Annotated in this window: 192 protein-coding genes, 3 tRNA genes, 1 pseudogene and 1 riboswitch (1 of these 197 running past the window's edge); of the genes and pseudogenes, 101 read left to right on the forward strand and 95 right to left on the reverse strand. The window is 42.3% G+C overall.

Translation table 11 applies throughout. The annotated features are described in order from the left end of the window. Nucleotides 1–560 precede the first annotated feature (560 nt). Complete coding sequence (locus J3L18_RS01615; protein ID WP_129571328.1) at nt 561–2,516, forward strand: sialate O-acetylesterase; 1,956 nt, start codon at nt 561–563, stop codon at nt 2,514–2,516. An 84-nt stretch (nt 2,517–2,600) separates the two neighbouring features. Here J3L18_RS01615 and J3L18_RS01620 read toward each other — a convergent pair whose 3' ends face one another. Continuing rightward, nucleotides 2,601–2,951 (reverse strand): nuclear transport factor 2 family protein, encoded by a 351-nt coding sequence (locus J3L18_RS01620; protein WP_129571327.1) that lies wholly within the window; start codon nt 2,949–2,951, stop codon nt 2,601–2,603. A gap of 94 nt (nt 2,952–3,045) precedes the next feature. Here J3L18_RS01620 and J3L18_RS01625 point away from each other — a divergent pair, with 94 nt between their 5' ends. After that, nucleotides 3,046–3,336 (forward strand): YciI family protein, encoded by a 291-nt coding sequence (locus J3L18_RS01625; protein ID WP_129571326.1) that lies wholly within the window; start codon nt 3,046–3,048, stop codon nt 3,334–3,336. A 73-nt stretch (nt 3,337–3,409) separates the two neighbouring features. Here J3L18_RS01625 and J3L18_RS01630 read toward each other — a convergent pair whose 3' ends face one another. The 4 genes from J3L18_RS01630 to J3L18_RS01645 all read right to left on the reverse strand — a co-directional run bounded on the left by J3L18_RS01630 (nt 3,410) and on the right by J3L18_RS01645 (nt 5,597). Next, nucleotides 3,410–3,847 (reverse strand): carboxymuconolactone decarboxylase family protein, encoded by a 438-nt coding sequence (locus tag J3L18_RS01630; protein WP_129571325.1) that lies wholly within the window; start codon nt 3,845–3,847, stop codon nt 3,410–3,412. 72 nt (nt 3,848–3,919) lie between these two features. Then, a complete protein-coding gene (locus tag J3L18_RS01635) occupies nt 3,920–4,492 on the reverse strand; it encodes a Crp/Fnr family transcriptional regulator (protein WP_129571324.1) in 573 nt (190 codons plus the stop codon). A 109-nt stretch (nt 4,493–4,601) separates the two neighbouring features. Next, nucleotides 4,602–4,946 carry a hypothetical protein gene (locus J3L18_RS01640; RefSeq protein WP_129571323.1) on the reverse strand — a complete coding sequence of 115 codons (345 nt, stop codon included), beginning with the start codon at nt 4,944–4,946 and terminating at the stop codon, nt 4,602–4,604. Nucleotides 4,947–5,105: 159 nt separating this feature from the next. Continuing rightward, on the reverse strand, nt 5,106–5,597 hold the full coding sequence (locus J3L18_RS01645; RefSeq protein WP_091175004.1) for a hypothetical protein: 492 nt from the start codon (nt 5,595–5,597) through the stop codon (nt 5,106–5,108). A 193-nt stretch (nt 5,598–5,790) separates the two neighbouring features. On the opposite strand from J3L18_RS01645, the gene J3L18_RS01650 reads away from it, so the two are divergent. Beyond that, complete coding sequence (locus J3L18_RS01650) at nt 5,791–6,147, forward strand: nuclear transport factor 2 family protein (RefSeq protein WP_129571322.1); 357 nt, start codon at nt 5,791–5,793, stop codon at nt 6,145–6,147. 56 nt (nt 6,148–6,203) lie between these two features. Here J3L18_RS01650 and J3L18_RS01655 read toward each other — a convergent pair whose 3' ends face one another. Continuing rightward, the gene (locus J3L18_RS01655; RefSeq protein ID WP_091175009.1) at nt 6,204–6,491 is read right to left on the reverse strand and encodes a DUF3892 domain-containing protein; all 288 of its coding nucleotides are present in this window, start codon (nt 6,489–6,491) and stop codon (nt 6,204–6,206) included. A gap of 798 nt (nt 6,492–7,289) precedes the next feature. On the opposite strand from J3L18_RS01655, the gene J3L18_RS01660 reads away from it, so the two are divergent. Next, complete coding sequence (locus J3L18_RS01660; RefSeq protein WP_223266277.1) at nt 7,290–7,775, forward strand: DUF4268 domain-containing protein; 486 nt, start codon at nt 7,290–7,292, stop codon at nt 7,773–7,775. Between the two features lie 77 nt (nt 7,776–7,852). On the opposite strand, the gene J3L18_RS01665 is transcribed toward J3L18_RS01660, so the two are convergent. The 10 genes from J3L18_RS01665 to J3L18_RS01710 form a co-directional block, all read right to left on the reverse strand. After that, entirely contained in the window at nt 7,853–8,242 is a 390-nt protein-coding gene (locus tag J3L18_RS01665; protein WP_129571321.1) for a response regulator, read from the reverse strand. Nucleotides 8,243–8,356: 114 nt separating this feature from the next. Further along, complete coding sequence (locus J3L18_RS01670) at nt 8,357–8,959, reverse strand: TetR/AcrR family transcriptional regulator (protein WP_129571320.1); 603 nt, start codon at nt 8,957–8,959, stop codon at nt 8,357–8,359. 27 nt (nt 8,960–8,986) lie between these two features. Next, nucleotides 8,987–10,528 (reverse strand): MDR family MFS transporter, encoded by a 1,542-nt coding sequence (locus tag J3L18_RS01675; RefSeq protein ID WP_129571319.1) that lies wholly within the window; start codon nt 10,526–10,528, stop codon nt 8,987–8,989. Nucleotides 10,529–10,608: 80 nt separating this feature from the next. After that, nucleotides 10,609–11,346: an SDR family oxidoreductase gene (locus J3L18_RS01680; RefSeq protein ID WP_129571318.1), complete on the reverse strand. Its 738-nt coding sequence runs from the start codon at nt 11,344–11,346 to the stop codon at nt 10,609–10,611. Between the two features lie 235 nt (nt 11,347–11,581). Continuing rightward, the gene (locus J3L18_RS01685; protein WP_223266314.1) at nt 11,582–12,949 is read right to left on the reverse strand and encodes an IS110 family RNA-guided transposase; all 1,368 of its coding nucleotides are present in this window, start codon (nt 12,947–12,949) and stop codon (nt 11,582–11,584) included. A 297-nt stretch (nt 12,950–13,246) separates the two neighbouring features. Continuing rightward, nucleotides 13,247–13,840 (reverse strand): LutC/YkgG family protein, encoded by a 594-nt coding sequence (locus J3L18_RS01690; RefSeq protein ID WP_129570566.1) that lies wholly within the window; start codon nt 13,838–13,840, stop codon nt 13,247–13,249. Next, nucleotides 13,837–15,225 (reverse strand): lactate utilization protein B, encoded by a 1,389-nt coding sequence (locus J3L18_RS01695; RefSeq protein WP_129570565.1) that lies wholly within the window; start codon nt 15,223–15,225, stop codon nt 13,837–13,839. The genes J3L18_RS01690 and J3L18_RS01695 overlap by 4 nt, the downstream gene beginning before the upstream one ends. Next, nucleotides 15,225–15,962, reverse strand: a complete 738-nt coding sequence (locus J3L18_RS01700; RefSeq protein WP_129570564.1) for a (Fe-S)-binding protein — start codon at nt 15,960–15,962, stop codon at nt 15,225–15,227. Before J3L18_RS01700 ends, J3L18_RS01695 begins: the two co-directional genes overlap by 1 nt. Before the next feature lie 436 nt (nt 15,963–16,398). Next, nucleotides 16,399–17,043 carry an START domain-containing protein gene (locus J3L18_RS01705; RefSeq protein WP_129570563.1) on the reverse strand — a complete coding sequence of 215 codons (645 nt, stop codon included), beginning with the start codon at nt 17,041–17,043 and terminating at the stop codon, nt 16,399–16,401. Between the two features lie 136 nt (nt 17,044–17,179). Next, the gene (locus tag J3L18_RS01710) at nt 17,180–19,849 is read right to left on the reverse strand and encodes an alpha-L-rhamnosidase (RefSeq protein ID WP_129570562.1); all 2,670 of its coding nucleotides are present in this window, start codon (nt 19,847–19,849) and stop codon (nt 17,180–17,182) included. A 397-nt stretch (nt 19,850–20,246) separates the two neighbouring features. Here J3L18_RS01710 and argH point away from each other — a divergent pair, with 397 nt between their 5' ends. From argH to J3L18_RS01740, 6 genes and pseudogenes are all read left to right on the forward strand, one after another. Beyond that, complete coding sequence (argH, locus tag J3L18_RS01715; RefSeq protein ID WP_129570561.1) at nt 20,247–21,587, forward strand: argininosuccinate lyase; 1,341 nt, start codon at nt 20,247–20,249, stop codon at nt 21,585–21,587. Beyond that, nucleotides 21,587–21,997: pseudogene (locus J3L18_RS01720) on the forward strand (HAD domain-containing protein); the annotation flags it as partial. The gene argH and the pseudogene J3L18_RS01720, both read left to right, overlap by 1 nt. A 132-nt stretch (nt 21,998–22,129) precedes the next feature. Beyond that, nucleotides 22,130–22,336, forward strand: coding sequence for a YwbE family protein (locus tag J3L18_RS01725; RefSeq protein ID WP_091211944.1), 207 nt, complete (start codon nt 22,130–22,132; stop codon nt 22,334–22,336). Between the two features lie 56 nt (nt 22,337–22,392). Further along, nucleotides 22,393–23,091, forward strand: a complete 699-nt coding sequence (locus tag J3L18_RS01730; protein WP_091175040.1) for a DUF1345 domain-containing protein — start codon at nt 22,393–22,395, stop codon at nt 23,089–23,091. Nucleotides 23,092–23,282: 191 nt separating this feature from the next. Further along, the gene (locus J3L18_RS01735; protein ID WP_129570560.1) at nt 23,283–24,917 is read left to right on the forward strand and encodes an amidase; all 1,635 of its coding nucleotides are present in this window, start codon (nt 23,283–23,285) and stop codon (nt 24,915–24,917) included. A 9-nt stretch (nt 24,918–24,926) separates the two neighbouring features. Beyond that, nucleotides 24,927–25,328, forward strand: a complete 402-nt coding sequence (locus J3L18_RS01740; protein ID WP_129570559.1) for a helix-turn-helix domain-containing protein — start codon at nt 24,927–24,929, stop codon at nt 25,326–25,328. A 399-nt stretch (nt 25,329–25,727) separates the two neighbouring features. Here J3L18_RS01740 and J3L18_RS01745 read toward each other — a convergent pair whose 3' ends face one another. Continuing rightward, a complete protein-coding gene (locus J3L18_RS01745; protein WP_091175047.1) occupies nt 25,728–25,937 on the reverse strand; it encodes a hypothetical protein in 210 nt (69 codons plus the stop codon). Nucleotides 25,938–26,076: 139 nt separating this feature from the next. Here J3L18_RS01745 and J3L18_RS01750 point away from each other — a divergent pair, with 139 nt between their 5' ends. Further along, entirely contained in the window at nt 26,077–26,790 is a 714-nt protein-coding gene (locus J3L18_RS01750; protein ID WP_189549334.1) for a YdcF family protein, read from the forward strand. On the opposite strand, the gene J3L18_RS01755 is transcribed toward J3L18_RS01750, so the two are convergent. Together J3L18_RS01755 and J3L18_RS01760 are read right to left on the reverse strand one after the other, a co-directional pair. Beyond that, nucleotides 26,791–27,018: a hypothetical protein gene (locus tag J3L18_RS01755; RefSeq protein ID WP_091175051.1), complete on the reverse strand. Its 228-nt coding sequence runs from the start codon at nt 27,016–27,018 to the stop codon at nt 26,791–26,793. 68 nt (nt 27,019–27,086) lie between these two features. Continuing rightward, a complete protein-coding gene (locus tag J3L18_RS01760) occupies nt 27,087–28,088 on the reverse strand; it encodes a nucleoside hydrolase (protein ID WP_129570557.1) in 1,002 nt (333 codons plus the stop codon). Nucleotides 28,089–28,228: 140 nt separating this feature from the next. On the opposite strand from J3L18_RS01760, the gene J3L18_RS01765 reads away from it, so the two are divergent. Further along, nucleotides 28,229–28,966: a proteasome-type protease gene (locus J3L18_RS01765; protein WP_129570556.1), complete on the forward strand. Its 738-nt coding sequence runs from the start codon at nt 28,229–28,231 to the stop codon at nt 28,964–28,966. Between the two features lie 4 nt (nt 28,967–28,970). Beyond that, nucleotides 28,971–29,819 carry a transglutaminase-like domain-containing protein gene (locus J3L18_RS01770; RefSeq protein WP_129570555.1) on the forward strand — a complete coding sequence of 283 codons (849 nt, stop codon included), beginning with the start codon at nt 28,971–28,973 and terminating at the stop codon, nt 29,817–29,819. Between the two features lie 75 nt (nt 29,820–29,894). Here J3L18_RS01770 and J3L18_RS01775 read toward each other — a convergent pair whose 3' ends face one another. After that, a complete protein-coding gene (locus J3L18_RS01775; RefSeq protein ID WP_091175062.1) occupies nt 29,895–30,296 on the reverse strand; it encodes a transmembrane 220 family protein in 402 nt (133 codons plus the stop codon). Nucleotides 30,297–30,549: 253 nt separating this feature from the next. On the opposite strand from J3L18_RS01775, the gene J3L18_RS01780 reads away from it, so the two are divergent. From J3L18_RS01780 to J3L18_RS01790, 3 genes are all read left to right on the forward strand, one after another. Next, nucleotides 30,550–31,995 carry a DUF3943 domain-containing protein gene (locus J3L18_RS01780; protein WP_129570554.1) on the forward strand — a complete coding sequence of 482 codons (1,446 nt, stop codon included), beginning with the start codon at nt 30,550–30,552 and terminating at the stop codon, nt 31,993–31,995. Nucleotides 31,996–32,142: 147 nt separating this feature from the next. Beyond that, nucleotides 32,143–32,257, reverse strand: a riboswitch (SAM riboswitch). A 281-nt stretch (nt 32,258–32,538) separates the two neighbouring features. Beyond that, a complete protein-coding gene (locus tag J3L18_RS01785) occupies nt 32,539–33,300 on the forward strand; it encodes an SDR family oxidoreductase (protein WP_129570553.1) in 762 nt (253 codons plus the stop codon). 126 nt (nt 33,301–33,426) lie between these two features. Next, nucleotides 33,427–34,365 (forward strand): DUF72 domain-containing protein, encoded by a 939-nt coding sequence (locus J3L18_RS01790; RefSeq protein ID WP_129570552.1) that lies wholly within the window; start codon nt 33,427–33,429, stop codon nt 34,363–34,365. On the opposite strand, the gene J3L18_RS01795 is transcribed toward J3L18_RS01790, so the two are convergent. Together J3L18_RS01795 and J3L18_RS01800 are read right to left on the reverse strand one after the other, a co-directional pair. Then, nucleotides 34,357–34,860, reverse strand: coding sequence for a hypothetical protein (locus J3L18_RS01795; protein WP_129570551.1), 504 nt, complete (start codon nt 34,858–34,860; stop codon nt 34,357–34,359). The genes J3L18_RS01790 and J3L18_RS01795 overlap by 9 nt on opposite strands. 284 nt (nt 34,861–35,144) lie before the next feature. Continuing rightward, nucleotides 35,145–36,725 (reverse strand): GDSL-type esterase/lipase family protein, encoded by a 1,581-nt coding sequence (locus J3L18_RS01800; protein WP_129570550.1) that lies wholly within the window; start codon nt 36,723–36,725, stop codon nt 35,145–35,147. 187 nt (nt 36,726–36,912) lie between these two features. Between J3L18_RS01800 and J3L18_RS01805 the strand changes: the two genes are divergently transcribed. Both J3L18_RS01805 and J3L18_RS01810 read left to right on the forward strand, forming a co-directional pair. Next, nucleotides 36,913–37,380 carry a hypothetical protein gene (locus tag J3L18_RS01805; protein WP_129570549.1) on the forward strand — a complete coding sequence of 156 codons (468 nt, stop codon included), beginning with the start codon at nt 36,913–36,915 and terminating at the stop codon, nt 37,378–37,380. A gap of 33 nt (nt 37,381–37,413) precedes the next feature. Then, nucleotides 37,414–37,692, forward strand: coding sequence for a DUF3072 domain-containing protein (locus tag J3L18_RS01810; RefSeq protein WP_091175073.1), 279 nt, complete (start codon nt 37,414–37,416; stop codon nt 37,690–37,692). 97 nt (nt 37,693–37,789) lie between these two features. Here J3L18_RS01810 and J3L18_RS01815 read toward each other — a convergent pair whose 3' ends face one another. Both J3L18_RS01815 and J3L18_RS01820 read right to left on the reverse strand, forming a co-directional pair. Beyond that, entirely contained in the window at nt 37,790–38,551 is a 762-nt protein-coding gene (locus J3L18_RS01815; RefSeq protein WP_129570548.1) for an MBL fold metallo-hydrolase, read from the reverse strand. After that, the gene (locus J3L18_RS01820) at nt 38,548–38,820 is read right to left on the reverse strand and encodes a hypothetical protein (protein ID WP_091175078.1); all 273 of its coding nucleotides are present in this window, start codon (nt 38,818–38,820) and stop codon (nt 38,548–38,550) included. The genes J3L18_RS01815 and J3L18_RS01820 overlap by 4 nt, the downstream gene beginning before the upstream one ends. A gap of 117 nt (nt 38,821–38,937) precedes the next feature. On the opposite strand from J3L18_RS01820, the gene J3L18_RS01825 reads away from it, so the two are divergent. Beyond that, nucleotides 38,938–39,999, forward strand: a complete 1,062-nt coding sequence (locus J3L18_RS01825) for a polysaccharide deacetylase family protein (protein ID WP_091175081.1) — start codon at nt 38,938–38,940, stop codon at nt 39,997–39,999. 24 nt (nt 40,000–40,023) lie between these two features. After that, complete coding sequence (locus J3L18_RS01830; protein WP_129570547.1) at nt 40,024–40,563, forward strand: AAA family ATPase; 540 nt, start codon at nt 40,024–40,026, stop codon at nt 40,561–40,563. A gap of 220 nt (nt 40,564–40,783) precedes the next feature. On the opposite strand, the gene lolA1 is transcribed toward J3L18_RS01830, so the two are convergent. Next, nucleotides 40,784–41,461, reverse strand: a complete 678-nt coding sequence (gene lolA1 / locus J3L18_RS01835; protein ID WP_129570546.1) for an outer membrane lipoprotein periplasmic chaperone LolA1 — start codon at nt 41,459–41,461, stop codon at nt 40,784–40,786. A 69-nt stretch (nt 41,462–41,530) separates the two neighbouring features. After that, on the reverse strand, nt 41,531–44,143 hold the full coding sequence (locus J3L18_RS01840) for an FtsK/SpoIIIE family DNA translocase (RefSeq protein WP_129570545.1): 2,613 nt from the start codon (nt 44,141–44,143) through the stop codon (nt 41,531–41,533). A gap of 274 nt (nt 44,144–44,417) precedes the next feature. Here J3L18_RS01840 and J3L18_RS01845 point away from each other — a divergent pair, with 274 nt between their 5' ends. Together J3L18_RS01845 and J3L18_RS01850 are read left to right on the forward strand one after the other, a co-directional pair. Then, entirely contained in the window at nt 44,418–45,065 is a 648-nt protein-coding gene (locus tag J3L18_RS01845) for an ankyrin repeat domain-containing protein (protein ID WP_090527806.1), read from the forward strand. 128 nt (nt 45,066–45,193) lie between these two features. Continuing rightward, nucleotides 45,194–46,177, forward strand: coding sequence for a GlxA family transcriptional regulator (locus J3L18_RS01850; RefSeq protein WP_129570544.1), 984 nt, complete (start codon nt 45,194–45,196; stop codon nt 46,175–46,177). Between the two features lie 120 nt (nt 46,178–46,297). Here the strand turns inward: J3L18_RS01850 and J3L18_RS01855 are convergent, their stop codons facing one another. Next, nucleotides 46,298–47,332, reverse strand: a complete 1,035-nt coding sequence (locus J3L18_RS01855) for a sterol desaturase family protein (protein ID WP_129570543.1) — start codon at nt 47,330–47,332, stop codon at nt 46,298–46,300. A 317-nt stretch (nt 47,333–47,649) separates the two neighbouring features. Between J3L18_RS01855 and J3L18_RS01860 the strand changes: the two genes are divergently transcribed. Beyond that, a complete protein-coding gene (locus J3L18_RS01860) occupies nt 47,650–48,030 on the forward strand; it encodes a chorismate mutase (RefSeq protein WP_129570542.1) in 381 nt (126 codons plus the stop codon). 278 nt (nt 48,031–48,308) lie between these two features. Continuing rightward, nucleotides 48,309–49,769 (forward strand): glycoside hydrolase family 30 protein, encoded by a 1,461-nt coding sequence (locus tag J3L18_RS01865; protein WP_129570541.1) that lies wholly within the window; start codon nt 48,309–48,311, stop codon nt 49,767–49,769. Between the two features lie 53 nt (nt 49,770–49,822). Here J3L18_RS01865 and J3L18_RS01870 read toward each other — a convergent pair whose 3' ends face one another. Continuing rightward, on the reverse strand, nt 49,823–50,704 hold the full coding sequence (locus tag J3L18_RS01870) for an endonuclease/exonuclease/phosphatase family protein (RefSeq protein ID WP_129570540.1): 882 nt from the start codon (nt 50,702–50,704) through the stop codon (nt 49,823–49,825). A gap of 236 nt (nt 50,705–50,940) precedes the next feature. Then, a complete protein-coding gene (purU, locus tag J3L18_RS01875; protein ID WP_091175103.1) occupies nt 50,941–51,765 on the reverse strand; it encodes a formyltetrahydrofolate deformylase in 825 nt (274 codons plus the stop codon). Between the two features lie 120 nt (nt 51,766–51,885). On the opposite strand from purU, the gene J3L18_RS01880 reads away from it, so the two are divergent. Then, complete coding sequence (locus J3L18_RS01880) at nt 51,886–52,308, forward strand: hypothetical protein (RefSeq protein ID WP_129570539.1); 423 nt, start codon at nt 51,886–51,888, stop codon at nt 52,306–52,308. A gap of 150 nt (nt 52,309–52,458) precedes the next feature. Here J3L18_RS01880 and J3L18_RS01885 read toward each other — a convergent pair whose 3' ends face one another. Then, nucleotides 52,459–52,821 carry a hypothetical protein gene (locus J3L18_RS01885; RefSeq protein ID WP_091175107.1) on the reverse strand — a complete coding sequence of 121 codons (363 nt, stop codon included), beginning with the start codon at nt 52,819–52,821 and terminating at the stop codon, nt 52,459–52,461. 23 nt (nt 52,822–52,844) lie between these two features. Further along, complete coding sequence (locus J3L18_RS01890; protein WP_091175110.1) at nt 52,845–53,447, reverse strand: DUF998 domain-containing protein; 603 nt, start codon at nt 53,445–53,447, stop codon at nt 52,845–52,847. A 294-nt stretch (nt 53,448–53,741) separates the two neighbouring features. On the opposite strand from J3L18_RS01890, the gene J3L18_RS01895 reads away from it, so the two are divergent. After that, nucleotides 53,742–54,791 (forward strand): quinone-dependent dihydroorotate dehydrogenase, encoded by a 1,050-nt coding sequence (locus J3L18_RS01895; protein ID WP_129570538.1) that lies wholly within the window; start codon nt 53,742–53,744, stop codon nt 54,789–54,791. Nucleotides 54,792–55,033: 242 nt separating this feature from the next. Here the strand turns inward: J3L18_RS01895 and J3L18_RS01900 are convergent, their stop codons facing one another. The 3 genes from J3L18_RS01900 to J3L18_RS01910 all read right to left on the reverse strand — a co-directional run bounded on the left by J3L18_RS01900 (nt 55,034) and on the right by J3L18_RS01910 (nt 56,104). After that, on the reverse strand, nt 55,034–55,207 hold the full coding sequence (locus tag J3L18_RS01900) for a spore protein (RefSeq protein ID WP_090527770.1): 174 nt from the start codon (nt 55,205–55,207) through the stop codon (nt 55,034–55,036). Nucleotides 55,208–55,237: 30 nt separating this feature from the next. Next, a tRNA-Cys gene (locus J3L18_RS01905) sits at nt 55,238–55,308 on the reverse strand. 46 nt (nt 55,309–55,354) lie between these two features. Beyond that, nucleotides 55,355–56,104 carry a TrmH family RNA methyltransferase gene (locus J3L18_RS01910; RefSeq protein WP_129570537.1) on the reverse strand — a complete coding sequence of 250 codons (750 nt, stop codon included), beginning with the start codon at nt 56,102–56,104 and terminating at the stop codon, nt 55,355–55,357. Here J3L18_RS01910 and tamL point away from each other — a divergent pair. After that, on the forward strand, nt 56,095–58,455 hold the full coding sequence (tamL, locus tag J3L18_RS01915; RefSeq protein ID WP_129570536.1) for a translocation and assembly module lipoprotein TamL: 2,361 nt from the start codon (nt 56,095–56,097) through the stop codon (nt 58,453–58,455). The two genes, J3L18_RS01910 and tamL, sit on opposite strands and share 10 nt — an antisense overlap. 121 nt (nt 58,456–58,576) lie before the next feature. On the opposite strand, the gene J3L18_RS01920 is transcribed toward tamL, so the two are convergent. Beyond that, complete coding sequence (locus J3L18_RS01920; RefSeq protein WP_091175120.1) at nt 58,577–59,110, reverse strand: hypothetical protein; 534 nt, start codon at nt 59,108–59,110, stop codon at nt 58,577–58,579. A 66-nt stretch (nt 59,111–59,176) separates the two neighbouring features. Beyond that, nucleotides 59,177–59,674 (reverse strand): TspO/MBR family protein, encoded by a 498-nt coding sequence (locus J3L18_RS01925; RefSeq protein ID WP_129570535.1) that lies wholly within the window; start codon nt 59,672–59,674, stop codon nt 59,177–59,179. A 218-nt stretch (nt 59,675–59,892) separates the two neighbouring features. Here J3L18_RS01925 and J3L18_RS01930 point away from each other — a divergent pair, with 218 nt between their 5' ends. The 4 genes from J3L18_RS01930 to J3L18_RS01945 all read left to right on the forward strand — a co-directional run bounded on the left by J3L18_RS01930 (nt 59,893) and on the right by J3L18_RS01945 (nt 64,717). After that, a complete protein-coding gene (locus J3L18_RS01930) occupies nt 59,893–60,192 on the forward strand; it encodes a cupin domain-containing protein (RefSeq protein ID WP_223266225.1) in 300 nt (99 codons plus the stop codon). A gap of 122 nt (nt 60,193–60,314) precedes the next feature. Beyond that, the gene (locus tag J3L18_RS01935) at nt 60,315–61,088 is read left to right on the forward strand and encodes an SGNH/GDSL hydrolase family protein (protein ID WP_129570533.1); all 774 of its coding nucleotides are present in this window, start codon (nt 60,315–60,317) and stop codon (nt 61,086–61,088) included. Nucleotides 61,089–61,351: 263 nt separating this feature from the next. Continuing rightward, nucleotides 61,352–63,274, forward strand: coding sequence for a ribosomal protection-like ABC-F family protein (gene abc-f / locus J3L18_RS01940; protein WP_129570532.1), 1,923 nt, complete (start codon nt 61,352–61,354; stop codon nt 63,272–63,274). Nucleotides 63,275–63,466: 192 nt separating this feature from the next. After that, on the forward strand, nt 63,467–64,717 hold the full coding sequence (locus J3L18_RS01945) for a type IX secretion system plug protein (protein ID WP_129570531.1): 1,251 nt from the start codon (nt 63,467–63,469) through the stop codon (nt 64,715–64,717). A 385-nt stretch (nt 64,718–65,102) separates the two neighbouring features. Here J3L18_RS01945 and J3L18_RS01950 read toward each other — a convergent pair whose 3' ends face one another. The 5 genes from J3L18_RS01950 to pfkA all read right to left on the reverse strand — a co-directional run bounded on the left by J3L18_RS01950 (nt 65,103) and on the right by pfkA (nt 69,702). Continuing rightward, nucleotides 65,103–65,747, reverse strand: a complete 645-nt coding sequence (locus J3L18_RS01950) for a hypothetical protein (protein ID WP_129570530.1) — start codon at nt 65,745–65,747, stop codon at nt 65,103–65,105. Between the two features lie 249 nt (nt 65,748–65,996). Further along, entirely contained in the window at nt 65,997–66,755 is a 759-nt protein-coding gene (locus tag J3L18_RS01955) for a hypothetical protein (protein ID WP_129570529.1), read from the reverse strand. 102 nt (nt 66,756–66,857) lie between these two features. Next, nucleotides 66,858–67,853: a type I glyceraldehyde-3-phosphate dehydrogenase gene (gene gap, locus J3L18_RS01960; protein ID WP_112652615.1), complete on the reverse strand. Its 996-nt coding sequence runs from the start codon at nt 67,851–67,853 to the stop codon at nt 66,858–66,860. 6 nt (nt 67,854–67,859) lie between these two features. Next, nucleotides 67,860–68,708: a hypothetical protein gene (locus J3L18_RS01965; protein WP_091175142.1), complete on the reverse strand. Its 849-nt coding sequence runs from the start codon at nt 68,706–68,708 to the stop codon at nt 67,860–67,862. Between the two features lie 7 nt (nt 68,709–68,715). Further along, nucleotides 68,716–69,702: a 6-phosphofructokinase gene (gene pfkA / locus J3L18_RS01970; RefSeq protein ID WP_091175145.1), complete on the reverse strand. Its 987-nt coding sequence runs from the start codon at nt 69,700–69,702 to the stop codon at nt 68,716–68,718. 129 nt (nt 69,703–69,831) lie between these two features. Between pfkA and J3L18_RS01975 the strand changes: the two genes are divergently transcribed. Beyond that, entirely contained in the window at nt 69,832–70,524 is a 693-nt protein-coding gene (locus J3L18_RS01975) for an NUDIX hydrolase (RefSeq protein ID WP_371328320.1), read from the forward strand. Between the two features lie 213 nt (nt 70,525–70,737). On the opposite strand, the gene J3L18_RS01980 is transcribed toward J3L18_RS01975, so the two are convergent. After that, nucleotides 70,738–71,598 (reverse strand): N-acetylglucosamine kinase, encoded by an 861-nt coding sequence (locus tag J3L18_RS01980; protein ID WP_129570528.1) that lies wholly within the window; start codon nt 71,596–71,598, stop codon nt 70,738–70,740. 329 nt (nt 71,599–71,927) lie between these two features. Then, the gene (locus J3L18_RS01985; protein WP_129570527.1) at nt 71,928–72,857 is read right to left on the reverse strand and encodes a Nif3-like dinuclear metal center hexameric protein; all 930 of its coding nucleotides are present in this window, start codon (nt 72,855–72,857) and stop codon (nt 71,928–71,930) included. Between the two features lie 109 nt (nt 72,858–72,966). Here J3L18_RS01985 and J3L18_RS01990 point away from each other — a divergent pair, with 109 nt between their 5' ends. From J3L18_RS01990 to J3L18_RS02005, 4 genes are all read left to right on the forward strand, one after another. Further along, entirely contained in the window at nt 72,967–74,148 is a 1,182-nt protein-coding gene (locus J3L18_RS01990) for a glycosyltransferase family 87 protein (RefSeq protein ID WP_129570526.1), read from the forward strand. A gap of 275 nt (nt 74,149–74,423) precedes the next feature. Further along, nucleotides 74,424–75,392 carry a glycosyltransferase family 2 protein gene (locus J3L18_RS01995; RefSeq protein WP_129570525.1) on the forward strand — a complete coding sequence of 323 codons (969 nt, stop codon included), beginning with the start codon at nt 74,424–74,426 and terminating at the stop codon, nt 75,390–75,392. Beyond that, nucleotides 75,373–76,179 (forward strand): polysaccharide deacetylase family protein, encoded by an 807-nt coding sequence (locus J3L18_RS02000; RefSeq protein WP_129570524.1) that lies wholly within the window; start codon nt 75,373–75,375, stop codon nt 76,177–76,179. Before J3L18_RS01995 ends, J3L18_RS02000 begins: the two co-directional genes overlap by 20 nt. Nucleotides 76,180–76,319: 140 nt before the next feature. Continuing rightward, nucleotides 76,320–76,393: transfer RNA gene (locus tag J3L18_RS02005), tRNA-Arg, on the forward strand. A 262-nt stretch (nt 76,394–76,655) separates the two neighbouring features. Here the strand turns inward: J3L18_RS02005 and J3L18_RS02010 are convergent. Both J3L18_RS02010 and J3L18_RS02015 read right to left on the reverse strand, forming a co-directional pair. Beyond that, complete coding sequence (locus J3L18_RS02010) at nt 76,656–77,441, reverse strand: helix-turn-helix domain-containing protein (RefSeq protein ID WP_129570523.1); 786 nt, start codon at nt 77,439–77,441, stop codon at nt 76,656–76,658. A gap of 12 nt (nt 77,442–77,453) precedes the next feature. Beyond that, complete coding sequence (locus J3L18_RS02015; RefSeq protein WP_129570522.1) at nt 77,454–78,422, reverse strand: SDR family oxidoreductase; 969 nt, start codon at nt 78,420–78,422, stop codon at nt 77,454–77,456. 481 nt (nt 78,423–78,903) lie between these two features. Between J3L18_RS02015 and J3L18_RS02020 the strand changes: the two genes are divergently transcribed. The 9 genes from J3L18_RS02020 (at nt 78,904) to J3L18_RS02060 (ending at nt 97,039) form a co-directional block, all read left to right on the forward strand. After that, nucleotides 78,904–79,485 (forward strand): RNA polymerase sigma factor, encoded by a 582-nt coding sequence (locus J3L18_RS02020; RefSeq protein WP_129570521.1) that lies wholly within the window; start codon nt 78,904–78,906, stop codon nt 79,483–79,485. Between the two features lie 92 nt (nt 79,486–79,577). Further along, nucleotides 79,578–80,591: a FecR family protein gene (locus J3L18_RS02025; protein WP_129570520.1), complete on the forward strand. Its 1,014-nt coding sequence runs from the start codon at nt 79,578–79,580 to the stop codon at nt 80,589–80,591. Nucleotides 80,592–80,905: 314 nt separating this feature from the next. Then, a complete protein-coding gene (locus J3L18_RS02030; RefSeq protein ID WP_189549332.1) occupies nt 80,906–84,181 on the forward strand; it encodes a SusC/RagA family TonB-linked outer membrane protein in 3,276 nt (1,091 codons plus the stop codon). Between the two features lie 35 nt (nt 84,182–84,216). Next, complete coding sequence (locus J3L18_RS02035; RefSeq protein WP_129570518.1) at nt 84,217–85,818, forward strand: RagB/SusD family nutrient uptake outer membrane protein; 1,602 nt, start codon at nt 84,217–84,219, stop codon at nt 85,816–85,818. Nucleotides 85,819–86,173: 355 nt separating this feature from the next. After that, nucleotides 86,174–89,563, forward strand: a complete 3,390-nt coding sequence (locus J3L18_RS02040; RefSeq protein WP_311085248.1) for a VCBS repeat-containing protein — start codon at nt 86,174–86,176, stop codon at nt 89,561–89,563. A gap of 14 nt (nt 89,564–89,577) precedes the next feature. After that, nucleotides 89,578–90,144: a hypothetical protein gene (locus J3L18_RS02045; protein WP_129571960.1), complete on the forward strand. Its 567-nt coding sequence runs from the start codon at nt 89,578–89,580 to the stop codon at nt 90,142–90,144. Then, nucleotides 90,131–93,508: a VCBS repeat-containing protein gene (locus J3L18_RS02050; protein WP_208102520.1), complete on the forward strand. Its 3,378-nt coding sequence runs from the start codon at nt 90,131–90,133 to the stop codon at nt 93,506–93,508. Before J3L18_RS02045 ends, J3L18_RS02050 begins: the two co-directional genes overlap by 14 nt. A gap of 210 nt (nt 93,509–93,718) precedes the next feature. After that, on the forward strand, nt 93,719–95,449 hold the full coding sequence (locus tag J3L18_RS02055) for a GMC oxidoreductase (RefSeq protein WP_129571961.1): 1,731 nt from the start codon (nt 93,719–93,721) through the stop codon (nt 95,447–95,449). Between the two features lie 249 nt (nt 95,450–95,698). Next, nucleotides 95,699–97,039 (forward strand): vanadium-dependent haloperoxidase, encoded by a 1,341-nt coding sequence (locus J3L18_RS02060; RefSeq protein ID WP_129571962.1) that lies wholly within the window; start codon nt 95,699–95,701, stop codon nt 97,037–97,039. Between the two features lie 155 nt (nt 97,040–97,194). Here the strand turns inward: J3L18_RS02060 and J3L18_RS02065 are convergent, their stop codons facing one another. Further along, a complete protein-coding gene (locus J3L18_RS02065) occupies nt 97,195–97,899 on the reverse strand; it encodes a helix-turn-helix domain-containing protein (RefSeq protein WP_129571963.1) in 705 nt (234 codons plus the stop codon). A gap of 24 nt (nt 97,900–97,923) precedes the next feature. Further along, nucleotides 97,924–98,271: an ArsR/SmtB family transcription factor gene (locus J3L18_RS02070; protein WP_129571964.1), complete on the reverse strand. Its 348-nt coding sequence runs from the start codon at nt 98,269–98,271 to the stop codon at nt 97,924–97,926. Nucleotides 98,272–98,446: 175 nt separating this feature from the next. Here J3L18_RS02070 and J3L18_RS02075 point away from each other — a divergent pair, with 175 nt between their 5' ends. After that, nucleotides 98,447–101,281 carry a TonB-dependent receptor gene (locus tag J3L18_RS02075; protein WP_129571965.1) on the forward strand — a complete coding sequence of 945 codons (2,835 nt, stop codon included), beginning with the start codon at nt 98,447–98,449 and terminating at the stop codon, nt 101,279–101,281. A gap of 57 nt (nt 101,282–101,338) precedes the next feature. Beyond that, a complete protein-coding gene (locus J3L18_RS02080; protein ID WP_129571966.1) occupies nt 101,339–102,709 on the forward strand; it encodes a beta-helix domain-containing protein in 1,371 nt (456 codons plus the stop codon). Between the two features lie 135 nt (nt 102,710–102,844). On the opposite strand, the gene J3L18_RS02085 is transcribed toward J3L18_RS02080, so the two are convergent. Both J3L18_RS02085 and J3L18_RS02090 read right to left on the reverse strand, forming a co-directional pair. Then, nucleotides 102,845–103,516, reverse strand: coding sequence for an NAD(P)-dependent oxidoreductase (locus J3L18_RS02085; RefSeq protein WP_129571967.1), 672 nt, complete (start codon nt 103,514–103,516; stop codon nt 102,845–102,847). 9 nt (nt 103,517–103,525) lie between these two features. After that, a complete protein-coding gene (locus J3L18_RS02090; protein ID WP_129571968.1) occupies nt 103,526–104,002 on the reverse strand; it encodes a hypothetical protein in 477 nt (158 codons plus the stop codon). Nucleotides 104,003–104,131: 129 nt separating this feature from the next. On the opposite strand from J3L18_RS02090, the gene J3L18_RS02095 reads away from it, so the two are divergent. Together J3L18_RS02095 and J3L18_RS02100 are read left to right on the forward strand one after the other, a co-directional pair. After that, nucleotides 104,132–104,758, forward strand: coding sequence for a MarR family winged helix-turn-helix transcriptional regulator (locus tag J3L18_RS02095; RefSeq protein ID WP_129571969.1), 627 nt, complete (start codon nt 104,132–104,134; stop codon nt 104,756–104,758). A 134-nt stretch (nt 104,759–104,892) separates the two neighbouring features. Beyond that, nucleotides 104,893–105,690, forward strand: a complete 798-nt coding sequence (locus J3L18_RS02100) for a peptidase associated/transthyretin-like domain-containing protein (RefSeq protein ID WP_129571970.1) — start codon at nt 104,893–104,895, stop codon at nt 105,688–105,690. Nucleotides 105,691–106,044: 354 nt separating this feature from the next. Here the strand turns inward: J3L18_RS02100 and J3L18_RS02105 are convergent, their stop codons facing one another. Further along, nucleotides 106,045–106,272 (reverse strand): hypothetical protein, encoded by a 228-nt coding sequence (locus tag J3L18_RS02105; RefSeq protein ID WP_091170268.1) that lies wholly within the window; start codon nt 106,270–106,272, stop codon nt 106,045–106,047. A 293-nt stretch (nt 106,273–106,565) separates the two neighbouring features. Between J3L18_RS02105 and J3L18_RS02110 the strand changes: the two genes are divergently transcribed. After that, nucleotides 106,566–107,609, forward strand: coding sequence for an alpha-L-fucosidase (locus J3L18_RS02110; RefSeq protein WP_208102519.1), 1,044 nt, complete (start codon nt 106,566–106,568; stop codon nt 107,607–107,609). Further along, entirely contained in the window at nt 107,572–108,714 is a 1,143-nt protein-coding gene (locus J3L18_RS02115; protein ID WP_208102518.1) for a hypothetical protein, read from the forward strand. Before J3L18_RS02110 ends, J3L18_RS02115 begins: the two co-directional genes overlap by 38 nt. 64 nt (nt 108,715–108,778) lie before the next feature. Here the strand turns inward: J3L18_RS02115 and J3L18_RS02120 are convergent, their stop codons facing one another. Further along, the gene (locus J3L18_RS02120) at nt 108,779–109,729 is read right to left on the reverse strand and encodes a Smr/MutS family protein (protein ID WP_129571971.1); all 951 of its coding nucleotides are present in this window, start codon (nt 109,727–109,729) and stop codon (nt 108,779–108,781) included. A gap of 155 nt (nt 109,730–109,884) precedes the next feature. Here J3L18_RS02120 and J3L18_RS02125 point away from each other — a divergent pair, with 155 nt between their 5' ends. After that, on the forward strand, nt 109,885–110,391 hold the full coding sequence (locus J3L18_RS02125) for a DUF892 family protein (protein WP_091170257.1): 507 nt from the start codon (nt 109,885–109,887) through the stop codon (nt 110,389–110,391). 277 nt (nt 110,392–110,668) lie between these two features. Beyond that, nucleotides 110,669–112,534: a M1 family metallopeptidase gene (locus J3L18_RS02130; protein ID WP_129571972.1), complete on the forward strand. Its 1,866-nt coding sequence runs from the start codon at nt 110,669–110,671 to the stop codon at nt 112,532–112,534. Between the two features lie 71 nt (nt 112,535–112,605). Here the strand turns inward: J3L18_RS02130 and J3L18_RS02135 are convergent, their stop codons facing one another. The 3 genes from J3L18_RS02135 to J3L18_RS02145 all read right to left on the reverse strand — a co-directional run bounded on the left by J3L18_RS02135 (nt 112,606) and on the right by J3L18_RS02145 (nt 114,631). Beyond that, on the reverse strand, nt 112,606–112,992 hold the full coding sequence (locus J3L18_RS02135; RefSeq protein ID WP_091170250.1) for a YtxH domain-containing protein: 387 nt from the start codon (nt 112,990–112,992) through the stop codon (nt 112,606–112,608). 187 nt (nt 112,993–113,179) lie between these two features. After that, the gene (locus J3L18_RS02140; RefSeq protein WP_090533335.1) at nt 113,180–113,374 is read right to left on the reverse strand and encodes a cold-shock protein; all 195 of its coding nucleotides are present in this window, start codon (nt 113,372–113,374) and stop codon (nt 113,180–113,182) included. A 120-nt stretch (nt 113,375–113,494) separates the two neighbouring features. Then, entirely contained in the window at nt 113,495–114,631 is a 1,137-nt protein-coding gene (locus tag J3L18_RS02145; protein ID WP_129570469.1) for a GAF domain-containing protein, read from the reverse strand. Between the two features lie 427 nt (nt 114,632–115,058). Here J3L18_RS02145 and J3L18_RS02150 point away from each other — a divergent pair, with 427 nt between their 5' ends. Continuing rightward, entirely contained in the window at nt 115,059–115,709 is a 651-nt protein-coding gene (locus J3L18_RS02150; protein WP_091170245.1) for an HAD family hydrolase, read from the forward strand. Nucleotides 115,710–115,872: 163 nt separating this feature from the next. Beyond that, nucleotides 115,873–116,637: a hypothetical protein gene (locus tag J3L18_RS02155; RefSeq protein ID WP_129570470.1), complete on the forward strand. Its 765-nt coding sequence runs from the start codon at nt 115,873–115,875 to the stop codon at nt 116,635–116,637. A gap of 1 nt (nt 116,638) precedes the next feature. Here the strand turns inward: J3L18_RS02155 and lysA are convergent, their stop codons facing one another. The 3 genes from lysA to J3L18_RS02170 all read right to left on the reverse strand — a co-directional run bounded on the left by lysA (nt 116,639) and on the right by J3L18_RS02170 (nt 120,619). After that, nucleotides 116,639–117,808 (reverse strand): diaminopimelate decarboxylase, encoded by a 1,170-nt coding sequence (gene lysA, locus J3L18_RS02160; protein WP_129570471.1) that lies wholly within the window; start codon nt 117,806–117,808, stop codon nt 116,639–116,641. Nucleotides 117,809–117,934: 126 nt separating this feature from the next. Then, nucleotides 117,935–119,245: an aspartate kinase gene (locus tag J3L18_RS02165; RefSeq protein WP_129570472.1), complete on the reverse strand. Its 1,311-nt coding sequence runs from the start codon at nt 119,243–119,245 to the stop codon at nt 117,935–117,937. 240 nt (nt 119,246–119,485) lie between these two features. Continuing rightward, complete coding sequence (locus J3L18_RS02170; protein ID WP_129570473.1) at nt 119,486–120,619, reverse strand: glycosyltransferase family 2 protein; 1,134 nt, start codon at nt 120,617–120,619, stop codon at nt 119,486–119,488. 85 nt (nt 120,620–120,704) lie between these two features. Here J3L18_RS02170 and J3L18_RS02175 point away from each other — a divergent pair, with 85 nt between their 5' ends. Next, nucleotides 120,705–121,688 carry a sugar phosphate isomerase/epimerase family protein gene (locus J3L18_RS02175; RefSeq protein ID WP_129570474.1) on the forward strand — a complete coding sequence of 328 codons (984 nt, stop codon included), beginning with the start codon at nt 120,705–120,707 and terminating at the stop codon, nt 121,686–121,688. A 184-nt stretch (nt 121,689–121,872) separates the two neighbouring features. After that, nucleotides 121,873–122,310 carry a DoxX family protein gene (locus J3L18_RS02180; RefSeq protein ID WP_129570475.1) on the forward strand — a complete coding sequence of 146 codons (438 nt, stop codon included), beginning with the start codon at nt 121,873–121,875 and terminating at the stop codon, nt 122,308–122,310. Between the two features lie 120 nt (nt 122,311–122,430). On the opposite strand, the gene J3L18_RS02185 is transcribed toward J3L18_RS02180, so the two are convergent. From J3L18_RS02185 to J3L18_RS02205, 5 genes are all read right to left on the reverse strand, one after another. After that, the gene (locus J3L18_RS02185; protein ID WP_091170227.1) at nt 122,431–122,697 is read right to left on the reverse strand and encodes a UBP-type zinc finger domain-containing protein; all 267 of its coding nucleotides are present in this window, start codon (nt 122,695–122,697) and stop codon (nt 122,431–122,433) included. A 19-nt stretch (nt 122,698–122,716) separates the two neighbouring features. Continuing rightward, a complete protein-coding gene (locus J3L18_RS02190; protein WP_112653829.1) occupies nt 122,717–124,378 on the reverse strand; it encodes a response regulator in 1,662 nt (553 codons plus the stop codon). 53 nt (nt 124,379–124,431) lie between these two features. Continuing rightward, nucleotides 124,432–125,850, reverse strand: a complete 1,419-nt coding sequence (locus tag J3L18_RS02195; protein WP_129570476.1) for an ATP-binding protein — start codon at nt 125,848–125,850, stop codon at nt 124,432–124,434. Between the two features lie 272 nt (nt 125,851–126,122). Continuing rightward, nucleotides 126,123–126,866, reverse strand: a complete 744-nt coding sequence (locus J3L18_RS02200) for a LytR/AlgR family response regulator transcription factor (RefSeq protein WP_129570477.1) — start codon at nt 126,864–126,866, stop codon at nt 126,123–126,125. Continuing rightward, complete coding sequence (locus tag J3L18_RS02205) at nt 126,863–127,933, reverse strand: sensor histidine kinase (protein WP_129570478.1); 1,071 nt, start codon at nt 127,931–127,933, stop codon at nt 126,863–126,865. Before J3L18_RS02205 ends, J3L18_RS02200 begins: the two co-directional genes overlap by 4 nt. A 282-nt stretch (nt 127,934–128,215) precedes the next feature. Between J3L18_RS02205 and J3L18_RS02210 the strand changes: the two genes are divergently transcribed. The 5 genes from J3L18_RS02210 to J3L18_RS02230 all read left to right on the forward strand — a co-directional run bounded on the left by J3L18_RS02210 (nt 128,216) and on the right by J3L18_RS02230 (nt 134,110). Continuing rightward, nucleotides 128,216–131,065: a TonB-dependent receptor gene (locus J3L18_RS02210; RefSeq protein ID WP_129570479.1), complete on the forward strand. Its 2,850-nt coding sequence runs from the start codon at nt 128,216–128,218 to the stop codon at nt 131,063–131,065. A 441-nt stretch (nt 131,066–131,506) separates the two neighbouring features. After that, nucleotides 131,507–132,382: an AraC family transcriptional regulator gene (locus J3L18_RS02215; RefSeq protein WP_129570480.1), complete on the forward strand. Its 876-nt coding sequence runs from the start codon at nt 131,507–131,509 to the stop codon at nt 132,380–132,382. A gap of 215 nt (nt 132,383–132,597) precedes the next feature. After that, nucleotides 132,598–133,149, forward strand: coding sequence for an RNA polymerase sigma factor (locus tag J3L18_RS02220; protein ID WP_129570481.1), 552 nt, complete (start codon nt 132,598–132,600; stop codon nt 133,147–133,149). Further along, nucleotides 133,130–133,402, forward strand: a complete 273-nt coding sequence (locus J3L18_RS02225) for a hypothetical protein (protein WP_129570482.1) — start codon at nt 133,130–133,132, stop codon at nt 133,400–133,402. The genes J3L18_RS02220 and J3L18_RS02225 overlap by 20 nt, the downstream gene beginning before the upstream one ends. A 12-nt stretch (nt 133,403–133,414) precedes the next feature. After that, the gene (locus J3L18_RS02230) at nt 133,415–134,110 is read left to right on the forward strand and encodes an ATP-dependent Clp protease proteolytic subunit (protein WP_129570483.1); all 696 of its coding nucleotides are present in this window, start codon (nt 133,415–133,417) and stop codon (nt 134,108–134,110) included. Between the two features lie 55 nt (nt 134,111–134,165). On the opposite strand, the gene J3L18_RS02235 is transcribed toward J3L18_RS02230, so the two are convergent. The 5 genes from J3L18_RS02235 to J3L18_RS02255 form a co-directional block, all read right to left on the reverse strand. After that, nucleotides 134,166–135,038 carry a creatininase family protein gene (locus J3L18_RS02235; protein WP_129570484.1) on the reverse strand — a complete coding sequence of 291 codons (873 nt, stop codon included), beginning with the start codon at nt 135,036–135,038 and terminating at the stop codon, nt 134,166–134,168. 106 nt (nt 135,039–135,144) lie between these two features. Then, nucleotides 135,145–137,013, reverse strand: coding sequence for a tetratricopeptide repeat-containing sensor histidine kinase (locus J3L18_RS02240; protein WP_129570485.1), 1,869 nt, complete (start codon nt 137,011–137,013; stop codon nt 135,145–135,147). A gap of 197 nt (nt 137,014–137,210) precedes the next feature. Next, nucleotides 137,211–137,912 carry an NUDIX hydrolase gene (locus tag J3L18_RS02245; protein WP_090533328.1) on the reverse strand — a complete coding sequence of 234 codons (702 nt, stop codon included), beginning with the start codon at nt 137,910–137,912 and terminating at the stop codon, nt 137,211–137,213. 168 nt (nt 137,913–138,080) lie between these two features. Continuing rightward, a complete protein-coding gene (locus J3L18_RS02250) occupies nt 138,081–138,503 on the reverse strand; it encodes a secondary thiamine-phosphate synthase enzyme YjbQ (protein WP_091170188.1) in 423 nt (140 codons plus the stop codon). 104 nt (nt 138,504–138,607) lie between these two features. Continuing rightward, nucleotides 138,608–138,925, reverse strand: coding sequence for a hypothetical protein (locus J3L18_RS02255; RefSeq protein ID WP_091170184.1), 318 nt, complete (start codon nt 138,923–138,925; stop codon nt 138,608–138,610). A 204-nt stretch (nt 138,926–139,129) separates the two neighbouring features. Between J3L18_RS02255 and J3L18_RS02260 the strand changes: the two genes are divergently transcribed. Next, nucleotides 139,130–139,627, forward strand: a complete 498-nt coding sequence (locus J3L18_RS02260; protein ID WP_129570486.1) for a hypothetical protein — start codon at nt 139,130–139,132, stop codon at nt 139,625–139,627. An 89-nt stretch (nt 139,628–139,716) separates the two neighbouring features. Then, nucleotides 139,717–140,058: a VOC family protein gene (locus J3L18_RS02265; RefSeq protein WP_129570487.1), complete on the forward strand. Its 342-nt coding sequence runs from the start codon at nt 139,717–139,719 to the stop codon at nt 140,056–140,058. On the opposite strand, the gene J3L18_RS02270 is transcribed toward J3L18_RS02265, so the two are convergent. Beyond that, entirely contained in the window at nt 140,043–140,438 is a 396-nt protein-coding gene (locus tag J3L18_RS02270; protein ID WP_129570488.1) for a hypothetical protein, read from the reverse strand. The genes J3L18_RS02265 and J3L18_RS02270 overlap by 16 nt on opposite strands. A 142-nt stretch (nt 140,439–140,580) precedes the next feature. On the opposite strand from J3L18_RS02270, the gene J3L18_RS02275 reads away from it, so the two are divergent. Then, the gene (locus J3L18_RS02275) at nt 140,581–141,519 is read left to right on the forward strand and encodes a sugar phosphate isomerase/epimerase family protein (RefSeq protein WP_129570489.1); all 939 of its coding nucleotides are present in this window, start codon (nt 140,581–140,583) and stop codon (nt 141,517–141,519) included. A 277-nt stretch (nt 141,520–141,796) separates the two neighbouring features. After that, nucleotides 141,797–142,048 carry a hypothetical protein gene (locus J3L18_RS02280; RefSeq protein WP_091170165.1) on the forward strand — a complete coding sequence of 84 codons (252 nt, stop codon included), beginning with the start codon at nt 141,797–141,799 and terminating at the stop codon, nt 142,046–142,048. A 78-nt stretch (nt 142,049–142,126) separates the two neighbouring features. Here J3L18_RS02280 and J3L18_RS02285 read toward each other — a convergent pair whose 3' ends face one another. Together J3L18_RS02285 and J3L18_RS02290 are read right to left on the reverse strand one after the other, a co-directional pair. Continuing rightward, entirely contained in the window at nt 142,127–142,927 is an 801-nt protein-coding gene (locus tag J3L18_RS02285; protein ID WP_129570490.1) for an SDR family NAD(P)-dependent oxidoreductase, read from the reverse strand. 333 nt (nt 142,928–143,260) lie between these two features. After that, complete coding sequence (locus J3L18_RS02290) at nt 143,261–144,745, reverse strand: ligand-binding sensor domain-containing protein (protein ID WP_129570491.1); 1,485 nt, start codon at nt 144,743–144,745, stop codon at nt 143,261–143,263. Between the two features lie 219 nt (nt 144,746–144,964). On the opposite strand from J3L18_RS02290, the gene J3L18_RS02295 reads away from it, so the two are divergent. The 4 genes from J3L18_RS02295 (at nt 144,965) to J3L18_RS02310 (ending at nt 147,891) form a co-directional block, all read left to right on the forward strand. Continuing rightward, on the forward strand, nt 144,965–146,014 hold the full coding sequence (locus J3L18_RS02295) for a sensor histidine kinase (protein WP_129570492.1): 1,050 nt from the start codon (nt 144,965–144,967) through the stop codon (nt 146,012–146,014). Beyond that, on the forward strand, nt 145,989–146,753 hold the full coding sequence (locus J3L18_RS02300) for a LytR/AlgR family response regulator transcription factor (protein ID WP_129570493.1): 765 nt from the start codon (nt 145,989–145,991) through the stop codon (nt 146,751–146,753). The genes J3L18_RS02295 and J3L18_RS02300 overlap by 26 nt, the downstream gene beginning before the upstream one ends. Nucleotides 146,754–146,988: 235 nt before the next feature. Further along, nucleotides 146,989–147,570: a porin family protein gene (locus J3L18_RS02305; RefSeq protein WP_129570494.1), complete on the forward strand. Its 582-nt coding sequence runs from the start codon at nt 146,989–146,991 to the stop codon at nt 147,568–147,570. Between the two features lie 99 nt (nt 147,571–147,669). Beyond that, nucleotides 147,670–147,891, forward strand: coding sequence for a DUF6965 family protein (locus J3L18_RS02310; RefSeq protein WP_129570495.1), 222 nt, complete (start codon nt 147,670–147,672; stop codon nt 147,889–147,891). A gap of 9 nt (nt 147,892–147,900) precedes the next feature. On the opposite strand, the gene J3L18_RS02315 is transcribed toward J3L18_RS02310, so the two are convergent. Continuing rightward, the gene (locus tag J3L18_RS02315; RefSeq protein WP_129570496.1) at nt 147,901–150,006 is read right to left on the reverse strand and encodes an AAA family ATPase; all 2,106 of its coding nucleotides are present in this window, start codon (nt 150,004–150,006) and stop codon (nt 147,901–147,903) included. 313 nt (nt 150,007–150,319) lie between these two features. Between J3L18_RS02315 and J3L18_RS02320 the strand changes: the two genes are divergently transcribed. Further along, nucleotides 150,320–150,392 (forward strand) — tRNA-Gly (locus J3L18_RS02320). 337 nt (nt 150,393–150,729) lie between these two features. Here J3L18_RS02320 and J3L18_RS02325 read toward each other — a convergent pair. The 3 genes from J3L18_RS02325 to J3L18_RS02335 form a co-directional block, all read right to left on the reverse strand. Then, entirely contained in the window at nt 150,730–150,972 is a 243-nt protein-coding gene (locus tag J3L18_RS02325) for a hypothetical protein (protein ID WP_091170144.1), read from the reverse strand. A 45-nt stretch (nt 150,973–151,017) separates the two neighbouring features. After that, nucleotides 151,018–151,404, reverse strand: a complete 387-nt coding sequence (locus tag J3L18_RS02330; protein WP_129570497.1) for a VOC family protein — start codon at nt 151,402–151,404, stop codon at nt 151,018–151,020. 208 nt (nt 151,405–151,612) lie between these two features. Further along, nucleotides 151,613–151,984: a hypothetical protein gene (locus tag J3L18_RS02335; protein ID WP_091170138.1), complete on the reverse strand. Its 372-nt coding sequence runs from the start codon at nt 151,982–151,984 to the stop codon at nt 151,613–151,615. A 118-nt stretch (nt 151,985–152,102) separates the two neighbouring features. Between J3L18_RS02335 and J3L18_RS02340 the strand changes: the two genes are divergently transcribed. From J3L18_RS02340 to J3L18_RS02350, 3 genes are all read left to right on the forward strand, one after another. Continuing rightward, nucleotides 152,103–152,750, forward strand: coding sequence for an RNA polymerase sigma factor (locus tag J3L18_RS02340; RefSeq protein ID WP_129570498.1), 648 nt, complete (start codon nt 152,103–152,105; stop codon nt 152,748–152,750). Between the two features lie 212 nt (nt 152,751–152,962). Beyond that, nucleotides 152,963–154,039: a YncE family protein gene (locus tag J3L18_RS02345; protein ID WP_208102517.1), complete on the forward strand. Its 1,077-nt coding sequence runs from the start codon at nt 152,963–152,965 to the stop codon at nt 154,037–154,039. Nucleotides 154,040–154,186: 147 nt separating this feature from the next. Beyond that, a complete protein-coding gene (locus J3L18_RS02350) occupies nt 154,187–157,825 on the forward strand; it encodes a family 78 glycoside hydrolase catalytic domain (RefSeq protein WP_129570499.1) in 3,639 nt (1,212 codons plus the stop codon). An 88-nt stretch (nt 157,826–157,913) separates the two neighbouring features. Here J3L18_RS02350 and J3L18_RS02355 read toward each other — a convergent pair whose 3' ends face one another. Then, on the reverse strand, nt 157,914–158,324 hold the full coding sequence (locus J3L18_RS02355; RefSeq protein ID WP_129570500.1) for a cupin domain-containing protein: 411 nt from the start codon (nt 158,322–158,324) through the stop codon (nt 157,914–157,916). A 585-nt stretch (nt 158,325–158,909) separates the two neighbouring features. On the opposite strand from J3L18_RS02355, the gene J3L18_RS02360 reads away from it, so the two are divergent. Genes J3L18_RS02360 through J3L18_RS02370 form a run of 3 tightly spaced genes read left to right on the forward strand, consistent with a single transcriptional unit; the run spans nt 158,910 to nt 159,907 of the window. Then, a complete protein-coding gene (locus J3L18_RS02360) occupies nt 158,910–159,353 on the forward strand; it encodes an Hsp20/alpha crystallin family protein (RefSeq protein ID WP_129570501.1) in 444 nt (147 codons plus the stop codon). A 58-nt stretch (nt 159,354–159,411) separates the two neighbouring features. Next, the gene (locus tag J3L18_RS02365; protein WP_129570502.1) at nt 159,412–159,726 is read left to right on the forward strand and encodes a hypothetical protein; all 315 of its coding nucleotides are present in this window, start codon (nt 159,412–159,414) and stop codon (nt 159,724–159,726) included. After that, nucleotides 159,704–159,907 (forward strand): hypothetical protein, encoded by a 204-nt coding sequence (locus J3L18_RS02370; protein WP_129570503.1) that lies wholly within the window; start codon nt 159,704–159,706, stop codon nt 159,905–159,907. Before J3L18_RS02365 ends, J3L18_RS02370 begins: the two co-directional genes overlap by 23 nt. A gap of 108 nt (nt 159,908–160,015) precedes the next feature. On the opposite strand, the gene J3L18_RS02375 is transcribed toward J3L18_RS02370, so the two are convergent. The 3 genes from J3L18_RS02375 to queD form a co-directional block, all read right to left on the reverse strand. Next, nucleotides 160,016–160,705, reverse strand: a complete 690-nt coding sequence (locus J3L18_RS02375) for an OmpW/AlkL family protein (protein WP_129570504.1) — start codon at nt 160,703–160,705, stop codon at nt 160,016–160,018. Nucleotides 160,706–160,989: 284 nt separating this feature from the next. Further along, on the reverse strand, nt 160,990–162,024 hold the full coding sequence (gene adhP, locus J3L18_RS02380) for an alcohol dehydrogenase AdhP (protein ID WP_129570505.1): 1,035 nt from the start codon (nt 162,022–162,024) through the stop codon (nt 160,990–160,992). Between the two features lie 156 nt (nt 162,025–162,180). Next, nucleotides 162,181–162,537, reverse strand: a complete 357-nt coding sequence (gene queD / locus J3L18_RS02385) for a 6-carboxytetrahydropterin synthase QueD (RefSeq protein WP_129570506.1) — start codon at nt 162,535–162,537, stop codon at nt 162,181–162,183. A gap of 552 nt (nt 162,538–163,089) precedes the next feature. Between queD and J3L18_RS02390 the strand changes: the two genes are divergently transcribed. From J3L18_RS02390 to J3L18_RS02435, 10 genes are all read left to right on the forward strand, one after another. Further along, complete coding sequence (locus J3L18_RS02390; protein WP_129570507.1) at nt 163,090–163,968, forward strand: universal stress protein; 879 nt, start codon at nt 163,090–163,092, stop codon at nt 163,966–163,968. 158 nt (nt 163,969–164,126) lie between these two features. Next, nucleotides 164,127–166,511, forward strand: coding sequence for a heavy metal translocating P-type ATPase (locus J3L18_RS02395; RefSeq protein ID WP_129570508.1), 2,385 nt, complete (start codon nt 164,127–164,129; stop codon nt 166,509–166,511). Continuing rightward, on the forward strand, nt 166,508–166,669 hold the full coding sequence (ccoS, locus tag J3L18_RS02400) for a cbb3-type cytochrome oxidase assembly protein CcoS (RefSeq protein ID WP_091170101.1): 162 nt from the start codon (nt 166,508–166,510) through the stop codon (nt 166,667–166,669). Before J3L18_RS02395 ends, ccoS begins: the two co-directional genes overlap by 4 nt. 86 nt (nt 166,670–166,755) lie before the next feature. Next, nucleotides 166,756–168,882 carry a cytochrome-c oxidase, cbb3-type subunit I gene (gene ccoN / locus J3L18_RS02405; RefSeq protein WP_091170098.1) on the forward strand — a complete coding sequence of 709 codons (2,127 nt, stop codon included), beginning with the start codon at nt 166,756–166,758 and terminating at the stop codon, nt 168,880–168,882. An 8-nt stretch (nt 168,883–168,890) separates the two neighbouring features. Next, the gene (locus tag J3L18_RS02410) at nt 168,891–169,082 is read left to right on the forward strand and encodes a hypothetical protein (protein WP_091170095.1); all 192 of its coding nucleotides are present in this window, start codon (nt 168,891–168,893) and stop codon (nt 169,080–169,082) included. 32 nt (nt 169,083–169,114) lie between these two features. Next, nucleotides 169,115–169,987 (forward strand): cbb3-type cytochrome c oxidase N-terminal domain-containing protein, encoded by an 873-nt coding sequence (locus J3L18_RS02415; RefSeq protein ID WP_223266224.1) that lies wholly within the window; start codon nt 169,115–169,117, stop codon nt 169,985–169,987. Nucleotides 169,988–169,992: 5 nt separating this feature from the next. Beyond that, nucleotides 169,993–171,366: a cytochrome c oxidase accessory protein CcoG gene (ccoG, locus tag J3L18_RS02420; protein WP_129570510.1), complete on the forward strand. Its 1,374-nt coding sequence runs from the start codon at nt 169,993–169,995 to the stop codon at nt 171,364–171,366. Between the two features lie 4 nt (nt 171,367–171,370). After that, nucleotides 171,371–171,790: a FixH family protein gene (locus J3L18_RS02425; protein ID WP_167516062.1), complete on the forward strand. Its 420-nt coding sequence runs from the start codon at nt 171,371–171,373 to the stop codon at nt 171,788–171,790. Continuing rightward, complete coding sequence (locus J3L18_RS02430) at nt 171,787–172,473, forward strand: sulfite exporter TauE/SafE family protein (RefSeq protein ID WP_129570511.1); 687 nt, start codon at nt 171,787–171,789, stop codon at nt 172,471–172,473. Before J3L18_RS02425 ends, J3L18_RS02430 begins: the two co-directional genes overlap by 4 nt. A 61-nt stretch (nt 172,474–172,534) precedes the next feature. After that, nucleotides 172,535–174,310 carry a hypothetical protein gene (locus J3L18_RS02435; RefSeq protein ID WP_129570512.1) on the forward strand — a complete coding sequence of 592 codons (1,776 nt, stop codon included), beginning with the start codon at nt 172,535–172,537 and terminating at the stop codon, nt 174,308–174,310. A 64-nt stretch (nt 174,311–174,374) separates the two neighbouring features. Here the strand turns inward: J3L18_RS02435 and hemN are convergent, their stop codons facing one another. From hemN to J3L18_RS02455, 4 genes are all read right to left on the reverse strand, one after another. Further along, nucleotides 174,375–175,742: an oxygen-independent coproporphyrinogen III oxidase gene (gene hemN, locus J3L18_RS02440; protein WP_129570513.1), complete on the reverse strand. Its 1,368-nt coding sequence runs from the start codon at nt 175,740–175,742 to the stop codon at nt 174,375–174,377. Nucleotides 175,743–175,747: 5 nt separating this feature from the next. Further along, entirely contained in the window at nt 175,748–176,785 is a 1,038-nt protein-coding gene (locus J3L18_RS02445) for a 2-hydroxyacid dehydrogenase (RefSeq protein WP_129570514.1), read from the reverse strand. A gap of 82 nt (nt 176,786–176,867) precedes the next feature. Further along, on the reverse strand, nt 176,868–177,920 hold the full coding sequence (locus J3L18_RS02450) for a response regulator (RefSeq protein WP_091170069.1): 1,053 nt from the start codon (nt 177,918–177,920) through the stop codon (nt 176,868–176,870). Further along, nucleotides 177,917–179,104 (reverse strand): PAS domain-containing sensor histidine kinase, encoded by a 1,188-nt coding sequence (locus J3L18_RS02455; protein WP_129570516.1) that lies wholly within the window; start codon nt 179,102–179,104, stop codon nt 177,917–177,919. Before J3L18_RS02455 ends, J3L18_RS02450 begins: the two co-directional genes overlap by 4 nt. Before the next feature lie 194 nt (nt 179,105–179,298). Between J3L18_RS02455 and J3L18_RS02460 the strand changes: the two genes are divergently transcribed. Beyond that, nucleotides 179,299–180,276, forward strand: a complete 978-nt coding sequence (locus J3L18_RS02460) for a glycoside hydrolase family 43 protein (protein WP_129570665.1) — start codon at nt 179,299–179,301, stop codon at nt 180,274–180,276. 242 nt (nt 180,277–180,518) lie between these two features. Here the strand turns inward: J3L18_RS02460 and J3L18_RS02465 are convergent, their stop codons facing one another. From J3L18_RS02465 to J3L18_RS02490, 6 genes are all read right to left on the reverse strand, one after another. Then, a complete protein-coding gene (locus tag J3L18_RS02465; RefSeq protein WP_129570664.1) occupies nt 180,519–180,854 on the reverse strand; it encodes an L-rhamnose mutarotase in 336 nt (111 codons plus the stop codon). 15 nt (nt 180,855–180,869) lie between these two features. Next, on the reverse strand, nt 180,870–181,886 hold the full coding sequence (locus J3L18_RS02470; RefSeq protein ID WP_129570663.1) for an aldo/keto reductase: 1,017 nt from the start codon (nt 181,884–181,886) through the stop codon (nt 180,870–180,872). Between the two features lie 18 nt (nt 181,887–181,904). Next, nucleotides 181,905–183,173 carry an L-fucose:H+ symporter permease gene (fucP, locus tag J3L18_RS02475; RefSeq protein WP_129570662.1) on the reverse strand — a complete coding sequence of 423 codons (1,269 nt, stop codon included), beginning with the start codon at nt 183,171–183,173 and terminating at the stop codon, nt 181,905–181,907. Between the two features lie 53 nt (nt 183,174–183,226). Further along, entirely contained in the window at nt 183,227–185,179 is a 1,953-nt protein-coding gene (locus J3L18_RS02480; protein ID WP_129570661.1) for a glycoside hydrolase family 97 protein, read from the reverse strand. A gap of 5 nt (nt 185,180–185,184) precedes the next feature. Beyond that, entirely contained in the window at nt 185,185–186,825 is a 1,641-nt protein-coding gene (locus tag J3L18_RS02485) for an alpha-L-fucosidase (protein ID WP_129570660.1), read from the reverse strand. Between the two features lie 483 nt (nt 186,826–187,308). Then, a complete protein-coding gene (locus tag J3L18_RS02490) occupies nt 187,309–188,196 on the reverse strand; it encodes a helix-turn-helix domain-containing protein (protein WP_129570659.1) in 888 nt (295 codons plus the stop codon). 335 nt (nt 188,197–188,531) lie between these two features. Between J3L18_RS02490 and J3L18_RS02495 the strand changes: the two genes are divergently transcribed. The 8 genes from J3L18_RS02495 (at nt 188,532) to J3L18_RS02530 (ending at nt 202,363) form a co-directional block, all read left to right on the forward strand. After that, nucleotides 188,532–192,686 carry a hybrid sensor histidine kinase/response regulator transcription factor gene (locus tag J3L18_RS02495; RefSeq protein ID WP_129570658.1) on the forward strand — a complete coding sequence of 1,385 codons (4,155 nt, stop codon included), beginning with the start codon at nt 188,532–188,534 and terminating at the stop codon, nt 192,684–192,686. A gap of 512 nt (nt 192,687–193,198) precedes the next feature. Further along, entirely contained in the window at nt 193,199–193,765 is a 567-nt protein-coding gene (locus J3L18_RS02500; RefSeq protein WP_129570657.1) for a glycoside hydrolase family 5 protein, read from the forward strand. A gap of 46 nt (nt 193,766–193,811) precedes the next feature. Beyond that, a complete protein-coding gene (locus tag J3L18_RS02505; protein WP_129570656.1) occupies nt 193,812–195,968 on the forward strand; it encodes a glycoside hydrolase family 3 C-terminal domain-containing protein in 2,157 nt (718 codons plus the stop codon). A gap of 22 nt (nt 195,969–195,990) precedes the next feature. Beyond that, nucleotides 195,991–198,390, forward strand: coding sequence for a glycoside hydrolase family 2 TIM barrel-domain containing protein (locus J3L18_RS02510; RefSeq protein WP_129570655.1), 2,400 nt, complete (start codon nt 195,991–195,993; stop codon nt 198,388–198,390). Nucleotides 198,391–198,589: 199 nt separating this feature from the next. After that, the gene (locus J3L18_RS02515; protein ID WP_208102515.1) at nt 198,590–200,101 is read left to right on the forward strand and encodes an alpha-L-fucosidase; all 1,512 of its coding nucleotides are present in this window, start codon (nt 198,590–198,592) and stop codon (nt 200,099–200,101) included. Between the two features lie 334 nt (nt 200,102–200,435). Then, nucleotides 200,436–201,017, forward strand: coding sequence for a Crp/Fnr family transcriptional regulator (locus J3L18_RS02520; RefSeq protein ID WP_129570654.1), 582 nt, complete (start codon nt 200,436–200,438; stop codon nt 201,015–201,017). Between the two features lie 104 nt (nt 201,018–201,121). Then, nucleotides 201,122–201,961, forward strand: coding sequence for an MBL fold metallo-hydrolase (locus tag J3L18_RS02525; RefSeq protein WP_129570653.1), 840 nt, complete (start codon nt 201,122–201,124; stop codon nt 201,959–201,961). Between the two features lie 12 nt (nt 201,962–201,973). After that, complete coding sequence (locus tag J3L18_RS02530; protein WP_091170029.1) at nt 201,974–202,363, forward strand: nuclear transport factor 2 family protein; 390 nt, start codon at nt 201,974–201,976, stop codon at nt 202,361–202,363. A gap of 93 nt (nt 202,364–202,456) precedes the next feature. Here J3L18_RS02530 and J3L18_RS02535 read toward each other — a convergent pair whose 3' ends face one another. The 4 genes from J3L18_RS02535 to J3L18_RS02550 form a co-directional block, all read right to left on the reverse strand. Beyond that, a complete protein-coding gene (locus J3L18_RS02535) occupies nt 202,457–203,923 on the reverse strand; it encodes a cellulase family glycosylhydrolase (RefSeq protein WP_129570652.1) in 1,467 nt (488 codons plus the stop codon). Nucleotides 203,924–204,307: 384 nt separating this feature from the next. After that, nucleotides 204,308–205,522 (reverse strand): glycan-binding surface protein, encoded by a 1,215-nt coding sequence (locus J3L18_RS02540; protein WP_129570651.1) that lies wholly within the window; start codon nt 205,520–205,522, stop codon nt 204,308–204,310. A gap of 35 nt (nt 205,523–205,557) precedes the next feature. After that, entirely contained in the window at nt 205,558–207,174 is a 1,617-nt protein-coding gene (locus tag J3L18_RS02545) for a RagB/SusD family nutrient uptake outer membrane protein (protein ID WP_129570650.1), read from the reverse strand. An 11-nt stretch (nt 207,175–207,185) separates the two neighbouring features. After that, entirely contained in the window at nt 207,186–210,347 is a 3,162-nt protein-coding gene (locus tag J3L18_RS02550; protein WP_129570649.1) for a SusC/RagA family TonB-linked outer membrane protein, read from the reverse strand. 782 nt (nt 210,348–211,129) lie between these two features. Between J3L18_RS02550 and J3L18_RS02555 the strand changes: the two genes are divergently transcribed. From J3L18_RS02555 to J3L18_RS02565, 3 genes are all read left to right on the forward strand, one after another. After that, nucleotides 211,130–212,713: a GH39 family glycosyl hydrolase gene (locus J3L18_RS02555; protein ID WP_129570648.1), complete on the forward strand. Its 1,584-nt coding sequence runs from the start codon at nt 211,130–211,132 to the stop codon at nt 212,711–212,713. Nucleotides 212,714–213,555: 842 nt separating this feature from the next. After that, complete coding sequence (locus J3L18_RS02560; RefSeq protein ID WP_129570647.1) at nt 213,556–215,250, forward strand: cellulase family glycosylhydrolase; 1,695 nt, start codon at nt 213,556–213,558, stop codon at nt 215,248–215,250. Between the two features lie 289 nt (nt 215,251–215,539). After that, the gene (locus tag J3L18_RS02565) at nt 215,540–217,888 is read left to right on the forward strand and encodes a glycoside hydrolase family 127 protein (protein WP_129570646.1); all 2,349 of its coding nucleotides are present in this window, start codon (nt 215,540–215,542) and stop codon (nt 217,886–217,888) included. A gap of 422 nt (nt 217,889–218,310) precedes the next feature. On the opposite strand, the gene J3L18_RS02570 is transcribed toward J3L18_RS02565, so the two are convergent. Continuing rightward, entirely contained in the window at nt 218,311–222,426 is a 4,116-nt protein-coding gene (locus J3L18_RS02570) for a two-component regulator propeller domain-containing protein (RefSeq protein WP_129570645.1), read from the reverse strand. Between the two features lie 841 nt (nt 222,427–223,267). On the opposite strand from J3L18_RS02570, the gene J3L18_RS02575 reads away from it, so the two are divergent. Then, a complete protein-coding gene (locus J3L18_RS02575) occupies nt 223,268–224,740 on the forward strand; it encodes an RICIN domain-containing protein (RefSeq protein WP_129570644.1) in 1,473 nt (490 codons plus the stop codon). Nucleotides 224,741–225,182: 442 nt separating this feature from the next. Here the strand turns inward: J3L18_RS02575 and J3L18_RS02580 are convergent, their stop codons facing one another. Both J3L18_RS02580 and J3L18_RS02585 read right to left on the reverse strand, forming a co-directional pair. Then, entirely contained in the window at nt 225,183–226,736 is a 1,554-nt protein-coding gene (locus J3L18_RS02580) for a RagB/SusD family nutrient uptake outer membrane protein (protein ID WP_129570643.1), read from the reverse strand. A gap of 11 nt (nt 226,737–226,747) precedes the next feature. Beyond that, a complete protein-coding gene (locus J3L18_RS02585; RefSeq protein ID WP_129570642.1) occupies nt 226,748–229,891 on the reverse strand; it encodes a SusC/RagA family TonB-linked outer membrane protein in 3,144 nt (1,047 codons plus the stop codon). A gap of 704 nt (nt 229,892–230,595) precedes the next feature. Here J3L18_RS02585 and J3L18_RS02590 point away from each other — a divergent pair. Continuing rightward, nucleotides 230,596–230,686: the start of a hypothetical protein gene (locus tag J3L18_RS02590; RefSeq protein WP_129570641.1), read on the forward strand. Its footprint extends 134 nt past the window's final position; only the first 91 of its 225 coding nucleotides appear in the window; its start codon is at nt 230,596–230,598; its stop codon lies off the right edge, out of view.

A 230,686-nucleotide genomic window follows, 5' to 3' on the forward strand; every position in this document is an offset into this window, starting at 1 on the left:
AAAACATCTTTTTTACATCCATCTTAAACTTTTTATTAACGAAATGTTTAGTTTTGCATCAACCCTAAACTTATCAGTATTGAAAAAAATATCCCATCCTGTAACAATAACCCTATCAAATTCGTCTTCTTGAAATATGAAGATGTTAACGGCTGTGTCCGGTTGATTGGTTTAACGATGTTTTTTGCTGAAAAATTTACGGTATAATTTAAACATAGCAGGCAGCGTTTAATGCTGCCTAACGATATTCCCGATAGTTCTTTAATGGGTATTTTCATTGTAAAATACAGTTTTAGTTAAAAAACAATGTGTTAGCCAGGGATAGCACATTGTTTATTCCCCTTCCGGGCCAACTTATTTTATCCAGGCGCTTTCTCACATTATTCTTCGAAACTTATAAATGCAAATCGCTTTTTAGGTATTTTATATGCTGCGTTCATAGCCTTACAGAATTGAATTGTTTGTTAAATGTTGCCAGGACGGTTTTTAATTTGTCAATTACAGCACTTAACTTTAGGGCCAGTCAATTCATCAAAAACTATAGTATTAAATCTAAATTAATGAACCTCAAAAAGTGTTTATCCATACTAATCGGAAGCTTATTGCTTAATGCCGGTGCATTTGCCAAAGTGATCATGCCGGGTGTTTTTAGTGATAACATGGTTTTGCAGCAAAAAACCATGGCTGGTATATGGGGCACGGCCGATGCCGGTAAAACGGTATCCATTACCTCGTCATGGAACAACAAAACCTACACAACCATTGCCGATGCTGATGGTAACTGGAAAACGAAGATCAAGACGCCGTCGTACGGAGGGCCGTACCAGGTTACTATAACTGATGGTAGCGAGCCCGTAGTTTTAAATAATGTATTGATAGGGGAGGTGTGGATTTGCTCCGGCCAGTCGAACATGGAAATGCCAGTGGCCGGTTGGGGCCAGGTAAATAATTATAAAGAAGAAATAGCTAACGCAAATTATCCGGAGATCCGTTTGTTACAGGTATCGCAGGCAACGAGCCTTACCCCGCAAACTAATATAAAAGTTGCCAATAACGGCTGGATGGTATGCTCGCCTCAAACTATCGGCGAATTTTCGTCGGTAGCATATTTTTTTGCCAGGGAGATCAATAAACGGGTTAAAATTCCTATCGGCCTCATCAGTTCAAACTGGGGTGGTACTATGATCGAAGCCTGGAGCGATGAAAACACGCTTACTAATAACCCGGTTTTCAGCGCACAGATCAAGCAGCAGCAGGAATCTGCTAAAACAGAAACGCCATTAACCTTTGCACAAAAAATGGATGCTTGGAACAAACTTGCCGCCGCTGCCGATTTGGGGTATACCAATAATAATGCGTTTAATCCTGATACCGCCGGCTGGCGGAGCATGCTGCTGCCCCAGTTTTTTGAAAAAGGCGCTTTAGGAGATTTCGATGGCGTTGTTTGGTTCCGAAAAAAGATCACCATTCCTGCAGCCTGGGCCGGGCAGGATGTAAAGATTAGCCTGGGTAAGATAGATGATAATGAAATAACATTTTTTAACGGTGAAAAGATAGGCGCTACGGATGGTTACACACAGTCGCGTAATTACATTATTCCTGCTCCAAAGGTTAAGGCCGGGGAGTCGGTGATCACCGTGCGGGTTTTTGACAGCGGCGGTGGTGGCGGTCTGTATGGCGCCGATGAAATGCAATTGATGTCAGCATCGGGTGAAAAGATCTCCTTAGCCGGTACCTGGGATTATAAAGTTGGTTTTAATATAAAAAGCCTGCCACCCATGCCTGTTGCCAATAACCCGAACCGGTTGGCTGTGTTGTATAATGCGATGATCAATCCGCTTACACCTATGGCTATCCGTGGCGTAATCTGGTACCAGGGCGAAGCTAATACCGGCAGGCCAGGACAGTATAATGAGTTATTTGAGGGGATGATAAACGGCTGGCGTAACATTTGGAACGAAGGCAATTTTCCGTTTTACTTTGTACAATTAGCTAACTGGCAAAAACGTGATACCGAACCTGTTCCTTCCGGCTGGGCCGAATTACGAGAAGCTCAAACCCAAACACTTGAACTGCCTAACACCGGCATGGCCGTAGCTATTGATCTTGGTGAGGCCGATAATATCCATCCTAAAAATAAGCAGGAAGTGGGCCGCAGGCTGGCATTGGTCGCGCTTGATAAAACCTATCATAAAAAACAGCCCTATTCCGGGCCGATGTACAAATCACAAAAAATTGATGGTGATAAAATTGAATTAAGCTTTAATTATACCGATGGCGGTTTAAAAGCGCAGGGAGGCGACAATATGCAGGGTTTTGCCATAGCCGGTGAAGATATGAAGTTTCATTGGGCCACTGCAGTTATAAAAGGCAATAGGGTTATAGTAAGCAGCCCGGATGTTACAAACCCCGTTGCCGTAAGGTACGCCTGGGCCAATAACCCGGTAAGTACGTTGTACAATGGCGTCGGATTACCAGCTTCGCCTTTCCGTACGGATAATTGGGAAAGGAAGTAATTAAAATAATACAACGTAACCATCTTCTAAAATCCAGACTTACGAAGCTTTTAAAGCTTCGTAAGTCTTCAACCGCTCTGTCAGTTATAACAATGGCCTCGGATCAAATATTACCCTGATGGAGTTTATCTTACTATCAACCACATGATACCACCCGCAGCTGAATATGGTGGCGCGGTCCATATCAATATCATAAAAGATACATACATCATCGCCATCGCTAAATACACGTTTAATATCATATTTTAGCTTCATGTGCTGCATATCAGTAAAATAGGCATCGGCACCGTCGCGCTGGCCAAGTACGCCTACAAATTTCAAGTCGTCTGCCACGCAATTACGGGCCTCTGCAAAATTTTCTTCGTTTAATGCTTTTATGAAGGAAAGCACCACGTCATTGGCGCTGCCAACTGTTGCACCTGCTTCTGTTGTCATAGGAGTAATTATTTAAGGTGACAATGATTTATATATAGCTATCAATAATTATTCCTTTAAACATCATTCAGTAATAATTATTAAACTTATTAGGATGAAAAAGCATTTCGTAATAAAGCTGGTGGGTAACCGCCCAACGTTTCCTAACGATATGACCGATGACGAACGCGTTATTATGCAAGCTCATTCCGAATATCTGAAAGGGAAAATGAAAGAAGGCCTGGTGCTTATCTTTGGCCCGGTTTTCGATCCGAAAGGTGTTTATGGCCTTGGCATCCTTACAGTTGATGACGAAGCTCAGGTACACGAAATTATCGCCAATGACCCGGCCAATGTTTTAGGCACTTATGAAGTGGCATTGATGATGGCCTGGGGCGCAGATTAGTTATTAATTTAACAGCAAAGCCGCCCGGTACTACGCAGGCGGCTTAAAATCAAAACAACAAAATTAAAAAGGATTAATCGAGTGGTGGCTGAAGTTGGGTAGTTACACCAATGCGGTTCCAGGCATTGATGGTGATGATAGCCATAATCACTTGTGCCAGGTATTTTTCGTCAAACAATTCTGCTGCTTTTTTATAGGTTTCGTCAGATACGCGGCCGGCGATCAGGGTTACTTCTTCGGTAAGGGCTAATATTGCACGTTCCTGCTCATCAAAGAAAGGTGCTTCGTGCCAAACGCTGATGTTATAGATGCGGCGTTCGGTTTCGCCGGCTTTGCGTGCATCTGTAGTGTGCATATCCACGCAGTAAGCACAGCCATTAATTTGTGAAGCGCGGATCTTGATCAGGTCTTTATGACGGGTGGTTAACTCGGTGCTTTCAATGTATTTTTCAAGGGCGATCATGGCCCTGTATCCAGCTGGTTCGGCGGTGTTTATTTTTAAGCGGTTCATGTTTTTTTCTTTTTTGTTAATACAAAGTTGGGGATAAACACGCCCTAAAAAAATGAACTGAGTTTAAGAAAATCAGATTTTTTTAGCCCTTAACCTGCTCAAAAATTGTGGGGTGAAGCCTAAATAGGAAGCAAGCATATATTGGGGTACCCGCTGTACAAAGGCCGGAAAAAGGCTGGTGAAATGCCGGTAACGCTCCTCGTCGTTTTGATTAAAAATGTATCCAATACGCCGTTGCGACGCAACAAAGGCTTTTTGCATCATGACGCGGAAATAGCTTTCCATTTGCGGCACAGCTTCAAACAAAGCCACAAGGTTTTTTTCGGTGAGCAACAGCAGCTCTGAAGCCTCAATGGTTTGGATATAGGTTGTGGCGGGCTGGTGATTAAGAAGACTGTCTTGATCGGCTATCCACCAGTTTTCCAAACCGAACTGGATGATCTGCTCATTGAGCTTGTTATTAACAAAGTATTGCCTCACCAGGCCTTTGGTTACAAAATAGTTACCAGCACAAAGTTTGCCGGGTTCTAAGATGAATTCCTTCTTTTTAAAGTTCTTAGGCTCAAAATGCCGGCAAATGGTTGTCTCATCGGCCTCAGATAACTGGACGTATCTTTTAATGTGGTTGATGAGTTCGGGATACATATATCAGGCTTGAGTTGATCGACACAAATCTCTCGAATTAGATTGAATTGGCCAATTAGAGTTATATCTCCGGCAAAATAAATGTTATTTATATTAAAGCCCCAATTGATTATGCAGTGAGATGTTTCCAAATCGTCCAACGTTCGTTCGCCAAATTTTCGATCTGATGCTGAACTATAGACAGCTTTAGTTCTTGATAGTTTTGGTGGTAATAGGTTGATAGTTTCGCTACCTTTTCATCGCCTGCAATCAGGTATAGATATTCGTTCGCATTTTTCTTGCCAGATATCGAATAGGTCAAAAATCCTTCAATATCACTTGTTTTATAAACTTTCTTCAAACCAAATCCAAAGTTGCGGACCCTGATTACCGTGTCACCATTAATAATGATTTTATGTGCTTTATGATTTAGTTGATGCCCTATCAAACTACAGATAGTCCAGTTAAATATCATATAAGGAAATATTAGGAAATGAAGGGGCTTACCGTGAGCAAAAAGAATATCGAAATTAATGAAAACATAAATAAACATCAGACAGCTCAAAAACAGGCACATCAGTATAAGGAATTTAGGCCAAAATTTGAACTTGGATCTCATTTGTCTAATACATCATCAATAAACTTTACCTGTGCCATCAAGTTCTGCCTTTTCCTCATACCCTAAATTTAAATCATCTTCAATTTTTTGCTTGGTCGGGCGCAGATAAATAAAGTAGGCTATGATAGCTCCGGATATGCCCAAAAAAATCAGGTTGCCGGTTAGCATGAAGCTCACAATAGCAAAAAGGGAAGGCCCCTCTAATAAAGCAAACCTCACGATCAATGCAGATTGATAAGCAGCGAGTTTAGTCTTCAACGGACTTTGGCCGTCAATTTTGCTCACCATTGTTTTAAATAATATGTTGCTTACGGCAAGACCAGTAAAGGCCATTATGGGTACAACATAAATAAACACGTTATCGCGCTGCCCAGTAGTGGTTTTGTTAGTTATCATGAAAGTTACTGCGGCAAACATAATTTGTCCGGCTATCAGAGCGAGGTGGATTATTGATATAGTTTTCAGGAAGGTATTGGGGCTTTGAACTACCGGCTGTTTATTGATCATGTTAAGGTTGGTTATCTTGAGGCAATATAAATAATAGAAATGATTTGAAGGTTATTTGCAATGGAATAATATCAATTGAAGAATTGTACTTTTTGAATCATATAAGTCATATAGCACCCCGATAATGGCATTTTTGCCCCTCTTCGCCAGGCCATATTAGGCTTAACTTTATCTTAAACAAAATCAAACTATCATGGCAACTAAAGAAATTGTACAGCATGTTATCGACGCTTTTGATAATAATGACGTTGAAAAGATCCTAAGTTTTTTTGCCGACGACGTAAAATGGACTATGAAAGGCTCATCCGTAACTATTATGAACGGGAAGAATGAAGTGGAGCAATTTTTAGGCGGAATGGAAGATGTAAAAATGGTTTCATCAACCAAAGATCATATTGTAGTCGAGGGTAATACAGCTGCTGTTGACGGTCTTGTTCAATGCAAAGACAAAGATGGCAAAGGCATGGCTATGTACTATGCCGATTTTTATGAGCTGGAAAATGATAAGGTGAAAAGGGTTACTTCGTACATTGTTGATAAAAAGGAATAGATTTTTTTGAGGCGAAAGGGAAAAGGTTAAAGGAGAAAGGTTTTAACCGTTGCTATCTAAACTTCTTCGAGCGTCAGCAGGTTATCGATACCGGCCCTGTCAATTAGAGATTGGAGATGTTTTTTGCCACCGTTTTCGGGTTTTACTACGGTAAGATAGGTTTTGCCTCTTTCGGTGCTTACATAAAAAGCCTGGCTGTTGACTTCGATACGGGCTATGGCTTCGGCAACGGAAATCACTACCCTTGGCCTGTCCAACGATTCATAATAACCGATGTGGGTTATCTGTTCATGTGTGCTTGATGCTTTGGGTTTATCAATACAGTTTACCTGGTAGCTTGCCATAAAATATTAATGTGGTATGGGTAAAGATAGGGTTTATTAGGTAATCACAAGGTTAAAAAGGGCTGTTATGCTGAGTAGGAGATCCAGGCCTCTAAAGGTAAAATGAAATTAACTTTTATTGTCATCCTGAGTGTTTAAATCCGTGGCCTCTGAAGGTAAAATGACTTCCCGGAACGTCATTGAGGCACGAAGCAATCGCACAGAGGGAAGTAACAGGCTATTGTTGTAATGAACTTGCATCGTCGCGCTCTTGGCCGCGCGGGGCCAGATACTTTTGTCTTGACACAAAAGTACCCAAAAAGTCAAGTCAGCAGATAGGCTTCTTTGCGCTCACCCACTCCGCAACCCGTCGCGCCGGCCTTTGCCCTGCAAAACGGGCAGAACCACGGGCTGCAATTATTTTGCCCCGCTACGCTCGCGCTTTCCCAATGCTTCTGCAAAAACTTGCTATGCCCCTTCCTGTGCTCAAGGCCATCATTGTTCTGCCCGCTTTCACCCGAAGCTTACCTGCTGACGGTAACATTCTTTATTTATTATGTCATGGGTAGGAACCAAAGATCTTTTTCGCCCTGTATAGTGCCTCTGCATTAATGAAGAAGATTCTTCATTATCGCTTAGAATGACATGTTAAAACGGGTGTCGTGCTGAGCCTGTCGAAGCATGGCGGGCAGGGCCTCTGCGCACGAGTCTTCGACAGGCTCAGACTAACAGGTCCCTTTTATTATATCGCCTTTGGTGTTCACCCTGTTTCAAACTCAGGATTACGGTTTCCTCCATTTAATTTTAAAACCCTTACTTTTGCCTCTCATCAATCCCGGTAAATTGTACTCAAAAGAACAGGCAACTCAACTAAAACAGGCGTTCTGGACAGCGTTTGGGCAATACCTCAAGCCCCAGCTTTCGGCCGATGGCCTGCGCACTAACTGGGTTAACTATAAAACAGGTATCAAGTATCTGTATTTTAAAATGGAGGCTGATAAAAAATCTGCTTTTATAGCCATTGAAATGAGCCATCCCGATGCTGATATCCAGCAATTGATGTTTGATCAGTTTGTTGAGCTAAAGAATGTCCTGAACAGCCAGCTTGAGGAAGAATGGGACTGGCAGTTGCACACTACCGATGACTATGGCAAAACGGTGAGCCGCATTATTAAAACCCTACCAAATGTAAACATATTTAAACAGGAAGACTGGCCCGCATTAATCTCTTTTTTTAAACCCCGAATCATTGCGCTTGATGAGTTTTGGAGCGTAGCGCAATATAGTTTTGATTTGTTTAGATAAAGTACGAAATAGAGTGGAAAGGAAAACTTACGAAGTTTTCAAAATTTCGTAAGTTTAAAATCCTCAAGCAGAAAATCTCAGGCCATATGCGCCACATTATCGCCGGCCGTTAAAAAGCAATGGTTAACCGTGTCAATAACATCGCTCAGGTTAAAAGGCTTGGCAATAAAAGCATCGGAGCCATAATTGCCTAAGGATTCCAGCACACGCGGATAAGCCGATACCATCACCACCGGGATGTGCGCCGTCGCCGGGTTGGTTTTTAACATATGGCAAAGTTCACCACCATTTATACCGAATAAAATGTAATCCAAAATCACAAGGTCGGCATTGGCTGATAGCGCCGCCTTGCATATGTCATCAGTATAATTCAGTACCTCAACTTCATAGTGCTCCATTTCCAGAGCATCTTTCATCACTTCCAAAATATCCTCGCTATCATCAAGGATCAAGATCTTTTTCGACATAATTAATAATTGGTAAAGAAGATAACACGGGGAGCGTTTCTTTTGTTTTCAAAGTTATATCCAATTATTGTAACAATCAAGTAACAACCTGTAGCTCTAAGATATAGTTATTATTTACAGCTTCAGGTTATCTACGAGGTTATAAACAGATGCCAAAATGATATCCAAATTTGCAGGAGAATCTGTCACTTTTGAGATCATGATACCGCCCTCAATAAGCGCTATCATGCTTAAGGCCGTTTCTGTAGTATTAATATCAGGTTTCAGTTCCCCTGCTTCAATGCCTGCCTTAATGAGGTTTTCAATACCTGTTTTCCAGCGGATCACTGCCCTGGCAGCTTTATCTTTCAATAATGGGTTAGTATCGTCGGCATCAACAGCGGTATTCAGGATAGGGCAACCACCGGGAATAAAATCACCCCGGGTAAAACTGTGGTATACCTGGGCATAAACCAATAATTTATCATGATAGCTGGTGGCCCGCTGAATCCGTTCCTGGATCTGCTTGCGCACCTTGCCCGAGTTGTATTCAAATACTTCGGCAGCTACTTCTTCCTTGTTTTTAAAATTACCGTAAATACTGCCTTTGGTTAGTCCGGTAGCTTCGGTAAGGTCGGAAAGGGATGTGCCGGCATACCCCTTTTTATTGAACACGGGTGAGGTACGCTCAATAATGAATTGACGTGTACGTTCGGCTTTTGACAATTCGTTTTCCATAATACAAATATACCAATTGGTATTTAATTAGTGGTCATTTATGATAACAACAGCCCGGGCTTGTTTTTTACGGTTGATAACAAGGAATAAGAGCGGCATAGCCAGTAAAAATATCAAACCCGAAAATAGGTAGGCATCCAGGTAACTTAATAAAAATGATTGCCTGTTGATGGTATTATCAATAACCGCAATGGCCTTTTTATGAGCGTCAAATGATGAAAAACCCCGGCTGCTGAAATAGTTGCTAAGCTTGGCGATCCTTGCTGTAGTTTGATCATTGAAAATATTGATATTGGATAACAGGTCATTGCGGTGTAATCCGAAACGTTGGGCTACATATGTATTAATTACGGCGATACCAAATGAACCGCCTAACTGCCGCATCATATTATTTAAAGCAGTTCCCTGTGGAATGTCTTTAGGTTCGAGCCCCGATACAGCTAAAGCGGTAAGGGGTACGGTTAATAAGGCAATACCCATGGCACGGTAAATTAGTGGGCCAACCAAATCACCAGGCGCTGCCTCCAGATTCATGTGCGACATTTGCCAGGTAAAGCTGATGAAGATAACGAACCCCGCAGTAATGATGATCAACGGAGATACACCTTTTTTTAACAATGTGGCCGAAAATAACAAGCCCACAATGGCCAGTACCGCGCCTGGCAACAGAATAAGCCCCGTAATAGTTGGCGGGAACAGGAGCACCCTTTGGGCAAGCACAGGTGTGAGGAATACAGACGTAAACAGGCCAAACCCGGTTACAAATGTCAGTATAGCCGCTACAGCGAGCGACTTGCTTCTCAGTACCCGTAGATCAATAACCGGGTTAGGGGTTGTAAGCTCCCACCAAATGAAAGTACTAAGACTTATAATGGCTATTATAGTAAGCACTATAATGTAACCGGCGGCAAACCAGTCGTCAGTTTCACCGCGTTCTAATACAGTTTGAAGCGAGCCGATGCCTATAATCAGCAGAAGGATGCCCCACCAGTCCACACTTTTTACTTTGGCTTTGATCTCCGGTTCGGTAACCAGCAATAAACTTGATATGGTTACAGCAATACCGATTGGGATGTTGATGTAAAAGATCCATGGCCAGCTATAATTTTCGGTAATGAACCCACCCAGGGTGGGGCCGATGGTTGGACCTAGAAATACACCTACGCCAAATAGCGCGCTGGCTATACCTACGCGGTCTTTACCATAAACTTCAAACACAATGGCTTGAGATACTGATAACAGCGCGCCGCCGCCAATGCCCTGTAAAAAGCGGAAAGCGACCAGTGTCCATATGTTTGACGATAGTCCACACATGGCCGAAAAGAAAGTAAACGCGATGATTGAACCGATATAATAATTACGACGGCCAAGCTTGGTGGTTAAAAAGCTGGTCATCGGGATTACGATGATATTCGCTATAGCGTAGGCGGTTATCACCCAAGAAGTATCTTCGAGCGTGGCGCCAAGGTTACCGCTCATGTGCGAAAGGGCAACATTTACTATTGAGGTATCTATCAGTTCCATAATAGCGGCTGCTATAACCGTAATGATGAGGATGCTTTTTTTCATTGAAGTATGAGTTAGAAACTAATAATTATCATAAAAAATACCAATCGGTATTTTTTATGATAAAAAAACTAAACCAGAAATTATCTCTGGTGCAGGGCTTTTAAAGCTTCGGCTGGGTTTGACAGGAACAGACGGTAGAATGGTTCGGTACCACCAACGCGGATCTCGAAGTTGTCGGTTTCAAAGCCTGCTACAAATTCATCAGCAACCTGCGACGCCGGGATACCGTTATGTCCGCCAATTTCTGCCGAAAATTCGGTATCGACCAATGGAGGCATTAGCTCAAATACTTTAATGTTAGTGTCTTCTAAAGCAGCTCTCAATGAAATGGTGTAAGAGTGCAGGGCGGCTTTAGTTGCTGAGTAGGTAGCAGTTTGTTTGCCAGGCAAAAAGGCAACTATTGATGATACGTTTACGATAGCCGCTTCGCTTTGCTGCTGTAAAACCTGAAGCAGTTTTTCGTTAAGGCGGATTACTGAAATATAGTTGGTAAACATTTCAGTTTGTGCGTTTTCAAAAACGTTGGGCGTAGTAAGCAGATCGTTAATTGAAGCTGCACCGGCGTTATTGATCACCACATTTAGCTGAGGGAAATCTTTTTTCACTTTTGCGGTTAGTGCCTCTACATCATCTGCATTTGAGATATCGGCCTTAATAGCGGTTACATTTTTTAATTGGGCGGCTGCTTTGTCCAAGCGATCCTGGTTGCGGCCAATAATAATTACGTGGTTATTTTTAGCTGATAGTTGTTTAGCTATTTCAAAACCTATTCCGGCGCTGCCGCCGGTTATCAATACTGTATTTTGTGAAATTTTCATGTTGTTGAGTGTCATTTAGTTTTGACAGTACAAAAATATACCAATCGGTATATTTTTGTATCATTCATTTGTCATTGTTGTAAATTGTTGATTTTTAGGTTGGTTATAGACGGGTGGGTTTGCAAATAAAAAGCATCATTGCGAGGTACTAAGCAATCCCCTATTAGCAGGTCCGCCCTGTAAAGTCGGGGATTGCTTAGTACCTTATAATGACGTGTCTGTAAGAGATTCATAATCAAGCTGCTTTTTGGAGTGTAAGACCAAGTTTTTGCGCTTCTTTTTGCAGACGGCTGATCTTTCTTGCCTTTTGAACCTCTACATCTTGCTGGACTTTAGTGACATCGTAGGCTTCCTGTTTAAGTACCATATTATAAAATATCACGGCTATTTTCCTGGCCACTGCTTTAATAGCTTTTGCCTTTCCCTTAGTTGCAGCTAATTTTCGGTATTGCTGCCCTAACGGCCCCTTGCTTTGCCACAGGCAGTTTGCCGCCAACCTGAAAGCCTGCGTAGCCGGGTTGTGGGTGATCCGTTTTTCATAGCCTACGAGCTTGCCTCCTGTTATTTTAGGACGGGGTGACAGGTTTAACCAACTTGTAAAATGGCCTGCGGTAGGCCATTTGCTCATCTCAGGCCCTGTTACTGCCAGTATCGTTAGCAAGCCGATCTCATCCAAGCCTTCCACTGCTGTCAGGTCCACGCCCAAAATTGCTACCAGGTAATCTTTTAAGTTGATATGATATTGATTCTTGCGGACCATGCCTTGTTTCTTTGAGCTTTTTATCTCCGGTGCCAATAGTTTAAGCGTTTGTTCGATGTGCTGTTCGTAATAAAGCATCTGCTCTTTAAAAAAGTCGTATGCCTTTAGGCTGCCCCTAAGTGTATTGATCTGGCTGTCCCGGTAGTCTCCCTCAAGAGAATGGAGCAATTCCTGCTGACTTGCTTTCAGCCGTTTATGATCGATACTACAAAGCAGTTTTTCCGGATCTGAGATCCCTGAGCAGATCATCCGCAAAAGCTTCATGCCGCATACACCTTCAATATCGCTGATCAGGTGCTGGAACTTGATATTCATTTTGGTCAGGGTGTTTTGGATACGGTTGAGTGTATCGCTTTTTTGGTCCTGGCAGATCTGCCTTTCATGGATATATTGCCGCAGGTCCTGGTAACAGGCCGGAGCAATATGTGATTCGCGTAAAAGACCATGGGTAAGCAGCTTATGCAACCACTGTGCATCATTAATATCCGTTTTTCGTGCCGATACATTCCGATAATGGCTTGGGTTGATCATCACCACCTTTATGCCCCGGGACTCAAGGATACTATGCAGGGGCATCCAATAGTTGGCGGTTGATTCCATCGTTACGATCTCCACCTTTTCCCCCTGTAGCAAGTCGGCCAGTTTATTAAGACTGGAGGTAAAACTGTCAAACTGTTTCAGGTGGATCTGATCCCTGGAATCAGTGTAAGATACGACCATGAGCATACTCCCTACATCGATCCCGGCTGATCTGGGGTAAAGAATCCCAAATCGTTCCATCTTTTTTGAACCTGCAGGAGTTCCTGCCCCCTTCTTCTTTTTGTTTTGTTTAGCTTTGCCCATATTTTTAAAAAACAGGGCAAACTCTGCCGCTTTAAAAAGTCTAAGCTTAAAAGCGCGGTAAACCACCAGTTGGTCAGAACTGGTGGTTCCCTATAATGTTTTTTGCAAAAAGCGACAGTCCCAAACTCGCAAGCGGGCTCTTAAAGGCCCCAAGGGTTATACGGGGTGTGTAGTTTGCCCGATGTTCAAGACAAATATCTTACTTCTCATCGCAATGCATGTCATTTCATTTTTTTTCAGGGCTTCCCTGATGGTTACTCGCAATGACGTTACTTTTAGGTCGCTTTTAAAAGATCTTTACGAAAGTATAAAAACCGATAAACTCCTTGGCCCATGCGCACCAATCACTAATGACTGCTCAATATCCGCTGTTTTTGAAGGGCCGGAGATAAACGAGCCATAGCCATAATCAGCATCGGCAATTATCTTGTAAGCTTGCGCCATGGTAGGTACAAAATCATCTTTACCGATCACTACCGCCAGATGCTGGGCAATAAATGGCAACACCCGGCTACCCATGTCCTTTTCAGTAAGCCAGAGTGCCCCGTTTTCGGCAACACCAAGTTTAGTACTAAGTATGGTTAGCTCCACATCAGCAAAGTTGTGGCCGTCTTCGTGTTTCACGTTTTCGGCATAAATGTAATTGCTCAGTTCGTTAAGGGCAGATATGATTTTTACACCGGGTTTAAATTCATTGTTGATGATGGTTTTGATCTCATCAAAGTCACTAACCTCATAAACAAAGCTGCCGCCTGCTGTAGCTATGGTTTTATATTTTGACACCAGATCAGTTCTGACATCGGTTAGCGTATTCAGCACTTCCATATCTGGCAGCGGCATAGCAGCGGGCTGATTAAATTTTACAGCAGCTAATATTTTTTCCCGGCTCATGAGTTTTTCGCTCCTTTCCTTTTGGCATACCACTCGCCAAACGATTCATCGGGTGCTTTTGGCATTTCGCGTTGATTGTACCATGGGTTTAATTTATTGTTTACCGCAAATGGGGCATATTTAAACACCAGTCGACCGGTTTTTCCCCCCATACGGTATAAAGTTGGTGAGGCCAATGTTAAAGCCATAGCCTTCATAGCCATAGTTTTGGCTTTGGGCGAATAGCCTTCCTTAACAATTACCTGCCGCCATTTATACAGCTGGTCATGAATATCTATTTTAACCGGGCACACATTACTGCACGAACCGCAAAGAGTAGAAGCAAAGGGCAGGTCGGCATATTTTTTCATGTCGAGGTTAGGGGCGAGGATTGAGCCTATCGGCCCTGCGACAGCAGTATGGTAGCTGTGCCCGCCGCTTTTGCGGTAAACGGGACAAGTGTTCATACAAGCCCCGCACCGGATACATTTTAATGAATTGCGAAACTCCTCGCGACCCAACTGAATGCTGCGCCCGTTATCAACAATAACAATATGAATTTCGGTGCCTTCCTGCGGTTTGCTGAAATGGCTCGAGTAAGTGGTAATTGGCTGGCCGGTAGCACTGCGGGTAAGCAGGCGCAAAAATACACCCAGGTGCTTCCTTTCGGGGATGATTTTTTCAATACCCATCGACGCAATATGGATCTCAGCCAGGTGCGCGCCCATATCGGCGTTACCCTCATTGGTACAGATCACGAACTCACCTGTTTCGGCCACTGCAAAATTAACACCGGTAAGCGCCGCACGTCGGGTTAAAAATACCTCGCGCAAATGCTGACGGGCAGTTTCAGTCAATATTTTAGGGTCTGATTCACCTTTGGCCGAACCTAAATGCTCATGAAATATATCACCGATCTCTTCCTTTTTTTTATGGATACATGGCAGTACGATATGACTTGGCGGTTCATTGGCCAACTGTACGATGCGCTCTCCGAGATCGGAATCAATTACGTCGATGCCCTGTTCTTTCAGGTATTCATTTAAATGGCATTCCTCGGTAAGCATCGACTTGCTTTTAACCATTTTAGTAATGCCCCTTTGCTCAAGCAGGTTGTGTACAACCTGGTTATGTTCAGCCGCGTCTGCAGCCCAGTGTACTATGATGCCATTTTTAATGGCGTTAGCCTCAAACTGTTCCAGGTAGGTGCTCAGGTTTGAGAGTACGTTAAATTTTATTTGTGATGCCGTTTCGCGCAGCAGTTCCCATTCGGGGAGTTTATGAGCGGCAATGTCCCGTTTGGCACGTACCCACCACAGGGTTTCGTCGTGCCAGTTTACACGTGGCTCGTCGCGGTTAAATTCGGCAGCTAAATGTGGGTGATCTTTGGTAGTTGCGGTGCTCATTACATGCTGTGGTTTAAAATTTCGGCTACGTGAATTACTTTAACATCGCTGTTTTGACGGCGCAGGATGCCTTCGAGGTGCATCAGGCACGAAAGATCGGCCGAGGTGATGTACTGTGCCCCGTGCGATATGTGATCGGCCACACGGTCTTTCCCCATTTTGGCCGACACTGCCTCCTCGACTACACAAAACGTTCCTCCAAAACCGCAGCAATCATCCTGGCGGCTAAGTGGAACCAGTTCCAGTCCATTCACCAGATCCAGTAACTGGGCCGGTTTGCTGAATGGTTCGGCAACAAGCTCACTCATTTGGGCTATGCGTAAACCACGCAAACCATGGCAGCTCTGGTGTAAACCAACCTTGTAAGGGAAACTGGCCGAAAGTTGTTTTACTTTTAAAACATCAACCAAAAACTCGGTAAGCTCATAAACTTTTTTGCGGATCTCGGTAGCCTGTTCTTCTTTCCCATCGGCATGTAAATGCTCTTTGATATGCAGGGTGCAACTCCCCGAAGGGCAAACGACATAATCGTATCCCGAAAAATTATCGACAAATAAATTATTGCAGCCACTGGTTAAATGCTCATAGCCCGAATTGGCCATAGGCTGTCCGCAGCAGGTTTGATTTTTAGGGTAGTGGACTTCACAGCCAAGTTTCTCCAGTAACTCCAGCGTGGCAATAGCCGCTTTGGGGTAAAACTGGTCAACATAGCAAGGAACAAACAAGGCAACTCTCATCGTTTACACGTTTACTTTATTGGTTAAAGCAATATTAACGTTTATAATTAGCACAACTATCCTTTGGTATCCTGCCGGCAAATTAAACGGTTATATACTAACATCGAAAGTACAGCTAAGTGTGATACGAGTTTTCAATTTTATTTGCAAAATGCTGACGTTTATTTGTAAGTTGTCTGAACCAGGATTTGGGGGATTTTTTGGAAGACAGGATTTTTGAATGTGGAGTGAATTGAAAGGGCGCAATTAAAATCCAATAAATCTCTTAATCCTAAAAATCCCGGTTCAGAATTTAGGGCGTTGCCTTCGGCCAGGCTTTCCGCTCATACTGCGCAGGCTTTAGTCACAGGCGGGTATCCGCTGCAATCCTTAACGCGAAATTTGTTTTCAATTATAAATTCGTTGCTAAACGCTCCCCCTTTAGGGGGCTGGGGGGCTACTGCACATATGCCAGCTTCACATCCTTATAAGCCGGTTTCTGCAATTGTTTTTTTAAACCTTTAAAACTTTCGGTAGGGCCTTGTGCGGCAAACATATTGATAAGCCAGGCAGGTACAGAGCCCCCCGGATCAAGGTGCAGGGTGTAAACGATACTTACATGATTGCTATCAACGGGAGTGATAACCCACCTGCCGGTTGAGTTTTCAACTCTTACGATGCCATCTTTCGCGGGTACCATATTTGAGATAACCGGCGCGTCGATGGTAACAATTTTGGTTTTGGGATCTTGCGTAACTTTTAAATGAGCCACAAAATCGCGGTTGTGTACCGGCCATGGTATGTTTACCTCCGAGTAATAATAAATATCTGACGGAGACACCTGCTTAATAATAGTAGCCGATTTGGTGTGGTAAACCCACTCGCTGCAAGTTTTAATATCCATAAGCACAGCTACCAACTGAGCAGCTGAAGCGTTAAATGTACATTCTACTTTAATGGCTTTGATCTTTGAATCGGGAATGTGGCGGGTATAAACCCTGATGCCTTCCTTGTCGGTGCTTAATGACCATGGCTCTTCCGGGCCCGCCACTGCAAGTTTGGCAACAAATAATAAAAATACGATAGATAATATCCTGTGCATGGTATCAGTGATTGTAAATAAGGTGTGACAAATTTATATACAAAAACAGGCCGGGGTTGCCCCGGCCTGTCAGTAAATGGTCATTTGATATGCGCAGATATTAAAATATGAAAATACTATGGCATTTGCGGTGATATTATTTTACCTCGAACACATAGCTGCCCGCATTTATTTTATACAACGCTGGGTTGTTGATTGCTTTGCCCGCAAGATAAACTTTACCAGCCGGGAAGCTAATAGCGGCTGTTGAATTGGCCGGTACCGTAACTTTATAAATTACTCCGTTACCGCTCCGTTGCCACGATGAAACAATGTTACCAAAAGGCCCTTTATGAGTAGCCGTAAACTCATTTAGGTTTGGTACAAAGTGTGGTTGAAGCAGCACGTTTTTAAAACCCGGATGCTCAGGATCAGGGTGGAGGCCCGCAATGCCTTTGTATAGCCATGCACCAATTTCGCCAAACATGATATGGTTAAGGGAGATATCGGATTTGGCATCTATCTGCCAGTTTTCATACAGGGTAGTAGCGCCGTTCACCATCCACCAGCCCCATGAAGGGAAGGTTTCCTGCGATGCTATTTTGTAAGCAACATCCGGGTAGCCATTATCGCTCAAAGCGCTTAAAATGGCTTTGGCCCCAAGGATTCCTACATCTAAATGGAAATTATCTGCCTCAACACGTTTGGCCAGGTTAGCTGCTACTTTAGTTTTCATGTTTTCGGGCACAACACCCCAATAAAGCGGTACACTTAGCTCTGTTTGTAAGCCTTTGCCGTAAATGCCGGTTGTAGCATCCAAATATTTAGCGTTAATGGCGTTCTTGATCTTATTGGCCAGTGCCGAATATTTTACGTAATCGCCTTGTTTGCCTAATATTTTAGCTGCTTTGGCCAATATGCTGGCATCGGTATAGTAGTAAACAGACGAGGTAAGCTCAACAGGCGAGACTGATTTCACCGGAACCCAATCGCCCAGGCCCCAGGTGGTGAGACCGGTTGGATAAAGTTCATCAATGTGGTTAACGTATTCTTCAATGGCATTGTAGCTATCGGCCAGCAGTTTGCTATCGCCATAAAACAAGTAAATATTGTAGGGGATAATGGCAATGGTGCTGGTCCAGTCGGGGCCGTTGCCCCATTCATATCCCCAGCCCCCGGTTGGGATAATGGATGGTAATACACCGTTGGGTTGCTGCTCATCGCGGTGGTCGGCCAGCCATTTTTCGTAAACGGTGATGCCATCAAAATTATAGAGGCCGGTTTCGCTGGCAATGTGGGCATCTCCGGTCCAGCCGTTCTTTTCGCGCTGAGGGCAATCAGTGGGATAGCCGAACAGGTTGCTGAGGTAGCTATTGTTGGTAGCCGTCCAGATCTGCTTAATGGTTTGATTGGATGCTTTAACGGTACCGATGGGCTCTACATCGCTGTGCATAAAAAACGCTTTGATGTTTTCTTTGCCAATTTGGATGGGTTTGCTGCTACTTACCTCAATATATTGAAAACCTTTGTAGTTAAAACGCGGCGAAAATGTTTCTTCGCCCTTGCCGCCTAAAATGAAAATATCGGTCTGGAATGGATCTTTATCATCAGTAGGGCGGTAATGCAGATCGATGTTTGATTGATCAACATGTCCGTTTTTGTTCAATCTTTCTGCATGTTTAAGACGGATCACCGTGCCTGAATCACCCTTAACAGTAATTTGGCTTACGCCCGAAATATTTCGGCCCATATCAAACACCCAAACATAGCTGTCAATTTTGGTAACGCTTTTGGTGCTGATGGTATCAACCGCACGAATGGGTTGCATGGCCTGTGATACAATGTTCATGGATGGGGCCGAACGGCTAATAACCGGCTTCCATTTGCTATCGTCAAAATTGGCGGTGTTCCAACCCGGTTGTTCCAGCCTGCCATCGTAATGCTCGGCAGTATAAATGCTGTTGAAAACGACAGGGCTAAGTGAGGTTTTCCAATCGGTGCCCGATTTTACGGTTTCAACCGTACCATCGGTATACGTGATGCGCAAATCCATACAAAACGTCGGGCGACCGCGCCATGGTGCCTGGTGAAAAAACCAAACAGCCGTACTTTGATGGTTATACCAGCCATTGCCCAGTAACACACCAACTGCATTTTTACCGTTTTGCAATTGAGTTGTAATGTCATAAGAAACATAAAGCGTACGCCTGTCGAACCGGGTATACATCGGGTCGAGCCTGTGATTGCCTATCTTTTTGCCGTTGATATAAAGTTCATACAAACCGGCAACTGCAATATAAGCCCTTGCCGAGCGGATTTGCTTGATTATCTTAAACGTATTGCGAAAATAAGGGGCAGGGTTTACTGCTATCCCTTTATTATCGCTGATCCATGAGCCTTTCCAGTTTTGCATGCCCATCATGCCGGTTTCAAAACTATTTATAGCTGATGGGGCAAGTTTTTTACCTGCCCGGTCCCAAAGCTGGACCTTCCAGAAATACTTAGTAAAAGGTTTTAGTTGTTGACCACTATAAATAACAAGATTATTTGATGAAGCAATTTTGGATGTAGTCCATGCGCTGCCTTTGCTTGCTGAAACAGAAACTGAATCGGTACCTACATAAAGCTGGTAGGCACTCTGAGCTGCACCCTGTGCTTTATCGTTCATGAGCCAGGTTAAGCGGGGGTGAGTGTTATCGATGCCTATAGGGTTTACAAGGTATTCGGATTTAAGACCTGTTGCCCCAGGCGTTTGAGCTTGTGTTACCGAATAAAAGCAAAATGATAAGGCAATGCTAAGCAAGGGCTTACATAAAAGGTGTTTCATGTGGTTAAGATAGCGGTTTATACAATATTGGCCAAAGCCTATGATAAGTTGTCACAATCAACAATGTTAAATGGATGGATCGGGATTGGCATCCTGAACTGTCTGAACCGGGATTTTGACTGTCGATTTTTTTGATTACGTTGATTTTGCCGATTTTTCTTCGCACGTTCAAGCGTGGAATGCTTGCATCTGAATTTCTTAATTCACAATTCTTCACTTATAAAATTCACGCCGCCGCTCGGTTCCGGCCGAGTGGCGACTATCCGACGGCCTCTGGCCGGCGTATAGAAAAGGCCAGAGGCCTTGAAATAATGACCACTCGGCTGGAGCCAAGCGGTTGCAATATTAAATAATACTCAACAATGCACATAAATTCACAAATTTATACATTTGCACCATGAGCAAGCTATGGCAAAAAACTACCAACGTTAACGAACTGGTTGAAAACTTTACTGTTGGTCGCGACCGCGAATTTGATGAGCAAATGGCGGCGTTTGATGTTTTGGGGTCACTGGCCCATACCCGCATGCTGCAAAGCGTTGGGCTAATGGACGACACTGATTTGGAGCTTGTTCAACGTGAGTTAAAAACCATTTATGCCAATATTGCCAAAGGTGGTTTCAAGATCGATGAGCATGTGGAAGACGTGCACTCGCAGGTTGAGTTGCTGCTTACCCAGCGTATTGGCGATGCCGGTAAAAAGATTCACAGCGGCCGTTCACGTAACGACCAGGTTCTGGTCGACCTTAAGCTTTTCTTTCGTCATCATTTGCAGGAAGTTGTGGAAAGCACCGAAACCTTGTTCCGCCAGCTTATTGAATTGAGCGAAAAACACAAAGATGTTTTATTGCCGGGTTATACCCATTTGCAGGTGGCCATGCCTTCATCATTTGGCTTATGGTTTGGCGCCTATGCCGAAAGCCTGGTTGATGACCTTGAACTGGTTTTGGCTGCTTACCGCATTACCAATAAAAATCCGCTGGGTTCGGCTGCCGGTTATGGCTCGTCGTTCCCGCTTAATCGTACTTTAACTACACAGCTTTTAGGTTTTGATAACCTTAATTATAACGTTGTTTACGCGCAAATGGGCCGTGGTAAAACCGAGCGTATCATTGCACAGGCCATATCAACCATTGCGGCTACGCTGGCTAAAATGGCAATGGATCAAACGCTGTATTTGAGCCAGAATTTTTCATTTGTAAGCTATCCTGATGCATTGACTACCGGCAGCAGCATCATGCCTCACAAAAAGAACCCTGATGTTTGGGAAATTATGCGTGGTAAATGTAACCGCCTGCAGGCCCTGCCAACCGATGTGGCAATGATGACCACTAACCTGCCATCGGGCTATCACCGTGAGTTGCAATTGTTAAAAGAGCTACTGTTCCCGGCTTTTTCCGATTTGAAACACTGCCTTCAAATGGCAACCTTCATGCTGCAAAATATCACGGTAAAGACAGATATCCTGGACGATGCCAAATATGCTTACCTGTTTAGTGTTGAAGAAGTAAACCGTTTAACATTAAGCGGCACACCCTTCCGCGATGCTTACAAACAAGTTGGTTTAGCTATTGAGGCCGGTAATTTTAATCCTTATAAAACGGTGAACCATACTCATGAAGGCAGCATCGGTAATCTGGGTAATGAGCAAATAGCTGCCTCATTTGATGGGCTGATCAATAATTTTGATTTCGGAAAAGTAGAGCAGGCAATAAAAGGACTGGTTGAGTGGATATAATGGTCATCTTACTCGATATAGATGGTGTTTTAGTAACTGAACCGTCATGGAGAAAAGTTGAATCGGAAGCAGATGGATTCATGCGGTTTAATAAAGAATCCGCAGATAACCTTCGCGATATTTTAGCACAGACAGATGCTGCTGTAGTTTTAACCACTACCCATCGGATCAATTTTACGGATCAGCAATGGTTAGAGATTTTTCGGGTAAGAGGAATATCTGTAGGTAATATTTCAAAGCTGAACGATAAACAGTCTCTTGCTGAAATGAAAGACCGGGGAACGGAAATAGAAGATTGGGTGAGGGGCAATCATGATACAAATTTTGTTATTCTTGATGATGATCAGTCAATAAATCAATTGCCTGAGTGGATAATAAAGCGATGGGTGAAAATAAAGCCATTTAAAGGAATTGATGATGAGGCAAAAGAAAAAAGCTTTATCGATCCTATTAGATCAGTGAAATCAAATAAATCAACCCAATCAAAAATATTAAAAAATAAAAATCAGCAAAATCAACGTAATCAAAACAAATCAACGGTCATGAATGGACAAAACAGAAGCGATATATACCCGGGCCTTGAGGTTGACATCATACTAAAAAAAGATCAGCGCACAGGTACGTTAACCCGCGGCTTTGTAAAACGGTTGCTCACCAGCGCAGCTTACCATTCCCGCGGAATAAAAGTGCAGTTGGATGACGGGCAGGTAGGCCGTGTTGCCTGGATTGTTGAGGAAGACGATTTTTAGTATCTTCATTTAATCTACATCAAACATTATCATATTTATGGTGTAGCTTAAATTGTATGCCTCAAAAAGCCAAAACAAAAACCAAAGTCTTTTTTAGTCTTGATGCTCATCACCGCCTCCTGATCTCGTTAGGAGCCGCAGCAATAACATTATTTTTCTCCTGGGCCCATTTTTCTGCGCCAACGGTGGCATTAGTAACCTGGATAGCATTTGGTTTATGCATCATTATTATGGATTGGATCATTATCCTTACGGCTAACCCCGCCGAGATCCGTAAAATAGCCAGTATCGAAGACTCAAGTCGTACGCTGATATTTTTGTTTGTGATAGTATCATCGCTGATGAGTTTACTGGCGATAGGGTTCCTGTTGTTATCCGCAAAAAATCAATCGGATGCGATAGTTACAGCACGGGTTTTACTGGCCATGGCTTCGGTAATTGTTTCGTGGTGGCTGGTGCATACCATATTTACGCTGCGTTATGCCCATATGTATTATACTACAGACCCCGATGATGATAAAAAATTGAAGCACCTTGGCGGTCTCGAATTTCCGGGCGATGAAAAGGAGCCGGATTATCTCGATTTTGTATATTTTTCGTTTGTAGTAGGGATGACTTTCCAGGTATCTGATGTGGAGATCTCTGCCCGCTCTATCCGCAGGCTGGCCTGGCTGCATGGGCTGATTTCTTTCGCATTTAATACAGCTATTGTGGCGTTGAGTATTAATGTGATCTCGGGGATGGTATCGAAGTAAGAACTAAAGCAGAAGGTTGCTCGCAAAGGCGCTAAGTCGCCAAGATTTCAAGTTGCAATAGCTTTGCGTCTTAGCGCCTTTGCGTGAAATATCCTGGTTATGTTTTGTAACATTTAACTATCTACCCACTCCACACCTTTCAAAGTAGTTAAATATTTTGTTACTTGTAATGCCTTTTATTTTAAACATTTATGCACAGAAGAAATTTCCTCAAAACCGGTTCATTAGCTGGGTTAGCGATCTCCACTTTAGTAGCAGCATCCTGCAATCAGCCATCTGCCGAAAATAAAGCCGATGAAACTGCCGCTGCCGATATCAGTAAGGACGATATATTTGAATTGAGCGAAATAACCATTGCCGATCTGCAGCAAAAAATGCAGAGCAAGCAGTTTACTGCAAGGCTGATTACCGAGCTGTACCTGAAACGCATTGATCAGATAGATAAAAAAGGCATCATGCTTAACTCGGTTATCGAGCTTAATAAAGATGCCTTGAACATGGCCGATGCGATGGACCGGGAACGTGAAAAGGGTAAGGTGCGTGGTCCGCTGCACGGTATACCGGTGCTGATAAAGGATAATATTAATACCGGCGATAACATGCACACCACGGCGGGCTCATTGGCTTTGGCCGATAATTTTGCCAAGCAGGATGCTTTTATAGTGCATAAGCTTCGTGAAGCAGGTGCTGTGATATTGGGCAAAACCAATTTAAGTGAGTGGGCAAACTTTCGCTCCACACATTCAACCAGTGCCTGGAGCAGCAGGGGAGGGCAAACTAAGTGCCCTTATATTTTAAATAGGAACCCCAGCGGTTCAAGCGCCGGTACCGGAACGGCTGTAGCAGCCAATCTTTGCGTTATTGGCATTGGTACAGAAACCAATGGCTCGATAGTGTCGCCGGCATCGGTTAACGGTTTGGTGGGCATTAAGCCAACTGTGGGCTTATGGAGCCGGTCGGGCATTATTCCGATCTCCAAAACACAGGATACTGCCGGGCCGATGGCTCGTACGGTTAAGGACGCCGCCATACTGCTTGGTGCGCTGACCGGTATTGATACGCTCGACCTGGCAACGCTTGGTAGTAAAGGCAGGATTGAGGCGGATTATACCAAATTTTTAGATGTTAATGGTTTACAAGGTAAGCGCCTGGGCATTGAAAAAACAGCGTTTGACGATAAGCCGGACGTTGTTTCATTATTACAGGATGCCATCAAAACCCTGAAAAGTAAAGGCGCTGAGGTGGTTGAGATAGAACTGAACAAAGAGCTGAAGACCATCAACAGCAACGAATTTACAGTGCTGCTTTACGAATTTAAAGATGGCCTTAACCAATACTTCAACAATGCCAACAGCAAAATAAAAACGTTGGCAGATGTTATTGCTTTCAACAAGCAGAATGAAACTAAAGCAATGCCTTTTTTTAAGCAGGAGATACTGGAGCAGGCTCAGGCCAAAGGCGATTTGAACAGTAAAGAATATCTTGACGCGGTTAAGCAAACCAATATGGGTACCCGTAAAGTTATTGATGGTATGCTTACCAAATATAAACTTGATGCCATCATAGGCACTACTAACGGCCCGGCTGTATGTATCGACCTGGTAAATGGCGATTATGACAACGGTTTCAGCTTTTCAGGCCCTGCAGCTATGGCGGGGTATCCGCATATTACAGTGCCCATGGGGTTGGCCCATGGCCTGCCGGTTGGATTGTCGTTTTTTAGTACAGCCTACAAAGAGGGCGACATCATAAAATTGGGATATGCTTATGAGCAGGCGTCTAAAAGGCGGGTAGCACCGTTGTTTAAACCTGATCTGTTTGCTTAATTTTGTGTTATGGAAGCAACGCTTACTGTTCCGAAAAAGATACTGGCCCGTCAGCATGAAATCACAGCCGACTATTTAAAAGCCATTGATAAACATCTTGATGATGTGATGAACAACCGCGTATTGGACATGTACGAGATACGTGATTTTGCCAGTGACATGCATATCCATCCTACCCATTTGAGCAATACTATTAAACTCACTACAGGCAAACATCCCTGTTTCTTTTTCGAGGAAAAAATCATGGGGATTGCCAAAACCATGCTTCAGGAAAATACGGTAAGCGTAGCCGAAATAGCTAACCAGCTTACTTTTGATGCGTCGAATTTTACCAAGTTTTTTAAGCGTTTTGAAGGAGTAACACCAAAGCAGTACCGTGAGCAATGGCTGTTAAGGAACCTTGATTTATAGGACTGGAGGATTAAAGGATAAATTTTGCAAGCAATCTCAACTCCCATCGCGATAACAGTAAAATATATTTTTGCGATGCTGCGCGGGGGCGCGTTAGTGATAGGAGAGGATGCCGGCCTGTGAATAAGGCCTGCGAGCGTATGAGTGGATAGCACGGGCAGCAGGCAACGCACATATTTATAAAACCGATCTCCAAAATATGCTTAATAATCAATGACCTATAAATGTATCATTATAAGCATGGCATAGCAATCGCATACTATACAGAGCAACTATACTTCTATGCGATTCCCACGCTACGCTCGCAATGCTATATTTTCTCTATTCTATGACGGTTTTTAAAGCGGGAGATAAAGCCGACTAATAATATATTATGGATAAAGTATAAAGCAAATTTTATTAACGCCTGCTGTTATCCCTGAAATTTTGAGTACGTACCGCAATTTGTTCTAAAGTAAGTTCGCCGTATTTTTTAGCGCGATCTGCCCATTCGGGGGCGTTGTCAACCAGGTTATCGATAATTGATTTACCGTCGGGTCCTTTTTTGGTTACGTAATTTATTCCGTAAGCAACTGCAGCACCTATAGCAAGAGTTTTGATAAAGCCCATAATTTATTTTTCTTTTCTGATATATGACAATGATAATGCCAGTTTGTTACTTCACCTGATAAAAGCTTCTATATTTGAAGTACTTAAACACCATAACCGCCATATGTTTTTTATTTTTTCAAAAGTTCTTTCGTTTTTAATGAATTTGCTTCTATGGGTATTCGCAATTTTATTGATCTCCCTTTTTTTAAAGAACGTAAAACGTAAACGGAAATTTTTGCTTGCAGGTATTATTGTGCTTTATATTTTCTCTAATTCATTGTTACTTAACCTGGTTAGCTGGTGCTGGGATATCAGGGAGATTGCTGTACCAGCCGATAAAAAGTATACCTGTGCTATAGTGCTGGGTGGTTTTAGCTCGGATGATGGCAATGGCGGCGGTTTCTTTAACTCTGCTGCTGATAGGTTTATCCAGGGTGTTCGTTTGCAAAAAACAGGTAAAGTCAGCCATCTTCTTATCACAGGAGGAAACGGGCTTTTGAGGCCATCGGGTTTTAGGGAGGCCGATTGGGTAAGGGAGCAACTCAGGGAAATGCAGGTTCCGGACAGTTGCGTACTAAGCGAACCGAAATCCCGCAATACCATTGAAAATGCTGCTTTTTCAAAAGAGCTATTGCAGCAGCATAAACTTAAAGCGCCATATTTACTGGTTACCTCAGCATTTCATATGCGTCGTTCCCTGATGATATTTAAAAAACAGGGAGTTGACGTGGTTGCATACCCCTGCAATTTTTCCAGCCGCAGGTTTTCGGCATCTGCCGATGATTTCCTGCCTAATGCAGGTGCTTTAGCAGGTTGGGGGACCTATATAAAGGAAGCCATCGGCTACGTGGTAACCCGTTATTTTAAGTGATCAGCCTTGTTTAAGATGCCCTATATTTGGGGTAAAATCAGGTTCCCGGCGGTTATGTTTATTCCAATTGGCTATATCCACCATTCCGGGCGGCGTTTGATAATGATTTGGGTTGGCACCGCATCTTACAATAAATTTACCTTTAGCCTGTGCAATTACAGGCCTGCTGCCGCAGATAATGCAAGGCTCGCAAAAGATGGATACCTGAATTTTAATGGGTTCGCTCATAATTAAACTAAGGTGCTATCTATCTCGTGAAAATTCAATACCAAGTAGTTGGTATTTTTACCGGTATATTACCGTTGTTCTTTAACAGGCTGGTGCATCATCAATTGTTCAATATCCTTTGCAATATCCCCCGGCTGCATTGCAAATTGAATATATAAAAACCGCTCTCCCGGTACCACTACATCGGTACCGTTGTCCTTTATTTCCATGTTAAGTTTGCGATAGGTAAAATAAGGTTTGAGCCCCCTGATGGCTGTTAGTACGGCTGTTTCGTCCCAACTGTTGCGGCCGGTTGTGTTGTTGTCTTTTGTAAGCGCTATCTGGAAGGCGTCTTTTACCGGGCTATTTTTTATTGATGTATTATTGATCAGGCGAATCCCTGTCAAGATTTTTTCACCTATTTCAAAACCGCTCAGAGTAATGGGGGTGGGCCAGTTTTTAAATACTTCCTGTGCCGAAGCTGCATCTACATTTACATTGTATTCGCTAAACGTTTTACCGTCGGTACCTATTCCTGTAGCCATGGATACCAGTTTTTTTACTTTCTTTTTCACCAGTTGTTCTCCATCCAGTTTGCTGTATTTATCAGCTCCTGACCGGAGCAGATCGGCCAGGTTGGTGAAAAATCCAACCGAAATAATAGTTACGCTGCCATCGGCTTGCTTTGCCAGCAACTTGCGGTAAAGTGCTACCGCTTCAACTGCCTGGCTGTTTGATTTTACGTTATGCGGATATTTGGCAATAATAGCCTGGGCCCATTGCTGTGCACAGTTTTTATTGGGCTTGTCTTTTTTTACAATACCTATGGGAATATTAGGCCTGCCAAAATAGGTGTTGATCACACTGATGGTTGGTGCGGTAGTTTCAAAGGCGTTGCATGATATAGTAGCTAATATTTGGGCCTCACCCTTGTCTGCAAAGGCATGCAGCATAGCCATGGCACCAACATCGTCATAATCTCCTGCAATATCCGTGTCGAAAATAACAGGGACAGGGCTGTGTTTTTGCGCTTTGACAAAGTTGAGGTGAAAAATGAATGCCAGGATGAGTAATGCTGATTTGAATTTCATTGTATGCAATAAAATAAAAGGCAGTTAGGCCCGAAAAAGATGCATCGGCAAATAATTGGTTTATGAATGATCGGTAATTAAATCTCGCATTATTTAATTACTTTGGCAAGTATTAATTTATAACGAACGACGCTAATCAAATGACTTATTGCCTGGGAATTAAAGTTAAAGAGGGCTTATTGGCCATTGCCGATACCCGTATAACTTCGGGGACGGATACCACTGTAAAAAAGAAGATCACTATAGAACAAAAGGATCATTTTTCGCTGTTTATCATGACCAGCGGTTTGCGCTCGGTGCGCGATAAGGCCGTGATATATTTTAATGAATTATTGGAGACAGCCGAGTTTAATAAGATGTACAAGGCTGTGAATGCATTTGGCGAACAGGTAAAGCGTGCAGCACAAGAAGATAAAGTGTCGCTTGATGCCGCCGGGTTACGATTTGACCTGAATACCATTATTGGCGGGCAATTGCGCGATGACGATGAACACAAGCTTTTTTTGCTATATCCCGAAGGGAATTGGGTGGAATTAGGGCAAGGGGCGCCATACGTGGTTATCGGTAATTCGGGGCATGGTAAAGCTATCCTTAATCGCATCCTTAATGAAGATTCGAGCCTGAAACTGGCGCTTAAAACAGGTTTTCTTTCTTTTGATTCAACAAGGGTAAGCTCGAACAATGTCGATTTTCCGATAGATGTGGCTGTTTATAAAAAGGATAGTTTCAATATTGTTGAGCAGCGTTATAACAAGCAGGACCTTGAACATATCTCAATCCAATGGGCCGAGGAACTGAAACTGGCACTTGACCATATTTCGGAGGATTGGATGGATGCCACATTTAACAAATTAGAAGAAATAAAAACAGGAAGCTGATAACATGAAGTTCGATGTGTTTACCCAAATGGAATATGTAGTACGGTCGCCGGGCACATTGATTTTAAACATACACGCATTACGCAGCCCAAATCAAACGGTAATAAGTGAAGAATTTGGCCTGGAACCCTATATCAAGTTTGAAGAACTGCAAACTCTGCAGGGCGAAAATCGTTTGGTGCGCTTTGATGTAAGTGCCGATACGCCCAATGTTAAAGTTACCTACAAAGCTACGGTTGATAATTGTTATGAAATAACCGATTTCGGTAATTTACAGGAAACCCACGTTTCTGAGCTGCCCTCGCCGGTGCTGCCATATTTAAATCCAAGCCGCTATTGTCAGTCGGACAAATTATACCGCCTTGCACATAATATGTTCGGGCATGTTACCAACCCTTTTGAGCAGGTGGTTGAATTGACCAACTGGATCAATAAAAACGTCCAATATTTAAGCGGATCAACCAATTCACAAACATCAGCTTTTGATACCGTTACCGAACAGGCCGGCGTTTGCCGCGATTTTGCACACTTAGGCATAGCCCTTTGCCGTGCTCTTACCATACCTGCCCGCTATTTTACAGGTTATGCCTATCACCTTAAGCCAGCCGATTTTCACGCCTGCTTTGAGGCTTATCTTGGTGGTAAGTGGATACTGTTTGATGCAACACGGCTGGTACCTTTAAACGGCCTTATCAAAATAGCTACCGGCCATGATGCTGCCGACTCGGCCATAGCCAATATTTTTGGCGATGTTACTTTTACCACCATGCAGGTAAGTTGTGAACTTGCCGAAGACGGTTTTGTGCCCTTTTATTATAGTGATGGGGAATTTAAGGGGTTGTCATATTTGTAGCTTAGCCTGACCTTAACCCCTATGAAAAAGATATTTTCACAAGTCTCCCTTTGCCTGGGGAGATTTAGAGGGGGCTTATCGTCTCCGCTTTTTTACCGGTACTTTTTTGTTTTCTCTTATAGCATAGATCCAGTTAATTGCCAGTACTGCTACACAGATCAGTAACCCGAAAAACTCACGCACTTCTTCAATCCAGGGCTTTTCGGCTTTCATGGTTTGCACAAGACTTTCGGCATGGTGGAACTTAAACCAGTCGATCAGGCCGTTGTTATCAAATATCTTATAAATGGCATAACCTGTAAAAATGATTATGCCGGTTGCATAGCCAATGGGGTAAAATTCTTTTTTTGCTGCCAGGTAGCAAAACCAGGCACAATAAAGGTAAATGGGCATCCAAAGGTAAGGATCTGGATCGTTATACTGTAAACCTGCAAATGTGACAAAAAGTACAACCCATATGATATTGAAGATCTTCATAAGTAAAAAGCAATTGCAATAATTTATACTGGTTATGGTGCTTAATATACAGGTTAAGCAATGCTAAATATATGAAAATATGTTTCAGTACTTAAATAAGGAAATAACAATTATTGGTACCCATTACCGCCCAATGCATTATCAAAATTATATCCACCTTAACATTAATTAAATATTGCTCAAACATTTTTTAACCTAATTCACTTCATCCTTTATAACTTTCGTAGCTGTATCTTTTAAATTGTTAGTGTATATGACTTTAACGCTTTACCATTTTACCAGAAAATACTCCGGAAGGTTAAGGATTATACTGCCGCTTTTACTGTTCATACTTTTCTGCAGCCAGCAAGTAGGGGCCCAGGTTAATATTTTTGACCTGCGTAAGCAAAAAGATACCATAACACGATTTTCAGATCCGCCGGTAAAACAGAAACGTTTTGGAAGGGCTGCTTTAGAGCTTGGCCTCGCCGAGATTGCGCCCTGGACATATGATCGCTATATAGTCAACGTTGATTACGCACGGATTTCCTGGAAAACAACAGGCCATAACCTGAACCCAAGCAGTTGGACCTGGGACAACGATCCGTTTCAAACCAACCAGTTTGGACATCCATATCACGGCAGCATGTTTTATAGCGCCTTCAGGAGTAATGGTTATAGTTTTTGGCAATCAGTACCGGCTACTATGGTGGGCAGTTACCTGTGGGAAACATTTGCCGAAAACCAGGCACCCGCCCCTAATGATTTTATCAACACCAGCTTTGGCGGCATAGTATTGGGCGAAATGACCTATCGGCTATCAAATAAGATTATTAATAACCACCGCCGCGGTTTTAAACGGCAAGCCAGTGAGGTGCTGGGTTTTTTGGTTAACCCGATGAATGGCCTTAACCGCATTATTGATGGAAAATGGGGAAAGGTTGTTGGGCCGGCAAATAGGTCGCAGGATGATTCATCAAAAGTGAGTGCCGAATTTGATCTGGGCGCGCGTAAGTTTAACAGCGGCAACCAGGGACTGTTAACCCACGGACGGTTTGGTTGGTTTGGCAGGGCTAAGCTGCTTTACGGCGCATCTAACGAAAATCTGCACACACCTTTCAGCAATATTTCCATCACAGCCGAGTTTGGGAAGGACGATAGCAGTGCGGTTAATGTGATCAGTGTTTACGGATCTCTTGCAGGATGGGACGTTTCGTTATCGGATAGCGTGGAGAACCTGATCATCATATCAGCTAATTATGATTACATACGCAATGCTGCGTTCTTTTACGGAGGGCAAAGCGTAAAGGCTAATCTACTATCTGAATTTAAATTATTGAATGGCTTTAAAGTGAATACCGCGGTGGGTGCGGGGCTTATCATTTTAGGAGCCGCTCCCGATCCCTACCTGTATAGGGGGCGCAATTATGATTACGGTTCGGGTTTCGCCATAAACGGCAGAGCCGGTTTTAATATAGGTAACAGATTTTATTATAGTATTAATTATCGCGGTAGCTGGCTCATGACTATTAATGGTAATAAGTCGCATTATTTTTTACATACCATAACCAATGAGATAAGTTACCGTGTGCTAAAGGACCTCTCGATAAGTGCCGAACCCGGATATTTCAGGCTGGAAGGCAACTATAAAAATCACCCGGATGTAGACAAAATTTACCCGTACCTGCGGATCTCAACAAGGTACAGAGTTAACCTGTAAGCTATAAAAAAGGATTGGAAAAATTTGATGTCGCGGGCAGATTCGAACTGCCGTTTAGGGTATTGCGGACCCCCACCTATCCTCTCGGTCACGCGACTTGAAAACCATAAAAATTCACTTAATCAGATCGGTTGTGGGGTGTAGATATAATTATCTCTCTCCCGTTTTGCACAGGAGCAGGAATTAGCACCTTTTACATTATGCGGATGTACAGGTTGCTAAGACGTCTTTGGGCCTTTCCCTCAGTCTTTCTTGATAAGTTATTAAAAGAACACTTTGTCGTTGTTGACAATGCAAATATAACAATAAATTATATAACTCCTATAGTTTTAGTAGTTTAATTGATATTTATTTCTTTTTAGTTCATTTTGAGGTAGATAAATTTATTAATGCTGTCTCAGTCCATACTTTCTGGGAGTTTTCCGATATAAATATTTTGAAAAAAAACTGAAATGGTCACCATTTAATCTGAAGTAGTCACCATAATTTTCATTCCTAACTATTGCACCTTTGTATTGTTAAAACATTAAAAAAAACATCACAATGGGAACAAATAAAATTGCACTGATAACCGGCGGAAGCCGCGGGCTGGGTAAAAATGCTGCATTGCACCTGGCTAAAAAAGGTATTGATGTAATAGTTACTTATCGCAGTAAAAAGGAAGAAGCTGAAGCTGTAGTTGCAGAAATTGAATCGACGGGGCAAAAGGCTGCTGCTTTGCAACTGGATACCGGTATCGTATCCACCTTTGATGCTTTCATTACAAAACTGAAAGCAACCCTGAGCGAAAAATGGAACCGAGATACCTTTGATTTCCTGATCAACAACGCAGGTATCGACGCTGCCTCGCCATTTGCGCAAACCACCGAAGAGGATTTTGACAACCTGTTTAATGTTCATTTTAAAGGTGTTTACTTTTTAACCCAAAAAAGCTTACCGGTAATTGCCGACGGCGGCCGGATCATTAATTTTTCGACCGGGCTGGCCCGTTTCTCAACTCCGGGGTATGCCGCTTATGCATCCATGAAAGGCGCTATCGAGGTATTCACCAAATACCTGGCGAAAGAATTGGGCAGCCGTGGCATAGCCGCAAATGTGGTGGCTCCGGGTATTATTCAAACCGATTTTACCAAAGCGGCATTTGATTCGCATCCTGGTTTGGAAGAAATGATGTCGAAGTCAACAGCATTAGGGAGGGTAGGCCAGCCGGATGATATTGGTGGCATAGTAGCTTTTCTATGCACTGAGGATGCCCGCTGGATCAACGCTCAGCGTATTGAAGCTTCGGGCGGGATGTTCTTGTAGTTAATTGTCTGAATCAGAATTTTTAAATTAACAGAATGTAATGCAAACAAATTATTTATTCTGAAAATTCATTAATCCTGTAAATTCTGATTCAGACAATTTCCTATCTTTCGCACAAAAAAGCACATGGAATTTGGTAGAGTAACGGACGAAGAATTATCAAGGGTTGATTTTACCTTGCCGGCCGACCCGCAGATAACTGTTGAAACCCTTGCCGCTGCAAAAAATGATGTGCCTTTGCAGGTACATGTTGGCTGCGCAAAATGGGGGCGCAAAGAATGGATTGGCAAAATTTATCCCCCAAAAACCAAGGACGCCAATTTTTTAGATGAATACGTTAAGCATTTTGATTGCATTGAGCTTAACGCTACCTTTTACCAGGTTTACGGTCCGGATACCATTTCCAAATGGAAACAAAAAGCCGAAAGCAATCCCGGTTTTAAATTTTGCCCTAAATTTTCTCAAAGCATTAGTCACATTCGCCGGTTAAAAAACGCGGAGGATATCACGACCACGTATTATGAAGGTATTTTGGCTTTCGGCGATAAGCTTGGTCCGCTGTTTTTGCAGTTGAGCGATAATTACACACCAAAGAGTTTTCCGGAGCTTAAAGCCTATCTTGAACAACTACCAAAAGATCTTCCCGTATTTGTTGAGCTGCGCCATAAAGACTGGTTTGCCGTTGCCGAAAACCGCGACAAGGTATTTAATCTTTTCCGCGATCTGAATATTGGCTCTATCATAACTGATGCCAGCGGCCGCCGCGATGTGGTGCATATGGCATTGCCTACACCCCACGCCTTTATCCGCTTTGTAGGCAACAGCCTGCACCCAACAGATTATGCCCGTGTTGATGAATGGGTTGAGCGGATCAAAAACTGGAAAGATCAAGGCCTTAAATCGGTATGGTTTTTTATGCACCAGCATGATGAGCGCTACTCACCAGAGCTTGCTGATTATGTGGTTGAAAAACTAAATGACGCTTTGGGCACCCAATTAATGCGCCCTCAATTTATCCAGAGAGACAATAATAAGCCAACCGCCCAAACCTCGCTGTTATTGTAATGGCTCTGTAGTAGACGGCGGAATTTTCATAGCCGGGTTAAAGTTGGGGATCAGTTGCCTCACCTTATCCGCAGTTGAATTGTTCATATCCAGGAACGACCAGTTTTTGCCACCATCGCCGCTAACCGCCAATAGGTTGCTGTGCATGGCCATACGGCCTTTTGGGCTTGCCATAATGATAGTTTCGGGTAGCAGGCAATGGATTTCCTTCCCGGCTTTATAAAATTTACCAGGGGTGCCAACTGTAATGTTTTCAAAGCTGATGCCCGCAGTTTTCATTTGCTGCATAGCTGAACCGAGCATATAGGCCATTTTTTCTTTGCCGCCGGCCATTTGCACCGCTTTGGGATAAGTATAACTAACAATAGCCTTATAATCTCCTTTGGTCATGCTTTGGGTCATCAGGGTTGCCTGTTGTTTTACAACTATCGGATTTTGAGCATGTAACGCCAGCGGCGATAATATGATGATCAGGAGCCTGAATATATTTTTCATGGGATGTTTCTTTTTTTTATGAGGATCTCATCGGCAAGTTGATCGGTACCATCAACCTTGCTGCTGCATTTAAGCCCCAATATGCAATTTACTAAATTAAAAACACCAACATTTTTAAAAGAAGGTATTTGCTTACCGGTTTTAAAGGCGTGTCCTCGGGCCATGTTGTAGAAGACAGACTTGCGAAGTTCTTAAAACTTCGCAAGTCTGTCCCTGCTTATCATCGTACCTCGAAAGTCCGCCGGATTTCAAAATTCTGCAACATCTGCTAAAGTTTATCTGGCCTACTTCCTCTTCAACGCTTCCGCAATACCCTTTTCAACCAATGGCTCCATTAACCTGTATCCTTCAACAGTAGGGTGCACACCATCAGCGGCTAAATTTTTCGGCAAACCTTTGCGCTCGTCGGCCATGGCGCTATGGTAATCCACATAAACCATTTTATTGGCATCGGCAAAAGCTTTGATCATGGCGTTAAGCTGCACCACTTTTTGCGCAGGTTCCATACCCGGGCGCCATGGAAAGGCATAGGCGGGCAGTACTGAACATAATACTACTTTAATATTGGCGGCCTTAGCCAGCAATGCCATGGATTGAATATTGCCAAAAATATCTTCAATAGCTATCGGGCCGTTATTTTGGGCGATATCATTTATTCCTGCCAGGATCACTACGGCACCAGGTTTCAGATCTATCACATCCTCACGGAAACGCACCAGCATTTGGGTGGTGGTTTGTCCGCTGATGCCGCGGTCAAAATATGGTTTACCGCTCCAGAAGGTTGAATCCCTGCTGATCCAGAAATCGGTAATGGAATCGCCCATATAAACTACACTTTTAGGGTTTGGGGCTGATGCTTTTACCTTTTCATTATCGGCCTGGTAACGGGTCATGTTTGCCCAGTCTTTATGAAATGCATCTTCCCATTGCTTATGGTAGGCTTCCCATTGATCGGCTCTTTCTTTAACTGATTTTACTTTAGGGTCTATAGGTTTTAAAAAACCTTTCAGATCGAGCCACTCGTTAAAGCGGTCTATCCAGTTGTCGGTAGGCGGGCTTTGTTTGCGCATGCCAAAACCGTGGCCTCCTTTAGCGTACATATGCAGCTCGGCGCTATGTTTTGATGCCAGCCATTTGCTATAAAGCTCAATACTGTGCGGAGCAAGGCCAAGCTGATCATCAGTAGCTGCAGCTATAAACATCGGCGGCGCATCGTCAGGGATTTTTGAGATCAGCTCTGGAGGCAAGTATGCATAAACAGGCGCGTCAAAATCGGGTTTGTTAGCTGCTGTGTAATTGAAAGCTGCGGCACCGGCCAGTGTGCCGCCTGCCGAAAAGCCCATGATCCCGATTCGTTGCGGCGAAACATGGTATTCGGAGGCATGTTCACGCACATAAGTCAGCGCTGCACGCGCGTCAGCGATAGCTAAGGGAATGATAGGCGCTACCTGTTTAGGGAAATCCTTCTGACTCATTTTGGCTACCAATTCTTTTACCGGGTCGTTAGTTAAACTGTGAGCTAACCTGTATTTCAATACAAAGCAGGCCACGCCCTGTTTATTAAGCCATTTTGCTACGTCATAACCTTCGCTGTTGATTGATAGGGTATGGAAGCCGCCGCCGGGACAAATAACCACCGCGGTGCCGGTAGCGATGGATGAATCGGGCAGGAAAATACCCAGGGAAGGGCGCGTAACGTTGTAAACAACTTTGGTATTAAAGGCGTTGTTGTCGCTTTCGCCCTCGTTCCAGGTCCAGTTTTCGGAACCGGGAGCCGCGCCGGGGTAAAGTGGGATAACTTTTTGCTGGGCCTGTACGCCAAGGGCCGACAATAGGAGTAAGGTGCCTATCAGTTTTAATTTCATGGGAGGGTTAATTCAGGTTAAATGTCGATTTGCAAAAATAACAGCATAAAGCTAAACTGCAAGATGCCTAAACGTTTTAGCAAAGATAAATTCCATTTTAATTATGACATCTGTAACCTCGCTGTAAAATATCTGTTATCAGGATTATTGACAGATATTTTCACTATCTTAATCACTCCTGATTTGAATGACCGTGGTATTTATCCATATCAAAAATTTGCTCCGGATTTTGCCGCTGTTGGTTTTGCTTGGTGCGTGTGCCAAACAAAAAAAAGTTTTCCAAAGCGATTGCAATAGTTCAAAAGATTATAAAAAGATTTCATTTACAGAGCTGGCCACTCATATTGAAAAATATGATAAACAATATGTTGAAGTGAGCGGTAAATACAAGGAAGGGAACGAGCAATCCGCGCTTTTTAATGACAGCCTGTTCTCGAGCCACGCATTACATAATGCCATTTGGGTTGATTTTAGCCAGGATTGCCCCCTTTATCTGCCGGGTACTCACATAGGTTTGTTTACCTATAACGATGGTCAGTTTATCCGTATGAATAAACGTAAAGTAACTATTCGGGGCGTGGTTGATGCCAGCGATAAAGGCCATTTAAAACAATACAGAGGTACCATCGACAGGGTGAGTTTTATCGAACTGTGATCTTCAATGCTTTTGAAAATAAAAACAATAGTTATGGCTATCAACCCCAATGATGCACCCGACAATGGCTTTTTCGATGAATCAGATGATGAGGAGATCATCAATCAAAATCAAATAAAAGGTTCAAATATGGTAAAAGACCCTGATGAATGGTCAACAGGTGATGAACCCATGACCGGCGCACAGCATTCCTACCTCAAAACATTATCTGACGAGGCCGGTGAAGAGTTTGACGGATCGCTTACCAAAGCCGAAGCATCAAAACGGATAGACGAGCTGCAGCATAAAACAGGCAGGGGATTGAATAATTAATTAAAATAAGCAATATTAAAACCCGTTGCTTGCAGTAAAGGCTCGAGTTCTTTGTAAATGTATGCTTGCCGTTTAAAACCGTGGATTGATATCGATATTAAATAGTCAGTTTCAGGCCGTCATACGCCAGTTCAATGCCTGCAGGCAGCTCTTTGGAAACGTCAGCATGTTTGCCCAGCCTGTGGCTTATATGTGTAAAGTAGGTGGTTTCGGCCCCAATGTCGTTAGCAAAAGCTATGGCTTCTTCAAGCGTAAAATGGGAAATATGGGTTTCCTTTTGCAGGGCGTTGATCACTAATATTTTTGTGCCTTTTATTTTTTTCCTTTCTGCATCCGGAATTGTTTTGGCATCGGTGAGGTAGGTAAAATCTTTAATCCTGAAACCTTTTATAGGCAATCTGTAATGAAACACCTCGATAGGGACGAACTCAACATTACCGATCATAAAGGGATCAAGCGCAATAATGTGCATGTTTACCTGCGGAATGCCCGGGTAACCCGTGCCATCAAAAATATAGGGAAATTCACGCACCAGGGCTTTTTGCACCCTTTCATCAGCGTAAATATCAATCGGGGCGTTTTGTTTGTAATTAAACGCGCGGATATCATCCATACCGGCAATATGGTCTTTATGCTCATGTGTAAAAACGATAGCATCAAGGTGCTGTACTTTTTCACGAAGCATTTGGTACCTGAAATCGGGGCCCGAGTCAATGGCAATAACCTTATCTTCCGCCTCAATTAAAACAGAGCTGCGCAGCCGCTTATCGTGCTTATCTGTTGAGAGGCATACCTCGCAGTTACATGCTATAACAGGTACCCCCTGCGATGTTCCGGTTCCTAAAAATGTTATGGTCACAGCTGCAGTTTAGTTTGTTTAATTTCCTGCAAAAATGTAATCTGTTTATCATCAAGCAGCTTGTAATCTACCTCAAGTTCGCGCAATAGCTCAACCAAAGCAAGGATCTTACTTTCCAGATTAGAGAAACGGTTTACCACAATCATTTTACTGTTAAGCAGCAGGCAGGCACCGGTTTTAAAGTTTCCCTTTTCATAACGCACTTTATAACCGGCTGTTTTTAACAGCAGTTCCAGTTTCTCGAGTGTATGGTTAGTTGCGGGAAGCATTAATTTCAAAAGTAGTAAAAATGGGTGTATTTGCAGGGCTTAAATTGGCATTTGCATGTCACATTTGGTAATTAAATTTCTATTTTTATTTACCTTTTATAACCTAAAACCATCCGGATGAAGAACTTACTGCTCATAGCAACAGGCATTGTTTTTAGCATTGCCGTTTATGCACAGCAAACCAAAACCTATGCCGAAAAGCTTGGCTGGCCTAAAGGCGCACGTGTAATTATCCTGCATGTTGACGATGCCGGTATGTCGCACGAATCAAACGAAGGGGTGGAGAAAGCCATTGGTGAGGGTATAGCCACTTCAACCAGTGTGATGATGCCCTGCCCCTGGGTACCAGATTTTAAGCATTATATGGATCAGCACCCGGGAATTGATGCAGGGCTGCACTTAACCTTAACTTCCGAATGGAAAAATTACCGATGGGGGCCGCTTGCGGGTAAGGCAACAGTTCCGGGACTGATTGATAAAGAAGGCGCTTTCTGGCCCGGAGTAGTCGCCGTTTATTTCCATGCTACTGCCGATGAGATTGATAAGGAGATCCGCGCCCAGCTTGACCGTGCCTTAACCATGGGCTTTATACCAACCCATCTCGACTCGCATATGGGTACTTTATTTGCCAAGCCGGCTTTTCTCGAAAAATATATTAACCTCGGCATTGAAAAAAAGATACCGGTAATGCTGCCCGGAGGCGAGGATCTTTTTTACCGCGAGGAAGCAAAGAATGCTACGATAGCACAGCTTAAAAAAGATGGTAAATATACTGAAGGAATGACGATACCCGAACCTGCCGAACTGGCAAAAGCGCGTGAGCTTGGCGACGTAGTCTGGAAAGGAGGTTTGCCGGTACTGGACGATCTCGATAATTCAAGCTATGACTGGGTAATGCCCGATATTGACAAGGCTACTGATAAGGAACTGCAAAAATGGTACACAGACCACTATATCGAAAACTTCGACCGTTTTTCGCCGGGATTAACGATGGTACTGATGCACTGCACACAACCGTCGCCGCAATTTAAAAATATCTGTAACGAAGGCCAGAAACGGAAAGGCGACCTGCTGGCCATGACCGATCCTCGCCTGAAAGCTTATCTTAAACAAAAAGGCTTTATTTTAACCACCTGGAAAGAGGTAATGGAGCGGAGGGTTAAGGTCGGAAAAGAGTAAGTTTGAACTTAAATATAACAACCCGTGCATATCAACATCTTCGGCGCATCTGGCTCAGGGGTAACTACGCTGGGCAAAACTTTGAGCGAGAGACTTGATTACCCGTATTTCGACAGCGATCATTATTTCTGGTTCCCTTCCGATCCTCCTTTTACTAACCGGCGACCGCCTGAAGAACGAAATGCTATGATTAACAGTGAAATGGCCGGTAATGAAAACTGGATCCTTGGCGGGTCCGTCATCAACTGGAACAATAACTGGCGATTTGATCTGTCGGTATTTTTATATATCCCGCCAGCCATCAGGATTTGGCGTTTGCAGCAAAGAGAGCTTGAACGTTATGGCGATATTATCTATACCGATAGGGAGCGAAATAAGCTTTATAATGAATTTATTGACTGGGCACGCGGTTATGATGAGCTCATCACCAACAGCCGAAGCCTGCATTCGCATAAGAATTGGATGAATAAGCTCACAACTCCTTTGCTGATTATAGAAGGTGATACAACTGTTGAGGAAAGGGTAGAGGCTGTTTTAGGGAAAATTAAGGAGTTAATTTTGTAATAAAAACAACTCTTCGCCGCCGCTCGGCTCCTGCCGAGTGGCAACTATCCTGCGGCGTCCCGCCGCCGGGATCAAATAAATCAGGTGTTTAACGCAGGCCAGAGGCCTGGTAATAGTTGCCACTCGCCAAGAGGCGAGCGGCGGCAAAATAATTAAAATAAAAAAAACGGGAGGTAACCCCCCCGCTTCAAAATATCTCAAATCGCACATCTAAGAAAGATTACCTCAAGTCCACCAGTTCAACACCCGGGTGACCTTTGGCATCCCATGCAAAAGTAGCGTCAGGAGCAGGTACGTTGGGGGTAAAGGTACGCACGGTATAAGTATACCTGTTGCCGTTTTTATCAAACAGCAAAGCACTGTAGAGCTGTTTTTTTACTTTATCGATAGTAAGCTTCACTTTAAAAATAGCTTTTTTATCATCTTCGGGTGTAAGCTCAATATTTTGGTAAGTTTTACCTGATATCTTTTGCTCGCCGGTGTACAGGTATTTAAACCCTTTTTCATACATGGTAAAAATCTGGGCAGGGTTGCTCAATCCGTCGCCGCTTTTGTCAGCGTCACTTACCTGTACTTCTTTATCTTTTTTAAGGTATGTCCACTGGTTTTTGCCGTCGCTCAAAATTTCTTTGTCTACTTCGGGTTTTGCGGCTGCGCTGTAAAGGGTAACGCGGTATTTACCGGTTTTCGCCCTTGATATCAGGGTGCCGGTTTGTGTTTCTTTAATATTGGCCTGTTGGTTATTCAGGCTAAAGGTAAAATCAGTTTTAATAACATCGTACGACCGGTATTTTTGGCTTACCTGGTTTAAAATCGCTTTTGCCTGGCTGTCTTTTTGTGCAAAGGCAGTGCTGTATGTACTTATTGTTAAAATGGTATATGCTATGATCTTTTTCATTCAGTTTTATTCAACAACAACTATTGTTATTAATAGTTATTGGATTAGAGTAATTAAATTTTGCTTGGTTTAATCTTTAATTGGTTTTTGCAGTGTTTCGAGGTAGCGCTCAAGGCTGTATTCGTCGGGATAGAGTACATCACGGGCCTTGCTGCCTTCAAACGGGCCTACAATTCCGGCTGCTTCCAGCTGATCAATAATGCGGCCGGCGCGGTTATAGCCCAGTTTCATTTTGCGTTGGATAAGCGATGTTGAGCCTTGTTGGTGCAGTACAATTAAACGGGCAGCTTCTTCAAACATCGGGTCGCGGTCGTCCGGGTCATATTCTTTGGCGCCGCTGCTGGCTTCACCTTCTCCCACATATTCGGGCAGGTACATGGCCGATGGATAACCTTTCTGGTTGCCGATAAAATCAGATATAGCTTCAACCTCCGGCGTATCCACAAATGCACACTGTAAACGGATCAGGTCGCTACCTGTTGAAAATAGCATATCCCCACGACCGATCAACTGATCAGCGCCGCCGGCATCCAGAATGGTGCGCGAATCGATCTTAGAAAGTACCCTGAAGGCCAGCCTTGACGGGAAGTTTGCTTTGATAGTACCGGTAATGATGTTAACAGAAGGGCGCTGCGTTGCAATAACCAAATGGATACCCACCGCACGTGCCAGCTGCGCAATACGGGCAATAGGCATTTCTACTTCTTTACCGGCAGTCATCATCAAATCGGCAAACTCATCAATCACCAAAACTATAAACGGCAGGTAACGATGTTTTTCAGGGTCGCTGATCTTACGGTTTACAAATTTGGCGTTGTACTCTTTCAGGTTGCGTACCTGCGCGTCTTTCAGCAAGTCATAACGCTGGTCCATTTCAATACAAAGCGAATTGAGCGTGTTTACTACCTTTTTGGTATCGGTGATGATGGCATCGCCATCATCAGGCAGCTTAGCCAAAAAGTGCCTTTCTATCTTACGGAAAAGCGTAAGTTCCACCTTTTTAGGGTCAACCAGTACAAATTTGAGCTCGGCAGGGTGTTTTTTATACAGCAGCGATACCAGGATGGCGTTAATACCAACCGATTTACCCTGGCCGGTGGCTCCGGCAACCAGTAAGTGTGGCATCTTGGCCAAATCGGCAATAAATACTTCGTTAGATATGGTTTTACCTAAAGCGATAGGCAGGTCCATCGTGGTATTCTGGTATTTTTCGGTCGATAGGATAGAGCGCATCGAAACCATCTCGGGATTTTGATTAGGCACTTCAATACCGATGGTCCCCTTGCCAGGCATAGGGGCAATGATACGGATGCCCAATGCGGCTAAACTTAGTGCGATATCATCTTCCAGGTTCTTGATCTTGCTGATCCTTACACCTGGGGCAGGGATGATCTCGTATAAGGTAACCGTTGGGCCAATGGTTGCCTTGATCTTATCAATCTCGATGTTGTAATGGTTCAGCGTTTCAACAATTTTGTTCTTGTTGGCTTCCAGCTCTTCGGCATTGACCGAAATTTTGTTTGATCCGTGGTTTTCTAATAACTCCAGGTGCGGAAGTTTGTATGAAGCCAGATCGAGCTTGTGGTCATATATACCAAATTTGCTTAGCAGGTCATCCTGTTTGGCTTCATCAGCCTGTTCAACATCTAATTCGGGCAATGGCCTGTTGGTATCAATGGTGAGTGGGATTTCTTCTTCCTCTTCAGGTTCGTGTTTAATTGTATTTTCAGGACGCAACACCACAGGTTCATGATATCCGGGCATTTGCTCCATAGGAGGGTGCCTAAGCGGTGATGGAGGTATAAGCGGTTCCTGTACCATGGGCTCGGGCATGATGCTGCTTACATGGGTTTCGCGGATGTTGTTATTGCCCCGGGGCCATTCAAGCGGCATTGATGGCTCTTCATCAATCAGTTCAACAGGTTCAGGTGCTATCTCATCTACACTCATAGCTGCAACCGGACGATTTTTACGCTGGGGTATTTTAAAGTCGATATTATAGGCTATTACCAATACGGTAAGCGCCAAAAACACCAGCAATCCGCCGGTACCCGCTTCACCTATCTGAGCCGCAAGTAAGCGGTTGGTCCAAAAACCGAAACCGCCTTCAAGGTAGTGGGGATAATCAATCACAAATGAATGAAAATAAGCTATCGCCACAGAAATAAAAACAATGCTGAATAACGAATATGCAAGTGTTTTACGTATAGAAAATAGCCTCGCTTTAAAAAGCAGACGATATCCTACAACAAAAAACACAAAAATAAAAAGGAATGAAGCTACGCCAAACCACTCATAAATAAACTGATTGGATAATAACGCGCCAAACTTGCCCAGCCAGTTTTGCGCCCTGATGGTTGGATCGCTCAGGTCGGCAATTTCATGAACGGTAGTGCCTGTTGAAAGGTTATGCCAGCCGCCGTTTGTTTTGGAAATATAGCTTTGGTCTTCCTGCCAGGTAAACAGGTATGATGTAAAAGCAATGAGAAAAAAAATGGATAATAGCAGTGAAAACAAACCTGCTATTTTAACAGCTTTGCCGTTTTCATAGTCATAGTCAAAGCTGGGCAGTTTAGGTAATTTCCTGCCTTTCGCCCGTTCCTGTTCGGCCTTGCCGCTTTGGCGAGGCTGATTTTCTCCCTTGAAATTATTTGATCTAAACTGGTTTCCTTTTGCCGGCATCCTGATGTAACAATCGTTTATGTGCAAACTTACGTAAAATTTCACCTATGTGAACTTTGCAGTTACACCCGGTAAATATTTTATATAAGATTCAGTAACCTGCAAAAAATTACAGGCCGAATCAATATAAAGTTAACAGATTATATAACTTATTGGCAACATTTTTAATTTTTTAGTATAATTGAAAAACAACATTTACCCGTAACATAAACGTAAATTTAACAAAGTGAATATAATAGCACCGTTAATAGTAAACGCTTTACTTAACTAAGTAATGAGCATAGAAAGACTGGAAGAATATATCGCCTCAGCCGATTTAGATAGTATCAATACCCTGCTTGGCCGAGATCCTGCGCTGGCTACTCAAAAAACAAGCCTCAGGGTATCGCCGCTTATGCTTTCGTGCTATTATAAAAAGCCGGAGGTTACCGGTTTACTGTTAAATTATGTAAACGATATTAGTTTGTTTGAAGCGGCTGCGGCCGGCAAATTTGATACGGTTGCCCACCTGGTTACTACTAACCCAAATACTCTTGATGATTACGCCGAAGATGGCTTTACTGCTTTAGGGCTTGCCTGTTATTTTGGGCAGTTTGATGTTGCGCGCTACCTGGTGCTCAAAGGCGCAAATGTTAACCTGCAATCAAATAATGGTTTCAACGTGTTTCCAATTCATTCGGCGGCGGCAGGTAATTATACTGAGATTGCCCGTATGCTGATTGAAAACGGTGCGAAGGTAAATGTGATACAGCAGGCCGGTGCCACACCGCTGCATTCGGCTGCACAAAATGGTAACCTGGAACTCATTATCCTGTTGCTGGAAAATGGTGCCGAGCTTTTTATACGCATGGAAGGCGGCAAACTCCCCGCCGACCTCGCCCGCGAAAAGGGCTTTGAAGAGATAGCTGAAATTTTGAGTTGATGTTTAAACGCTTAATTTTAAACTGGTTAAGTGATAGCTTTTTACTAATGATGAGCGTTTTTTAAGGCTTATCGCATGTTTTTGTACCGGGTGCTTTTATATATTTGTAATAACCTGAATTATAACAAATGAAAGAAATAGCGCTGCTTATTCACGAAGACATTAATCTTTCAACCATATCGGGCGTATTGGATATGGTGAGGCATACTAACCGTTTTTTGGTAGAAAGCGGCAAAACCGAGGCCTTTAGTATAATGCTTGTAGGTGAAAAAATAAATAATAACCTGCTTTATTTCCCTGCCCAGTTTACCGGTTTTAAAACCATTGATGAGATCAAAGATATCGATCTGGTAATAGCCCCTGCGTTTTATGGTCCGCCTGATTTAGTGATGCGTAAAAACAAAAACCTGATTGATTTTATAAGGGACATGTACAATAAGGGCGCGGAAGTGGCCAGCCTGTGTTTCGGTAGTTATTTTTTGGCCGAAGCAGGTGTGCTTAACGGCAAACCCTGTACTACACATTGGGTTGCTGTTGATGATATGAAACGCCGCTATCCGGATGTGAATATTTTACCCGATATGGTAACCACCGATAAAGACGGGACTTATACCAGTGGCGGTGCTTTTTCAAGCATGAACCTGATCCTGTACCTGATTGAAAAATATTGCGGCAGGGATACCGGCATCTGGGCCAGTAAAATGTTTTCGCTGGATATTGACCGTACCAGCCAGGCACACTTTAAAGTGTTTGAAGGGCAGCACCAACATGAAGACCAGGAAATCATGCGTTCGCAGTTGTTTATCGAAAATAATTACCACCTGCCTATTTCGGTAGAGGAGATTGCCGGACAAACCAATATGAGTAAGCGTAATTTCATTCGCCGGTTTAAAAGTGCCACGCAGAATACACCGATGGAATACCTGCAAAAGGTAAAGATCGAATCGGTAAAAAAAGGACTGGAGAAGACCAATTTCAATATCAGTGAGCTGATGTATAAGGTTGGTTACAATGATTTAAAGACATTTAGAAAGATTTTTAAACGGATAACAGGGTTAACCCCACAAGATTACAGGAGTAAGTATTGCCGCAGGGCAGTGCTGGAGAATTGAATGCCCCTCTAAATCTCCCCCGGGAGGGGAGACTTGAAAAACTCTTAAGCCCTCTCCTTTGGAGAGGGTTGGGTGAGGCTCGTTGTTTCGTACCTCAATGACACTTTCATAGTATGGGTTTTAAACAACTTCAGCTTTACTTTCTTTTACCTTATCAGTTTTTTCTTGCTCCTCAAGCGATTCAAAATAGGTCTTTTTAACCACTGTTGTCATTTTATGATCGCCCGTATGGCTCCAGCCGGGCGGCATTATAACGTACAGAAACTTGTTTTTAATACCGGGCGCCTTGCGTACATCTTTGGCCAGCGCTATGATCTCGCCAAAATAAGCATCCAAAAAGCTGTTTTTAATCATGGGGCGACTGATGCCATATTCAATAGGGATCTTGCGGTCTTCATTTTGGAAGGTGCCGAAAACTTTATCCCATATCGGTAACAAGTTACAGAAATTGGTATCCATATATAAGGGATTGCGGGCATGATGTACCCTGTGGTGCGATGGTGTGAGCACAATTTTGTTCAGGAAGCCGAGGCGCCCATCATCAACAAGGTTTTCACCAATATGGATCATCGATCCCCAAAAACCATCCACAAACATGATCACAAACAACATCGGCGGGTTTACACCCAATAAAATACAGATGCTGGTACGTATGAGATCTGCATAGGGACCTTCGAGAAAAAAATGGGCGTACGTAACCGAAAGGTTCATGCTTTCGGGCGCATGATGGGTTGAATGCAGGCACCATAAGATCCTCACTTTGTGTGCAAGATAGTGGTACCAAAAGTGCGCAAACTCCCAAACTATGTAGCCGTAAATAAACCAGTACCAGGTAAACGTTGTTTTAAAAATGGCAAGCCTCGAGAAAAAGCCGATACAAAATCCCACCATGGCAATGGAAAGTACGCTGCCTATAAAAGCATTTAGTACATATGTCCAAAAAGAAATCTTGTAATGGATCACCTTAAATTTTTTGTAAAAAGCGCCCCTGATGATCTCAAACACCAGCAATACAGGTAGCATAGGGCCTAACAAAGCCGTAATACCATCATAGGTAAGCAGTTTGCCATAATCGCCCGATTTGATAATGGTATACAATCCGCCGAGGCCGAAAAATCCAGTAATATGCTCGTATATCGCTTTAAAAAAATCCATATCAAAAATTAGGTTTACCGGTAAAATGTTTTATTCAAATTTAGGAAATTAATTTGTATATATGTAGGTACATGCAAATTCTTTGAACGAGTATTAACATCACACATCACGGCTGACCTGACCTGCCTATGCTCTTCGGTCCTTTTTATTATCACTGAGAAATTAGCTTATTAAAAAAATGAAAAGAAATGAGGGAGCATCAAATAAAAAGGTAACGAGTGTAGTGATATCAGAAGTGAGTAACTCTGCATCAATCCCGAAACAATCCATTAACAGCAAGGTTATTTCTATAAATTTGCCTCAAAAAATCGTCTGATATGAAATCATTTAACCGCGCTTTTATATTATTTTTAGTGTGTATGATCCGGTACAGTTTAGTTAACGCCCAATCAACACCTATGATCCAAACTTCTGCCAGCAATCCACTACAAAACAACCGGATCAAAATTGATTCCATAGATAAAAAATTGATAGCCTTACTGGGCGAACGCGAGAGGGTAGTAAAAGAGATAGGCATTTACAAAGCAAAAAACAATATACCGGCCCTCCAAGCCGACCGTTTTAAACAGGTACTGGAGAAAACTGTCGAAGCCGGAAAACAGGAAGGGCTCTCCGCCACATTCATTACAGAACTTATGAATGCTATCCATAAAGAAAGTCTGCGCATTGAGGAAGAAATTAAGGCTCAAAAACAATAGCCGGTGTAAAAAATACACTATAATTTAAAATGCATTTTAGCGCATCAAATTTGTAAGCAATTTCTATACGAGTTATCGTTCAATGTATTTATTATCAATTGATTAAACTAAGATAAAATTTGGTATTAAGGCGTATCAATTAGCCCGGCACGACCTTTTGAGGTGATAATTTATATCGTGATTTTTGCTTTTTTTTAATTAAGTTTAATAAATTTGACAACTCCGGTTAGCCACAGTCCAGGCTTGTAACCAAGCCGGTAAGCCTATTAATTAAACTCATGCAAAAAAAGTATTTAATTGCCTGTTTGATCGCGGGCGGATTATTAAAGATTGGCTTTGTCAGCGCTCAGGGTAAAGCGCCTTATTCAGTAACGGGCAAATCGGTCAAGGTGATTGTCTCTGAGCAAAAGGCCGGGTATAAATTTAAAGAAACCGAAACCCTGAAGTTTGCAGATAAGCCTCAACCCGCGGAAACAGAGGTGGCGGTTTTTATTGATCCGTCCAAAACATTCCAAACGATGATAGGAATTGGCGGTGCGCTTACAGATGCGGCAGCCGAAACTTATGCCAAACTGCCAAAAGATAAACAAAAGGAATTTTTAACTGCTTACTATAATAAAGCCAAAGGCATTGGTTACTCTTTTGGCCGCACCAATATTCAAAGCTGTGATTTTTCGAGCGATAGTTACAGCTATGTAAAAGATGGTGATAAGGACTTAAAAACCTTTGATATCAGTCATGATAAAACCTACCGGATTCCTTTTATTAAAGCGGCCGCAGCGGCTGCGGGAGGTAAACTGACCATGTTTGTATCACCCTGGAGCCCTCCCGCTTTTATGAAAGATAATAACGATGTACTGCATGGAGGTAAGCTCAAAAAGGAATTTGATCAAAGCTGGGCCAACTTTTACGTTAAGTTTATTAAAGCTTATGAAAAAGAAGGGGTTCCTATATGGGGCCTTTCGGTACAAAACGAACCGATGGCTAAGCAAACATGGGAATCATGCATGTATACTGCCGAAGAGGAGCGTGATTTTGTAAAGAACTTTTTAGGCCCAACCTTGCAAAAACGAGGCCTGGCCGATAAAAAACTGATAGTTTGGGACCATAACCGAGATTTGCTTTACCAACGCGCCAGCACTATCCTGGAAGATCCTGCAGCGGCCAAATATATCTGGGGTATCGGTTTCCATTGGTATGAAACCTGGACCGGGGCAGGCCAAAATTTTGAAGCTACCCGCCGTACCCATGAAGCATTCCCAGGCAAAAACCTGGTATTTACCGAAGGTTGTATCGAAAAATTTGATTTCAACAAGATCAATGACTGGTCGCTTGGCGAACGTTACGGCCTTTCAATGATCAATGACTTTAATGCCGGTACCGTTGCCTGGACCGACTGGAACGTTTTGCTTGACGAAAACGGCGGGCCAAATCACGTAGGTAACTTTTGCTTTGCCCCGGTACATGCCGACCTGCGCAACGGAAGCCTCATCTACACCAGTTCATACTATTACATAGGCCATTTCTCTAAATATATTCACCCCGGTGCAAAACGCATTAGCGCGGTGGCCAGCAGGGATAAGCTGTTAACAACCGCTTACCAAAACCCCGATGGCTCAATTGCGGTGGTGGTAATGAACAAAACCGACGAAAAAATAGATTACAGCCTTTGGATAAAAGGAAAAGCGGCAGGCACTACTGCCCTGCCGCACTCAATTGCTACACTTATAGTGAAGTGATTTTTATAAAAATCTTTAGTTCAATCAATCAACTAAATCTCTGGTATGGTGGGTCATTTATGATCCACCATTATCATTACCGGGAAATGGTCGCTGGGCTCCTTAGCCTCATATTTATCCGATCCTTTAGCCTTTGCCCTGTAGGTATCCGTTAAGATCCCGTATCTCTTTACCGTAAAATCTTTGGTTACAAAAATATGATCGATGCGGCCGCTGGTTTTACCATTAGCATCGAAGTCATTAAAAGTACCGTTGGTAGCATATTTTATGGGCGATAGCTCATAGCTATCCTTCAACGTCCCCGAGTTATTGATTACCGCGTAGCTGTCAGACGTTTGATCAACATTAAAATCGCCCGATAAAATAGCAGGCGAGTTGCCGCCTAACTCTTTCACTTTTTTCAATACCAGTTTTGCGCTCTCACGGCGGGCAACAACACCTATATGGTCCATATGCAGGTTAAAATAGTAAAACTTGTACCCGGTTTTTATCTCCTGGAAATATCCCCATGAGCAGATTCTTGGAAGTGCGGCATCCCAGCCTTTGTTGGGCTTGTTGGTGATCGGTGCCATCCAGAAATCGCCATGTTTCAGTAGTTTAAATTTATCCTTTTTGTAAAAAATGGCCGAGAACTCGCCGGCAGTTTTACCATCATCCCGGCCTATGCCGGTATAAGCGTACTGGCGCATGGCCTGTTTTAAATCATTAAGCTGGTGTACCAACCCCTCCTGGGTGCCAAAAATATCCCAGTCATGAAAGCGGATTAGCTGCGTTATAACCGGCAGGCGCTGTTTCCAGCCATTGCCTCGTACAGAATCATCATTTGTAGCATTATCATTGCGTAAATTATACGTGGCAATAGTAAGCTGATGCTGGCCATAACTTACTGAAACAGAAAGTATAGCCATAAATAATAAAGAAAGCAGTTTTTTCATAGTAATATTTAGATAAGATGCCAACGGCACTTGAACAAAGTTAAAAGTAAATACTACGTTATAATATAAGTTACACGCTGAAGATTATTTAACCGGCGAAAACCTACAATGGTAAAAAAAATTGTAGGCCGGGATTAATTCTATTCAGAATTTAAAGAAACATGCAAGGACGCCGATAACAAGCTTAGCCTGGCATTAGCTGGTATCGCTACTATCCCGAACATTGGCGGGTGAGTTTACTCAAACACTACCGTTTTGTTCTTATACACAAATACCCGGTCTTCAAAAACAAGCTTTAGGGCCTTGGCTAATACGGCAGTTTCCACTTCCTGGCCGGCTTTTACCATGTCTGTCCAGCTATATGAGTGGTTTACCGGAACAATTTGCTGGGCAATGATCGGCCCTTCGTCCAACTCATTTGATACGTAGTGCGCTGTTGCCCCTATGAGTTTCACACCCCGTTCAAACGCCTGCTTATAGGGATTGGCACCTATAAACGCGGGTAAAAACGAGTGATGGATATTAATGATCTTCATCGGAAATTCAGCCACAAATTGGGGTGAGAGGATCCGCATAAATTTAGCCAGTACCACGTAATCAGGAGTATATCGTTTAATGGTACCAATCACCTTTTGTTCAAATTCAGCCTTGCTTACCTGCTCATGGCTGATATGATAAAAAGGAATGTCAAATCGCTCGCATATGTTTTGCAGCTTGGCGTGATTACCGATAACGCATTGCACACTTGCGCCCAGGGTATTAAAGTGGTTACGCACCAGGATGTCGCTCAGGCAATGATACTCTTTGGTAGCCAGTACAACCACTTTCTTCACGGGCTCAGGGTTTACTGAAATATAAGCCCCTTCGGGCAGTATCTTACGTAATGAATCTTCGAGGCTGGCGTCGTCGCCTTGTTCAACTTCCAGGCGCGTAAAAAAAACATTTTCGTTATGATCAACATGCTCTCGCATGGAAACTATATTGAGCAGGTGTTTGGCTAATGTTGCAGATATGGCCGCCACTAGGCCCACTTTGTCTTTACACTGTATTACAATAATCATGGTTTAATGATACAAAGAATTTTGCTGAATATATAACAAGCATTTCTCTTTAAATTATTCTACAACTTATTGTAGCAAAGCCATGTGCTGTACCGTAAGGTATCTTATAAACCCACAATTATGAAAATTATCCTGTTAGCAGTATCCATAATTTTATTAGGTAGTATAACCGCCTGTAATAAAGGCGATCTTCCCGGCCCGGGCAGCAGCAGTATTGTTGGCAAATGGCGCTGGATAAAATCAGTTGGCGGTATTGGCGGCTTTACCGTTACGCCACAAAGCAGCGGCTACAATATTCGAAATGAATTTTATGCTGATAGCAGTTTCAAAAGGTTCCAAAACAACGTGCTACAGATTAGCGGCAATTTTCGCACTACTCCAAACTATCAATATAGCCCAACAGAAAAGGCAGATATATTATTGATCTCCGGGCCTACGCTTGATACTCGCCCGGTTTCATACCTCATAAGGCACGATACGCTTTACCTGAATGAGATTTATATAGCCGATGGGTATAGTGAGGTATATGTACGGATGAAATAATTGCCGTTACTCCCCCCGGCACCGCTATGCTCGTTACCTCCTCTCTAAATAAGCATAAAGAGAGGAGGTGTTTTTTGCCCGCTTTGCAACGCAGAGAAGAACACAGGAGGGGGTAAGTAAACTGTAAGCTACACTTACCTTATATAATAGTTATTTAGCGTAATGCCCTATCTTCATCATATCCCGTACGGCGCTTGCTAATGAGGACTTCTCATTATTATCGAGTTCTTTTTTCTTTTCGCCATCATTAAACTGATAGGTAATACGCCCGTTATAATCGCTTTCGGCACTTATTTCAAAGTCATTATTTTTGTATTTTACCTTCCCATTAGGCGAGATCCTGCTGATGCCCGTGCTATCAGCGGTAAAATACACGTGCCCCCAGTATTCAATCCGTCTTACTCTACCATCAGCGTTTTCAGAAATCACTGTATGCCTTCCGCCTATGTGGCAGGCATCTAATAAGGCTATCAAACCTATGACAACCAATACATAACCTAATAATTTTTTCATGTTGTTGTTTTTTTTAATGTTGATTATTTTAATTGACGCTGCTCTTTGATGTTGAGCAGTTTAATAAAGCAGGAGCCGAGCGATATAAACCAAACCGACCAACCCAGGTGGGCCAATCTTTGAATAAGCCCGGTATAATTGTTTTGAATAGTAGCCGAAGGAATGAAGCGGATAAAGATGAGCAGCATAATACCCAGGCTTAATAGCGAAAGCTTCCTGATCTGTCTAAACTCCTCTCCCCGCCATAAGATAGCAGAAAGCAGCGCACCTGCGTAAAGGAGTAAAAACACCGGCCCGGATGCCGAATGCAGCGGGTTGCCTGCATGAAATATAGCCGCCCAGCCAAACATGATAGGGAAACCTATCACCCCAAACACCGGCAGGATATTAAGCCCCAACTGGCTGCAAGCAATAAACAGGCCCGCCATAAAAAACACGCTGAGCACTGTATTGAGCAGCGTAAATGTTTCCATCAGCGTTTCAGATTTTGTGCCGATAGCGCCCAGCTCACTGATTGTATTGCTGAAATGATTGTAATTACCATGCACAAACCCGCAAACAATGGTTGAAAGCCAAAATACAATGGGAATAATGATGCCGGTATAGAGTAGCGGTTTAGTGTCCATTTTAATAATATTCAACTTGTTTTTCTTTCGACTAAAACAAAGTTAATATTAAACATGGTACTATACAATACATAGTACTATGTTTTTTATTTTATTTTTTCAAAACTCTTTAATGGCTTCGCCAAAATGTGTTAGTTTAAAAATGGATTGACGAAACCTGAATTTGATTTAGATGCACTTCGCCCTTGTCAGGCAGGGAGGGGGGCAACACAGCGTAATATCACAGAGATGAAACAGATACCGGTTATACCCATACATTTATTCACCATCACAAAAATGTGCTAACTTCGCGGCATGTATCAGTTGATAAAACCCATCCTGTTTAAGTTCGATCCGGAAAATGTGCATTACTTTGTTACCCGCAACCTGAAGCGCTTTAATCGTTTTCCGGGTGGTGCATCGTTAAGTAAAGCGATGTGGGATGTAAAAGATCCGAAGCTTGAACGCGAGGTTTTTGGTCTGAAGTTCAGGAACCCGGTTGGACTGGCTGCAGGTTTTGATAAAAACGCCGAAATGATGGGCGAAATGGCCAACCTTGGTTTTGGTTTTGTTGAGATTGGTACTGTTACACCGCTGCCGCAACCTGGTAACGAAAAGCCACGCATGTTCCGCCTGCCGGCAGACAGCGCGCTCATTAACCGCATGGGTTTCAATAACTTTGGTGTAGACATAGCTGCCGAACGAATCGCCGCCTTCAGGCGCGATCCTAAAAATATCAACAAACAACTGATCATTGGCGGCAATATCGGTAAAAACAAGGTTACCCCTAACGAGGATGCTGTTAGCGACTACATTAAATGCTTTGACCGCCTGTTTGATGTAGTTGATTATTTTGTAGTAAACGTAAGTTCACCCAATACCCCGGGTTTGCGTGCCCTGCAGGAAAAGGGACCTTTGATGGAAATTTTGAATACATTACAGCAACGTAATAGTAAAAATGGTATCAGCAGACCTATCCTGCTAAAGATAGCGCCCGATTTAACCGATTCCCAACTGGACGATATTGTTGATATTGTGCAGCAAACAGGCATAGCCGGGGTAATTGCCACTAATACTACTATCAGCCGGGAAAACCTTTCATCTCCATCGAAATTAAAAGGGGAAACCGGCGGTTTGAGTGGTAAACCACTTACCAAACGCTCAACAGAAGTTATTGCTTATCTGCATAAAAAGTCTAACGGATCATTCCCCATTATCGGGGTAGGGGGGATCCACTCTGCGGAGGATGCCATTGAGAAGCTGAATGCAGGTGCATCTTTGGTACAGCTTTATACTGGCTTTATTTATGAAGGGCCTGGGCTGATTGGAAGGATTAACAGGAAGCTTCTGAACCGTGATTCTTAGGATTTGAGGATTACCCTGAAATATACATTTTGATGCCGGATATCCCCGTTTCATCGCGGAGACCCTATGCCTTTTAGTTTATTGAATGATATTTTTGTCTGAATCCGTAAGGACATGGGCTTTGGAAGAAAATATCAAGTCCATCCTCAAATCCTGACAATCATGGTTCAAAATCATAATGCAAAAAAAGTCCCGCCGGAAACCGGCAGGACTTTAAATTTTTTTTCCGAAGAAAGAGAGAATTATTTGCCTAATGCGATATCTAAAGCTGCATTGTTTTTAGCTATCTGGCTGTGTTTTGACTCAGCAGAACGGCTTCCGTATTCAAGGTTAGTAGCCAGTTTTAAGAACTGTACTTCCAAGCGTGAAAAAGTTTTATTTCTCCTGTCTTTTCTTTTTAAACGAGTAACGCCCATTGTCTTTTATTTTAAATTTTTTTAACCCTGAGGTCGGAAGCGGATTCGAACCGCTGTAAAAGGTTTTGCAGACCTCTGCCTAGCCACTCGGCCATCCGACCCTTTTTTAAGGACTGCAAAGATAGTAATTATTTTTAGCGGGCAAATTTATTTGAACGATTTTCTTTTTATTTCTGAACATAATATGGCCGTAGCTATCGCTACATTCAATGATTCGGCATACCCTATCCGGGGTATAGTTACTTTTTTATTTATTAACTGCTGTATTTCAGGGCGTAAGCCATTACCCTCGTTGCCCATAGCCAGTAAACCTTCATAGCCGAAATTGGTGCTGTAGATATTTTCGCCATCGAGCATGGCACCAAATAAAGGAAGCTTTATTTCGGGGAGGATAGTTGTTAAATCGCCGTAATGCACATTTACCCGTGCTAATGAGCCCATGGTAGCCTGCACCACTTTGGGGTTATAAACATCAACGGTATCATCTGAGCAAATAATATCGGTAATGCCAAACCAGTCGGCCGTGCGGATAATGGTGCCCATATTACCAGGGTCCTGCACACCGTCAAGTACCAGCGAAAACTTGTTTTTCAGTAAGTTATAATTTAATCGGGGCCATTTTGGTATTTTAATCAAACCAATTACATCCTGCGGGGTTTTCAAACTGCTGATCTTTTCCAGATCGGTCAATGAAATTTCCTGAAAATTTATTTTTCGGGATAAATTCATCATTTTTGGAGCAATTTCGGATGTATGGTATATGGCATCAACCTGGTATGCAGCGTTTACAAATTCAACAACTGATTTGTAACCCTCAACCAAAAACAAGCCATGCTCTTTACGGAATTTTTTATGTTGTAAGGATTTTAATAAACTGATCTGTGATTTTGAAAGCATATACTAAGCCTGCTGTTTACCGCCTTACAATATTAAGTATTTTACTGGTTATTATCGGTTCGGGCTGCAGCATTACCCGTGGCATCCGCAAAGACCAGGCACTGGTGCGCAAAATTACTATAAAAGGTATTGACGAGCAATTTGCGGAAACCGCTATAAATTATGTGGATAAGGAGCAACAACCCAATAACTGGCTCAATCTGCAGTTGTACTATACTTTTAGTAATAAAGGAAAAAAAAATATAGGCGAAGCCCCCGTTGTTGTTGATAGTAACCTGATCGAGTACTCGCGTGTACAGATGGAGAAATACATCCGCAGCCGTGGTTACCTGAAAGCGAAGGTCACCGACAGTGTAGTGATAAAAAAGCAAAAGGCTGAGCTGATTTTTACTGCTAATGAGGGACCTATGTTCCGCATCCGCAAATTTACTGATAGTATTGCCGATAATAATATTAAAGCATTGTATAATGGTAACCGCAACAGGATATCACACATACAGCCGGGCGGCAGGTTTGACACTGATAGTTTAGCTTACGACCGCGATCAGCTCTATTTGCTGATGAAGCATAACGGCTACTACGACTTTTACAGGCAGTATATCAATTTTACCTATGATTCTACCTTTAACAGCAGTGTGGTTGATGTAAAAATGATCATTGATAATCCGGCGGGGAAAACACAGCACCCGGTTTATACTATCAACAATACATTAATTACGATATCAAACAGCCAGGGGCGTACGCCGGGTAAAGTTGATACGATACAAGTTGATTCACAGTTTAGGTTTGTTGACTACTCAAAAAGGTTTAAACCCAGGGTAGTAACCGATTACGTTTTTCAGAAAAAAGGCGAAATATACGATATTGATAAGCAAACACGCACCACCACTCGCTTATCCGAATTAAATGTTTTCAGAAATGTGCCCAACCCCGTTTACGAAAAACTGAAGGATAGCTCTAACAGGCTTAATACCCGGATAGATATTGTGCCGCTTAAACGGATGAGCGACCGTGTAGAAGGTGAGGTGCTTTTTAGCGGCGGTCGTTTTGGTTATAACGTGGGTAATACTTTTACCGACAGGAATTTATTTAAACAGGCCGCTATATTGCAGCTAAAAGTTAACTGGAGCATCCTTTTTGATAATGGCAATACTGTTGGTAATGATCACAGCAGTATTCAAAACCAGGAGTTTAGGGTAGGGGCACAGCTTGTCTATCCGCGACTTTTGCTTCCGTTCAAATTTCCGTTTCTTGGTAAATTTGCGGTTCCGCACACCACGTTTTCATCAAACTATTCATTGTTTTACCAAAAAGATTTGGTTAAGCGCGAAAGTTTTATCAATTCCATCACTTACGACTTTTTTGATACGCCGTATAAAACGCATACTATTACGCCCATTAACATTGAGTTTTCGAGAGGTATAATTGATCCGGCTGCCAGAGATTCCCTGCTTAAGCAAAACAGGTACTCCTATGTTTATTTGATCGGGCGTACGGTTTTTACATCCGGTAGCCAATACACTTATCAGGTTAATGCCATAAAGCTTAATGGTTATGAAAATTTTACCTATTTCCGGGGGAGTTTAGATATTGGCGGAAATTTTCTTAACCTGGTAAGCAATCTCACCAATGCTCCTAAAGATACTCTTGGGCAACACAAGCTTTTTGGATATACTTTTGCGCAGTATACCAAAGTTGAGCTTGATATGCGCATCTACCGAAACTTTGGCGGCGAAAAACAATTTGTTTTCCGCATAAACCCGGGTATAGGAATCGCTTACGGTAATAGCAATCAGCTTATTTTTGAAAAGAATTTTTATGCAGGTGGAGCCAATGATATCAGGGCCTGGCTGCCGCGCACATTAGGCCCGGGACAATTTAACCGCGCTTCATTTTATGGAACTGACGTTAATACCCGTGCCCGCTTGAAATATCTTGATCAGTTTGGCGAGATTAAATTTATCACCAATGCCGAGTACCGGTACCTGTTGGCAAATAACTTTTTTGGTGCGAAACTTAAAGGTGCGGTTTTTGTTGATGCCGGTAATGTATGGCGCTTGCATGACGAGCCTGATAACCCCAACGGGCAGTTTAAACTGAACAACTTTTTAAGCTCAACGGCTGTAGGTATTGGTACAGGGCTGAGGTTCGACCTAAGCTTCTTCGTTTTTCGGCTTGATGCCGCTTTTAAACTTAAAGACCCGCAATTTAGCGGAGCTAATCAATGGGTGCTGATTAACCATGCCGGCGAACTGTTTAGCAAAGGTTCATTCAAACAAGCTTACAAAGCAGCCAACGGAGAAGATTACAACTTTATGCAGTTGAACTTTGGTATTGGATTACCTTTTTAAGGAGCTTAAAGCTTAAGGCAGAAAGCTAAAAGCAGTAAGAGAAATAAAGATTTTAACTACTTTAGCTTTCAACTCTCCTTAAAAGCTTTGTGCTTTCAGCCTTCGGCTTTCCGCTCAACGCTTAAAACATATTCTTCAACCCGTCAATAATGCTTTCAAAAAAGGTTGGGATACTTAATCCGTTGTGGTAGTTGAAATACAGGAAGATACAAAATATTACTACAGCAATAATGATGAACCGCTTAAACATATAAGCCAGCAACACCAGTAAAAGAGGGATAGCTATCAGTAATACCCAGCTGATATGGAATGGACTTAGTTTACTGTCGTGCTTGTAAATGTAGTATAGTATGGCATGTGTGCCAGAATCGTTCATGTGTTTGGCGTACAGGAAGGTTGAACGATCAAGCTTGTGGCGGTAAAAAGCCGTGCCTTTGTCAAACTTAAGTTCTTCGGTAAAACCATTCATTACAAAGGTGAAAACGCCGTTTACATTTTCCTGTATTACGCCTGCCGTATCGGTTGCAACTACAGCTACCTCGTCAACCGCAAAGGGGTTTTCTTTAACTACAAAGTTGTTGATAGCGGTTTTATCGGCAAAAGCAAAGCTGTGTGCCGCTGTAATAAGGCAAAAAATAAGTAAAAGTTTTTTCATGGCTTGATAGAGAGATTCTTTATCGATGCTGTAATTATCTGCAATAAAAATAGTGTTTTTTATGAGCTATCGGTTAAGGAAATAAATACTCACGTTAAGTATGCTGGCAAAGCTTACCCATAGTAAATAGGGCACAAGCAGCCACGAAGCAATACGGCTAAATTTATTAAACCAGTTAATGTTTGCCACAATACTGAGCCACAGTAAAATGATTACAACCGCAGCTGCGGCTATTTGATGCATGCCAAAGAATACTATCGACCACGAAAAATTTAAAATAAGCTGAATAAAGTATATCGAACGGGCAATAATGTAAACCGGCTTACGGCTGCGGTGTTTCCATACAAGATAAGCGGCGGTCGCTATCATAATATAAATTGCAGTCCATACCGGTGCAAACAGCCAGGGTGGTGGGTTAAACGATGGCTTTTTGAGTGTGCTATACCAGCCGGCAATTTCGGGCCGGGTTACCAGTGAGGCAACAAAACCAATAAATAATACAATCAGCAAACTGATGAGGTATGGGAAAAATTGAAAACGTTTGGTAGATACAGCTACGGACATAATATTATCTGAACCCTTAAAGGAAGCCTAAGTTTTACTGTGAATGAATAATCTTTAAAACTAAATAAAATAAACATTAATGCTCAATAAAGCAACTGTTTTGCAATAAATACACAAGGGGCAGGTAGTATTAACAGTTAAATGTTAGTTTAGCCTGTATAATAAAAGCCTACAGGTTATATACCGGTGATGACGGTCATTCACATATACAAAAAGGGATGGTTGATTTAGGGACACTTAATGAAGCCTTTGCGGTTAGGTTTCAGGAATCGGAACCGCATGCATTTTATGATTACCATAATGCCCCTACAAATCAGTACGTGATAACCCTTACCGGTACGCTTGAATTTGAAACCTATCCCGGCGAAAAATTTATACTTGAGCCCGGCGAAATACTGATCGCGCAGGATACTACGGGAACTGCGCACAAATGGCGGTTGATGGATGATGAGCCCTGGAAACGGGTGTATGTTACCTTTGATCCGGCAAAGCCGATAAATTTTGTGGCTGATAAATAAGAACCGTTGCTGCAGTAGTGATGCACGTAATATTCCTTTTACAAATACTGATACAGAACCCAACAAAATTTTAATAGTTACACTAAATCAGTATTTTCGGCAAATACCTTTATAATCCTCAAATGAAAGATACCAAACAAAACTACCGTCGTCATTTTTTAAAAACCACTGCTGTAGGCACGCTTGCAGCTATGGGCATACCATCAATTGTTTCATCGGCTTTAGCTGCCGAAAAACCTGCAAAAAAGCTAACTTTTAACCAAGGCGATGTAGTGCTTTTTCAGGGCGACTCCATTACCGACTGGGGGCGTGACCATAGCAAAACCGAACCGAATACTACCAGTGCTTTAGGTTCGGGCTATGCCTTGCTAACTGCTTCACAATTGCTACTTAAACATGCTGATAAAGGTTTGAAGATTTACAATAAAGGTATCAGCGGCAATAAAGTATATCAGCTTGCCGAGCGCTGGGATACTGATTGCCTCGCCCTTAAACCAAACATACTAAGCATCCACATAGGCGTAAACGACTTTTGGCACACCCTTACCAACGGTTACAAAGGCACAATAGATACTTACATTACCGACTATAGGGCATTGCTAACCCGCACCAAACAGGCCTTGCCCGATATTAAACTGGTGATCTGCGAACCCTTTGCCGAAAAAAATGTGAAGGCCGTTGATGATAAATGGTACCCAACGTTTGATTCGTTTCGCAAAGCTGCTAAGGATATTGCTGCAGAGTTCGACGCGGTATTTGTGCCTTATCAATCGGCATTTGATAAAGCCGAGCAAACAGCACCGGCAACTTACTGGAACCTTGATGGCGTACACCCCAGCGTAGCCGGCGAAGCCCTTATGGCCCAAACCTGGTTGAAAGCAGTTGGAGCTCTTTAGAAGGTAAAAGGATAAAGGTGAAAGGCAAAAGGTAGCTGCGGCTTTGCAAATAAAAGGTGAAGGGCTAAAGCTGAAAGACAAAAGGTAGCTGCAGTTTTGCATGCTTCTTGGGGTATCTTTTGCCTTTTTATTTATCGCTTTTTAAAGACCTTTCTCCTTTTACCTTTTTGCTTTCACCTCTTCCTAAAAAAACTTTCGCCTTTTACCTTTCGCCTTTCACCTCTTTAGCCTTTCACCTCAAAAAAGCGTATCTTTGCGCATAAATGATTGCTATAAATAACCTTACGTTCGAGATTGGTGCGCGGGCCCTTTATGATGAAGCCAACTGGCATATTAAACCCGGTGAAAAAATTGGTTTAATTGGTGCCAACGGTACAGGTAAAACTACCCTTTTAAAAATTATTGTAGGCGACTATAAGCCTACTTCCGGAACGGTATCAATGGCTAAGGACCTTACTATGGGTTACCTTAACCAGGATCTGCTTTCATATTCATCCGATAAAAACATCGTACATGTGGCCATGGAAGCCTTCGAGCGCCAAAATCAGCTGCACGATGAGATCGAGAACCTGCTCAAAAAGCTGGAAACGGATTATAGCGAAGAACTATTAAATAAACTGAGCGACAAGCAGCACGAGTTTGAATTGCTCGATGGTTATAATATCGAATATAAAGCCCATGAGATTTTAGCCGGCTTGGGTTTTAGCGACGAGGATTGCAAACGCAAGCTGAGTACCTTTTCGGGCGGTTGGCGCATGCGTGTAATGCTGGCCAAGATCCTGTTACAGGCACCTGATATCCTGCTGCTGGATGAGCCTACCAACCACCTTGACTTACCGTCTATCCAATGGCTGGAAGATTACCTGAAATCATTCCCCGGTGCTATCATCATCGTATCGCACGACAGGTGGTTCCTGGATAAAGTGATCAATCGTACGGTTGAATCGCGGAAGGGCAAGTTGACCGTTTACGCAGGTAATTATTCTTTCTATCTCGAAGAAAAAGCCCTGCGTGAAGAAATTCAGCGTGGTGAGTTTAAAAATCAGCAATCGAAAATTAAACAGGAAGAACGTTTGATCGAACGTTTCCGTGCCAAAGCTTCTAAGGCTAAAATGGCGCAGTCCCGCATCAAAATGCTGGATAAAATGGAGCGTATTGACGATGTGGATGACGATAATCCATCCGTTAACTTCGCTTTCCGTTTCAGCAAACAGTCGGGTAGGCACGTGATCACTTTAGAGGATATCACCAAAAAATACCCTGCTATCGATATTCTTGACCACGCCGAAGCTGTAATTGAAAAAGGGGATAAAATCGCACTCATCGGTGCCAACGGTAAAGGTAAATCAACCCTGTTGCGCATTATTGCATCTGCCGATAAAGATTACACTGGTACAGTAACCACCGGCCATAACGTAACTACTACATTTTTTGCCCAGCACCAGCTGGAATCTTTACACCTCGAAAATCAGATATTGCAGGAACTGCAATCATTTGCACCTAAGCATACAGATACCGAGCTGCGTACCATTTTAGGTTCGTTTTTGTTTACCGGGGATGATGTGTTCAAGAAGATCAAGGTATTATCGGGTGGTGAAAAATCACGTGTAGCATTGGCTAAGGCGCTTACCGCTGATGCTAATTTCCTGGTACTGGATGAGCCTACCAACCACCTGGATATGCAGTCGGTTAATATCCTGATCCAGGCGCTTGACCAGTACGAGGGTACTTTCATTGTGGTATCGCACGACAGGTATTTCCTTGATAACGTAGCCAACAAGATCTGGTTTATAGAAGATCAAAAGATTAAAATTTATCCGGGTACTTATGCCGAATTTGACGAATGGTATGCCAAACGTAAACTGGAACCCAAAGCAGCTGCACCTGCACCTCAACCCAAAAAAGAAGAGAAAAAGCCAGAGCCTGTTAAACAGTCTCAAGGCGAAAACAAGCATCAGCAATTAAAGAAACTGAACCAGGACCTGGCTAAAATGGAGCAGCAAATCGCCGACCTCGAAAAAGAGGTAAAGCAATTTGAAATGCAACTTGCCGACGAAAAAATATACAGCGATAACGGAAAACTAAAACAAACCAATGCTGCCTACAGCGCTAAACAAACCGAACTGAAACAAATGCAGGACAAGTGGGAAGCCCTGGCCGAGCAGATTTTGGAGTTGGAATCGTAGGGTAAAAAAATAACGTCATCCCGAACTTGTTTCGGGAACCCACAGGACAAGCCGCATGAAGTATACTTAGCAAGTGGGGTGCTGAAACAAGTTCAGCATGACGGATGGAGGAGATATCATTTTAACGTCCCATCAGGGTCTCTCGCAGAGGACCCTGATGTATACAGTGTTTTAACTGAATTAACAGGTTTTATGAAAAAGCTTTACATCGTCCTCTTCATCCTCCTGTCACTAAACTCCTTCGCTCAATCACCCTATAACAACAACGTTTACTCGCCGGCTATAAAAAGCGTCGAGTTTTATAATACCGCGAAGCAGGGCTCTTTCCCGGTGATTAATTTGGGGGCCGATGAAAAGGTGCTGCTAACTTTCGATGACCTGCGCGGGGGCAGCCGTAATTACTATTATACCATTGAGCATTGCGATGCTAACTGGAACTCGTCAAACCTTTCATCTGCCGAGTACCTGCAAAATTTTACCGACGACCGGCTGTACAATTACAACTACTCAACCGGTACCATGCAAAAATATACCCATTATGAAATTTCGTTGCCCAACAATAACATCGCCCCCAAAATATCGGGCAACTATGTGCTGAAGGTTTATGAAGATGGCGATCAAAACAAAATGGTGCTTACCCGCCGCTTGTACGTGCTGGGCAAACGTGTTTCGATAGCTGCCGATCTGGTAGCTTCGGCCAATAATGCTACCCGGCAAACCAATCAAAAAATCAACTTTACGGTTGATTATTCGGGCCTTGTTGTGCAGAACCCTGCTTATGCCCTGCGTACTTTTATTATGCAAAACGCCCGTACAGAAACGGCGGTGCTTAACGGGCAGCCAACCTATATCCGTGGTTCGCAGTTAATTTATAATGATGTAAGCATTAATGATTTTCCGGGCCGTAACGAGTTCAGGCTGTTTGATATGCTTACGCTCAAACTCAACTCACAAAGGGTAGCCAAAATTTACAAAGACTCCGTTAACGTAGTGGTACTGCTTGGCGACCCCGTGCGCGACCAGCCCAACTACATTTTTCAGTACGATAACGACGGTAAGTTTTACATCCTGAATAATGATGGTACCACGCCGGCCACCGATGCTGACTATGCTCATGTATACTTCACGTTATCAACCAATAAAAATCCTAACGACGGAGCGCCATATGTGGTAGGCCAGTTCAACAACTACCGCCTTGATGATAGTAACAAATTGCACCCGCTTGATAACGGGAGATACACCGTAAACATGTTGCTAAAACAAGGCGTTTATGACTATGAATACGTTTGGGTGGATGCCAAAACCGGCAAAGCAGATGATATCCCTTTTGAAGGCAGTCACTTTGAAACCGAAAACGAATACCAGGTGCTTACCTATTATCGCCCCCCCGCAGCCCGTTGGGATGAACTGGTGGGTTTCAGGGAATTGGTGACAAAAAGATAATGGCCTCACCTAAATTCTCTACGAAGGAGCGGACTTTAAAAAACAAACTTAACAGCGTTTGCGAATTAAAAGCTTCCGCTTAGGAGAAGGCTGTCTCATCCTAAAAAAAGTTTAGAGTTTAACTGCTAAATCCTGTTATACGTTTACAATAAAAAAGTCACGAGTACGCCACACTTTCGTCAGCGCTGCATACTCGCGCCAGTGGGGGTTTCTGCAAAATGCAGAAATTCTGGAAGCGCGTCTATCGACATTAGCTCGGACAATCTTGGATAATACCTCTTTGTAACCGCTTTATTTAAAGTAGGCGTAACTGTATTTTTAGTATTATTTATCAAACGTTGAACCTCCCCGCATTCAAATAAATGATGCGATACGATCACCACTTCTAAATCGGCAACAGTTGATCAGAATGATAATAAGTTTGAGTATCCCATGAGAATAAAGGAGCTATAAGAGGATGATTTAAAATATTTTCCTCTTCCGTTATATAATATATTTCATTATCGAAATCGGGCAAATTAACCGATACCGTAATTTCATCTGGCTCACTAAGACCATAAGTAAACTCAAGTGTACCGTAGTTAAGGACCCTATCTGTATAGGCAAAACTTCCAAAGTTTGTTAAATAAAAATATTTAACCGTGTATAGGACCTGATGTGTTGCAGCATCAACATGTTCCTCAGCAATAATTCGACCTTGGTTATCCCAGACCTTTCGCCCTTCTTCTAACTTTTCTGTTTTTTCATAGAGCCCCCAGTTCATGACAGTATAATTTCCCACTTGTTGCTTATTGGTGAAGAACGTTCCAGAGCTCCATAGTGACTGGTATTCCGCAAGCACGCTCTGTAGATTTTCCCCCTCCGACAAATAATACTCTCCTGTGCTTAACTCTCCGTTCTCATATATGTCAATTTTTTGTAAAACATCGTCGACATAATGTTCAGAACTGTAATCACCTTGTAAAAGGTTAGCCTGTTGAGCGGATACTTCTACGCCCAATGAATTTTTATATTTTATTTCAATTGCCATAACATTATTTGTATTTGAAAGGAATGAGAGGTTCCAATGCACCAATCGTTCCCGATTTGAAAATTTTAAAACCTATTTTTTTCGAAGATGCAACACCTGTAAGATGGGTGAAGCCTGCATTTTGAATCATGGAAAGAGCATCCGTGTCATCAACTTTAAAATACTTAAGAAAACTATTTCCAATCTCGTTATTCTTTTCAGTATACCTTATCGTAGTTTTAATTTTATCTTTCAGTCTCCCAGTGGCTTTTACCTTGCATTTATCCAGTTCTCTAATAAATGCGTCAAAGTTTTCTCGCTGTCCATTATTATGGCGAACTCCACATCCCCCGGAGCCGGTAATTCGGTATAATCATTCGGATCGACCCCTTCAGGAAAAGGATCCGTAGGATAACGCTTCCAGACAGCGGAGCCCTGCATATAAAATTCATACTCAATCGATCGAAAATCACCGCCAAGCTTTTCTCCCATTTGTGCTAATGCTTTATTAAAGTTATCCTTTACATCAGTACAGAAATCCTGATAGTTCTCCATAGAGGCGAAACCAGCTACATACTTCCTTACTTTGGTAACATTAATGTAATATTTTACCCGCAATATAAATTCTTCAGATTCAATCAGCTTTCTATTTCGATAACTGATATGTATCAGACCCGCTATTTCACTTGCAGGCGTCGAGCTATCATAAGCCATTTGCATAACTTCCGCCAACACTTCAGGATTATGACGAGGCATTCCCAGTAAACCTACTGAGGAGAATGTATTGGGCTTCTCTAAACTTAATAAGTGTTCCAATTCTGAGTTGACTTTTTTCTTATAGTTATCGAAATGTTCGGCAATTTCGATACCAGCCAGCTTTAAGATTGATTCGCGCGCCTCTACCCCCCGCGAGTCTGTAGCGAATTCAGGTGGCCATGTCTCTCCAAATTCATTTACGAGATTTTTCGCGCTGATTTTTAATAAATTACCGGCAAGCACGCTCCCACTAGCGGATAGAAAATCTGACAAAAATCCTGCCTATCCAAAAAATCTCCCCACATCTCGGTTCAGACAAACAAAAACGCCCTCCGGCTAACCGAAGGGCGTTTTTATATCTGATAAAATCAGCGATTATAATTTGCCAAGTTCCTGAACAAGGTCGATCAGTTTGTTTGAGTAACCCCACTCGTTATCGTACCATGAAACAACTTTTACGAAGTTTTCATTCAGACCGATACCGGCTTTAGCGTCGAAAATTGAAGTGCGTGAATCGCCTTTAAAGTCTTCAGATACTACTTCGTCTTCGGTGTAGCCAAGGATGCCTTTCAATTCGCCTTCAGAAGCTTCTTTCATTGCAGCTTTGATGGCTTCATAAGAAGCACCGTTTTTCAAACGTACAGTTAGGTCAACTACAGATACGTCGGCAACCGGTACGCGCAGGCTCATGCCTGTTAATTTACCTTTTAACTGAGGTAAAACTAAACCAACTGCTTTAGCTGCACCTGTTGATGAAGGGATGATGTTTTGGTAAGCACCACGACCACCTCTCCAATCTTTTGCAGATGGGCCGTCAACTGTTTTTTGAGTTGCAGTAACAGCGTGTACAGTAGTCATCAAACCTTCTTCGATACCAAATTTATCGTCCAATACTTTAGCGATAGGAGCTAAACAGTTGGTAGTACAAGAAGCGTTTGAAACGATGTTTTGATCGGCTTTCAAAGCTTTGTGGTTAACACCCATAACAAATGTAGGGGTATCATCTTTTGCAGGAGCGCTCATTACTACTTTTTTAGCACCGGCGTCGATGTGTTTTTGAGCAGTTTCCTGAGTTAAGAACAAACCGGTTGATTCAATTACAACCTCAGCACCTACTTCATTCCATTTAAGGTTAGCAGGGTCTTTTTCGGCAGTAACGCGGATGGTTTTACCGTTAACAACCAAATGACCGCCTTCAACAGCAATAGTACCATTGAACTGACCATGGGTTGAATCGTATTTTAACATGTAAGCCATGTAATCTGGCTCAACAAGGTCATTAATACCAACAACTTCAATGTCTGGTCTTTCAATTGCAGCCCTGAATGCCAGGCGGCCAATACGGCCGAAACCGTTAATTCCTATTTTCATGATTTTTTAATTTTTACTTGAATAGTAGGTTAATAAATTATTTATGGGTTCTTTAATTATGTTAGTGATTTGCAGATCAGCTTCGGCGGCAGCTTCATACAAGTGTTCCTGAAAATTAAAAGCAACAGAGCCTGCAAAGTGAACAGACGTACCCGGGTGTTGCTGATATAAAGGTAACAAATAGGTGGAAATTAGCTTGCTAAATCCTTTTTTTATGACGTTTTGCAGATGATGATCGTTTTTATTATCGAGATAAAAATCGGTAAATGAGCTTAAAAACAAAGCAGGTTGTTTTTGCCGGTAAACCTTTTCGAGCAGGTTTTTACGGTCGGCATCGTATTTGTGTATAAACTTTTTACGGATAGATAGAGGCAGGGTATCGTTCATGAATTCCTTGATGAGCTGTCTGCCTAACCAGTTGCCCGATCCTTCATCGGCCAGGATATAACCCAAGCCATAATTGTTTGGCCAAACTCTTCTTCCATCATACCAGGCGGCATTGGTGCCGCTGCCGCAAATGCTCACAATGCCGGGTTCGTTTTTACAGCAGGCTATCGCTGCCCCGGCAATGTCATGCTCGACAGAAACTTTTCCGAACTTGAAAAAGGTTGAAAAAGCACTATGTACTATCTTCTTCCGCTCGTCTGACGAGGCGCCCGCACCAAAAAAGTAGATGCGTCTGATCACTTCGGCATGGTGTATAAGATTGATGTTTTTGTTGAGAAGCTGAAGGATATGTTTTTCGTCGTTAAAATAGGGATTTATGCCATTGGTTTTAAAGGAAGCAACAGTTCTTCCCTTATCAGTAAGCCTCCAATGTGCAAAGTACGATCCGCTATAAACAACTGCAATCATTAATAATCTATATCGATAATATATCCATCATTTGTAAAAGGTCTTCTTCAAGCTTAAACTCATGGTGGTTAAGTGCTGCTTCCAGGTCTGTCATCATGATCTGATTGGCCTGCAAACCTACCATTTTTTGTGATTCGCCGGCAACCAAAGCATTAACTGCTGCAAAGCCAAGTCTGCTGCCCAAAATACGGTCAAAGCTTGACGGTGCACCGCCACGTTGCAAGTGGCCTAAGATAGTAACTTTTATGTCGTAATTTTTAACTTCTTGTTGTACAGCCTTTGCAACATCATAAACGCCGCCGTTTTTATCACCTTCGGCAACAATTACAATGCTTGATGATTTTTTGTTCATGTGGCCCTCTTTAAGGTTTACGATCAAATCATCAATAGCGGTAGCGCGCTCAGGAAGTAAAATAGCTTCGGCACCGCATGATATACCAGCACGTAAAGCAATAGCGCCCGAGTCGCGGCCCATAACCTCTATAAAGAAAAGGCGGTCATGCGCATCGGCAGTATCGCGGATTTTGTCGATAGCCTGGATAACCGTATTGGTAGCGGTATCAAAACCAAGGGTATAGGTTGAACCGCAAAGGTCATTATCAATTGTACCCGGTACGCCCATTACTGCAATGTCGGGATACTTACGTGAAAAACGCAGGGCACCGGTAAAAGTACCATCACCGCCAATAACCACAAGGGCATCGATACCACGGGCTTTGGCGTTTTGGTATGCTATCTCCATGCCCTCGTCGGTTTTGAAAGGCAGGCAACGCGCGGTTTTTAAAATGGTGCCACCCAAATTAAGGATGTTACTTACCGAGCGTTTATCCATTTCATACATATCGTTTTCGATAAGGCCTTTATAACCCTGCCTTATACCTACAACTTCCAGCCCGTTATACAGTGCGGTCCTCACAACGGCACGTATACAAGGGTTCATTCCAGGGGCGTCACCACCTGAAGTTAAAACCCCTATTTTTGAAATTTTACGCATCTTTCGCTCCTTAATTTTACGCTACGAAGATAGTGTGTGTAGATTACACCATTAAATTTTATTTATTTTTTTTTGGATTAGGAATTAAGGCTATATATTTAAACTTATTAACTAAATCTCACTAATAGTTTGGAACTAATGTTACCCAAGTTTGATTCCGTATTCTCGATTGACTGCGTGATATTCGGCTTTGAAGCCGGCGAGCTCAAAATTTTGCTTATTGAGCGAAACGAGGAGCCATATAAAGACTGGCTTGCACTGCCTGGCTATATTGTTGAGCAAGACGAGAGTATTGATGATGCTGCCGAGCGGATCCTGTATGAACTTACGGGTTTGCGCGATTTGCACATGCAACAGTTTCATACTTTTGGCGAAGTGAACCGCCACCCCCAGGGTCGTGTAATTACGGTTGCTTACTATGCATTGATCCGCATAAACGGGCAAAAGGAATTACGACCAGTTACCCAATATGCCAAAAAAGCGTTCTGGCACCCGGTAAGCGAACTGCCTAAACTGGCGTTTGACCATAGTGAGATCTTTAAAACAGGATTCAATAAAATAAAGCGCCGGCTACACTACCAGCCGATAGCATTTGAGCTGTTGCCCGAAAAATTTACGCTTACTCAGCTGCAGTCGCTTTATGAGGCTGTTTTGGATAAGAAGCTTGATAAACGCAATTTCCGCAAAAAGATGCTCAGCTATGGCTTTTTGAAGGAGCTTGATGAAAAGCAGAAAGGTGTATCGTACCGCGCCGCTAAGCTCTACAAATTTGATAAACGCAAATACGGGAAGATTTTTCAGGGAGAGATGAATTTGGTGTAAGATAGAAGCAAGACGTCAAGAATCAGGAGTCAAGATAGAGTCAGGAAGTCAAGATTCAGTAAGCACGAAACTAATAGAGGGCTTTTGCAAGCGCCTCCGTACAGTTCGCGATTGCGTCGATTTTAAAAAGAAAGGACCGGAAAATCTTCCGGTCCTTTTTTTTTAAAATCGTAACGTCTTGGGTCTTGACTCTTGACTTCTTCCTTCTCGCTCTTATAAAGAGCTTGGTGCTAATTCCAAATGGTATTTCACCAGATTATCTATAGGCGAGCGGATGATGTTGCCAACAACCATGCCATTTTCAGTAACTACTTCTTCCAGCACGTTACGGAAGTTATAACCTACCGAACCGATGCAGTTGAAAGAGTATTTTTGATAATCAGGGTAGTGGGTTACCAGGTTGCGGAAAAAATCGTCGAACGAGGTACGCACCAGGTTGCGTGAGTATTCGATGTGTACGTTGTTATCGTAAACAAATTTGCTGAAGCTTGCGCAAAAACGGTTAGCACGGGGCTGGGTGTATACCTGCTCGTTGATATCATCAGGAGTAAGTTTATAAGTTTCCCAGAAAAGGGCACGTACAGGCTCAGGCATGTATCCGCGCAGGTAATCTGTTAACAGCTTTTTGCCAATGTAGCAACCGCTACCTTCATCACCCAGGATGTAAGCGCCCGAATCAATATTGTGTACAACTTCTTTACCATCATAAATGCAGGTATTAGTTCCGGTACCTAATATGGCAGCAAAGCCTTCTGTGTTGCCGAGCAAGGCACGGGCAGCAGCAAGCAAGTCATGACCAATATTAACTTTTGCGCCCGTGAAAACTACTTTCATAGCTTCCTCAACAATTTTGCGCATTTCGGGGGTCGAACAGCCGGCACCATAGTAATTTACCTCTGTGATCAGGTTTTTTTCAAGATCGGTTGGCAGGCTTTCGTTCAGTGACTGTATAATATACTCTGTACTTGAAAAGTATGGGTTATAACCCTCGGTATTGAAGTAAACTTTTTTTCCCTCTTCGGTAACCAGGCACCAATTTGTTTTGGTTGAGCCACCGTCAGCAATTATGATCATAAATTTTGTTTTTTTAAAAATCGGTTAAAAGTAGGATTTACTTATTGTAAAAAAAACACTTAGTATTTTAAAAATTGAAAATTGCGATTTTTACTTAAGTTATAGCTACTTTTTTGTATAAATTAAACTTTAAATGGTGTTTTTATACCATTGTTATCAATAATTAATCAGGTCAACTATACCTTTTTTTTAAATGTAAAGTTTACAGATAAGCAGTGCGCCGTACAATTTAAAAACAGAGTAATTTACAATTGTACGCAATGTTACATTATTAAGCAAAATATTGGCTTTAATTAATGCTAAAACGTGTATTTTGTATTACAAACTCGTTACAGAAACGCAAGTGAATTGCCCGGATGAATGTGTGTGGCTTTAATACCTGGCACGTTTTGCTTTAGCCAGCCTATCATAAATTCGGAGCCGGGTTCTTCGCTGGCAATATGCCCTAATACAATTAATGAAAGTTTATCGCCTTTGGCTTGGGCATCCCTTACATATTCGGCGGTTTCCCATTCCGAAATCTCGCCGCAAATCAGTACATCGGGCTTTTTGGTGCTCATTTCGGTGATCTGTCTTTTACCGCCGGCCGCTCCAGGTAACAGCAGCACCTTTTGGCAGCTTTGTGATGGATTGCCTATGTAGCGTACCTTTTCTATTTTAAGTTTCTTTTTCAGTGTTTCGATAAGGGAGCTTAACGAGGTAGATGGAATGCTTAACAGGTTTCCGGTTTCCGGCTTGTAATAGCTTACCCAGTCGAGCTGTTTCAATAGCCCAATACCAACACCATCGGGTTTAAGACTGTGGATGGTATCGTGGTTGCGCCAAACGGCTATATTATGTTTATCAAGCAGTTGTTTTTTGTACTGAAATACATCATCATTAGCCAGCCAGGTGGTTTCATCGGCATGGTTATAAAAAGTTGGCTCGTGGGCTATAATAAAGTTAGCGCCTAAGCTAATGGCCTTTTCAATAATGCCTATGGTTGCAAACATGGTGGTAACTATGCCGGTAACAACAATATCGCGGTTGCCTGATTTTAGGGTATCAACCGTATTAGGGAAGGGAGCGCCCGGCACCTGTTTCATAAACAGATCAATGATTTGCCCTACCGTAATGTGTTCATCAGGGTTAGTAAAGGTGATGGCATCTACAGTAAACGGAGTTGATAATAACGCGGCGGTGCCTGCTAAAGCACTTAACTGGGTAATGAACTTACGGCGATCGGAATTATGATTAATGGGGGAGAGGTTTGAATTCATGGTATGATTGGGTTTGTTCAAAGATAACACAGGGCAAGTTAATTTAAGGATTTGTAATAATTGTGTGACATATTTTTATCTTCGCATAAATTTAAAAAATCCCTAATCCGTGCAAAAACTTGCTAAGCTTATCACCAACAAACCTTTTGTATATTCTTTATGGTTTGGCCTAAGTTTATTTTTGGTAATTAAAGGTGTTTTAGCCCACCAGGGGTTTAATAATTACACCATATTTAAGTATAACTTTTTAAATACCATTCATCAGCATAACCTGTATGCCTATCAGCCTGAACACTATTACGACCTGAACCATTACGGGCCGGTATTTTCAATAATCATGGCACCTTTTGCTATTTTGCCAGATAGTATAGGCGTTATTTTATGGGTGTTGTTTAATGCATTCATCCTGTTTAAAGCTATCCAGCTTTTACCGCTGAAAAAGGACCAGTATGTTATTGTGCTTTTACTGTGTGCCCACGAACTAATGACAGCATCAGCCAATGTGCAGAGTAACCCGATGATAGCAGCGTTGATCATATTAGGTTTTAATTTTATAAAACGTGAAAAGGATTTTTGGGCTGCATTAATGATAGCCCTCGGCGCATTCATAAAGCTTTACGGTATAGTTGGGTTGGCCTTCTTTTTCTCCTCCACAAATAAACCAAAGTTTGTGTTAAGCTTTATTTTCTGGTCGGCAGTGTTGTTTGTTTTGCCTATGGCCATTTCATCTCCCTCGTTTATTATACAAACTTATCACGACTGGTATACCGACCTGGTGATTAAAAATTCGGATAACCAGCAATCATATATGCAGGAAATTTGTGTTACTGGTTTTATACGGAGAGCGTTTCATTTCCAGGATCTTAAGAATATGTACGTAATAGGACCTGCACTGGTGTTGTTTGGCTTGTCGTACCTGCGCGTTAAGGCTTATAAGGTTTTGGAATACCAGCGCCTGATCCTTTCATCGGTATTGATCTTCGCTGTGATATTCAGCAGTTCGGCCGAGTCATCAACTTATATTATTGCTTTTGTAGGAGTTGCCGTTTGGTTTATGAATCTGAACCGCCCGGTAACCGGCTTCGAGATTTTTTTGCTGGTTTTAGCATTGTTGATCACAAGTCTTTCCCCTTCAGATCTTTTTCCGTCTTTTATCCGCACCCAATATATCGTTCCTTATAAACTAAAATCGATACCCTGTTTTTTAATTTGGCTTAAAATAATTTATGAAACGCTCACCAGGGATTTTGTTAATGAAAAGGAAGGTGTATTGACCCAGGCAGCAGTTTAGAGGATCACCGGTTTGAAAACAGTCTTGAATGATTATTTTTTACTGTAGAGCCCCGAAAACTTGCAGGTTAATAGATAATTATTATTTATGTTTGTAACTGGAAAGTTACATTTGAGAGCTTTGGCACCTTTTATTAAAACTTGATGACGGCAGTTACATTTTGTAACAATTTATCGTAAGGTTATTTTATAAAAAGGGTACATGAGATTGTAATCAAATATAAGCTTTAATTATTAATACCGCCTGTTACAATTAAAATTTTCCATAGTGTAACTATGACATACCTTGCTGATAAAAAGATCTCTATTGTTATACCATCCCATAACGAGGAAAAGAATATTAGTTATTTAATTGAGCAACTCCGCGAAACGCTTTCGCCCACAGGATATGCCTATGAGTTGATATTTGTTGATGATGGTAGCCGTGATAACACCTTAAATGAATTAAAGATCAATGCCGAGTTGCATCCCAATGTTTTTTATGTAGAGCTTTCGCGCAATTTTGGTAAAGATTATGCCCTTAAGGCTGGTATTGCAATGGCGCAGGGCGATGCCGTGATAACAATGGATGCTGATTTGCAGCACCCGCCACAACTGATCCTGAAGATGTTAAACCTTTGGGAAAATGGCTATGATATTGTTTATACCTATCGCGAAGGCGAAAACCCTCATGGTAAAGGTTATCAGAAAGTTACCTCAAAATTGTTTTACAAAGGCCTTAACATGCTTTCGGATATCAAAATGGAAAATGGCACTGCCGATTTTAGGTTGATTGATGAAAAAGTAGTAAAGCAGCTTAAACTGATTGACGAATACGAAATCTTTTTTAGGGGGATAATTAAATGGGCAGGATATAAACAGGTTGGCATTCCTTATGTACCATCAAAACGACATACAGGCGAGGCAAGCTATTCTTTTTCAAAGCTGGTTAAGCTTGCTGTAGGCAGTATTGTAGCTTTCAGCGCGCGCCCGCTTTATATTGTATCGTTAATTGGGCTATTGGTTTCATCACTGGCTATTTTGTATATCCCTTATGTATTAGTAAGCTACTTTTTAGGTTACGCAGTTTCGGGATGGGCATCAATTATTGCTACCATAGCCTTTTTTGGCGGCCTTCAGTTGCTTGTGATGAGTGTTATAGGGGTATATGTGGGAAAAATTTTTATGCAGTCAAAACATCGCCCGCATTATATTATCCGGTCATCAAATGTTGTTATTGTAGATAATGATTTTATTAGGGTTTGATGTTGAGGAGTTTGATATGCCGTTTGAGTACGGCAAATCAATACCATTTGATGAGCAGCTTGAAATTTCAACAAGGGGTACCAATACTATACTCAAATTACTGGGGCAGAAAAATATAAAGGTTACTTTTTTTTGCACTGCCAATTATGCCATCAATAGGCCGGATGTCATCAAACAGATGGTGACCGAAGGACATGAAGTAGCCTCGCACGGGTATTATCATTCCGATTTTAAGGTTGAGCATTTAACGCAGTCAAAGCTGGCTTTGGAGAATATTTCCGGAACTGAAGTAACAGGTTTTCGGATGGCCCGGATGATGCCGGTGGATGAGGCTGAGATTGCGAAAGCGGGTTACGAGTATAACTCATCCATAAATCCGACATGGCTGCCAGGAAGGTATAATAATTTTGATAAACCACGTACCTGGTTTTATGATCATGATGTGCTGCAGATTCCGGCTTCGGTTTCGCCGGTAATACGTTTTCCGCTTTTCTGGCTGAGCTTTCATAATTTGCCGCTTTCTTTATTAAAAAGGATGGCCTCGGCAACGCTAAAAAAAGATGGCTACCTGAACCTTTATTTTCACCCCTGGGAATTTACCAATCTGCACGATAAAGAAAAGTTCGGTTTCCCGGGCTATGTTTCCAGAAACTCGGGCGAAGCTTTTGCACGAAGGATAGCTGATTTTATTGATTGGGCAAGTGACAAAGGTTACACCTTTGGACGGACGGACGGATTTTGTGAAATAATCAAAAACAAAATTAAACAAGAGGCCGTATTACATTAACGAGCTGTTAAGCAGCTTATAGCAAATCAATTACCAAATTGATTGTTATTTTCAGCATAATTTTGCATATTTGCACCGCAAAAAATATACAGTATACCATGGGTTCGAAACCCTGCTTATATTTGTAGTTTAGGTGCGATGGTCCTATAGCTCAGCTGGATAGAGCAACAGATTTCTAATCTGTAGGTCTTTGGTTCGAATCCAAATGGGATCACTTATAAGAAAAGCCGTTTCAATTACCAGAAACGGCTTTTTTTGTACATGAGGGCACTTTTGAGGGCCGGCCATATCTTGAATAGACGCTCGTCGTAACAGCTTGTCCCGGAACACAGTAGGCAAGTTCAACAGAATCTCCACCTATCAACGAGTATCGTATCGACTTTATAGCCAGTTGTAAAAGTCATTGCTAAGTGAGCTCATGTGTGCTGATTCCCCGGTAAGCGAGCTATAGACTATACGAAAGTCTGATGCTTTTTTCAGTAAAGCACAGCAGTCGGCGCAAGCCCGAATTGCTTTTTAAAGGCAAAGGAGAAATGGGACAGATTCTCGAAGCCCAGCTCAAGATAAATGTCTTTGGGCTTTTGGCTTTGCTGGTGGATGAGAAAGTAAGCTTCTTCCAATCGCTTTTTTGTCAGCCAGCGTCCGGGCGTGTTGTTATAGATTTGCTGGAAGTCACGCTTGAAAGCGGATAGGCTCCTGCCTGTCAGAAACGCGAAGCGCTCCAAAGGGACATTAAACCTGAAGTTCCGGGTCATGAAAGCTTCGATGTCTATCTTTTGCGGCGCACCGAAGTTGAACAATACGGCAGCAAGGCCTGGGTCGCTTTTGAGCAGGATCAATAGCAGTTCTTCCCGCTTGAGATCTGCAAAAGCTTCCTCGATCTCGGCCTCGCCCCTATAATAGGGTTCGAGGGAATGGATGAAGCTGGTGAGCAGCTGATCGTCCTTGACCGGCAGGATGGAATCGTCTGACGTGGCGATGCCGGTATCTACCCGGTGCCGGGCTAAAAACCGTTTTAAAAAGGCTTCATCCAGCACGATGACGATCTTTTTAAAGTCACCGTCCTGCTGCTGCTTGGTGTAGCGCAGCAAATGGTTTTTACGGGCGATGCAGCTATCGCCGGGATGAAAGTGGTAATGCTTGTCGCCACTGTATGCCAGCATAGAGCCTTTTAGGAGGTACAGAAAGAAATGATCGGATATTACCTGTTCGGGAGATATTCCGGGCCCTAAATGACAGGATTGCAGACTACTGGTGATCATGCTCAAAAATACTTAATTCAAAAGACTATCCGCACTTGCCAATATCACTTCTTCCTTACTGCGAGGATGCCAATTCAATACCCGCTGTGCCTTTTCGTTGGAAATGGCGATATAAAAGGATTCATCCAGCGGTTTCAAGTCGGCGATGTTTCCGGCGTATTCGGGTCTTTCTTTCCGGATAAGCTCAGCCACGTCGTAAAGGCTCATGACCCCGATGGCTGTTGCCAGGAAGCGCTCACCCGCTGCGGCCGGATGTGTCATTGCTTTGAGGTGAATATCGGCTACATCACGCACATCCACCACACCAAAAGTGAAGGGCAGCGTTTCTTTGATCTGGCCATCCAATATGCCTTTCACAAAGCCGATAGAGGTGGAGAAGTCTTTTCCCAGGGCAGGGCCGAATACGCCTACAGGGTTTATTACGGTGAGTTCCATGCCGTCGCCCTCGCTGTTAATCCAGTCCCAGGCAGCTTTTTCGGCAATCGTTTTAGATTTAATGTAGGCGCGGTCTGTCAGTTCGGGGTCTGTCCAGTCTTCTTCGGTAAAGGTGTAGCCTTTGGGATCTTTGCTGTAGCCGATGGCAGCAAAGGATGAGGTTAGTACCACGCGTTTCACACCGGCATGGCGGGCGGCTTTCAATACCCTTAATGCGCCATCCCGTGCGGGTATAATAAGGTCGTTGGCATCTTGGGGTTCTTCGGCAGGAAAAGGGGAAGCTACGTGCAGCACATAGGCGCAGCCATCAGCTGCCCAGTTCCAGTTTCGGTCATTAGTCAGGTCTGCTTCCACAAAGGCTAGGTTTTCAAAGGATTTGATTCCGGCTCCTTTGAGCAGGTTAATTACTTCGTCTTTTCTTTTTAAGGAGCGAAGGGTTGTTTTAACAGTGTATCCTTGTTGTAAGAGTTGAAGGATACAATAGATGCCAATGAAGCCTGTGCCGCCTGTTACTAATACGGTTGGCTGTTTGATGTTGTTTTCCATGTTGAATTTTCTTTTGACAAAGATGGCGCTAATGTAGCTTGCCTGTTTTGTTTAGAAGTTCAACTTTGTTTTGTTTAAAAGTCCAGGAGATTTGATTTTGCTTTAATCCGCTGACTATAAGGTTTAGCGCATAACTGTGTTATCTACCAAGTGGATAAAGCATCTTAATTCTAATCTGTCTTTTTATTGATGTTAAAGTAACACTTAAATTTGTACCGAATTCCTCATGGAAAATTCTTATATCTCTGGCACGCAAACAGCGATATTTGTTTTTTCGGTATATTTATCGAACTTGAAATGAATGTTTATTTAACAATTAATTTAAGTTTTTATTTGATTATTGATTTAATTGATTTAGATTAGTAATACAATTAAAACCTAATTATAGTTCCCTCTACACGGTGAATTTTTATTGACTGGTATACAAATTAGTTGTTTTCAATGAAGACGGACTGTAACTATTATAAACATCAAATTTATAATGAAACCAATTGAGTTAAATCATACTGACGACGTTTTATTATTGCAGCAAATAGAACAGGGCAGTCAACATGCATTTAATTTATTGTATGAAAAGCATTGGGGAAACGCCTATTCTGAAGCCTATAAACGTTTAAAGGATTCGGATCAGGCAAAAGATATAGTCCAGGAAGTATTTACCCATATTTGGCTCAAAAAAGAAAGTCTCCGTATTCATAATCTACCGGCTTATTTAACAGTAGCTATACGTAATAAGGTGTTTAAACTGGCTGAAAAGCAGAAAATCATTCATCCATTTTTTGATGTCATTGATGACCTGCCTGCATCTTGCCAACAAGCTGACGACAATTTGCTTTGGAAAGAGTTTTTAATATCTTATGAGGCACTTTTAAATACACTTCCTCCTAAAAGGCAAATTATTTTCCGGCTTCATTATCAGAACGATTTACCAACCAAAGAAATCGCGGCACAATTAGGTCTCACAAGAAAAACAGTTCAAAATCAGCTCGGAAAAGCTATTGAAAAATTGAAAGTGTCATTATTACCCTTCATTTCTTTATTGATCATTTTATTTGGGCAATAAAATAATTAAGTCTGAAAAAAAAATTTTTAGCAGAGTGGGACTTTTGTTTGTTTATAGGTCATATCTATAATCAGTAGTACAACCTATTTTAAATGGACAAGCAATATTTTCTTGAACTGTTGCATAAATATCTCAATAATGAAGCAACAGATGAAGAACAACAATTTTTAGTTAAATATTATGAGTTGTTTTCTGCTGAGCCAGATATTGTTTCTCTATTGAGTGATGAGCAGAAGAAGGAAATCAGGGAAGAAATAAATGCCTCAATTTGGGAAAACATCGATAAACATACCGGTGTTGATAAAAAAATAATACGCCTCAAGACTTGGGGCAGAAAAATAGCTTCCGCAGCGGCAATCATTGGGGTTTGTGGCATAGGGTATTTGTTTTTACACAATAAATCGGTTGTTAAACCGCCCCAGTCATATTCGGCCCATCGGCCAAAACCTAACCTGTTTCTGGTACTGCCTGACGGAAGCAGGGTAATACTCAGCTATGGTAGCAAACTTAGTTATGCTTCATCATTTGATGGCCTTACGAAACGCGAAGTATATCTTACGGGTGAAGCCTTTTTCGATATAAAACACAACAACTTAAAACCGTTTGTTGTACACACCGGTAAAATAAAAACAACCGTGTTGGGTACTGCATTTGATGTAAAAGCAGTGCCCGGTGATAAAACCATAACAGTCACCGTTACCAGAGGCAAGGTAAAAGTCAGCAATAATAACAAGCTCCTGGGCATTATTGTTCCCAATCAGCAGATCACCTTTGACCGGCAAAAATCTATTTCAATGCAAACTAACATAAATGCAAAAAATTATACAATCTGGACGGCGAAGGATGATTTATATTTTGAAGATGTAACTTTTGGGGAAGCAGCCAAGGTATTGGAAGACAGGTTTAAGGTTAAGATATTATTTACAGATCAGTTGGTTCGCTCAAAACACTTCACCTCTACTTTCAATAAATCTGCCAACCTGGATCAGGCATTAAAAAGCATTTGTGAGTTCAATGACGCCATTTATTCGTACGATAAAGCAAAGACTACCATAACCATCTCCACTAAATCTCAAGCCAATTCAACTAAATCTCAAACCAATTAAACTTAAAGTATATGAAGAAAAAGTACCTCAAAAATCACAAACAGATCCTGTTTAAAAGAAGTCCGGATAGTTCTCCGGCATAAAAAACCCTCTGAACCATTTCCGGGGAAATAACCTCAGAGGGTCGCTAACGCTATTCGACTGCAATCGATTGTATTAGCCGGGTGTTTTAAATTTTAACATTCAATCGAAGACATTAATCACTTAAAACAAACTAAATTATGAATTTTTCCATAATTCTGGCAGAACCGCGGCATTTTGTTAAATACCCGCTCAGATTTCATCTGCTAATTGACTTAAATTTTAAACAGTGTATGAGAATCGGGATAATTTCAATGTTCATATTAGCTACTTCAATTCCTGTATTTTCAGCAGCCCCTGTAAAGAGTCAGACAATTGACCAGGTAGCGGTGAGTCTTACACTCAAGAATGAATCACTTGTAAAAGCTTTTCATAAAATCGAATCACAAAGCAGTTTTCATTTTATGTATCGCAATGATGATGTGAAGGATATTCTCAACCTGGATATTGCTGCCAGTAATAAATCGATAGCAGTAGTTCTGAAGGCCATTTTGTCTAACACTTTGCTCAAATTCAGACAGATTGATGACCAGATATTAATTACAAAATCAAATCAGGATAAAGCGGCAACCGATGAAAAAGCAGATGTCACTACTGATATAGTAGCATCCAAAGGCATAATTAAAGGAACGGTGACCGATTCAAAGGAGAGTCCGTTAGCGGGTGTTACGGTAAAACTGGATGGCGCAATTTCATTAAATAAAGCAACAGACGTTAACGGCAACTATAGCTTCGCTAATTTACCGGCAGGTAACTATACGCTCACTTTTACTTTTGTTGGTTTTAAATCGGTAACAAAAACATTAGCATTAGGAGAGGATCAGCAAAGTGTAATTAATGTGGTGTTAACGGAAAGTACAAATGGCCTGGACGAAGTTGTTGTAACTGGTTACGGAACACAGAAAAAGCGGGAAGTAACCAGCGCAATTACCTCTGTAAGTGCAGCACAATTTAATAAAGGTAATATCAGCGATGTTGCACAGTTATTACAAGGTAAAGTAGCCGGTCTTTCTATCGCACGCCCGGGTGGCGACCCTAACGGTGGTTTTGCCATCAGGTTAAGGGGACTTTCTACTTTAGGAGCTAACACACAGCCGCTAATAGTGCTTGATGGCCAGGTGGGGGCTGATATTAATACAGTTGATCCAAATGATATAAAAAGTATTGACGTACTGAAGGATGGTTCGGCCGCTGCCATTTATGGTACACGCGGGTCGGCGGGCGTTATCATTATAACAACCATCGCAGGAAAGAGAGGGATGTCAAAGCTTACTTATAACGTTTCAGGTACTGAAGAAACCCCTGCCAAATTTACCAAGCATATGACAGCCGCCGAGTTTGTTGCGCTTGGCAAAGGGACAAACTATGGCTCTTCTACCGATTGGAATAAAGAAATAACCCGTTCGGCTTTTTCACATGTACATAATTTAGGTATTTCGGGAGGTGATGAGCGTACTGTTTATGATGCAACTTTAAACTATCGCAATAGTCAGGGTGTTGCAATCAGAACTGGTTTTCAGCAATTAAATGGCCGCTTGAATATCACACACAAGGCGTTGGATAACAAATTGGTCCTCAATTTAAATATAAATACTACTAACAGAAACTCACAATTTGGTTTTCCAGATGCTTTCAAATATGCAACCATTTTTAACCCCACAGCACCAGTTCATTCTACAGATCCGTTATATGATTTAACCGGCGGTGGTTTTTTTGAATCCAACTTCGTTGATTATTCAAACCCGGTGGCAATGTTGGTTCAAAATACTAACGAAGCGCGGAATAAGAAGTTTAATATTGGCGGTACTGCGACCTATGAGCTAACTAAAGGATTGAAGTTTGCTACTAAATATTTTAAACAAACAACAAGCATCTATCATTCAGAGTACTCCCCAACTACAGCCTTTATTTCCAGGGGCTTTCCGTTGGGCAGTGGTTTTGGCCGTTCGGGTATTTCTGCAAAATTTGATGATGAATCTGAAAATAGCTTGCTTGAAAGTACCTTGTCATATGACAAAACAATACATAAACTGGAGATTGCTGCCGTCGCCGGATATTCGTATCAGGATTTCTTTTACCAGGGATTTGATGCCCAGGGCGGTAATTTTGTAACCGATGCCTCAGGTCAGAATTTTGCCGCAGCGCTCGACTTTAAAAATGGTATAGGCGTAGTTGAAAGTTATAAAAATGAGAATAAGCTGATCTCGTTTTTCGGGCGGGTAAACTTAAACTATGATAATATCGCTTTCCTTTCCGCCAGTTTAAGAAGAGACGGTTCAACAGAGTTTGGTGTAAATAACAAATGGGGCTTTTTTCCTGCTGTTAGTGCAGGTTTTGATTTGAGCAGAATATTAAAGATTCAAAGTATAAGCAACCTCAAATTGCGTGGCAGCTATGGGGTTACCGGTGCATTACCACCGTTTCCGTATCTTTCATTGTCTACTTTATCAAATAGCGGCGGTACCTACTATGCGGGCAATGGTGTATACCTCAGTACCTACAGTGGCACCAGGAACCCTAACCCCGGTCTGAAATGGGAAAAAAAAGCTGAAACAGATATCGGTTTAGACTTTTCACTGTTAAACGGAAGGCTAACCGGTACCTTTGACTATTTCAACCGGAAAACTACCGACTTGATTTTTGACGTTACGGTGCCTTCGCCGCCGGCGTTATTCAACAACACATGGGAAAATATTGGTGAGTTGAGTAACTCGGGTGTGGAATTAGCTTTAAGCTATGAAGCTATTAAAACACCTGACTTCAGTTGGACTACCGGTGGCAATATTTCAAGTTACCACGTAGTTTTAACAAAGCTGATTGACGCTTTAAAAGGTTCGTACGTAGGGGCTACCAACCTTGGCACTCCTGGCCAGGAAGCCACGCAGTTAACGAGGGCGGTAGAAGGTCAGCCGATCGGTATACTTTACGGGCCCAAATATGTAGGTGTTGACGCAAATGGTGTATACCAATACTCTGACGGCAAAGGCGGCACTGTTGGATTAGCAAATGCGCCACGCCAGGTTATTGGTAATGGCTTACCTAAATTTGAATTTGGGATTACCAACGCCTTTAGATACAAACAGTTCGATTTCAACTTTTTTCTTCGCTCATCTATCGGTCATCAGTTAATCAATACTTACCGCGCGTTTTATGAAAATCCAAATGTTGCAACCAGCTACAATATAGTAAATACCAAATATTTCAATCCCAAAGTTACCGATGGTGCTGCATACAGCAGTTATGACGTTGAAAAAGCATCTTTCCTGAAATTGGATAACGCAACGTTTGGCTATACTTTCAAGATTGCCAAGAGCAGTAAACCGGGGATGATTAGCAGTTTGAGAGCCTATATTTCGGGCCAGAACCTTTTCACTATTACCGGTTATACAGGTGTTGACCCGGAGGTTAGGTACGCTGACTCTGGAAACGTGTTAGCTCCGGGTATCGATCGCAGAGAGACATGGGTTTACACCAGGTCATTTACCCTCGGTGTTAATTTGGGATTTTAATTAAGGTATTTTTCAAAGTTTAATATAAACAAATTATGAAACATAAATCATTAACAAGATATTCGTTGCTGGTGTTTCTTGCTGCGGCTTCATGTACAAAGCTGGATGAAAAAGCATTGCTCTACGATCAGGTAACTGAGGATAGTTTTTATAAAACAGATAAGCAACTGGCGGCCGCTGTGGGCGCTGCATATTCTTCTATTTATGGTTATAACGGTGCTTTCTTTAACTTAAATGAGGTTACTACCGACGAGGTTGTTGTACCAACACGGGGCGCGGACTGGGGTGACGGTGGCCACTGGGTACGTTTAAAAACACATAAAACCAACAGCACCGATTCACAACCAGCTAATGGCTGGAGCCTTGGTTTCGGCGGGGTTACCACTTGTAACAAAATTTTAGCCGCCCTGGCTGTAAGTAAATCACCAACTGCTGCTACTTATGTAGCAGAATTAAAATGTTTAAGGGCCATTTACTACTACTGGCTGCTTGATTTGTTTGGCAACGTGCCTATCACTACTGATTTTTCGGATACCAAACCCCCAGCAACCAAAAGCCGGGCCGAAGTTTACGCTTTTATTGAATCAGAATTACTGGCAAATATTGAAAAACTACCCAAAATAGGCACAGGCGATGGCCCATACTATGGCCGTGTTACTTATTATGTTGCTGAAGCAACTTTGGCCAAGTTATATTTAAATGCCCAAACTTATACCGGAACCCCACAATATGACAAAGCATTAGCTGCATGTGATGTAATTATTAATTCCGGTAAGTATACGCTGATGAATAATTACGCCGACAATTTTTCAAGGAATAATACGGGTTCAACCGAGTCTATTTGGGCGATACCGTTTGATGGGGTTAAAGCGGGCGGCTTTAATATGAATATGGAGACTTTGCACTTGCAAAGCCAGAATACTTATCAAATGAATAACCAGCCATGGAATGGATTTGCTTCGGTACAGGAATTTTACCAATCCTATATTGACCCGGCGCAAAATCCGGGCCCGCAGGGAACAGTTGTAGGTCTTGACCCCAAAGGTACACCTACTACCGGTACCCTCGATAAGAGGATGCTGAATAATTTCCTTGTTGGACCTCAATACCAGGCTGATGGGGTAACCCCCTTAACAGACGGCGGTGCAGATGTGACGGATCCTAATGGTCCGCCTATTACCTTTACCCCTTACATTAACGAACTGCAGCCCAATGCCTGGAGACAGGCAGGTGCACGTATTGGTAAATGGCAATTTTATAAAGGTATGCAGACAAGTTTGGATAATGATTTGGCAATTTATAGATACGCCGATATTTTGCTGATGAAGGCCGAATTATTAGCCAGAAAAAGTGGCAATTGGAACGATCCGGTTACGCTTGCACTGGTTAATCAAATCCGAACAGTACATGGAGGGGTTGCACCATTTACCAGTTTAACTCCTTTAATATTTTTAGCAGAGCGCGGCCGGGAAATGTTCGCAGAAAGCTACAGAAGGCAGGATATGATCCGTTTTGGTGTTTATAATGACGCGTACCGTTTTCACCCGGCCGATCCGGATGCTCACGTTAATATTTTCCCGGTACCCGAACCTCAAATTAATGCAAATCCAAACCTGAAACAAAACCCCGGGTATTGATAAAATACCTGAGTTAGTAAAGGTGCTCTTTTAAGGAAAGCAAGTAATAAATCACTTGCTTTCCTCATTAAATACCACGGATTTACCTAATTGACCTGGATGTTGGTTTAATTGTTTGATTATTAGTTGGTTGTGTTTTGCTGTTTTGATTGAGTTGTTGTCAACTCATCAGGTTTAGAAATTGCGACGGCTACAATATTTGAACAAGGTGAAAAGGAACTTATTTTATATAAAGTGAATGATTAAACCGGTACTTAATATTATTCATGAGCTAATTGTATTATTGGTTTATTCTCCAATAAAACGTAGTTCCCCAAAGGTCATTTTATTTTTCACAGCCTTTTGGCGTTCCGTTATGGCGGCAAAGATATATGCTTCATGCACCGGGGCCAGCTATATTCGGCAGGTGTTGTTTTTTGCATTTTTATTTTTGATTGGCTGCAATACCAGTGAGCCTAAAAAAGACGAAGGCAACAAACTTTTTTCACTGCTTCCTTCATCATCTACAGGAATAACTTTTGCCAATGATGTTAAATATACCGAACAATTGAATGTTTATACCTACCGTAATTTTTATAACGGTGGGGGTGTTGGTATTGGAGATATTAATAATGACGGCTTGCCGGATGTTTTCCTTTGCGGAAATCAAAAATCAAACAGACTCTATTTAAACAAAGGCAACTTTCAGTTTGAAGACATAACCGATAAGGCCGGACTCTCTTCGGCAGGTGTCTGGTCAACTGGCGTTACCTTTGCGGATATTAACGGCGATGGGCTGTTGGATATTTATATATGTAAGTCGGGCGATTTTTCCGGAAAAAACAGAAGTAATCAGTTATTCATTAATAATGGTAACCTCACGTTTACCGAAAAAGCGGCCGAATACGGGTTAAATAATAAAGGCTTGTGTACTCATGCTGTTTTCTTTGATTACGATCACGACGGAGACCTGGATTGCTACCTTCTTAATAATTCGTTTCGTTCGGTAGGGAACTATGACTTGATCAAAGATCAGCGTAATACTCCCGATCCCCTGGGCGGGAATAAACTGTATCGTAACGACGGTGGTCATTTTACAGACGTGACCCAACAAGCAGGAATATACAGCAGCAAAATTGGTTTTGGATTAGGTGTAACCATTTCTGATGTAAACGGGGATGGCTGGGACGATATCTATGTTTCCAACGATTTTTTTGAACGTGATTACCTCTACATTAATAATCGCGACGGTACCTTTAAAGAGTGCCTTACCGACGCAATTAGGGAACTAAGCCAAAACTCAATGGGAGCTGACATAGCCGACATCAATAATGACGGCTATCCTGATATTTATGTGACTGATATGCTTCCTGAACCGGAATCAAGGTTAAAAACAAAAACAGCTTTTGAAAACTGGGATAAGTATCAGTCCGACCTCCAAAATGGATATTATCAGCAATTCCTTCGCAATGTTTTGCAGCTGAACCAGGGGCCGGTTATGAATAAAAACTTAGTCACAAATAAGATAAACTTCAGCGAGATAGGCCGGCTTTCGGGAGTTCATGCAACCGACTGGAGTTGGGGCGCGCTGATCTCGGATATGGATAATGATGGGTTTAAAGACATTTTCGTTAGCAACGGTATTTATAAAGACCTAACCGATCAGGATTATATCCAATTTATGGCTAACCCGATACAAGTAAGAAAAATGATGGGTAGTGAGAAGGAGGTAATTAAGAAGCTAATAGATAGCATGCCCTCGGAGGCTGTGCCTAACTATGCCTATCGAAACAATGGGGACCTGACATTTACCAATAAGGCGGCCGAATGGGGCCTTGGTGATCCGGGTTTTTCGAATGGTTCGGCATATGGTGATTTAAATAACGATGGGGCGCTTGACCTGGTGGTGAACAATGTAAATATGCCGGCCTTTATCTACCGAAACAACAGCAGGAAGCTGGAGCCGGCGAATAAATATTTGAAAGTAGTATTGCAGGGCGAGGGGAAGAACCGCTTTGGCGTAGGGGCACAGGTAACGTTATACTATAATCATACATTAAACTACCAGGAGCAGGTTCCGTCGCGGGGATTTGAATCGAGCGTAGACACCCGTTTGAATTTCGGGTTGGGTAAAATAAAGGAGATCGATTCGATAGTGGTAAAATGGCCTTGCGGTAAGCAGAAAGTATTAAAAGGAGTAAAACCCAACCAGACAATCACGGTAAAAGAGGCTGAATCGGGACTGCCCGGGAAAGCAGTGAGGGGGGCAGCCGGTTCAAAGCCGGTGTTTGAACAGAGTACAGATAACCATGGGATAGATTTTGTGCACAAGGAAAATGACTTTATAGATTTTGACAGGGAAAAGCTGATCTTCCAGATGCACTCGGCCGATGGCCCGCGGATAGGTAAAGGCGATGTCAACGGCGACGGTTTGGAAGACTTCTATATCTGCGGGGCCAAGGACCAGCCAGGCGCATTATATATCCAAACGCCAGGGGGGCGTTTTAAACGGAGCAACGAAAAGCTGTTTGAGCAGGATAAGGCCAGTGAAGATACGGACTGTTTGTTTTTCGATGCGGATGGCGACGGGGACCAGGACCTGTATGTATGTAGCGGAGGCAACGAGTTCTCGGCTAACTCGACGGATCTGATCGACCGGCTATACATCAATAATGGGAAGGGTAATTTCAGCAAATCGCAACAGGTGTTGCCGTCATTTCAGTTTGAGAGCAGCTCCTGCGTAACGGCCGCAGATGTTGACGGGGACGGGGACCAGGACCTGTTTGTTGGAGTGCGGTTAAAGCCGGGTGAATATGGCTACCCGTGCAAGGGGTATCTCCTGCAGAATAATGGCAAAGGCTATTTTACAGATGTAACCGACGAGAGGGCCCCGGGCTTAACGGAATTGGGTATGGTTACCGATGCCAAATGGTTTGATTATGACCGTGACGGAAAACCAGATCTGGTGGCCTGCGGGGAGTATATGCCGATCCGGATATTCCATAATGAGGGGGGGCGTTTAAAGGAAGTAACGCGCGAAGCGGGCCTGGAGTGGAGTAATGGGTGGTGGAACCGTCTGGAGATTGCGGACATAGACGGCGATGGTTACCCGGATATAGTAGCCGGGAATCACGGGCTAAACTCCAGGTTTAAGGCAACCAGAGCGAAGCCTGTAAGTATGTATGTAGGGGACTTTAGCGGCACGGGCAGCATAGAAGATATAGTATGCACCTATAACGGCGATAAACAATACCCGATGGCATTGAGGCATGACCTGGTAGGCGAACTTCCCTACCTGAAGAAGAAATACCTGCGGTACGCTCAGTACAAGGAACAAACGATGGAAGGTATATTTGGCAGGGAGCTGTTACAAAAGATGGTTAAGCTGGATGCCTGCGAAATGCGGAGCAGTGTGCTGCTGAATAAGCGGAATGGCAAGTTCCTGATGAAGCCATTGCCGGTGGAAGCGCAGTTTTCGACGGTTTTTGGGCTGGTGGTGAAAGACTATGATGGGGATGGAAAAAAGGACATTGTGCTGGGAGGCAACTTTTACCAGTCAAAACCGGAAGCAGGGATCTACGATGCCAGCTATGGACTGCTGCTTAAAGGAGACGGGAAAGGTGGCTTTACGGCAGTTAAGCCTCAGGTAAGCGGCATCGTAATAAAAGGGGCGGTACGTGATATGAAAGAGATTAAAGCCGGAAACAACAAGCTGCTGATCGTAGCTAAAAATAATGATAAAACAGAGGTGTTAAGTTTTAAATAAGATGGTGGTTAGCTATGAGATATTTTAAAGGGATCCTGGTTATTGTATGTCTCATTTCTGTATTTTCTTGTAATTCAGACGACAGAAAGTATGAAAACTTAGTAGCGAGTGAACTTTCGCGGGGGGTGAGAAGAGATAACCTGTTTCAGGGAATAAAATTAGGGATGACCTCAAAAGAGTTTTATACCCACTGTTGGGAAATGAATAAAAAAGGGATCTTTTTTGCAGGCCCCGGCAATACAACAGTTTTATACAAACTAAATAAGGAATTAAAATATCCGGCTTCCATGAATTTCTACCCTGATTTTCGGCAAGGTAAAATTAGCAAAATGAGAGTGAGTTTTAGTTACGATGCTTTCGCCCCTTGGAATAAACAAATGTTTGCTGATAGCCTGCAGTTGGATGTATTAAATATGCTGAAAAAATGGTATAAGGAAAAGGACTTTATCCGTATAACGGATCCGGCTAAAGGGACGATTTTTGTGCAGGTCGATGGTAACCGGCGAATTATCATCGGGAAATATGATGACGCCCACGTAAAAGTAGATTACACTGATTTATTGACAGATGAAAAAAAATAAGGTGAATTTTACTTTTTTGACAGAAAAAACTATTCATGATGTTTTTAGCATCAGGTACTGTTTTGTGTTCTTTTTATTGGCTTTAACCAGTTGCCAAAAAAAGCAAAGTGGAGGCGGCAATAAGCTTTTTGAACTTTTAAATTCCAATGAAACGCATATCGATTTTGTTAACCAATTATCGTATGATGCTAATTTCAATATTTTTACTTATCGTAATTTTTATAACGGTGGCGGTGTAGCAATAGGGGATATCAATAATGACGGATTGCCGGATCTTTTTTTGGTGGGCAACATGGTGCCCAGTCATCTATATTTAAACAAAGGCAATTTTCAGTTTGAAGACATAACCGGGAAAGCCGGAATTACCAAGCTCGGCAGATGGTCTACCGGTGTTACTATGGCAGATGTTAACGGTGATGGATTGTTGGATATTTATGTTTGCAATAGTGGCGATGTTAAGGGCGATCATAAACAGAATGAACTATACATTAACAACGGTAATCTCACTTTTACCGAACGGGCAAAGGAATATGGAATTGGTGTAAATGGATACTCAACCCATGCTGTTTTCTTTGATTATGATCATGACGGAGACCTGGACCTCTTTATGTTAAGCAATTCTTTTAAGGCAATCGGCAGCTTTAATATTCAGAATAATGAACGGAATAAAAGAGACTTATTAGGTGGGCAAAAATTATTCAGGAATGATGGCGGCCATTTTATCGATGTGAGTGAACAGGCCGGTATTTATGGTAGTGTGATTGGTTTTGGTTTGGGGGTAAGTGTGGGAGATGTAAATGGGGATGGCTGGGACGACATCTATGTTTCCAACGATTTTTTTGAACGTGATTACCTGTACATCAATAATCACAACGGTACCTTTAAAGAATCGCTTGAGGATCAGATGAAAAGTATTAGTAATGCATCAATGGGGGCCGACCTGGCCGATATCAACAACGATGCACATCCTGATATTTTTGTGACGGATATGCTTCCGGCATCAGAATCAAGGCTTAAAACAAATACCACTTTTGAAAACTGGGATAAATACCAGCTTGATTTAAGATATGATTATTATCACCAGTTTACCAGGAACACGCTCCAATTAAACAATGGCAACGGAACTTTTAGCGAGATAGGCCGGCTTTCGGGAGTTCATGCAACCGATTGGAGCTGGGGAGCGTTGATCACTGACCTTGACAATGATGGATTCAAAGATGTTTTTATCGCTAACGGTATTTATAAGGACTTAACAAACCAGGATTATATTCAACGTTTATCCGATCGGAACGTGATGGGGAGTGTTTGGACAAATAAAGGCATAAATTACAAGAAGCTAATAGATAGCATGCCATCGGAGGCTGTGCCTAACTATGCCTACCGAAACAATGGAGACCTGTCATTTACCAATAAGGCAGCCGAATGGGGTCTTGGAGATCCGGGTTTTTCGAATGGTTCGGCGTATGGTGATTTAAATAATGATGGGGCGCTTGACCTGGTGGTGAACAATGTAAATATGCCGGCTTTTATCTACCGAAACAACAGCAGGAAGCTGGAGCCGGCGAATAAATATTTGAAAGTAGCATTGCAGGGCGAGGGGAGGAACCGCTTTGGCGTAGGGGCACAGGTAACGTTATACTATAATCATACATTAAACTACCAGGAGCAGGTTCCGTCGCGGGGATTTGAATCGAGCGTAGACACCCGTTTGAATTTCGGGTTGGGTAAAATAAAGGAGATCGATTCGATAGTGGTAAAATGGCCTTGCGGTAAGCAGAAAGTATTAAAAGGAGTAAAACCCAACCAGACAATCACGGTAAAAGAGGCTGAATCGGGACTGCCCGGGAAAGCAGTGAGGGGGGCAGCCGGTTCAAAGCCGGTGTTTGAACAGAGTACAGATAACCATGGGATAGATTTTGTGCACAAGGAAAATGACTTTATAGATTTTGACAGGGAAAAGCTGATCTTCCAGATGCACTCGGCCGATGGCCCGCGGATAGGTAAAGGCGATGTCAACGGCGACGGTTTGGAAGACTTCTATATCTGCGGGGCCAAGGACCAGCCAGGCGCATTATATATCCAAACGCCAGGGGGGCGTTTTAAACGGAGCAACGAAAAGCTGTTTGAGCAGGATAAGGCCAGTGAAGATACGGACTGTTTGTTTTTCGATGCGGATGGCGACGGGGACCAGGACCTGTATGTATGTAGCGGAGGCAACGAGTTCTCGGCTAACTCGACGGATCTGATCGACCGGCTATACATCAATAATGGGAAGGGTAATTTCAGCAAATCGCAACAGGTGTTGCCGTCATTTCAGTTTGAGAGCAGCTCCTGCGTAACGGCCGCAGATGTTGACGGGGACGGGGACCAGGACCTGTTTGTTGGAGTGCGGTTAAAGCCGGGTGAATATGGCTACCCGTGCAAGGGGTATCTCCTGCAGAATAATGGCAAAGGCTATTTTACAGATGTAACCGACGAGAGGGCCCCGGGCTTAACGGAATTGGGTATGGTTACCGATGCCAAATGGTTTGATTATGACCGTGACGGAAAACCAGATCTGGTGGCCTGCGGGGAGTATATGCCGATCCGGATATTCCATAATGAGGGGGGGCGTTTAAAGGAAGTAACGCGCGAAGCGGGCCTGGAGTGGAGTAATGGGTGGTGGAACCGTCTGGAGATTGCGGACATAGACGGCGATGGTTACCCGGATATAGTAGCCGGGAATCACGGGCTAAACTCCAGGTTTAAGGCAACCAGAGCGAAGCCTGTAAGTATGTATGTAGGGGACTTTAGCGGCACGGGCAGCATAGAAGATATAGTATGCACCTATAACGGCGATAAACAATACCCGATGGCATTGAGGCATGACCTGGTAGGCGAACTTCCCTACCTGAAGAAGAAATACCTGCGGTACGCTCAGTACAAGGAACAAACGATGGAAGGTATATTTGGCAGGGAGCTGTTACAAAAGATGGTTAAGCTGGATGCCTGCGAAATGCGGAGCAGTGTGCTGCTGAATAAGCGGAATGGCAAGTTCCTGATGAAGCCATTGCCGGTGGAAGCGCAGTTTTCGACGGTTTTTGGGCTGGTGGTGAAAGACTATGATGGGGATGGAAAAAAGGACATTGTGCTGGGAGGCAACTTTTACCAGTCAAAACCGGAAGCAGGGATCTACGATGCCAGCTATGGACTGCTGCTTAAAGGAGACGGGAAAGGTGGCTTTACGGCAGTTAAGCCTCAGGTAAGCGGCATCGTAATAAAAGGGGCGGTACGTGATATGAAAGAGATTAAAGCCGGAAACAACAAGCTGCTGATCGTAGCTAAAAATAATGATAAAACAGAGGTACTGGTAAAGGCCAGATAAAAAAGGAGTAAATGGAATACAGTATAGGGAATAGTGATAAAATAAAATTACCTGCATTGTAAATAGGGTGGTAGTAAAATACAACCGAATTACCATCGTTGAATGATGGGCGGATAATTATATTATCCGAAGAAGCAGAAATTTATTACTGAAAAATAGAAATTGCCGAACTATAATTTAACCGAATACCATAAATCTAAATATAGTCAAATGCCAATAGATTCATTGAACGTAAATACCAAAGCTAAAATTCAAAACACCTACGATGCTATTGTAATCGGCTCGGGGATTAGCGGCGGATGGGCTGCAAAGGAATTAACCGAAAAAGGGCTGAAAGTATTAATGCTTGAACGCGGTCGTAATTATGAGCATATAAAGGATTATGTTACCGCTACCAAAGATCCATGGGAGTTTGAACACCGGGGCAATGCTACCTTACAGCAGAAAACAGATAACCCTGTTATATCCCGGGATTGGGCCATGTACGGGACCGCGGCCCAGGAACCCCTGATGAAGTCATGGGTAAATGAAAAAGATTGTCCCTATGTGGAAGTTAAACCGTTTACGTGGTGGCGTTCATATCAGTTAGGCGGAAGGTCTACTTTATGGGGGCGGCAAAGCTACCGGTGGAGCGATTTTGATTTTGAAGCTAATGCAAAAGATGGTATTGCTGTTGATTGGCCTATTCGTTATAAAGAACTGGCGCCATGGTATGACTATGTAGAAAGATTTGCCGGAATAAGTGGATCGATGGAGGGCTTGCCCCATTTACCCGATGGGCACTACTTGCCGCCTATGCAACTAAATTGTGTGGAAAAAGATGTGGCATCAAGAATAAAAGCTTTTTACAAGGGGCAGCGCCACATGTTTATAGGCCGTGTGGCCAATCTTACCGCGCCTATCCAGGCAAGAACGCAGTGTCAGTTTAGAAACCGGTGCTGGGAGGGCTGCCCATTTGGCGGTTATTTCAGTACACAATCTTCAACGCTGCCCGCAGCAATGGCAACGGGTAACCTTACCGTGAGGCCATGGTCAATCGTAACCAAAATTTTGTACGATAAAGACACCCGCAAAGCGACTGGTGTTGAGGTGCTGGATGGCGAAACGAATAAAACCTATGAATTTTATTCAAAAATTGTATTCCTGAATGCTTCTGCACTGAACAGTGCATGGGTTTTGATGAATACCGCAACAGATGTATGGCAAGGCGGATTGGGCAGTAGCAGCGGCGAATTAGGACATAATATTATGGATCATCATTATATGCTCGGCGCACAAGGAACAATAGAAGGCTTCGAAGACAAATACTATTTTGGCCGCAGAGCGAATGGTTTTTATATTCCCCGTTTTGTTAACTTGTTTGGTGATAAAAGGGACTTTCTGCGCGGCTATGGTTACCAGGGAAGCGCCAGCAGGGACGGCTGGAGCCGGGATGTTGCGGAAATGAATATAGGTGCTGATTTTAAAGATGCACTTACAGAACCTGGTGCATGGCATATCGGAGCAACCGGTTTTGGTGAAATTTTGCCCTATCACGATAATAAAATAACGCTTAATAAAGATGTGAAAGATAAGTGTGGGTTGCCTGTACTTTCAATGGATGCGGGTTTGAAAGAGAATGAGCTAAGTATGCGTAAGGATATTATTAAAGAATTGGTGGCCATGTATGAAGCGGCCGGGGTAAAGAATATCACAACCTGGGATAAAAATTATGCAATTGGTCAGGGCATTCACGAGATGGGGAGTGCACGTATGGGTAAAGATCCAAAAACATCGGTACTCAACGCGCACAACCAGGTTTGGGACGCGCAAAATGTGTTTGTAACTGATGGGGCCTGCATGACTTCAAGCGCGTGTCAAAACCCATCGCTCACTTATATGGCGCTGACCGCACGCGCGGCTCACTATGCTGTGGATGAGTTAAAAAAAGGCAATTTATAAGCGATATATTTAAGCTTTAATTTTAATAATTAATCAGACGAAATATAATTAATACAATACAGCAATATTGGTAAGCAGCTGTTTTATCGCAAAACGCAGCAAAATTCAAAGCCCGAAGATACCGGGATAATAGTTCCGACTCATTATCATGGGCAGTAGATTTAAATGTCGCTATCATTTTTAGATATTATCAAATATAAAGCACCTTTTCATATAGTAGCTATGCTGCGTCACAATTAATAAATTTTTATGAATCGTTTTTTACTTTGGCTTTCAGGGATTATCATTTTGCTTAGTTCCTGCCAAAAAGCTGATTATCAAAGGATAACTGATAATCCGGAATTGTACCGTATTACGGAAAAAAAGTTAAATGACATTATACTTGAAAATAATTTTCCGCCGGTCATTGCTTCCCGTAACTATGCGTATGCTAACATTGCCGCATACGAGGTAATATCCGCCCAAGACCCTAAAAAATTCCGGTCGTTGGCAGGTCAAATCAGGCATTTAACCGCTACACCAAAACCTGCTCCGGGTGTTGAAATTGATTACCCGTTTGCATCGTTGCTTGCCTTTTGCTATGTAGGGAATGCGGTTACATTTCCTGAGGGGAGTATGGATGAATATGTCGATGCATTAAAAAAGAAAGCAAAAGATGGCGGAATGCCTTCTGATGTATTTGAGCATTCGGTGAACTATTCAGATGTAGTTGCAAAGCACATTATGAAATGGAGCAAAACGGATCATTATGCACAAACACGATCCGCTAACAAATACACGGTTACAAAAAAAGAAGGGCGTTGGGTACCTACACCACCTATGTATTCACAAGCATTGGAACCGCATTGGGGAGAGATCAGGCCTTTGATACTCGATTCTGCTTCGCAAGTGGCGCCACCACCTCCTCCTTTATTTGATATGAAGGACATAAATAGCCAGTTTTATAAGGATGTATTAGATGTAAAGTCTATTGGTACAAATCTTACCAAAGAGCAAAAATACATCGCTGATTTTTGGGATGATAATGCCTTTAAGTTAAACGTTGTGGGACATGCCACCTTCGGAACTAAGAAGTTCTCACCAGGCGGGCATTGGATGAATATCGCGGGGATAGCCTCAGAAACGTGCAAGGCCGATTTTAGCAGCACAGTTTGTGCATATGCTGAAACATCGATTGCTTTATTCGATGCATTTATCAACTGCTGGTATTTTAAGTATAAATATAATTTAGTTCGCCCCGAGACTGTAATAACCAAATATTTGGACCCTGACTGGAAAACATATATTCAAACGCCCTCATTCCCCGAATATGTCAGTGGCCATGCTGTAATATCGGCAGCAGCAGCCGAGATTTTGACCGACCAATTCGGAGATAATTTTGCATACCGGGATACATCAGAGACTGAGTTTGGAATAGCACCCCGTAGCTTTAAATCTTTTAGTGAAGCGGCAATGGAAGCGGGCATATCGCGCGTTTATGGCGGCATACACTTTAAAAATTCCTGCATAGTTGGAACAGAAGAAGGTAAGCAGGTTGGGCAACTGGTATTAAACCGATTACATATGAAGATTAAATTGCATGAAAAATGAGTTTATATCTTAAGATCGATTCCATCTTCGCTTGTTGCCTTTAATATACATTAATGTTATACTGAATTATGCTCAGCCATTGCATTAAAAAGGATAATCACCAAGAGTGGCGTGAAAATCTCCTACATAACATATGAATGTAATATAAACAGCATTTATCGGGTAGCCCGCCTGGTTGGGAAATGTTCGGAGACGGGAATACCGGCCTGCAGCACGTTACTGACATTTTTTAATACGGCCTCGTCAAACCCGCTTTTGTCAACCATTTCCACAATTTTGAAACTATAGAATTGCTTTTTTAATACATCACATTCAACAGATAGTGCCAGCGCCAGCAGTTGTAGCTTCCCCGGAGGAAAGTCCTTTTTATCTGATTCTATTCTGCTTAATTCGCTCCGGTTCATTCCAAGTTCTGCGGATAAATATTCTTGTGAAAACTTTAATGTTGTCCTGTACTTTTTGATCAATCCACCAAAACTCAAAGCGGCAGGTGGGAGGCTCTCTTTCCCGGAAGCGACGGTGTTAGGGTTTAGTGGCTCAATAGGTGCGTAGCTGCCGATGATTTTGAAAAGATCGGCCAACTGCCTGGCAGGGCGGTTTATATCGGATGTTTTAAGCTCATATCTGATCTTTCTATTCTCGCGTCTGATGGTTACAAAGCCTGCTTTTTTAAGATCGGTTATATGCTTCGTTAATTGGCCTGGGTTAAAAGGAAGAGAAAGTAATGCCTCGTGAGACAGTATGTTGTTATTAGCGATAAGCGCTTTGAAGATACATACCCTGATTGGGAGCGCCAGCAACCTGGCAAAGTTGCAAAGTTCCAGATCTGCTTTATTGATATCCATATTTGAACCGGGCATAGATACGATATTATAGAATATAAATTAATGTTGTTCCGGTTCAGCTTCGTGGGAATCCGGTATGCCCAGTTCTTCTACGAGGCGACCATAATGTCTGGCGAATCTGCTCCACATATTTTCATTTAATGTATACAAAGATCTTTTTCCATCGATGCTAACCGAGATCAATTCGGTTTTGATCAACTCCTTCAAATGATGGGATACTGTAGATTGTGCGAACGGTAGAAATTCAACGAGCTCGCCTGTGGTAATCCCAGGTTTCCTTGCAATGATACGGATAATAGAGATCCTACCGGGGTGCGACAGTGCTATGGATACATCTGCGATGAACTGGTCGGGATAACTGAACTCTTCTGTTTTCTTTTGTGCCATCGCTGTTTACAATTATTTGATCGTGCTAAAATAGAGTTTGTTTTTTGAATGTTGGAAGCTTCTTGATCTATTTAAGATTGTCTATAATATCGATTATTTAATATATTCTTTTTGATAATATGAAGTTAACATTGGCTTAATTTATCGCCGATAATTTTGAGCGTCATTTAAGATTATGCAAAAGTTTACTCGGCTCTTTTCTTTCATTCTTTTAAGTTTTTTAATAAGCTCCAATTCATTTGCACAGTCATTGGGTAAAATTGCCGGTAAGGTAATCGACCAAAAGACTGGTGAAACACTCATAGGCGCGACAGTTGGCTTACAGGGCGGCAGCAAGGGCGCTGCCACCAATGTGGAAGGCCGGTATATATTGAGTGGACTTCAGCCGGGCAAATACAGTATCGTTGTTAAATACATCGGTTACCAGAGCAAATCGGTTTCTGATGTGGAAGTTCAGGCAGGTGCAGTAACCTCGCTGGATGTCGCTTTGACCCAATCTTCAACGCAGGCTCTTAATGAAGTTGTTGTGAAAGCTACTTACCGCCAGGCTTCAGTAAACGCCCTTTACGCAAGGCAGAAGAATAGTATACAATTAAGTGATGGTATATCTGCCGATATGATCCGTAAATCCCCTGACCGGAATACTGGTGACGTTTTGAAACGCGTCAGCGGAACAAGCGTGCAGGAGGGTAAATTCGTTGTTATCCGTGGTTTATCCGAAAGGTATAATAATAATATGATGAACGGGACAACGCTGCCAAGTTCCGAACCGGATAAAAAAGCTTTTGCTTTTGACATCATTCCTTCAAGTCTTGTCGATAATATTATCGTGTACAAAACGGCGACGCCAGATCTGCCCGGTGATTTTGCGGGTGGTACGATCAATACTATTACCAAAGATATTCCCGACAGCAGGTTCCTGGAAGTGGCGATAAGCGTTGGCTATAATTCCAAAACTACCCTTAAGAATAATTTTATTGATGCGAGGCCTAACGGGAAATATGATTTCCTTGGATTCGATGACGGTTCAAGAAAGCTGCCTGCGGCTTATTCTAATGTGAAAAAAGACTATACATCCGGGACAACAAGTGCCGAAAAAATCGCTATAGCGCAGCAATTTCCCAATACTTTTTATTACAAAGAAGGGCAAATGAGCCTTCCCAATATTGGTTTTCAATTTTCCACGGGCAATTCCAAAATCAATACAAATGGCAATCGCCTGGGTTATAACTTCAGTCTGAACTACAGCAATGGGCACCGTGCATCATTTGGTGACAGAATTGGTTATACCGGGTTCAATGACGCATCGAAAGAGCTTCCTCTGTATAGCTTTGACCGTAATACCTATACCAACTATAAAAGCCTTGGCGGTTTGCTGAATTTCGCTTATACATTCGGAAAAAACAAAATTGCCTGGAGAAACCTTTACAATAACGATTTTTCTGTTGACTTCGAGCAAACCAACAATGCCCTGAATTTTGAGGCCGGTCAAACAGACCCGCTGCGCTACAAAGGCTACTCTGTGGAGACAACTCAAAACGGCATTTATACTTCCGCATTGGAAGGGCAGCACACGCTGGGAAAAAAGAATATTATTTTTGACTGGAATGCTTCCTACGGTTTATCATACCGGAACCAGCCCGACCAAAGGATCGTAACCATCTATACACCTTTGAACCAGCCCGAATATATCTCATTATCCAGCGAAAACAGCCCCAAACCTAATGACCTTGGCCGTGTGTATTCAAAATTAAATGAAAATATTTACGGCGCGAAAGCAAACCTGGCAGTTCCGTTCAAGTGGCTTGATGAGTCGCAGAAATTGAAATTTGGTGGGCTTATTTCTCATCGTGACCGTGATTTCAGCATTGACGCGCTGGGATACACTGACGCCATAGGCTTCGGAAACAAAGCAATCCCGCTCACCGGCGGTTATACGATCTTTAATGTGTTCAGTCCTCAAAGTATTGCTCAAAACGGGATCGATCTGTCGCGTCTGGACCTTAGCTCCACCGATTACAAAGGAAAAGCCGATCAGGACGCGGGTTATGTGATGCTGGACAATAAGCTGAACAAAAAAATCCGTTTGGTTTGGGGGGCACGTGTTGAACGGTATGCGCAGTCGCTTAAACCGCTGGGCCAAACCGAACAGAAATATAATAATACCGATGTTCTGCCTTCGGGTAACCTGACCTATAGTTTATCGGAGAAGGTGAATTTACGTGCGGCATACTTCAGGTCGGTAAACCGCCCGGAGTTCAGAGAGCTTGCCAGTTTTCGCTATTTTGACTACCAGACTAACTTTATCGTCAGTGGTAATCCGGACCTGCAGCGAAGTATAATTGATAACGCAGACCTTCGCTTTGAATATTATCCGTCAGGAGGGGAGATCATCTCGGTTTCGGCTTTTTACAAGAAATTTAAGAATCCGATCGAGCAGATCAATCAGGGTAACGATATTTTGACTTATCAGAATGCGCTCAATGCCAAGGATTTCGGTTTTGAAGCCGAGATGAGGAAGAAACTGAATTTTATTGCTGAGGGAAGTTTCTTGAATGATGTAACATTTTATGTGAATGCTTCCTATATCAATGCCAAGGTAAAGCTGGCTGACGGCCGTAACGCATCTACCCCCCTTCAGGGACAGTCACCCTACCTGATTAACTCGGGCCTGTATTATACGCCAGAAGGTAGTGATTTTTCTTTCAACGTGCTTTATAACAGGATAGGGGAGCGTTTACGTTTCAGGGCCGTTACCGGTGGTGTGGATATCTATGAGAAGCCGCGGAATGTGATCGATATGCAGCTAAGTAAGGCTTTATTTAAAAAGCGTGCCGAGCTTAAACTGACCGTATCCGACCTGCTTGCGCAGCCTTTTGCATTGTATAATAATTACGGAAGCTCGGGGAGTACCGCATATAATGCTAAAGAGGATAAAATAATCCAAAGCCGTTATTCGGGTTTTGGAACAACCCTTTCGTTCAAATATAATTTCAGTTTCAAAAAATAATCACGCTATACAGTAAAAGGCATTGCAATTTATTATCAATTATTATTAACAATTATTATGAAAAAAACGTTGTATTTACTTGGCTCATTAGCCATGATAGGATTAGCTTCCTGCTCAAAAAACAATGACCCGGGTACAAATCCGCCGGTTAATCCTCCTGCTGTTACCAAAATGGATGTTAGGGGAAAGATTACTAAAGACACGCACTGGACCGCCGATATTACTTACAGGCTTCGCGGTTACGTTTATGTGGATAATAATGCAACTTTAACCATCGATCCGGGAACCAAAATTGTGAGCAATAAAGACTCAGCAGGTGTGCTCATCATTTATAAAGGAAGCAAGATCAATGCCGCCGGAACTGCTGATAAGCCAATTGTTTTCACCTCGGCGGAGGCTGATCCGAAACCAGGTAATCTCGGTGGCCTTGTGATCGTTGGATCGGCTACCGGTAATGGCAACCACGCAGTTCTTGAAGGCGGCGTAGATACCGAGCACCAGCCATTCGGCGGCACAAACGACGCTGATAATTCAGGTGTTTTACAATATGTACGTATTGAATATGCCGGTAAAGCGGTTAATCCAGGTGATGAAGTAAACGGCTTAAGTATGTACACTGTCGGCAGCGGTACCAAAGTAGATCACATTGAAGTGCTTCGTGGCCTTGACGATGCTTACGAGTTTTTCGGCGGTTCATTTAATGCTAAATACCTGGTTGCCTATAACAATGCCGATGATGACTTTGATTTTGATGATGGATACCATGGTAAGATCCAATACGCGATCTCTGTTAAAGATCCGGCATTTACTGATAATAAAGGTACCAGCGGTGATATCTCAAACAATTTTGAAGTGGATAACACAACAGATGCTAAAGGTTATTTATTAACTCCTAACACATTCCCTTTGTTGTCAAACTTTACGGCTATAGGGCCTAATAACGCCACAGGAGTATCCGCGGATTACGGCTATGGTATGCGTTGGAGAAGAGGTGCAAAATTTATTTTGGCTAATGCCATCGTAATGGGAGGGCAAAAAGCGGGCTTAGACCTGGATAATGATCCAACCGCTCAGTATTATATTGCCGGAACAAGCGGTTTAAAAAACAGCTTGCTGCAGGCGGTAACTTCACCTTATAAAGTTGACAAATTGGCTACAGCTGGTTTACTGGACGCAGCAGGTTTGAAAGCTTTAGTTGAAGGCCGCGATGGCACAAAATCATTCACTGCTGCAGCAGATATTATGTTGACCGATCCGTTTAACAATGCTGCTCCAAACTTATTGCCTAAAGCAGGTTCACCGGCAATTGTTGCGGGCAAGTTTGATGGCTCCTTATCCGATTCGTTCTTTGATAAAACCAACTATATAGGTGCGATCGATCCAGCTAATGACTGGTCGAAAGCTTCCTGGATAGTTTACGGAAAATAATCCGCAGCCAGCTAAAGAAAAGACCTTTTCAGCGATGGAAAGGTCTTTTTTTATTATATGAGATAGTCAGCTTTGATTGGATCGCTAAGTTAACAGTAGTTAAAAATGTCCCGCTTCATTGGCGGAATTTTAGTGTTAATATCCAATTTCAACTGTTGCCTGGTAAATATCCCGGTTAGCAATGTTATTGATGATAAAGTGCGCAACATCAGCCCTTGATATTTTGAGGCAGTTTTTAAGAAATGCATTAATAGCTATGCGATATGTGCCGGTAACAGCCTGATTCGTAAGCTGCGGTGGTCTAATGATAGTCCAGCTAATGTTACTGCTTTTTATCACCGCCTCCATTTTGAACAAATCGGTATACATATGTTTCAGCAGTTTTTGAACTACATATTTTTCAACAAGCCTGATATAAAATGGGAGTACGGGGCTTATTTCAATTGCACTGGCCGAGATCAGGAACATGCGTTTTATGCCTTTTTGTTCCATCGCTTTTAAAACATTAGCATTACCTTGCGAATACAAAGTTGTGGGCTTATCTGATCCGAAACCACCGGGCATGCCTATTGCCGAAATCACAGCATCCTGGTTTTCAAAATTATTTTCAAATGCGCCGGGTTGCATAACATCACCGCTTACTTTTTTTAGATTGGGGTGCTCGATTGCTAAATTGGCCGGGTTTCGTAATATTGCGGTAACCAGGTGCCCGGCCTGAAGGGCCTGTTCAACACACTGCCTACCAATGCCGCCGTTTGCGCCTACAATTACTAACTTATAAATAGGGATGTTTTGTTGCATTTCCATTTTTTGCGATTAACTAAATTTGAAAATGCTTAAAAAAACTATGCTGAAAAACAATATCAGCTGTACTGTAAAAAAGATATTAAGGTTCACCTTAATTTGGTCAACCCGTTCTGCTAAGTAAGCTTTGTCGTTATTCATAATCATTCGTAACTCTTCGCCTTGCTTCCTTCCAAAAAATATCCCGTTTAGCATTAGAACCAAAACAATTCCTATTTTTATTCTAAACCATAGCTGTTCGCCAAATACGCCATGGGTTAAGGCCATCATGCCAATGCCTGTTATAACCAGCAGGGCGGCACCTATTCCAATCAGTGTTGATGACTTAGATGTACCCGCCAGTATGCCTTTTGATTTTTCTGTATCATCATCAAAATGCTTCCAAAAGGTTTTAAATACTGTAAAATCAACAATGGTGGTGCCCGCCATTATAGTTAGCCCTGTTAAGTGTAGTATTAATAGTGCTGGTAAAAAGAGTGAGGTATTCATTTGTTATGATTGATTAAATTTGTAAAATATACCATATGGTAGTAAAACAATACAATATTATACCAAAAGAAAGTAAATAGCAAATATTGGAGACGTTTTTTTAGATTTGATACCAAAAGGAAATAGCACGTGAATAAAACAGTTGAATTGGTTAAGCTTTGGGGCGATTATGAGGAGAAAAATCCCGGTTGTAATTTGGATGATTTCTTCCGGCATCAGCTAATGGCCAAGGCAGCAGATGAGAAGAAAGCGACGCCCGACTGGCAGTTAAGGCCGGGAATTAACGGCAAACTCATGATTTTGATAAGACGGATAGGGAAGTACCATATGGTATATTCAAACAAAGCGCTTGAAGGTACAGGGCTTGATCAGATAGAGGAGTTTGGTATTTTAGTTACCATTTTTAACCAGGTTAACCCAATAAAATCTGAAGCTATTTATAATAATATAATCGAACTATCAAGCGGTACCAATATGCTTAACAGGCTAAAAAAACGCGAACTGATAACCGAGTATGAAGATATTGATGATAAACGTATTAAGCGTTTAAAATTAACAGCCCATGGAGAGGAAACTCTTGGAAAAGCCAAAGTACGTGTACTTGAAGTTGCGCGAATGATGACCAGCGCATTGAGCGAGGAAGATAAACAGCTTTGTTTTCAACTGCTTAACCCCGTTAGCGAAAAGTTTGACGGAACCTTCCAAAAATTTAAAAGCAAAAGTTTTGATGAAATTTTTGAAGCTATGATAAAGTAGTTTATTGGCTTTTTTAACGGAAAGAAAAGTTTTGTGACCGTAATGCGGCAAGTGTTAATATTTGTTAAAAGCGTAAAGGTTAATAATTTATGCGTATATTTAGTTAACCTGCTCACCTGTTAACTGAACCCGTCATGAAAACATTGAAACTTACCTCAACAGTAATATTGATGCTGTTGTCAATAAATCTGTTTGCCCAGCGTGTTAAAGGTATCGTTATTGATAAAACTACCTATTTGCCGGTGGCAAATGCTTTTATCAATACACCGGCATCAAAAAGCATAAGTAATGCCGAAGGGAAATTTTTGTTAGCCAACGTAAAGCCCGGTGACACTTTAAGGATCACCAGCATAGGTTACAAGCCTTTTAAGCTTATAGTCAGTTTTTTAAAATTTGATACCTTAAGATGTTACATTGAGCCCGCGGCAACTGTTTTAAGTGAGGTAAAAATCAGAGCCAGGCGTAATGCCAGAGCCGATTCATTACGTAACAGGAGGGAGTTTGCCTCTGTTTTTGCCTATCGTAACTCAACCATAAAAGATGCGTTTATAGCACGTCCGGCTGATCTTGATTTTGGTAAGCCCAGCAATCACATAAATGCGGATAAAAGTACAGCAACTATCTTGAGCATCAACTTGCTGTCGGTGATCGATATGTTGAATAAGAACAAAGCTCCGCAATCAAAGTTGCAAAAGATTTTGCTGAAGGATGAAGAAGATGAATATGTGGACCGTTTTTTTTCGCCGGAAAAGGTGAGTTCAATAACTAATCTTAAAGGCGATTCGCTGCAAAATTTTATGAACCAATATCACCCCGAAATTAAAAAAGTGAAAAAGATGAGCGATTATGATATGGTCAGTTATATTAAAAAAAGCTACGCTGAGTATCTCAAATCGGGTAGCAGGCAAACGGCCCTGCTTTTTGCAAAGTGAAATGGTCTAGTATTATTAAGCGATACTGTGTTTTGAACAATAGAACGTGTATTGTTACTGAACGGTTTCGTTACCTTTCAATTACAAGGTATTTTTTGTTGCAGCTATAGCAAAAATACCTTTTAACCGGCAGCCAAAATGTCAATAGCTTTAACAATGCCGGCCTGTGAATTCTTTGGCCGGTATTAGTTTGGCACTGTGGACAAAATGTATAGCTGTGCCTTTTTTTTGAAGGTTCATTTTCAGTATCTACAATATGCATAACATGAATACAATTAAACCCATTGTATCCTCATAAGCAGGCTTTATTGATTAAATACCCAAAACTGAAACTATTACTTTATGGAATAGTTTTTATGAGGCTTTGCTTTTATATTGTGTGCCTGTAAGCACAGGCGATTTTTGGTTAAACCTGTTCCATTCGTCAATATTTACCATACCGGGAGCAGTTGCATAATGTTTTTTATTTGTTGGGCAGGTAACTATAAAACCTTTACGGGTTTGATCAATTACGGGACGTGCACCACATTCTTTGCAAGGCTCACAATGGATATTGGGTTGAATTTGAATAGATTCGGACATTACGTTTTTTTAAATGTTAAATGAACCCTTGCTGCTGAGCAAGAGAATTTTTTTCATTATGAATTAGGGTTGGGCTGTGTTGCTACAAAGATGCAAATAATATTTTTATTAAAAAAACGCAATTTGTGAAGCGGATTTTACAATTATGTAACATGTTTATTAGCAAAAGTGTAAAGTTGAGTTGTTTTGTGTGCATAATTGTGCAACCGTTAGTTTACAACACGCAATTTCAAGTTGTGAGGCTTTTGTTTATTAACAACTTTTTTACACTTTGAGATATTGAATTCCTCCTCATGAAAAAAATCATAAGCCCACTGTTGTCGTTATTATTTTGTATTCATTTTGCATCTGCACAACCGTCATCTTCTTCGATAAAGCAATGGCAAGATCAAAAGTTTTCCATGTTTATTCATTTTGGTGGCATTTATTCAGTTTTGGGTGGTGTTTGGGATGGGAAGCCGGTTACCCGCGGCTTAAGTGAGCAAATTCAGGCCCATGCTGGTATTTACAGTGATACTTACGCCAACCTGGCCAAAAACTTTAACCCGGTAAACTGGAATGCTGATAGTATTGCACTGCTGGCTAAAGCGGCTGGAATGCGCTCTGTCGTACTAACTTCAAAACATCACGATGGGTTTTGCATGTTTAAAACTGCAACTACCGATTTTAATGTGGTTGATGCTACTCCATTTAACCGTGATGTGGTAAAGGAAATGGCCGAAGCCTGTAAAAGGCAGGGTTTAAGGTTCGGTTTGTATTTTTCGCTGATAGACTGGCATTATCCGCAGGCGTCACCCATATCAAGTCATAATTCTGATTATATAACACCCGAGCATCATGAATATAACAAGAAGCAGGTAACCGAGTTACTATCAAACTATGGCACTATATCCGAACTTTGGTTTGATATGGGGTCGCAAAGCCCTGAACAAAGTAAAGAGCTTTATCAATTGGTGCACCGCTTGCAGCCTGATTGTATGGTAAGCAGCCGTTTGGGTAATGATCAGGGCGATTTTGCCGTAATGGGTGATAATCAATATCCCGATTATTCCATTGGAGTGCCCTGGCAGTCGCCTGCTTCATTTTTTGACGAAACCTGGGGCTACCGATCATGGCAAAAACGCGGAAGCGAGGATGAAAAGTATAAAGAGAAATTGGAAAGCCTGATCCGCGTGATTAGCAGGGGAGGTAATTACCTGCTTAATATCGGTCCCAAAGGCGATGGCTCAGTAGTTGGTTTTGAAAAGGATGTTTTATTGAAGATAGGCACCTGGCTCCATAAAAATGCCGAAGCTGTTTATGGCACAACTGCCGATCCATTTTTTTACCCCCTTTAACTGGGGTAATATAACTGCTAAACCCAATAAGCTTTATCTTTTTGTAACCTCGGTACCCGCTGATGGCCTGATCACTTTACCCGGTCTGGAAGGCAGGATCAGTAATGTTTCTGTTTTGGGCGAACAACAATCGCTTAACTTTAAGCAGGCAACTGATGCCGCTGTGATAACCTTACCCGCAGGTTTTGACAGTGAAAAACAAATAAAAGTTATAGCGGTTGGCATTGCCGAAGGTTACAAGGTGCAACCTGTTCATATCCTGAGCAGCATTTATGACCACATGAAACTGGATGAGCACAACGCTTATAATTATTATAGTTCATCGGGCATTGATTATAACAGCAATTATCAAAGTACTGTAAAGCAAAGCTGGACAATTAAGCCTAAACACAAAGGCAAGTACCAGCCTGCTATACAATATACTGACGAAGAAAAAGGCAGCATTGTTGACCTAACTGTAAACAATGTAACCACCACGTTCAAGCTCGACAGCGATAGGAAGATGAAGTATAAACCTGATACGGCTAAAATAAAATGGGGGCCATTATATATAACCGGCCCATACTCAGCAGGCTTAGGAGGTTTAAATGGCCGCGCGGATAAAATCGATATCTCAAAACCTTTTACCAAAGACACCGATAAACCATGGCGGTCTATAGACGATTATAAAAACGGCCAGCTGATTGATTTGCCCGCAGGCATGGATAATGCTTACTACATTTTGCAAAACATCAACGCAGGCAAGGATTTAATTTACGCGCAGGTTAAGATTACCAGCGGCGATGGCATAATTGTTTTGCTTAATGGGAGGCAACTGCTCATCAATAATAATCCGGGTAAGGCTGCCTCTATAAGTCATGTCATCGGTTTGGATTTGATGCCCGGCAATAACCAGTTACTGATAAAAGTGTTCAACAACTTTAAAAAGAACATTCCTTTTGCGCTCACACATAGTATTCCACAAAATATCTATATTAAAGATCTCGAACCTTTAACGCTTGAAGCAAATGAACTTTACCCGGTGAGTTTAAAGTTACATGATCCCGCATCGCCGAATCAAACTTTAAAGTTGCCTAATCTTGAAATTGTGTTTACGAAAAAGTAAGAAAATAAAAGCCGCCTTGCCAAGGTTTCAAACCTCGTAAGGTGGCTGATGCTGTTGTAAATTGTTACTTCAATAACACCTTGGTAGCGCCGTAACCAAATTTTTCTTTACGGGCATCCATAAAGGTTTGTACTTTTTTATGCCTGCCCAATTGTTTGTGTAGTTCATTACGCAGCGTGCCATTGCCAGCACCGTGTATAAAAGTAATATCAGGTAGTTGATGAACAATAGCTGCATCCAGCGCTTTGTGAAAATGGGCCAGCTGAATCTCCATAATTTCAGCGCTGCTTAAAAACTGATAATCGTCCCGCAACTTTTCTATATGCAGGTCAACTTCGCTAACCGGCTTTTCAATCACTATTTTTTCGGTAGGGCTTTCAAAAAAGCTTTCCTTCAGTTTTTGAGCATCAATAACCAGTTCAGGCTCGTCGAGCCTGATGAGCCAGCCGGCCTGGTTAAGTAATGGAATGTTCTTTTTAGTGGTTGAGAAATCCTTGGCCTTAAACTTTTCATGTATAGCCAACGGTGCCGGTGGTTCAACATTTTGTTTGGTGCTGAATAAAACGCCGAAAATAAATTTTGGCCAAACCTGCAGATCGGCCAGTTGGGCGGAGTAGATATTTTCGGTTGATTTTGGCGCAATAATCCCTGCAAATTCGCCTTTAAATACCTGTTGCTTATCCGTTGTTAAAGTAGCGAGCAGCTGAAACGAAGTTTCATTGATTAAATGAAAATGTACGACAGAACTTGCCCTGGTATCAGTAACCACACCTATATAAACGCCTTTTTTAACAAATTCACCTGGTGTTACGAGCTTTTCATCCGTTGTATTGTTGCTTTTTGTCGCCCCTGCAGGTTGGTAACCATGAACGTAAGTTACTTTGCTGGCAAGTACCGGAATCTCAAAATCGTCATCGCCGGTAACACCTATCATCTGTTCGTCGATGATGCGCGTTACAAAACCTTCCATTTTTTCATCAACAAATCGAACAAAATCGCCTAATTTATATTTCATAGCATTATGTTATTGCAATGCAAAGTTAATTTATCCCGGCACATCTGTCCGGGTAATAAAACTTAGTTATTTTTAAGGTAAGTTTGATAAGCAATTGCGTGAAACAGCTTTTAAGAAATATATAAACCCTAACTATATACTTTTAACTTCATACCATGAGCAACAATACCCCTAAAACACTGGATAACGATTTGTTAAAACAGGTATTTGTCCACAATCTTAACCGTATTTATTTTGGTAAATGTTACCTTGATAAACATCTTGCACATTTGAAAAGTCTCGCTTCGTTTACTGCATTGCAGCAGGCTATACAGGAGTTTTGGGACGATATTAAAAAGCAGATAGAACGGATGAAGAAGGTGTATACCCTGATTAATGAAATTCCATCAGACAAGAACTGCAACCCTATAAAGTCCATTGTTAAGGATGAGTTTTGCCTGGATGAAGAGCAAACTATACCTGTATTGCTGGATATGGATATTATGTTGTATCTGCAGTTACTTGAGCATATTAATATTACATCGTGCCATATGTTAATAATGGTGGCCCAACAGCTTAATTATACTGAAGCTCAACAATTACTTACCGAATGTAAAGATGAATCAATTGACAACGATGAGCTGTTTACGCTTATTAGCAAAGAATATATAATTGCAGATTAAGTATCTATAAAAAAGAAAGCCATCCGCATAGCGCAGATGGCTTAAATGTTAGTTATTTAATACCCCTATTAAAATAACTGATAACAAAGTAAAAAAAAATATATCCGATACCGCAAAATATTTATTTGTAAATAATCTTTGTGACAGCTTTGTTACAAAATAAGCTCTGATATAGCGATTTATCAAGCGATTTTTTGTTTTAAATTTTCCGATTAATGTTTCCTGCATATCGTTATTTAGTCCAATTAATTTAAATTGGCAAAGAAATTTAAGACATATGACCAAACCCTTCATTTTATCTGCATTAGCCTGCATTGCATTTATACAGGTTAAGGCCCAAACCTTGTATATGCCCCGCGATATACAAAAAGCATTCAAAAACGAAACGCGCTCGGCTGATGGCCGCCCCGGCAAAAAGTACTGGCAAAATTATGGCCGTTATAATATCAGTATTACGGCTGTGCCTCAAAATCGTACTGTGAAAGGCACAGAACAGATCACTTATGTTAATAATAGTCCGGATACTTTAAAAAGGCTTAACATGAAGCTTATCCTGAACATTCATAAACCGGGTGCCGCCCGTTTTGGCGATGCAGGGGCTGACTATCTTACACCGGGCATTCAGTTTGATAGCTTTTCAATTAATAGCGAAGCAAAAAAAGTTGCATCAGGTTCAACAAATCAAATGGTTGGTTTAAGTAAGCCGTTGATGCCTCATGATTCTGTTAAGCTTGATATTGGCTGGCATTTTGAAATTTCGAAAGAAAGCGGCCGCGAAGGAATGATCGATTCAACTACCTGTTACCTGGCTTATTTTTATCCCCGGGTGTCGGTTTATGACGATTACAATGGCTGGGACAGGCTACCTTTTTTAGATGCTCAGGAATTTTACAACGACTTTAACGACTATACCCTGCACGTTACCGCGCCTAAAAACTACGTAGTTTGGGCTACCGGTACCCTGCAAAACCCTGAAGAGGTGCTTCAGCCTGAATATGCAAAACGATTGAAGGCTTCATTCACCAGTGATTCAACTATCAATATTGCATCGGCTGCTGAGCTTGCCGCCCATAAAGTAACGGCTCAAAAGGAGATGAATACCTGGACCTGGACCGCTAACGATATCAGCGATATGGCTGTAGGCATCAGTGATCATTATGTATGGGATGCGGCCAGCGTTGTGGTTGATGACGCAACAAACCGCCGCGCCAGTATGCAGGCAGCTTTTTTAGATAGCTCGGAAGATTTTCACCATGCGGTACAAAACGGCCGTAATTCATTAAGCTGGTTGTCCCACAACTGGCCGGGCGTGCCATATCCGTTCCCCAAGATGACATCGTTTCAGGGCTTTGCAGATATGGAATACCCTATGATGGTTAACGATAGCCATACCAATGATGTACGCTTTTCGCAATTTGTGCAGGATCATGAAATAGCGCATACCTATTTTCCTTTTTACATGGGTATTAATGAAAGCCGTTATGCATTTATGGACGAGGGCTGGGCAACAACTTTTGAACTGTTGATAGGAACATCAGAAGTTGGCAAAGAAAAAGCAGAAGCATTGTACAAAAATTTCCGTGTTGACAGATGGATCCATGATGCTTCAACCGCCGAAGATCAGCCGGTTATTACACCATCGAGCGAATTGCGGGGTGGGTACGGTAATAACTCATATGGTAAGCCATCATTAAGTTATTTAGCGCTGAAAGACATGCTGGGCGATCAACTATTCAAAAAAGCCCTGAATGGATATATGGACCGCTGGCATGGCAAACACCCAATACCATGGGACTATTTTAACTCTATGAGTAATATTACAGGTAAAAACCTCGATTGGTTTTTCAATAACTGGTTCTTTACTAATTACTATATTGATCTGTCGGTAAAAGGCGTAACCAAAGCAGCCGGTGGTTATACAGTAGCAATTAAAAACGTGGGCGGTTTTGTAATTCCGTTTGATGTAAAAATTACTTATGCTGATGGTTCCGGCGAGAGCATTCATCAAACCCCCGTGGTTTGGGAAAAAAATCAAAAGCAAATTGCAATAGATATCAAAACCACTAAGACCATTAAATCAGTTACTTTAGACGGCGGCATATTTATGGATGCCGATGAAAGTAACAATTCATGGAATAGATAATAGAAAAGCTTATAAAATAATAAAACCCTGCTAACTGGCAGGGTTTTATTATTTTATAATAGTACTAAATATTATGCGTTCTGTACAGAATTGTTCCAGTCATTGGCAGTCGCTTTGACTTTTGATTTCGCTTCATCCGCGGCGTCACCTGCTTTCCCTGCAAGGTCGTCGGCTTTTGATTTTGCAGCATCAACAGCTTTATCTTTAGCGTCCCAAAGGTCGCTAACAGTTCCGCTAAACTTGGTTTTAGCTTTGTCAATCACACTATTACTGTAATCTTTAATATCTCCGGCTGTTGTTTGCGCTTTGGTTTTGGCAGTATCAACCAGGTCGTTTATATAATCTGCTATATCGCCTCTTAATTCTGTTCCTTTTTCAGGAGCTAACAATAAACCCAAAGCCGCGCCCGCCGCTGCACCTACCAATAGTGCTGCTATAATTTTTGCTTGATCTTTCATGTTCTTTTCTTTGTTTTATGTGTAGTCGATTTATGATATTATTGGAATAAACAACAACAATGCCAGTTTTTATTTGAAAGTAACATTCAAATATTAAGCTGATGTACGCAGCAGGTTAACAAAAAAATAAAGCAAAAAAAGGCACTCAAACTTTGAGTGCCTGGTAGGCTTAATGATTATATTATAATTATATAACTTTTACATTTACCGCGTTAAGACCTTTACGGCCGTTTTCAACTTCGTATTCAACGGTGTCGTTTTCACGAACTTCGTCAATAAGGCCTGTTGAATGAACAAAAATATCCGGACCACCATTGCTTGGTACTATAAATCCGAAACCTTTTGTTTCATTAAAAAATTTTACTGTTCCTTGATTTTGCATTCTTTTATTTATTAATGCCGCCAAGGTAGTTATAATTTACCGTAATCAGCAATAGCCAAAGCGTAATTTAGGTGTAAACCAAACCTGTGGAATGGTATTTGGATTTTAGATAATTGATGGTCAGGCTACTATTGCCAAATGGCCTCCCTGGATGGTATCTTCCGAATCTTTTACTATTCCCCGTATCTTTTCATCCAGTTCGTTAACGGTATGTTCTATTATATTAAAGTAACCAAAATCAATATTTTCCATCCGCATGAGGTCTAATATACCAAGCAGGGATGCCACCGGCCTCCGCAATTCGTGCGATTGTATGATAGCTATACGGTTAAGCGCCTCTTTTTGAATATTGATTTGTTCCTCGTGTCTTTTGCGTGTAGTAATATCTGTTGAGTTAATAGCTATCCCGATTACCTCGCTGCTATTATTTTTTACAGGGATAAATGAGGTTTCTTTCCAGCAGGCATTTGGCGTTCCGGACAGCAGTTCCCATTCCCGTTTAATGGAACGGCCGGTTAATGCTATCGCAAAGTATTTCGAAAATGAATTTACCAGCGCCGGCTCTGTATAAGCGATAATATTATCACCATTGGCCAGTTTTTTATTATATAGGCTTCTGATAAAAACCGACGCAGATTTATTGAATGCCATAACCTCAAGATTACGACCAACCAGGATATGGGTATCTTTTGAACTGTCGAAAATTGCTTTCAACTTCATTTCCGATTCGCTGATAGACGCTTTTTGTGATTGCGACTGCTGGTGCTGCTGCTCAAGCGAACGTAAACTTGAATTAAGTTCCATGAGGTTTACAACCTGCCTGGCCAGCGTTTTTAATGATTTAATCTGTTGCTGGTTAAGTTCATGGGGCTTAAAGTCAATAACACACAGGCTACCAAGGGCATGGCCATCTTTAGTAATCAAAGGGGCGCCTGCATAAAACCTTGCCTGTGGATCCTCAATAACAAGAGGGTTGGTGTTAAAGCGTTTGTCATTAAGCAGGTCGGGCACAACCAACACCTGTTTTTGGATAATGGTGTGATTGCAAAATGATAAATCACGTGGGGTACAGCTGATATTGATGCCGGTAGCGGCTTTAAACCACTGCATGTCGGTATCGAGCAAAGTAACCAGGGCGACGGGAGTGCCGCAGATCTGAGCTGCTAATCCTACTATATCATTTAAATCAACCGCTATGTCACTATCCAGATCCTTAAATCTCTTAACGGCACGCAGGCGCAGGGGTTCGTTATTCATTGTATATTGTATAAGGATTAGTAGTTTTTTATATATCCAACACGGAGCTTACGCACACTATAATAATGAGCTTATTAAACACATACGCAATAGTTTAGCTAATAGTTGTATAAATTACAGAATAAAAAGATATAATGGCAATGATTTTAATACAATTTAACTGGTTAATTATTGTTTAAGGTGGAAATTCACTATAGATAAAATCTTTCGGATTAAGTACCTTTTTTATCGGATGGATTGAGTACATGAAAAGACTAATGTCCCGCCAAAAAAATCGAACAATATTATTCATCCATCGTGCAGCTGTTAAAAACAAATCACTCATGTGTTTAAAGAATATGTGGCATAATTCAACTTTTAGTTTTTTAAAGGTTTAAGTTTGCCAAAAAACCGCGCTCGGTTTATCTCTTAAATTGAAAATTAATACATGAAGGCCTTTATATTCGACCTCAACGGCACTATGATCAATGACATGCCTTATCATACCAGAGCATGGCAACATCTTTTAAATACCGACCTTGGCGGCAGCTTTACCTGGGATGAAGTAAAACCACAGATGTACGGCAAAAATCAGGAAGTACTGGTACGTATGTTTGGCCCTAACCGCTTTACTACCGAGGAAATGAACAGGCTTTCGTACCTTAAAGAACAGCGCTACCAGGATGAGTTTTTACCCCACCTGGCACTGTTGCCCGGTTTGCATGAGTTTTTGGAAAAAGCTTATCAAAACGGTATCCCTATGGCTATCGGTTCAGCAGCTATTCCTTTTAACATTGATTTTGTACTGGATAACCTTAACATCAGGCATTATTTTAAAGCTATAGTAAGTGCCGATGACGTGGTACTAAGTAAACCCCATCCAGAAACATTTTTAAAAGCTGCCGAATTACTGAATTCCTTACCTACAGATTGTGTTGTGTTTGAGGATGTACCTAAAGGTGCTGAAGCTGCCGCTAATGCAGGTATGAAAGCCGTTGTACTTACTACAACACACCAACAGGATGAGTTTGAAGCGTTGCAAAACGTAATTCATTTTGCCGATGATTTTACGGATGACTTTATTGGCAGCCTGGTATAATAAATAGCCAGGGTAAATGTATAACATTTGAATGTGTTAACTCATGTTAACCCCATTTAAATGCGTTTGCCCAGAATAAACAGTAGGGTGTGTTATTTTATTACTTGTTTTAGCGTATAATTGTTCAGTATCCAGTTTATAAACCCGATCCGGACCTTTTACAATGAAACTTAAATTCAACCTGCTTTTGCTCCTGGCCAGTATGATCATAAGCTCGTGCAGTGATCATATTTATGCGCCGGCCATGCACCATAGCGATATTGCTTATCTGCCTAAACCGGTATCTGCCGATGCTGTTAAATCGGCAAATTATATTTCGGGGGCTTTAGTAGTTGATGAAAGCCCTAATTACTCAGACGAGTTGGTTAGCGCACAGCTTAATTTTAGCCGCGCACATGTATTTGATCATTTCAACCTGGCTTACGGCGCATTTGGTACATTAGGTAATTATCATAACAGCGAATTGGAGCCGCAAGATCCCAACTACTTTAAAAATAAGTTCTTTGGAGCGGCAGGAGGAAGGTTATCGGGAAACTTTTTTGTGAGCAGCGGGCATATCGATTTTCGCTTTATTGGCTTTGAAGCGGCCTATAGTCATGAGTTTGGCGATTACCTTAACTTTAGGAAAGCTGTCACCAATAAACCGGGCTTTTACACTGATCCGCGTGCCGGTCTGTTTACATTAGGTGGCACAACTGAAATTATATTTCATACCAATAAAGTTGCCAATCAGTTTGGTTTCCGGCTTTTTTGGGGCGGTACATTTGGCAACGACAACGTATACCGAAACAAAAACAGCGATTACGTTTACGGGGCTTATAACCCTGGTTTTGTAACCGCTGCTTATTTTATGCAGATTAAAAACTATATGGCCGTTGTTGAAGCTGGTACCTATGTACAGTTAAGACTTGGCTACCGGTTCAGATAGCTTATTCAGAATAAACGCTGCCAACCCTGTCGCGCAGGTTATAGCCTGATGCCATCACCTCGCCATAAGCACCTGCGGTACGCACCGCTATCAGGTCGCCGCGAAATGACTCAGGCAAGCTCACATCCTTCTGAAAGCAATCCGTGCTTTCGCATATCGGCCCAACAACGTCATACTTTAAACTTTCGAACTTTCCTGCTTCCGGACTTTCTGACCTCCGGCTTAAATTTTCTATCTGGTGATAAGCCTGGTAAAGCATCGGGCGAATCAGCTCGGTCATGCCGGCATCAAGGATCAGGAAGTTCTTTTTCTGTCCGTTTTTTACATACAATACACGCGATATAAGCGAAGCACTTTGGGCTACGAGTGCACGGCCAAGCTCAAAGTGAACTTCTTGCCCCGGCTTAACATTCAGAAAGTTTTTAAACACCTGGAAGTAAGCCTCAAAATCGGCTATGTTGTTATCCGGGCTGTAATAATCAACCCCCAGGCCACCGCCGGTATTAAGCACTTTTATCGGGAAGCCACGATCTTCAAACCAATCCTGCATTTCATTAATGCGGGTACACAGGTTTTTGTAAACTTCAAGGTCGGTAATTTGTGAGCCGATATGGAAATGGATCCCTAAAAACTGCAGGTTATCACATTTGCGCAAAGCAGCGGCAACATCAGGTAATTGCCAGGTATTAATGCCGAACTTATTTTCATCGAGTCCGGTGGTGATGAAATGGTGAGTATGTGCATCAACATTCGGGTTAATGCGGATAGCCACACCAGCTTTTTTGTTTTTTGCTTTAGCAAGGCCATCAATAATAAAAAGCTCCTGGATGGATTCGACATTGAAGCAGAAGATATCCGCATCAAGGGCCAGGTTTATTTCACGGTCTGATTTGCCAACACCTGCAAATACCACTTTGCTTTTATCAAAGCCATGATCAATAGCTGCCTGAACTTCATTGCCGCTCACGCAATCGGCGCCAAAGCCATAGGTTTGTATGGTGTCAATAACTTTTGAGTTAAAGTTGGCCTTCATGGCGTAATGCACATGGAAGCCGTGCTTTGCAGAAGCATCGCGGCAGGCACTCAGGGTGTTTTTAAGCACCTCGAGATCGTAGTAATAAAACGGAGTTTCTAAGCCGTTGAATTTATCTATAGTTTTACTTGTGAACATGGGTAATATTTCATCAAATCATGCTGAACTATTGCATATCAGGGATTGCTTCGTTCCTCGCGATGACGTTTTAAATTAAAAATTTCAAATAAGGCAATTCCGAAATCGAAAATCCGACATCCGGAATTAAAACAACCTGTTATGTAAACTCCTTAAAGCCTCAACCTTATCCTCTGTTTTTACCAGTAACGACAGGTTGTGATCGCTGCCGCCGTATGATATCATCCTTAATGGGATATGCTTAACGGCTTCCAGTACCCGGGCTGCATACCCATGTTTTTCGGCCCCGAAATCACCTACCACACAAATGATGGTATGGTTCACGTCTATCTCAACCGAGCCGTATGCATTCAGCTCCTTGGTGATATCGCCCAAATAGGTAGTGTCATCGATAGTTACCGAAACTGCTACTTCTGATGTAGTGATCATATCGATAGATGTTTTATAGCGTTCAAACACTTCAAACACCTTACGCAGGAAGCCATGTGCCAAAAGCATCCTGCTCGATTGGATCTTGATAGCAGTAATGGCATCTTTAGCAGCTATAGATTTGATCTTGTCCTTTTCGCTGGTATTGGTGATGAGGGTGCCTTTTGCCTGCGGATCCATGGTATTCAATAAACGAACGGGAATCTTATATTTTTGGGCAGGGAAAACACTTTGCGGGTGCAGGATCTTGGCGCCAAAATAAGCCAGCTCAGCAGCTTCATCAAATGACAGCTGGGCAATTGGCTGCGTACCCTTTACAATCCGCGGATCGTTATTGTGCATGCCGTCGATATCTGTCCAGATCTGTACCTCTTCGCTGCGGATGCCGGCACCAATCAATGAAGCGGTATAATCGCTGCCGCCGCGGCGCAGGTTATCTATCTCGCCATAGGCATTGCGGCAAATGTAGCCCTGGGTAATAAACAAGTTTACTTCGGGGTGCTTATCAAGCAACGGGAGGAGGTTTTCGGTAGTATGATCAACAATCGGCTCATTATCCTCATCTATCTTCATAAAATCCAGGGCAGGCAGCAATACCGATGGGATACCTATCTCCTTTAAATAAACATGATAGAGGGTAGTTGAAAGCAGTTCGCCCTGTGCAACAATGATCTTATCTTCAATATGGGTGAAAAGATCATTGGCAAGATTGCTGAGCAACGAAAAATGGTAGTCGATAACCTCTTTGCCCTGGGCTAAAAATTCGGGTTTCGCAAACAATTCCTTAATAAAAATTTCGTACTTATCCTTTAGGATAGTAATAAGCTGCACTGCCTTCTTCTTATCGCCGGCGAGATATGCTTGTCCAATTTCTACGAGGCTGTTTGTTGTGCCTGACACTGCCGATAGCACCACTACCTGGCGCTCGGCCGGGTTAATGATATCAAGCAGCGCTTTCATCCGGGCGGGGCTACCTACTGATGTCCCACCAAATTTTAAAACTTTCATTTTTATGTTGCTGTTAACCGTATATGATCGGTGTTCCTGAACATCAGCTTGCTGATATTCAAGCACCAATATTTGAGGCGCTAAAAATAGTGTTTTAAAACGCTTTAATGTAATGTGATTGGAATTTAAATTTGACGGGCCATATCATCCTTGAGCTTTGAGATCCGTGGTACTCTGATTGGTAAATGATATCCTCACGTTGTTATTCGGGGTAAGATGTCGCCACTGCTACAAAATATTTTATCCCCTACCTTTTAACATATCAAGCGAGTAAAAACTGTCCCGCCAGTAAATACCACCCTGTACAACTGTTATTATTGATGCTTTTAAAAAATGCCAGGCCAGGAATAGTCCCGAAAAGGGGATCATGAATGCATACCACCATTTATTGGGCGGCACCAGCTCCATATAAATTATATGCACTATGAGCATAACAGAAGCCATGGTCCTGATAACCGGGGTGCCGAAAATGAACATTAATGGCATAGGCAATGCCACCGTTAATAGCATATTCAGTACGTTAACAATGGCTTGCGTAATACTGTACTTAGCCATAGCAAATGAGTTTTTCTGCACGCCGCGCCCAAGCTCACCAAGATTCCTATACCATTCCAGGCAAACGTAACCCTTACCGGCTAAAACATCCTGCCGTAAACCTTCCTTTTTTATCAATTGACCAAGTTGAAGATCATCATCCGGGCGCTGTTTTATGCGTACATGTGTGCCAATTTTTTCATAAGCTGTACGTCTGACCAAATTGAAAGCCCCTATGCCCGACGATGCTTTTGATTTCGGGTTTTTGGCCTCCCATGGTTTCATGGCAATCATGAGCATAATACTTAATGTGGCAAATACACTGTTTAAAATTGACGACCGGGAGATCAACTCAGGTAACATGGTTAAATGATCAACCTCGTGTTTAACTGCATAACCGACAGCCTTGTTAATAGCATCAGGATGAAAAACGATATCAGCATCGGCAAAAAGCATCCATTCTTCAGTACTGCTAAGGTAACCCTGGTAAAGTGCGTTGTTTTTACCAAGCCATCCGTCGGGTAAAGTGTCTATCGTAGTCACCTGAAGTTTTGGATAGCGTAAGCTAAAATCTTTCAGGATGTCGGCGGTACGGTCGGTTGAGCGGTCGTTCACTACAATAAGGCGATGGTTAGGATAATTGATATGGCAAACGCTTTGCAAGGCTTTTTCAAGGTCTTCCTCCTCGTTTCGCACAGCTATAATGATGGCAAGGGGTGGGGGATTATCCATCACAGGCTGTCGGTTTACCTGTTTAATTTGTTTAAAGCCGATAAGCAGATAAAAGTTAAGCGTTAAGGTTGATACAAACAGTATCACGCTGTACCAGAATAATATCATGATAAATAGGTTTGGATAAAGGTGGGTAAAATCAGGAAACAATCACAACAAAAAGTGGCATATTGCATCACCAATTTTAACACCTATGGAAAACATCAGTCGCAAAAAATTTATTGCTTCGGCCGCGATAGCTGTTGCTGGCTTGCCTTTGGGTTTAAGTGCTTTGGCTAAGCCGTCATCTTTAGATTCCGGCGTTGCTGTAGGCAATCTCTCTCCGGGTGAAAAAATAAAAGTGAGTATATTTTCCAAGCATATGCACTGGCTTAATTATGCCGATATGGCCGCTTTAACGGTACAGCTTGGTTTTGACGGAATTGACCTTACTGTAAGGCCCGATGGCCACGTGCTGCCCGAACGTGTTGCCGATGACCTGCCTAAAGCGGTTGATGCTATTGAAAAAGCCGGACTCAAGGTTTATACCATAGTAACCAATATTAAAACTGCTGATGAAAAATACACCGAAGCGATCCTGAAAACGGCATCGGCATTGGGCATTAAATATTATCGTACCGCCTGGTTTGATTATGATAAGGCTACCAGTGTACCTGCCAATATCAGGGCTATCAATAAGCAACTGGCCGGTCTTGCAGGGCTCAACAAAAAGTATGACATACACGGCGGCTATCAAAACCACTCCGGCGACTTGTTTGGAGCATCACAATGGGATTTATGGCTGAGCCTTGAAGGGCTTGACCCCAATTACATCGGTTGCCAATACGATGTAAGGCACGCTACCACCGAAGGTGCTGACACATGGCCTGTTACACTTAATCTTTTGAAGGCTTATTCCAAAACAATCAATGTAAAGGATTTTTACTGGGAGAAAAAGGCCGACAAATGGCAGGTGAAAAGTGTACCATTAGGCGAGGGTATGGTTGATTATAAAAAATACTTCAGTCTGCTAAAACAATACAATATCAATGGCCCCATGAGCCTGCACTGCGAATATCCCTTAGGCGGGGCAGAGGATGGTAAACGTGAGCTGTCTATTAGTAAAGATGAGTTTTCGACCGCTTTAAAAAAAGATTTGACCAGATTGCGGGGGTGGCTGGCAGAGTATGATCTGTAAGTGCCGGTCAACGCGATTGCAGGTTTAAGTATCCGTGCTTGAGTCTGCGAATTTTTTTCCTCTCCTTAAAACTTGTTTTATAACAAACTTGTTACTAAATTTAGTAGAAGCATTTCGGTCGCTTGATCTCCCTGATCGCCCCTGGGTTGCTGATAACCAATTATTAAACTAAAAGGAGGCCTTTATGAATCTGGTTCATAAAATTGAACACTGGGGTGATGCTCATCACCCTAAAGTTTTGGATATTGTGCGTATTGTTCTTGGTGTATTTTTATTGGTGAAGGGCATAACTTTTATGGAAAATACATCATACCTGCGCGGTATTATTACCGATCAGGATGTTATTGATGTATCGCCTGATATGCTGATGATCCTGGTATACTATGTATCATTTGCCCACATGGTTGGCGGTATACTCATAGCTATGGGTATATTAACCCGTTTGGGCTGCATTATTCAGATCCCTATATTGGTTGGCGCGGTATTTTTAACAGGTATTTTCCAGGAGCCTATCAACACCATGTTATGGCCATCAATTACAGCCCTGGCTCTCCTTATACTATTTACCATTTTAGGCTCCGGCCCATGGTCGTTAGATAAAGTACTGTCGTTTAAGAGATAGTGGAGAGATATAAGAGATCAAGAGCCGGAAACCAAGAAAGGAATTGCTTTGAACTAACGCCAAACTCTAAAACTCCCGACTTAGGCTTAAAACTTAGAAATCAAGACTTCTAACTTCCAATTAATATCCTTTAACGGCTTCATCCACATAACACCATAGCCAGCGCTCACCCGGTTCAGCAGATATAACTACCGGATGGCCAGTAGCGTGGAAATGCTTGGTCATATGTGTATTAGGTGAACTATCGCAGCAAAGCGTAACGCCGCATGTTTGACAGGTACGCAAATGCAGCCATGTACCATGGTGCTTTATACATTCTTCGCAAACATAATCCTTAGGTTGGGTTATGCTTTCAATAGCTTCGATATGGGCGCAGGTTTCTTCCATAGGTATAGGTAGTTGATGATTAAACTTCGGCCAGGTATTTATGTACAAAACTTATCGCCATCGAACCTTCGCCTACGGCAGATGCCACACGGTTCATGGCCCCGGCACGCACATCGCCCGCGGCAAAAATACCGGGACAACTGGTTTCTAACAGGAATGGATCTCGTTTAAGCTTCCAAACTTTTCCAAAGCTTTCATAGCTGCGCAACTCGCGGCCAGTTTCAATAAAGTCTTTACTGTTTTTAATAATATCCAGCTTTATCCAGTCGGTATAAGGTTTAGCGCCAATAAATATATATAATGCGTTAGCCGTTTTAACCACAGATTCTTTGGTCTTGCAGTTTTGTATCGTGAGCTTTTCAAGGCAGTTGGTACCTTCGGCCTCAATTACCTCGGTATTTGGCATAACCTTTATATTTGGCGTATCGGCAATCTGGTTGATCAGGTAGGCAGACATGGTTGCCGTCAAATCATCCCTGCGGATAATGATATGCACGTTTTTTGCAAATTTGGAAAGGTACATAGCTGCCTGTCCGGCCGAGTTGCCCCCGCCAATTACAAACACTTCTTTACCTGTACATGCCGAAGCTTCGGTAGTAGCCGCGCCATAATAAATACCTGCCCCGGTAAAGTTATCAACGCCTTTAACTTCCAGCTTGCGGTAATCAACCCCGGTGGTAATTACTACTGTACGGCTGATGATCTCGGGCCCATCATCCAAAATAATGGTTTTGTAGCCATCTTTTTGTTTGATATCGCTAACAGATTGGGGTGATAAAAATTCGGCGCCCAAACGCATAGCCTGACTTATGGCGCGACGGGTAAGATCGGCGCCGCTTAAACCTGCCGGGAAACCCAGATAATTTTCGATACGGGAACTGGTACCGGCCTGTCCTCCCGGTGCTTTACGCTCAATCAATAAAGTTTTTAAGCCTTCTGATGAACCGTATACAGCGGCGGCTAATCCTGCCGGACCTGCACCAATGATCACCACGTCGTAAACATCGGTGAGCTGGGTTGGATTTTTCCCCATTTTATCGGCAATATCCCTTATGGTAGGTTTTGTTAAACAACTGCCATCCTCAAATATCACCATCGGCAAATCATCGGTTGTGCGGTTATTGATGGTAAGCAAACTGGCCGAATCGATATTTTTTTCGATATCAAACCAGCGATAAGGGATCAGGTTACCGGCTAAAAAATCTTTTATCACATGTGATTGCGGCGAAAACTGGTAACCTACCAGCTTCATACCCACAAATTCGGGGATGTAGTGGCTGTGCCAGTCACCAAGCAGATCATTAATTACCGGGTAAAGCTTTTCCTCGGGAGGGTTCCATGGCTTCATCAGGTAATAATCAAGCTGCACATCGTTGATGGCTTTAATGGCGGCATCGGTATCAGAGTAAGCGGTAAGCAGTACACGTTTAGCTTCGGGGAATACTTTTTTCGCTTTCTCCAGAAATTTAACGCCTTCCATTTCGGGCATGCGCTGATCGCACAAAAATAAGGCGACCACCTCCGAACTGTTTTTCAGTTCAATAAGGGTATCATATGCCTCATTTGCCGATGTTGTGCTTAGTATTTTATATTCTTTGCCATACTGCGACTTTAAATCGCGGCTTATTGACCGCAGTACCTGCGGATCATCATCTATGGAAAATATTATCGGACGGCTCATAGGGTAAATATGCAGGCAAATTAACTAATATTTTTGGTAAAATCAGTTTTTTGCTAACCATTTATCGGGAAGCAAACTATAAACTCGGTATGCCCGGGCCTTGATTTTACCTTTATTGAACCGCGGTGCTGCTTCACAATACGCTGCACCACTTCAAGGCCCATACCGGTACCTTTGCCCATTTCTTTTGTGGTAAAGAACGGATCGTAGATCTGGCTGATATTATCTTCGGGGATGCCGGGCCCATCATCAATGATTCTTACTTCAACAAAGTCGTTATCTTTTTTTGTGCGGATGGTAAGTGTGCCTCTCTCATTTATTTCCATGGCATCAAGGGCATTATCAACCAGGTTGGTCCAAACCTGGTTAAGTTCGCCGATAAGCGCTTTCACTTCGGGCAGGGTTTCATCAAACTCTTCAATTACGGTAATATTTTCCTTCCTGATCTTGTAACCCAGCATGGTAATGGTATTACGGATCCCCACATGAATATCGGCATATTGCTTATCCTGAGCACGGTCCATATGGGTAAACGTTTTAACCGAGCTTACAAGCTCGGCGATACGGCGTGCCGATTCCTGGATATCCTCGATCATTTTTTCGCCCATTAGCTTGGCGCTAAGCCAACCCATAATAATGGATACCGCATGTTCGGGTATATGCGCTTTCAGGGCCTCCAGGTTTTCGGTGGTAAAACTAAAGTCTACAAAGCTTTCGGCTATATCATAGGCGTCTTCAACGCCGTTATCTTCCAGCCATTCAGATATTTCATCTTCAAGCTGGGTGCGTTGTTTAAGTGTAAGGCGGGTATAGCATTCTTTTTTGTTCAGGATCCTGAACAACTCGTCGGTAAGACCGTCAACCTGTTCATCGCTGGCCCTTATGGCAAACATATTTTTTAGGTGGGCGGGCACCATACGCAGGTGTTTTCTTAATGATAACGAGTCGCGCACTATGGCCGATGCCGGGTTATTAAGCTCATGAGCCAAGCCGGCAGACAACTTGCCTAAAGCCATCATTTTATCATTTTGCTGCTGCATGGCAGTAAAATCTCGTACGCGGGTGGTCATGATATGAACCAGCGCCTGGGTAAGCTCAAAATGGTTCCGAATCATCTCCATGATCTCGCCCGTGGGATAGCTTAATACCGTTAATTCGCCAACGGCCTGTGCATAACCTTTGGCTATAAGGCCGCGCGAATAGGGCATATAGCCGGTGATACTTCCTTTTTCAACCAGGGTATAATCACGGCGCGAACCTTGCTGCATCATAAAGAAGCGCATATTGCCTTCGATGATAAAATGCGGGCCCGTAAGGTCCTGGCCCGGTTCCATCAGGTATTCACCATCTTCAAATGTTAAGATCTCGCTTTTATCAATCAGCCACTGCAGCTGATCGTCGGGTATATTGGCTAAAGCTTCAAAAGCTTTCAAGTCTGATACGCTTACCTGTAGTTCACTTACCTTTTGCATAATTTAAAAGTAGGGAATATTATTTAATGATGTAAAAATGAGGTGAAAAATTGCAATAGGGTGAACCTGACCGCTGATTTCTTTGATTGCGCTGATTCTATCTGTGTTTGGAATAAATGGATTTGAGGATTTATGATATTGACTTAAAGAATTCAAGGAATTAATTGATGTTGAGCAATTCTATAAAATCAAACAATGGTACGGTGATAGCATCCACCATAAGCTTAATGACATTAAAATCCTTTAATCCGGCAAATCAGTTTAGTCCCGGGTCAATTCCACTTACTCAAAAACACCCCGAAAGCTTCTTTATACTGATCGCCAACGGAGATATTTACTTTGCCTATCTGTAAAGCGTTGCGGGTAATGGAGTTGATTTTATTAAGCGAGACAATGAATGAGCGGTGTACGCGCATAAACCGTTTGGATGGCAGTTTTTCTTCCAAAGCTTTTAAACTGGTGAGGGAAAGCAATGGTTTATCTTTATCCTGCAGATAGATCTTTACATAATCTTTCAAACCTTCAATATAAAGAATTTCGTTAAGGGCGATTCGCACCAGTTGATATTCGATCTTTAAAAACAGGTATTCCTCTTCTTCCGGCTTTGCGGCGACTACGGTTGCAGGGGTGTTTGAGCGGTTCACCAATTCAAAATACGTTAAGGCTTTATTTGAAGCATGCAGAAACTCTTCGTAGTTAAAAGGCTTGAGCAGGTAATCGAGAGCATCAACCCGGTAGCCTTCAATAGCAAACTGGTTGTAGGCGGTGGTGAAAATAATGCGGGGTTTAGTTGCTCCGCGACTGTCAAGCACCCGGGCCAGCTCCATGCCATTAAGGTTAGGCATTTGGATGTCCAAAAAAATAAGATCAACCTTTTGATCCTGCAAGCCGACAAGCGCCTCTACGGCACTGCTATAACGGTCGATCAGTTTCAGGAAGGGGGTTTGCTCGATAAAAGCACAAACCAGGCCCAGCGCAAGCGGCTCATCATCAATCGCTATACAGTTAATTATCATGACAGGTTAAGGGTTAAGTGAACAGTATAGATATTGGCGGTTACATCTTCAGTAATATCCAGTTTATATTTTCCTGCATAGAGCAAATCAAGCCGGCGAATGGTATTGGTTAAACCGATACCTTTATTTTCGCCAATGCTTGGGTTATGATCTTTATAGATACCATTTTCTACCTTTAACTCCAGCAGGCTATCATGTTGATCGATAATGATGTGGATAGCACTCGGCTCTGTAGCGCTGATGCCGTGTTTAAAGGCGTTTTCTACAAAAGGTAAAAAAATCATTGGGGCTACGGTTACATCATCAGTATGTGCAGGCGGTGTAAATGTAACGGTTACTTTTTGGGTAAGGCGCAGTTCCATAAGGCTGATATAGTCTTTAATGAAAGCTATCTCCTGGCTTAATAATGCGGTGCCATGCTGCGTATCATATAATACATACCGCATCATGCGCGAAAGCTGGTGCAATGCCTTGCGCGATGTTTCGGCATTAACATGCGTAAGCGCATAAATGTTATTAAGCGTATTGAAAAAGAAATGAGGGTTGATCTGGGCTTTCAGGAATGATAATTCTGAACTGATCTTATCCTGCTCCAATGCCTGGCGCAGGCGGATATCCATTTGCCATTTTTGGATTGCGGTAATGCTGGTGCTGATCCCTAAAACCAACGCTACGATAACAGTACCAAAAAAATCCCATCCTCGGCGGTCCCTTGGTTTTGGCGGGCGGTGCTGCCGGTGAAAAGCAGCTTCCATATGCTCATGCATATGCAGCACCTTATCAGCCCAGCTATTGAGCATTAAAAAAACAATTACCACCCCCACAACAGCCATAAAGTACATCCCTATGCGATCATGTAATAAAAACCGTGGAACAAGTAATTTGCTGTTGAAGTAATAAGCAGCAACAAGTATAAAAAGAGTAACCGCCTGTTTGACCCAGAACTGGTACGGTATTTCAACATTCCAGCTAAGGGGCTGGTAGAAGAACAACAGCAATCCAAAAACTACCCATATTAAAACATGGATGAGTATTGTGATGGTGTTGCTTTTTGACTTAAGGCTCATTGAAAGAGTTTACTATAGTGCACGAAAAATAAATTTACATATATAATTCAGCAATATTACAAATCAATAAAGCTTTAGGACAATCATAATCGCCCGGGAGGCAAAAAACACCGATGAGCGCTTTGATCTGATCTTTAAAGGCTGCTAAAAGCTTTATACAGAGTAATTATCCGTTTTCATGGGCGAAAAGTGGTGCCCTGTCTATACATTAATAGTGCCTGTCCATTATGTTTTTTACACTACAAGCAATGCTATTGTTTTGTGGCTGTTAAACAGCACAAAATGAAAATCCTATACTCCTTTGCAGTAATAATTGCCTTAGCGCTTGTATTACCATTTAACGCAAATGCCGAAACCGGTCGTACGGTTAAAGGTGTCGTAAAAGACTCTACCGGTTACCTGGTTGCGGGTACGAGCGTAAAAATGCTTACCGGTACCGACAGCACTACCGTTATTACGGGTGCCGATGGTACCTTTACATTCAACAATGTGACAGTAAGCCAGTTTAGTTTAGTTTTTAGTTCGATAGGTTATGAACCACTCAGGCGCAGGTTTGTGTTGGCTAATGATAACAAGCCGGCTAATTTGCCGCCGGTTATCCTGAAAATAGGAACTACGATGTTAAAAACCGTAATTATTGCGGATGTGAACCCGGTAAAGCTTAAGGAAGATACTATAGAATTTAATGCCGATGCCTATAAGGTGCGCGATAATGCCCCTGTTGAAGATGTGATTAAAAAGCTGCCCGGCATGGATGTTGATAAAGATGGAAACATCACCGCCCAGGGCAAAAGCGTGACTAAAGTGCGTGTTAACGGCAAGGATTTTTTTGGAGGCGATGTTAAAACAGCCACTAAAAACCTACCTGCCGATATCGTACAAAATATCCAGATCATTGATGACTATGGCGATCAGGCAAATCTCACCGGTGTAAAAACCGGTGAACCGGATAAGGTACTGAACATTACCATTAAACAAAATAAAAACTATGGTTACTTTGGCCAGGCCAGCTTAGGAGGGGGCCGTGATGCCATTCCCGGTGTCTCAAGCGATAAGGAGAGCAACAGGTATGTGGCTTCGGCCAATGTGTTTAGCTTTAACGGCAACAGGCAGCTTGCCTTTTTAGGTAACCTTAACAATACCAATACCAATCTGTTTAGCTTTGGGGGTGGTGGTCCAAGAGGCGGCGGACCGGGTGGGCCTCCGGGCGGTAACAGTAATTCATCAAACGGGATCACTACCGCACGTTCATTTGGGTTCAATTATCGCGATAGCTGGGGCAAGAAGATTACCGCTTATGGTAGTTACAGCTTTGCCGATAATTCGGTGAACACCATCAGCAGTACCATTCAAAATAATCTTTCATCAACCAACCCGAGCACCAATACGCAAACCAATAACCAGCAGGACGAAAAGCTGAACCACCGGGTTAACTTCAACATTGAGTATAAACCCGATACCGTAAACTATATAAAGATCACCCCAACATATGCTTATGCAAGTATCAATACTACATCCGACGCAACCAGTTTGCTGCTCGGAAATTCGGAAACGGTATCAAACTACAGTCTTGCAAACCTTAGTAAATCAACAGAGCCCAACTATGGTGTTAATGTGTTGTTTAATCATAAATTCAACACTCACGGGCGTAACTTCAGTGTAAATGTGGGTGCAGGCAGCTATACCATTAACAAATATCAAAACCCGGTTTATACCTATATTGATGGCGCCCGTAATGCCCCTCTTAACCAGTTCATCAATACCGATAGCCGTACCGATAGCCTAGGGACTACTGTATCGTACATGGAACCGATAAGTAAAAAGGGCTACATGGAATTGAACTATGCCTACCACTACGCCTATACCACTGCTGATAAAGCTACCGACACCCTGGCCGATGATGGAAATATAAACAGGTACGATTTGTTGAGCAATAACTATAATTCAACCTTCGTTACCAACCGGTTCGGGCTTAACTATCGTTTTATCGATAAAAAATACAACTACACTTTGGGCGTGGTAGCACAGCCTACGTTGTTGAAAGGATCGTCGATAGTTGATGGTATACCGTTTACAACCAATAACAATACCTTTAACTGGGCACCTACTGCAAGGTTCATTTATAACTTTTCGCGTAGCCAATCGCTTAGTTTAAATTATAACGGCAGCAGCAATCAGCCTACTTATACAGAATTGCAACCTGTTACAGATTTCAGCAATGCATCATACCCGGTACAGGGTAACCCCGGTCTGAAACCGGAGTTTAATAATACACTTTCGTTAAAATACAATAAGTTCAATTTTGAAAGCGGCAACGTATTTTTTAGTAACCTGTCGTTCATTAAAACTGATAATAAAATAGTAGCCAATACCATTACCTATCCTAAAACCTATACGCCCAACGGCAAACTGGCCGGAAGTATTTTAACCCAGTATTTGAATGCCGATGGCTATTACTCGGCACAAGGATTTTATGTGTTTGCTAAGCCATGGCAAAAAAGAAAATATAATCTGTTCATGATAGGTAACATTTCATACAATAACAACGTCTCATATATAAGTAATGTGGATTCCGCTACCTATAACATGACAACCGAGAAAAATATCGCCAAAAACCTGGTGTTATCTCAAGGCGCACGCTTTAGGGTAAGCATTACCGATGTTATTGATGCCGAAGCAAGCACTACTTATAGCGTTAATACCTCAAGCAACTCCATCAAACAGGCAAACGTTAACAGCAATTTCCAAACCCTTAACCTGGGCGTTAATGGCAAAAGCTATTTTAAAGACTGGACATTGAGTTATGATTATTCAAAAATGATCTATTACGGCTATACCGGTGCTACTAATCCTAATATATTGAATACCTATGTAGAACGCCGGTTTTTGAAGGGCAATGCAGGCACCCTGCGCTTTTCGGTCATGGATGTGTTTAACGAAAACACCGGTTATACAACCACTCAGAACGGCAGCTATATCACTCAAGCCAACAGTAACCGTTTGGGGCGTTACTATCTGCTAACTTTTACGCTTAAGCTGCAGAAATTTGCCGGCAAAAGGCCAACTATGGAACGTGGCGGACCAGGTGGTCCACCTCCGGGCGGCGGTCCCGGCGGACCGCCACCGTTTTAATGAACGGCAAGGTTCATAAAATATTAAAAACCTTCCCATCCCTGAGAAAGATGGAGAGTTCAGATCAAAACATGATGATCTGAGATTTAGTTGATGTTATCATAAATAACTGCAGGGCGTTCCGGGGTGAGATACGGGACGTCCTTTTTTTTATTAATTATACGTTAATGAACTTATTAAGGTTTTGATTTTTCCGTTAAACTCACTTATTATTTAATCAATCTGTATATCAATCCAATAACCGTGAGGTATTATTCTCGTTTTTATTATTATTTAATTAAGCTACACAAACCAAGATTAAACTTTTATGTATTGATTTACCCGGGCCGTTTTTGCGGGGCTTCGCATCTCGAATATTTTGTTAATTTAGCTCCTCATAAAAAATAAGCTTTTTTTACAGTTTTTAACTACATTTAGCCCGTTGTTTGTAAATAAAACTGAATGAAGCCGCTTTTACTTAAAGTTTCTGCCGATCCTGCGCATTCCTTTAGCGTAAGGCATGACGTATCACCGGATATCAATAATCGCTGGCATTGCCATCCCGAACTGGAGTTGATTTATTTCATCAAAGGTGGCGGAACGCAGTTTATAGGCGATAGTATTAAGCAGTTTGAAGACGGCGATATGGTATTGGTTGGATCAAACTTGCCGCACTATTGGCGTTTTGACGACATGTACTTTAATAATGGCAGCGGGCAGGTGCCGGTTGATACAATCGTGGTACATTTTTGCGAAAACTTTTGGGGCGATCAGTTTCTTCAACTCCCTGAAAATAAGCTGATCAAGGTACTGCTTGAGCGCTCTAAACGTGGATTGCAGATAACAGGCGAAACAAAAAAGCAGGTTGCCAACACTTTAGCCACTATGCTCAACACAGATGGGGCAGAAAGGATCATTATGCTACTCAAAGCATTGAATACGATAGCAGGCAGTTCGCCGCTTAATTATTTAACTTCTATAGGTTTTAAGTACGATCATAATGAATCGGAAAGCGATAGGCTCAATAACATTTATGAGTACTCGGTACGTAATTTCCGTAAAAAGATCTACCTGGAAGAAATAGCCGATATAGCCGGCGTAAGCGCTAACTCTTTTTGCCGATACTTTAAATCAAAAACCCGTAAAACCTACTCGCAGTTTGTAATCGAGATAAAAGTAGGTTACGCTTGCAAGCTCCTGATTGAAAACAAGCTCAACATTAAACAGCTTTGTTACGATAGTGGGTTCAATAATTTCTCCACTTTTCACAAGCATTTTAAACAGGTAACAGGTAAAAGCCCACTCATGTACCAAAAGGAGTTTACGAAGAAAACATAATTTTTTGCTATCCCCGAGTGGTTTTAATTGTATTGAAAATAACTCGGGATGGGCTGACCTTTAGAAAAAAGGCAGTTCATGACAGGGCAGCAGCCCCTTCAATATCCTTTTCCATAAGGATGAAAATAATTCTATCATCCTATCCTGGGAATAATTTTTTAAATTCACGGTGATATATCTCTCGTTTTGCGCACTTATTATTAAACGCATTGATCATGGCACATGAGATAGTTTTTGATAAACCGGCCGTCCAAAGGGAACAACTCATTACGGAGCTTTACCAAAGCGCTTTCCCAACAGTGGCTAAATATATAAGCAAGATGGGTGGTTCCTTTGACGACGCAAAAGATATTTTTCAGGATGCCCTTGTTATTTATTATGAAAAGGCGGTGAACAGTGATCTGTCCCTGCATAACGGTGAAAAGGCTTATCTGCTGGGTATTGCCAAACATCTTTGGTTCAAAAAGTTTAAGGGTGACCGCAATAACCTGCCGCTTGATAATTGCACCGAAGATTTTGATGTTACAGATGAAACTGAAGATCAGCCATCGGCAGTTAAACTAATGAGATACCTGGAAACGGCCGGTAAAAAATGCATGGAGTTGCTAAGCGCTTTTTATTATCATAAACTACCCATGAAGGAGCTTGCGGATTTGTTTGGTTACGCGGGCGAGCGGTCTGCTACTGTGCAGAAGTATAAATGCATTGAAAAGGTAAGGGAAACAGTTAAAGAACAATCACTGGCTTATGAGGACTTCATTGAATGAGATCAAAGAAATTGACGATCATTTGATTGGGCAAACTGCGCCTGATGAGGCACTGTTGTTCGAGGCCAAACGGATCATCAACCCAAGCCTTAAGTATAAGGTGATGTGGCATAAACAAACTCTGGCCCTGGTGCAGCAATATGGCCGTAACGGCCTTAAGGCCGAAATTGAAACCGTACATCAAAAGCTATTCAGCTTGCCTGAGCATGCGGGTTTCAGGCAAAAGGTCATGCGTTTGTTCGGTAAACGCTAAACATCAAATTTTATGAATATCAATCAAAACGAGTTCCGCAAATATGCGGTGGGGCATCGCCGTGTCCAAAGTTTACATGTCGACAGGTTTATTGCGCAGGTAAATAACAGCCAATTAAGGATGGGTATGACTCCCTATATTATGGAAGAGCGACAGCTCAATATCTCGCAAATGGATGTTTTTTCGAGGCTGATGATGGATAGGATTATTTTCCTGGGCACTGCGATAGATGAGCAGGTGGCTAATATCATCCAGGCGCAATTGCTGTTCCTGCAATCGGCCGATGCTAAAAAGGATATCCAGATCTATATCAATTCACCGGGCGGTTCAGTATATGCCGGACTGGGAATTTATGACACCATGCAGTTTATATCGCCTGATGTAGCTACCATCTGTACTGGTATGGCTGCCTCAATGGCTTCGACATTACTTTGCGCCGGTGCCAACGGCAAACGGGCTGCGTTGCCGCATTCACGCGTTATGCTGCACCAGCCATCAGGTGGAGCGCAGGGGCAGGAATCGGACATTGAAATTGCTGCCCGACAGATCTCTAAAATGAAGAGAGAGCTGTACGAGATCACAGCCAAACACAGCGGGCAAAGCTACGACAGGGTTTATGAAGTATCCGACAGGGATTACTGGATGATAGCTAAAGAAGCGAAAGCTTTTGGGATGATAGACGAGGTTTTGGGAGCTAAGGAGGACTGATTAGCATATTGAAGACTTACGAAGTAATTAAACTTCGTAAGTCTGGTTATTTAGATCACTTATTCAACGCATCTACCTTATCAAAAAACTCATTTTGCAATTTGATGGTACTGGTGTCGGCCTTAATTGCTTTGAGCGCTTGTACAAAGCTGGCTATTTCATGCTCTGCTATAAATTTGCCAAATTCGGGTGTAGCTTTAGCACCTTCACCGGCATAGTGGTTAGGGTAAGCGGCATACCACCATATAGGTGTATAAATATTGGCCAGGTTTAAACGGTGCTGATTATCGCCCGACTGCGATGCCGCTCTATCCATCTTCATCAGATCTGGGCGATAGTAAAGCATCGACGCGGTTTCACTTTCGCCGGCATGCTGATCACCTTCAATAGCTGATTTATGCATTTTGCGGTATTGATCTGTGTATTCCTTATCTGCACCATGCGGGTTATAAAAATATACTGCATAGCTGTGACGTTTGTTGAGCAGAGATTGCATAAAGAACTGGATAAACTCGGGATTGCCGCCATGGCCGTTCAGTATTACTATTTTATCAAACCCGTTTCGCGCAATTTCATCACAGGTAGCTTCCAGTAAATCCCAGATCACTTTGCTTGGCAGGGCAAATGTTCCGGGCTGATGGCGGGCCTCATTGATCTGTCCATAAAAATAATCGGGAAATACAACAGCATATTCCGACTTAACAGCATGGGCAGCCCACTCACGTACGTGGATCAGGTCGGTGCCTAAAGGGGAGTGGGGGCCGTGTTTTTCCAGGATCCCAATGGGCAGGATACAAGTTTTCGACGATTTTGCGAGCGCAGCAGGAAAATCTGAGGCAACAAGCTCGTCCCAGCGGGCAGGTATTTGCTGGGCAAAGGAATATGCAGAAAGCAGTAGCGCTGCAAACAGTAATAAATAAGTTTTCATAAATTATAGGTTTAATAACAGGGTATAGCAAACTGTATTTGAACTGAAATTTACGAACTTAAAATATTGTTTTTCAACAGGTAATTTAAAAATTACAATTAAGAGGTTAATGGATATTGGGCAATGAGTAGCAGAAAATAGCCCCTTTTTCCTTGTTGTTTTCAACCCAGATCCGGCCATTCATTTTTTCGGTAAAATCTTTACAGATCATGAGCGCTACGCCCGCGCCTTTTTCCTTTTCGTTACTGTACTGCATGTTGGCTTTAAAATTAAAGAGCGACTTCAGCTTATCGGGCGAAATACCTTTTCCCTCGTCCTGTACACAAACAGTTACATCGTTGTTATCGCTTGATGCACCTATAGTAATGGTTGAATTATCTGGCGAAAACTTAATGGCGTTATGTATAAAATTGCGGTGGATAAACTGTACCAACTCTTTGTCGGCGTGAATAACAATGGCCGGGTCCACTTTGATTACGAACCTAAGCCCGCGGTCTTTACCCATTAAGTAAAATGGTTGTATTGCCTCATCTATAAGGTCCTTTAAAGGCAGTGGAACAGCTTTGTAATTAAAGCCCGACAATTGCTGTTTGATCCATTGCAATATGTTTTCAAAAATCTCCAGCGAAATATTTGAAGAATGCTCCATGGTATCTACCAATTCCATCAATTCTTCCCGTGTAAAAGTATCGGCGTCTTTAAGTACCGTTGCCAGTGTTTTGAGTGCACCTATTGGCTGCCTGAAATCATGCGCAAGAATAGATACCAGCCGGTTGTTGAATTCATGATCTATTTGCAGTTTTTCGTTTCGTAGCTGTACGGTGTGATTAAGCTCTTCCAATGTTTGGCCATGCTTTTTCTTCAGGTTGTAAAGGCGGTAAGTAAATATTACGGTAATGGCGGTTATCACAAATAAAACACCAAGTACAATCGCAAGCACCTGCCTGTTTTGGCTCCGGATGGTTATAGCTTCCAGTTCCTGGTCTTTCAGGGCATAATCAATATAATCAAAGCCTGTTGTATTAGTGTACTTCTCCTCGTCGTCATATAGTTTCAGCAATTTTGAACTGTAGCGCTGTACTTCGGGCAGATTATTTTGAGCAATATAAATATCATATAATTTTTTCCCGAAGATTTTTTCATAATAGTGATAGCCGCTTTTTTCGGCAATAGAAAGTCCCTGTTTGTAGTAATCAATAGCTTGGGGAACATTATTTTCGAGGTACAAATCGCCAAGGTTCATGACTATATCAAGGCTCAGGTAATAAAGCTCCATGGCTAAACCATTATCTACTGCTTTTTGTAAAACCGCCACACCTTGTTCACGGTTATTGCTTTGAAGGTATAGCAATCCCTGTACCTGGTCTGCTTCAACGAGCATACGTTTATCTTTATATCTTGTGCCAATTTCGCGTGCTTTATCAAGGTAGATTTCAACCGAATCTTTGGGGATTTGCCCGGGGTATAAGAGCAGGTAATTGCACAGCACCAACGCCACGATAGAGTCGCGCTGCAGGGTTTTACCAATGTTTAATGCCCGCTTAAAAAAGTTTATCGCTTTTTTATCTTCCTTGTTCTCGTTAAAAACAAGGCCAATATTCATTAGCCCCTGTACAACGTTTGAGGTATCATTTAATTCTTTGTACAGGTTATAAGCCTCGTTATAATAGCGTAGTGAAAGTTGCAGATTGCCTTTAAGATCATAAACAATGCCTATAACATTTAGTGCATCGGCCTTTCCGGCCTTATAGCCAAGCCGTTCAGCTATAGTTCTGGCCTTTTTAGCATAATTGAAAGCACTGTCGATATTTTGCTCATACATAAGCATCCCCAGCCTGTTAAGCGTATTTACATACTGTATGCTATCATGAGTTAAGGGCAAGTCTTTTTTTAGTTTATTAACCTCCCTGAATTGGCCGAAACATTCAGATACAGCAAGCAACAGTAATACTAAAAGGCTTACGTTTTTTTTCATTAATTAATATTTGCAAAACGGGCTAACGGTTCATGATATAGCCTAAAGCTATTATACGGATAAAAAGATGTATGGTTGAAGAATGTTAAATAAAAAAGGCTCAGGTACAGTTAGTTTTAACTGTTATTCAAAAATATTAAACCTTCTGCAGGTAATACCGGCATAACGGCTCAAATAAAAAATGATTCAAAGAACTGTTATAGCGAATCGGGATTAGGAATAAAGTTCATAAATGCCTGAAACTTGGCATAATAGTTTTGCATGTTTAACTGGTAATAATAAGCACCGCGTTTTGAGCCTGCTTTATCCTTATCGGCCAGTTTAATGAGTAAACCGGTTGCCAGCACCCTTTTACTGAAATTGCGTTTATCAATAGTGGTATTAAACACGCTTTCGTAAAGAGTTTGCAATTGCGGGATGGTAAACTTAGTGGGCAAAAGCTCAAACAGGATAGGGTGCATAGCTGCTTTGTAGCGGATGCGTTTGCGGGCCTGCTCAACCATTTCCTGTTGGTCAAATATCAATTTAGGGGCACGTTTAAGCTGAAACCATTCGGCATGGTAATCATCACTGATCTGGGCTTCATATTTATGGATATCAACCAGTGCAAAGTATGCTACAGATACTGTACGCTCAATAGGGTCGCGCTGGGGTTGCCCAAAAGTATATAATTGTTCAAGGTACACGCCCTCCAAGCCGGTTAATTGCTTTAAAATGCGGTTGGCACTTTGATCAAGACTTTCATCTGGCTGAACAAAGCCACCCATCAGGCTCCAGTTTCCCTTTTCGGGTTGAAAGCCTCTTTTTATCAGTAGGATCTTTAAAACTTCGCCATCAAAGCCAAAAATGATACAATCAACAGCTAATAATAACCTTGTTTGCTTGGAGTACTTGAGCATTTATAAACAGTAATAATTTTATGGTAAAAACAAATATAGAATAACATTCGATATAAGCTTGCAAATTTGCTGTGTTACACCCGTTAAAAAAGCATTAATTTACAATTGTTAGTCAAATGTGTAAATTAATTGTGCTTTTTACAATAATAATTAACACTTATTCATTATTTATTCGCCCCATGCCGATATTACCAGCATGCGGTTGCCGCCGTGGTTACGATGCTCGCACAAATAAATTCCCTGCCACATTCCTAAAGCCAGTCTTCCATTGCGGATAGGAATAGTTACTGAACTGCCCAGCATCGCAGCTTTCAGGTGGGCAGGCATATCATCAGGACCTTCATCATCGTGTAAATAATCCGGGTCATTTTCGGGTACGGTTTTACTGAAATACATTTCAAAATCCTGCCTTACGGTTGGGTCGGCATTTTCATTAATGGTTAATGATGCCGAAGTATGTTGGATAAATACTTGGCAAATACCGGTTTTTAACTCGTGTATTTGAGGTAGGGCATTAATTACTTCGGCCGTGATGAGATGAAAACCTCTTTTGCGCTCCCTAAGCTGAAGGATTTGCTGAAATATTTTCATAAACAGTTTGCTTTATAACAGTGTTGCAAACATATCTATAAAGATTGTTCCGTTTTGTTTTGAATGGCGTGCCAATTAAAAATTGTTTGCAGGTTTACATTACTTTATGCAGCAATGGCCGGATTAAGATCATCGCTTTGAACTGCGAACAAGCGATCAATGAAAGCTTTTATCTTTTCGATGAAACTTTTCCTGACCGGTTTTTCAACCATTTGAATTTGATTATCGTCCGGAAGCTTTGGAGTATCGGCGTCCTGCATTTCCTCCAAAACAATTTCACGGATCTCAGGGTCACGGTTTACGATCTCATCCAATTCGGTGAGCTCGTTAAAGGTGGCTGTACCGTTTTTTTGCCGCTTAATAAGTATTTCAAAACGGTCCTGGTTGAAAGTACGCCTTTCCAGTTGCTTGCCGTGTCTCATGATATATACAGTAATCTTTATTAAGAACTCAAATTAAGTGCCATGTATTTATAGTATTGTTAGTCAATTAATTACATTTGTTTTCAATCCAGTAATGTGCATCGTTATGATACATTTATTGTTCGTTTTCGCGCAGGGGTATCTATTATTTAAATAGGTTTTGATGAACAGTATTGGTACTTTTAATGTAACTATCTATTAGTTATGAATTGGTGGCCATACGAAAAGTTCTCTATAATAAGCCCATTCAGTCCGGATGAGATAAGGGCGAGGTTGGCAGAACAGGTAAGCCCTCCTTTCACAGGAAGTTTCTTTGAACAGTTAACCAACAGGTATCCCACTCCTTTTAAAGGGTATGTAAATATTAGTGAGTTTAAAATTGAACCCGTAGTTGTTGGTAGGAATTCGTTTATTCCTATAATAAAAGGGCGTATAGAATTAAGCGAGTCCGGAAGCATTATTTATATAACTATGGCTATGCAGGCCGCGATATCGCATTTGATGATCGGTGTAGTGATATTTTTGATTATTGCGGGTTTCGGCGGTTCACTTCAAGCATTAAAGGCTAATGATATGGATTTTCTATCATTTACCCCCTTTGGCATACTCATGTTTATTTACCTAATGGTGATATATGGTTTCAATTCGGAAAGTAATAGTTGCAGAACCTTTTTGTTGGAATTGTTAGAAGGAAATTATTAGCAATAAAATTCTCACAAAACAAATGCAGGGATTGGCTCCTCTGCTCCAGGTTTTTGATATGCCAGTTGCTTTAAAATTCTTATCGTAATGTGCTGGGCTTTGAGGTTGTACAAGCCTCTGGCGAAGGAGATGATGTTGATTGGGTTTTACTCAAGCTCAATAGTATAGAGCTGATGCTCAACACCGCCTACGAAAAACCAGGCCGTCCTTCAGGCCCCGATGAGCGGCGTGTTTCTGCCCATGCCGATACTTTATTTTATTTCAGCCACCCCGACATTGATATGCTATATAGCTATTTATTAGGTAAGGACATGCACCTTAAACAACCTCAAATTACAGGCTATGGTTGGAAAGACATTTATCTGCTTGATCCGGATGGGTACCAGCTGTGCTTTCACTGGCCTGTACCATGTTATTATAACCGCTCGTAGTGAGATTCGGGTCCATCTGCAGCAAGGGGAACTGTTCCGTAGAAAGTGAGTATTTTACCTTCTATCCTGAAAAATGTGATGCTGTTGCTGGAGGTATCTTTGTCATACATGATCTGCTCATGTGCATTGTCATATTTACGGGTACGGTAAGTACCGCTGTTTATCAGGGTGTCTTTTTTAAATCGTTTGTAGGTACTGACGGTAAAAACAATAATGTTTCCGTTGCCCGGCTTTATCGAATTAAGATCTTTGGGAGGCTCGCAGTAACAACTGGTGCCGCGGTACTCCCACCTGCCAATCAACTGATTATTATTAGGGGTATCGTCTTTTTTACAGCCTGACAAAACAGCGAGTATGCCAAATAAAAACAGCTTTTTCATACCATAAGGTTTATAATACTTTACGTTAATATCAGGCAAAACGCTACAAATTAACTTTGTTAGTAACACTTTCAATACACAATTTGCAGGCATCAATTAATTGATAACTTTGGTGTAAACCAATGTATTTCCTATAAAATTTATGAAGCAGCATAACTTATCAAGGCGCAGGTTTATTGGCAGCAGCGCACTTGCCGCAGCGGGGCTTTTAGCATTTTCAAAATCATCATTTGCGGGCGTGATTTCAGGCAGGGTTGATAAACCCAACTCGCTTATCAATGGCGTACAAATAGGCGTGATCACCTACTCATTCAGGAGCATGCCTGGCACAATTGAAGATTTACTGAGGTACTGTATCGACTGTAATATTAACGCCATTGAACTTATGGGCGATGCCGCCGAAATGTACGCCGGTGCCCCTAAACATGAAGCTGGCGAAGACTGGGCTGCATTTGGGAAAAAGATGGCCGAATGGCGCGTCTCCGCGCCAATGGATAAATTTAAGGAGATCAGGAAGATGTACCATGATGCCGGTGTCAATATTTATGCCTGGAAACCCAATGCCCTCGGTACTAAAAACAGCGATGCCGAAATTGATTATGCCTTTAATGCAGGGAAAGCTTTGGGTGTAAATCATGTAACTGTTGAGTTGCCTGATGAGGTTCAAACCAAACGCCTTGGTGATATAGCCGCCAAACATAAAATGATGGTTGGCTACCATGCCCACACCCAGGCCACGCCAACCCTTTGGGACGCGGCCCTGGCCCAGTCAAAGCATAACGGAATTAATTTGGATATCGGCCATTATGTGGCAGGTACCAGCAGCAGCCCCGTTCCCTTTATTGAAAAATATCATGACCGTATAACCAGTATGCACATCAAAGACCGTAAGTTTCATGACGGTCCCAATCAGCCCTGGGGGCAGGGCGATACCCCGATAAAAGAGGTGCTGCAACTCCTTAAAAATAACCATTATAAATTCCCGGCCACTATTGAGCTGGAGTACAAGATACCTGAAGGATCAGATGCGGTAAAGGAGGTGAAAATTTGCAGGCAGTTTGCTGCTGATGCACTGGCATAAAGTATTGTATTAGTTTATCCGTGATTTGTAAATTTATATTTATTTGAATATAGATATGGATAACTCATGTAAACTAAAGTTGGAATGGATTCCTGTCGCCTATAGCAGAATAACAGACCATAGTTTTAACGATACATCGGCTGATAAGCTTAAACAAACGCAACCTGCAAACGGGATTTATCAAAGCGGCAAAGGCTTTACAAAGCACAAGATTTACCGGCGGAAACCATAAGAAGTTGCTTTGCTGATGTTCGGGGTAATAGTCTATCTTTATCAAATGGAATCTAAAATATTTTCATACAAGGCAGATGGTATTATACTTACCCCGGTTGACGATCAATTAAGTATCAGCCCAGTGTTTGATCGCAAAGAATTGCTGAGCAAACTGAAGGACCTTTTTCACGATGATGACTATAAAGTTGATGACCGTACCCTCGATTATAAAATTAAGGATGGTCAGCTTTACATTGAAGGCGTAGTAACGAAACAGGTTCCGGCAAAATCGATAGGATTTATGGGCGGAAAGTAATTAACTGCAACACTCCGGCCTGATTTTTATGCTTGTCTTTTTTGGGATCAATTAAATGCGTTTCTTTCCTAAACCCGTTCAATCAAGCCTGTTTACTCTGTAATTTAATGCTGCAGTTGTACCTCCGGTTACATCAATGGTAACGCCTGTAATCTGGCCAGCCAGATCCGATGCCAGAAAAACCGCAGTATTGGCAATATCGGCCATTAAGGGTAGTTTTTTGAGCATGGTATCAGCTTCCATTTTTTTAAGGATAGGGTCCATAACATCGGGCATGGTGTCAATTGCGGTTTTGAACACACGCGAATCGGGCGAGCCTCCCGATCGGATATTAACCACGCGGATGCCGTAAGCACCCAATTCGGATGCCAGTGTGCGCGAAAAACTTTCAACACCGCTGCAAGCAGGGCCAAAGCCACCTGTGTGAGGATAGCCTATACCTCCTGGCGTAGCTGTAAGCGATAAAATTACCCCCGATTTTTGTTTCATCATCATCTTGCCAGCTGCAATGGCCGTCATGAAGCGGGTTTGCATCGTAAGCGTAATCGGCTTTACAAAATCTTCGGCCGATATTTCGATAAGCGGTACGTTCTGCACCACATCAACTCCAACGGCGTTATATGAGATATCAATCGTCCCTGCGCTGCTTACCACTTGCTGTAAATGCCGATCAATTGCTTTTTCGTCAAATGCATCTACAATTGCTATTTCAGCCAATCCCCCTGAAGAAATAATTTCATCGGATATCTTTTTAATTGACCCGGGGTTTGGCCCGGTTAAAAATACGCGCGCGCCTGCGCCGGCCAGTGCCTTTGCAACTGCACCGCCTAATGAACCGCCTGCACCGTAAATTACCGCGTTTTTATTTTGAAGCATCATGATGGTAGTTTTATTTAAAGTTAGTTTTAAAAACACCGGCTACATAACAAAACTAATTGTAAATGATGTTTGAGGGAAGGGGAAAAGATGGCAATTACGGGGGGGGGGACAAGAAAAGGAATATGCCAAATTAAATACGGATGAACTTACCAGGTAAATTTAAGACCCAATAGAGACTATTGAGCTATATTCTTTACTTGATAAGGTTAGATTGTGTTTGATTGCCTGCCACATTAACATTCGCTAAAGGGAATCTGATGGCAATTAGCAAACAAACGTAAACGGCTTATTTATAAGCCTCAGACCATTTTGATAATATACAGTTGCTTAATCTTAAGCTCCCGCCTTTTTTCTGATCCTTAACAAGCCATTGGCAGTAGTGGCGTAAATAACGCCTTTTGAATCCTGAACTATCTGGTAAATAGTAAAACCAGGGAGCGGCGAATTGTTGTTGTGGTAATTTTCCCACCCATTATTCAGGTCAAACCTGGCAATGCCCGATTCGTCTGTACCCAGCCACAACACATGCTCAAACTTATCATACAACATGGTATTAACATGGTTAGCAGGCATGCCCGAGTTTTTATCATTATAATGCAGCCAGTTACCATTAAACTTTAGTACTGCTATACCTTCTTTATCACTATCATTTTCACCAGTTTGTTTATTACAATCAACCAGTGAGAAGTAAACATTTCCTTTTTCATCCTCCACCGCGCCCGAAATACTGGCATTTTTCAGCGGAGTGTTGTTAAGGCTGTTAAATGAGGTGATAACGCTTTTATCAATCATGATGGTTCCTTTTGACGTACCTATCCAAAGCCGTTTCTGGCTATCTACATAAGCAAAAAGCACATTGCTTGAGGGCATTTCAGGCATCGATTTTTTGTTTATCACTACCACTTTATCTTTCCTTTTTACAACAAGACCGTTTTGAGTGGTGAAAAGTAATTCGCCATTGCGGCTGTTCAGCACCTGGTTAACCCCACCTGCCAAAAACTGCTTAAAATCAAATAACTGCCAGCCACCGCTGCCGTACATAAATATTTTATTATCGTAATAAACCCATTTATTATTATCCCTGTCGATGGTCACTTCCTTTATGTTAGCATCTGACGGGAATGGCGAATTATATTCATTAACCGGGATAAACGTTGTTCCCTCAAAGCGGGTCATCCCTTTTTCCGTAGCATACCATAACAGATCTGATTGATCCATAGCAGCCGATTTGGCGATGTTATCAACCAGGGGCGAGTTATATTTTGTCCATACCGTAAAGTCGTAGTTTTTTAATGATGGATTGGCGTAGGTGAAAGTTTTATTGTAAATGGTTGGATCGCCCGGAGGTTTCATTTCGGCAAGATCCAGCCTTTGTACCTGGCCATAAACGCCGCCGCTTATAAAGCGAAAGATCACATTTACAGATGAGGCTACCGGTTTGCCATCTACTTTGGCCGGCTTCCAGATGCACCCGTTCAGATAGGTGATCAACTCGTTGGTGAGGGCGCTTTTGCTTGCATCGTTATGGCTAAGCACGCAGCTAAAACCCCGCTCATCCACCAAAACCTGGAACGTTATGGAACCGGTAGCTTCTTTTAACAGGTATCGGTTATTGATCCTCGCAGAAACAAAATCAATAGCAAGCTGATCGCAGCTGGCCTTTGGATCGCCGCAGTCCATGCAGTAATTGGTGATATTGCACATCTCAACCTTTTGCAAAAAAAGATTTTGTGCAAACAGGGCCGATGGTAAAATAAAGATAAACAGGCAGATAAATAAAACTCTGCGGATTTTAGTTGGGGATAACAATGCCAGCATTACGCTTATAAATAAAAGAAAGCAAACCCGAAACTCCAAGCGAATGATAGTTAAATAATGTTAAACAAAGATACGCATCATAAATGAGGATAATATGAAGCCTTTTGCATTTGACTTATATTTCTGTTAAACCTATTTAATGTTCATTTAGGTTCCTTTTTGTCCGCTTCGGCAGCAAATTGATACGGCGCTTATGCCTATTAATTATCTTTGAGTAATATGCCGTCTCCATTACCAATTAAAAGCCTCATCCGGCTTAACTGGCTGCTTGTATTCACTTTTACCGCGATCATATCGCTGTACTTTATTTTTTTGCTGGACGAGATACCTATATACAAGGTATTTTATATGGGCATGACCGCGCTGGGAATAGGTTTGGTAGCATTTGTAAATGTCAGGATCCTGATTTTATTGGCCCGTAAGCACGGCATCAGGGGAAAAGCACTCAGGCGCTACCGTTATCTTTTTACTTATGCTGCCAGCGCCACTATATACCTGATGCTGGCACCTGCGTTTGATTATTTTGAACATAAAAGTAGGTCATTCCCTTTTCCGTTTTTCCTGGTTATTTTCTTTATTTCCGGTATCCTTGTAAATACAATGATTATCCTGTTGCAGGACTTTGTGATCTTGCAGGCCGATAAATCCCATGCCGATCTTGAGCTTTCCCAGATCAAAGCCGCTCATGCCGAGGCTACAAACCTTCTTTTAAAACAACAGATCCACCCACACTTCCTGTTTAACGCACTTAACACACTCAAAGCACTGTACCGCAAAGATCCTGTTGCGGGCGATAATTATATTGTTCATCTGGCTAATTTTCTCCGGGCCTCAGTTTATAATCATGCTGCGAAAACTTCGAGCCTTGCGGATGAGCTGGCACTACTGCTTGACTATTTGGAGATGCAAAAGATCAGGTTTGGTTCGGCATTAAATTGCGTTATTGATTTGCCCATTGATATTTTAAACGACCGCTACCTGCCGTCTTTTTCATTACAACCGCTTCTTGAAAACGCGCTTAAACATAATGAGCTAACCCAACAGTCGCCGCTTGTGGTAAACATTTTTTGTTCGGATGATAGGATAGTGGTATCCAATACCCTTAAAAAGAAAAATCTTAACGTAACTTCAACCCATCATGGGCTGGCCAACCTTGCCGAGCGGTATAGCCTGTTATCAGGTGATGAAGTTATTATCAGCGAAAATAAAGACACATTTTCTGTAAGCATCAGATTATTGAATAATGAATATAGCGATCATAGAGGATGAGCCGTTAGTTGCCGATGACCTTGAACTAAGTATAAAACAACTGATTAGCGAGCCGGTAACCGTAGTACAGCTTCATTCTGTAAAGGAAGCCGTTACCTATTTTTCGGGAAGTAATAAAGCTGATCTCATATTCAGTGATATTCAACTGGGCGACGGGTTAAGTTTCGAAATCTTTGCCACGATATCGATTGATGTCCCTGTGATTTTTTGTACCGCATACGATGAATATGCGCTGGATGCGTTTAAAGCAAACGGAATAGATTACATATTAAAACCCTTTACAACAAAAACGCTTCAACTGGCACTTGAACGCTATGGGCAGTTGAAAAAAGTATTTCAAACGCATCAGCCACCGCAATATGAGGCGCTTATGGAATTGCTGACTAAAAAAGAAACCACCAGACCTTCTTCTGTATTGGTTTATCACCAGGATAAGATCATCCCGATAAAATTAGATGATATAGCGTTGATCCATCTTTCAAATGAAGTTTCACATTTGGTAACTTTTTCAGGTAAGATATTTTACCCTAACAAAAATTTGGATGAGTTGGAAAAGACATGCGGAAGTTATTTTTTCAGAGCTAACCGCCAGTTTTTGGTGAGCAGGAAGGCTATTGCTGATGTTTCCAGCTTTTTCTCGCGTAAACTTTCTCTCAACCTCAATATCGCATTCAGCGAAAGAATTGTGGTAAGTAAAGGCAAGGCATCCCAGTTTCTTGCATGGCTGGCAAAAGCCTGATAGATCTGTGTACATACATCCTGTTAAATAATCTACTGGCTTTAAGCTTTGAGCCTTCCGCTTTAAGCTTAATAGCTGTAACGCATCTGCCCATTTTTTCCGCTTCCGGTGCCACTTTGCCCGCTTCGGTTACCTTTTCCTTCTATAGGCCACAGCATAGGCCCACTTTTGCGCTATACAATAACAAATACGCTTTCGGGCAGTAACATTATCTCAAAGATTGAAATTAAAATTTATGAAAAAGCTACTCTTCATTTTAACTTGTTTAATCCTGGTATCAACTAAAGGTTTCAGTCAGGGCATCCTTTCGCGCCTGGAATTTGGGCTTAAAGCAGGCGCCAACTATAGCAATTTTACCAATGCCAGTTTCCCTACCGATCCGTTGGTTGGCTTTCATGCGGGCGCTACTGTTGCATTTAAGTTCACTGATAATTTCCTGGTGCAGGAGGAATTTCTATTTTCATCGCAGGGTGCAAAAATTAAAGGCGGCTCCCTTGGCAATCAAAACCTCAAGCTATCCTATATTTCAGTTCCCTTTTTATTGAAATACCGTGCTAACTCAGGCGTCTATATTGAAGCAGGCCCGCTGGTAGGTATGAAAGCTAAAGAAGATGTTTCGGGGTTAAGTGCTAGTGATTTTGCTAAAAAACTGGACCTGGCAGCGGCCGGAGGTATTGGATACCAGTCAAAACTGGGCCTTGGTATTGGTGTAAGATATGTTTACGGCCTTTCAAAGGTAGGCAACTTTAATATCTCCAATATCAACAACGATTTTAAAAATAATAACGTTCAGGCCAGTTTGTTCTATGTGTTTTAAACAGCTAAGAGATATTAGCATTGAGCTTTGTGCTTTCAGCTTTTTATTTAAGCTTAAGAGCCTGGTATGAAAATGCCGGGCTTTTTTTACTTTTGCACCATGAGCTACGAAGAATTGAGTGAATACTTTACTAATGTTACATTACCCCAGGAATTAAGGTTAGATCGCGCTACAACTCAGCTCCATGTTGCCGATTTTGTTAAGCAATTATTGAAAAACATGAAAAACTATCCTGATAATTGGCGTCACCAATACCAGTTAATGAGGATCAAGAATGCTCTCGAAAATCCATATAACGGCCCGGAAATTCCGAGGTTTTAAATATCCGGCTTAAGAAAACAGGTCATTTTCGCCTAAATAACTCCTGATCATTTTTAAAATGGGTTCGCCTAAGTCTGTTGCTTTTGCATCACCGAAACTTTTTAACTGTGAAAGCTGGTTTAATGACCTTGGTAGCTTAGCAGTGATATCGCGCAGCATATTTTCAGACACCAGCGTATGTTCGGGGATTTTACGTTCGAGGCTGGTTTCTTTACGCCAGTTGAGTAATTGCTTGTATAGTTCGGGATTAGCAATTTCTTTCTCTTTTGGCAGCGCTTTAGGGTTCCAGTTTTTGTATACAGGTTTGTAACTCATCCCGGCCTCCTGTACTGATGATAAAACATCTCTACCCGATGTGGCAATGGGCAGGCGTACAAATGCCGCCGTTTTTGCTTTCAGATTAACTAATAAATGATTTAAACTGTCGTAAAACTCGGCAGGAGGGTTGGTATTATTTACAGCGGTGTAAAAACTGTTAATAGCTTCTGAAAAAACATTCAATTTAGGCAGAAAATAGCTGGCAGCGTTTTTGAGTCTGCTTATAAACGGTGCATTGTTCCAGATAAGCTGATCATCAGGTAAAGCGCCCAGTTCCTTCCTGATAAAACGGTCGCCGATGGTTTTAATTTCAGTTTCCCAGCTATGGTCAGTTTTGTTGATGGTTTCGGATAAGGGGCTATTTTTAATCGCGCCGTTTAGCATGATGGCTTTAAGTTGCCTCCATGCACCTGTAAGCATCGAAAAATCAAAGATATCCTTCATTTCTTCCAGGGCTATTTGCCGGGTAGTACTTTCCAGCAGATTTTCATCGGGTATGGAGATAGCTGCATTTTGCATAAAGCTGATGATCTCTGGATCGGTGCGGATATTTTCGGGGCGTACCGGCGATTTCAGGATCATGCCCTCAAGCGAACGGCAACGGCTTAGCGCAACATAAGCTTGCCCGAAAGCAAAGGCGGCGTCGACATCAATAACCGCTTTTTCAAATGTAAGTCCCTGGCTTTTGTGTATGGTGATGGCCCAGGCCAGCCTAAGCGGATATTGGCTAAACGAACCGTTATTTTGTTCATTTACTTTCTGCTCATTTTCGGCCAATGCATATTTTACGTTTTGCCAGGTTTCGGGGATCACTTCAAACTCAGAGTCGTCATCAAGAAAAGTTAAACGGATGTTGCCTGGCCCCATAGCAGCGATACGCCCTGTTCGGCCGTTATAATATTGCTTTTTGCCCGAGCTGTCATTTTTAATAAACATTACCTGCGCGCCAACTTTCAACACCAGTTCCTCTTCGGCAGGGTAGGCCTCTTTCGGGAAATCGCCGGTTATGGTGGCTTTAAAAGTATGTGCTTCGCCGTCAAGTTCCGTTAAACGCTGCTGGTTAATTTCATTAACCAGTTGGTTATGGGTTGATAGGGTTACATAATCTTTAAGCCAGTTGGCATTCAGATTAGGGTTATAATGCGCATTCAGTTTGTCGAGCATTTCGCTGTCTGCATAGCCGTTCCTGATGCTATTCAATATCTCCACAAACACCGGGTCTTTTTGCCGGTAAACCTGTGTGAGCTCAAAAGTTAGCACCGGGAATTTTTGAAAAGCGACGCTATCGAAAAAATAAGGGCCTTTATAAAAATTTCTGAGCACCGGCCAGTCCTTTTCATACACCGGGGGCAATTGAAATAGGTCGCCAATCATCAATAACTGAACACCGCCGAAGGGGCGTGCTGATCCTTTAACCTGGCGTAATACGGTATCAATGTAATCAAGGGTATCGGCCCGCACCATACTGATCTCATCAATAATAAGCAGGTCGAGACACTTTAATATGTTTGATTTTTCGAGACTTACCTGCCTGAGCAGGGTGCTGTGATTGTTATGATCGGTTACAGGCACTTGCGGCCCGAAAGGCACCTGGAAAAAGGAATGAATGGTTACGCCACCGGCGTTAATAGCTGCCACTGCGGTAGGAGCTACAACCGCCAGGTTTTTGGTAACGTTTGCCCTGATCCAGCGGAGAAAAGTGGTTTTACCGGTACCTGCCTTACCTGTTAAAAATATCGGCCGGTTAGTATTTTCAATAAATTTAAGGACGAGTTCATGAAAAGGCTCCAACACCATACACTTGCTATATTATCGATTCCCGGATCAGGAAATTATCTTCAAATTTAATAATTAGGTGCGATAGTGCTGAAAACTGTTTGTCAACATATTAGAAAACGACTTTAAATAAAACACACCCAAACGGATAAATTAAGTACTTTCTTTGCCCTTTTCTAAGTGCCTGTTTCTTACACGGACATCAATTACAAACCATAACAGGTTTGGCGATAGGTGTAAATATTTGATTAAAAGTGTGTTAAATTTAATTTGCGAAATTTTTAAAAATATTTTGCCAGCACCTGGTGGAAGTTATATATTTGCGGCCACCAACGCGAAAGTAGCTCAGTTGGTAGAGCACGACCTTGCCAAGGTCGGGGTCGCGAGTTCGAATCTCGTCTTTCGCTCTTAAGCCTTTCCCTATTCAGGGAGAGGCTTTTTTTATACTTCTATATCATCTATTCCCCCCCAATAAAGTAATAATTGGAGATCAGGCAGGAATTTGAAATGCTTAAATTGACCCAAAGCAATAATGGTGTTTTTACTGATTCCAATTGGGTTGAGATCATTTTAGTAAAAGCCTATCTGTAACAATATCAATACAATGAAGATGGATAGCGAGGGTTGGCCGAGGCAGCGTCATGGCAGGGTTAATTCTTCCCCGGTTCGGGAAAGTTTATATACGCTAATTGAGCTTATGGGCGGGCGCAAAAGCTGTTTGCATGTAAAAATTGCCTCAATATTTCAGGAAAAAGTTTTGCGGTAACTGTACCAGCGGATAACTTTTAATAGCTCATCTTCTGAAATAATATTATTGCCTGTGGGCTGAAAAACCAGTTCTTTATCCAGTATTGTCGCCCGCAATAGTTGGGACGAACCCGCACTGGTTTGCGTTTCCGGTTCGAAAACGCAGACGCTACTGCCTGAACCGGGAATTAAGATAACGTCGACCCCATCTATGGAGTTCAGTAAATAATTTTGATCCATGCTATACCTTTTGCAAAAAGTATACCTGTTTAGTAACTATCTCTATCAACGTGGATGACCGAAAAATAAAATATAACCGTCAGCGTCTTCCAATTCAAAGCCGCGCAAGCCATCAGGAGTATTTTGTAGTGGTACAGTGAAACTAGCACCGCGCGATATAAACTCTGCGGCCAGCGTATCCGGCTCAGGTACACTAACATATGCGTCCCACCGGGCATCCGGGGCTTGCTTGTAGTTCGGAAGCGGATCCCCGCTTACAGATTTCAGGAAGATCATTGCCCCATCCCGCTGTACAATAGCAAAAAACGGATCGTGATCTGGCTCCTGGAAAACGGTATCAAAACCGAGTTTCTCCAGATAAAAGGATATTGCTGTTGTGACATTGCGTACAATGAAGAATGGAGCAATGCCGGCTATATGTGGCTGATTCATAAGTTGATTTTACAAGACTGCATGTATAAATATATGAAGCAGGTACTGGATTGGCAATATGTGAAATATGGTTCTCCTTACTGAATAATGTGAACATAAAAATAAGTCTGTCGGATATAAGTCTTACCCGACAGATTTGCATTGTAATGTCCTTTATGGCCCGTTATAAATAATTGTACAACACAGTAATTGTAAAGTGCTTATGATATTAATTTTTGGCTATAGTAGATAGTCTTGCTAATGAGAAGGCGCCGATGGCCATTACAATATCACGCACAGCCACATCTAAATAGTTGCCGCTTGCCAATAAACTAAGTGCGATTAATACTAACCAGGCACTAACAAGATAAGCTCCTTTTTGAGGATTAAAAAGCACTAATATTCCGGCCACAATTTCAATTATGCCAACAATCATCATAAATACATGTTCGCCAAAAGGAAGCATGGCTTTAATTGTTGGATTGAGATAATGTGACCAATCAGTCAATAGGTTGGTGAATTTGTCGGCTCCCGCTACAACAGGCACTAAACCATAAGTAAACTTTAAAAGAGTTTGAGTGTTTTTAGTTTGATCTTCCATGATTATTTTGAATTAATATCCATTAGAGATTGCCTTTGAACAAAGGGTTACAAAGTTTAATTAGAGGTAATCTGTAACCCTTTAGCTTTACAGTGCTCTATTATATAAATCATATTTTATGAATCCACCTGCCGATCATATGACAGATACTTTGAGTGACGAGGAGATTGTAAAACGAGTAGTTAATGGCGAAAAGCATTTGTACGAAAAACTAATGCGCAAATTCAACGAAAGATTGTATAGGATCAGCATGTCCATCATTAACGACGATAAGGAGGCTGAAGACATTATGCAAACGGCCTACCTGAACGCCTATCGCCAGCTGTCTAATTTCAAACATCAATCGAGTTTTAGCACCTGGCTAATCCGGATCCTGATTAACGAGAGCCTGTTGCGCAAAAAGAGGAAAGCTCAATTAGAAAAAACACTTACCGAACATATTCGCATTGATCACCAACCTGAAACACCTTTAGATAATCTTATGAACAAAGAATTAAAAGCTATTTTAGAAAAGGCGGTATTAACGCTCCCCGAAAAATACAGGTTGGTATTTGTAATGAGGGAGATACAGGGAATGACCACTAATGAAACAATGGAAGCGCTGGAAATAGGGGAGTCTAATGTTAAAATAAGATTGAACCGGGCCAAAGAAATGTTACGCACCGAGTTAAATAGTTATTGGCAGCCCGGAGAACTTTTGGAATTTAACCTTACACGTTGTGATGTGATTGTTAATTATGTGATGCATAAAATCAATGCCGGTTGATAATAATGTTACCAGAAATTTTGTTTTTACTATGGTTAATCTTTTAAAAACAAACCGCGATGGGTAACAATCTGGTCTTCGTCGATTTGTTTGCCACTGGCGGAGATAGCAAAGCCGGGATCAGTATATTTGTTTTAAGGAGAGATCACTCTTAATGATCGGCTTCGTTACTTTTAAACGACTTATAAACCGCCCTTCAATTAGTAAACCGCATGAATAAAACAGCATTCGCCCCCAATTTTAAAGCGATGAGATTTGACATGGTCAAATTACTCGTCGTAAGCATATTATGGATTCCGATGGTTTTTATTTCAAACAAATGTTCAGCGCAGGCCACACCCTCACGGGTTTTACTTGCACTTTCAAAAGGCGATCATAATTTGGCGATCATAAATCCGGTGACTTTAAAGGTTATCGCGCGTATTCCTGTGGGATCCGATCCTCATGAAGTTATAGCCTCAGCCGATGGAAAGACGGCTTATGTTTCCATCTACGGTGGAGGAAGCCTGCACGAGCTGAGCGTAATTGATCTTGTGGCGCAAAAAGCGCTGCCCGCCATTGATACCAAACCATTGATGGGGCCACATGGGTTAACATTTGCAGGAGGAAAAGTTTGGTTCTCGGCCGAAGGCGCTAAAGCTGTTGGCCGCTATGATCCTGCAACCGGCAAATTTGACTGGGCCATGGGAACAGGCCAGGATAGAACGCACATGATCTATGTAATCGATGATGAGAAAAAGGTGTTCACCACAAATGTATCTTCAGCAACGGTAAGCATTTTGGAGGATAGTTTGCTGAAGCCAATGGGGCCTCCGGGCGGTTTTGCACCTCCGGCACGCCATGACTGGGTGCAAACTGTTATCCCGGTAGCTAAAGGTTCTGAGGGTTTTGATGTATCACCCAATGGGCGCGAATTATGGACTGCAGGTGCTGAGGATGGCAATATTTCGATCATCGATATCGCGGCCAAAAAGGTAACTGCCACAATTGATGCAAAGGTGGCAGGTGCCAACCGGCTTAAATTTACGCCTGATGGCAAACGTGTATTGATTACCAGTCTTCGTACCGGCGACTTGTTCATTTTTGATGCCACTTCGCATCAGGAAATAAAACGTATAAATACCGGCCATGGGGCAGCAGGCATTCTGGTAGACGATGACGGATCGCGTGCATTTATCGGCTGCACTAGCGATAATTATGTGGCAGTGATCGACCTCAATAAATTAGAAGTGGCCGGGCATATTGATATTCGCGGGGCTGATGGTTTGGCCTGGGCGGTGAGGCGTTGATGCCGTGATAATTTATTAGCTTTAGGCTTCGTATTCTGCTTTTAGTCGTATAAAAAAGTATTTGCAATCAACGGGGTAAGTAAAGGACAGTTAAGTATCATTTTATTAGCATATTGCTTTACCAATCATTTTTACTGTAACCCAATTATGACAAAAAATCCTGCCCCGATAGCTAAACCGGCTATCCTGATTTTATTACTGTTATTTTCATTTATACAAATTAACCTTTACGGTGCTGTAAAAGGGACCCGGATAGTTAACCTACAGGTGGAATATACTGACCATCCTATTGGGATTGATGTTAAACTGCCCCGGTTTAGCTGGCAAATGCTGGCCGCTGAAGGATCGAGAGGCTATAACCAGGTTGCTTATCAGATCATCGTAAAAGATGCACAGGGAAAAGTGGTATGGAATAGCACCAGAATAAAAAGCGGAACAGCCTTAGCTGTGGTTTACGCAGGCTCGCCGCTTAAAGCCGCAACCCGCTATAGCTGGACGGTAACTGTTTGGGATCAGGCAGGCGGTGTTTCTTCCTCGGGCTCCTGGTTTGAAACGGGGCTCATGGACACGGGAATGTCGGCATGGGATGGCGCGCAATGGATAGGGGGAGGAGATAATGACCTGGTGCTTTATGCACATTACCTGCCGCTGTATAACCTGAAATATAAAGTGGCTATCGCTCCGGGGAGCTCCAGGGCAAGCCTGATTTTTGCCGCTAATGACCCACGGCTGATGAACAGTAACAGGAATATTTTTCAGCTTGCCAATAAAAAGAACCAATCTTATTTTAAAGTAGAGGTGGATATTTCAGGGCTGGATCAGGGAGGCAATGCACGGATCAACGTATACAGAGCAGGGTATTCGGAAAAAGATACATTGGATAAAGTATTTAAAAGCTTCCCAATAAAAACCGACCTGATTGGCAACGGTAATAAGAACAAACAACACTCCATATTGATCAATAATGAGCTTGGTACACTTACATTCACTGTTGATGATAATAAAACATTTTTAGCCGATGAGAAAGATGCAACTGCTATAGCCCAGCCTGTGCCTGCAAACCGCGACGCCGTGATAACACTTAATCCGCTTGGCCGCCGTGATGTAATCTCTTTTGGAATGCTTGGAGAGATAGGTTTTTCTGTAGATAAAGGTCAGAAAGCCGAATTTTCTGAGCTGACGGTTTCCAATTTCAGGTCGCCGCGCAACAATTTATTCAGCGAAAAGCCCGAAGAAAATAATTACAAAGGGATTTTTAAAGAAGCTGTTATTACTCCTTCATCCGGTTTAGTTATAAAAGATGGGAAATATGAGGTAGACGGCGGAAGTGCGGGCGCATTTATCCTTGCCGATCCCAGTCATAACGCTATGCCTATGCTGCGCTCGGTTTTTAATGCCGATAAAGGTATTTCGCAGGCAAGGCTTTATGTAACGGCAAGGGGGATTTATGAAATCTATCTTAACGGTAAACGGGTGGGTACCGATTATTACAACCCCGGCCTTACACAATATAACAAAACTCATCTTTATCAAACCTACGATGTAACCGGTATGGTAAGTAAAGGGAAAAACGCTATTGGTGCTATGCTCGGCGAAGGCTGGTGGAGCGGTTTGTTGAGCTACGGCTCGGTCTGGAACCATTTTGGCGACAGGCAATCCTTGTTAGCTAAGCTGGTTATTACTTATACTGATGGTTCGCAGGAGGTGATCAAAACCAATAACAAAAACTGGAAATATTTTAACGATGGTCCTGTTGTTTACAGCAGCCTGGATATGGGCGAGGTTGACGATGCCACAAAGGAAGTTGCAGTTAAAGACTGGAACACGGTAGCTTATGATGATCATAACTGGCAAAAGGCGCAGGAAGTATCTCTAAAAGGAACAACATATACGGGGGATGACGTTGACTATTTCGGGAAAAAGATCCCGCTGGATTTTGATCATATTTCGATGATCGGGCAGATCGGAACATCGGCAGGAATTTATAAAACCCTTACTGCTAAAGGAGTGAGGGAAGTTAGAAAAGGTGTTTATGTATATGACATGGGACAGAATTTTGTAGGTGTGCCCAAGATCAGCATCAAAAATGGTATCTCTGGAAAAAAACTGACCTTGCGTTATGCCGAAATCCTGTATCCAAACCTGAAGGAGTCTGGTAAAAATGTTGGTATGATTATGACCGAAAATTACCGCGCAGCGCTGAGTCAGGATCTTTATATCATGAAGGATGGCGATCAGGTGATCCAACCGCATTTTACATCGCATGGTTATCAATATATCGAAATTACCGGCATTGACAAACCGCTGCCGTTAGAGGATGTACAGGGCCTGGTTATAAGTTCCGTAAAAAAACTCACTGCCAATTATACTACCTCCAATCCAAAGGTGAACAAACTATGGTCCAACCTAACGTGGTCAAACATCGATAACTTCCTCACAATACCAACCGATTGCCCGCAAAGGAATGAGCGGATGGGCTGGTCGGGCGATATCAGTATTTTTTCGCGTACTGCAACTTATGTATCCAATGCCGATCAGTTTCTGCGCAGGCATATGCTGGCCATGCGTGATTTGCAAACTGAGCAAGGGCGATTTACCGATATAGCACCAGTTGGCGGTGGCTTTGGTGGTGTGATCTGGGGGAGTGCAGGCATCACCGTGGCCTGGGAAACTTACCAGCAATATAATGATGTATCATTACTTGCCGAACATTATGATGCCATGTGCAGGTATATGGATTACATCGACTCAACTATTGATCCTAAAACCGGCTTCAGTACGGACGGTGTGCTGGGCGATTGGCTTGGGCCACAGTATATGCAGCTTGGCACTGCTTTCCCGGTTACGGCTTATCATGTTTATGATTTGGGCATTATGGCAAAGGTGGCTGGCATTTTAGGAAAGAAAGATGATGCTGAGAAATTCAGGAAAAAATATGAAGAGCGAAAAGCTTTCTTCAACAAAACATTTGTTAATGCTGATAAAAAAGCCGTAGGTCTTATTGGGGGTGGGATGTTCGGCGAGCCGGGCAAGAAAGAGTTTAAAGTTTCGGATACACAAACCGCCTATGCAACAGGTTTGGCCCTTGGTGTATTCAGCGACGAAAATGTCAGTTATATGGCAAAGAACCTTGAGGCTGCGGTTGAACGTGAGAATAAAGATGATCAGGGGATCGTCCGTCCGGCTTATTCCCTCATGACCGGGTTTGTAGGCACAGGGGGTATCAGTAAGGCGCTTTCAGATCATGGGCACTCGGGCCTTGCTTATAAAATGTTGCAGAACGAGCATTACCCGTCATGGCTGTATGCTATTGACCAGGGTGCTACAACTATATGGGAAAGGCTGAACGGATATACTGTAGAAAACGGCTTTGGCGGTAATAACAGCATGAACTCTTTTAACCACTATTCATTTGGTGCTGTTGGTCAATGGATGATTGCTTATTCCATCGGGATCCAGCGTGATGAACCTGGTTTTAAGAAATTTATTTTGCAGCCTGAGCCCGACCCGACCGGGGGGATGACCTGGGCTAAAGGATCTTATGATTCGCTTTATGGGCGCATAAACAGTAGCTGGTCCGTAAGAGGTAAAACATTAACCTATGATGCAACTGTTCCGGCGAATACCTCAGCTACATTGTTTCTTCCGGCAAGTACTGTTAAAGGGATAACAGAAGGCGGTAAGCCTGTGGCAGCGGCAAAAGGCATCAGCTTTATCAGGTTTGAAGGAAACAAAGCGATTTATCGTTTGATGCCGGGAGCTTACCGGTTTACATCAAGCTTATAAAGCTATGCCCGAAGCAATTTTGGAAGTATTGATCGCAATGATTATTGATGAGGTTGGGGATCGATACTTCCAAAATCTATAATGAACCTTACTTGATCAGTGTAACAAGTGGTTTATCTTTTTCAACAATATAGGTAGCAAGCTCACTCGCTTTGGTGGTTCCTACATTTTTCACCGAATGCACGGTTCCGTAAGGGATAAATAAAACGTCGCCGGCTTTAAGTGTTACCGGTTGTTGGCCTGCTACCTGGTATTCCAGTAATCCATCAAGTACATAAATAATTTCTTCGCCGAAATGTGTATGCTGCGGGAATGACATTCCTTTTTCAACATCTACGCGTACCTGTACCATTTCACGGCCGGGAACACTAAGGTTATGTCGCTGTAACTCTGTGCGGCCTGCTACGGTTTGCTGAGCCAGGACAGATGATGGAAGTGTAAGTACCGCAACAACTGCGATAATGATGGCGGTAGCCAGTTTGTTCTTATTAGTTGTCATAGCTTTTGGTTTTAATTTTTAGTAAAACTACAGCCTCAACCCATCCTTTAGCAATTGCCATATCAATGAATCGGACTAAATCATCGTTCATGCAGACATTCGCTGTCCCGAAATAGCCGTTTCTTGAACTCGGATTTTGTTGTGCAAACCAGCTTAATGTACTGGCGCGTTTTTAACAATGTTTCAACCAGGATAGTTAATATTTTCGGGAATCGATGCTGTTCCACAAAAGATGAGTGCGAAAGCAGGCATGCTGCGTAATGTTTAAACCAAAATAAAATAGCTATTGTTTTAAGTCCAAAGAACGAAGAGAATTTTAATTTACCGCAATTCTACCAATGCTTTTTAGCTTAAACAAAGCGGCATACGTCGTGAAAATATCAACCATTGTTGCTTTGTTTTAATGCGAATGTTAAAAGCAATGGTATATTGAATATTTGTCAGGTCGAACTGAAAAAAAAGCATTTTTTGTGAAATTTTTTCAGTGATCTCAAGTATTTATTCCACTGGCATTAGCTTTGAATTGAATGAACCGGTTTAATTAATATAAGTTTTAATCATTAATTTATTTAAGGAGGAAGACCTATGACATTGGTTAAATTTAATGCCGACAAAAAGAATAACAGTTCGTTATTACCGTCATTTAATGATGTTTTTGAATCAATCTTAAATGATTCTTTTTTCAATGACCGCCTGGTAGCGCGCGTTCCCGCAGCTAACATCAGCGAAACCGAGGATCATTATCATGTTGAACTGGCTGCGCCCGGCCTGAAAAAAGAAGATTTCAAAATTAACCTTGATCGCAATGTGCTGCACATTGCGGTAGAACGACAAAACGAAAGCAGCGACGTTCAAAAAAATTACAGTAAACGTGAGTATAGTTACAGTTCATTTGTACGTTCGTTTACGTTGCCCGACAGCGCCAACGCAGAAAATATTGAGGCGTCTTATACAGACGGCGTCCTGAAGATCGATATTGCTAAACGCGAAGAAGCTAAGGCTATACGCCGGCAAATTGACATTAAATAAGTGGGATAGTTTTTTAATTGAGGCTCCTGTTAAAGCAGGAGCCTCTTAATTTATAGCTATGGAACTCGGGTTTTATATTTTGCTGAGTGTTAGAACACCGGTAGGATTTGATAGTTATGGACAGTATTTTTTAGGTAATGACCGAAATTTCGCCGACCTGCTTTTTGACAGCTTTAAGGGTAGGGAACCTTTGAGCTCCGATTTACTGCATATCGACCTGATGGAAACGACGGATGAAATCCCGGTAAAAATCAAGTCGATATCCTGTACACTTGAGGAGCTAACCTGCAATATCAAATTGATTGTCCGGGGTATCTTCCGGCAGAAAAACCTCACAGAATTTAACGGATATGGACAGGCAACAATGGAGTGAAATGCTCATCGGCATGCTCACGATACTGGTGTTATTGACAGAATTGTTTTTATGGTTAACCAGCCCAGGTCACCGCTTGCCCGAAATGAATCGGAAATTATTGCTCACCGGCGCCTTGCTTTGGATATCGGGCATTCTTTTTCGTATAAACAAAACAGACAGCGATGACTGGGCGATATAATATTGAAACGCTTGTTCTGCTCTTAATTTCGTGAAATCGTATTTTTTTCCTGATTGGGTGCAGTCTTCGTACTCCAGGTTTCCACGGGGCGTTTTTGCAGCAAGTGGATTAAAAACGGTAACCCATACCTACGCCGATTATCCAGGGCCTGATCTTTACATCAGCCGGTATGTTTTTCAAAACAGGCGCAAGTTGGGGTTTATCCGCGGGCGTTAGATTGGATGCATCAACCTTTACATTGGTAGAGAGAAATATTTTCTTCAGATCAATATTCAAGAATACTTTTTTACTGATATCGAAATCAGCACCCAACTGAGTTGCAAAAGCAAAACTGTTGTTGTAATCAATACCGCCTACGGTTGAACCTTTATCGGCATTGTAAAAAATAGTGTAGTTAAGCCCCGCGCCGATATAGGGTTTAAAAAGGGTACCTGTGGGCAAATGATATTGCAAAGTAAGCGTAGGCGGAAGCAACCATACTTTACCGAGATCAACATCGGCCGAAGAGCCGGCACCAATAGCACTCAGGTTGGAGCCTTTTGTTTTTACCTGGTGTTTTGTTGTCGCCAGGATTAATTCTGCAGAAAAGTTTTTGGCAAAAAAGTAGGTAAAATCGAGCTCGGGAACAACAGTATTGGAAATGTTTATGTCTCCGCCGATAACGCCTATCGTCGCGCTTTCCTGGGGGATAACCCCAATTGCCCTGAGGCGGATATTCCATTCATTTTTTTGCTGAGCGAAAGCAGTTATCCCGCTTAATAAAAATAAGATCAAAGTAGTAAAGAAAATCTTTTTCATAATGATTTGTATTAAATTATGGGTCAAATGTATCCCGCAGGTGATAGACTTTGCCTGACAGGAAACAGTTGTTCTCATGATACTTATCATTTCGCGTTTACCCGGTTTATCACTGGAATGGCGACCCGGAAGCGAGCATAATACCGATGCCCGCAATAAAAAAGACCCGCCCAGCGAGCGGATCTTTTTAAAGTAAATTAGTTTGAGTAGGCGCTTAGGCACTGTATATTGCGTCAATGAGCAGTTTGGCCCGGCCTGCCGTAAAAGTTTTTGTTATTTGCAGATTAGGGTGTAGCTATTTCAAGTACAATCCGGCCATCTACCTTACCATTTTTCAGGTCGGCCAAAACTGTATTTATTTCCTCTAATTTTGCGGTATGTATGGTGGCTTTAACTTTTCCTTCCACGGCGAACTCGATGGCTTCCTGCAGGTCTTTACGAGTGCCTACAATTGATCCCCTGACGGTATAGCGGTTTAGCACGGTTTTAAATATGGGAAGATCAAAGCTGCCGGGTGGCAATCCATTCAGCGCGATAGTCCCTTTTCTTCTTAACGCGGATATACCTTGTTTAAACGCGATGGGTGATACAGCGGTAACCAACACGCCGTGCATACCGCCTGTTTCTTTTTGTAAAAACGCGCCGGGGTCGGTAGTTTTGGCATTAACGATCAGCTCGGCGCCAAGGTTTTTAGCTAATTCCAGTTTTGTATCGTCAACATCAATAGCCGCAACATGCATGCCCATGGCTTTGGCATATTGTACAGCCAAGTGCCCAAGGCCACCTATGCCGGAAATAGCTACCCATTCTCCGGGTTTGGTTTCCGTTTCTTTAAGGCCTTTGTAAACGGTAACACCCGCGCAAATGATCGGTGCCATCGCGGTACAATCCGAGCCTGCCGGGAAATGCCCAACATAACGGGAATCGGCCACTACATATTCCGCATAACCGCCGTCAACGCTATAGCCGCCATTTCGCTGGTCGTTACATAAGGTTTCCCAACCGGTAATACAAAACTCGCAGCATCCGCAGGCGCTGTACAGCCAGGGTACACCTACAATATCACCTTCCTTCAGGCCTTTAACATCAGGACCAAGCGCTACTACATAACCAATAGCCTCATGGCCGGGGATCAGTGGCATTTTGGGTTTAACCGGCCAGTCGCCGTCTGCCGCGTGCAGGTCGGTATGGCAAACACCACTGGCTATTACTTTAACCAGTATTTCATGTTGGCCCGGCTCGCGAACCGGCATTTCTTCTATTTGCAAAGGCTGGCCAAATTCGTGCACTACGGCGGCTTTCATTTTTTTAGGTATCATATTTTCAATGGCTTATGACTAATGATTTTTTTATTAATACAAAGCTTGCGGAATTTAGCGGCTTAAATAGTGATCAAAATCACCTGCTGTGGTGATATGGGGCATTCAACTGGGGAAACTGCACGGAGATCTAAAAAAATGGGAAAGATAACTACGCTATTTTCCTTCATAAATGACCCCGGATGTCGGCGTTTCTTTCAATTCAATTTTATTAAGCCCATCCAATTTGTCGGTTATGCTTTTCCAGATCCATATGGCCAGGTTTTCGGCCGTGGGGTTTTCCAAACCAGGGACTTCGTTCAGAATGGTATGGTCCAACTGGTCAACTATTGGTTTAACCGCGTTTTTGATCAGGGCGAAGTCAAGCACCCATCCTTCGGGTGTTGTTACCTCGCCTTTAAAATAAACTGTTAAATGGTAGGTATGACCATGTATGTTCCTGCATTTGTGGTGCGGCGGAACGTTGGGTAAAAAATGTGCAGAATCGAAAGTGAAGCTTTTGTAAATGATCATATAATACGCTTTTTGCGGTTTTTAGTTTGCGGGCAAAAGAAGCGCGGAAAGGACTCTGATAAAATGATCTGTATTTCTTTATTCGTTGATTGAAATCACTCGCGCATTGGTTAAAATATCTCCAGGTTATATTTACTATACCGGCAGTAATGATTTTTCGCGGTACTTGCCCGTGTCCTCAAGTTCACAATGCGGTATAAGTTTTTTACGCGGCAAATAGTTTTTTGTTATTGGTTTTTGGGGTTAGATGTTGTTTTATAGATGTTGACAATCAGATTGATAAATGACAATCGTCACTATTTTAACACCCGCTGCGCTGCAACTTTACATCGTCAGGAACGATGTTATGAAAACACTTGAAAGCGATAAAATACCTGTTGTTTTTAGAATAAACCTGCAAAAAATGATGGTTATACAGCGGCTATTATTGACGGGCAGCTGGTTAAATATTACGGCATATATAACCTTGATAACCAAGTTGAGAGCCAGCTATACAATATCGAACGAAATCATAGAAAACATTAATCATATCAATTAATCAATCCTTTAAGCATGAAAACTATTTTAGTACCCACCGATTTTTCGGAACCTGCAAAAAACGCCGCGAGCTATGCTATAAACCTTGCGCAAAATATAAAAGCGGGCTTGATATTATGTCATGCCATTAAAATACCTTCAGAAACGCCTATGGCAGCGCAGGTAGCCTGGCCTTTAGAGGATTATACATCGCTCAAAGCAGATGCAGATAAGGAATTGGAACAACTTTCTGTAACCTTACAACAGGAAACTCCTTACGCCAAAGCGGGTGCGGGCCATAGTGTTATTAATACCTGTTGTGACGTAGGCGAGGTAATTGATGTAGTAACAGGCAAAATAGATGAAGAAAAAAGCGTAATGGTTGTTATGGGCATGTCGGGAGCAGGAGCTATGAGCAGATTTTTTTTAGGCAGCAACACACAGGATATGATCAGCGATGCCGCCTTCCCGGTTTTACTCATACCATCGCAAGCAAAATATCACCCTGTAACCAAAATAGCTTTCGCTACCGATTTGAACAACAGTGATATAGAAATGATCCATTCGGTGGCAAGCCTGGCACGCTATTTTAATGCAGAGCTACTGATAGCCCATGTAACCGACGAGAAATATGAAACAGGTGATGAAAAACAGGAGGTAGAAGCTTTTTTAAATGAAGTAACCTGTAAAGCCAACTATCCTGAAATTTATTACAGGCACATTAAAGGTACGGGTATAATGCGCGGGCTCGATTGGCTCAGCGAACACGGAGTGATTGATATGCTGGTGATGGTACACCGTAAAGTTAATCCCCTTGAGCGTCTGTTTGGTATCAGTTATACTAAAAAACTTTCGCATCATATTGAAATACCTCTGCTGGTGTTGCCGGAGGGGCTTCCACCGCTGCATTTCTAAAAACAGGGGATGGGAGTGAGCGTATAAGATCGGATAGCAACGTGTGTTACTCTTTGTTTTAAGCTGTGAAAAATGATACTCATCACTTTTCCATCCAACAGCCATCATTTTTCAAGTGGTGGATTACAGCCATTTTTGATCTTATAAATAGATCATCAATGGCTGTAAATATACTTACCCAAACTACCTGCTACCACTGCGGTAACGATTGTGATAAAGATCATTATGTATTGGATGACAAAGATTTTTGCTGCACGGGCTGTAAAGGTGTTTACAAGGTGCTATCCAATAGTGGGTTATGTAACTATTACAGCTATAATGAACATCCCGGCGCAACACGTACCCACGTGGAAAAGCGGTTCGAATACCTTGATGATCCTTCGATCATAGCAGACCTGGTTGATTTTACAGACGAAAACATTACCATATTAACGCTTTATATCCCTTATATCCATTGCAGCTCATGTATTTGGCTGCTTGAGCAGTTGAATAGGTTTAACCCTGCCATTTATTACAGCCGGATTGACTTTTTAAAGAAACAGGTAAACCTGCGCTTTAATAACAAGGAGATAAGTTTAAGACAGGTTGTAGAACTATTGGTTGATATCGGCTATGAGCCACTTATTAACCTCCAGGATGTTATTAAAAAACAACAAACCGGTGCTGGCGATAATCTTGTAAAAAAGATAGCGGTGGCCGGGTTTTGTTTCGGTAATGTGATGCTGCTCAGTTTTCCGGAGTACTTGGGATTATCGGAATATGAGCAAACTTTCAGGCATTTTTTTGGCTGGTTGAATGTGCTGTTTTCGCTGCCGGTTGTTTTTTACAGCGGGAGGGAATATTTCCAATCGGCCTATACAAACCTCCGTAATAAAATATTGAATATCGATTTTCCGCTGGCGCTGGGCATAGCCGTGCTTTTTTTGCGTACGCTGATTGAGGTACTAACCCATGCGGGAGCCGGTTTTGCCGATACGCTTTGCGGGCTAGTGTTTTTTTTACTGGTGGGTAAATTTGTTCAGCGAAAAACCTATTACCATATCTCTTTTGAGCGGGACTACCGCTCGTTTTTCCCTGTTGCCGTACAGGCTGTTGATAACGGTATTGAAAAGCCGCTGCCCTTATCAGCCCTGAAAGTAGGTCAGCGGATCCGCATTCGCAGTAATGAGATTATTCCGGCCGATGCGATATTACTAAATGGTGAAGCGCGGATTGATTTTAGCTTTGTTACCGGCGAATCGGCTCCTGTGACAAAGGTTTGGGGTGAAGTGGTTTATGCCGGTGGCCGGCAAATGGGCGAAGCTATTGAATTGGAGGTAATTAAACCAGTATCACAAAGCTACCTTACCCAATTGTGGAATAATGAAGCTTTTAGCCGTAGTCAGGACAACCGGATGCAAACCTTTAACCAAAAGGTAAGTAAGTATTTCAGCATTGTTTTACTGATGATTGCATTGGGTTCATTAGTTTTCTGGTTGCCGGTCGATGTTTACCGTGCTTTTTCGGCATTTACAGCGGTGTTGATTGTAGCATGCCCCTGTGCGCTGGCTTTAAGTACACCGTTCACTATGTCGGCGGCACTCAGTATTTTTGATCGTAATTTTTTCTACCTCAAAAACACCGCCGTTGTTGAACAACTGGCCCGTATTAATACCATCGTGTTAGATAAAACCGGCACCATTACTATTGGCGGCGAAAACGGTGTAAGCAACAATGCACAGCTAAGCAGTTACGAGGAACAGCTCATATACAGTATTTGTAGTAATTCGGCCCATCCCTTAAGCATTCAGATTTGCGATTACCTCCAGGGGGCGGATAAACTTCGGGTAAGTAATTACCGGGAAATAGCCGGAAAGGGGATTACTGCCTGGGTTGATGGGCATAATGTTCAAGTCGGCAGCCAGTCGTTTTTAACGGGAGGAGTAGATATCGCAAAATCAACTGAAGTACACCTGATGATTAACGGGCGATACGCCGGTTATTTCAGCTTTGCAAACAAGTATCGCGAAGGGCTTGAAGATATTGCGCGGCTGGCCGCGGATTATAAAATTTACTTGTTATCAGGCGATCAGGACCGGGAGCGGAAAAATTTACTGCCTTATTTTAAGGGGGAGGGATATATGCTGTTTAACCAATCGCCGCAGCAAAAGCTTGATTTTATAAAGGCTTTACAGCTGGCCGGTAAAAAGGTAATGATGATAGGTGATGGCTTGAATGATTCGGGGGCTTTAAAACAAAGTGATTTGGGGATAGCTATTACGGATAACGTTAACAATTTTTCGCCCGGCAGCGATGCTATTTTAGATGGGCGTTCGCTCAGGTTGCTGCCCGCATTTCTTAAATTCTCGAAGGATAGTATCACCATTATCCACATCTCGTTTTTTATATCGCTTTGCTATAACCTATTAGGATTAAGCTATGCAGTAAGCGGCAGGCTTTCACCGCTCATAGCGGCCATATTGATGCCTTTAAGTACTGCAACCATCATTTCGTTCACAAGCATAGCAACACACCTCGTCGCTAAAAAAAGAAAATTATCATGAACATTATTTATTTCCTGATCGGGTGCAGCGTGCTGCTTGCACTCGTGTTTTTAGGCGCTTTTTTTTGGGCCCAGCGCAACGGCCAGCATGATGATCTCTATACCCCATCGGTAAGGATCCTGCTGGATGATGAACCAACTGATAAAGATAAAAAATGACCAATGTCATTATTCGGGCAAACCGTCATCATTCTGTCGGCGGCAGCCCCTCAATACTTTTACACCATCAAATTATTTAATATCATATGCAGCCCGAAAATTTTTACTATGACAACAAGATCGTCCGGAATTTTGGTATCGCCACGGTGATCTGGGGTATAATTGGGATGACCGTAGGCCTCATCGTAGCCATACAATTGTATAGCCCGGGGATGAACATGGGCAACCAATACACTACATTTGGCCGCATCAGGCCCTTACACACCAATGCGGTGATCTTCGCTTTTGTGGGTAACGCTATTTTTATGGGTGTTTACTATTCATTACAGCGGCTGTTAAAAGCGCGGATGTTTAGCGATGCCCTTAGTCAAATTCACTTTTGGGGCTGGCAGCTCATCATTGTTTCGGCTGTTATTACGTTGCCCTTAGGTTTAACCACCTCGCATGAATATGCTGAACTTGAATGGCCAATAGATATTGCAATTACCCTTATCTGGGTTGTGTTTGGCATTAATATGTTTGGAACCATATTTAAACGCCGCGAACGGCATTTATATGTTGCCATATGGTTTTACATAGCCACGTTTGTCACCATTGCCGTATTGCATATTGTAAATTCATTTGAACTGCCGGTATCAGCCTTTAAAAGCTACATGGTATATGCCGGCGTGCAGGATGCACTGGTACAATGGTGGTATGGCCACAATGCGGTGGCATTTTTCCTGACCACCCCATACCTGGGCATGATGTATTACTTTTTGCCCAAAATGGCCAACAGGCCTATCTACTCATATAAGTTAAGTATCTTGCACTTTTGGGCGCTCATTTTTATCTATATCTGGGCCGGCCCGCACCATTTACTGTACACCACGCTTCCCGGTTGGGCGCAGTCATTAGGTGTTGCCTTTTCTATTATGCTGTTAGCACCAAGCTGGGGCGGCATGATCAATGGCTTGCTCACCCTGCGAGGTGCCTGGGATAAAGTTCGTGACGACGTGATCCTGAAGTTTATGGTAGTTGGCTTAACTGCTTATGGTATGGCCACTTTTGAAGGCCCTATGCTTTCATTGAAACAGGTGAACGCCATAGGCCACTTTACCGATTGGATAATTGCCCACGTACACGTTGGCGCTTTGGGCTGGAACGGCTTTTTAACCTTTGCCATCCTTTACTGGCTTATTCCGCGTATTTATAAAACGCAGTTATATTCAAAAAAGATGGCCTCGTTTCATTTTTGGATAGGTACGCTCGGGATCCTGTTTTACGCTATACCAATGTATTGGGCTGGTTTTACCCAGGGTTTAATGCTTAAAGAGTTTACACCCGAGGGGATACTGAAATATCCCGCTTTTCTGGAAACAACGATGCGCATATTGCCTATGCATGTTATGCGGTCTGTAGGTGGTGGATTATACCTGCTGGGCGTTATTGTAATGGCATATAACCTTTGCCGCACCGCGCTGCAGGGCAAACTCGTTGCAAATGAGCCTGCCCAGGCTATGCCGTTGCCTGCTTTAAGCACAACCGGGCATGAAGAAACATGGCACAGGGTATTGGAACGCCGCCCAATACAAATGATGATAGCCGCATTGCTGGTTATACTGGTGGGTACTTTTATTGAGTTGATGCCAACGCTGACTATATCATCAAATATCCCAACTATCGCGGCGGTAAAACCTTATACTCCGCTTGAGTTGCAGGGACGTGACCTTTATATCAGAGAGGGCTGCTCAAACTGCCACTCACAAACTGTAAGGCCTTTCCGCTCAGAAACCGAGCGCTATGGCGAATACAGCAAGGCCGGCGAATTTGTTTATGATCACCCGTTTTTATGGGGATCAAAACGTACCGGGCCCGACCTGGCGCGCGAGGGCGGCAAATACGGCAATGCCTGGCACTATAACCACCTGATGGACCCACGCCTCATGTCGCCGGGGAGTATTATGCCAAATTATGATTGGCTGTTAACCCAAAATCTTGATACGGCTACCACAGCCGCCAAAATAAAGGCCATGCGCACACTGGGTGTCCCATATCCCGAAGGATATGAAAAAATAGCCAACAACGATCTTAGTAAACAGGAAAAAGAAATTGCCGATAACCTGTATAACGATCATATAAAGGTTAAAAACAATAAAGAAATAGTAGCCTTGATAGCTTACCTGCAACGTTTGGGTACCGATATCAAAGCAAGCAAAACCGCCGCTAAATAACAAAAGCAATGTTTAAGCAATTTACAGAACACATTTCGGGTGCCCAGGGTTACCTGTTATTTTCTCTGGGGATCTTCCTCGTATTTTTTATTGTAGTAGCTATCCTGCTTTTCAGGCTCAGGAAACAGCATGTAGATCATATGCGTAATCTGCCTTTGAAGGATAGTCATGGTGAATCCCTTAATTCTTACAACTTATGAAATACCGCCGCCTGTTAATTTTACTTGTATTGATGATACCGTTACAACCGGCAATGGCCGCCGATGACAGCCTGATACCGGGCGATTTGATGAACGAGATAGGGTATGGAGCAATTATAGCCATGCTGGCATTGTTTATTGTAGCCATGCTGGTATTGCTCAGGGCGCTTAGGGTATTGACAAAAATAACGCTCCGGGCGCAGGGGTACACAGAAGAGCAGATCATAGCGGAGATGAAACCCGCCAAAAAAGTTAAAAAGGCTAAAACAGAGGTTTGGAACAAATTACTGTCGCTAAGACCGATGTCTGAAGAAAAGGAGCTGATCATAGCACATGATTATGACGGTATCCAGGAGCTTAACAATCCTATTCCTGGCTGGTTCAGCTACATGTTTTATATCACCATTGTTTTTGCAGTTGGTTACATCCTCATTTATCATGTCTTTGGCTTTGGGCAGTTACAATATGATGAATATAAAACGGAGATGGCCCAGGCAGATATTGCCAAAAAAGAATACCTGAGCAAGGCCGCCAACCGGGTTGATGAAACCACAGTTAAACTTGTTACCGATCAGGCTGTATTGGCTTCGGGGCAGGCGATCTTTAAACAAAGCTGCGTTCCCTGCCACGGCGATCACGCACAAGGGGTAGTTGGCCCCAACCTTACCGATGATTACTGGCTGCATGGTGGTAAGATCAATGATGTGTTTAAAACCATAAAATATGGCGTACTGGCCAAAGGAATGCCCAACTGGGAGAAACAGTTATCGCCCAAGCAAATCTCGGATGTGGCAAACTATATAAAATCATTGCATGGCAGCAATCCGGCTAATCCTAAAGAACCGCAGGGCGAAAAAGATGCGGATGACATTGCGGCAAAAGGCAAAAAGATAGCAAAAATATAACGATTATGGACGGCTTACTGGCGGCAAAAGAAAACGGGAAAAGACAGTGGATGTATCCGCTGGTACGTAAAGGCAGGTTTTATAAATGGAGAAGCTGGTTAAGCTATTTTTATCTCATTTTCTTTTTTGCCGGGCCGTTTTTACGAATCAATGGCCAGCCGTTGTTGCTGCTCAATGTGATAGACCGGCAATTTGTACTGCTGGGGCAGGTGTTTTGGCCGCAGGATATTTTTCTGTTTATGCTGGCTTCGCTTGTTTTTTTAGTTTGCGTGGTAATATTTACTATTGCTTTCGGTCGTATTTTCTGCGGTTGGATTTGCCCTCAAACCATATTTATGGAAATGGTTTTCAGAAAGATAGAGATTTGGATAGAAGGGGATGCCAATAAGCGTAAAAAGCTTGACGCTGGTGCCTGGACACGGGAAAAAATCATCAAAAAAACAGCCAAACATGCTTTGTTTGTATTGGTATCCTTTCTGATCGCCAACACTTTCCTTGCTTATATCATCGGCAGCGAAAGCCTTGTTAAAATTATTGTTGAGCCTGTTACAGCCCACTGGGTTGGTTTTATCAGTATATGGGTATTCACCATTGTATTTTATTTGATTTACAGCCAGGTACGCGAGCTGGTTTGCACATTGATATGCCCTTATGGGCGTTTACAAAGTGTATTGATTGATGAGCATACTTTAGTAGTAGCTTATGACGATGTGCGTGGCGAACCACGGGGCAAGTTAAGCCGTAAAGCGGACCCCTTTAACTTGAAAGGCGATTGCGTTGATTGCAGCCTGTGCGTTGCTGTTTGCCCTACAGGTATTGATATTCGTAAAGGAACTCAAATTGAATGTATCAACTGTACTGCCTGTATAGATGCCTGCGACCAGGTAATGGACAAGATAGGAAAGCCCCGCAACCTGATTGGCTACTTCTCCGAAAATATGATCAGGCTGAAAGAAAAGCCCTCGTTTACCGGGCGCATGATGGGATATACCGCGGTAATAACCGTGCTGGTGGCTGTACTTGGTTATTTTATTTTCAGCCGGAGCGATATGGATATCACCGTTATGCGCAGTGCGGGAATGCTTTATCAGCAACAGCCGGGCGGTTACATTAGTAATATTTATAATGCCGAAATCATTAATAAAACCAATCAGGATAAAGTGATCAGGATAGGGGCGGATGATCCGGCTGTTAAGATCAGTTATATCCAAGCGCCCGGACCGGTTGCAAAGGGCGGATCGGCTAAAACGGTGTTTTTTGTCATGCTCCCTGCATCAAAAGTACATGCCGCCAAAACTACCATTAAACTGAACTTGTTGCTTGGCGGTAAGGTGGTTCAATCTGTTAAAACCAATTTTATAGCACCAACAAATGATTAAGCATATGAACTGGGGAAAAGGAATAGTAATAGGCATGCTGGCTTTTATGAGTTACATTGTAGCCATGGGCGTTGCCATGTTCAGGCAGCCCGACGATGTCGATCCGCATTATTACGAAAAAGGGCTTGCGTTTAATGCCGATTATGATAAAGAGAAGCAAGTACTTAGCGATAAAGCACAGCCATCAATCAGCATTAACAACAATATTCTTTTAGTAAAGTTTACAGGTCTGGTAAAGGGAACAGCAGATTTGAAGCGCCCGGATGACGGCAAAATGGACAAACATATCAACCTGGAGAGCAACCTGGCAGGTAATGTTAATATTCCGCTGACTGATGTAAAGCCAGGTAGGTGGCAGCTGGTTTTTAATTGGGAAAGCAACGGCAAAAAATACCTGTATACCAAAGAAATATTTATACCATGAGCACCAGTCAAATCGCTTTTTTTATAGGCTTGTTTGGCAGTGTTCACTGTATAGGAATGTGCGGCCCGCTCGCCTTCGCTATCCCCATTAACCACAGTAGCTTTTGGCTGCTCTTGTGGGATAAGTTGGTATATAACCTTGGGCGTACTATAAGTTACGCAACCCTCGGGTTAATAACCGGGCTCATCGGTAAGCAATTATGGCTTTCAGGTTTGCAGCAGGGGGTAAGCATCATTAGCGGGATACTGATCCTGCTGGCGGCCGGTTCAAGATTGTGGAAGTTGAAAATTAGTAACAAAAGTACTGGTAACTGGCTGCTGAAGCCTTTTAATGCGTTGCTTACTTACGCGTTACAGCATCGGGCCGGCCATTTGGCCATAGGCTTGTTAAACGGCTTTTTACCCTGCGGTTTTGTTTACCTGGCGCTAATAGGTGCGGTAAACACTTCGTCAGTGGGTGCTTCCGTGCAATATATGGTTTGGTTTGGTTTGGGTACCCTGCCTTTAATGCTGGCGGTAACTGTTGGCAGTGGATTTGTTAACCAGGGCATCCGAAGAAAGATGAACAGGGTGGTTCCCTATTTTATGCTATGCCTTGGCGCCTGGTTTTTACTGCGCGGGCTCACACTTGATATTCCTTATCTGAGTCCGCCAGCGGCAAGCGGAACTGTTATTTGTAAGTAACACCGTAGGCAGATTGATGAGCCTCATGTTTATTCTAAATACATAATATTAAATTAATTATATGCACAGCTTTCATATACCTGTTTTAGGTTTGGGATACTCTGTTGATACACCACTAAAAGTGGCCCGGTACGGTATCTCGTCCGTTGTTTCAATTGTTGATGATGAACTCGTTGAGCGTATGCGGCAGTATCATTCAACTCAAAATGGTTTGCCATTTACGCCAATTTTAAAAAGTGGCCCCGACAGCCGTTCAAAACGGATTACAGCCTATCTTAATTTATTAAACGAACTGGTAAATAGGCAGTTTGAAGAACTTAAACAAATGCCATTTAACCAGGGAATGGACATCGACCGTTACTTTAACCTATTACCTGAGGCTTCGGCTTCAAAGCAGGGTTACGAACTGATGAACGAGTATCCTGAGGGGGAACGTAAACAGATCTTTCAAGATCTTTTGCGCGCCAGAATGAACAAAGGTGCTATTGATGTAAATATCATGGCCAAAGTTGATAAAATGAACTTTGACGCAGACGGCAATTATACCGGCGATACCCATACCGACGCGCTTGCTGCTTTAAAAGGCTTTGCTGAAAGCGATCTGGATTCATCAGTGGTACTTTCGGCGGGAATGAACCCGAGGCTGTACAGTTACCTGGAAACTTTTAAGTGTTTTTATCCTGATGGCAATAACGAGCTTCGTAAACGGATCGTTTTAAAGGTGAGCGATTTTCGTTCGGCGCTGATCCAGGCTAAGTTTTTAGCAAAGAAGGGGCTGTGGGTATCAGAGTTCAGGATTGAATCGGGCCTGAATTGTGGAGGGCATGCTTTTGCTACTGATGGCCTGCTGCTCGGGCCCATCCTGGAAGAGTTTAAACTGAAAAGGGAAAATATGATACACGAGCTGCTTGCCCTCTATCAACCTGCACTTGCCGAAAGGGGGTTTACAGAGACCATTCCGGCACAAAAGATCAGCGTACAGGGTGGGATAGGCACTATGCAGGAAGATGTTTTTTTGCGGGAGCATTATCAGATGGATGCTACCGGTTGGGGCAGTCCGTTCCTGCTGGTACCAGAGGCCACCAATGTTGATGAACATACGCTGCAACAATTGGCGGGCGCCGGCCATGATGATTTTTATGTAAGCTCGTCATCACCGCTGGGTATCCTGTTCAATAACTTCAGCAAAAGCTCGGGCGAAGAGCAAAGACTTAGCAGGATAGCAAATGGCAGGCCGGGTAGTCCCTGCAATAAAAAATATTTAGTATCAAATACCGAGTTTACCGAACATCCCATTTGCACAGCATCACGTGAGTACCAGCATCTGAAAATAAAACAGCTAAAACACAGTGAGCTTCCGGTAGATGAAATTCAAAAACAGATAGATGCTGTTACCGAAAAGGTTTGCTTATGCGAAGGGCTTTGTGCATCTGCTTATATCAAAAACGATATTCTGAAAGCCCGGGAAAACAAGGCAGTAACCATTTGTCCCGGACCAAATATCGCCTTCTTTTCAGGGGTTTATACGCTTGATGATATGGTTAGCCATATCTATGGGCATATCAACTTGCTTGAGGCAACAACCCGCCCTAATATGTTTATCAATGAGCTAAACCTTTATATCGATTACCTTAAAAAGGACATTTCGGGCTATGTAGCAAACCTCAACGAAAAGAAAGGAAAATACCTGCTCAAATTTAAAGACCAATTACAGCAGGGCATCACATACTATAAACAGCTGATCCCGCAAATAAGCAACCAAACCCAGGATTACCTGGAGCGGATGCTGAAGGACCTGGTCTTATCAGAAGAGAAACTGCAATTGCTAAATATCTAAAACAAAGAAACCGGGAATCAATCCCGGTTTCTTTGTTTAACTGATAGTTGGTGTTGTCAAAGCCTTATCCAGTCATGCTGAATAACTGCGTAGTAGGCTTGTCGGCCCATAGGCGGGCATCAAGCGCCATACATATATTGCGTAAAAAGCGTTTACCCATGGGGGTAACAGTAATGCACCATGAATTTAATTCAACCAGCCCGTCCTGCTCAAATTGGCGCATACGTTCCAGCCCCTCTAAAAAAGCTTCACTTGTTTCATTATGCAGGTTCCAGCAGGTTTTGCCGTTACACATGATATTTAAAATATGCCTGCGAATGCTCAGATCATCGGCCGTAAGCATATGACCTTTAAATACCGGCAGTTGGCCGGCGTTAACCAATTGCAGGTATTCCTCTACTTTTTTTACATTTTGGGCAAATGCATACCAGCTATCGCTTATGGAGGATACGCCCAAACCAATCATTAATTGGGTATATTGATGGGTGTAACCCATGAAATTACGGTGCAGCGTACCATTTTGTTCGGCTAAGTAAAGACTATCCGTAGGCAAGGCGAAATGGTCCATGCCAATTTCATGATAACCCAATGCTGTAAATAATTCGCGTCCGCATTCATACAAAGCCCTTTTTTCATTAGCATCGGGCAGATCATTTTCGGTGAAACGGCGCTGACCGGGTTTTATCCAGGGTACATGGGCATAACTGTAAAAAGCAATCCTATCGGGCATTAATTTCGCCACTTGGGCAATGGTATCCTTTAGCCCGTTGATGGTTTGAAGCGGGAGGCCATATATCAGATCGAAATTAACGGATGTATATCCGATCCGTCGGGCTTGCTGCGTAACCAGTTTTACCAGTTCAAAACTCTGGATCCGGTTAATGATAAACTGAACCCTCGGGTCAAAATCCTGGATGCCGAGGCTTATCCTCCTGAAACCAAGATTATATAAAACCTGTAAATGATCAACAGTTGTATTGGCGGGGTGCGCCTCAAAACTAAACTCGGCCTGGGGATGAATAGTTGATGAATTTAATATACCATTGATCAGTATGGCCAGGTGTTCGGGTTTAAAAAATGTAGGTGTGCCGCCGCCAAGGTGTATTTCCCTGATAATGGGTTTGCTTTCAAAGGTATTGACGTACATGGCCCACTCCATTAAAACAGCTTTAATGTACGGCTCTTCTACCCGGTGGTTTTTGGTGATGCGGGTGTTACAACCGCAATAGGTACACAGGCTTTCGCAAAATGGCAGGTGAATATACAGGCTGATCCCGTCACGATCGTTACTCTCCTTAAAAGAAAGCGATACTGATTTTCGCCATTCCTCTTCATCGAAGTTTTCAATGTTCCAATAAGGTACCGTAGGGTAACTGGTATAACGGGGAGCAGCAACGTTGTATTTATCAATAAGGTGCTGGGGAATTTTCATAAATATTAAGCTTTGGTAGTATCAACCGTTGATAGCTCACCGGTCGCTTTGCAGTTTTTTGCACACACACACGCATTTCCAACGCACTTTTTAGCCTGCCACTGATCAAGATTTTTTATGGTTTGATTAGCAATTTGCTGTAATGCCTCACTGGTTAAAAAAGCCTGATGGGGGGTGATGAGGACATTTTTAAAGGTCATCAGTTTTTCCAGCAATGGGTCTCTATCGGTATCATGTTGATGCTGCTCAAAAAACAGGCCTTTTTCTTTTTCATAAACATCAAGTCCTAAATAACCTATTTTACCGGTTTCAACAGCCCGTAATGCTGCTTCAGTATCAATTAACCCTCCCCGCGAAGTATTCAGGAGCATGACTCCATCTTTCATCAAAGCAAGGGTCTCATTATTTATCATATGATAGTTTTCGGGGCAGAGGGGGGCATGTAATGAAATTATATCGGCAGTAGCAAGCAGGTCATTCATAGCCACTTGTTCAATTCCTGGCAAATTTGATTTGGCAAGCGGATCGTATCCAATAACACGACAGCCAAAGCCGTTAAAGATAGCGGCAGTCGCCTGCCCGGTATGTCCCAGGCCAATAATGCCAACTGTTTTGCCGTATAAATTAAACCCCATGAGGCCATTCAGCCTGAAATCAAATAGGTGGCTATGGGCGTTTGATTCGGTTAAATGCCTGTTTAGGGCAAGTGCCATGGCAACGGTATGTTCGGCAATAGCCTGCGGCGAGTATTCAGGTACGTTGGCCAGTTTTATGTTGCGCAAAGCTGCTGCTTCCTTATCGATATGATCTGTACCAACCGACCGGGTAGCAATATATTTAACGCCAAGATCGGCCAGTTGGTTGATAACATAGGCAGATACATCGTCATTGGTAAAAACAACCACCGCTTCCTTACCTTCGGCATAAACCGCGGTTTCAGAATTTAACGGGTTAGAGATAAGGGTAATATCATGTTTTTTTTGGTTCGCTCTGGCCAAAAATTCCTTTTCGAACGCCTTGATACTGTAAGCTACAACTTTCATCTATACACATTTATATTAAACAAAACTACCTGGCTGGCATCATCAAAACCATGAGCGCGGTCAGTGATAAAAATGACCTTTATCAGTTTCTCATTTTTACCAGTTTGTTAAGGTCTGTTATATTGATGGTTGCACCTTTCTTTTCTATCAGGCCTTCCTCTTTAAAATCAGAAAGCGTACGGCTTACCGTTTCGGTAGCCATACCGGCCATTGATGCCATTTCTTCCCTTGATATTTTAAATTCCTGCGTTTCGCCGTTTTGCTTGTTCAGCCTTACCAATACCTGCGCCAGCCGTTTCCTTACCGAATGGTAGGCCAGCTCGATTAGCTGTTCTTCCTTTTCTTTGATATTGTTTGACAGTATTTTCAAAAATTGCCGGCCAACGTCGGGATATCGGTCAAGCATGGTTAAAACGGTATCTTTTGGCAGCAGGCATATGGCCGCGTCTTCGGTTGCTTCGGCAGTTTCGCCGTAAGCATCATCAAGCAGCAGGGCATGTACGCCAAGGTAGTCGTCGGCTTTGTATAAGCCGGTCATCAGTTCCCTGCCGTCTTCGGCCAGTTTAAATGTTTTTATGCTGCCTTCCATCACCAGGTAAATTCCCTGCGGGCTATCCCCGTCATAAAATAATACTTGTTTTTTTCTTATCTGCCTTATTTTTCTACTGGCTATCAATGCGTTTAATTCGGCTGCTCCGTTGCGCGAATTGATGGCCAGGTGTTCTATTTTTTGCAGCGACCTGCTAAAAAATGCCTGTTGTTTTTCTTTTTTGCTCAACCTGCTATCAATGGCATTAAGCAATTCTATATCGTCAAAAGGTTTGGTAAGATAATCATCGGCACCCATTTCCATGCCTTTTCTAAAGTCAACCCGTTCGGCTTTCGCGGTTAAAAATATAAAGGGTATGTTATCCGTTTCGGGCGATTTGCTGAGCATGAATAATACGCCATACCCGTCAAGCTCGGGCATCATGATATCGCACAAAATAAGGTCCGGTTTATGCTTTATAGCTAAGTCGACACCAATTTTGCCGTTGCCGGCCTGCAATACCAGGTAGCCGGAAAGCTCCAGTATTTCGGCGGTGCTTTCCCTTATATCGGTATTGTCTTCAATAATGAGGATACTTTTTTTCATGATTGCGAAAATGTGAGCGTGAATGATGTTCCGTAATTAACTTTGCTTTCAAATTGCACCGTGCCGTTGATCAGGCCAACGTAGCGCGCTACTATATTAAGGCCGAGACCAGTACCTGATATATTGCCGGTGTTATGTGCCCTGAAAAACGCTTCAAACAAGTGCTTCTGGTCATTTTCAGGGATTCCTATACCATTATCCTTAACCACAACAACCAACTGATCGCTGGCTACCTCCGTGTTAAATTCAATAAAGGTATTTTCGCCCGAGTATTTGATGGCGTTGCTGATCAGGTTAATGATGCAGTTTTTTAATAATGCGGGATCCAATTTAAAAACACTGGTAGTACCGGTATGCTGATAAATGATATTTTGGTTTTGTTTGGCTACCAGTTGCATTTCTTCTGTTATTTCCTCGCCAAATTTTACCAGGTTAAATTCGGTAAATACGGGCTCGACCTTGCCGGCTTCGAGTTTTTCGAGCGACAGAAAATCATTCAGGATACCCGTAAGGTTACCTACCGACGTTTTTATTTTGGCGATGTGTTTGCTGATGTTAGGATTGCTAAACTCTTGCGCATATTTTTCAACAAGAATGGCCGATAACTGGATGCTGCTCAGAGGGGTTCTGAATTCATGCGAGGCCATTGATACAAAACGGCTTTTCATCTGTCCAAGTTCTTTTTCTTTCTCTAATGACAGGCTAACTTCTTCTTTAGCCTGCAGCAACTCGCTTACCGAATGCTTTAAAGAAATTGTACGCTCCTCAACAAGCTCTTCTAAATGGACGGCGTAGTCCTTTAATCTTTCTTCTGCCTCCTTTTCGCGTGTGAGATCATGGATAAAACCGGTATAGATTTTTCGGCCTGAAAACTGTACTTCACTTACCCCCAGGCGGAAAGGGAATACAGAGCCATCTTTTTTTAACCCCTTAACTTCGCGGCCAAAACCTATAATGTGCGCCTTGCCTGTGTTTTGATAACGGTTTATATAACCATCGTGCAGCTCCTTATCGGGCGGGGGCATTAAAACAGATACATTTTTACCAATTACTTCACCGGGACTGTATTGAAACAGATTACATGCTGCCGGATTGATAGATTCGATAATTCCGTGGCTGTTTATGGTAATAATGCCGTCTATGGCATTTTCAATAATTGCTTTTAGCAGCGCGGCATTCTCCATCAGCGTTTCCTTGTTTAATGACAAAGATCACGAATGGATTTAGTCTTCAATATGATGTGCCTCACCATAAAAAGTGATCACAATCACTTTTTATGGTGAGGCACAAAGTAAAAGGATGGTTGAGTGTAGAGCAACCATCCTTTTTTTACCTATTTTTAAACTCTATTCGATCTGTTAAATAGAAAACAAAATATATGAAGTATACGGTACTGATCCTGATCTTATCCATATTTTTCAATAACCAGGCACGGTCGCAAAACATGATTTCGGGCGGAGACTTTAAGGACACTGACGGAAATCAGATTAATGCTCATGGGGCAGGGGTACTTTATTATAATGAGGTATATTACCTGTTTGGCGAAATTAAAAAAGGCAAAACCTGGCTGGTTCCCGGGCAAAGCTGGGAAGATTACCGGGTCCCTGCAGGCGGGGTATCGTGTTATTCGTCTACAGATCTGAAACATTGGAAAAATCTCGGAACTGCATTAAGATCTGTCACAGGTGACCCGTCAAATGACCTGGATACCGGTAGGGTAATTGAACGGCCCAAGGTGCTTTACAATGAGAAAACCAATAAATTTGTGATGTGGTTCCATAATGACAGAAATGATTATCAGGATTCAAAGGCCGGTATTGCCATAAGCGATTCGCCCGAGGGGCCATATACGTACCTGGGCAGTATCAAACCAAACAATCAAATGCTTAGGGACATGACACTTTTTAAGGATACCGATGGCAAAGCCTACGTTGTTTATTCATCCGAAGATAACAACACTATGCATGTTTGCCTGCTGACAGATGATTATTTGAAGCCAACGGAACATTATACCAGGATTCTGATCGACAGAAACCGCGAAAGCCCGGCACTTTTCAAAAATAACGGCAAATATTTCCTGATCACTTCGGGATGCTCAGGTTGGAGCCCCAATGCGGCATCTTACGCAACTGCCAATAGTATCATGGGGCCGTGGACTGAGATAGGCAACCCCTGCAGCGGTACCAATTCAGAAAAAACGTTCTTTGCACAGGGAAATTATGTTTTGCCGATAAACGGAAAACCTTCAAATTTTATCTTCATGGGAGATCTGTGGAACAAACTTGACCTGGAGAAATCCGGTTATCTGTGGATTCCTTTTGAGGTAATAGACGGCGAAGTGAAAATAAATAACTGATGTGGTGCCGACGATAAATTGGTGTTTAGTCCTTAGCCGAAAGTCATAAACACTAAGTAACCCAATAGCATATAACGGGAAAGACCGCTATGATTTGCGTCTTTCCCGTTATATGCCCGGAATCGGGAGTTGCGTTATGGTTTTAATTTATTTTAAGTCCGCATCTTATGTTGGTGATTGAACGTTGCGCAATGAATCGTTTATCCCTGTTTTTTGCAATATTATCTGTATATCACCGGTGCTTAAAGTTTAAAAATCTGTTTCATGATCACCCATTTTTCTCCTTCTTTTGCCCAGGGGAGGGGCTGTTGAAATAGCCACATAAGTTGCTCCCATTCCTGTACTTTAGGATTTAGCGCATCCATTTCTTCTTTTTTCTTTGACTCAAAATGGTCGCTCGTTTCCATGATCATAAACAACCGGTTTCCCGTGCGATAGATCTGCATATCAAGAATATCCGCGTCCAGTATGCTTTTGCGTACTTCCGGCCAGCTATTTTCAGCCTTATGCCAATGTTCATATTCCGCTATCAATTGCGGATCATCCTTTAAATCGAGGGCCAAACAGTATCTTTTCATAGTGAGATTAAATTTTTACAGATAGGCGGAAGCGTATGATTCGTCAACTAGGCCATATTCTTTCATTTCTTTCCAAAATTGTGTTGGGATCTTTAATGAAGCCAGCGAAATATTTTGTGCAACCCTATTGGGATTTGTGGTATTCAGGGCGATACTTTTAACACCTGGACCATTTAACCCAAAAGCCACGCAGGCATCCGCCGGTTTTATTTTATAATTTTCACATAAGCGATAAAACAACTCTCGCCAACGATGTAAATGTTTGTCTTTTACCGGATCAGTTAGCCGATAGTTATAATAATCAGATCCGGTTAAAAAGCCGCCGTTAAAAACGGCGGAATTAATGATCAAAGTTCCTTGCTTTTCAAGCTCCTGCATAAATTCAATTAATTCTGGCGGATGGCTATGAATTGTCATGCTATTGGCGATCATTACCCAATCCAATTTTACATCCTGTGTTATCATTTTGATAATCCGCCAGTCTTTCGAACCTACACCAATACCTTTTACTTTGCCATCGCGTTTTAATTCAATCAATGCACGGTAAGCGTCCAATATGTCCCGGTAGCGTTGTGCTTGTTCCTGTTTATCTTTTGCTGCATTAAGGTATTCATCGGGGTCATGTACAGATACCAGTTGTGCACGATAATTCCCCAGCAACTCATTTCCCTGTTCATAACATTCCAGGATGCCTTCATAACTTATTCGCTGAACGGCGTCATATTTCAGGTCTCGCCAAACACCCGGTTCAAAAGTAGGTTCGGGACTTTTTAACGCCGTACGCAGCCAGCCCAATTTATTACTGATCAGTACCTCCGATGGGGAGACATTTAGTATTGCCAAAGCCTTTCCCAATGATTCGAGCGCGAGCCCCGCGCCATATTTCCCTGCTGAGTCAAATACAGCCGGTTTAGGAGAATGCCTGATGCTTTCGGCAACAATAGCACATTTAACATCGTCTGGAAGTGCTACATATAAATTTCCTAATCCGCTAGTTCCAAAAATTACTTTAGGTAAATTAATTTCCTGCATATTGAAAATGGAAAATTGTTAAAGGATAGTTGAAACCGGTACATTTTCCGGCCCCACTTTTACACGATGTCCTTTCAATCCAAAAAGGGCCACTACCGCAAAGCATACCAACGGTACCACATAACCATTTTGAATATTGCCAGTTACATCGCTGATATAACCGAATGCCCTTGGCAACACAGCACCACCAACGATAGACATAATGATCAGGCTGCTGCCAAATTCTGTATCTGCCTTCAGATCTTTTATACCCAACGCGAAAATGGTTGGAAACATAATGGACATGAAGAAACAGATCCCAATTACTGTGTAAACCGTGATCATGCCGTGACCAAAAATGGCGATTGCGGATAGCAAAATATTGATACCCGCATAAACTGCAAGTAAAACAGCCGAGCTATAATACCTCATCAGGAAAGTACCAATAAACCTGCCTATTAGGAATGCAGCGCCGCACAAACCAAGATAGTAGGTCGTTTGCACCTCCGTAAGTCCGGCAGATTTCGTGGCATAAAGAATAAACAAACTAAATACACAAACTTGCGCGCCAACATAGAAGAACTGGGCAGCCACACCCCATGCTAAATGACGATGCTTCAGGGCATGGAAAATGTTTTTACTGGCTGCGTGTCCTTCATGCTGCTGGATCCTTGGCAGCCGTGTAAACGCGAAAAGTATGGCAATAAACACCAACACGCTGCCTAATATAAAATAGGGTGTTTTTACTGATGAAGCTTCGGCGGCCAGCGCCAGTTTACGGCCCTCTTCTGTCATTGCGCTTAATTGTGCCGGAGTATAACCTTTTGTCAGTATAATACGCCCGCCAATTATAGGCGCGAGGGTGGCAGCAAGCCCGTTAAATGATTGCGCAAAGTTAAGCCTTTGTGTAGAAGTTGCGGGATCTCCTAATGAAGAAGCATAAGGATTGGCGGCAGTTTCTAAGATGGTTAACCCGCAGGCAATGATAAACAAAGCTACAAGGAAAAATGTGTACTGCTGCGTATTGGCTGCAGGTATAAATAAATAGGAACCAAACGCGAAAATTAGCAGCCCTGTGATAATACCTGTTTTATAACCATATTTTTTCATAATGAACCCCGCAGGTAAAGCCATCACGAAATAGGCTATAAACACCGCAGAATCTACAAGCGTAGCCTGCACTGTGGTAAGCGTAAACGACTTCTTTAAGTGCGGTATCAATATCGGGTCGAGGTTATGTGCAAACCCCCACAGAAAGAATAAGCTGGTTATTAATATAAATGGAAAAAGAGTTTTATTCTTTGTCATGATCTGATCATTGTATTAAACTTTTGTATGCCGGGTTAAAGGTTCTCAATTAATTACTGGGCAGTTATTTTAGCTGCCCATCCGCCTGCTGTATCCATATGGATGTTGATCACGGAATTAGCCGATATCTTTTTTTCAGACCGGGTTAGGCCTTGAGGAGATGACAACACATCGCCCCATGATGATAACGTGTAGTTGCCCGCCGGTAAAAAATCCATTTTCAATTGTACAGTCCTTTCAGAATCGTTTGTCATCGCGCCGATATACCAGTCTTTCCCGTTTCTTTTAGCAATAATGACATATTGGCCCGGGTAACCGCCGAGTACCTTCATGTCATCCCAAACAGTTGGTATATTGTTTAAAAAATCGGATCCGGGCTTGCCTAAAATGTTTTCAGGCGCATCGCAATAAACCATAAACGGACTTTCGTAGATCACGAATTTTGCCAGCTCGGCACATCGGCTGTTCATTACCTGGGTAGGGCTTCCCTTTCTGAAATCGCTTTTCTTTACATTCAGGAATCCGCCGGGAGTATAATCCATTGGCCCGGCCAACATACGGGTGAATGGCAATGTGGTATTATGCCCGGCTGTTATCCTGGTCGAAAATTTGGAATATTCTTCTCCTAAAACTCCTTCGCGGGTTACCATGTTGGGATAGGTCCGCTCAATGCCGTCGGGTTTAAAAGCGCCATGAAAATCAACCATCAAATGATACTTTGCAGCCGTTTGGATGATACGACGGTACCAGTTCACCATTTGCTGATCATCGCGGTCCATGAAATCAATTTTTATTCCTGCAATACCCCATTTTTCGTAAATCGGAAATGCTTTTTCAAAATTGTCATTCCGGTTAACATCCGAGCTATATAACCAAAGCCAGCATTTAACCTTTTTGGCTTTAGCATAGGCTAAAATCTCGGGCATATTTAATTGCGGAGCCACTTTGGTAATATCTGCTTCAGGCTTGTTAAATGGCCCATACCATTGCCAATCAATAAGCATGTAAGGCCAATGTTGTGCCGATGCCAGGTCTATATACTTTTTGATCGTTGGCATGTCAACCTTTACGTCTCCGCTCCACCAGTTATCCCAGGCGCTCATGCCTGGTTTGATCCAGCTGGGATCTTTCAATACGTTAGGTGGGTTCAGGTTCTGTATCAGTTCCGATTCAATTAATTTACCTGGCGAAGCAGCCAGCATCACTACGCGCCAGGGTGTAAACAAATTATTAGTGAAGCGTGCTTTAACACCATTTTCACCTTCACCGGGTAGGGGCGATAGTTTGGTGATCAGGCTAATTTTGTCGGTAGTACCAGTGTCAGTTTTTGAGGATCCTATATAAAACCCCGGATAGTTATCAATATTGGCTTCAGTAAAAGCCGCATAATGATGCTCATCTAATTCTACCAGCAGGGGTAAGCCTGCAATTGTTTTATCAGTAATATGGTTTAGGTTTTTCGGTTGAAATTCGGTTTCCTGGGATGAGGTATAACTACCATAGTCTGCCACCCAGGTTTTTGCTTTTGCTGTTAAGTTAAAAGCGGTGAGCTCCTTTACTATCTGCCGGTCGCCGATTTTATCAGCCCCGAACAACTGGTAGCGAAAAGCAACACCATCGTTATAAGCTCTGAACAATATGTTCATGCGGCGCATTGGCGCTGATTTTTCAACCAGTGATAATTCCAGTTCATTGTAATGATCGGTTACGATACTGTGCTTCGCTTTTACTATCGGCGCCCACGTTTGGTTAACAGAATGCTCCACATGACCGGTTACGGCCATACCGTTGCCAAGAGCCGGTTCATCTTTAAACTCGAAACCGAGTGATGAAGGATGGACGATTGTTAAACCATTGCTGGAAACTGTATATCTCAGGCTGCTGGTGTTGTTTATTTCCACAACGGTTTTTTTATCCGGCGATACCAGCTTAAAAGTTTGCGCCAAAGAAGGAACTGCCAGTGAAACGGCAGTGATCAGGGCGTAACAAATTTTCAGGTTCATCATATAAATTAAACAGCTCCTTCTATTTTTAAAACAAACGCATCTTTACCGGGTGCCTGCTCAGGTAATTTTACTTTAAGACCGGCCTCAGTCTGCTCAAAAGTCAAATTGCCGTTTCCGAGCAAGCTTACACTGCTTACATTGCCTGCTTCATTACCTTTTGCTAACTTTTTAACAACGGCTTCATTCCCGGTTGGCCAACCCAGCATGGTGGCGTAAAGGGTTTTGCCTTTTACGGTAAACCGGATATCTTCGGCTCCGAATGGTTTGCCTTTGCCTTCATTAAAGCCCTGCGCGCTAATTGGAGCCGCTGAATCTGTTGCGGGCCCCTCTCCAAATACTTTCCAGGGGCGGGTGCCATAAATTGCCTCGCTGTTAACCTGCATCCAGGCTCCTATTCCCTCAACAACAGTTCGTTCTTCGCTGTCGATACTTCCGTCTCCCCGTAATGGGACATTTAAAAGCAGGTTACCGTTTTTACTTACAATATCAACCAGGGTATGTACCACTGTTTTGGCACTTTTGTAGCCTTTATTATCAAATATGCGCCGATCATAATGCCAGCCGCCAATACAAGTATCGGTTTGCCACGGTAAAGGTTCTATCTGGTTACTTTGGCCACGTTCTATATCCCATATCATGCATTTACGTTGCTGCTCATTCAATACTTTAGCAAACAGTGCGGCCTGCAACTTTCCATGCTTTTTAATGCTGGTATTGTACATATGCGCCGCTATTTTTAAACCGGCGTCGCTCACCGGCCATAGGGGCAAGGCTGTATCATCAAAATAAATCAGTTCTGGGCCGTATTTATCTATCAGCTCAATGGTTCGGTTCAAAAACTTATCGCAATAAGCCTTGCTGGGCACGCTTGCGCCGTTGCCCCAGTCCCAATGGCTGCCCATACTGTTGTTATCGAGGCTGTCCTTACTTAACGGATGGTTTTGTGCATATAATTCCTGTGGGTCGTAACCGTTCCACCATTTACCTGCACCATCAGCTTTGGTAAGCTTGCCATCATAAGGTACGCCTGCCAACGGGCCGGTTTTATCCGCGCGCTGGGCAACCTCGTACCAGGTCCAGGGGTGGGAGGCGTGTACGGTTACGCCAAAAGGCAAACCATGCTCTTTAGCTGCTTTGGCCCAGCCGCCTATCAGGTCTTTTTTGGGGCCAAGTTTAGTGGAGTTCCAGCTTTGGTATTTGCTGTCATAAAGGTCAAAATTATCATGGTGATTGGCCAGTGCCATAAAATATTTGGCACCGGCTTTTTTATATAGGCCAACCAACTCGTCAGGGTTCCAGTTTTCGGCTTTCCATTCATTAATAACGTCTTTAAAACCGAATTTGGAAGGATGTCCATATTTTTGGACGTGATATTTATACTGATCGCTGCCTTCCTGGTACATGCCGCGTGCATACCAGTCACCACGTTCCGGTTGGCATTGCGGGCCCCAATGCGCCCACATCCCAAACTTTGCATCGCGAAACCAGTCCGGCACCTGGTACTGAGCCAATGAATCCCAATTTGGTTTAAACGGCCCAGAAATAGTTTCAGTGTTTGTTTGCAGTAAACTGCTACCAAATACCTTTGACAGATACAGAGATGAGAGTCCCGTGGCCATGCCTTTTATTAATGTTCTTCTTTTCATAATTGAGTTTGGAAGTTTTGAAAAAGTACCTATCTGGATCAGCTATGCAAACGAGCAGCCAGGCCTTTAAGTAAATTTCTATATGTCATTATCTATAATTGGTTGATGAGCAATTCACGTTAAATTGATCATCAATCAAATTTCTTTGAAATAATATTCAAATAGTTGACCTAATGGGACTTTTTTTTATACAAACCCGACTTTTTGAATGATTAATATTACGATTGGAGTTGAGATTGATAAAAGGATCGGATACTACTTAAATCATATTATTTTTCAGGTTTGCCTATAAATAGCTTATTTATTGAGAATTACTTAATAATGGAAATTAAGCGTTTGTTTACGCCATATCAGGATGCGTAGTGAAGGAAGGTTTGGGAACGGGATTGTAAAAATGAAATCATTGGCTGTTTCAGACCATGCTGTTCTCGGGTTGTGGCATTATTGATGAAAAAAAGCGATAATGATAAGTAGGTATGAACGCTAATGATTGAAGCCAACCTGGTACATCTGTTTTTTATATTCACTGGGCGACATACCGGTTAGCTTTTTGAATGTTTTGGAAAAATAAGAAAGGTTATCAAACCCGGTTTGTGTGCAGATCTCTGAGTAAGCCATTCTGCTTGTTGCCATCAGATATTGTGCACGTTCAATTCGTTTTTCATTTATATAATTTAATGGCCTGGTTCCTGTGTGCTGCTTAAATTGCCTTGAAAAGTAATCGACATTTTGATTTGCCCGGGATGCAAGCAGGTTTACGGAAAGATCCATATGTAAATTAACAAGGATATAATTTAAGGTTTCCGCAATTTTAATGGGTATAGATTTATGTTCCGGATGTTTAAATAATTGTGGGTTAAGGAACTTTGCGGTTAACATCATGAGGATACCCTGGGTTTCCAGGTACACGGAAGTGTTTTGTTGATTATTAAGTTCCTGATATTCCTTATAGTAGATATCTTTTTCATACACCTTAGGATTGTCTGACCGGTTAATTCCCCTCCCCGGGTTAATTTCAAGCAGTCTGTTAAAAAGGTTTATATCCATTTCGGTGGCCATTGTTTTCAATACAACCCTGTGATTAGCAAAAAGCGAACTTCCATCTATCGAATCTTCAAAAAACTGTACAAAATACTGGCCCAGGTAATCGTTGCAACTTAAATTACATAGGGTGAAGCTTGGAACGATGTACAAATAACCCGGTTCAAGTTTTAGCGAACTGGCTGCATCTGAAATTTCACCTTCTCCATCATCTATATAATAAATGCGATAGTAAGGGCTGATCACATTCCTGTAATTCCATTTTGGGTTTAACCTTACATAATCAACGTTAAGGAGCGAGAAAGTATGCTTTAAATTCCTTTTAATCATCTGAACTACAAATATGCAAATTGATTTGACACACCTAAAAGTATATGAGTGGTTTAAAGATTATGAAGTCGGTTTTTTACAAAAAAAAGTCCATTTAAATCAAAATTTGAATGCTTATTTTACTGTAGGTTTGAATTAACCAATATAAGCGGTAAAAGAATAGGCTTTCCTTTTTAACGGTTGGTGGAAGTTTGAAAGTATCCTCATAATCGGGGGTTTTTGGATTTATACGTTCAAAATAGGATATTTACTAAAGCCATATTAAAAAAGACTTGTTTTTGTGAAGATAGTCTAACCTATTGATCGAACTTTATGAGTACCCCTATCCCTAAGCTATGAGATATAAATTATCCATAAGCATGCTTGTTTTACTATTGACGCTGCGTGTCGCTTTTGCACAAAATGGTAAATATCAGTTTTCGCAGTTAAACCGAAGTAATGGCTTATCGCACAACCAGGTAAACTGCATTTATAAAGACTCCGAAGGTTTTATGTGGTTCGGAACTGCATCAGGGCTTAACCGTTATGATGGCTACAGTTTTAAAATATTCAAGCATGACGCAAATAACAAAAAGTCGCTTAATGATGATTTTGTAAGCGGTATTTTTGAAGGACCCGGCAAAAAATTATGGGTATCAACCCGCGGAGGATACTGTTTTTATGATCCGGAAACGGAACAGTTTGACAGTGATATGTCGGTAATGACGCGCTCGTTAAAGGTTCCCGGATATCCTAACGTATCTAAAATAATTCGCGGTGGTAAGGGCGAGTTTTGGCTGGTGTGCCCGGATTCCGGTCTGTACAGGCATAATGAAATAAACAAAACAACCCGTCGGTATTATCATCACCGTTCAGGTGCGTCATTGTATTCAAATTTTATCTCAGATATAACACTGGATGCAACCGGCAATGTTTGGGTGGTGTACCGTAACGGCATCGTTGAGATGTTCGATATCAAACAAAACAAAATTACTTATCATACCGAGGTATTTAATAAAGCCGTTAATAACAAAGATGCTTATTACGCTATTACTGTGGATAAGGACAATGATTTATGGTTTTACACACCTGGTTTTTACGCCAACGCGTATTATTACAGCCCCTCAAGCAGGGCGTTCAGGCCTATCGCTAACGAACCTTCGGGGCTCAAATTAAAATCTAATATCATCAGCAACATTATCCAGGCCGATGACGGCCTGATATGGATAGCAACCGACCACGGCGGTATAAATTTGTTAGATAAAAAAACTTTCACATTTACCTATTTATTGAACAGGGAAGATGATGCCAAATCATTAAGTCAAAACAGCGTTATCAACCTTTATAAAGACGATTCGGGTATTATGTGGGCAGGCACCTTTAAAGAAGGTGTAAGCTATTATCACAAAAATATTATCCGGTTCCCATTGTACAGGCACTTCGCTTCAGACCCTAAAAGTTTGGGCTTCGAAGATGCTAACAAGTTTGTTGAAGATAAAAATGGGAACATTTGGATTGGTACAAACGGGGGAGGCTTAATTTACTTTAACCGTGAAACCGGCAGTTTTAAGCAGTATAAGTATGAACCAGGAAATGCAAACAGTCTCAGCAATGATATTATTGTCAGTTTATGTATCGATCATGATCAAAAATTGTGGATAGGGACATATTTTGGCGGCCTGGACTGCTTTGACGGAAAAACGTTTACCCATTATAAACATAACGATAAGATAGCGGGGAGCCTTGCCGATAACCGGGTGATGAGTATTTTCGAAGATTCATCGCATAAGTTATGGATAGGGACATTTGCATCCGGGCTCCAGATACTTGACAGGGAAAAAAAGAAATTTTCCCCTCCCTTTAAACAAACAGATATCAGGTGTCTTTACGTTTCTGCTCTGTTTGAAGACCGCAAAGGCAATATTTGGGTTGGAGGATACTTTGGTATCGATGTGATTTTAAAAAATACAGGCAGGTTTATTCATTACAGCATAAATAAAGATGATCCTAACAGCTTAATCAGTAATACAATCAACTGCATTAACCAGGACAGGCACGGCTTGATCTGGATAGCTACACGCTACGGATTAAGCATACTTAACGCCGAAACCAACAAGTTCACATCACTAACAAAGCGAAACGGATTACCAGATAATGCCATATTGCAAATACTGGAAGATAGCAAAGGAAGAATGTGGTTTAGTACTGCTAATGGTTTAAGCAGGGTAACGCTTATTGCCCAAAAGGCTCCTTACGCTTTTAGGTTTGAGAATTTTGATGAAACGGATGGTTTGCAAGGCAGGGAATTTAATGACCAGGCAGGGCTCAAAACCCGCAAGGGCGAACTTATATTTGGCGGCGGGCATGGTTTCAATATTTTCGACCCGTTAGCCATACATGCCAATACCAACAAGCCTAAACTAACTTTTACTGATTTTTTGCTGTATAACAAAAGTATTAAAGCCAATGAAGAAGTTAACGGACATGTGGTATTGTCAAAAGCTATTTCGGCAACCCGCGAGCTGACACTGACACACAGCGAAAATGTATTTACCATTGAGTTTGCCGCGCTTAATTTCTTTAATCCCAACAAAGTAAAACATCAGTATATGCTGGAAGGCTTTGATAAGGATTGGATTGATGCCGATAATGCTACGCGAAAAGCTACCTACACCAACCTTGATGGCGGCGATTATACTTTTAAAGTACGGGCGGTTAGCCAGGAAGGGCGGTGGGACCCTGATTATATCACATTAAAAATTAAGGTATTGCCCCCGTTCTGGAAATCGACAATAGCTTATTTTATTTATATATTACTTTTATTTGGGATCCTATTTTTCATGCGCCGGCGCGGAATTCAAAAAATAAGAAGGCAGTTTGAAATCGAAAAGGAGAAACGCGAGGCTAAATTGTTAATTGAAAATGAGCGGCAGGAAGCCAGGCGTATGCATGAACTTGATATGATGAAAATTAAGTTCTTCACCAATGTAAGCCATGAGTTCCGGACCCCTTTATCATTGATCATGGCACCTGTTGATAAGATTTTAAAGCAAACCGAGGCCGAAGAGCAGAGAAATCAGTTGCAATTAATTAACCGCAATGCCAAACGGTTACTAAATATGGTAAACCAGTTGCTTGATTTCAGGAAAATGGAGGTGCAGGAACTTAGGCTGCATGCACGGAGTGGTGATATTATCAATTTTATTAAGGAAATGGTTTACTCGTTCTCGGATGTTGCTGAGAAAAAACATATCAGGCTGGTATTCGATTCGGAAATTCAAAACCTGATTATCAACTTTGATCACGATAAAATCGAACGCATCATCTTCAATCTGCTTTCTAATGCTTTTAAGTTTACACCTGATGGCGGACATATAAGCGTTTTATTGGCGATACTCGAAAAGGACTCTGGAAAGCAACAGCTTGAGATAAAGGTTATTGATACGGGTATTGGTATTCCGTTAGATAAGCAGGACAGAATTTTTGAGCGCTTTTTTCAAAACGAAGTGCCAGGATCTATGGTTAACCAGGGTAGTGGTATAGGGCTGTCAATAACTAAAGAATTTGTAAAGCTGCACAACGGTGAAATATTAGTGCAAAGTGAACCCGGACAAGGCAGTTATTTTACTATACTTTTACCTGTTGATTTAGTAACAGAGGAAGAAGTATCGATAAATGAACTTGATTTCCCGCGGACAGCGGTATCCGAAAATACCGATTGGGTACAGATGGGAGGCAGCAATTCAATTAAGAAGCTTTCTGTTTTACTGGTTGAAGACAATGAGGATTTTCGTTTTTATTTGAAAGACAATTTAAATGAAACTTTTAACATCATCGAAGCTGCTAATGGAAAGGAAGGATGGCAGAAAACCCTGGCCCTTCATCCCAACCTTGTAGTTAGCGATATTAGCATGCCTGAGATGAATGGCATTGATTTATGCCGGAAAATACGAAACGATAAACGTACATCACATATACCAGTTGTGTTGCTTACTGCTGTTACAGATGAAGAACAGCAATTGCAGGGACTTGAAACGGGTGCCAATGATTACCTGACCAAGCCTTTCAATTTCGAAATCCTGACTTCTAAATTAAAGAACATACTGGCCATGCAACAAGATATGCGTAAAACCTATCAAAAGCAGCTTGATGTTAAACCAACTGAGGTAGAAACCGAATCTCTTGATGAATCGTTTATAAAAAAAACGGTACAAATAATCGAAAAAAACATTGACAACGCCGAATTCTCGGTAGAGGAATTGAGCAGCGAATTATGTGTGAGCCGCGTAACCCTGTATAAAAGATCGCTGGCTTTAACAGGAAAATCTCCCGTAGATCTGATCCGAACCATCCGCCTCAAACGTGCAGCACAGTTGCTTGAGAATTCACAGTTAACTATATCACAGATCTCCTACAAAGTAGGCTTTAAAAGCCAAAAGTATTTTGTACGATGCTTCAAGGCCGAATTTAATTGTCTCCCTTCTGCGTACGTCAGCAACAAGAACAAATAAATTTCTTATAAGCCTTCAACCAGTTTTACCGCAAGGGAATTGCATTTATTATTTTTTAAAACGATTTACCTGATTTTGCTATTGGTTTAACTTGATGCTTTTTGACCTTTTTGTTAAATTTAATACAACATCTGTTTCACTTATGACCGATTATCGGGTGTGAATCTACTTTAACGTTCTGTAAATAAGTGTAGTATGTGGTTTTAACATTTGTGTCCCCATTTGTGAACAATCGATTGCATCCCGACATTTAGATTAGCAGCGTAATTCAATGTTTCTTTATTGTAAAATGCAATTAAAGTTGGGCATTGCTTAAGCCAATTTTCAAACCTGCTTAATTTACTATGATGTTAAAACGTATACTTTGGTGTACTACTGTTATTTTTTCGATTGCTTCTCCGCTCAAGGCCGCTTATTGCAATAGTCCTCAAAAGGCAATAAAAGATACAGCCGTTATCAGAACAATCTATCCCTCATACAATATATCGCCCAAAGCTCCCGATAAAACGAGAATGGATAACACTGCAGTTCAACGGACAGCAAATATCAAATTGGGCTGGAACATCGGCAACACAATGGAAGCGCCCGGCGCCGAAACCGGCTGGGGCAATCCTTTAATCACAGAAGATTATATCAAGTTGGTTAAGCGGAGCGGTTTTAACGCTATTCGTATCCCTTGTGCCTGGGATCAATATTCAGATAAAAAAACTGCCAAAATACAGGATGCCTGGTTAAAACGCGTAAAACACGTAATACGATATTGTGTAGAAAACGATATGTATGTGTTGCTCAATATTCACTGGGATGGAGGTTGGCTTGAAAATAATATTACTCCGGCAAAACAGGATTCTGTTAACGGTAAACAAAAAGCGTTTTGGGAACAAATTGCAACGGCAATGCGCGATTTTGATGAACATTTGATGTTTGCCAGCGCCAACGAACCCAGTACAAATGATGCCGCCCAAATGTCGGTACTGCTTTCATATCACCAAACGTTTGTGAACGCGGTGAGGTCAACAGGTGGCAGAAACAGTTACCGGGTGTTAATTGTCCAGGGCCGTCGGCTATCGAAATCATAGCCGCTGATAAATAATGTTTAACAAAGGATTTAAAGAAATAATGTTTATGAAATGCATAGTTACTTGTTTTATTGCTCTTCTATTTTTCGGCAGTGTATCTGCACAAAACAAAAACGAGGCTGCCCTTAAATTAAAGATCAATAGGATCATCAAAAAGATGACACTTGAAGAGAAAATAGCAATGTTGCACGGCAACGCTTTATTTTCTTCGGCAGGTGTGCCCCGTTTAGGTATCCCTGAATTGACCTGTGACGACGGGCCATTAGGCGTGCGCGAAGAAATTAAACGTTTTGACTGGGCTTCGGCTAACTGGACAACCGATTCGGCTACGTTCTTACCCAATGGTTCGGCAATAGCTGCCACCTGGAACCCTATAATGGCCAATAAATATGGCGTGGTAATAGGAGAGGAAGCGAATGCCCGAAAAAAAAATGTAATGCTTGCACCGGCATTTAATATCTGCAGGATGCCTCTTTGCGGCCGTACTTATGAATATTACTCAGAAGACCCTTATTTAAACAGCCAGTTGGCCATTCAATCGGTAAAAGGGATTCAAAGTCAGCACGTGGCTGCCTGCATTAAACACTTTGCAGCTAATAACCAGGAACTCGACCGCGATAGTGTAAATACAATAGTTGATGAAAGAGCTCTACAGGAAATCTATTTCCCGGCTTTTAAAGCCGCCGTTCAGCAGGGCAATGCTTATACCGTTATGTCGGCTTATAATAAGTTAAATGGTTATTGGTGTTCTGAAAATGGGTATTTATTAAACAAAGTTTTAAAAGGAGACTGGGGCTTTAAAGGCGTAGTTATGTCTGACTGGGCCGGCACACATCATACCGTCGCGGCGGCAAATAACGGCCTGGATATTGAAATGGGTTCAAGTGGACCTTATGATCAATGGTATCTGGCTAAACCATTGCTTGCCGCTGTTAAAGCCGGGGAGGTTTCAGTAAAAACTATTGACGATAAAGTGGGCAGGATTTTATGGCTCATGTACCATACATCTATGAGTACCAACCATCCAAAAGGGGCTATCGCAACACCGGAGCACACTAAAGCCGCATATGATATCGCCTCAGAATCCATAGTTCTGTTGAAAAACGATAAACAATTATTGCCTTTAAAAACAAGTGAGATCAAACGCATCGCAGTTATAGGGGATAATGCCGTACGTACTTTCGCCTTAGGAGGATATGGCGCGGGTGTAAAAGCAAAATATGAGGTTACCGCATTTGAAGGGATAAAGTCAAGGTTCGGTAAAACCCCCGATATCAGGTTTGCACAGGGTTACAGGGCAAAGTACCAGGCGAGTAAAACTGCTGAACAAAATGGTGACTATAATAAACCCGACCAGGACCTGATTAATGAAGCCGTAGCACTTGCTAAAAGCAGTGATGTTGTCATTTTGTGTATTGGTTCAAACCGTGAATACGAAAGTGAAGCCCATGATCGTAAAAGCCTGGAATTGCCTTTTGGTGAACAGGCTTTGGTTAACGCCGTAAGTGCCGTTAATCCAAATACTGTTATTGTAGTAATGGCTGGCGCGCCATTTGACCTGAACGAAATCAAAAAATCAAATCACACTATTGTTTGGTCATGGTTTAACGGCTCAGAAGCCGGCAACGCGCTCGCCGATGTGTTAAAAGGGACTATAAACCCGTCGGGTAAGCTGCCAATTACCTTCCCTGCTTCGTTAAATGATTCGCCGGCGTTTAATTTAAATACCTATCCGGGCAATAATCTCACAGCCGAATATAAGGAGGGAATATTGGTTGGTTATCGTTGGTATGATACTAAAAATATAGTGCCGCTGTTCCCATTTGGTTATGGCCTTTCTTATACCGATTTTTCTGTCAGCAAACTTTCCACAGATAAATCAATTTATAAAAAAGACGAAACGATCCATGCGAAGTTTACGATCAAAAATACAGGAGGAAGAAATGGTGCCGAAGTTGTGCAGCTGTATGTGAATGACCCGGTTTGTTCGGTACAGCGCCCTGAAAAAGAGCTCAAAGCATTTAAAAAGATATTTTTAAAGGCCGGCGAAACAAAGACGATAGAAATGCAGGTTAAAACTGGAGATCTGGCATTTTATGATGAAGCAAAAAAAGGCTGGAACACAGAAGCCGGCGAATACGTTCTCGAGTTAGGTAATTCATCCCGTAATATTATTCTCAAAACAAAGATTACGGTTAAATAACTGTTTTAAGCATATTACTTTTATGAAAAAAATAACAATAGTCATCTTGCTTTTGGCTTACAGTGTTGTAAGTTTCGCCCAGTCTTCCGGGCGAAAACAATTGTTTGATTACAATTGGAAATTTAACCTGGGTGACGATTCGTTGGCACGGTTTCGGGATTTTAATGATAATACATGGCGTAACCTTGACTTGCCGCATGATTGGAGCATTGAAGGGAGCGTAAGCCTCAAAAATCCAACGGGAGGTGCGGGCGGTTATTTCCCGGCGGGTATTGGCTGGTATAGAAAAACGTTCACAGTAGCTCCTGAATGGAAAGGAAAAAGCATTTCCGTTTATTTTGAGGGCGTTTACATGAACTCGGAGGTTTTTATCAATGGTAAATCCCTTGGTATTCGGCCTTATGGTTATTCGTCATTTAGGTATGATCTTTCGCCTTACCTGGATTTTAACAAAGAGAATGTGATAGCCGTACGCGTGGATAATTCACAGCAAGTAAACAGCAGATGGTATAGTGGTTCAGGAATCTACCGCCATGTGTGGCTTGACGTTACCAATCCCTTACACATAGCCGATTGGGGAGTAGCCATTACAACACCCGAAGTCTCTTCAAAGCAGGCTTCGGTACAGGTTAAGGCTACGATAAAAAACGAAACCGGCTTTCCGCAGCGCATCGCTGTTAACACCCGGCTGCTATCCGTAAGCTTTAAAGATGCGGGAAATAATACAACAAAGGTAGAGTTACCGGCACACAGCGAAAAAGAGGTTACTCAAATTATAAAAGTATCGAAGCCATTATTATGGACACCGGAAACCCCTTATTTATATCAGGCCCAAATCCAGGTATCAAAAGGTGATGAAAAAATAGATGAGACAAAGACCACTTTGGGCATCCGCTCAATAAAGTTTACGCCGGAAAAAGGTTTCCAGCTTAATAGTAAAACCGTGAAGATCAGCGGCGGATGTGTCCATCATGACAACGGGTGCCTTGGTGCCGCTGCTTTTGACCGGGCCGAGGAACGTAAAGTTGAGTTAATGAAAGCTGCCGGTTTCAACGCTGTGCGTACATCTCATAATCCACCGTCCGAAGCTTTTTTAGAAGCTTGCGACAGGTTAGGTTTATTAGTTATTGATGAGGCTTTTGATGGCTGGCGAGTTGGTAAAAACAAACACGACTATTCGGTATATTTTGATAAATGGTCGAAACTTGATCTGGAAACAATGGTGCTTCGCGACAGGAACCATCCTTCAATTTTTATGTGGAGCATCGGTAATGAGGTTGTTGAGAGAAACAAGCCGGAGGCTGTTGTGACCGCTAAAATGCTTGCAGGTATTGTTAAAGGTATAGATAGCACACGACCGGTAACATCGGCAATTGTAAAGTGGGGCAATGACTGGGAATCTTTAGATCCGCTTATGGCAGCTCATGATGTTTGCGGCTATAATTACCAACTGCAAGGTGCTCCCGCTGATCATAAAAGGGTGCCCTCCCGTGTTATTTTTCAGACGGAATCATACCCGCGAGATGCTTTTGCCAATTGGAAGCTGGTACAAAACAATAGTTATATTATTGGCGATTTTGTATGGACAGCGATAGATTATTTAGGCGAATCGGGAATCGGCCGCTGGTATTATTCGGGCGATGTGCCAGGAGAACATTGGGAAAACGATTTCTTTCCGTGGCATGGTGCGTATTGCGGAGATATAGATTTAACCGGATGGAGAAAACCGATTTCGCACTACCGCAGCATGTTGTACAACGATAAGGAAAAGCTGTACATGGCTGTCCGCGAGCCAAAGCCCGAACCACTGGAAATCAAAGAGACCTGGTGGTCGGTATGGCCTACCTGGGAAAGCTGGACATGGCCAGGCTTTGAGGGGCGAACTTTAGACGTAGAAGTATATTCCAAATATCCCAAAGTAAGGCTTTACTTCAATGACAAACTTCTCGGCGAAAAGTCTACAACAGTAAATCAGGAGTTTAAAGCTACTTTCTCGGTACCCTATACGCCAGGGACCCTCAAAGCAGTGGGCGTTGAAAATGATAAAGAAATTGAATCAACTACGCTGCAAACCTCAGGTTCCGCTGCTAAGATCAGGCTCATTGCCGACCGTAGGCAGCTATTGCCGAATGGGCAGGACCTATCCTATGTTTCAATTGAAATCACTGATAAGGATGGCGTACTACAACCAAACGCATCAGATCGACTTCAATTTAAAATTGAAGGGCCTGGTGTAATAGCCGGAGCGGATAATGCGAATGTCAAGGACACCGACCCATATACAGGCAATTCGCGCAAAGCCTGGCATGGCCGGGCCATGGTGGTAATCAGGAGCACTCATAATGCCGGCGATATTAAGCTTACCGTTAGTTCAGCAAGTTTATCTGAAGCAACTATCGCCCTTAAAGCGCTCACACATTGACACAGGGGAAACACGCAGGGAACGCGCCAATTATTGATATATCAAAAAAGAACATGAACGTCCGGCCAATATGGCTAAAATCAAATAAGAATATATTGTTTGATAAAGACTATGCCGGAAGTTTTTCGCTTGCGCCCTATGAGCCCGAATTTATCGAACCGCGATAGATTTTTCTGTTTACATATAAATACCTGAAAAAATGATAACTAACCTTAAAAAGATTTTCGCGCTTAGCTTCGTCCTGTCCGGGATGTCGTTGATGCTGCGAGGACAAGAGCTGTCCGTTAACAATGGCCCGTTCAAGCCTTCGGATACTTCTTTTAAACAATACCAGTATCCTGCGTGGTTCAGAGATGCCAAGTTTGGTATCTGGGCGCATTGGGGGCCGCAAGCGGTGCCGCGCCAGGGTGATTGGTATGCCCGTAACATGTACATTCAGGGCAGCGAACAAAATAAATATCACGTTGCACATTACGGGCATCCGTCAAAGTTTGGTTATAAAGACATTATACCATTATGGAAGGCGGAAAAATGGGATCCTGAGAAATTGATGGCGCTATATAAAAAAGCCGGGGCAAAATATTTTGTTAGCATGGGCACCCATCATGATAATTTCTTTTTATGGAACTCTTCACTGCACCGGTGGAATGCCGTACAAATGGGCCCTCATAAAGATGTGGTTGGCATTTGGCAGAAGGAGGCTAAGAAGAACGGTCTTAAATTTGGCGTGTCGGAGCATTTGGGAGCAAGCTATACCTGGTGCCAACCCGCACATAGTGCCGACACCTCAGGCGCTTATAAGGGTGTTCCATATGATGCGAATGATCCAGCTTATGCCGATTTATATCATCCCAAAGCGAAAGCAGATGACCGCGGCTGGTTAACTAAGGACGCGGAATGGCAGCGCACGTGGTATAAGTCCGTCAAGGAACTGGTGGACACTTATCATCCTGATCTGCTTTACTCAGATAGCGGATTTCCGTTTGGGGATATTGGCAGGAATATGTTAGCTAATTTTTACAACGGAAATATGGCCTACAACAATGGCCAACTTACTGCCGTGTATAACTGCAAACAGCCTTCGCAGGGTATGTGGGTGCAGGACCTTGAACGAGGCGTTCAGGATTCCATCAGCCCGTATCCATGGCAAACGGATACTTCTATAGGCGATTGGTTCTATCGTACCGGCCAAACCTACAAAAGCGGTACCGATATTATACGGATGCTGGTAGACATAGTAAGTAAAAATGGGAACCTGCTGATAAATATTGTGCAAACACCGGAGGGAGATTTAGAGCCCGATATGTTGAATACACTTGATGAGATAGGCAAATGGACGGCTGATAATGGCGAAGGGATCTACGGATCACGACCATGGAAAAAATTTGGAGAACGCCCGGAAAACGCAGTGAAAGTTAAATCCGATAACTTTAATGAAGACCGGATGAAATACACAGCTGAAGATATCCGTTTCACCAGCAATGGCAATAAGTTATATGCATTTCTGCTTGACACCCCCACCGCGGATATTCGAATCAAATCGCTTGGTAAATCGTCGGTAATAAACATCAAAAAAATACGCTCCGTGAAACTTTTGGGCAGTAAAGAAAAAATACAATGGCAGCAGGAAGCGGATGCACTTGTTATCAAAAAGCCCTTAAACTTGCCCGCCTGGAAGGTATCAGGTTTTAGGATTGAGCTTGCTGATTAAGGGAAATCGGCTTAAGATAAATAAATTAAAAGACAGGCCCTTCTGCTTCAACAGAAGGGCCTGTCTTTTTCCGGAGACTAAAAGGAAGCTGCGTGCAATTCCTGCAATGATAAACTTCGATCTACTATTTTCGCTACATTAAAGCAGTCGATAAGCAGCTCTTTACCATATTTATTTTTATTAAAATCAAACTGGATTATCTGTAAATTAATAGAAGATTTGTTAATTTAAGAAACGTATTTGAAGATAGAAAAGTGAATATCAGGTGTATAAAGGTTGTTATATGATATGCTTGACTTGGCTTTCTCCTGTGCTGTGTTATTAATTATATTCTATGAACCAACTACTGCGTAATAACATCGCCAGGCACGTTTCGCTCAGCGAAGATCAACTGCAACAGTTTCATGATCTTTTTGAACCCCGGTTGTTTAAGAAAAAAAGCTATTTTCTATCAGAAGGACAAATTTGTGCCCATGAAGGTTTTGTGCTGAAAGGACTTTTCCGTGTTTACCATGTGGACGCAAACGGTGTTGAGCAAGTTCTTTATTTTGCGCCCGAAGATTGGTGGATTGCTGATATAGACAGTTTTTCTAACCAAAAACCATCAAACCTGTTTATTGAAGCTTTGGAAGATAGTGAAGTCCTGGTCATTTCCCGGAAAAATAAAGAACTCGCTTATGAGCATTTCCCGGCCATCGAGAAGCTGTTCCGTATCATGACGCAGAAAACGCATGTAGCCTTGCAGCGCAGGATGATCGATAATTTGAGTAAAACGGCCGATAAACGATACCAGGATTTTTTAGCAAAGTATCCGGATTTATACAACAGGTTATCCAACAGGCAAATAGCGGCATACCTGGGGATTAGTCATGAGTTTTTGAGCAAAATCCGTAATAAACTGGCAAAGGAGAAGTAGCTATCTTTTTGCGTTTGTTGAACTTGTTCAATGTTTTTCGTTTGAGCCATGGATACCTTTGTTTATTCTATTAATCAACAAGGTTTAACAAAAGGTTTTTAACTATGGAAACGCAGGCACAGCAATTTAAACAATTTCAATCAGGCAATCTTACACTTGATGTATTTATAGCAGCGGAAACCAGTTTTGGCGTAACATCAACAATTATTTCGGGGAAGACGGAAGCAATGCTCGTCGATGCCCAGTTTACCCTGGCCGAGGCGGAAGTTGTTGCGGAGTATATCAAAAACTCGGGCAAGAAATTATCTTTAATTTATATCAGTTATGCCGATCCCGACTTCTATTTCGGATTGGAGATATTCAAACGCTACTTTCCTGAGGTTACAGTTTACGCAAATGATACAACCATTGAGCATATTAAAGCAACCTCGCAAAAAAAGCTTGACGTTTGGGGAGGCCGCCTTGGCAATGCCCTTACCAAAAATGTGGTATTGCCGCAATTGCTAAAGGATGGTTCATTTGAATTGGAGGGCGAAAAAATTGAAATATACGGACTTGAAGAATTCCTTTCGAGGTCTTTTGTATGGATCCCTTCCGTAAAAGCTGTAATAGGGGGCATTAATATTTTTGGCAGCAATTTCAACCTGTGGACAGCCGACGCACAAACGCCCGATGCCCGCGATAAATGGATAGCTATCCTGGATAAGATTACTGCTCTGGCACCATCTATTGTAATTCCTGCCCATACTGATCAGTATTCCGCTTTCGATACTGCGTCAGTGTCCCACACTAAAAACTACCTTTTATTTTACGAAGAAGCCCTGAAAGCAAATAAAACATCAGGGGAGTTGATTGCTGCTATAAAAAACCATTATCCCGATCTTAAGTTTGATATAGCACTTCAGATTGGAGCTAAAGTAAACACAGGCGAAATGAAATGGTAAATATTAAAAGCAATGACAAATCTTGAAATTGTAAAGAGCACTTACGAAGGGAAATCTTCGGAAGAAAACGGCAAAAACCTTCAAAAATTTCTCGCACCTGATGCTGTTTGGACAGAGGCCGCGGGATTTCCGCTCGCCGGCACTTATATAGGTTTTGAAGCGATTGCCCAAAATGTGTTTTATCGCCTGGCTACCGAGTGGATCGATTATAAGTTTACGCTGGAGGGTTATGTTGCTGATGGCCATAAAGCAGTTGCCTTTGGTACATATAGCGGTACCTATAAAGAAACAAACAAATTTTTTAAAGCGCGCGTGGCGCATCTTTGGCAACTGGAAAACGGCCTCATAACGTCTTTTGAACAGTTTGTGGATAGTAAAACGGTTGATGAGGCAACAAAATGAATAATTAATCAATGAGGCTCAGTTGAGTTCATTATTGATTTGAGGGCGCGACAAAAAAATGCCCGGGGCCAGTGGAAGCCCCGGGCGTTTTTTTTAATTTACGCCTTGCTTAATAGCGGTTATCGTACGCTGATCTTTTACTGTATAATTTCTTCTGTCCAGAGCGCCGCCTGTATCCCAATAAAATGGCAGCATGCCACGTGTTTTTGCTTGTTTTGTAACATAAAAATTCCAATAGTCTACCGCATCTTCATGTGTTGGTAAATCTAAAGGAACGTGCGCTGTGTTGTCGCGCCTGTAGGCACCATATTCGCCTAAAAGAACAGGAATCCCTTTATCAACGAAGTTTGTCTTCATTAGGTTGAATGAGGCGTCGACATCGCTCTCTTCACCCCAGGTGGCATTTCGTTCAGGCTCAATAGCCGAGTGATGCCCTGTGCCCCAATAATAAAACATTTTACCCCAGCTTGCATCATTGTCCAACAGGCAGCAGAACTGAAATGGAGAGTAGTAATGTACCTCTACCATCAGCTTGTTTGTCACCTGATCTTGCGGAAGATTGGTCATAAAAGCACTTGTTTTCTCCATATTAGTAGAGGGGCCCTGAAGTACCAATACACGATAGGCATTTTTTCCACCGGTTGATCTAACCGCGTTAATAAAGGTTTGATGATAGGTAGAAAGTATTGCTGTCGCTGCGGCATCATCTGCTGCCGGCTCATTGGCACTGGCAAACATCAAATGCTCGTCAAAATCGCGCATGGCCGTTGCAATTTGTTCCCATAATGCCTTTTGTTTAGCATTAACTGAATCTTGTTTGGCTTGGGTAATGTTATTTTCAAGCCAGCCACCATCCCAATGGATGTTAAGCAACACATACATATCATTGTTTACGCAATACCCTACTACTTCTTTTACCCGTTTTATCCAGTTTGGATCTATTTGTGCAGTTGCCGGGTTACTTAAATGGCCCATGTTCCAGGCGCAGGGGAGGCGTATGGCATTAAAGCCTTGCTGTTTTACAAATTTTACATAATCTTCAGTGATTAGCGGATTGCCCCAGCCTGTTTCGCCGCCAGAAGCTTCCAGTGTATTGCCAATATTCCAACCCAATTTTATTTTCGTGGCAAGCTGAACAGCGTTACTGCTCATCCCGGTTGCATCAGGAGCTATTGGTGAAGTATTGTAATTGGGGAAAAGGTTTGATGTTTGAGACACTTTTAAGGTTCTCGCCTGTCCGTTTGAGGAGTTTATGGTAAGGGTACTGGAACGTGTTGATCCTGTACCGTTTTCTGATAACGTTTTGATATGAATAACGATACTGCCGCTGTTGCCTGAGGTGGTGCTTAACTGCAGCCAGGTGGAGCCTAGATTAACGATATTCCATGTTGCATTACAGGAAATAGAAAAATCCTGTGCACCGCCCTGGGGTGTAAAAGTTATTGCTGTTTGGTTTACAGTAAGTTCCGGCGGGGCGTTATTCGTTTTTTTACACGAAAAAAACGAAATCAATACAATTGGTATTAAAAATACTGGTTTTAAGAAAAATGTTTTTTCCATTTTTTAAATGATTGGTAATAAATTCTTTGTTTGTTTTTGCATGCGATTATTGGTTTGGGTTAGGTAAGTATTAGAACAATTATGGTGTAGTTATTTGAGGTACGCAGAACCGTTTTTTTAAATTTCATGCTGCACATAACCTTGTTAGCTTACGTTGTTAAAAAATGCCGGGGCCCTGCTAAAACCCCGGGCATTCACCTATTCAACTAACTTTTACTTTTTAATTTAAACTGTTGTCAGGTTATGAACAGTTATATTAAATTCTTTACCGGAGTTTTCTCCGTATCTCAGCTTTCAGAGTTTTAATATCCAGGCATCAGCTAAAAAAATGCCGGGACCTGTTAAGGCCCCGCGCATTCATTTATAATCAACTAACTCTCTCGCTTATTTAACTCTTACTACTCTGATATTATCAATGGCTGCCTCAAAATTTTGAACAGTACTTGAGCCATCATTAGTAAATGTAACGTTGATGGCCCCGGCTCCTGATGAACCAAGCAGATCTGAAAGCGTTGGTGCCGGAAAGCCTTTACTGTCAACAAAATTTGACAATGGAATGGTAACTGTTTGCCAGCCCTTGGTAGTAAACGGAACTGTTGCTCCTGTGGAGGTTTTCCATGGATGATAAAGGGCTGAATAATTCCATGAATAATCTTTTACTATTTGGATAGAGCCGTTTGTCCATGGCTTGGTAACCGATATCTCGAATTTTAAAACATAATGGCTTAAGGTATCTTTCATGTTGGCCTGAGGTATCCATTGCGCCGAGTTTGTATTGATTGACCTGCCGTCATTCCACCAGGATCCATCGCCGGCAGGGACATTTGATGCTTTCATGATCCCATAATAACCAGCGTTGCCAGGGTAGTTTGCCGAACTGTTGGAAGTGCCCGAACCCCACGAGAAATTATTAATGTTATCGTAATTATTCAATACCCCGTTTACAAAATTGTGTATCGAATAAACAGTAGCGGCTTTGCCTGATTTTGTTTCAACGCTTACAATACCACCCGTTTGCGTAATGCCTGCAGGCACCGCAAGACTAATGCTTGTACCATCATTTGACGATTTAAAGTTGGTGATATTAATTCCGCCGTAAATGACGCTTTTAACAAAGAAGAAGCTAAGCCCGTTTATTTTAACCGAATCGCCCGGGTTAGCGTCTTCGTTAGAAACGCCTGTAATAGTAGGGGCGGGCGCTACAATAGGGAACGAAAACGTAGTTTGACCATGATTGGTGATGTATTGAATGGTATTCAGCTTTTCCGAAGGCACCGTCGGGAACGCAATAACAGCCGGAATCAGGGCGATAGCGCTGGTATCTGAAAACCATGCGTCATTAAAAGAGCCTTTTACGCCATCAAAATTGATAGCAAGTGCACCTTTTAAATTTTTACCCGAAATAACTACCCATTGACCGGTACCCACACTGCTCAGTAGCGAATCCCCGGGATGGGCAACATAATTACGAATAGAGGTAATCACAGGAGTCCCTTTTGATGATGATGTTGCATCCTTTTTACAGCCGGATTGCATAAATGCGGCCGCAACAAGCAAGGCAAGCAGCAAACAGCTTTTAATATGATTTAATTTTTTCATGATTTTAAGAATTATCTAAACGATTCTGAATGCAATTAATAATAGGGTACAGGGGCCTCTAACAACTTAGGGTCTGCCGTTTGCTCATTTGCCGGTATAGGCAGCGTAAATGTGTTAACGGTCGGCGGCGTTATGATGAGGCTATTATTAGATGCTTTTTTTACTCCAGTGGCCGGATCATAGCTAAATTGCGAACGCGGTATATACCTGTTATTAGGATCAGGGTCATTTGTAAGGGTTATTTGCTTACTAATTATCGAAATTGCCTTATTAGGGTCGTAATAAGAAAGGCGCACAAGGTCAAACCAGTACTGGCCTTCAAAGGCCAGCTCAATCCGTCTTTCTTTCATGATGATATCGGGAGTAAGTTGGATAACAACATCAACACCGGCCCTACTGCGTACCTGATTGAAGTACAGCAATGCATCCGTGTTAGTGGTTGATGCGTTGTTGCCTAATAAAGCTTCGGCATAAATTAAATATACATCGGCAAGGCGTAATACAGCATTATGCTCGATAGATGACCAAAGGTCCATAGTAGGCGAGTTGTTATCGGCGGCGGTACCTACTATGTGTTTTTTAACGTTTACACCAGTTGCTGTGTAACCTCCACCTGCCGCGTTAAGCTCAGGGTATTTATCACCGGTAAGCATAAATGTAGCTTTGCGGCGTACCGAGTCCTGGGCAGTATACTGGTTTGCAAGATCTATCGTTGGGCCAATTGCGCCGCCCCAGCCGCCGCCGCCGGTAACAAGGCTGCCGCTTGGTGCAAATTGGGCTTGTATGGAATTACCTTGCCCGTAAGGTACGCCAGGCGCCCATTGATAGGCAAATAATGATTCAGAATTGTCATTATACTGTGTCCTGAAAAGATTGTAGTAGCTTGGTAAAAGAGATAAACCGCTGGTTTTGCAAACATTACCGGCATAGTACGCGGCGCTATCCAGATCAGACTGGTTGCGTGAGCCTTTTTGATTTAAACCGGCCCGGGTTAAATAAACTTTTGCCAGCATACCCTGCGCCGACCATGTAGTAACACGGCCAGGCTGATCAGTTCGGGGCAAATTAGCAACGGCGTATCTTAAATCATTGATAATAAACTTGTATACATCCTCAAGCTTATGGCGAGGTACCAGCGGGTTAGCTATCAACTTGTCATTATCTTCTACAATAGGTACAGGCCCCCATAACTGGGCAAGATAAAAATAGGAAGTAGCACGAATAAACCTGATTTCACCAAGCGCGCTTGTTTTACTTTTTACGGCTACGCTATCGGGCATTTTGGTATTAATGGCTTTAATATTGATGTTGCAATGCGCTATAACGTTAAAAAAGCTTTGCCATGCCGATGTTAGCGTTCCGTTTTGCGGCGTGATGGAAAAGGTAGTAAGCTGAACGAGATCGGCATTATAAGGCTGTAACATATTGCCGCTCATGATATCCCCCATCCCAAGCAATGGAAAGTTATTCCAGGTAGCCCAGGGCTGCGCGTAAAGTGTAGCTGTAGCCAATCTTAAATCCGAACCGCTTTTATAAAAATTATCGGTAGTAATACCGGTTAAAGGGGGGCGGTTAAGGTAATCTTTTTTGCAGCTGCTTATCATAATTATACCGATAACCAGCAAGACTATATTTATTTTGATACGTTTCATAAATCTTGATTTTAATTGTTTAGGGATACATTCAGGCCAAATGTGTAAACGCGCGGCTGTGCATAATATCCATTATCGATACCGGCTGCTAATGGGTTCCATGAGCCAATCTCAGGATCGTAGCCGGTGTATTTGGTAATGGTGAACACATTGGTTACGTTAACATATACCCTCAACGATCTTAATTTGATCTTATTCAAAAGGTTATTTGAAAAACTATATCCTAAAGCGATGCTTTTGCACTTTAAATAGGAACCGTTTTCGACGTATTTGTCGGAAAAGCGCTGGTTATCATTACCACTGCTTTGGCTGATCCTGACGATGTTGGTTGAAGGGTTTGTAATGAATACATTGTTGATATCCGAACTGGAACCGGTTGGATTAATCAAACCGATTTTAGCATAGTTGAAAACAGATGGAAAATAGCCAAAGTTTTGATTAGGGTTATCGCCGTTAACCTTTAACTGGTTATAAACTTTATTGCCATAATTGCCGGCCATAAAAATATTCAGGTCGAAATTTTTATAGCTAAAGCTGTTATTGATGCCAAATTGAAATTTAGGCATGGGCGAGCCCAGAAAGGTTTGATCGTTTGCATCAATTTTACCATCGCCGTTAATGTCTTTAAAAATAACATCACCTACCCAAACACCACCTGAGCCTGGCGTTATAGGTATAGGGCCGCTGCCATTTTGGGGCAAGGCGGTGTATTTTGCAAAGTCGGCGGCGTTTTTGTAAATACCCAGCACCTGGTATCCGTAAAATTCGCCGATTGAACGGCCAACAACAGTTTTGGAAACAGATCCGTAGATTGCCGGGGTGCCGTCAACCAATGCAAGTACTTTGTTAATATTTCGGGTAAAGTTGATGTTGGTGCTCCAGTTAAAATATTTTGACCGGATATTTTGTGTATTAAGTGAAAATTCGAAGCCCTTATTGCTCACCGCGCCAACGTTTACATATGGCGCTTGCACTGCGCCGGGTGAATATCCGCCGGCGGCAAATGTGCCTGAATAATACGGTAAGGTAAGGCTAAGCAAAAGGTTGTTGGTTTTGCGGTAATAAACATCGGCCGTTAAACTGATCCTTCCGTTTAACACAGTTGCATCCAAACCAAGGTTATATGATTTTGTAGTTTCCCACTTGATGTTCGGGTTACCAGTTGTAGTAGTTATTTGCGAATTACCCGATAAACCGGTGGATATTGTACTTAGAGTTGAACCATAAGCATATTCAGCAATATTTTGATTGTTTACCAATCCGTAACCGAGCCTAAGCTTAAGATCATTAATCGCTTTTATACTTTTAAGAAAGCTTTCGTGGTTAATCTTCCAGGCAAGGGCACCTGAATATGTGGTATTCCACCGGTTGGCTTCAGCAAATTTCGACGAACCGTCATGACGTACGGTTGCGGTTAACAAATAGCGGTCGTCATAAGTAAAGTTAGCCCGGCCAAAATAGGCCTCTAAAGCGCCTTGTCCTTTAACACCGGTATTGGTTGCAGTTGTGGCGTCGCCGCTGCTGATTGTTTGTACGTTATTACTTGCAAAATTGGTTCGGGTAGCCGATATGCCGCTATTTTTAAGCAACTGGGCTTCATGGCCAGCCACTACGTTTACCCAATATTTTTTTGCAAATGTGTGCTGGTAGGTTAAATAATTCGAGATTGAGTTATAGAAATTTTGCGCGCTTGAAGCGGTACCACTGTTATTGCTCTTGGTGTAAGCGCCCATAACATAGCTTGGGTTAAAATAATCTTCAGTTGCAAAGTCAAAATTTCCGGCAACCTCATTGCGCAATGTTAAATCCCTGGTGAATTGGATTTCTGCATAAGCATTGCTAAATAGCTGATAACGGCTTTTAAAATCTTTTACAATAGTTGCTATTGCAAACGGGTTAGTGCCCACGGCACCATAAATATTGGGGTCATTGCCTCCCCATGTACCATCAGGGTTTTTTACAGCTACATCAGGCGTTTGGTTAAGCGCCTGTAAAATCACACCTGTGTTGGAAGTGGTAACATTCTCGGCCACATGCGCCATATTCAAGTTGATACCAACCTTTAACCAATCGGTAGTTTTATTATCAATATTTGCTTTAACCGAAGTACGTTTAAAATCCGAACCTAACGCTATCCCTGTTTGTGAAAAATAGGTGCCTGATATATAATATTTTGTCCTGCTATCACCACCGCTGATGGCTAAATTATGGTTTTGCATAGGAGCTGTACGGAACAGCGCTTTTTGCCAGTTGGTACCAACACCCAGGTATTGCGGATTTGCAAATTGCGGCCGCATATCATAACCGATAATTGCCGATTTTTCATTCATGAAAGTGGCGTACTGCCTTAAATCCATCACATCATAATACTTGGGTAATTTTTGCCAGCCTTGGTATCCGTCATAACTAATTAGCGGAGGACCTGTGGTGCCTTTTTTAGTGGTAATAATAATTACACCGTTAGATGCCTGCGAACCATAAATAGCGGTCGCTGAAGCGTCTTTTAACACATCTATCGAAGCTATATCTGAGGGGTTGATGCTGGATAAGGGGTTAGTGCCATTGCCCGCAATAGCCGACTGTCCATTCGGTGGGATCTGCACCCCGTCGATTACATATAGGGGAGGGGCGCCTGTAAAACCGCCCAAACCGCGGATCTGCACGTTAACGTCACCACCGGGCTGGCCTGATACCTGTTGTACAACCACACCCGCTACTCTTCCTTGTAAGGCCTGGTCAAATGTGGTAGGTTGCGCTTTTAATAGGTCTGCCGCTGTTACTGACGATATAGCCCCGGTAAGGTCATGTCTTTTCCTGGTGCCATAACCAATTACAACAACTTCGTTCAAGTCGCTGGTTGCGGGTTTTAGGGCTACGTTTATAACGGTAGATGAGCTTACGTATATTTGCTGTGAATTGTAACTTATAAAGCTAAAAATCAGCACATCCCCATTTTTTGCATTGATACTGTAGCTGCCATCTGCACCAGATAGTGTGCCCGTTGGCGAATCCTTTACTTTAATGGTTACACCGGGCAGCGGCTGATTATTGTCTGTACTGGTAATTTTACCTGTAATTTTAACACTTTGCGCGTAACCTGTAAGGTTTAACAACAACAAAGTTGTAAACAGCAGTACTACATGTCTTAATCTTTTTCGTAAATCTTTTTCCATGTTAATTGGGGTTCATAATTGTTTGGTTATTTGGTTTGTTTATTTGATTGGTTTCGGACTTGATTTATCCTGTCATATTCATATTTGATTACAGTGGAACTGAAGTTGGCGAGAGCATCGGGATATTTACACGGAAGCATACCTGCGTAATGCGGACGGGATATTTACAACAAATCCTGAATTGATTTTTTTAATGGTTTGCCTCGTGAATGGCACAAGTATTAATAAGTACGCGTTTTGGCATAATGCTTAGTTTAAATTAGGTTATTCATAAAATTGGTTATCATCTGTCCCGTTGTTCAGGCATCAGACTACGGCATCGGTATAGAAGATATGCCGCTTTATGGAGGATGAAATTAGATGACCAATCGCAATCGATTGTTTACAAATGGGGGTACAAATGTTAATTAAAATTAACTAATTGATTATAAGTCAATTAAAGTTGTTTTTATCAATAATAGGCGTCAAAACGCCAATGCAGAGCCAGCAATATTCCCAAAAAAGCTAAAAGTGAAGCTTTAAGAACAGCTATTGACATTTAAATTTGAAGGTAAAATCGCCGAAAAGTACTAACAAATGCGAAAATAATACCAATTTTAAAAACTGTTGAAGAGACCGGCGAAGGTCATTGCAGATACGATCATCAAAAATTAACATTTGTATCCCTATTTACCAACAATAAGGAGCATGGTGCAACATAAATTTGCAGCCTCTGATATGATATTGCTTAGCTTCGTTTATTGCTGCGTACCAATATTGTAAGCTGAGATATAAAAATCAATATGAAAATCTTACCCATTATTTTAGGAAGCCTTTTTTTTAGTAACGTTTTTGCTCAAGGTAACAACCCGGAAAAAGTAAATCAAGCTAAAAGGGTTATCAACATCGATTTTAAAAAAGAAAAAGGACGTTTTAATAGGTCATTTAATTTTTGTGTAGGAGCAGGGCGCGCAAATGAAGGCTTGCGGTCCGACTGGCAGCAGCAATTGGCCACTGTACAAAAAGAATGCGGTTTTAAATATATCAGGATGCATGGCCTGCTTACAGACGATATGGCTGTTTACCGGGAAGACAGGAATGGTAAGCCGGAATATAATTACCAATACGTTGACGCTTTATATGATTATATTTTAAGTATAGGCATGAAACCGTTTGTTGAACTGGGGTTTATGCCGGGAGCGTTGGCAAGTGGTAATAAGACAATTTTTTGGTGGAGGGGAAATGTAACACCCCCGAAAGACTATAATAAATGGGAAGGTTTAATCCGTAACCTTACTCAGCATTTTACCGAGCGGTACGGAATTGACGAAGTTAAAAAATGGTATTTTGAAGTTTGGAATGAGCCGAACCTCAAAGATGGTTTTTGGACAGGTTCGCAAGAAGAGTATTTTAAATTGTATCAATATAGCGCGAAGGCGATAAAAAGCGTAAACCCAGCCTATAAAGTAGGGGGGCCGGCTACTGCCGGTGCGGCATGGGTACCTGACATGATAGATTTTTGCAGCAAAAATTCAGTTCCTATTGATTTTATAAGTACCCATGCTTATGGTGTAAAACAAGGCTTTTTGGACGAGTACGGTTCAACCGGTACCGTACTTGACAAAAACAAAGGAAGCGTTAGCGGTGATGTTCGGAATTCACGCAAGCAAATAGAAAACTCCACAATTCCGGGCCTCGAATTACATTATACCGAATGGAGCTCATCTTATACTCCGTCAGATCCCATACACGATAGTTATCACGAAGCGGCATATATACTTGAAAAATTGAAGCAAACCGGATCTGCAGCCAATTCCATGTCTTACTGGACGTTCACTGACATCTTTGAAGAGGCCGGACCACGGTTTACGCCATTCCACGGAGGTTTCGGTTTACTCAATACTCAGGGGATAAAGAAGCCGGCTTTTTTTGTCTATTCTTTTTTAAACAAATTAGGTGAAACGGAAATAACAGATCAGGATAGCTCCTCCTGGGCCTGTAAAAATAAAAAAGGGGATGTTCAGGTGTTGCTTTGGGACTACACTTATACTTTGCCTGATTCTGTCAATAACCAGGCTTACTATGTCCGCGACCTGCCTGCTAAATCAAAAGGAGAGGTTGAATTGGTAATATCCGGTATGCCCAGCGGCAAATATCGGATGGAAATCTATAAAACGGGATATAAAGTAAATGATCCGTACACAACGTACCTGTCTTTCAATAAACCTGCTCAACTGACAAAAACAGAGGTTGACAAACTAAAAAAGGAAAATAATGGTGCAGCCATCTGGCATGGGGATATTATAGTAAATACATCAGGTAGGGCGTTTAAGAAACTTCCTGTCAGGGAAAACGATGTTGCTTTCATTAATATCGTTAAACTATAGCAGCCTTCAGTTATCTCATTTTAATACGTCAGCAGATGATACTCATTTAAAAGTATCACCTGCTGGCGTATGCCCGGGTAGTTTGTTAGTTAATTAGCAAAGCTAAACCTCTTACACAGTTATTTTCATCTTCGGCAGCTCAATTAAGCTGCACGCATATTTATTCGTTTTATATACCGGTTAAAATTCACAATATAGCCTGTCCGCATCGAATTTGGCAATTGGTGGCTAACTGGTGAGCAACATTTATTACTGATCGGATATTTTATAAATATCCTTATGACTACTTTAAATAATATTCAGGGTTTCTTTTTTTTTGTTGTATACCTGATTTGAAAAATCACCATAGCCATTAAGAAAGTAAGGGAGGTATAAAACCCCAAATTTTGTAGCGGCGAACCCACGGACATGGTCACGGCTGTTTCTTCTATTTTGCTAATCATTTAAAGTAGGTTGAGGTATTAATAATATTACTAAATTACTATTATTTACAACTTAAAGGAGTGAAATGAATTAGTTTTATTTAAATTACTATAGTAGGGCCTTAATCTCAGTTGATAATAATTTTCGTTATATTTTATCTTGAATTATATCTATAGTATTCAAGATTATAGTCACCAGTATCATATTTTCTTTTAAATTAAACATTCAGTACCCTATTTATTCACTTTTGTGGCCTTTTTGGCCTATATATTTGGCTCCCAAACCAATGGCCTAAGAGAGGCTTTAACCAAAAAACAACCTGCACTGATTTAAAACAGAAGCACAATCGCTAAAACGACGTTTGTTTATGCGCTATGTTTAATTGTTCTTTTTTGCTATAAACCAATTAATATTTAAATATGAGAACACTTAACTATTTTTTCGGCGTAGCCGCGATTTTATTGTTTACCCGGTGCCAAAAGCAACAAATTGCCAGTCCGGTTGTTAAGATGCCTGTTTCCAAAGCAGTTAAAACATTGGCTATAACCAGTTATCCAAATTACAATACGTCACCTCTTGCGCCTGATCAAACAGGGGTAAGCAGTACAGCCGCACAGCTTGCAGCAAGGTTTCAATTGGGGTGGAATATAGGTAATACGCTGGAAGCAAGTGGATCAGAAACTGCCTGGGGCAATCCATTAGTTACACAGGCACTTATCGACGGAGTAAAGAAAGCCGGTTTTACGGCAATTCGTATTCCCTGTGATTGGGACCAGTACTCTGACCAAAACACCGGGCAAATACAGCAATCGTGGCTTAACCGGGTGCAGCAGGTTGTTCAATATTGCGTTAATGACGGCTTATATGTGATATTGAACATACATTGGGACGGGGGATGGCTGGAGAACAATTGTACCACCGCTGCACAGGCCGCAGTTAATGCCAAACAAAAAGCCTTTTGGGAACAAATAGCTACTCAAATGCGAGGCTTTGACGAACATGTGATCTTTGCCAGCGCAAATGAACCTGCAGTATCTGATGCTACGGGAATGGGGGTACTGCTTTCTTATCACCAAACGTTTGTCAATGCGGTGCGGTCAACTGGGGGGCATAACAGTTACAGGGTGCTCCTTATCCAGGGGCCGGGTACTAACATTGATAATACCAACAGTTTAATGAATATCTTGCCTACAGATCCGGCATCCAATCGACTGATGGTTGAAGTGCATTATTATACTCCCTTTAATTTTGCCGGTTTGTCATCAGATGCAAGCTGGGGCAGTATGTTCTATTATTGGGGCAATGGCTACCATTCTACAACGGATGCTTCAAGGAATCCCACCTATGGTGAGGAGTCGGATGCAGTTGCAGAGTTTCCTTTGATGAAGTCTAAGTTCATTGACAAGGGCATTCCGGTGATATTGGGCGAATATGGAGCTATCCGGCGGACCACAACACTAACGGGAGATGCGTTAACATTGCATCTTGCAGGCAGGGCGTATTATCTTAATTATGTTACCCATAAAGCATTACAATATGGCTTGCGTCCGTTTTATTTTGATGACGGCGCGACGGGTAATAATGCATTCAGGCTTATGAGCAGGCAAACTAACGGAGCGGCCGATCAACAAGGTTTAGCCGCAGTAATACAGGGCGGGCAAAACAATACGTCTTCATCGATTCAGGTTGGGCAGGTTTATCAGATTTACAGCAGAAACAGTTTTAAAGCCCTGGAATTTGCAGGTTGGGGAACTGCTAATCAAACACAGGCCGATCAGTGGGACTATTTAGCAGGGGCAAACCAGCAATTTAAAGTGGAAGATGCGGGAGGTGGTTATTACAGGTTAACGCCTATGCACGCCACAGGAAAGTGCCTTGAAGTTTATGGCTGGAGCGGAGCTGACGGCGGGCAGATAGATTTATGGGACTACAGTGGCGGCGCAAATCAGAAATGGTCAATTCAGCTAACCGACAACGGATATTATAAAATTATCAATGCCAACAGTGGGAAGGCTTTGGACATTACCGGAGCTTCACTTAATAACGGCATTGCAGTTGAGCAATGGACTTATTCCGGAAGCCGCAATCAACAATGGGGTTTTGTGAAAATATAATGTAACTATTAGAAAGAATTATGGCCTTTTTAGGCTATTGTATTGATAGGTAAAAAGGCAAAAAACAAAAAGCCTTCAGATTTAGCGATTTGAAGGCTTTTGTTTTTCATCGATTGCTTTTTTAATCTTTAAATCGGCCAGTCCGCCCGGAAATGTATGCGATGCATCCCTGCAAAAACTTTCCATTCTTATCAAACAGCCCTTAAGAATGGTATACTTTTTCCATGATGTTGTTTTTTTATTGTTGTTTTAACACTTAATGATGTATCTTGGCGATAAAAACCCAATTATGAAACGCATCGCTTTTTTATTAATTCTTAGCCCATTTTTGCTGTGGGCGCAACAAAAGCAGGTTGTCAAAAGCTTCCCTCTACAGGATGTCAGGCTATTACCGGGGATTTTTAAAGAACAGGAGCAGACAGACCTCAACTATATGCTTGCCCTGCAGCCCGACCGCCTGCTTGCACCTTTTAGGAGGGAGGCGGGGCTGCCACAAAAAGCTAAAAGTTATACAAATTGGGAAAATTCGGGCCTGGATGGGCATATCGGTGGCCACTATCTTTCTGCCCTGGCTATGATGTATGCTTCTACCGGTGATAACCGTATACGCCAGCGCCTTGATTACATGATCAATGAGCTTAAATTGTGCCAGGACAAAAACGGTGGCGGATATTTGGGTGGCGTGCCTGGAAGCCGCGAACTTTGGCCCCAGGTAATGAAGGGTGATTTTACAGATTTCAATAAGAAATGGGTGCCTTTCTATAATATTCATAAAGTATTTGCCGGGCTGCGCGATGCATGGCTGTATGAAAATAATCAAACAGCAAAAGTCATGCTGATTAAACTGGCAGATTGGTTTTACAATATCAGTACAGCACTTAGCCAGTCACAAATGCAGCAACTGCTTGGGAATGAGCACGGAGGTGTCAATGAGGTACTGGCAGATGTATACGGCATCACCGGCGAAAAGAAATACCTTGACGCGGCCTACAGTTTCTCTCACCAGGCTCTCCTTCAGCCGCTTGAAAAAGGTCAGGATAAACTGGATAATTTACATGCAAATACGCAGATCCCCAAAGTGATAGGTTTTAAGCGGATTGCTGATTACAGCGGTGATACCGCTTACAATCATGCTGCGACGTTCTTTTGGCAAACCGTGGTACATCATCGGTCGGTAGCAACAGGTGGTAACAGCGTAAGGGAACATTTTAACCCTGCTACAGATTTCTCAACCATGATTTCCAGTATTGAAGGACCCGAAACATGCAATACCTATAACATGCTTAAGCTTACCGAAGATCTGTACAGGTCAGATCCGAATATTGCCTATATCGATTATTACGAACGGGCGTTGTATAATCATATCCTTACAACCCAGCGGCCGGGGAAGGGCGGTTTTGTTTACTTTACACCGATGCGCCCCGGGCATTACAGGGTGTACTCCCAGCCACAAACAAGCATGTGGTGTTGCGTTGGCTCCGGTATGGAAAATCATTCAAAGTATGGTGAAATGATCTACAGTCATTCAGATAACGAGCTATATGTTAATCTGTTTATTCCATCACAACTTATATGGAAGCAAAAAGGCTTGCAAATGAGGCAGGAAACCGGGTTCCCTGACAAGGAAACAACAAGGCTGAAGATTTTGAAGACTGGCAATAGCGCATTCGGGATAAACATCAGGTACCCATCATGGGTAAAGGCCAGCGCGCTTTCAATTAACATCAATGGCCGGCCTGTTCAAGTTACAGCTCAGCCGTTATCATATGTGCAGCTAAAAAGAAAATGGAGGAAAGGAGATGTCATCACCGTCCAATTACCGATGCAGACAACGACAGAGAAACTTCCTGACGGCTCTAATTATGAAGCCGTGCTGCACGGGCCCATCGTACTTGCTTCAGTGATTGATACAATTGCCCAAAAAGGCCGTGAGGCTGATGATGGCAGGATGGGGCATGTTGCTGCGGGTAACCTTTATAAGCTTACTGATATGCCGGTTTTTGTAAGCGATTCTGCTAATGATGCCCCGATGACAGTTGCTGATAAAAATAAACCAATGTCCTTCACTGCCGTGCGGTTAATTTACCCGGCTAAATACCGAAACCTGAAGCTGGTGCCGTTTTACAAGATCCAGGATGCACGCTATGTTGTGTACTGGCGAAAAGAATCAGCCAAAGGCTTCGGCGAATTGCAGGCTAAGTTAGCGGAGGAGGATGCGAAGGAAGCAAAACTAGCTGCTAATACCATCGATATGCTGACTCCGGGTGAGCAACAGCCTGAATCAGATCATTTCATGGAAAAGGAAAATTCTTTTGCAGGTGTTAATTTCAACAGGCACTTCAGGGCTGCTACAGGCTGGTTTAGCTATAAGCTGACTGATAAAGATAAAGCAGCAAAAAAGATTAGTGTTACGTATTTTGGGACGGAAAGGAACCATAAATTCAGCATTTTTCTAAATGAGCAGGAACTGGTGAAAGTTGATTTAAAGGATGGTAAACGTGACGCTTTTTATACCGTTGAATATGACCTGCCTGTAAATTTGAAATACAACGCAGACCAAAGTCTTCGGGTAAAATTTCAGGCGGATAAGGGTGCAATGGCCGGGCCTGTTTATGAAATACGACTTTTGAATAATTGAGGGCTTAAATCCGTTCCAAAGTGTTGCAATAACGGGATCGGTTCACTATTGTCCGGTAAAATCTATTCGATACATATAAATACTATCAGGGCCTCAAAAAGGCCATTTTTTGTGTGCTTTTCAGAAGTAAACCGCTGTTTTACCTAAAATTATTCTTGCCTTTAGAACCCGGCTGTCCGGAACTTTACTACATAATATTCATCACGTTTCCTGTAATGCGTATAAGATTAAGTAAACAGTATTGTTTTGCTTTTCCGTTGGGAAACGGTTTACCGGACGACTTTTTATAATATTACTTCTTCAAAAAATCAAAAAGTAAAGTATAATCAAACGCGTACTAGCCGGGATAGGTTTAAAATAGCCAATAATTTACCGGCTAAGATTAAGTTTAACTTTTTAAAAAAGAATAAATAAGACAGGTATTACGGGTTTATTTTCCTTTCGCTCCCCTGGTAAACCATGGCGTTTTTAAAATTCTTCCTGAATTTTTTGATGTATTCAGAAGGTTTTAAATCAAACACTTTCTTAAACTGCTCACGAAAGTATTTGATATCTTTTATTCCAACAGCGTAAGCGGTTTCCAGTATATTTAGATCGCTGTGAACAAATAGCTGTGCGGCTTTTCGCAATCTGATAGCTCTTATGAAGCTATTAGCTGGCTGCCCTGAAATCATTTTGATTTTTTTGTAGATACCCGAATAAGACATATTTAATTCGGAGGCTAAGGATTGCAGATTAAAATCAGGATCAGTTATATGATCTTCCACAATGCGGATACAGGAATCCAGAAATCTTTTGTACTCGATAGAGATAGTGTGCGGGTTGTTGTTCAGCGTAATTTCATTATAAAAGTATTGCTGAAGTGTGTTTCGGCTTTTAAGCAACCCGCTAACCCGTGCTTTCAGGATGTCTTTGTCAAAAGGTTTTCCAATATAATCGTCGGCGCCTCCTTCAATACCTTTTAGTTTAATTTCATTTGATGCACTGGCGGTTAATAAGATAACGGGAACATGAGATGTTGTCATATTCTCTTTAATAGCGGCGCAAACTTCTATCCCGGTCATGCCCTGCATCATCACATCGCATATGACTATATCCGGCCACTGCTCATTAATAATTTTGATTCCATCCTCACCACTTGGCGCTACAAGAACATTATATTCAAGTTTAAATATCTGGCGGAGATACTCTCTCATATCCTCATGGTCATCGATGATTAACAGTGTTTTGAGGTCAGACACTATTACTTCCTCTCCCTGATCTGCTGCGGGTACTATATCATTGGCTGTAGTTTCAGAATCGATCAACTCTTTTAAAAACTCAGAAGTAGCTGTTGGATGTTCTGAGATGATCTGATCTTTTAAATGCGATTTCCCTTTTTTTAAAGTGATTGTAAAAGCTGTCCCTTTTCCCGCTTCGCTGTGATATTCAACAGTTCCGGCCTGACGCTCTACAAAATTTTTAACAAGATAAAGTCCAAGGCCAAACCCTCCGTTTGACGTACTGGCCAAATCAGACACCTGGTAAAACCGGCTAAAAAGTCTTTCGCCAACTTCAGGTGGGATTCCACAGCCGGTATCCTCAACGATTATTGAAACTGTCTGTTCAAATTCCCCTGCACAAACACGAATTCTACCGAGTTTTGGAGTGAACTTCATCGCGTTTGAGAGCAAGTTAAACAGCACGATCTCTGTTTTTTCCCGGTCGATATAAACATTCAAACAATCGGTTGGTGATATGAATTCAAGTTGAATGTGTTTTCTTTTTGCTTCATGTACAAAGCATAAATAAACCTCCCTGCATAAATCGATTATATTAACACTACTTATCCTCAATTGATCAGATTCCGATTCGGCCTTTTTGAAAAGCAGCAACTGATCTACTAAACCTAATAACCGGCGTGCGTTCCTGTAAACGATGGTTAAATTGGAGGTATCAACCGCCTTCTTTTCATTATATAAAAGTTCCTTAATAGGATTAATGATCAACGTTAATGGTGTTCTGAACTCATGCGAAATATTGGTAAAGAAGGCAAGCTTTCGTTCGCTGAGCTCCTTTTCCTTTTCGCTTTCATAATGAGCTATCTGGATTTCATATTTTAATTTAGCCTGACGGTCCCGGTATAAAAGATACAGGTTAATTACCCCGCCAATGATTATGGTATAAATTGTATATGCCCACCAGGTACGGTACCATGGCGGCGAAATAATGATGATCAGGGATTTGGGCGTCTTGTTCCAGATACCATCATTATTACTTGCTATAACTTTGAATCTATAAGTTCCGGGATTAAGGTTGGTGTAAGTAACCCTTCGTTGGTTACCGTTAAAATTCCATTTTTCGTCAAAGCCTTCCAGTTTATACCTATAACTATTTTTTTCCGGATGAGTATAATTAAGCGAAACAAATTCAATTGAAAATACATTTTGATCATAGTTAAGAAAGGCAGTATCTGCTGTACCAACAGGTCTTTTCAATGGTGAATCAGCACCGGGTTTTACAGATTTATTAAACACCTGAAAATCGGTAAAGTAAACCTCTGGGATTTTATCGTTCAACTTGATTTTTGAAGGATCGAATACCACTACACCTGAATTTCCTCCTAAATAAATTTGCCCATCTGCCGCTTTGTAAATAAGCGAATGCGAAAATACGCCGTCGCCCTCATCAAAATTAATTATGGATAATGGTTGGGGCGTAAACTTTGATACCCCCGTGGCAGAATTGATCCAAAGATTTCCCACCTCATCTTCAACCACACTGTTGAAAACGTTGCTTACAAATCCGCTTTTACGTGAATAAACAATAAAAGAATCGGTTTCCGGAGCATATTTGTTCAATCCGTCGGCTGTGCAGATCCAGATATCCTTTTTGCTATCCTCAAATATGCAATGCACAATATTATTACTGAGGCTGCTTGCAATTTTATCATTATAAGTATAGTGGTGAAAAATCCCGGTTTTAGGATCAAAACGATCAACACCGTTTCCGCTTGTTCCGATCCATACATTGCCTTTGCTATCTTTTAAAAGATTATAAATATGGTTACTGGCAATTGAATTGAGGTTTCTGTCGTCATTATAATAATGTTTAAATTGCCGTGTTTCTTCATAGTAAATCTTTAAACCGGCATCTGTGGCGAGCCAATATTCATGAGGCCTTACTTCAAGAATATCCCTGAAAACATCTTCGTTAAAAAAATTACTCAGGGCCGAATGGTGAAAATGATGGATAAACCTATTATTGCTGCTGTCAAATTTATCGAACCCGTTTTCGGTTGCTGCCCATAGCGCCCCCTCATTGTCCAAATATATTTTACCAACCTGGTTACTGCTGATACTTGAGGGATCATTGGTATGTTGAAATAACTTTGTCGTCTTCTTCAGTAAATCAAATTTATAAAGCCCTTCGTTGGTAGCCAGCCACAACATATTGCCTTGCAATAACATACTTTTTGCTTCGCGGGGCGCGATTGATAAGGGGATGAAACGGAATTTATATTGTGTAAAATCAACTTTTGTTAAGGCGTCTTTGCCACAAAGCCACATAATACCGGCCCCATCATTATAAACATATCCATCCGCAGTACTATTAATATCGCCAATCTTTCGCCATTGACCATTACCCTTATTTATAAAATAGAACCCGCCGTTACTTCCAACAACTAAGGTGGAGTCATTAGCCTTATCAATGCTAAAAGCTCCTACGTTGATATTATCGTGACTTGAAAACCGGGTATATTGCTGGTTTTTAGGATTAAAACAAAAAAGGCCGCTCCAATAGGTACCCACCCAAATGCAACCGTTTTTTTGATCGTAAAAAAGGCTCCAAATATCATTGGGGCTTTTTTTAAGCTGAGATTCAGTCTGCGGATAATTGCTGAAATGTTTACTTACCTTATCGAATTTATTTAATCCACCATTCCAGTTTCCCAGCCACAGGTTTTTTTTATCATCCTCAACAATTGCATTTACCGACTTGCCTTTTATTGAAAATCGATCATTCTGATTGGGTTTATAACTAACAAAAGATCGCTTATTTGACACATATTGATTAAAACCATCATCCGTACCTATCCATATTGTTCCTTCTCTGTCGCAGAAGATCGAAAAAATCTTATTATTACTTACCGACTCTTTGATCTTATCGCTATGATAAAATCGTTCAAACTTCTCAGTATTGGGATCTAAAATGTTTAAGCCGTCCATGGTGCCAACCCATATCTTTCCGTTCTTGTCTTCGGCCAGCGCACTGATAAAATTTGAACTTATACTCGCAGTGTTTCCGGGAATATTCACTAAACTTTCAAAAGTGTAGCCGTCAAACTTACAAAGCCCGTTATCCGTCCCTATCCACATATACCCCCGGCTGTCTTTAAGTGCCACTGTTACATTTTCAGATGGCAGGCCATCATGAGTGGTATATGATTTTAATGCAAAATTCCTTGCATCGTTAGCTGGAAAAGTTACCGGAGCCTGCGCGTTCACAACACTGACATACAGAAGATTAATCAGAAAAAACAAGACAACTTTACGCATAAATCCGTTATCACTTTTAATTAGGCAAATACAACACTCCGTATCATCACTAACATTTTTTACACTATAAACCAGTTATCGCCGCTTGGCTTAGGCAGGCCATGCATTTAATATTGTACTTAATACACTTGTAACCTTCAACAATTCGGCAATGTAAAAACAGAGTTTGTTGGCTGTGCCACAAGTGCCTGCAAATAATTTTCTAATATCCAGGTATTAGATGTTCATTTGATGAATTTTCCTGTAAGGACCAATAGGCATCAAAAACTCATTTAATGCTCATTAAAATGATTCATCAATTCGCTTAACTTTTGGCAGAGCCTGTCATATAATGCTGGAATACTAAGTTTATAAGGCATTCAAATGTAAATAATTATTAATTGTATTTATAACAATAATTACGAACAAAAGGCATTCGTTGAATCGGCGGAAAGGCAAATTAAAAGCTGTGCTATTGTAATAAACCCTGATAAAATGCCACTTTATCCCCTCAATATTGAGGCTTTACCCCCTTTTCAATTCCTACTTTTTAAAAGAAATTTAGGACAACCATATAAACACGGATTTTCATCCTCCGACATTACGTATAGCCATTTTTAATGGCTAATTAATTACTGACGGTTACATGCCGCAGTGATTGACAGTTAATTATCGGCAGAAAATCTATTGTTCAAAACATCTGCCATGATAATATTTGATTTGAGCCCGAATATGCATTCGGTCAGTTCACTGCCGACCGATATAATTCCCTTCATATTAACGCTGGGAAGGGCCCCGCCGTAATTAAAAATTAAAACCGATTGATCAAAAGAGCTACTTATTTAACACCTGATATAAAATTATGAGAAAAAATTTAACTACCGGGGCATTATGCTGCCTGTTAGCCCTGGCCATGGGCTGTTCTAAAAACCCTATTCAAAAAGGCGCTGACCTATCAGGCCAGAAATTTGGAAAACAATCATTTGCCCTTTCAACTACCAATACAAACGGTTTCAGGGGTATAAACTGGGCCGACCCTAACGGAAACGAGGGAGATGGGAGGGTTGTATTGCCCAGTGGTATGACAACATCGCTTACCGCTACACAGGCTGCTACGTTGGCCACTAATATATCCAGTGCCGTTAAAACAAGCGGCGGCACCACCATCAGGATGCCGATAAACCCCTGGACTGCCTCAAGCTCAACTTATTGGCCGGTTTACCAGGCTGCAATTAACGCGGTTGTGGCAAACGGCTGTAAAGTAATACTTTGTTATTGGCCGGTTGGGGTACACCATGTACCTGATACTGCACAATGGCATACCATGTGGGCAACAGTAAATAATGTATATAAAAACAATACATCGGTATTATATGAACCTATCAACGAGCCGGTTGATTATTCAAGTACCGACCTGAACAACTTATATGCTGGTTTCTTAACCACTTACAGCCCGGCCGATGGAAAATGTATCCTTGATGGTACCGGGTATGCCGCCGACGTAACTGCGGTTGGTGCCGATTCAAGGTTAGCCAACCAGTATCTTGGACTGCATTGCTACTGGTGGTTCTGGGGCTCATACAATGTTTGGTCAAGCTACTATAATATCATGTCGGCCCGTACAGGTTCATACGCATCTCGTACTATAGTTACCGAGGTTGGTATTGAAACATTCAGGAACATGAGCTTCTGGTGGCAATGGGATACCGGCGTATATGTTGACCAGGCATTCCTGACCGGATCGCTTGCCTATGCCAAGGATAATTCAATGGGAACAATAGCATGGTCCGGAGTTAATGACATTGATACCTATCGCTGGTATACAGCAAATAATAACCTTACCGAGGTTAGCCCGGGTACTGCCAATATGTTCAGGTGGTCATGGAAACTTACTGCCTCACCTGTATGGATAGGGCCGGTAGCCGACGGGCGATATCAACTTCAAAACCGTGCATCGGGCCTTATGCTCGATAACCTGGGCAGCACAACTGATGGTGCAGCTGTAGCTCAATGGGCATCAGGAACAAGCAATAACCAAAAATGGAATATAAGCTACACTGCCGGTTATTATACTTTAAGTTGTGTTACCGGAAAAGAATGTCTTGATGTGGGTACTAATACCGCAGATGGATCAAATGTTTTACAATATGTAGTAGGCACGAGTACAAACCAACGTTGGTCGCTTGTTTCAACCGGAGATGGCTATTATAGGGTAATTAATCTTACCACAGGCAAATGCCTTGATACCGGAGGTTTAACTTCCAATGGATCAGCTGTACAGCAGTGGCCACAGGGTTCAAGTTATAACCAGCAATGGAAACTTATTGCTCAATAGAACATATTTAATTGCCAGGGTAAGCATTCCGCTTTAGTTTAGAAACACATTGTTGAAGGCTGTCTCAAAAGGACGGCCTTTTTTTGTTTTCAATCAATTCATAATTATAGAGATTCCAAATTCGTTAGGCTTTAAAAGCCGTTTCTTAAAATAAGTGAAAAGCACATCCATCATATCTTAATGACTGTTTAAATTTTGTTTGAGAAGGTTTTACATAGAGCGGGATCACATTCGAAAGTCATTCCCTTTTAACCAGCCATATACTCTCCGATCTTTTACTAATAGGGCGTAGAATTTTCAATAAGATACAAGATAGATGCATTATACATGCATTTATAATGCTACAACCCTCGATAGGTCGCCGTAACCGGCAGTCCTATCGAGGGTTGTAGTTAAAGAAGGGGGACAATCACATCATTTAATGACGTAATGTCCGGAAGCCCTAATAGCCCGGATTGTTAGGCAACAATTTTTTATTAATATCAATATCAGCCTGAGGAATCGGCCAAAGCCACCCTTTGCCAGCGTCAAATGTTCTGGTCTCTAACTTAACCTGGCTAAATTTCCAGGTAGATGGGCTTGCCGGGTTCTTTAGTAACGATTTGTCGTAACCATACACGTCATGAACGAGGGATTGATCTTTCCATCGTAACATATCTGCATACCGGGTGCCTTCCATAAAAAACTCTACCCTACGCTCGTGGCGCAAAACGGCACGTAATTGTGCCTGGTTTAAACCGGCTCCTTCCACACTTTCTACAGTTGGCATATTTACCCTTGCCCGAACCTGGTCAATGAGTCTATAGATTTCGGGTGCTGTACTTCCGGATTCAATCAAGGCTTCTGCACGGATCAGTAATACATCTGCATAACGCATCAGGATTGTATTTAAAGAGCAATTATTCGGGTCGGCAATACCAATTGCTGCGTATTTACGCGGACGGGCCCCTGACGGAACTACATCAGTGGCGGGGATGTAAGTAGTTGAACCCCACTGAGAGCCGGGCAACACCACTGAAGAAGCCAGTCTTGGGTCGCGATTAACATAAGGGTTTTGCGAATTGTATCCTGAAGCAGAGTTGGTTATCGGCAATCCATTGGTCATGTAATATGAATCGATCAGATCGGCGGTAACATTTGGTGTTGGCCAAACACTTAAAGATAAGGCAGATGAAGGCCAGGGCTGTGGCTGGGTGGTTGGGATATACTGAATATCAAAAATCACCTCACTGTTGTTCTCATGCGTTTCATCAAAAAGCAAGCTGTAATTTGGATATAAACTATAGGCTTTAAGATCGATAACATCCTGCGCAGCCTGTGCAGCATCGGCCCATTTTCCGTTGTACAAAAGCACTTTTGCTTTATAGGCCAGGGCAGCGCCCTTTGTTGCACGGCCCACGTCAGAACCCGAATAAGAGGTTGGCAGTGCCGCAGCCGCATCGGTAAGGTCAGTTACAACCTGGGTAAGTACATTGGCTTTGGCTGTCCTGGAAACATAAGCGTCGGAAAGTGTTTGAACCTGAGTAATTAAAGGTACATCGCCGAAGTAAGCAATCAGATCAGCATAGGCATATCCACGTAAAAACTTTGCCTCTCCCGCCATCTGGCTTTTTACAGTGGCATCAATGCTTGCAGCAGCAACATCCTTAAGGAACTCGTTGGCCCTTGAAATGATGGCGTAATCCTGCGTCCACTTAGCGTATGGGGCCCAACTGTTGGATGTTGTTTGCCATTCCCCCACTTCCTTCGAGCCCTGCCACGCATCCTGGCAATAGGCATTATCCGATTCAAAATCAAACTGAAAAAATTGTGCCGGCGTTGCATTGGGCTGTAACGCATTGTAAATACCCACCAGGGCCATTTTTACCTGGGTTTCATTTTGGTAGAATGTTGATGGTGATAAGCGGTCATTTGGGGTTTTGTCCAACAGACCTTTCTTGCAGCTTGCAAGATTAATAACAGCTAATACGGTTAAGACTTTATATATACTTTTCATGATTTTATCATTTAGAAATTAACATTTACACCTGCAGTCATCACACGGACCTGAGGATACGCTTCGGCCCTTGTTTGGTCTGTAGTTTGTTCCGGGTCAAAGCCTTTAAATTTGGTGAACGTAAAGGCGTTTTGCACATTGGCATAGATTCTCAAAGAGCTTAACCCGATCTTTTTAATAGCAGCCGGACTTAAGGTGTATCCTAATTCAATATTTTTTATCCTCAGATAGGATGCATTCTCTACATAAAAGGAAGAGTGAATATTGTTTCTAACCCCATCCAATGTAAGGCGCGGGTAAGTATTGGATGGATTTTGAGGCGTCCACCTGTTTAACCACCAGGTACCAAGGTTGGCAAAGCCGCTGAAAGGTGAAGCAATTTCATAATAGGTATAACCCTGCATACCTTGTACACCTTGTAAAAACGCCCCAAGGTCAAAGCCTTTCCAGGCCACATTGAAATTGAAAGCATACGTTACACTTGGAAACTGCTTCCCTATAACTTTACGGTCATGATTTTGGTCAACTATACCATCGCCATTAAGGTCGGCATATTTAATATCCCCCGGTTGTGCGTTGTAATCGCTTACCTTAACAACACCTGGTTTAAGCGTGTAAGTACGATTTGCGTAAGGGATGGACGCATCGCTATTGTTTTGCCATGTAAAGTCGGAAATTTGGTAGATACCAGTCATCTGGTATCCGTAGAACGAATTAATAGCGGAACCAACAACAATCGCCTTTGGAGATGTAAACTGCTGTGGCACGTTCATGGACAGGATATTGTTTACAATGTGCGAAACGTTCAAAGCTGTTCTTAATTTAATACCATTATCAAATGCCTTTTTATAGGAGATACCGAGCTCAAAGCCTTTGTTTTGTACTTCGCCTGCATTAGCCATTGGTGCCGACTGTGCGATTGTTAGTGGAATTGGCTGGGTCAACAGCAGGTTCTTAGTTCTTTTATCAAAATAATCTGCCGTAATCTCAATGTTATTATGAAGAGATATATCAAGGCCCAAATCCAATTGCTGAGCTGTTTCCCAGGTTAGGTCCTTGTTGGTCATCGCTGTAATAGCAACGCCGGAATAAAGTGTTCCGCCAAACGAGTAATTCTGACCAGAGCTCAGGATATCGCTGCCATTATAGTAATTGCTGATATTTTGATTACCTAAACGCCCCCAGGAAGCACGAACTTTTGCAAAATCAAGCCAGCTCAGGTTTTTCATAAAGCTTTCCTTCGATATTACCCATCCAGCTGAGAATGAAGGAAATGTACCCCACTGTTTACCCTGTGCAAACCTGGAAGAGCCGTCCCTCCTGATATTGGCTTCAAATAAATATTTTTCATCAAAAGCATAACTGAAACGGCCAAAGTATGAGCGAAGGCCAAGAGCATAGCTGCCGGCATTATTGGTCTGTGTAGCTGCATCGCCCAGGTTTAATACACGTTGTGTGTTGTTTACAAAATGTGCACGATAGCCGCTTTGCCAATCGTAGGTAAACTCCTCTTCACTGTAACCGCCTAATAAATTGAATGAATGATGGTTGATGGTTTTGTTATACTTTAGTAAACCTGTGAGTAACGAGTGACCGTCAATCTCGCTCGACGTAGTCAGATCGGAAGGTAATTGCGTAACTGTTCCGTTTTGATTTTGTAAGGTTACATTGGCATGAAAGGCATTGCCATTAGTGGAGATAACGTTATAACCGTAGGTAAGCTGCGCGCTTAAACCTGGCAGAATTTTATATTCAGCTTCGGCCTGTCCGCTAAAATTATAGCGTTTTGTAAGGTTTGTACTCCCTTCTTTAATTTCACCGTAATAGTTGCGTTCGCCGTTAACAGAAACCCAGTTGCCGTTGGCATCCTTAAGTGGATGTATTGGCGCTAAAGTTGCATACCATTCGGCGTTCCAGAGGTCGGTCGGTTCATTTTTTATCCCCACGTTTCCAGATATATTGCCCGAAACACGGAGTTTTTTATCTTTTAGATGATAACTGTCAAGATTAAGGCGGAAGTCGGTTTTTTTATAATTGGTTGCAACCAATATACCGTCCTGATCCAAATGTCCCAGCATAAAGGAGTAGTTAACATTATCACTCCCCCCCGTTGCGCTTACCCGGTGATTTTGCATGTAAGCGTTACCGTAGTATACGTTGAAATAATTGATATCGGGGTATAATGGGTTGTTATGCGCCGCATATTTTTGTATTATCGAGTCGGGATATGTAGGAGGCGCGCCACTATTTATATCAGCCTCGTTATGCAGTGTAGTATATTGAACCGAGTTTAGTACTTTAGGTAGCCTTGTCGGGCTCTGAATACCTGCATATCCGCTGTAATTAACACGGACTTTGCCTGCAGATCCTCGTTTAGTAGTAATTAAAATAACGCCGTTTGCAGCACGGTTACCGTAAATAGCCGATGATGCCGCGTCTTTAAGCACCGAAATTGATTGAACATCATTAGGGTTTACATCGCCGATTGCCCCGGGGAAACCGTCAACTAATACTAATGGGGAATTATCTCCAAAAGTTCCAACGCCGCGGATATCTATGACTGTATTATCATCTCCCGGTTTACCCGAACTTTGCAGTGCAAAAACACCGGAAACTGTACCTTGCAATGCCTGGCTGGTATTTGTTAAGGGTCTGCTTTCCAGGTCCTGCGTATTTACAATACCTACAGATCCTGTTAGGTTTTCTTTCTTCTGCGTTCCGTAACCTACTACCACCACATCATTTAGGGTTTTCATCGATGGTTTAAGCTTTATCGCAATATCAGTTTTACCGTTAACTGCAATTTCAACTTTCTCATAAGAAATATAAGTTACAACCAACACCGCATTTTCGGGCACATTGCTTAGTTGAAAGTTGCCTTTTATATCAGTTAGTGCACCTTTAACAGTACCTTTAATACTGATAGATACACCGACCAGCGGTTGACCATCGCCGGCATCGACAACAGATCCTTTTACCGTGATAGCCGCTTTATCAGAAGTTACATTGGCTATTACCTGCCTGCTGTTGTGCATTACTAAATTGGGGGTCGACGCGTTAGCACCAATTGGCAATATCAGCAATGCCAAAGCTTTAAATGTGGTGCGAAAACCCTGGGAATACAAATAATTTGAAATAAGTAATTTTCGTTTCATAATTGGGTTATTAATAATTTAGATTTTTGGGTATTGACAAAAGACAGTTATGTAAACGCTGTTGGCATGTCAGACACCAACAACCGAAAGGCATAATTTAAATGAAGCTTTCAGGGTTAACAATAAAGGACAATTGCCCGGGCAGTATTTATCCCGACATTTCTCGAGATCGTTTTCAGTTAAGATGCATGCGGCTTCTCTTTCCTGGGCGCATGCGCTGCGTTCGGTTTTTTTTCATCATGGGTTTTAATTAACAGTATAATTGGTTGCACGAATAGTCATCTCTTAATGGCCATTCGAGAGATGCAAAGTCTTTGAAAAACACAGAAAACAAAAGGGGCTAACCAGCAAAAAAGAGGGGACAAAAGGGGAGTTTTTAGTTGAAAAAAGCACTTAGTGGGTAAATCACAGCATATTGCTCGAGGGAGGCAATCATCTAATGAGAAAGCGTTTTGTAGCCCTTATAGTCTTCAATTGCCACCGGTTTCGCCATTCAATTTGCATACCTGGCAACTGGGCAATGTAAGGCCAACAGTTAAATGAACTGCACTTCCTGTAGCAATGATCGCGTTGAGTTACACTGTACCAGGGATTAAAGGCTTTGATTGATGATGCCAAGCTGAAAATAGCCAGTACAGATAAAGCTAAAGCCAGGTCAGCATGGACTATGCGGACTGGCTCGGAAGATCGCTTCAAACGGTACAATGGAAAGCGTCGCCAGTTGGAAACGGCATCGTATCCCGTCTTGGAAGATCGATGGAGGACATACTATTACACAAAGTTATTCGGTAAATA

Origin of the sequence: Mucilaginibacter gossypii (assembly GCF_017569325.2) — a bacterium.
GTDB lineage: Bacteria > Bacteroidota > Bacteroidia > Sphingobacteriales > Sphingobacteriaceae > Mucilaginibacter > Mucilaginibacter gossypii.

Coding starts and splice junctions, on each gene's coding strand:
- J3L18_RS02170 (WP_129570473.1), bottom strand. CDS start 120,619: ATGATATTATTCTGGTACAGCGTGATACTGTTTGTATCAACCTTAACG.
- J3L18_RS01870 (WP_129570540.1), bottom strand. CDS start 50,704: ATGAAAAAACTGCTTTCTTTATTATTTATGGCTATACTTTCTGTTTCA.
- adhP (WP_129570505.1), bottom strand. CDS start 162,024: ATGATACCTAAAAAAATGAAAGCCGCCGTAGTGCACGAATTTGGCCAG.
- J3L18_RS02075 (WP_129571965.1), top strand. CDS start 98,447: ATGCAAAAGTTTACTCGGCTCTTTTCTTTCATTCTTTTAAGTTTTTTA.
- J3L18_RS01750 (WP_189549334.1), top strand. CDS start 26,077: ATGAATTTGCTTCTATGGGTATTCGCAATTTTATTGATCTCCCTTTTT.
- J3L18_RS01695 (WP_129570565.1), bottom strand. CDS start 15,225: ATGAGCACCGCAACTACCAAAGATCACCCACATTTAGCTGCCGAATTT.
- J3L18_RS02110 (WP_208102519.1), top strand. CDS start 106,566: ATGAAAAAAATCATAAGCCCACTGTTGTCGTTATTATTTTGTATTCAT.
- J3L18_RS01865 (WP_129570541.1), top strand. CDS start 48,309: ATGCAAAAAAAGTATTTAATTGCCTGTTTGATCGCGGGCGGATTATTA.
- J3L18_RS01910 (WP_129570537.1), bottom strand. CDS start 56,104: ATGCTTTCAAAATCACAGATCAGTTTATTAAAATCCTTACAACATAAA.
- J3L18_RS02045 (WP_129571960.1), top strand. CDS start 89,578: ATGAGATATTTTAAAGGGATCCTGGTTATTGTATGTCTCATTTCTGTA.
- ccoN (WP_091170098.1), top strand. CDS start 166,756: ATGCAGCCCGAAAATTTTTACTATGACAACAAGATCGTCCGGAATTTT.
- J3L18_RS02310 (WP_129570495.1), top strand. CDS start 147,670: ATGAGCTACGAAGAATTGAGTGAATACTTTACTAATGTTACATTACCC.
- J3L18_RS02135 (WP_091170250.1), bottom strand. CDS start 112,992: ATGAAAGATCAAGCAAAAATTATAGCAGCACTATTGGTAGGTGCAGCG.
- J3L18_RS02050 (WP_208102520.1), top strand. CDS start 90,131: ATGAAAAAAAATAAGGTGAATTTTACTTTTTTGACAGAAAAAACTATT.
- J3L18_RS02300 (WP_129570493.1), top strand. CDS start 145,989: ATGAATATAGCGATCATAGAGGATGAGCCGTTAGTTGCCGATGACCTT.
- J3L18_RS02510 (WP_129570655.1), top strand. CDS start 195,991: ATGAAAAAAATAACAATAGTCATCTTGCTTTTGGCTTACAGTGTTGTA.
- J3L18_RS02395 (WP_129570508.1), top strand. CDS start 164,127: ATGGCTGTAAATATACTTACCCAAACTACCTGCTACCACTGCGGTAAC.
- J3L18_RS02055 (WP_129571961.1), top strand. CDS start 93,719: ATGCCAATAGATTCATTGAACGTAAATACCAAAGCTAAAATTCAAAAC.
- J3L18_RS02225 (WP_129570482.1), top strand. CDS start 133,130: ATGAGGACTTCATTGAATGAGATCAAAGAAATTGACGATCATTTGATT.
- J3L18_RS02000 (WP_129570524.1), top strand. CDS start 75,373: ATGATTTTATTAGGGTTTGATGTTGAGGAGTTTGATATGCCGTTTGAG.
- J3L18_RS02460 (WP_129570665.1), top strand. CDS start 179,299: ATGAAGTATACGGTACTGATCCTGATCTTATCCATATTTTTCAATAAC.
- J3L18_RS02105 (WP_091170268.1), bottom strand. CDS start 106,272: ATGTCCGAATCTATTCAAATTCAACCCAATATCCATTGTGAGCCTTGC.
- J3L18_RS02325 (WP_091170144.1), bottom strand. CDS start 150,972: ATGGATCAAAATTATTTACTGAACTCCATAGATGGGGTCGACGTTATC.
- J3L18_RS01615 (WP_129571328.1), top strand. CDS start 561: ATGAACCTCAAAAAGTGTTTATCCATACTAATCGGAAGCTTATTGCTT.
- J3L18_RS01945 (WP_129570531.1), top strand. CDS start 63,467: ATGAAAAAGCTTTACATCGTCCTCTTCATCCTCCTGTCACTAAACTCC.
- J3L18_RS02065 (WP_129571963.1), bottom strand. CDS start 97,899: ATGCCCGGTTCAAATATGGATATCAATAAAGCAGATCTGGAACTTTGC.
- J3L18_RS01840 (WP_129570545.1), bottom strand. CDS start 44,143: ATGCCGGCAAAAGGAAACCAGTTTAGATCAAATAATTTCAAGGGAGAA.
- pfkA (WP_091175145.1), bottom strand. CDS start 69,702: ATGCGTAAAATTTCAAAAATAGGGGTTTTAACTTCAGGTGGTGACGCC.
- J3L18_RS01895 (WP_129570538.1), top strand. CDS start 53,742: ATGTATCAGTTGATAAAACCCATCCTGTTTAAGTTCGATCCGGAAAAT.
- J3L18_RS02500 (WP_129570657.1), top strand. CDS start 193,199: ATGGATAACACTGCAGTTCAACGGACAGCAAATATCAAATTGGGCTGG.
- J3L18_RS01675 (WP_129571319.1), bottom strand. CDS start 10,528: ATGAAAAAAAGCATCCTCATCATTACGGTTATAGCAGCCGCTATTATG.
- J3L18_RS02430 (WP_129570511.1), top strand. CDS start 171,787: ATGAGCACCAGTCAAATCGCTTTTTTTATAGGCTTGTTTGGCAGTGTT.
- J3L18_RS02060 (WP_129571962.1), top strand. CDS start 95,699: ATGAATCGTTTTTTACTTTGGCTTTCAGGGATTATCATTTTGCTTAGT.
- J3L18_RS02245 (WP_090533328.1), bottom strand. CDS start 137,912: ATGCTCAAGTACTCCAAGCAAACAAGGTTATTATTAGCTGTTGATTGT.
- J3L18_RS01680 (WP_129571318.1), bottom strand. CDS start 11,346: ATGAAAATTTCACAAAATACAGTATTGATAACCGGCGGCAGCGCCGGA.
- J3L18_RS02025 (WP_129570520.1), top strand. CDS start 79,578: ATGGACAAGCAATATTTTCTTGAACTGTTGCATAAATATCTCAATAAT.
- J3L18_RS02165 (WP_129570472.1), bottom strand. CDS start 119,245: ATGAAAGTTTTAAAATTTGGTGGGACATCAGTAGGTAGCCCCGCCCGG.
- J3L18_RS02465 (WP_129570664.1), bottom strand. CDS start 180,854: ATGAAAAGATACTGTTTGGCCCTCGATTTAAAGGATGATCCGCAATTG.
- J3L18_RS02115 (WP_208102518.1), top strand. CDS start 107,572: ATGGCACAACTGCCGATCCATTTTTTTACCCCCTTTAACTGGGGTAAT.
- gap (WP_112652615.1), bottom strand. CDS start 67,853: ATGAAAATAGGAATTAACGGTTTCGGCCGTATTGGCCGCCTGGCATTC.
- J3L18_RS02205 (WP_129570478.1), bottom strand. CDS start 127,933: ATGAGCCTTAAGTCAAAAAGCAACACCATCACAATACTCATCCATGTT.
- J3L18_RS02155 (WP_129570470.1), top strand. CDS start 115,873: ATGAAACTTAAATTCAACCTGCTTTTGCTCCTGGCCAGTATGATCATA.
- J3L18_RS01670 (WP_129571320.1), bottom strand. CDS start 8,959: ATGGAAAACGAATTGTCAAAAGCCGAACGTACACGTCAATTCATTATT.
- J3L18_RS02370 (WP_129570503.1), top strand. CDS start 159,704: ATGGACAGGCAACAATGGAGTGAAATGCTCATCGGCATGCTCACGATA.
- J3L18_RS02130 (WP_129571972.1), top strand. CDS start 110,669: ATGACCAAACCCTTCATTTTATCTGCATTAGCCTGCATTGCATTTATA.
- J3L18_RS01855 (WP_129570543.1), bottom strand. CDS start 47,332: ATGGATTTTTTTAAAGCGATATACGAGCATATTACTGGATTTTTCGGC.
- lysA (WP_129570471.1), bottom strand. CDS start 117,808: ATGTTCACAAGTAAAACTATAGATAAATTCAACGGCTTAGAAACTCCG.
- ccoS (WP_091170101.1), top strand. CDS start 166,508: ATGAACATTATTTATTTCCTGATCGGGTGCAGCGTGCTGCTTGCACTC.
- J3L18_RS02230 (WP_129570483.1), top strand. CDS start 133,415: ATGAATATCAATCAAAACGAGTTCCGCAAATATGCGGTGGGGCATCGC.
- J3L18_RS02215 (WP_129570480.1), top strand. CDS start 131,507: ATGAAGCCGCTTTTACTTAAAGTTTCTGCCGATCCTGCGCATTCCTTT.
- J3L18_RS02485 (WP_129570660.1), bottom strand. CDS start 186,825: ATGAAAAGAAGAACATTAATAAAAGGCATGGCCACGGGACTCTCATCT.
- J3L18_RS02335 (WP_091170138.1), bottom strand. CDS start 151,984: ATGGAAGATCAAACTAAAAACACTCAAACTCTTTTAAAGTTTACTTAT.
- J3L18_RS02330 (WP_129570497.1), bottom strand. CDS start 151,404: ATGAATCAGCCACATATAGCCGGCATTGCTCCATTCTTCATTGTACGC.
- J3L18_RS02015 (WP_129570522.1), bottom strand. CDS start 78,422: ATGGAAAACAACATCAAACAGCCAACCGTATTAGTAACAGGCGGCACA.
- J3L18_RS02480 (WP_129570661.1), bottom strand. CDS start 185,179: ATGATGAACCTGAAAATTTGTTACGCCCTGATCACTGCCGTTTCACTG.
- J3L18_RS02290 (WP_129570491.1), bottom strand. CDS start 144,745: ATGCTGGCATTGTTATCCCCAACTAAAATCCGCAGAGTTTTATTTATC.
- J3L18_RS02305 (WP_129570494.1), top strand. CDS start 146,989: ATGAAAAAGCTACTCTTCATTTTAACTTGTTTAATCCTGGTATCAACT.
- J3L18_RS01890 (WP_091175110.1), bottom strand. CDS start 53,447: ATGGACACTAAACCGCTACTCTATACCGGCATCATTATTCCCATTGTA.
- J3L18_RS02235 (WP_129570484.1), bottom strand. CDS start 135,038: ATGAAAACTTATTTATTACTGTTTGCAGCGCTACTGCTTTCTGCATAT.
- J3L18_RS01700 (WP_129570564.1), bottom strand. CDS start 15,962: ATGAGAGTTGCCTTGTTTGTTCCTTGCTATGTTGACCAGTTTTACCCC.
- J3L18_RS02375 (WP_129570504.1), bottom strand. CDS start 160,705: ATGAAAAAGATTTTCTTTACTACTTTGATCTTATTTTTATTAAGCGGG.
- J3L18_RS02185 (WP_091170227.1), bottom strand. CDS start 122,697: ATGGAAGAAACCTGCGCCCATATCGAAGCTATTGAAAGCATAACCCAA.
- J3L18_RS01620 (WP_129571327.1), bottom strand. CDS start 2,951: ATGACAACAGAAGCAGGTGCAACAGTTGGCAGCGCCAATGACGTGGTG.
- J3L18_RS01755 (WP_091175051.1), bottom strand. CDS start 27,018: ATGAGCGAACCCATTAAAATTCAGGTATCCATCTTTTGCGAGCCTTGC.
- J3L18_RS01935 (WP_129570533.1), top strand. CDS start 60,315: ATGAAAGATACCAAACAAAACTACCGTCGTCATTTTTTAAAAACCACT.
- J3L18_RS02450 (WP_091170069.1), bottom strand. CDS start 177,920: ATGAAAAAAAGTATCCTCATTATTGAAGACAATACCGATATAAGGGAA.
- J3L18_RS01795 (WP_129570551.1), bottom strand. CDS start 34,860: ATGAAAAATATATTCAGGCTCCTGATCATCATATTATCGCCGCTGGCG.
- J3L18_RS01805 (WP_129570549.1), top strand. CDS start 36,913: ATGACCGTGGTATTTATCCATATCAAAAATTTGCTCCGGATTTTGCCG.
- J3L18_RS01775 (WP_091175062.1), bottom strand. CDS start 30,296: ATGAAGATCTTCAATATCATATGGGTTGTACTTTTTGTCACATTTGCA.
- J3L18_RS02275 (WP_129570489.1), top strand. CDS start 140,581: ATGAAGCAGCATAACTTATCAAGGCGCAGGTTTATTGGCAGCAGCGCA.
- J3L18_RS02425 (WP_167516062.1), top strand. CDS start 171,371: ATGAACTGGGGAAAAGGAATAGTAATAGGCATGCTGGCTTTTATGAGT.
- J3L18_RS02010 (WP_129570523.1), bottom strand. CDS start 77,441: ATGATCACCAGTAGTCTGCAATCCTGTCATTTAGGGCCCGGAATATCT.
- J3L18_RS02340 (WP_129570498.1), top strand. CDS start 152,103: ATGAATCCACCTGCCGATCATATGACAGATACTTTGAGTGACGAGGAG.
- J3L18_RS02030 (WP_189549332.1), top strand. CDS start 80,906: ATGAGAATCGGGATAATTTCAATGTTCATATTAGCTACTTCAATTCCT.
- J3L18_RS02280 (WP_091170165.1), top strand. CDS start 141,797: ATGGAATCTAAAATATTTTCATACAAGGCAGATGGTATTATACTTACC.
- J3L18_RS02525 (WP_129570653.1), top strand. CDS start 201,122: ATGGAAACGCAGGCACAGCAATTTAAACAATTTCAATCAGGCAATCTT.
- J3L18_RS02345 (WP_208102517.1), top strand. CDS start 152,963: ATGAATAAAACAGCATTCGCCCCCAATTTTAAAGCGATGAGATTTGAC.
- J3L18_RS02540 (WP_129570651.1), bottom strand. CDS start 205,522: ATGAAAAAATTAAATCATATTAAAAGCTGTTTGCTGCTTGCCTTGCTT.
- J3L18_RS01885 (WP_091175107.1), bottom strand. CDS start 52,821: ATGAAAAAATTATTAGGTTATGTATTGGTTGTCATAGGTTTGATAGCC.
- J3L18_RS01630 (WP_129571325.1), bottom strand. CDS start 3,847: ATGAACCGCTTAAAAATAAACACCGCCGAACCAGCTGGATACAGGGCC.
- J3L18_RS02535 (WP_129570652.1), bottom strand. CDS start 203,923: ATGGAAAAAACATTTTTCTTAAAACCAGTATTTTTAATACCAATTGTA.
- J3L18_RS01925 (WP_129570535.1), bottom strand. CDS start 59,674: ATGTCCGTAGCTGTATCTACCAAACGTTTTCAATTTTTCCCATACCTC.
- J3L18_RS02145 (WP_129570469.1), bottom strand. CDS start 114,631: ATGAATAACGAACCCCTGCGCCTGCGTGCCGTTAAGAGATTTAAGGAT.
- J3L18_RS02270 (WP_129570488.1), bottom strand. CDS start 140,438: ATGAAAAAGCTGTTTTTATTTGGCATACTCGCTGTTTTGTCAGGCTGT.
- J3L18_RS01650 (WP_129571322.1), top strand. CDS start 5,791: ATGGCAACTAAAGAAATTGTACAGCATGTTATCGACGCTTTTGATAAT.
- J3L18_RS02090 (WP_129571968.1), bottom strand. CDS start 104,002: ATGAATACCTCACTCTTTTTACCAGCACTATTAATACTACACTTAACA.
- J3L18_RS01980 (WP_129570528.1), bottom strand. CDS start 71,598: ATGATCATAATTGCTGACGGTGGCTCAACCAAAACAAATTGGTGCCTG.
- J3L18_RS01850 (WP_129570544.1), top strand. CDS start 45,194: ATGAAAGAAATAGCGCTGCTTATTCACGAAGACATTAATCTTTCAACC.
- J3L18_RS01995 (WP_129570525.1), top strand. CDS start 74,424: ATGACATACCTTGCTGATAAAAAGATCTCTATTGTTATACCATCCCAT.
- J3L18_RS02365 (WP_129570502.1), top strand. CDS start 159,412: ATGGAACTCGGGTTTTATATTTTGCTGAGTGTTAGAACACCGGTAGGA.
- argH (WP_129570561.1), top strand. CDS start 20,247: ATGAGCAAGCTATGGCAAAAAACTACCAACGTTAACGAACTGGTTGAA.
- queD (WP_129570506.1), bottom strand. CDS start 162,537: ATGATCATTTACAAAAGCTTCACTTTCGATTCTGCACATTTTTTACCC.
- J3L18_RS02220 (WP_129570481.1), top strand. CDS start 132,598: ATGGCACATGAGATAGTTTTTGATAAACCGGCCGTCCAAAGGGAACAA.
- J3L18_RS02565 (WP_129570646.1), top strand. CDS start 215,540: ATGAAACGCATCGCTTTTTTATTAATTCTTAGCCCATTTTTGCTGTGG.
- J3L18_RS01740 (WP_129570559.1), top strand. CDS start 24,927: ATGGAAGCAACGCTTACTGTTCCGAAAAAGATACTGGCCCGTCAGCAT.
- J3L18_RS02020 (WP_129570521.1), top strand. CDS start 78,904: ATGAAACCAATTGAGTTAAATCATACTGACGACGTTTTATTATTGCAG.
- J3L18_RS01790 (WP_129570552.1), top strand. CDS start 33,427: ATGGAATTTGGTAGAGTAACGGACGAAGAATTATCAAGGGTTGATTTT.
- J3L18_RS01785 (WP_129570553.1), top strand. CDS start 32,539: ATGGGAACAAATAAAATTGCACTGATAACCGGCGGAAGCCGCGGGCTG.
- J3L18_RS02200 (WP_129570477.1), bottom strand. CDS start 126,866: ATGATAATTAACTGTATAGCGATTGATGATGAGCCGCTTGCGCTGGGC.
- J3L18_RS02260 (WP_129570486.1), top strand. CDS start 139,130: ATGAATTGGTGGCCATACGAAAAGTTCTCTATAATAAGCCCATTCAGT.
- J3L18_RS02195 (WP_129570476.1), bottom strand. CDS start 125,850: ATGCAAAAGGTAAGTGAACTACAGGTAAGCGTATCAGACTTGAAAGCT.
- J3L18_RS01705 (WP_129570563.1), bottom strand. CDS start 17,043: ATGCACAGGATATTATCTATCGTATTTTTATTATTTGTTGCCAAACTT.
- abc-f (WP_129570532.1), top strand. CDS start 61,352: ATGATTGCTATAAATAACCTTACGTTCGAGATTGGTGCGCGGGCCCTT.
- J3L18_RS02470 (WP_129570663.1), bottom strand. CDS start 181,886: ATGCAGGAAATTAATTTACCTAAAGTAATTTTTGGAACTAGCGGATTA.
- J3L18_RS02505 (WP_129570656.1), top strand. CDS start 193,812: ATGAAATGCATAGTTACTTGTTTTATTGCTCTTCTATTTTTCGGCAGT.
- J3L18_RS01950 (WP_129570530.1), bottom strand. CDS start 65,747: ATGGCAATTGAAATAAAATATAAAAATTCATTGGGCGTAGAAGTATCC.
- lolA1 (WP_129570546.1), bottom strand. CDS start 41,461: ATGAAAAAGATCATAGCATATACCATTTTAACAATAAGTACATACAGC.
- J3L18_RS01665 (WP_129571321.1), bottom strand. CDS start 8,242: ATGTCGAAAAAGATCTTGATCCTTGATGATAGCGAGGATATTTTGGAA.
- J3L18_RS02040 (WP_311085248.1), top strand. CDS start 86,174: ATGGCGGCAAAGATATATGCTTCATGCACCGGGGCCAGCTATATTCGG.
- J3L18_RS02435 (WP_129570512.1), top strand. CDS start 172,535: ATGCACAGCTTTCATATACCTGTTTTAGGTTTGGGATACTCTGTTGAT.
- J3L18_RS02445 (WP_129570514.1), bottom strand. CDS start 176,785: ATGAAAGTTGTAGCTTACAGTATCAAGGCGTTCGAAAAGGAATTTTTG.
- J3L18_RS01735 (WP_129570560.1), top strand. CDS start 23,283: ATGCACAGAAGAAATTTCCTCAAAACCGGTTCATTAGCTGGGTTAGCG.
- J3L18_RS01765 (WP_129570556.1), top strand. CDS start 28,229: ATGACTTATTGCCTGGGAATTAAAGTTAAAGAGGGCTTATTGGCCATT.
- purU (WP_091175103.1), bottom strand. CDS start 51,765: ATGATTATTGTAATACAGTGTAAAGACAAAGTGGGCCTAGTGGCGGCC.
- J3L18_RS02080 (WP_129571966.1), top strand. CDS start 101,339: ATGAAAAAAACGTTGTATTTACTTGGCTCATTAGCCATGATAGGATTA.
- ccoG (WP_129570510.1), top strand. CDS start 169,993: ATGGACGGCTTACTGGCGGCAAAAGAAAACGGGAAAAGACAGTGGATG.
- J3L18_RS02035 (WP_129570518.1), top strand. CDS start 84,217: ATGAAACATAAATCATTAACAAGATATTCGTTGCTGGTGTTTCTTGCT.
- J3L18_RS01710 (WP_129570562.1), bottom strand. CDS start 19,849: ATGAAACACCTTTTATGTAAGCCCTTGCTTAGCATTGCCTTATCATTT.
- J3L18_RS02085 (WP_129571967.1), bottom strand. CDS start 103,516: ATGGAAATGCAACAAAACATCCCTATTTATAAGTTAGTAATTGTAGGC.
- J3L18_RS02350 (WP_129570499.1), top strand. CDS start 154,187: ATGACAAAAAATCCTGCCCCGATAGCTAAACCGGCTATCCTGATTTTA.
- J3L18_RS01985 (WP_129570527.1), bottom strand. CDS start 72,857: ATGAATTCAAACCTCTCCCCCATTAATCATAATTCCGATCGCCGTAAG.
- J3L18_RS02390 (WP_129570507.1), top strand. CDS start 163,090: ATGAAAACTATTTTAGTACCCACCGATTTTTCGGAACCTGCAAAAAAC.
- J3L18_RS02580 (WP_129570643.1), bottom strand. CDS start 226,736: ATGAAAAGTATATATAAAGTCTTAACCGTATTAGCTGTTATTAATCTT.
- J3L18_RS01780 (WP_129570554.1), top strand. CDS start 30,550: ATGACTTTAACGCTTTACCATTTTACCAGAAAATACTCCGGAAGGTTA.
- J3L18_RS02120 (WP_129571971.1), bottom strand. CDS start 109,729: ATGAAATATAAATTAGGCGATTTTGTTCGATTTGTTGATGAAAAAATG.
- J3L18_RS02570 (WP_129570645.1), bottom strand. CDS start 222,426: ATGCGTAAAGTTGTCTTGTTTTTTCTGATTAATCTTCTGTATGTCAGT.
- J3L18_RS01825 (WP_091175081.1), top strand. CDS start 38,938: ATGAAGAACTTACTGCTCATAGCAACAGGCATTGTTTTTAGCATTGCC.
- J3L18_RS01860 (WP_129570542.1), top strand. CDS start 47,650: ATGAAATCATTTAACCGCGCTTTTATATTATTTTTAGTGTGTATGATC.
- J3L18_RS02550 (WP_129570649.1), bottom strand. CDS start 210,347: ATGGAAAAAGATTTACGAAAAAGATTAAGACATGTAGTACTGCTGTTT.
- J3L18_RS02210 (WP_129570479.1), top strand. CDS start 128,216: ATGAAAATCCTATACTCCTTTGCAGTAATAATTGCCTTAGCGCTTGTA.
- J3L18_RS01645 (WP_091175004.1), bottom strand. CDS start 5,597: ATGATCAATAAACAGCCGGTAGTTCAAAGCCCCAATACCTTCCTGAAA.
- J3L18_RS01640 (WP_129571323.1), bottom strand. CDS start 4,946: ATGATATTTAACTGGACTATCTGTAGTTTGATAGGGCATCAACTAAAT.
- J3L18_RS02175 (WP_129570474.1), top strand. CDS start 120,705: ATGGAAAACATCAGTCGCAAAAAATTTATTGCTTCGGCCGCGATAGCT.
- J3L18_RS02515 (WP_208102515.1), top strand. CDS start 198,590: ATGATAACTAACCTTAAAAAGATTTTCGCGCTTAGCTTCGTCCTGTCC.
- J3L18_RS02240 (WP_129570485.1), bottom strand. CDS start 137,013: ATGAAAAAAAACGTAAGCCTTTTAGTATTACTGTTGCTTGCTGTATCT.
- J3L18_RS02285 (WP_129570490.1), bottom strand. CDS start 142,927: ATGATGCTTCAAAATAAAAACGCGGTAATTTACGGTGCAGGCGGTTCA.
- J3L18_RS01770 (WP_129570555.1), top strand. CDS start 28,971: ATGAAGTTCGATGTGTTTACCCAAATGGAATATGTAGTACGGTCGCCG.
- J3L18_RS02560 (WP_129570647.1), top strand. CDS start 213,556: ATGAGAACACTTAACTATTTTTTCGGCGTAGCCGCGATTTTATTGTTT.
- J3L18_RS02455 (WP_129570516.1), bottom strand. CDS start 179,104: ATGGAGAATGCCGCGCTGCTAAAAGCAATTATTGAAAATGCCATAGAC.
- J3L18_RS02575 (WP_129570644.1), top strand. CDS start 223,268: ATGAGAAAAAATTTAACTACCGGGGCATTATGCTGCCTGTTAGCCCTG.
- J3L18_RS01760 (WP_129570557.1), bottom strand. CDS start 28,088: ATGAAATTCAAATCAGCATTACTCATCCTGGCATTCATTTTTCACCTC.
- J3L18_RS02315 (WP_129570496.1), bottom strand. CDS start 150,006: ATGGTGTTGGAGCCTTTTCATGAACTCGTCCTTAAATTTATTGAAAAT.
- J3L18_RS01900 (WP_090527770.1), bottom strand. CDS start 55,207: ATGGGCGTTACTCGTTTAAAAAGAAAAGACAGGAGAAATAAAACTTTT.
- J3L18_RS02070 (WP_129571964.1), bottom strand. CDS start 98,271: ATGGCACAAAAGAAAACAGAAGAGTTCAGTTATCCCGACCAGTTCATC.
- J3L18_RS02140 (WP_090533335.1), bottom strand. CDS start 113,374: ATGCAAAATCAAGGAACAGTAAAATTTTTTAATGAAACAAAAGGTTTC.
- J3L18_RS02520 (WP_129570654.1), top strand. CDS start 200,436: ATGAACCAACTACTGCGTAATAACATCGCCAGGCACGTTTCGCTCAGC.
- J3L18_RS02545 (WP_129570650.1), bottom strand. CDS start 207,174: ATGAAACGTATCAAAATAAATATAGTCTTGCTGGTTATCGGTATAATT.
- J3L18_RS02495 (WP_129570658.1), top strand. CDS start 188,532: ATGAGATATAAATTATCCATAAGCATGCTTGTTTTACTATTGACGCTG.
- J3L18_RS01625 (WP_129571326.1), top strand. CDS start 3,046: ATGAAAAAGCATTTCGTAATAAAGCTGGTGGGTAACCGCCCAACGTTT.
- J3L18_RS02180 (WP_129570475.1), top strand. CDS start 121,873: ATGAATCTGGTTCATAAAATTGAACACTGGGGTGATGCTCATCACCCT.
- J3L18_RS02415 (WP_223266224.1), top strand. CDS start 169,115: ATGATACCGTTACAACCGGCAATGGCCGCCGATGACAGCCTGATACCG.
- J3L18_RS01685 (WP_223266314.1), bottom strand. CDS start 12,949: ATGGGCAAAGCTAAACAAAACAAAAAGAAGAAGGGGGCAGGAACTCCT.
- J3L18_RS02530 (WP_091170029.1), top strand. CDS start 201,974: ATGACAAATCTTGAAATTGTAAAGAGCACTTACGAAGGGAAATCTTCG.
- J3L18_RS02555 (WP_129570648.1), top strand. CDS start 211,130: ATGAAAATCTTACCCATTATTTTAGGAAGCCTTTTTTTTAGTAACGTT.
- J3L18_RS01800 (WP_129570550.1), bottom strand. CDS start 36,725: ATGAAATTAAAACTGATAGGCACCTTACTCCTATTGTCGGCCCTTGGC.
- J3L18_RS02295 (WP_129570492.1), top strand. CDS start 144,965: ATGCCGTCTCCATTACCAATTAAAAGCCTCATCCGGCTTAACTGGCTG.
- J3L18_RS01845 (WP_090527806.1), top strand. CDS start 44,418: ATGAGCATAGAAAGACTGGAAGAATATATCGCCTCAGCCGATTTAGAT.
- J3L18_RS02250 (WP_091170188.1), bottom strand. CDS start 138,503: ATGAAAATATTTCAGCAAATCCTTCAGCTTAGGGAGCGCAAAAGAGGT.
- J3L18_RS02585 (WP_129570642.1), bottom strand. CDS start 229,891: ATGAAACGAAAATTACTTATTTCAAATTATTTGTATTCCCAGGGTTTT.
- fucP (WP_129570662.1), bottom strand. CDS start 183,173: ATGACAAAGAATAAAACTCTTTTTCCATTTATATTAATAACCAGCTTA.
- J3L18_RS01810 (WP_091175073.1), top strand. CDS start 37,414: ATGGCTATCAACCCCAATGATGCACCCGACAATGGCTTTTTCGATGAA.
- J3L18_RS01880 (WP_129570539.1), top strand. CDS start 51,886: ATGAAAATTATCCTGTTAGCAGTATCCATAATTTTATTAGGTAGTATA.
- J3L18_RS01635 (WP_129571324.1), bottom strand. CDS start 4,492: ATGTATCCCGAACTCATCAACCACATTAAAAGATACGTCCAGTTATCT.
- J3L18_RS01920 (WP_091175120.1), bottom strand. CDS start 59,110: ATGAAAAAACTTTTACTTATTTTTTGCCTTATTACAGCGGCACACAGC.
- J3L18_RS02150 (WP_091170245.1), top strand. CDS start 115,059: ATGAAGGCCTTTATATTCGACCTCAACGGCACTATGATCAATGACATG.
- J3L18_RS01730 (WP_091175040.1), top strand. CDS start 22,393: ATGCCTCAAAAAGCCAAAACAAAAACCAAAGTCTTTTTTAGTCTTGAT.
- J3L18_RS02355 (WP_129570500.1), bottom strand. CDS start 158,324: ATGACAACTAATAAGAACAAACTGGCTACCGCCATCATTATCGCAGTT.
- J3L18_RS02255 (WP_091170184.1), bottom strand. CDS start 138,925: ATGAGACACGGCAAGCAACTGGAAAGGCGTACTTTCAACCAGGACCGT.
- hemN (WP_129570513.1), bottom strand. CDS start 175,742: ATGAAAATTCCCCAGCACCTTATTGATAAATACAACGTTGCTGCTCCC.
- J3L18_RS02490 (WP_129570659.1), bottom strand. CDS start 188,196: ATGATTAAAAGGAATTTAAAGCATACTTTCTCGCTCCTTAACGTTGAT.
- J3L18_RS01965 (WP_091175142.1), bottom strand. CDS start 68,708: ATGATTGCAGTTGTTTATAGCGGATCGTACTTTGCACATTGGAGGCTT.
- J3L18_RS01930 (WP_223266225.1), top strand. CDS start 59,893: ATGGTTGATTTAGGGACACTTAATGAAGCCTTTGCGGTTAGGTTTCAG.
- J3L18_RS01820 (WP_091175078.1), bottom strand. CDS start 38,820: ATGCTTCCCGCAACTAACCATACACTCGAGAAACTGGAACTGCTGTTA.
- J3L18_RS01745 (WP_091175047.1), bottom strand. CDS start 25,937: ATGGGCTTTATCAAAACTCTTGCTATAGGTGCTGCAGTTGCTTACGGA.
- J3L18_RS01655 (WP_091175009.1), bottom strand. CDS start 6,491: ATGGCAAGCTACCAGGTAAACTGTATTGATAAACCCAAAGCATCAAGC.
- J3L18_RS02190 (WP_112653829.1), bottom strand. CDS start 124,378: ATGAGCCGTCCGATAATATTTTCCATAGATGATGATCCGCAGGTACTG.
- J3L18_RS01725 (WP_091211944.1), top strand. CDS start 22,130: ATGAATGGACAAAACAGAAGCGATATATACCCGGGCCTTGAGGTTGAC.
- J3L18_RS02360 (WP_129570501.1), top strand. CDS start 158,910: ATGACATTGGTTAAATTTAATGCCGACAAAAAGAATAACAGTTCGTTA.
- J3L18_RS01690 (WP_129570566.1), bottom strand. CDS start 13,840: ATGAGCCGGGAAAAAATATTAGCTGCTGTAAAATTTAATCAGCCCGCT.
- J3L18_RS02125 (WP_091170257.1), top strand. CDS start 109,885: ATGAGCAACAATACCCCTAAAACACTGGATAACGATTTGTTAAAACAG.
- J3L18_RS02100 (WP_129571970.1), top strand. CDS start 104,893: ATGAAAACATTGAAACTTACCTCAACAGTAATATTGATGCTGTTGTCA.
- J3L18_RS02410 (WP_091170095.1), top strand. CDS start 168,891: ATGTTTAAGCAATTTACAGAACACATTTCGGGTGCCCAGGGTTACCTG.